The sequence below is a fragment of the Vibrio sp. 1167 genome, from assembly GCF_033340375.1.
GTDB lineage: Bacteria > Pseudomonadota > Gammaproteobacteria > Enterobacterales > Vibrionaceae > Vibrio > Vibrio alginolyticus.
The window spans coordinates 1-230,010 of the sequence record NZ_JAWOWK010000007.1 but is presented as its reverse complement, the minus strand read 5'-3'; the positions used below and the strand labels follow the sequence as shown (position 1 = coordinate 230,010).

The 230,010-nt window shown below is 44.1% G+C and carries 204 protein-coding genes, 3 tRNA genes and 1 pseudogene; 96 read left to right on the top strand and 112 right to left on the bottom strand.

Annotated elements, in window-relative coordinates:
* Positions 1–408: 408 nt before the first annotated feature.
* Entirely contained in the window at positions 409–1,281 is an 873-nt protein-coding gene (locus R7Z78_RS16795; RefSeq protein WP_005384268.1) for a Tim44 domain-containing protein, read from the bottom strand.
* 392 nt (positions 1,282–1,673) lie between these two features.
* On the opposite strand from R7Z78_RS16795, the gene R7Z78_RS16790 reads away from it, so the two are divergent.
* From R7Z78_RS16790 to R7Z78_RS16780, 3 genes are all read left to right on the top strand, one after another.
* The gene (locus R7Z78_RS16790) at positions 1,674–2,264 is read left to right on the top strand and encodes a TetR/AcrR family transcriptional regulator (protein ID WP_005382308.1); all 591 of its coding nucleotides are present in this window, start codon (positions 1,674–1,676) and stop codon (positions 2,262–2,264) included.
* A 13-nt stretch (positions 2,265–2,277) separates the two neighbouring features.
* Positions 2,278–4,152: an MFS transporter gene (locus R7Z78_RS16785; RefSeq protein ID WP_005382310.1), complete on the top strand. Its 1,875-nt coding sequence runs from the start codon at positions 2,278–2,280 to the stop codon at positions 4,150–4,152.
* 114 nt (positions 4,153–4,266) lie between these two features.
* A complete protein-coding gene (locus R7Z78_RS16780) occupies positions 4,267–5,196 on the top strand; it encodes a YeiH family protein (protein WP_104975977.1) in 930 nt (309 codons plus the stop codon).
* Here the strand turns inward: R7Z78_RS16780 and R7Z78_RS16775 are convergent.
* The 7 genes from R7Z78_RS16775 to R7Z78_RS16745 form a co-directional block, all read right to left on the bottom strand.
* Positions 5,193–5,381: a hypothetical protein gene (locus R7Z78_RS16775; protein WP_005382314.1), complete on the bottom strand. Its 189-nt coding sequence runs from the start codon at positions 5,379–5,381 to the stop codon at positions 5,193–5,195. The genes R7Z78_RS16780 and R7Z78_RS16775 overlap by 4 nt on opposite strands.
* Positions 5,382–5,481: 100 nt before the next feature.
* On the bottom strand, positions 5,482–6,909 hold the full coding sequence (gene menE / locus R7Z78_RS16770) for an o-succinylbenzoate--CoA ligase (RefSeq protein WP_169644156.1): 1,428 nt from the start codon (positions 6,907–6,909) through the stop codon (positions 5,482–5,484).
* Entirely contained in the window at positions 6,894–7,883 is a 990-nt protein-coding gene (gene menC, locus R7Z78_RS16765; protein ID WP_064367948.1) for an o-succinylbenzoate synthase, read from the bottom strand. Before menC ends, menE begins: the two co-directional genes overlap by 16 nt.
* A gap of 125 nt (positions 7,884–8,008) precedes the next feature.
* The gene (gene menB / locus R7Z78_RS16760) at positions 8,009–8,875 is read right to left on the bottom strand and encodes a 1,4-dihydroxy-2-naphthoyl-CoA synthase (RefSeq protein WP_104975975.1); all 867 of its coding nucleotides are present in this window, start codon (positions 8,873–8,875) and stop codon (positions 8,009–8,011) included.
* A complete protein-coding gene (menH, locus tag R7Z78_RS16755; RefSeq protein ID WP_042524030.1) occupies positions 8,868–9,695 on the bottom strand; it encodes a 2-succinyl-6-hydroxy-2,4-cyclohexadiene-1-carboxylate synthase in 828 nt (275 codons plus the stop codon). The genes menB and menH overlap by 8 nt, the downstream gene beginning before the upstream one ends.
* On the bottom strand, positions 9,682–11,400 hold the full coding sequence (menD, locus tag R7Z78_RS16750) for a 2-succinyl-5-enolpyruvyl-6-hydroxy-3-cyclohexene-1-carboxylic-acid synthase (protein WP_053303261.1): 1,719 nt from the start codon (positions 11,398–11,400) through the stop codon (positions 9,682–9,684). The genes menH and menD overlap by 14 nt, the downstream gene beginning before the upstream one ends.
* The gene (locus tag R7Z78_RS16745; RefSeq protein WP_017819991.1) at positions 11,397–12,704 is read right to left on the bottom strand and encodes an isochorismate synthase MenF; all 1,308 of its coding nucleotides are present in this window, start codon (positions 12,702–12,704) and stop codon (positions 11,397–11,399) included. The genes menD and R7Z78_RS16745 overlap by 4 nt, the downstream gene beginning before the upstream one ends.
* Before the next feature lie 217 nt (positions 12,705–12,921).
* On the opposite strand from R7Z78_RS16745, the gene R7Z78_RS16740 reads away from it, so the two are divergent.
* The 3 genes from R7Z78_RS16740 (at position 12,922) to R7Z78_RS16730 (ending at position 16,149) form a co-directional block, all read left to right on the top strand.
* Complete coding sequence (locus tag R7Z78_RS16740; protein ID WP_053303263.1) at positions 12,922–14,136, top strand: pyridoxal phosphate-dependent aminotransferase; 1,215 nt, start codon at positions 12,922–12,924, stop codon at positions 14,134–14,136.
* Between the two features lie 90 nt (positions 14,137–14,226).
* Positions 14,227–14,811 carry a 5'-deoxynucleotidase gene (yfbR, locus tag R7Z78_RS16735; RefSeq protein ID WP_017634778.1) on the top strand — a complete coding sequence of 195 codons (585 nt, stop codon included), beginning with the start codon at positions 14,227–14,229 and terminating at the stop codon, positions 14,809–14,811.
* A 15-nt stretch (positions 14,812–14,826) separates the two neighbouring features.
* On the top strand, positions 14,827–16,149 hold the full coding sequence (locus R7Z78_RS16730; protein WP_053350467.1) for an anti-phage deoxyguanosine triphosphatase: 1,323 nt from the start codon (positions 14,827–14,829) through the stop codon (positions 16,147–16,149).
* 6 nt (positions 16,150–16,155) lie between these two features.
* Here R7Z78_RS16730 and R7Z78_RS16725 read toward each other — a convergent pair whose 3' ends face one another.
* Positions 16,156–16,770: a tRNA-uridine aminocarboxypropyltransferase gene (locus tag R7Z78_RS16725; RefSeq protein ID WP_104975974.1), complete on the bottom strand. Its 615-nt coding sequence runs from the start codon at positions 16,768–16,770 to the stop codon at positions 16,156–16,158.
* Between the two features lie 3 nt (positions 16,771–16,773).
* Here R7Z78_RS16725 and rrtA point away from each other — a divergent pair, with 3 nt between their 5' ends.
* On the top strand, positions 16,774–17,325 hold the full coding sequence (gene rrtA / locus R7Z78_RS16720) for a rhombosortase (protein WP_005382331.1): 552 nt from the start codon (positions 16,774–16,776) through the stop codon (positions 17,323–17,325).
* A gap of 98 nt (positions 17,326–17,423) precedes the next feature.
* On the opposite strand, the gene R7Z78_RS16715 is transcribed toward rrtA, so the two are convergent.
* The 7 genes from R7Z78_RS16715 to tig form a co-directional block, all read right to left on the bottom strand.
* A complete protein-coding gene (locus tag R7Z78_RS16715) occupies positions 17,424–17,708 on the bottom strand; it encodes a ComEA family DNA-binding protein (RefSeq protein WP_031777211.1) in 285 nt (94 codons plus the stop codon).
* 254 nt (positions 17,709–17,962) lie between these two features.
* Positions 17,963–19,822, bottom strand: coding sequence for a peptidylprolyl isomerase (ppiD, locus tag R7Z78_RS16710; RefSeq protein WP_104975973.1), 1,860 nt, complete (start codon positions 19,820–19,822; stop codon positions 17,963–17,965).
* Positions 19,823–20,023: 201 nt separating this feature from the next.
* Positions 20,024–20,296 (bottom strand): HU family DNA-binding protein, encoded by a 273-nt coding sequence (locus R7Z78_RS16705; RefSeq protein ID WP_005382341.1) that lies wholly within the window; start codon positions 20,294–20,296, stop codon positions 20,024–20,026.
* Between the two features lie 191 nt (positions 20,297–20,487).
* Positions 20,488–22,839 carry an endopeptidase La gene (gene lon, locus R7Z78_RS16700; RefSeq protein ID WP_005382343.1) on the bottom strand — a complete coding sequence of 784 codons (2,352 nt, stop codon included), beginning with the start codon at positions 22,837–22,839 and terminating at the stop codon, positions 20,488–20,490.
* 130 nt (positions 22,840–22,969) lie between these two features.
* Positions 22,970–24,250, bottom strand: coding sequence for an ATP-dependent protease ATP-binding subunit ClpX (gene clpX, locus R7Z78_RS16695; RefSeq protein WP_005382345.1), 1,281 nt, complete (start codon positions 24,248–24,250; stop codon positions 22,970–22,972).
* Positions 24,251–24,320: 70 nt separating this feature from the next.
* Positions 24,321–24,947 (bottom strand): ATP-dependent Clp endopeptidase proteolytic subunit ClpP, encoded by a 627-nt coding sequence (gene clpP, locus R7Z78_RS16690; RefSeq protein WP_005382347.1) that lies wholly within the window; start codon positions 24,945–24,947, stop codon positions 24,321–24,323.
* A gap of 105 nt (positions 24,948–25,052) precedes the next feature.
* Positions 25,053–26,360 (bottom strand): trigger factor, encoded by a 1,308-nt coding sequence (tig, locus tag R7Z78_RS16685; RefSeq protein WP_005382251.1) that lies wholly within the window; start codon positions 26,358–26,360, stop codon positions 25,053–25,055.
* A 526-nt stretch (positions 26,361–26,886) separates the two neighbouring features.
* On the opposite strand from tig, the gene R7Z78_RS16680 reads away from it, so the two are divergent.
* The 3 genes from R7Z78_RS16680 (at position 26,887) to R7Z78_RS16670 (ending at position 30,295) form a co-directional block, all read left to right on the top strand.
* Positions 26,887–28,692, top strand: coding sequence for a sensor histidine kinase (locus tag R7Z78_RS16680; RefSeq protein ID WP_104975972.1), 1,806 nt, complete (start codon positions 26,887–26,889; stop codon positions 28,690–28,692).
* 4 nt (positions 28,693–28,696) lie between these two features.
* Positions 28,697–30,034, top strand: a complete 1,338-nt coding sequence (locus tag R7Z78_RS16675; RefSeq protein WP_104975971.1) for a sigma-54-dependent transcriptional regulator — start codon at positions 28,697–28,699, stop codon at positions 30,032–30,034.
* Between the two features lie 78 nt (positions 30,035–30,112).
* A complete protein-coding gene (locus R7Z78_RS16670; protein ID WP_021034161.1) occupies positions 30,113–30,295 on the top strand; it encodes a hypothetical protein in 183 nt (60 codons plus the stop codon).
* Positions 30,296–30,328: 33 nt separating this feature from the next.
* Here R7Z78_RS16670 and R7Z78_RS16665 read toward each other — a convergent pair whose 3' ends face one another.
* From R7Z78_RS16665 to R7Z78_RS16605, 13 genes and pseudogenes are all read right to left on the bottom strand, one after another.
* Positions 30,329–31,690, bottom strand: a complete 1,362-nt coding sequence (locus R7Z78_RS16665; protein ID WP_104975970.1) for a TRAP transporter large permease — start codon at positions 31,688–31,690, stop codon at positions 30,329–30,331.
* Positions 31,691–31,693: 3 nt separating this feature from the next.
* Positions 31,694–32,368, bottom strand: coding sequence for a TRAP transporter small permease (locus R7Z78_RS16660; protein ID WP_005384308.1), 675 nt, complete (start codon positions 32,366–32,368; stop codon positions 31,694–31,696).
* Between the two features lie 70 nt (positions 32,369–32,438).
* On the bottom strand, positions 32,439–33,437 hold the full coding sequence (locus tag R7Z78_RS16655; protein ID WP_017634784.1) for a TRAP transporter substrate-binding protein: 999 nt from the start codon (positions 33,435–33,437) through the stop codon (positions 32,439–32,441).
* A gap of 212 nt (positions 33,438–33,649) precedes the next feature.
* Positions 33,650–35,119, bottom strand: a complete 1,470-nt coding sequence (locus R7Z78_RS16650) for a protein adenylyltransferase SelO (RefSeq protein ID WP_104975969.1) — start codon at positions 35,117–35,119, stop codon at positions 33,650–33,652.
* Between the two features lie 176 nt (positions 35,120–35,295).
* Positions 35,296–36,108: a sugar transporter gene (locus R7Z78_RS16645; protein WP_104975968.1), complete on the bottom strand. Its 813-nt coding sequence runs from the start codon at positions 36,106–36,108 to the stop codon at positions 35,296–35,298.
* 172 nt (positions 36,109–36,280) lie between these two features.
* A complete protein-coding gene (locus R7Z78_RS16640) occupies positions 36,281–39,265 on the bottom strand; it encodes a M6 family metalloprotease domain-containing protein (protein WP_169644154.1) in 2,985 nt (994 codons plus the stop codon).
* Positions 39,266–39,625: 360 nt separating this feature from the next.
* Positions 39,626–40,993, bottom strand: a complete 1,368-nt coding sequence (locus tag R7Z78_RS16635) for a TrkH family potassium uptake protein (protein ID WP_025766961.1) — start codon at positions 40,991–40,993, stop codon at positions 39,626–39,628.
* Complete coding sequence (locus R7Z78_RS16630; protein ID WP_005388291.1) at positions 40,990–41,652, bottom strand: potassium channel family protein; 663 nt, start codon at positions 41,650–41,652, stop codon at positions 40,990–40,992. The genes R7Z78_RS16635 and R7Z78_RS16630 overlap by 4 nt, the downstream gene beginning before the upstream one ends.
* A gap of 250 nt (positions 41,653–41,902) precedes the next feature.
* Entirely contained in the window at positions 41,903–43,111 is a 1,209-nt protein-coding gene (locus R7Z78_RS16625; RefSeq protein WP_053303272.1) for a DEAD/DEAH box helicase, read from the bottom strand.
* Between the two features lie 99 nt (positions 43,112–43,210).
* Positions 43,211–43,951: pseudogene (locus tag R7Z78_RS16620) on the bottom strand (transglycosylase SLT domain-containing protein).
* 210 nt (positions 43,952–44,161) lie between these two features.
* Positions 44,162–45,406 (bottom strand): NAD(P)/FAD-dependent oxidoreductase, encoded by a 1,245-nt coding sequence (locus R7Z78_RS16615; protein ID WP_017634790.1) that lies wholly within the window; start codon positions 45,404–45,406, stop codon positions 44,162–44,164.
* Between the two features lie 7 nt (positions 45,407–45,413).
* On the bottom strand, positions 45,414–46,481 hold the full coding sequence (locus tag R7Z78_RS16610) for a class I SAM-dependent methyltransferase (RefSeq protein ID WP_017634791.1): 1,068 nt from the start codon (positions 46,479–46,481) through the stop codon (positions 45,414–45,416).
* 27 nt (positions 46,482–46,508) lie between these two features.
* Positions 46,509–46,907, bottom strand: coding sequence for a hypothetical protein (locus tag R7Z78_RS16605; protein WP_005382272.1), 399 nt, complete (start codon positions 46,905–46,907; stop codon positions 46,509–46,511).
* A gap of 76 nt (positions 46,908–46,983) precedes the next feature.
* On the opposite strand from R7Z78_RS16605, the gene R7Z78_RS16600 reads away from it, so the two are divergent.
* The 21 genes from R7Z78_RS16600 to R7Z78_RS16500 all read left to right on the top strand — a co-directional run bounded on the left by R7Z78_RS16600 (position 46,984) and on the right by R7Z78_RS16500 (position 68,308).
* Positions 46,984–47,712, top strand: a complete 729-nt coding sequence (locus tag R7Z78_RS16600; protein ID WP_017634792.1) for a beta-ketoacyl synthase chain length factor — start codon at positions 46,984–46,986, stop codon at positions 47,710–47,712.
* A complete protein-coding gene (locus R7Z78_RS16595; RefSeq protein ID WP_005388305.1) occupies positions 47,709–48,476 on the top strand; it encodes a lysophospholipid acyltransferase family protein in 768 nt (255 codons plus the stop codon). Before R7Z78_RS16600 ends, R7Z78_RS16595 begins: the two co-directional genes overlap by 4 nt.
* 13 nt (positions 48,477–48,489) lie before the next feature.
* Positions 48,490–48,750, top strand: a complete 261-nt coding sequence (locus R7Z78_RS16590) for a phosphopantetheine-binding protein (RefSeq protein WP_005382278.1) — start codon at positions 48,490–48,492, stop codon at positions 48,748–48,750.
* Between the two features lie 15 nt (positions 48,751–48,765).
* A complete protein-coding gene (locus tag R7Z78_RS16585; RefSeq protein ID WP_005382279.1) occupies positions 48,766–49,023 on the top strand; it encodes an acyl carrier protein in 258 nt (85 codons plus the stop codon).
* A complete protein-coding gene (locus R7Z78_RS16580) occupies positions 49,023–49,583 on the top strand; it encodes a hypothetical protein (protein ID WP_017634793.1) in 561 nt (186 codons plus the stop codon). The genes R7Z78_RS16585 and R7Z78_RS16580 overlap by 1 nt, the downstream gene beginning before the upstream one ends.
* Positions 49,584–49,587: 4 nt before the next feature.
* Positions 49,588–50,988 (top strand): AMP-binding protein, encoded by a 1,401-nt coding sequence (locus R7Z78_RS16575; protein ID WP_104975966.1) that lies wholly within the window; start codon positions 49,588–49,590, stop codon positions 50,986–50,988.
* Positions 50,989–50,998: 10 nt separating this feature from the next.
* Positions 50,999–51,367: a 3-hydroxyacyl-ACP dehydratase gene (locus R7Z78_RS16570; RefSeq protein ID WP_005460551.1), complete on the top strand. Its 369-nt coding sequence runs from the start codon at positions 50,999–51,001 to the stop codon at positions 51,365–51,367.
* The gene (locus tag R7Z78_RS16565; protein ID WP_169644152.1) at positions 51,360–53,066 is read left to right on the top strand and encodes a glycosyltransferase family 2 protein; all 1,707 of its coding nucleotides are present in this window, start codon (positions 51,360–51,362) and stop codon (positions 53,064–53,066) included. Before R7Z78_RS16570 ends, R7Z78_RS16565 begins: the two co-directional genes overlap by 8 nt.
* On the top strand, positions 53,050–54,603 hold the full coding sequence (hutH, locus tag R7Z78_RS16560) for an HAL/PAL/TAL family ammonia-lyase (protein ID WP_017448720.1): 1,554 nt from the start codon (positions 53,050–53,052) through the stop codon (positions 54,601–54,603). Before R7Z78_RS16565 ends, hutH begins: the two co-directional genes overlap by 17 nt.
* The gene (locus R7Z78_RS16555) at positions 54,603–55,049 is read left to right on the top strand and encodes an acyl-CoA thioesterase (protein ID WP_025631406.1); all 447 of its coding nucleotides are present in this window, start codon (positions 54,603–54,605) and stop codon (positions 55,047–55,049) included. Before hutH ends, R7Z78_RS16555 begins: the two co-directional genes overlap by 1 nt.
* Positions 55,049–55,669 (top strand): LolA family protein, encoded by a 621-nt coding sequence (locus R7Z78_RS16550; RefSeq protein ID WP_005382286.1) that lies wholly within the window; start codon positions 55,049–55,051, stop codon positions 55,667–55,669. Before R7Z78_RS16555 ends, R7Z78_RS16550 begins: the two co-directional genes overlap by 1 nt.
* Positions 55,641–57,983 carry an MMPL family transporter gene (locus R7Z78_RS16545; RefSeq protein WP_104975964.1) on the top strand — a complete coding sequence of 781 codons (2,343 nt, stop codon included), beginning with the start codon at positions 55,641–55,643 and terminating at the stop codon, positions 57,981–57,983. Before R7Z78_RS16550 ends, R7Z78_RS16545 begins: the two co-directional genes overlap by 29 nt.
* Entirely contained in the window at positions 57,980–58,591 is a 612-nt protein-coding gene (locus R7Z78_RS16540) for a DUF3261 domain-containing protein (protein WP_104975963.1), read from the top strand. The genes R7Z78_RS16545 and R7Z78_RS16540 overlap by 4 nt, the downstream gene beginning before the upstream one ends.
* Positions 58,592–58,611: 20 nt before the next feature.
* A complete protein-coding gene (locus R7Z78_RS16535) occupies positions 58,612–59,799 on the top strand; it encodes a beta-ketoacyl-[acyl-carrier-protein] synthase family protein (protein ID WP_047102880.1) in 1,188 nt (395 codons plus the stop codon).
* The gene (locus R7Z78_RS16530; protein WP_104975962.1) at positions 59,792–60,256 is read left to right on the top strand and encodes a hotdog family protein; all 465 of its coding nucleotides are present in this window, start codon (positions 59,792–59,794) and stop codon (positions 60,254–60,256) included. The genes R7Z78_RS16535 and R7Z78_RS16530 overlap by 8 nt, the downstream gene beginning before the upstream one ends.
* Complete coding sequence (fabG, locus tag R7Z78_RS16525; RefSeq protein ID WP_005382294.1) at positions 60,253–60,978, top strand: 3-oxoacyl-ACP reductase FabG; 726 nt, start codon at positions 60,253–60,255, stop codon at positions 60,976–60,978. The genes R7Z78_RS16530 and fabG overlap by 4 nt, the downstream gene beginning before the upstream one ends.
* Entirely contained in the window at positions 60,975–62,198 is a 1,224-nt protein-coding gene (locus R7Z78_RS16520; protein ID WP_005382295.1) for a beta-ketoacyl-ACP synthase, read from the top strand. The genes fabG and R7Z78_RS16520 overlap by 4 nt, the downstream gene beginning before the upstream one ends.
* A 408-nt stretch (positions 62,199–62,606) precedes the next feature.
* Positions 62,607–64,097, top strand: coding sequence for a tyrosine-type recombinase/integrase (locus tag R7Z78_RS16515; protein ID WP_169644150.1), 1,491 nt, complete (start codon positions 62,607–62,609; stop codon positions 64,095–64,097).
* 9 nt (positions 64,098–64,106) lie between these two features.
* On the top strand, positions 64,107–67,148 hold the full coding sequence (locus R7Z78_RS16510) for a VPA1269 family protein (RefSeq protein ID WP_169644148.1): 3,042 nt from the start codon (positions 64,107–64,109) through the stop codon (positions 67,146–67,148).
* A gap of 3 nt (positions 67,149–67,151) precedes the next feature.
* Positions 67,152–67,901, top strand: coding sequence for a hypothetical protein (locus tag R7Z78_RS16505; RefSeq protein WP_169644146.1), 750 nt, complete (start codon positions 67,152–67,154; stop codon positions 67,899–67,901).
* 242 nt (positions 67,902–68,143) lie between these two features.
* Complete coding sequence (locus R7Z78_RS16500; RefSeq protein WP_169631050.1) at positions 68,144–68,308, top strand: hypothetical protein; 165 nt, start codon at positions 68,144–68,146, stop codon at positions 68,306–68,308.
* On the opposite strand, the gene R7Z78_RS16495 is transcribed toward R7Z78_RS16500, so the two are convergent.
* Positions 68,305–69,963, bottom strand: coding sequence for a hypothetical protein (locus R7Z78_RS16495; protein ID WP_169644144.1), 1,659 nt, complete (start codon positions 69,961–69,963; stop codon positions 68,305–68,307). The genes R7Z78_RS16500 and R7Z78_RS16495 overlap by 4 nt on opposite strands.
* A 286-nt stretch (positions 69,964–70,249) precedes the next feature.
* Between R7Z78_RS16495 and R7Z78_RS16490 the strand changes: the two genes are divergently transcribed.
* Entirely contained in the window at positions 70,250–70,744 is a 495-nt protein-coding gene (locus tag R7Z78_RS16490) for a hypothetical protein (RefSeq protein WP_169644142.1), read from the top strand.
* Positions 70,737–71,384 carry a hypothetical protein gene (locus R7Z78_RS16485; protein WP_169644140.1) on the top strand — a complete coding sequence of 216 codons (648 nt, stop codon included), beginning with the start codon at positions 70,737–70,739 and terminating at the stop codon, positions 71,382–71,384. The genes R7Z78_RS16490 and R7Z78_RS16485 overlap by 8 nt, the downstream gene beginning before the upstream one ends.
* Before the next feature lie 209 nt (positions 71,385–71,593).
* On the opposite strand, the gene R7Z78_RS16480 is transcribed toward R7Z78_RS16485, so the two are convergent.
* Complete coding sequence (locus R7Z78_RS16480; RefSeq protein ID WP_169644138.1) at positions 71,594–72,496, bottom strand: LysR substrate-binding domain-containing protein; 903 nt, start codon at positions 72,494–72,496, stop codon at positions 71,594–71,596.
* A gap of 387 nt (positions 72,497–72,883) precedes the next feature.
* Between R7Z78_RS16480 and R7Z78_RS16475 the strand changes: the two genes are divergently transcribed.
* On the top strand, positions 72,884–73,342 hold the full coding sequence (locus tag R7Z78_RS16475) for a GNAT family N-acetyltransferase (RefSeq protein ID WP_169644137.1): 459 nt from the start codon (positions 72,884–72,886) through the stop codon (positions 73,340–73,342).
* Between the two features lie 123 nt (positions 73,343–73,465).
* Positions 73,466–73,975 carry a GNAT family N-acetyltransferase gene (locus R7Z78_RS16470; RefSeq protein WP_169644136.1) on the top strand — a complete coding sequence of 170 codons (510 nt, stop codon included), beginning with the start codon at positions 73,466–73,468 and terminating at the stop codon, positions 73,973–73,975.
* Between the two features lie 123 nt (positions 73,976–74,098).
* On the opposite strand, the gene R7Z78_RS16465 is transcribed toward R7Z78_RS16470, so the two are convergent.
* Positions 74,099–75,427 (bottom strand): hypothetical protein, encoded by a 1,329-nt coding sequence (locus R7Z78_RS16465; protein ID WP_169644135.1) that lies wholly within the window; start codon positions 75,425–75,427, stop codon positions 74,099–74,101.
* A gap of 604 nt (positions 75,428–76,031) precedes the next feature.
* Between R7Z78_RS16465 and R7Z78_RS16460 the strand changes: the two genes are divergently transcribed.
* Positions 76,032–77,297: an SMODS domain-containing nucleotidyltransferase gene (locus tag R7Z78_RS16460; RefSeq protein ID WP_169644134.1), complete on the top strand. Its 1,266-nt coding sequence runs from the start codon at positions 76,032–76,034 to the stop codon at positions 77,295–77,297.
* Positions 77,298–77,309: 12 nt separating this feature from the next.
* The gene (locus R7Z78_RS16455; protein ID WP_169644133.1) at positions 77,310–78,020 is read left to right on the top strand and encodes an SLATT domain-containing protein; all 711 of its coding nucleotides are present in this window, start codon (positions 77,310–77,312) and stop codon (positions 78,018–78,020) included.
* 424 nt (positions 78,021–78,444) lie between these two features.
* Here R7Z78_RS16455 and R7Z78_RS16450 read toward each other — a convergent pair whose 3' ends face one another.
* Together R7Z78_RS16450 and R7Z78_RS16445 are read right to left on the bottom strand one after the other, a co-directional pair.
* Positions 78,445–80,181: a UvrD-helicase domain-containing protein gene (locus tag R7Z78_RS16450; RefSeq protein ID WP_169644132.1), complete on the bottom strand. Its 1,737-nt coding sequence runs from the start codon at positions 80,179–80,181 to the stop codon at positions 78,445–78,447.
* A 1-nt stretch (position 80,182) separates the two neighbouring features.
* Positions 80,183–82,261: an ATP-dependent nuclease gene (locus R7Z78_RS16445; protein WP_169644131.1), complete on the bottom strand. Its 2,079-nt coding sequence runs from the start codon at positions 82,259–82,261 to the stop codon at positions 80,183–80,185.
* A 320-nt stretch (positions 82,262–82,581) separates the two neighbouring features.
* On the opposite strand from R7Z78_RS16445, the gene R7Z78_RS16440 reads away from it, so the two are divergent.
* The 3 genes from R7Z78_RS16440 to R7Z78_RS16430 are packed head-to-tail and all read left to right on the top strand — an operon-like array spanning position 82,582 to position 86,623.
* The gene (locus R7Z78_RS16440) at positions 82,582–83,127 is read left to right on the top strand and encodes a DUF3223 domain-containing protein (protein WP_069530187.1); all 546 of its coding nucleotides are present in this window, start codon (positions 82,582–82,584) and stop codon (positions 83,125–83,127) included.
* Positions 83,128–83,163: 36 nt separating this feature from the next.
* Positions 83,164–84,084: a DUF1837 domain-containing protein gene (locus R7Z78_RS16435; RefSeq protein ID WP_069507928.1), complete on the top strand. Its 921-nt coding sequence runs from the start codon at positions 83,164–83,166 to the stop codon at positions 84,082–84,084.
* Positions 84,085–84,097: 13 nt separating this feature from the next.
* Positions 84,098–86,623, top strand: a complete 2,526-nt coding sequence (locus R7Z78_RS16430; RefSeq protein WP_169644130.1) for a DEAD/DEAH box helicase — start codon at positions 84,098–84,100, stop codon at positions 86,621–86,623.
* A 235-nt stretch (positions 86,624–86,858) separates the two neighbouring features.
* Here the strand turns inward: R7Z78_RS16430 and R7Z78_RS16425 are convergent, their stop codons facing one another.
* The gene (locus R7Z78_RS16425; protein WP_169644158.1) at positions 86,859–88,019 is read right to left on the bottom strand and encodes a hypothetical protein; all 1,161 of its coding nucleotides are present in this window, start codon (positions 88,017–88,019) and stop codon (positions 86,859–86,861) included.
* 181 nt (positions 88,020–88,200) lie between these two features.
* On the opposite strand from R7Z78_RS16425, the gene R7Z78_RS16420 reads away from it, so the two are divergent.
* Together R7Z78_RS16420 and folD are read left to right on the top strand one after the other, a co-directional pair.
* Positions 88,201–89,424 carry a ParB/RepB/Spo0J family partition protein gene (locus tag R7Z78_RS16420; protein ID WP_169644129.1) on the top strand — a complete coding sequence of 408 codons (1,224 nt, stop codon included), beginning with the start codon at positions 88,201–88,203 and terminating at the stop codon, positions 89,422–89,424.
* Between the two features lie 1,528 nt (positions 89,425–90,952).
* Complete coding sequence (folD, locus tag R7Z78_RS16415) at positions 90,953–91,813, top strand: bifunctional methylenetetrahydrofolate dehydrogenase/methenyltetrahydrofolate cyclohydrolase FolD (RefSeq protein WP_005382297.1); 861 nt, start codon at positions 90,953–90,955, stop codon at positions 91,811–91,813.
* 67 nt (positions 91,814–91,880) lie between these two features.
* Here folD and R7Z78_RS16410 read toward each other — a convergent pair whose 3' ends face one another.
* The 4 genes from R7Z78_RS16410 to R7Z78_RS16395 form a co-directional block, all read right to left on the bottom strand.
* Positions 91,881–93,080: a NupC/NupG family nucleoside CNT transporter gene (locus R7Z78_RS16410; RefSeq protein WP_005382298.1), complete on the bottom strand. Its 1,200-nt coding sequence runs from the start codon at positions 93,078–93,080 to the stop codon at positions 91,881–91,883.
* Positions 93,081–93,337: 257 nt separating this feature from the next.
* Positions 93,338–94,282, bottom strand: coding sequence for a LysR family transcriptional regulator (locus R7Z78_RS16405; protein ID WP_017634801.1), 945 nt, complete (start codon positions 94,280–94,282; stop codon positions 93,338–93,340).
* A gap of 88 nt (positions 94,283–94,370) precedes the next feature.
* Positions 94,371–95,342 (bottom strand): lytic transglycosylase domain-containing protein, encoded by a 972-nt coding sequence (locus R7Z78_RS16400; RefSeq protein ID WP_005388330.1) that lies wholly within the window; start codon positions 95,340–95,342, stop codon positions 94,371–94,373.
* 48 nt (positions 95,343–95,390) lie between these two features.
* A complete protein-coding gene (locus R7Z78_RS16395) occupies positions 95,391–95,672 on the bottom strand; it encodes a YcgL domain-containing protein (protein ID WP_005382303.1) in 282 nt (93 codons plus the stop codon).
* 197 nt (positions 95,673–95,869) lie between these two features.
* Here R7Z78_RS16395 and minC point away from each other — a divergent pair, with 197 nt between their 5' ends.
* The 3 genes from minC to minE are packed head-to-tail and all read left to right on the top strand — an operon-like array spanning position 95,870 to position 97,628.
* The gene (gene minC / locus R7Z78_RS16390; RefSeq protein ID WP_005382304.1) at positions 95,870–96,532 is read left to right on the top strand and encodes a septum site-determining protein MinC; all 663 of its coding nucleotides are present in this window, start codon (positions 95,870–95,872) and stop codon (positions 96,530–96,532) included.
* A 17-nt stretch (positions 96,533–96,549) separates the two neighbouring features.
* The gene (minD, locus tag R7Z78_RS16385) at positions 96,550–97,362 is read left to right on the top strand and encodes a septum site-determining protein MinD (protein WP_005388331.1); all 813 of its coding nucleotides are present in this window, start codon (positions 96,550–96,552) and stop codon (positions 97,360–97,362) included.
* Between the two features lie 2 nt (positions 97,363–97,364).
* Complete coding sequence (minE, locus tag R7Z78_RS16380; protein WP_005388332.1) at positions 97,365–97,628, top strand: cell division topological specificity factor MinE; 264 nt, start codon at positions 97,365–97,367, stop codon at positions 97,626–97,628.
* A gap of 77 nt (positions 97,629–97,705) precedes the next feature.
* On the opposite strand, the gene rnd is transcribed toward minE, so the two are convergent.
* The 7 genes from rnd to R7Z78_RS16345 all read right to left on the bottom strand — a co-directional run bounded on the left by rnd (position 97,706) and on the right by R7Z78_RS16345 (position 105,198).
* Positions 97,706–98,824, bottom strand: a complete 1,119-nt coding sequence (rnd, locus tag R7Z78_RS16375; protein ID WP_031777213.1) for a ribonuclease D — start codon at positions 98,822–98,824, stop codon at positions 97,706–97,708.
* 78 nt (positions 98,825–98,902) lie between these two features.
* Positions 98,903–100,594, bottom strand: a complete 1,692-nt coding sequence (fadD, locus tag R7Z78_RS16370; RefSeq protein WP_065274268.1) for a long-chain-fatty-acid--CoA ligase FadD — start codon at positions 100,592–100,594, stop codon at positions 98,903–98,905.
* 106 nt (positions 100,595–100,700) lie between these two features.
* Positions 100,701–101,555 (bottom strand): alpha/beta fold hydrolase, encoded by an 855-nt coding sequence (locus tag R7Z78_RS16365; RefSeq protein WP_104975961.1) that lies wholly within the window; start codon positions 101,553–101,555, stop codon positions 100,701–100,703.
* Positions 101,556–101,561: 6 nt separating this feature from the next.
* Complete coding sequence (locus tag R7Z78_RS16360) at positions 101,562–102,119, bottom strand: Slp family lipoprotein (RefSeq protein ID WP_104975960.1); 558 nt, start codon at positions 102,117–102,119, stop codon at positions 101,562–101,564.
* A 41-nt stretch (positions 102,120–102,160) separates the two neighbouring features.
* Complete coding sequence (locus tag R7Z78_RS16355) at positions 102,161–102,466, bottom strand: hypothetical protein (protein WP_047102883.1); 306 nt, start codon at positions 102,464–102,466, stop codon at positions 102,161–102,163.
* A gap of 60 nt (positions 102,467–102,526) precedes the next feature.
* Positions 102,527–103,228 (bottom strand): tRNA (adenosine(37)-N6)-threonylcarbamoyltransferase complex dimerization subunit type 1 TsaB, encoded by a 702-nt coding sequence (gene tsaB / locus R7Z78_RS16350; protein WP_104975959.1) that lies wholly within the window; start codon positions 103,226–103,228, stop codon positions 102,527–102,529.
* 29 nt (positions 103,229–103,257) lie between these two features.
* On the bottom strand, positions 103,258–105,198 hold the full coding sequence (locus R7Z78_RS16345) for an ATP-dependent DNA helicase (protein ID WP_005382210.1): 1,941 nt from the start codon (positions 105,196–105,198) through the stop codon (positions 103,258–103,260).
* 218 nt (positions 105,199–105,416) lie between these two features.
* Here R7Z78_RS16345 and purU point away from each other — a divergent pair, with 218 nt between their 5' ends.
* The gene (purU, locus tag R7Z78_RS16340) at positions 105,417–106,250 is read left to right on the top strand and encodes a formyltetrahydrofolate deformylase (protein ID WP_005382206.1); all 834 of its coding nucleotides are present in this window, start codon (positions 105,417–105,419) and stop codon (positions 106,248–106,250) included.
* Positions 106,251–106,564: 314 nt separating this feature from the next.
* Here the strand turns inward: purU and R7Z78_RS16335 are convergent, their stop codons facing one another.
* Positions 106,565–107,161 (bottom strand): VOC family protein, encoded by a 597-nt coding sequence (locus tag R7Z78_RS16335; RefSeq protein ID WP_064353712.1) that lies wholly within the window; start codon positions 107,159–107,161, stop codon positions 106,565–106,567.
* A 220-nt stretch (positions 107,162–107,381) separates the two neighbouring features.
* On the opposite strand from R7Z78_RS16335, the gene argS reads away from it, so the two are divergent.
* The 3 genes from argS (at position 107,382) to R7Z78_RS16320 (ending at position 110,340) form a co-directional block, all read left to right on the top strand.
* Positions 107,382–109,115, top strand: coding sequence for an arginine--tRNA ligase (gene argS, locus R7Z78_RS16330; RefSeq protein ID WP_005388349.1), 1,734 nt, complete (start codon positions 107,382–107,384; stop codon positions 109,113–109,115).
* A gap of 124 nt (positions 109,116–109,239) precedes the next feature.
* Positions 109,240–109,668, top strand: coding sequence for an HIT family protein (locus tag R7Z78_RS16325; RefSeq protein ID WP_039841466.1), 429 nt, complete (start codon positions 109,240–109,242; stop codon positions 109,666–109,668).
* 150 nt (positions 109,669–109,818) lie between these two features.
* Positions 109,819–110,340: a YqhA family protein gene (locus tag R7Z78_RS16320; RefSeq protein ID WP_042523163.1), complete on the top strand. Its 522-nt coding sequence runs from the start codon at positions 109,819–109,821 to the stop codon at positions 110,338–110,340.
* A 108-nt stretch (positions 110,341–110,448) separates the two neighbouring features.
* Here the strand turns inward: R7Z78_RS16320 and R7Z78_RS16315 are convergent, their stop codons facing one another.
* From R7Z78_RS16315 to znuA, 5 genes are all read right to left on the bottom strand, one after another.
* Positions 110,449–110,679: a FeoC-like transcriptional regulator gene (locus tag R7Z78_RS16315; RefSeq protein WP_005388353.1), complete on the bottom strand. Its 231-nt coding sequence runs from the start codon at positions 110,677–110,679 to the stop codon at positions 110,449–110,451.
* Positions 110,676–112,952: a Fe(2+) transporter permease subunit FeoB gene (gene feoB / locus R7Z78_RS16310; RefSeq protein WP_104975958.1), complete on the bottom strand. Its 2,277-nt coding sequence runs from the start codon at positions 112,950–112,952 to the stop codon at positions 110,676–110,678. The genes R7Z78_RS16315 and feoB overlap by 4 nt, the downstream gene beginning before the upstream one ends.
* A complete protein-coding gene (locus R7Z78_RS16305) occupies positions 112,952–113,179 on the bottom strand; it encodes a FeoA family protein (RefSeq protein WP_005382190.1) in 228 nt (75 codons plus the stop codon). Before R7Z78_RS16305 ends, feoB begins: the two co-directional genes overlap by 1 nt.
* Positions 113,180–114,012: 833 nt before the next feature.
* Positions 114,013–117,390: an AraC family transcriptional regulator gene (locus R7Z78_RS16300; RefSeq protein WP_169644127.1), complete on the bottom strand. Its 3,378-nt coding sequence runs from the start codon at positions 117,388–117,390 to the stop codon at positions 114,013–114,015.
* A gap of 202 nt (positions 117,391–117,592) precedes the next feature.
* Positions 117,593–118,480, bottom strand: coding sequence for a zinc ABC transporter substrate-binding protein ZnuA (znuA, locus tag R7Z78_RS16295; protein ID WP_054576701.1), 888 nt, complete (start codon positions 118,478–118,480; stop codon positions 117,593–117,595).
* A gap of 78 nt (positions 118,481–118,558) precedes the next feature.
* On the opposite strand from znuA, the gene znuC reads away from it, so the two are divergent.
* Positions 118,559–119,347, top strand: coding sequence for a zinc ABC transporter ATP-binding protein ZnuC (gene znuC / locus R7Z78_RS16290; protein ID WP_005382185.1), 789 nt, complete (start codon positions 118,559–118,561; stop codon positions 119,345–119,347).
* Positions 119,340–120,125, top strand: coding sequence for a zinc ABC transporter permease subunit ZnuB (znuB, locus tag R7Z78_RS16285; protein ID WP_005382183.1), 786 nt, complete (start codon positions 119,340–119,342; stop codon positions 120,123–120,125). The genes znuC and znuB overlap by 8 nt, the downstream gene beginning before the upstream one ends.
* A 119-nt stretch (positions 120,126–120,244) precedes the next feature.
* Here the strand turns inward: znuB and sucD are convergent, their stop codons facing one another.
* From sucD to sdhC, 8 genes are all read right to left on the bottom strand, one after another.
* Entirely contained in the window at positions 120,245–121,117 is an 873-nt protein-coding gene (sucD, locus tag R7Z78_RS16280; protein WP_005382181.1) for a succinate--CoA ligase subunit alpha, read from the bottom strand.
* On the bottom strand, positions 121,117–122,283 hold the full coding sequence (gene sucC, locus R7Z78_RS16275; RefSeq protein WP_005382179.1) for an ADP-forming succinate--CoA ligase subunit beta: 1,167 nt from the start codon (positions 122,281–122,283) through the stop codon (positions 121,117–121,119). The genes sucD and sucC overlap by 1 nt, the downstream gene beginning before the upstream one ends.
* Positions 122,284–122,496: 213 nt before the next feature.
* Positions 122,497–123,705, bottom strand: coding sequence for a 2-oxoglutarate dehydrogenase complex dihydrolipoyllysine-residue succinyltransferase (gene odhB / locus R7Z78_RS16270; RefSeq protein ID WP_005382177.1), 1,209 nt, complete (start codon positions 123,703–123,705; stop codon positions 122,497–122,499).
* Positions 123,706–123,733: 28 nt separating this feature from the next.
* Positions 123,734–126,559, bottom strand: coding sequence for a 2-oxoglutarate dehydrogenase E1 component (gene sucA, locus R7Z78_RS16265; RefSeq protein ID WP_104975956.1), 2,826 nt, complete (start codon positions 126,557–126,559; stop codon positions 123,734–123,736).
* 171 nt (positions 126,560–126,730) lie between these two features.
* On the bottom strand, positions 126,731–127,441 hold the full coding sequence (locus tag R7Z78_RS16260) for a succinate dehydrogenase iron-sulfur subunit (RefSeq protein ID WP_005382174.1): 711 nt from the start codon (positions 127,439–127,441) through the stop codon (positions 126,731–126,733).
* A gap of 15 nt (positions 127,442–127,456) precedes the next feature.
* The gene (sdhA, locus tag R7Z78_RS16255) at positions 127,457–129,223 is read right to left on the bottom strand and encodes a succinate dehydrogenase flavoprotein subunit (protein WP_005382172.1); all 1,767 of its coding nucleotides are present in this window, start codon (positions 129,221–129,223) and stop codon (positions 127,457–127,459) included.
* On the bottom strand, positions 129,224–129,568 hold the full coding sequence (gene sdhD, locus R7Z78_RS16250; RefSeq protein ID WP_005382169.1) for a succinate dehydrogenase, hydrophobic membrane anchor protein: 345 nt from the start codon (positions 129,566–129,568) through the stop codon (positions 129,224–129,226).
* Positions 129,562–129,954 (bottom strand): succinate dehydrogenase cytochrome b556 subunit, encoded by a 393-nt coding sequence (gene sdhC, locus R7Z78_RS16245; RefSeq protein ID WP_017634811.1) that lies wholly within the window; start codon positions 129,952–129,954, stop codon positions 129,562–129,564. The genes sdhD and sdhC overlap by 7 nt, the downstream gene beginning before the upstream one ends.
* A gap of 396 nt (positions 129,955–130,350) precedes the next feature.
* On the opposite strand from sdhC, the gene R7Z78_RS16240 reads away from it, so the two are divergent.
* Positions 130,351–131,640: a citrate synthase gene (locus R7Z78_RS16240; RefSeq protein WP_005382163.1), complete on the top strand. Its 1,290-nt coding sequence runs from the start codon at positions 130,351–130,353 to the stop codon at positions 131,638–131,640.
* A gap of 88 nt (positions 131,641–131,728) precedes the next feature.
* Here the strand turns inward: R7Z78_RS16240 and R7Z78_RS16235 are convergent, their stop codons facing one another.
* Positions 131,729–132,487: a Nif3-like dinuclear metal center hexameric protein gene (locus tag R7Z78_RS16235; RefSeq protein WP_005393019.1), complete on the bottom strand. Its 759-nt coding sequence runs from the start codon at positions 132,485–132,487 to the stop codon at positions 131,729–131,731.
* A 232-nt stretch (positions 132,488–132,719) separates the two neighbouring features.
* Here R7Z78_RS16235 and R7Z78_RS16230 point away from each other — a divergent pair, with 232 nt between their 5' ends.
* Positions 132,720–133,493, top strand: coding sequence for a DUF1853 family protein (locus R7Z78_RS16230; protein WP_104975955.1), 774 nt, complete (start codon positions 132,720–132,722; stop codon positions 133,491–133,493).
* Positions 133,494–133,554: 61 nt separating this feature from the next.
* Here R7Z78_RS16230 and pgm read toward each other — a convergent pair whose 3' ends face one another.
* The gene (pgm, locus tag R7Z78_RS16225) at positions 133,555–135,201 is read right to left on the bottom strand and encodes a phosphoglucomutase (alpha-D-glucose-1,6-bisphosphate-dependent) (protein WP_104975954.1); all 1,647 of its coding nucleotides are present in this window, start codon (positions 135,199–135,201) and stop codon (positions 133,555–133,557) included.
* 92 nt (positions 135,202–135,293) lie between these two features.
* Positions 135,294–135,836 carry a replication initiation negative regulator SeqA gene (seqA, locus tag R7Z78_RS16220; RefSeq protein WP_005382149.1) on the bottom strand — a complete coding sequence of 181 codons (543 nt, stop codon included), beginning with the start codon at positions 135,834–135,836 and terminating at the stop codon, positions 135,294–135,296.
* 92 nt (positions 135,837–135,928) lie between these two features.
* Between seqA and R7Z78_RS16215 the strand changes: the two genes are divergently transcribed.
* From R7Z78_RS16215 to fldA, 3 genes are all read left to right on the top strand, one after another.
* Positions 135,929–136,696, top strand: coding sequence for an alpha/beta fold hydrolase (locus R7Z78_RS16215; protein WP_104975953.1), 768 nt, complete (start codon positions 135,929–135,931; stop codon positions 136,694–136,696).
* Positions 136,697–136,808: 112 nt separating this feature from the next.
* Positions 136,809–137,030, top strand: coding sequence for a DUF2788 domain-containing protein (locus R7Z78_RS16210; RefSeq protein WP_005393038.1), 222 nt, complete (start codon positions 136,809–136,811; stop codon positions 137,028–137,030).
* A gap of 48 nt (positions 137,031–137,078) precedes the next feature.
* Positions 137,079–137,612 (top strand): flavodoxin FldA, encoded by a 534-nt coding sequence (gene fldA / locus R7Z78_RS16205; RefSeq protein WP_005382146.1) that lies wholly within the window; start codon positions 137,079–137,081, stop codon positions 137,610–137,612.
* A gap of 52 nt (positions 137,613–137,664) precedes the next feature.
* Here the strand turns inward: fldA and R7Z78_RS16200 are convergent, their stop codons facing one another.
* On the bottom strand, positions 137,665–138,168 hold the full coding sequence (locus R7Z78_RS16200; RefSeq protein WP_005382144.1) for a DUF4442 domain-containing protein: 504 nt from the start codon (positions 138,166–138,168) through the stop codon (positions 137,665–137,667).
* A 200-nt stretch (positions 138,169–138,368) separates the two neighbouring features.
* Here R7Z78_RS16200 and fcrX point away from each other — a divergent pair, with 200 nt between their 5' ends.
* Complete coding sequence (fcrX, locus tag R7Z78_RS16195; protein ID WP_005382141.1) at positions 138,369–138,818, top strand: ferric iron uptake transcriptional regulator FcrX; 450 nt, start codon at positions 138,369–138,371, stop codon at positions 138,816–138,818.
* A 222-nt stretch (positions 138,819–139,040) separates the two neighbouring features.
* Here fcrX and glnS read toward each other — a convergent pair whose 3' ends face one another.
* A complete protein-coding gene (gene glnS, locus R7Z78_RS16190) occupies positions 139,041–140,711 on the bottom strand; it encodes a glutamine--tRNA ligase (RefSeq protein WP_005382124.1) in 1,671 nt (556 codons plus the stop codon).
* 276 nt (positions 140,712–140,987) lie between these two features.
* Entirely contained in the window at positions 140,988–142,481 is a 1,494-nt protein-coding gene (gene nagE, locus R7Z78_RS16185) for an N-acetylglucosamine-specific PTS transporter subunit IIBC (protein WP_104975952.1), read from the bottom strand.
* 489 nt (positions 142,482–142,970) lie between these two features.
* Between nagE and nagA the strand changes: the two genes are divergently transcribed.
* The 4 genes from nagA (at position 142,971) to asnB (ending at position 148,890) form a co-directional block, all read left to right on the top strand.
* Positions 142,971–144,107 carry an N-acetylglucosamine-6-phosphate deacetylase gene (gene nagA / locus R7Z78_RS16180; protein ID WP_005384983.1) on the top strand — a complete coding sequence of 379 codons (1,137 nt, stop codon included), beginning with the start codon at positions 142,971–142,973 and terminating at the stop codon, positions 144,105–144,107.
* A gap of 2 nt (positions 144,108–144,109) precedes the next feature.
* Positions 144,110–145,324, top strand: a complete 1,215-nt coding sequence (gene nagC / locus R7Z78_RS16175; protein ID WP_005382105.1) for a DNA-binding transcriptional regulator NagC — start codon at positions 144,110–144,112, stop codon at positions 145,322–145,324.
* An 81-nt stretch (positions 145,325–145,405) separates the two neighbouring features.
* On the top strand, positions 145,406–146,995 hold the full coding sequence (locus tag R7Z78_RS16170; RefSeq protein ID WP_005384981.1) for a cation:proton antiporter family protein: 1,590 nt from the start codon (positions 145,406–145,408) through the stop codon (positions 146,993–146,995).
* 230 nt (positions 146,996–147,225) lie between these two features.
* The gene (gene asnB, locus R7Z78_RS16165; RefSeq protein ID WP_005384979.1) at positions 147,226–148,890 is read left to right on the top strand and encodes an asparagine synthase B; all 1,665 of its coding nucleotides are present in this window, start codon (positions 147,226–147,228) and stop codon (positions 148,888–148,890) included.
* 115 nt (positions 148,891–149,005) lie between these two features.
* Here the strand turns inward: asnB and rfaH are convergent, their stop codons facing one another.
* Positions 149,006–149,506 (bottom strand): transcription/translation regulatory transformer protein RfaH, encoded by a 501-nt coding sequence (gene rfaH / locus R7Z78_RS16160; protein WP_005382098.1) that lies wholly within the window; start codon positions 149,504–149,506, stop codon positions 149,006–149,008.
* A gap of 333 nt (positions 149,507–149,839) precedes the next feature.
* On the opposite strand from rfaH, the gene R7Z78_RS16155 reads away from it, so the two are divergent.
* Positions 149,840–151,228, top strand: coding sequence for a peptide MFS transporter (locus R7Z78_RS16155; protein ID WP_005382097.1), 1,389 nt, complete (start codon positions 149,840–149,842; stop codon positions 151,226–151,228).
* A gap of 49 nt (positions 151,229–151,277) precedes the next feature.
* On the opposite strand, the gene hemH is transcribed toward R7Z78_RS16155, so the two are convergent.
* The 3 genes from hemH to htpG form a co-directional block, all read right to left on the bottom strand.
* Positions 151,278–152,240 (bottom strand): ferrochelatase, encoded by a 963-nt coding sequence (gene hemH / locus R7Z78_RS16150; protein ID WP_104975951.1) that lies wholly within the window; start codon positions 152,238–152,240, stop codon positions 151,278–151,280.
* Positions 152,241–152,407: 167 nt separating this feature from the next.
* A complete protein-coding gene (gene adk / locus R7Z78_RS16145; protein WP_005382094.1) occupies positions 152,408–153,052 on the bottom strand; it encodes an adenylate kinase in 645 nt (214 codons plus the stop codon).
* A gap of 320 nt (positions 153,053–153,372) precedes the next feature.
* Entirely contained in the window at positions 153,373–155,277 is a 1,905-nt protein-coding gene (gene htpG, locus R7Z78_RS16140; protein WP_017819957.1) for a molecular chaperone HtpG, read from the bottom strand.
* A gap of 271 nt (positions 155,278–155,548) precedes the next feature.
* On the opposite strand from htpG, the gene R7Z78_RS16135 reads away from it, so the two are divergent.
* From R7Z78_RS16135 to R7Z78_RS16120, 4 genes are read left to right on the top strand one after another with little or no spacing between them, the layout of a single operon-like run.
* Entirely contained in the window at positions 155,549–156,427 is an 879-nt protein-coding gene (locus R7Z78_RS16135; protein ID WP_104975950.1) for a transcriptional regulator, read from the top strand.
* A gap of 11 nt (positions 156,428–156,438) precedes the next feature.
* Positions 156,439–156,954 carry a transmembrane regulator ToxS gene (gene toxS / locus R7Z78_RS16130; protein WP_005382091.1) on the top strand — a complete coding sequence of 172 codons (516 nt, stop codon included), beginning with the start codon at positions 156,439–156,441 and terminating at the stop codon, positions 156,952–156,954.
* 45 nt (positions 156,955–156,999) lie between these two features.
* Positions 157,000–157,755 (top strand): sulfite exporter TauE/SafE family protein, encoded by a 756-nt coding sequence (locus R7Z78_RS16125; protein WP_054728937.1) that lies wholly within the window; start codon positions 157,000–157,002, stop codon positions 157,753–157,755.
* A 21-nt stretch (positions 157,756–157,776) separates the two neighbouring features.
* Positions 157,777–158,055, top strand: a complete 279-nt coding sequence (locus R7Z78_RS16120) for a SelT/SelW/SelH family protein (RefSeq protein ID WP_005382088.1) — start codon at positions 157,777–157,779, stop codon at positions 158,053–158,055.
* A 38-nt stretch (positions 158,056–158,093) separates the two neighbouring features.
* On the opposite strand, the gene yfcE is transcribed toward R7Z78_RS16120, so the two are convergent.
* The 6 genes from yfcE to R7Z78_RS16090 form a co-directional block, all read right to left on the bottom strand.
* Positions 158,094–158,639 (bottom strand): phosphodiesterase, encoded by a 546-nt coding sequence (gene yfcE, locus R7Z78_RS16115; RefSeq protein WP_054728933.1) that lies wholly within the window; start codon positions 158,637–158,639, stop codon positions 158,094–158,096.
* A 75-nt stretch (positions 158,640–158,714) separates the two neighbouring features.
* Positions 158,715–158,924, bottom strand: coding sequence for a hypothetical protein (locus R7Z78_RS16110; protein ID WP_005382086.1), 210 nt, complete (start codon positions 158,922–158,924; stop codon positions 158,715–158,717).
* 149 nt (positions 158,925–159,073) lie between these two features.
* Positions 159,074–159,481, bottom strand: a complete 408-nt coding sequence (locus R7Z78_RS16105; protein WP_005382085.1) for a CBS domain-containing protein — start codon at positions 159,479–159,481, stop codon at positions 159,074–159,076.
* The gene (locus R7Z78_RS16100; protein ID WP_005382084.1) at positions 159,478–159,828 is read right to left on the bottom strand and encodes a P-II family nitrogen regulator; all 351 of its coding nucleotides are present in this window, start codon (positions 159,826–159,828) and stop codon (positions 159,478–159,480) included. Before R7Z78_RS16100 ends, R7Z78_RS16105 begins: the two co-directional genes overlap by 4 nt.
* Positions 159,818–160,609, bottom strand: a complete 792-nt coding sequence (locus R7Z78_RS16095; RefSeq protein ID WP_169644125.1) for a DUF1538 domain-containing protein — start codon at positions 160,607–160,609, stop codon at positions 159,818–159,820. The genes R7Z78_RS16100 and R7Z78_RS16095 overlap by 11 nt, the downstream gene beginning before the upstream one ends.
* Positions 160,606–161,340 (bottom strand): DUF1538 domain-containing protein, encoded by a 735-nt coding sequence (locus R7Z78_RS16090; RefSeq protein ID WP_005382077.1) that lies wholly within the window; start codon positions 161,338–161,340, stop codon positions 160,606–160,608. The genes R7Z78_RS16095 and R7Z78_RS16090 overlap by 4 nt, the downstream gene beginning before the upstream one ends.
* A 255-nt stretch (positions 161,341–161,595) precedes the next feature.
* Here R7Z78_RS16090 and R7Z78_RS16085 point away from each other — a divergent pair, with 255 nt between their 5' ends.
* From R7Z78_RS16085 to R7Z78_RS16060, 6 genes are all read left to right on the top strand, one after another.
* Entirely contained in the window at positions 161,596–162,510 is a 915-nt protein-coding gene (locus R7Z78_RS16085; protein ID WP_005382076.1) for a TIGR01777 family oxidoreductase, read from the top strand.
* A 44-nt stretch (positions 162,511–162,554) separates the two neighbouring features.
* Entirely contained in the window at positions 162,555–163,382 is an 828-nt protein-coding gene (locus R7Z78_RS16080; RefSeq protein WP_104975949.1) for an SDR family oxidoreductase, read from the top strand.
* A 472-nt stretch (positions 163,383–163,854) separates the two neighbouring features.
* Positions 163,855–164,709 (top strand): co-chaperone YbbN, encoded by an 855-nt coding sequence (locus R7Z78_RS16075; RefSeq protein ID WP_054578026.1) that lies wholly within the window; start codon positions 163,855–163,857, stop codon positions 164,707–164,709.
* 159 nt (positions 164,710–164,868) lie between these two features.
* Positions 164,869–165,786, top strand: coding sequence for an SPFH domain-containing protein (locus R7Z78_RS16070; protein ID WP_005382060.1), 918 nt, complete (start codon positions 164,869–164,871; stop codon positions 165,784–165,786).
* A gap of 3 nt (positions 165,787–165,789) precedes the next feature.
* Positions 165,790–166,251, top strand: coding sequence for an NfeD family protein (locus R7Z78_RS16065; protein ID WP_017634826.1), 462 nt, complete (start codon positions 165,790–165,792; stop codon positions 166,249–166,251).
* Between the two features lie 324 nt (positions 166,252–166,575).
* Entirely contained in the window at positions 166,576–166,755 is a 180-nt protein-coding gene (locus R7Z78_RS16060; RefSeq protein WP_086046573.1) for a hypothetical protein, read from the top strand.
* Between the two features lie 336 nt (positions 166,756–167,091).
* Here the strand turns inward: R7Z78_RS16060 and R7Z78_RS16055 are convergent, their stop codons facing one another.
* From R7Z78_RS16055 to zipA, 3 genes are all read right to left on the bottom strand, one after another.
* Positions 167,092–168,501, bottom strand: coding sequence for a porin (locus R7Z78_RS16055; protein ID WP_104975948.1), 1,410 nt, complete (start codon positions 168,499–168,501; stop codon positions 167,092–167,094).
* Between the two features lie 510 nt (positions 168,502–169,011).
* Positions 169,012–171,024 (bottom strand): NAD-dependent DNA ligase LigA, encoded by a 2,013-nt coding sequence (gene ligA / locus R7Z78_RS16050; protein WP_017819968.1) that lies wholly within the window; start codon positions 171,022–171,024, stop codon positions 169,012–169,014.
* 90 nt (positions 171,025–171,114) lie between these two features.
* Positions 171,115–172,071 carry a cell division protein ZipA gene (gene zipA, locus R7Z78_RS16045; RefSeq protein WP_017819969.1) on the bottom strand — a complete coding sequence of 319 codons (957 nt, stop codon included), beginning with the start codon at positions 172,069–172,071 and terminating at the stop codon, positions 171,115–171,117.
* A 251-nt stretch (positions 172,072–172,322) separates the two neighbouring features.
* On the opposite strand from zipA, the gene cysZ reads away from it, so the two are divergent.
* The 5 genes from cysZ to crr all read left to right on the top strand — a co-directional run bounded on the left by cysZ (position 172,323) and on the right by crr (position 177,253).
* A complete protein-coding gene (gene cysZ / locus R7Z78_RS16040) occupies positions 172,323–173,066 on the top strand; it encodes a sulfate transporter CysZ (RefSeq protein WP_104976047.1) in 744 nt (247 codons plus the stop codon).
* Between the two features lie 164 nt (positions 173,067–173,230).
* The gene (gene cysK / locus R7Z78_RS16035; RefSeq protein ID WP_005382045.1) at positions 173,231–174,199 is read left to right on the top strand and encodes a cysteine synthase A; all 969 of its coding nucleotides are present in this window, start codon (positions 173,231–173,233) and stop codon (positions 174,197–174,199) included.
* Between the two features lie 300 nt (positions 174,200–174,499).
* Positions 174,500–174,757, top strand: coding sequence for an HPr family phosphocarrier protein (locus R7Z78_RS16030; RefSeq protein WP_005382043.1), 258 nt, complete (start codon positions 174,500–174,502; stop codon positions 174,755–174,757).
* A 140-nt stretch (positions 174,758–174,897) separates the two neighbouring features.
* Positions 174,898–176,622, top strand: a complete 1,725-nt coding sequence (ptsI, locus tag R7Z78_RS16025) for a phosphoenolpyruvate-protein phosphotransferase PtsI (protein ID WP_005389298.1) — start codon at positions 174,898–174,900, stop codon at positions 176,620–176,622.
* A 121-nt stretch (positions 176,623–176,743) separates the two neighbouring features.
* On the top strand, positions 176,744–177,253 hold the full coding sequence (gene crr / locus R7Z78_RS16020; protein WP_005382041.1) for a PTS glucose transporter subunit IIA: 510 nt from the start codon (positions 176,744–176,746) through the stop codon (positions 177,251–177,253).
* A 96-nt stretch (positions 177,254–177,349) separates the two neighbouring features.
* Here crr and R7Z78_RS16015 read toward each other — a convergent pair whose 3' ends face one another.
* From R7Z78_RS16015 to R7Z78_RS15940, 16 genes are all read right to left on the bottom strand, one after another.
* Positions 177,350–178,474, bottom strand: a complete 1,125-nt coding sequence (locus R7Z78_RS16015; RefSeq protein WP_104975946.1) for a flagellin — start codon at positions 178,472–178,474, stop codon at positions 177,350–177,352.
* 116 nt (positions 178,475–178,590) lie between these two features.
* The gene (locus tag R7Z78_RS16010; protein WP_005382039.1) at positions 178,591–179,724 is read right to left on the bottom strand and encodes a flagellin; all 1,134 of its coding nucleotides are present in this window, start codon (positions 179,722–179,724) and stop codon (positions 178,591–178,593) included.
* Between the two features lie 506 nt (positions 179,725–180,230).
* On the bottom strand, positions 180,231–181,385 hold the full coding sequence (locus tag R7Z78_RS16005; protein ID WP_005382038.1) for a flagellin: 1,155 nt from the start codon (positions 181,383–181,385) through the stop codon (positions 180,231–180,233).
* A 427-nt stretch (positions 181,386–181,812) separates the two neighbouring features.
* Positions 181,813–183,006: a flagellar hook-associated protein FlgL gene (flgL, locus tag R7Z78_RS16000; RefSeq protein ID WP_047102907.1), complete on the bottom strand. Its 1,194-nt coding sequence runs from the start codon at positions 183,004–183,006 to the stop codon at positions 181,813–181,815.
* 13 nt (positions 183,007–183,019) lie between these two features.
* On the bottom strand, positions 183,020–184,960 hold the full coding sequence (gene flgK, locus R7Z78_RS15995) for a flagellar hook-associated protein FlgK (protein WP_025768947.1): 1,941 nt from the start codon (positions 184,958–184,960) through the stop codon (positions 183,020–183,022).
* 160 nt (positions 184,961–185,120) lie between these two features.
* Positions 185,121–186,047 (bottom strand): flagellar assembly peptidoglycan hydrolase FlgJ, encoded by a 927-nt coding sequence (flgJ, locus tag R7Z78_RS15990; RefSeq protein ID WP_031779079.1) that lies wholly within the window; start codon positions 186,045–186,047, stop codon positions 185,121–185,123.
* 16 nt (positions 186,048–186,063) lie between these two features.
* Positions 186,064–187,155, bottom strand: a complete 1,092-nt coding sequence (locus R7Z78_RS15985) for a flagellar basal body P-ring protein FlgI (RefSeq protein WP_006743028.1) — start codon at positions 187,153–187,155, stop codon at positions 186,064–186,066.
* A gap of 43 nt (positions 187,156–187,198) precedes the next feature.
* Positions 187,199–187,978, bottom strand: coding sequence for a flagellar basal body L-ring protein FlgH (gene flgH / locus R7Z78_RS15980; protein WP_006743029.1), 780 nt, complete (start codon positions 187,976–187,978; stop codon positions 187,199–187,201).
* 30 nt (positions 187,979–188,008) lie between these two features.
* Positions 188,009–188,797 (bottom strand): flagellar basal-body rod protein FlgG, encoded by a 789-nt coding sequence (gene flgG / locus R7Z78_RS15975; protein ID WP_005382032.1) that lies wholly within the window; start codon positions 188,795–188,797, stop codon positions 188,009–188,011.
* A gap of 18 nt (positions 188,798–188,815) precedes the next feature.
* Complete coding sequence (gene flgF / locus R7Z78_RS15970; protein ID WP_005382031.1) at positions 188,816–189,565, bottom strand: flagellar basal-body rod protein FlgF; 750 nt, start codon at positions 189,563–189,565, stop codon at positions 188,816–188,818.
* A 330-nt stretch (positions 189,566–189,895) separates the two neighbouring features.
* Positions 189,896–191,209 carry a flagellar hook protein FlgE gene (flgE, locus tag R7Z78_RS15965; RefSeq protein WP_005382030.1) on the bottom strand — a complete coding sequence of 438 codons (1,314 nt, stop codon included), beginning with the start codon at positions 191,207–191,209 and terminating at the stop codon, positions 189,896–189,898.
* Between the two features lie 30 nt (positions 191,210–191,239).
* Positions 191,240–191,950 carry a flagellar hook assembly protein FlgD gene (gene flgD, locus R7Z78_RS15960; protein WP_005382029.1) on the bottom strand — a complete coding sequence of 237 codons (711 nt, stop codon included), beginning with the start codon at positions 191,948–191,950 and terminating at the stop codon, positions 191,240–191,242.
* 17 nt (positions 191,951–191,967) lie between these two features.
* On the bottom strand, positions 191,968–192,381 hold the full coding sequence (gene flgC, locus R7Z78_RS15955; protein WP_005393132.1) for a flagellar basal body rod protein FlgC: 414 nt from the start codon (positions 192,379–192,381) through the stop codon (positions 191,968–191,970).
* Positions 192,382–192,386: 5 nt separating this feature from the next.
* Entirely contained in the window at positions 192,387–192,782 is a 396-nt protein-coding gene (flgB, locus tag R7Z78_RS15950; protein WP_005382026.1) for a flagellar basal body rod protein FlgB, read from the bottom strand.
* A 303-nt stretch (positions 192,783–193,085) separates the two neighbouring features.
* On the bottom strand, positions 193,086–193,913 hold the full coding sequence (locus R7Z78_RS15945) for a CheR family methyltransferase (protein ID WP_005382024.1): 828 nt from the start codon (positions 193,911–193,913) through the stop codon (positions 193,086–193,088).
* An 11-nt stretch (positions 193,914–193,924) separates the two neighbouring features.
* Positions 193,925–194,851 (bottom strand): chemotaxis protein CheV, encoded by a 927-nt coding sequence (locus tag R7Z78_RS15940; protein WP_005382022.1) that lies wholly within the window; start codon positions 194,849–194,851, stop codon positions 193,925–193,927.
* A gap of 76 nt (positions 194,852–194,927) precedes the next feature.
* Between R7Z78_RS15940 and flgA the strand changes: the two genes are divergently transcribed.
* The 3 genes from flgA to R7Z78_RS15925 all read left to right on the top strand — a co-directional run bounded on the left by flgA (position 194,928) and on the right by R7Z78_RS15925 (position 196,558).
* Positions 194,928–195,674: a flagellar basal body P-ring formation chaperone FlgA gene (gene flgA / locus R7Z78_RS15935; protein ID WP_005382020.1), complete on the top strand. Its 747-nt coding sequence runs from the start codon at positions 194,928–194,930 to the stop codon at positions 195,672–195,674.
* A 116-nt stretch (positions 195,675–195,790) separates the two neighbouring features.
* The gene (gene flgM, locus R7Z78_RS15930; RefSeq protein WP_005382018.1) at positions 195,791–196,105 is read left to right on the top strand and encodes a flagellar biosynthesis anti-sigma factor FlgM; all 315 of its coding nucleotides are present in this window, start codon (positions 195,791–195,793) and stop codon (positions 196,103–196,105) included.
* 27 nt (positions 196,106–196,132) lie between these two features.
* Positions 196,133–196,558 (top strand): flagella synthesis protein FlgN, encoded by a 426-nt coding sequence (locus R7Z78_RS15925; protein WP_005382015.1) that lies wholly within the window; start codon positions 196,133–196,135, stop codon positions 196,556–196,558.
* 103 nt (positions 196,559–196,661) lie between these two features.
* On the opposite strand, the gene flgP is transcribed toward R7Z78_RS15925, so the two are convergent.
* Together flgP and R7Z78_RS15915 are read right to left on the bottom strand one after the other, a co-directional pair.
* Positions 196,662–197,093, bottom strand: a complete 432-nt coding sequence (gene flgP / locus R7Z78_RS15920; RefSeq protein ID WP_005382014.1) for a flagellar assembly lipoprotein FlgP — start codon at positions 197,091–197,093, stop codon at positions 196,662–196,664.
* Positions 197,094–197,102: 9 nt separating this feature from the next.
* Positions 197,103–197,741 carry a FlgO family outer membrane protein gene (locus tag R7Z78_RS15915; protein ID WP_005382013.1) on the bottom strand — a complete coding sequence of 213 codons (639 nt, stop codon included), beginning with the start codon at positions 197,739–197,741 and terminating at the stop codon, positions 197,103–197,105.
* A gap of 169 nt (positions 197,742–197,910) precedes the next feature.
* Between R7Z78_RS15915 and R7Z78_RS15910 the strand changes: the two genes are divergently transcribed.
* The 3 genes from R7Z78_RS15910 (at position 197,911) to R7Z78_RS15900 (ending at position 200,083) form a co-directional block, all read left to right on the top strand.
* Complete coding sequence (locus tag R7Z78_RS15910) at positions 197,911–199,044, top strand: flagellar assembly protein FlgT (RefSeq protein ID WP_005382012.1); 1,134 nt, start codon at positions 197,911–197,913, stop codon at positions 199,042–199,044.
* Between the two features lie 176 nt (positions 199,045–199,220).
* Positions 199,221–199,297, top strand: a tRNA-Arg gene (locus R7Z78_RS15905).
* Positions 199,298–199,576: 279 nt separating this feature from the next.
* Positions 199,577–200,083 (top strand): hypothetical protein, encoded by a 507-nt coding sequence (locus tag R7Z78_RS15900; protein ID WP_005382011.1) that lies wholly within the window; start codon positions 199,577–199,579, stop codon positions 200,081–200,083.
* 114 nt (positions 200,084–200,197) lie between these two features.
* Here the strand turns inward: R7Z78_RS15900 and R7Z78_RS15895 are convergent, their stop codons facing one another.
* The 4 genes from R7Z78_RS15895 to chiP form a co-directional block, all read right to left on the bottom strand.
* Positions 200,198–201,160: an OmpA family protein gene (locus tag R7Z78_RS15895; protein ID WP_005382010.1), complete on the bottom strand. Its 963-nt coding sequence runs from the start codon at positions 201,158–201,160 to the stop codon at positions 200,198–200,200.
* Between the two features lie 640 nt (positions 201,161–201,800).
* A complete protein-coding gene (gene gltX / locus R7Z78_RS15890) occupies positions 201,801–203,228 on the bottom strand; it encodes a glutamate--tRNA ligase (RefSeq protein WP_005384075.1) in 1,428 nt (475 codons plus the stop codon).
* Positions 203,229–203,405: 177 nt separating this feature from the next.
* On the bottom strand, positions 203,406–204,002 hold the full coding sequence (locus tag R7Z78_RS15885) for a DUF2057 domain-containing protein (protein ID WP_169644123.1): 597 nt from the start codon (positions 204,000–204,002) through the stop codon (positions 203,406–203,408).
* A 123-nt stretch (positions 204,003–204,125) separates the two neighbouring features.
* Entirely contained in the window at positions 204,126–205,247 is a 1,122-nt protein-coding gene (gene chiP, locus R7Z78_RS15880; RefSeq protein ID WP_005382007.1) for a chitoporin, read from the bottom strand.
* Positions 205,248–205,724: 477 nt separating this feature from the next.
* On the opposite strand from chiP, the gene R7Z78_RS15875 reads away from it, so the two are divergent.
* Positions 205,725–208,421 carry a heavy metal translocating P-type ATPase gene (locus R7Z78_RS15875; protein ID WP_104975944.1) on the top strand — a complete coding sequence of 899 codons (2,697 nt, stop codon included), beginning with the start codon at positions 205,725–205,727 and terminating at the stop codon, positions 208,419–208,421.
* A gap of 21 nt (positions 208,422–208,442) precedes the next feature.
* Positions 208,443–208,892, top strand: a complete 450-nt coding sequence (locus R7Z78_RS15870; protein WP_104975943.1) for a DUF411 domain-containing protein — start codon at positions 208,443–208,445, stop codon at positions 208,890–208,892.
* Positions 208,893–208,957: 65 nt separating this feature from the next.
* Here R7Z78_RS15870 and R7Z78_RS15865 read toward each other — a convergent pair whose 3' ends face one another.
* Entirely contained in the window at positions 208,958–209,650 is a 693-nt protein-coding gene (locus tag R7Z78_RS15865; RefSeq protein WP_005382004.1) for an oligogalacturonate-specific porin KdgM family protein, read from the bottom strand.
* Between the two features lie 439 nt (positions 209,651–210,089).
* The gene (locus tag R7Z78_RS15860; protein ID WP_104975942.1) at positions 210,090–212,741 is read right to left on the bottom strand and encodes a beta-N-acetylhexosaminidase; all 2,652 of its coding nucleotides are present in this window, start codon (positions 212,739–212,741) and stop codon (positions 210,090–210,092) included.
* Between the two features lie 494 nt (positions 212,742–213,235).
* Between R7Z78_RS15860 and R7Z78_RS15855 the strand changes: the two genes are divergently transcribed.
* On the top strand, positions 213,236–214,108 hold the full coding sequence (locus tag R7Z78_RS15855) for a TraB/GumN family protein (protein ID WP_054576682.1): 873 nt from the start codon (positions 213,236–213,238) through the stop codon (positions 214,106–214,108).
* A 151-nt stretch (positions 214,109–214,259) separates the two neighbouring features.
* Positions 214,260–214,643 carry a hypothetical protein gene (locus R7Z78_RS15850; RefSeq protein WP_005384085.1) on the top strand — a complete coding sequence of 128 codons (384 nt, stop codon included), beginning with the start codon at positions 214,260–214,262 and terminating at the stop codon, positions 214,641–214,643.
* A gap of 186 nt (positions 214,644–214,829) precedes the next feature.
* Here the strand turns inward: R7Z78_RS15850 and R7Z78_RS15845 are convergent.
* A tRNA-Pro gene (locus tag R7Z78_RS15845) sits at positions 214,830–214,906 on the bottom strand.
* 259 nt (positions 214,907–215,165) lie between these two features.
* Here R7Z78_RS15845 and R7Z78_RS15840 point away from each other — a divergent pair.
* The 3 genes from R7Z78_RS15840 to rluF all read left to right on the top strand — a co-directional run bounded on the left by R7Z78_RS15840 (position 215,166) and on the right by rluF (position 217,272).
* Positions 215,166–215,306 (top strand): DUF3149 domain-containing protein, encoded by a 141-nt coding sequence (locus R7Z78_RS15840; RefSeq protein WP_005382236.1) that lies wholly within the window; start codon positions 215,166–215,168, stop codon positions 215,304–215,306.
* Between the two features lie 132 nt (positions 215,307–215,438).
* Positions 215,439–216,020: a DNA endonuclease SmrA gene (gene smrA, locus R7Z78_RS15835; protein ID WP_005382233.1), complete on the top strand. Its 582-nt coding sequence runs from the start codon at positions 215,439–215,441 to the stop codon at positions 216,018–216,020.
* A gap of 94 nt (positions 216,021–216,114) precedes the next feature.
* Positions 216,115–217,272: a 23S rRNA pseudouridine(2604) synthase RluF gene (gene rluF / locus R7Z78_RS15830; protein ID WP_064377052.1), complete on the top strand. Its 1,158-nt coding sequence runs from the start codon at positions 216,115–216,117 to the stop codon at positions 217,270–217,272.
* Between the two features lie 64 nt (positions 217,273–217,336).
* Here rluF and ybaK read toward each other — a convergent pair whose 3' ends face one another.
* From ybaK to hemA, 8 genes are all read right to left on the bottom strand, one after another.
* Positions 217,337–217,810 (bottom strand): Cys-tRNA(Pro) deacylase, encoded by a 474-nt coding sequence (gene ybaK, locus R7Z78_RS15825; RefSeq protein ID WP_005382231.1) that lies wholly within the window; start codon positions 217,808–217,810, stop codon positions 217,337–217,339.
* A gap of 102 nt (positions 217,811–217,912) precedes the next feature.
* Positions 217,913–219,595 (bottom strand): bifunctional UDP-sugar hydrolase/5'-nucleotidase UshA, encoded by a 1,683-nt coding sequence (ushA, locus tag R7Z78_RS15820; protein ID WP_104975941.1) that lies wholly within the window; start codon positions 219,593–219,595, stop codon positions 217,913–217,915.
* 220 nt (positions 219,596–219,815) lie between these two features.
* Positions 219,816–220,667 carry a 3-deoxy-8-phosphooctulonate synthase gene (kdsA, locus tag R7Z78_RS15815; RefSeq protein ID WP_005384095.1) on the bottom strand — a complete coding sequence of 284 codons (852 nt, stop codon included), beginning with the start codon at positions 220,665–220,667 and terminating at the stop codon, positions 219,816–219,818.
* Positions 220,668–220,720: 53 nt separating this feature from the next.
* Entirely contained in the window at positions 220,721–221,530 is an 810-nt protein-coding gene (locus R7Z78_RS15810) for a SirB1 family protein (protein ID WP_005384098.1), read from the bottom strand.
* A gap of 5 nt (positions 221,531–221,535) precedes the next feature.
* Positions 221,536–221,919 (bottom strand): SirB2 family protein, encoded by a 384-nt coding sequence (locus R7Z78_RS15805; protein WP_005382225.1) that lies wholly within the window; start codon positions 221,917–221,919, stop codon positions 221,536–221,538.
* Between the two features lie 40 nt (positions 221,920–221,959).
* Positions 221,960–222,814, bottom strand: a complete 855-nt coding sequence (gene prmC / locus R7Z78_RS15800) for a peptide chain release factor N(5)-glutamine methyltransferase (protein ID WP_104975940.1) — start codon at positions 222,812–222,814, stop codon at positions 221,960–221,962.
* A 3-nt stretch (positions 222,815–222,817) separates the two neighbouring features.
* Positions 222,818–223,906 carry a peptide chain release factor 1 gene (gene prfA / locus R7Z78_RS15795; RefSeq protein WP_005382222.1) on the bottom strand — a complete coding sequence of 363 codons (1,089 nt, stop codon included), beginning with the start codon at positions 223,904–223,906 and terminating at the stop codon, positions 222,818–222,820.
* A gap of 29 nt (positions 223,907–223,935) precedes the next feature.
* On the bottom strand, positions 223,936–225,192 hold the full coding sequence (hemA, locus tag R7Z78_RS15790) for a glutamyl-tRNA reductase (RefSeq protein WP_005384104.1): 1,257 nt from the start codon (positions 225,190–225,192) through the stop codon (positions 223,936–223,938).
* Positions 225,193–225,326: 134 nt separating this feature from the next.
* Here hemA and lolB point away from each other — a divergent pair, with 134 nt between their 5' ends.
* The 6 genes from lolB (at position 225,327) to R7Z78_RS15760 (ending at position 230,008) form a co-directional block, all read left to right on the top strand.
* Positions 225,327–225,965, top strand: coding sequence for a lipoprotein insertase outer membrane protein LolB (gene lolB / locus R7Z78_RS15785; protein ID WP_085570134.1), 639 nt, complete (start codon positions 225,327–225,329; stop codon positions 225,963–225,965).
* Entirely contained in the window at positions 225,962–226,834 is an 873-nt protein-coding gene (gene ispE / locus R7Z78_RS15780) for a 4-(cytidine 5'-diphospho)-2-C-methyl-D-erythritol kinase (protein ID WP_017634844.1), read from the top strand. Before lolB ends, ispE begins: the two co-directional genes overlap by 4 nt.
* 27 nt (positions 226,835–226,861) lie before the next feature.
* Entirely contained in the window at positions 226,862–227,806 is a 945-nt protein-coding gene (locus R7Z78_RS15775) for a ribose-phosphate pyrophosphokinase (RefSeq protein WP_005393176.1), read from the top strand.
* Between the two features lie 151 nt (positions 227,807–227,957).
* Positions 227,958–228,548: an aminoacyl-tRNA hydrolase gene (pth, locus tag R7Z78_RS15770; protein ID WP_005384112.1), complete on the top strand. Its 591-nt coding sequence runs from the start codon at positions 227,958–227,960 to the stop codon at positions 228,546–228,548.
* 10 nt (positions 228,549–228,558) lie between these two features.
* Positions 228,559–229,650 carry a redox-regulated ATPase YchF gene (ychF, locus tag R7Z78_RS15765; RefSeq protein ID WP_005393178.1) on the top strand — a complete coding sequence of 364 codons (1,092 nt, stop codon included), beginning with the start codon at positions 228,559–228,561 and terminating at the stop codon, positions 229,648–229,650.
* 284 nt (positions 229,651–229,934) lie between these two features.
* Positions 229,935–230,008, top strand: a tRNA-Met gene (locus tag R7Z78_RS15760).
* Positions 230,009–230,010: the final 2 nt, after the last annotated feature.

The following is a 230,010-nucleotide window of genomic DNA, read 5'->3' as shown; positions in this document are numbered from 1 at the left end:
CTACAATCAAAAATTGCAACGCAGTTATCGAGTATTTTAACAAGCTAGAATGACCAGTTATTTACTACGATTGGTATAACCTATACTCAATCTCACTAAAGCAACCAACCCCATGTGAAACTCCACAAACAAAAGGCTGAGGAGCAGATCTTTACCCTACAAACAATGTACTAGCTATTTTGATTTTGTTAGTTCGTATGGCCTTAATATGAATGTTCAATATAAATAGGAAAACACTTTAGGACTTACTAGAAAAAGTGGGCTCGCAAAATTAGAGCAAAAGTTATCAAGCGGACTCAATTAGTGATGTTTGTATAAAAACACGTACAAGAAATATAAATGATAGATACAAAAAAACCCGCAGGGGATGCGGGATTTTTACTAGTGACTAAATTGGTTTAAAGGTGACTAGCCTTGAATGCCAACGATTAACCATGGCGCATTAGGCGCAGTCAAGTCACGCTCTAGGTGCCAGATATCTTCGATTTCTTCTTCAACACCTTCTACTGTGTCACGGTAACGACCGCTAAACTGCAGACTAAGCTGTGCTTTATTTGCATCGTAATCAGCACGGACGATCTCCGCATCAACGTACATTACGTCAGTATGCTGCTCACCGTCGAGCTTCGCGCGCTCTGCTTTTAGGTCTTCAAACAAGCTTGGAGAAACATATTCTTCAATAGTTTCTAACTGGTTGTGATTCCACGCACCTTGCAGGATTCGATAGTGTTCACGAGAACCATTAATGAACGCTGCTTGGTCAAAACCCGGTGGGTAGTTATGTGGTACGTCTGTTTGAGCGCCAAAACCACCAAAGCCACCATTATTTGTGTTTGGTTGTTGCTCAAAGTTTTGCATGTTTGGTTGCTCAAACTTAGATGCGTTGCCACCAAATGCAGGCTGTTGACGATGCTGGTTCATACTGCCCTGCTTCGCACCTAGCATACCACGCATTAGTTTAAAGATGACAAAGGCAATCAAACCAATAATTAGGATATCCATAAACTGGATACCTTCAAAAGCACCGCCAAAGAATGCAGCAAGTAGACCACCAGCAAGAAGTCCGCCTAGCAGACCACCCATAAGGCCTTTCTTACTTGAAGACTTTGTCGTCTGATCTTTGCCGACCGTATTGGTGTTTTGTTGCTGTTGTTTCGGTGCTGGTGCAGTTTTGTAGCTCTTACCGAAAGACTTACTGCCACCAAACTTCTTCGCTTCCGCGATAGGCGTTACAGCAACAGTAAACATCAATAAAGCAACAATAGAAAATAAACGTTTCATCGTTATCCTTAAAGTTAGCTATCTAAGATAGTGCCCCATTTTCAAGACGAAACAATCGTTGTTTCAAACAGTAGCACGCCAAAGATGATTTTTAAGTCATCATACTCTGTATACCGATTGATGAAAATAGCTTATAGAAGCTGACATGTATCAGAATATTGCCAAAAATGCAGACTGCTCACACTGCTTACAATTCAGCTGAAGGCGCTTGATCAATGTAAAAAAAGTATGGAATAAGTTCACTAATACTCCAGATTGTTTTACTTGAATTAGAATCAGTGACACAGCTCAGAATCCTACACCTTGAGGGCACTTGGACACATTGCCTTGTTGACGGTTAATAGGTAGCTGACTATCATATTGAACGATGTTCAATAAAGTAGTTTGAGAGTATGGCGCGCAGAAACGATCACACCCGAGAAGAGTTAGTGAATTTGACGTTAACAACGGTCAAAAACTTTTTAGATGAGAATTCTTACCACGAACTCAGTCTTCGTAAAATCGCTAACATGATTGGTTACGTGCCAAGCACATTGGTAAATGTTTTTGGTAATTATAATTTGTTGTTGCTTCATGTTGTCGCTCAAACTTTAGATGAGTTATCTCAAGAAGCACGCAAAGCGACTAATGACAGCAAAGACTCCCATCAAGCGCTTTTTGAACTCGCTTATTGCTACCACGATTTTGCTCAAAAACACCCATACCGTTGGCAGTTAGTGTTCGAACACAACATGAATGGAGCAGAACTTCCGGAATGGCATGCCAAACGTATCGATGGTATGACGGGAATGCTAGAGTCACTATTGGCTCAAATCGCACCACATCGTACTGAATCCGAAGTGATTCAAGCGAGTCGAGTCCTTTGGTCTGGCGTACATGGCATTACTTTACTCAGTGTTGATGATAAGTTTTTCTCTAGTGAGCCGATTGATGGCAAAGAATTGATCAGTAATCTTCTTTCTAACTACCTCACGAACTGGTAACAAAGGATTATCCATGTCATCCGACAGACAGCCGTCCTTACTTACGCAGAGAAAGTTCCTGCCCTATTTCATTACTCAGTTTTTTGGCGCTTTCAACGACAATATTTTTAAAAACGTTTTGCTGTTGTTTGTCGCATTCGCTGGCTCCAGTGCACTACCTATTTCGAGCAATTTGTTCATCAACCTTGCGGCAGGCTTGTTCATTCTACCGTTCTTTCTGTTCTCTGCTTCCGCTGGCGTATTAGCCGACAAATATGAAAAGTCATGGTTTATTCGTAAGGTCAAACTATTTGAAATAGCCATCATGCTCTTGGGTGCCATCGGATTCATAACCGAAAGTTATGGTGTGCTTTTATTGCTACTGTTTTTAATGGGCACACAGTCAGCATTTTTTGGCCCAGTTAAATATGCCCTTTTGCCTCAAAAGTTAAATGCTAAAGAGTTAGTGCCCGGCAACGCTCTTGTTGAAGCTGGTACCTTTATCGCCATCCTTATTGGCACCTTAGGCGCTGGGATTATAGCCTCTGCAGACAACGCAAAATACCTCGCCGCATTTTGTGTCGTGATCTTCGCATTGTTAGGCTACTTGTCGAGCCGCTCAATCCCCTTTGCTGCAGCCAGCGCACCCAATCTCTCTTTTCGTTGGCAACCATACAAGCAAACCAAACACACGCTCTCTATCGCCAAATCCGATCGAGTTGTTTTTCAATGCATAATGGCAATAAGCTGGTTTTGGTTTTTAGGCGCCGCATATCTAACACAATTCCCGAATTTCACTAAGATTTACCTAAATGGCACCGAGAGTGCGGTGTCTTTCTTGCTCGCTCTATTTTCCATTGGTATCGCGCTAGGGTCGCTACTTTGCAATTGGATCTCAAACCATCGTATAGAAGTCGGTGTTGTGCCAATTGGTGCCTTTGGCATTACGGTATTTGGGTACCTAATGGCCACTTCCATTCCCAATGATCTACCTACTTTCCATAACTTTGTAGACTTCTTTAGATATGAGCCTTTTTGGCCATTATTTTTCTACCTATTGATGATTGGTGCTTCGGGCGGTTTGTTTATCGTGCCTCTTTACGCATTAATGCAGCATCGAGCAAAGGAAACCGAACGTGCTCAAGTCATCGCAGGGCTCAACATCTTTAACTCTCTGTTTATGGTCGGCAGCGCTGTCTTAGGTATTGTGTGCCTAAGTGTAATCAAGATGACAATTCCTCAACTGTTTGCATTGTTAGCCATTTTAAATTTCTTAGTCGCCGCTTACATCTTTTTGCAAATTCCTATTTTTGTAGTTCGCTTTGTCATGTGGATGCTTACGCACACCATCTATCGAGTTAAGCATAAGAATCTACACAACCTACCCGAGCATGGTGGGGCATTGATTGTATGTAATCATGTAAGCTACATGGATGCATTGCTACTTAGTGCAGTATGCCCAAGGTTGATTCGTTTTGTGATGGAGGAAGATTACGCCAACCTACCTCCATTAAGGCGCTTTTTACGTCGAACTGGGGTAATTCCAATTTCAGCGAGTAACAGAAGCTCTATCAGACGTGCATTTAACGATGTGGAAGCCGCGCTAAGCGAAGGTCATATCGTCTGTATTTTCCCTGAAGGAAGATTAACTTCAGATGGTGAAATGAATGAATTCATGCGCGGTATTGATATCATTCTACGTCGTAGCCCAGTACCCGTCATACCTGTTGCACTTAAAGGCTTATGGGGAAGCTATTTCAGCCGCGCAAAAGGTCGCGCATGCTGTGGCTTACCGACTCGATTTTGGTCAAAGCTAGAAATAGAGGCAGGACAACCGGTGCCACCAAATGAAGCAACGGCAAAAACAATGTTCGATAAAGTGCATCAACTCAGAGGCGACTGGCGATAAATACACTTGAACACATGTTTAGGATAACTGAACATGTGTTCAAATCATTAAGACAAACTGACCACACCCAGTGCGATATACTCTCCCTTTCATTCACAACAGCGAATAAAAACCTTGAATAGAAACTACCTCCTGTTTGGATTGGCGTTACTTTTTTGTTTAACCCCCCTTGCCTCCTCTCCCATTGCTCTAGTTATCGGTGTTCTACTCGCAAGTTTTGGTTTTGTGCCTTCCGAGCTGCCCATCGCTTCTTTTACTAAAAAGCTGCTGTCTTATTCGATTATTGGCTTAGGCTTTGGCATCAACTTCGAGCAAGCGCTTGCAGTCACATCGGATGGTATCGGCCTGATCATCGCCACTATTACAGGCACACTGCTCATGGGCACTCTCATTGCCAGGGTAATTAAATTGGAGCGAGTAACCGCTTACTTAATCTCATCAGGTACTGCAATTTGTGGTGGTAGCGCAATTGCTGCTGTGGCACCGGCGATTAAAGCGAAAGACGAGCAGATTGGATTAGCACTGGCAACGGTATTTGTCCTGAACTCCATTGCACTCTTTGTGTTTCCTGTGATTGGACATGCTTTAGGGCTAGATCAACACACGTTTGGCACATGGGCTGCGATTGCCATTCATGACACATCTTCTGTTGTCGGGGCTGCCTCGGCCTATGGGGAAGAAGCGCTAACTACGGCAACAACATTGAAACTCGCGCGCGCTTTATGGATCATTCCTGTTGCTTTGATCAGTGCCGTCATCTTTTCAAGAGGCCAAAAAGAGAATGGAAAGAAAAAACTAGCTATCCCTTATTTCATTTTTTGGTACTGTGCAGCTATCGCGTTTAGCGACTTCTTTCCTCAATTTGAAATGGTCTATCACGGCATTTTCATTGGAGCAAAGCAAGCATTGGTTGTATGTCTGTTCTTGATAGGTTGCAGCATTTCAATTTCAAAACTAAAGTCTGCTGGAGCTAAGCCACTGTTGTTTGGTGTGACTCTGTGGGTGCTAATTTCGACCACTTCTCTAAGTTGGTTACTGTTTTAGATATTGGTGGTCTGCTTATCGCGTTGAGGGGACGGCATTTCCCGTTTGCTATTTTTGTATATAACGACCAACGCAATAGCGATCAAAAATGCCGTTAGCTCTGCAAGAGAGCGGGCTAGCCCTTCACTACTTATCGCGATACCAATTTGTAGTGCTACTGCCGCAATTAAAACTAGCTTTGCCATCCTGAACCTTATGCATTTTATCTCCACGAAGAAGCATAATTATGATTCAGAGTTATAAGGATACGAAATTCTCTTTATGACTAATACATAGCAAAATTGACTAATGCTGAAGTGATGACAGCAGCCACTCTTTCACGGCCTTACGTGAAATTTTGATCCCACCTTCTAGTAGAGTTAGTGGCATTACATGGTATTCCACTGGCCATTTAAACTTCTCTAACTTTGATTGCAAGTGCTGGTCGTACTCCGACTTGCTGCGCAATCCATTGGTCTGAATCACAGCTACTGGTCTATGACCAAACTCCGCGTCTTCGACTGGAACCACTATACTCTGCACTACACCATCAATTTGGTTCAAAGCGGCTTCAATCTCTTCACAATGGATATTCTCACCACCAGAGATAAACTGATTGTCGGCACGGCCGATTATCTTTAATTCATCACCTTGCCACTCGCCAAGATCTTTGCTGTCAAACCAGCCTTTCTTATCCAGAAATGGGGTAACATGTCCTTGATGGAAATACCCTGCCGCTAATGTCTTACCGCCAACAAAAATGCGTTGGTCAACTAATTTTATCTTACGGTGCTTCAATACATGTCCAGCATTACTGGTGCTGTCAATTCTCTTTGCGGTAACGGTAGAGGCCGCCTCCGTCATCCCATAACCTAACCACGTCTCAATGCCTTGCCCTGATGCTCGTAGTGCCAACTCATGATCAACGTGACTGCCGCCCAGTAGCACATGTGTCAATGACAAATGTGCATCATCATCCAATAACCGTTTGAGCTGAGTCGCAACCAAAGAAGCGTGTGATACGCCCTGAACATCATCAACAAGTTTCCCTGAACCGACTTTTAGTGTTGCTCCGACATATAGCCAACGATAGACAATCGCTAATCCAGAGACGTGATACAGCGGAAGCGATAACAGCCAAGCATCTTGCTGAGTGAAAATGAACTCCTGCAACAAGCCCTCTGCAGACGCAAGATGCTGTCGATGTGTATGAACCACAGCTTTAGGCTCCCCTGTAGAGCCAGAAGTAAATACTACTGAAGCGAGCCGGTCATGATGATAGCTATCTTCAGTCAACGAATCACTCTCTTGCTGTGATACTACAGGCGATGAAAGCAATGTTGCCTTGAGTTTTTGTATATCATGTTCAGAAAAGGTCGAAGCGCACTCCTGAGAAAACCAGATAAACCGAGTTTGATCAGGCCTGTAAAGTGTAGCAAGCTTACCCTGCAACTTATCTAGTGGTTGTTCCATGGTCAGCGCAGCGAGCGCACCTAACTGTTTGGAGGCAAGATAAAACAACAGTGTTTCTACTTGGTTCTTGCCAACCAAAGTCAGCACATCCCCCCGAGTTACACCCAAGTCATTCAAATAGTGAGTGTATTGGTCAATACGCTTCGAGAGTTGTTGCCAGTTTAATACTTCTGTTGATGTCTTGAGTGCAATAGAAAAAGGGCTCGTTTGAGCCCAATATTTCCATGGTGCCTTCGCAATATTGTCTACGCAGAATGCCACACAATCTCCTGGTCTTTTAGAGGAAGAACGGGAAGTTCACACTTAGGCCAGCCCTGCTCTAGCTGAGCTTTGAGTAAGCCAATCGTATCCAAACCTGGAACTTCATCAGGCAGCTGCCATTGGGCAAAGCGCGCTAATTGAGTTAAACCGAGACTGGATTCAATGCTCGAGCTAATCACTGCTTTCATCCCCAGTGACTTCGCTTTCTCTATCAGTGTAATACAAAAATCCACTGAACCAATGAGTGTGGGTTTGATGATGATCGTTTTCACACCAGTTAGATCTTCAAGACGGAAATCTTCACGACGAACCGCATCTTGCAATGTTTCATCCCAAGCGATAGCAATACCAGTATTAATCGCAAAAGAGAGACTATCGCCAGGAGAGCGGCACGGCTCTTCTAGAAACGTGATTCGTTGACGCAGAGACGGAGCAATGTACTTAGCGAACTGCTGCGCTTTTTCTGGTGTCCAAGCGCGATTGGCATCGAGTCGAAGCGTTAATTGAGGGATTGATTCAAGAAAAAGGTTCACAAGCATGCCATCGCGAATTGGCTCATAAAGTCCAACTTTCACCTTAGCGACTTTCTCACCTTCCATTTCGTTCAGCTTTGGAATGAGCTCATCTGGGTCGCCAGTGCATAGTGGCGCTGTTTGGTATTTACCTTGTTGTGGTAAGCCACCAGCTAATTCAAGCTGTGCCATCGATAAACCAAACGCAACCGACGGGTACATCTTGGCATAATCCACATCCAACTCTGCTACCCAACGCTCCGCCTGTTCTTGTAGCTGAACACCCGCATCTTCGGTGCTCTCTAAGCTAAAACCAGGAAGAGGAGCGACTTCTCCAAGCCCTGTTTTACCATCTTCGGAAAGCGCAACAACATAACCAACACGTTCGGTTAGCTTGTTGTCACGTAGGATGACACCACTATCCATGGGCAAGCTATAACGATAAATTTTCGCTTCACGCATAATTCAAGTCCTATGTAATGCCGTATATTTGAGCGTTCTGACGAGCAATCCCACCAGCCTCCCAGAGGGCGAGGCGCTCAGGAAAAAAGGAACAGAGGAGCTAACACGCTCCTCATTTAGACGGATTATGGGTTGCGAGGGAATTTATCGAAGTCTGGGCGACGCTTCTCGTTAAAGGCATTACGACCTTCTTGGCCTTCATCAGTCATGTAGAACATCATCGTTGCGTTACCCGCTAGCTCTTGCAGACCCGCTTGACCATCACAATCTGCGTTTAATGCAGCTTTCAGGCAGCGCAATGCCATTGGGCTGTGCTGTAGTACTTCACGACACCAACGAACGGTTTCTTTCTCTAGATCCGCTAGTGGTACAACTGTGTTTACTAGGCCCATGTCTACCGCTTCTTGAGCATTGTAGAAACGACATAGGAACCAAATTTCGCGAGCTTTCTTTTGGCCTACGATACGAGCCATATAAGATGCGCCCCAACCGCCGTCAAATGAACCCACTTTAGGGCCTGTTTGACCAAATTGAGCGTTGTCAGCTGCAATTGTTAGATCACACATCATATGCAGTACATGACCACCGCCAACAGCCCAACCAGATACCGATGCGATCACTGGTTTTGGACAAGTACGAATATCGCGTTGGAAGTCCAATACGTTGAGGTGATGTGTGCCTTGGTCGTCTTTATAGCCGCCGTAGTCGCCACGGATCTTCTGGTCGCCGCCAGAACAGAATGCGTCTTCACCTAGACCTGTCAGAATGATCACGCCAACACCAGAGTCGTAACGCGCATCTGCCAACGCATCAATCATCTCTTTTACCGTTTGAGGACGAAACGCGTTACGCACTTGAGGACGCGCAATGGTGATTTTCGCGATACCATCTTCAGACTTATGGTAATGAATGTCCTCGTATTTCTCGCCGCAATCTTTCCATTGAACCGGAGCGTAAAGTTCTTCTTCAGAAATGCCTACTGTTTTAGCCATGGTGATTCCCATTGTTCTCGTTACTCTCACCAAAGTGAGACTGAATTATTTGCTTGGTATGTATCGCAAACTGTTTGGGCTGCTCTTGATGGACGTTATGACCAGCGCCTTCAACTTGTCGATACGCCAACCCGCTACGTTGTGCCAGTTGGCTAAATTTTTGGTCTTTCTCACCACACAAGTAATACACTGGTATGTTCTGCTTTTGCAGTGAGGGCAACAAATATGCCTGTTTGGCTAACGATGTCGCCATCAACATATTCGCCACCGCTGAGCCAAGATTATCACTTCGCTTCGCAATGAATGTTTGTCTTTGCTCATGGTTTAGTGAAGAAAACACCGCTTGTTGGTACCAATCGTTCAAAACACGTTCAAGTGGTTCAGTTTTGAAACGCATTGCCCAGCGAGCATCATTCTCTAATCTCACCTGTTTCTCTGACTCAGTTTGAAGCCCGAAGTTTCCCCCTTCAATAATCGCGCCTGCAATATTGAGCTCTGGAAAGCATTGATGGGCAATACCATGCATCGCAATGCGGCCGCCCATAGAGTATCCAATCAAAATAAGTGGTTGTTGTGAGGGAAATAATAAAGATAGTGTGGAACCAAGAAGTTTGCAGCAATCATTTAAATCGCAGCAAAAAATAGATTGGCTGCGTCCGTGACCAGGAAGGTCAACCGTAACACGCTCATATTCGGGTAATGCATTTAAACACGCGAGCCAATCGGCACCGCTACCGAGTAAGCCATGCAAAAACACCAAAGTGGGCAACGTTCTACTTTGGTGTTTTTCTAATACAGGGAAACGTTCAAAGTAAAGCATTCAGACTCTTATTAAATGCCTTGAGTGTCTCAGCTGCTTGGTTAGATGGGGTTTGAACCTCGACCAGCAACGTTCCTTGGCCGTGACATAAATGCTCTTTTACAGATGATTGGAATTGCTCCAGTGTAGAAACATGCAAATACGCCAAACCAAACTGCTTTGCCGCGTGTTCAAACTGATAACCATGAGGCATTTGATAATATGTCGTCCTGCGCTCTGGTGGTACTGGCAACATATCAAAAATCGCACCGCCGTCATTATTGGTAACAACAAGTACCGCCGGCAGTTTATTGTGAGAAAATAGCGCCAGAGAATTGAGATCATAAAGTGCTGCTGTGTCACCGATATACATCAGTAACGGATTACCTCTTGCCCGTTGCACGCCTGATGCTGCAGCAAACAAACCGTCAATCCCTGACGCACCTCGATTAGTGAAAACCTCTACACCATCCAATTTTCCGTACATATCGACAAGCCGAACAAACAAGCTATTACCCAAGAAAACATCTACGTTCTTTGTGCGCTCGTTGATGTCTGCTGCCAACGCAATTTCGTCAATGGCAGACGCTGAATCAGATAGGAAGGCTTCTTCGATACGTTGATGAACTCGCTTAACGTCATTCGCTAACCTATCAGCCCACCCAGCAAATATTGACTTCTCAAAACTAATGCGAGAAACCCACGTTTTAGGAGGCTCAACCCAGTGCATTTGCGCCAGATGATTTTGGTTATTCCGGTCCATACAAGGTGAGACATACCAATACTGAACGTCTTTACTTTGTTGATTTTTCGATACTTGTTTATCAATCCATTGGTTCAAACGTTTGGAGATGATTCGGCTACCAAATTGGATAATAAGTTCACAAGATTCAAGCTCGTTTGCAAACTCGGGAAGTTGAAGCCATACATCGTAATACGCCCAATCCGAACTGAGGCCACTTTGCGGGTCTGCAAGTACTGGCCATCCCATCTTTTGTGCAAATGCCTGCGCCGAACGCGCTTGTTCAAGCGGTAAGCTGCCAATCACAACCAAGCCTTTTTTGTCCGAAAAAGGCGGGATGTTCGCCTGTGACAAATGGCTAAAACGCTGAGTATAAGTGCCGCTTCCTTTTCGCCATCCGGCGACCGAATCTAAGTAGGTTTGATAATCCGCTTTTGCGCCGTTGGAATACAAAGGCTCTGGAAATGCACAATTAATATGAACAGCACTACCCTGCAATTGCTGAGTAAACATCACTTCGTCAACAGAGGTCAGCAACCAGTTAAGCGACGTTGCTAAATTTGGGCTTGGTAAATTCAAACTGGCCGAAACATGATGTGAAAAAATACCCAATTGATTTATCGCTTGGTTTGCACCACAGCCGACAAGTTCTACTGGACGATCTGCTGTCAGCAGCACCAGTTTTTCACCAGTAAGTTTGGCTTCGGCAACCGACGGTAATAGGTTCGCCACTGCCGTACCAGAGGTAACGATAATTGCCACTGGCTCCTGAGTAGCTTTCGCTAAACCAAGAGCCATAAAGCCCAGTCCACGCTCATCAAAATGAGTATGAATGGAAAAGTCGGACTGTTCTGCCGCTTCTAAAGTTAAAGGAGTAGAACGAGATCCGGGAGCGATACAAACATGCTTAACGCCAAATCGCTGAAGCTCAATCAATATGGTTTCTGACCAAACTCGATTGAGCACCGCTTGGTCATGACTCATGATGCGACTCCCAATGGCGGATGATCAGAAATCAGCGTAAGTAACGTCGACATTTTCTTATCAAGTTCTGCCCACTCATGTTCTGCCACAGAACCAGGCACAATCCCTGCGCCCGCAAACAGTTGTACTTGATCACCGAGCACAAGCGCGCTTCTGATTGCGACACAAAACTCTGCTCGTTCATGGCTTATGTAACCCATTGACCCCGCGTACCAGCCGCGTGCAAAGGGCTCATTATCAAGAATAAACTGCATGGACTCTTGTCGGGGTAAGCCGGCAACCGCCGCTGTTGGCTGAAGCGCCGATAACAACTGAACACCATTTATCCCCGCTCTTAGACTAGCGTGAATATTTCGCTTAAGGTGCTGCACTTTTCGTAGTCTGACCAAACTCGGTTCAGCTTCCACTTCAACCATTTCAGAATGCGGTGATAGACGGTCAATGATGTCGTCCACCACATACTGGTTTTCGTTGAGGTTCTTTTGGTCTTGGGATAACCAATTCGCCAACTCCATATCTTGAGTGGCATTGTCTCCCCGACCAATCGTGCCTGCCAACGCTTCAGTGTGGAGTTCATGCCCAACACGCGAATACAAACGTTCTGGCGTAGACCCCATAAAACTGTGCTTACTGTCTAAGCTCAGCATGAAATGGAAGCTATGATGGTTATTTAAGTAACTTGCTTTAAGTAGCTGTGCAGCACTTAATGTGTTATCAAGCTGCACGGTAGAACGACGCGCTAAAACCACTTTCTTAAAATCATCATTCTCTATACCAGTCAGAACTTTATGAACTAACTCATTCCATTGAGGCTGACTTGGCGTATGAACAATAGAGCGGATGTGAGACGAAATTGGAGCTAAGGCCGCGACCTCACAAACCAGTTTATTCAACCCAGCTAGAGTTTGCGCTTTGTCTTCTGAAATATTAACTGCGAGAGACCACTGTTGGTCAAAACGAATTAACTCAATTTGAGGCAAAAAGAAAAAAGAAGGCATACAGCGGCGATTCTTCTCATGCTGCCCATCAAAAGAGCGCCCGCCCCAGACTCTTTGCCCTTCACCTAGAATGGTATAAGCAGGACCTGGCTCAACAAAAGCGTGCAATTGCCCTAGTGCAACGACCTCTTCACGTGTATCGCGGGACTGCCAATAAAACTTAGGGAAAAGTGGTTGTGCATCAAGCCAATCAACAAATGAGAAATTAGGTTTCTCGCTAAGGGGCTCGACCAGACGTGTTTGATTGCCTTCCGATTGCTGAACTCGCTCGATAATTCTCTTTACGGCTTGATGGAACTGTGACAAATCAACCTCGTTGTATGTGAGGATAAATGGTAACTGACGGCTACTCTAAGTTTAGACCCAAAGCAAATCAAGGTCGTATGCGATCTTTTGCAAAATCCTGTGATAGCAAGCGAGCAAAACCTAACCAGCAGACAGATTATTTACAGATATATATTCTAATAAAAAACAAATTATTGTATTTTAATAAAGAAATTAACGAATTTTTAGGAATTAAACAATGCAAAATATCGGGATGTCGTCAAAACTCGACAATGTCTGCTACGACATTAGGGGTCCTGTACTCAAACATGCTAAGCGCATGGAGGAAGAAGGGCATAAAATCCTAAAGCTAAACATTGGTAACCCTGCCCCATTTGGTTTTGACGCCCCTGATGAGATTTTAGTCGACGTGATTCGTAATCTGCCGACTTCTCAAGGCTATTGTGATTCCAAAGGTATTTACTCTGCTCGTAAAGCTGTGGTCCAACACTATCAGCGTAAAGGTATACGCTCGCTAGATGTCGAAGATGTGTATGTAGGTAACGGCGTGTCTGAGTTGATCGTAATGGCCATGCAAGCGCTATTAAACAATGGCGACGAAATGCTGATCCCAGCACCAGACTATCCGTTATGGACAGCTTCAGTTGCACTATCTGGTGGTAAGCCGGTTCATTATCTATGTGATGAAGAAGCTGACTGGTACCCAGACCTTGAAGACATCAAAAAGAAAATCACACCAAAGACACGTGGCATTGTTCTGATCAACCCGAACAACCCGACAGGTGCGGTATACAGCCGTGACTTCCTACTTGAAGTGATTGAGATAGCACGCAAGCACAAACTGATCATTTTCGCAGATGAGATCTACGACAAAGTGTTGTACGACGGTGCAACACATACCTCAGTCGCCACACTCACTGAAGACGTGCTAGTCATGACATTCAATGGCCTTTCAAAAGCCTACCGTGTTTGTGGTTTCCGTGGTGGCTGGATGTTCCTAACGGGGCCTAAACATCTGGCTCAAGGGTACGTGAATGGCTTGGAGCTGCTTTCATCAATGCGTTTATGTGCAAACGTACCAATGCAACATGCCATTCAAACCGCGTTAGGTGGATACCAGAGTATCAATGAACTGATTTTACCTGGCGGACGCTTATTAGAGCAGCGCAACCGAGCGTATGAATTGATCAATCAGATTCCTGGTGTTTCTTGTGTCAAACCTAAGGGTGCGATGTACCTCTTCCCGAAAATCGACACTAAAATGTACAACATCAAGAACGATCAGCAGATGGTTTTAGATTTCTTAAAACAAGAGAAGGTCTTACTGGTGCAAGGTTCTGGTTTTAACTGGCCAAAACCAGACCACTTCCGCATCGTGACACTACCGCACGTTGAAGATCTAGAAATCGCCATTGGACGTTTTGAAAGATTCCTATCAACCTACAGCCAGTAATGAATCACTGGTAGTAATTAGTGCTGATCTCTCATATGCTTAGAGGAACTCCTAGTGAGTTCCTTTTTTACACCAGAAACGGAGAAAGCCATGAAAGAAAGCCATTTTTTCGCCCACCTGGCTCGAATGAAGCTGATCCAACGCTGGCCTTTAATGCGGTCCGTCTCACCAGAAAACGTTTCAGAGCATAGCTTACAAGTTGCTTTTGTCGCTCATGCCCTTGCCCTAATTAAAAACAAAAAGTTCGGCGGCAACCTTAATCCAGAACGCATCGCGATTCTGGCCATGTACCATGACTCCAGTGAAGTATTAACGGGTGATCTTCCAACTCCAGTGAAGTATTACAACCCTGAAATTGCCAAAGAATATAAGAAGATAGAATCGGCAGCGGAACAAAAATTACTCTCAATGTTACCGGAAGAGTTCCACGATGATTTTGCCCCCTATCTTCTTTCTCACTCTGCACACGAAGAGGACGCAAAAATCGTTAAGCAAGCCGATTCCATCTGTGCCTATTTAAAATGTCTTGAAGAACTAAGCGCCGGCAACCATGAGTTCGCTCTGGCAAAAAAACGCTTAGACGTCACTTTGCAAGAACGCAGAACGCCTGAAATGGATTACTTTCTCAATACCTTTGCCCCAAGTTTCGAATTATCGTTAGATGAAATCAGTTAGCTTACGGAGATAATCGTGTCGTTTGAATTACACCCGCAATGGCAAGAGCGCCATGATGATGAGCATAAAATCCGTCGAGACGACCATCGGAGCCCGTACCAACGAGACCGAGCGCGCATTCTTCACTCGGCTGCATTTCGACGCCTACAAGCAAAAACCCAAGTACACGGCAATAGCTTGGAAGACTTTCACCGCAGTCGGTTAACACACTCCTTAGAAGCGTCGCAACTCGGGACCGGTATCGTCGCCCAGTTAAAGAAAAAACAGCCAGAGTTCCGTGATCTATTACCATCAGACAGCTTAATTGATTCATTATGTTTGGCTCACGACATCGGGCATCCTCCATACGGTCATGGGGGAGAAGTCGCTCTAAACTACGTAATGCGCGAACATGGCGGCTTCGAGGGGAACGCCCAAACCTTTCGTATCGTCACTAAGTTAGAGCCTTATACCGAGCATTTCGGAATGAATTTATCGCGCCGCACACTGCTTGGTTTGATTAAATACCCTGCCCTCATTAGTCAAACACGCTCCGTCAAGTTGCCTCAACCAGCCGAGCATCAACGTAAACTAAAAGCAAAAGATTGGAGCCCAGCTAAAGGCATTTATGATTGTGATAAAGACTTATTTGATTGGGTAATTGCACCGCTTTCTGACAACGACAAGGCATTGCTTAGTCTGATGCGTTCAACGCCAGAATCGGAGTTTGAGCACAGTAAAACGCGTTTTAAATCAATCGACTGCTCAATCATGGAGCTAGCAGATGATATCGCCTACGGTGTTCATGATTTAGAAGATGCAATCGTACTTGGTATGGTGACACGTCAGCAATGGCAAGAAGGCGCAGCAAGTCAATTAGCGGACTGTGGCGACCCGTGGTTCGAAGCTCATATCGATTCCATCGGACAGATGCTATTTAGCGGTAAGCACCATGAGCGGAAAGATGCCATCGGTGGTATGGTTAACGCGCTACTGACCAGCATTTCAATCAAAGCGGTGGATGAGCCGTTTAATAACCCTTTACTTTCTTGGAATGCGTGTTTAGAACCACAGATGGCACGTGCACTTGACGTACTCAAGCACTTTGTCAGCACCTTCGTTATCCAAGTCCCGCAGGTCCAGATCGTTGAGTATAAGGGTCAGCAAATTATTATGGATATTTTTGAAGCGTTAACAGCAGACCCAGAGCGATTACTACCCGTTCATACAAAAGATCTGTGGTGTCAGGCGAAGAGCGAGAGCAATAAGATGAGGGTCATCGCCGATTATATTTCTGCAATGACCGATGGTCACGCGCAAAAGCTACACCGCCAACTTTTCTCTTCCATCGTTCTTTAGTAACACTCAACCTTTCAAGTAATTCTTTTCAAAAACGCCCGGAGGCATCTGGGCGATTTGGAATTCGATCATATTTTCAAAGGCACGCATCAGCGGTGTAAAGTCTCGCTCGGGTTCAAGCAAGCGAAGCGAATGATAACCAGCCTCGACTGTCGATAAGCTATTCTCAGAGGGCGCCTTACGAATGGTGTAGTGCCCTTGTAGTTGCTTAGGCAACTGCACGGTTGGGAGTGGATGTAAGTTGCTTGAGAGTTGCCACATTTTGTACGCTTTTTTCCACGTACCATCGAGCAAAATCAAACGTATTTTCTTAGATACACTATGACTCGCTTGAGTGATTTCAGAAATGCATCGTGACTCTTCTGATGGGTAAAGAACAAAATGTTGATATGACTCATCCGCTAATAAGTGATTTAAGGCATCATCACAAGAAAAGTCCTCTCCTATCAAACAAATACAGTTATCTAAACTCAAATTGAGAATCCGTGCCGTACCAAGCGGACGATGTTCTTCACTCGTGTGCTGAAGAATGATAAGTTCTACCTCGCTTGCCAGCGGTACAATCCATTGGCAAATACACGCTTTTTGCGATTTTCCACAACGAGAACAATAACGAGACATAGAGTGAACCTTTATACCTTGCTGAGTATTATCAGCGTGATCTGTTTGATACTTCAATTTGAACCAATGGCCAGCCTAACCGAGTGGCACAGCTACAATATACGCCATGGTGAATGGTGGCGAATCGTAACAGGAAATCTCACACATACCAACTTTGCGCACTTAGGAATGAACCTCGCCGGATTGTGGATCATTACTTTTATTTTTCGTCCAAGCACTCGTAACTTCCTTATCGTTTTTTCAATCTTATGTGCATGTGTTGGTGCGTTGAATTTGTTTACCAACATGTCGGTATACGTGGGTTTATCCGGCGTATTACACGGATTGTTTGGATTTTGGGCGCTCAGAGAAGTCTTTGAAAGCAGAAGAAGCAGTGTGTTGTTAGTCGGAGGGCTAATTGCCAAAGTAGCATGGGAGCAGGTCTATGGCCCATCAAGCAGTACTGCTGAACTTATCGGTGCAAACGTTGCTATTGATGCTCATATGTTTGGCGCACTCGGTGGGTTAGTGATGGCTTTACTGGAAAAAGGCCTTCGCCGTCGTTTATTCGGATAAAAAATCCCGAACCACGAAAGAGGGGCTGGTTCGGGAAAGCAGTAATAGGGAAGCAGATATTGTTCTGAATTCAGACTCAATATCTGCAATACATCAAGCTACAGTAAAATGCGGTCTTCGTTTTTCTTAACTGTCGCTTCACCAATGCCTTTTACGCTCTTCAAATCTGCTGCCGTTTTAAAAGGGCCATGTTCCTCGCGGTAGTCCACTATACTCTGCGCTTTCTTCTCACCTATACCTTTCAACATGGTCGCAATTTCTTCAGCAGTGGCCGTGTTGATATTTACAGTAATTTCAATTCCTTCATATTTGTCAGTGGCTGAATCCGCAGCCATGCTAAAAGGTGCAAAAACAAATAAGCACAATGTCAAAATCCATTTCATATTGAACATACAATCTCCAAAATAGTAGGCTAAAAACAGTCATCGAGAGCGAGTCACTATCAAGTTTGCAATGAAAGCAATATGGTTATGCATTTAACAAACTGAGATGACCCGGAATTCACAACGGCCGCTATCACTTAAACGCGCACTAATTTAAGTAATGCCTATTGATGATTGAAGTTCATAAAGACAAAAATAAAACGGACCGCTTATGCGGTCCGTTTTATTCAACATACAAATTACACTAATTGTGCTTAGTTGCTCACAACAAAGTACTCAATGTCAGTATTTGCACGCAGTACGGCTAGTACAGATGATAAGTCTTGCTGAGAAGATGCACGCTGCATTTGCATCGCAACTTGATCTTCTAACTCACTATCTAGCTCTGCGTTTACAGCATCAAGCTCGATGATAATGATGTTACCTTCAAGATCTTTAGACTGACCGTATACTGGTTTACCATCGACTGGTTTTGCCATCGCGAATACCGTTGTTGCCAACGGAGAACGACGATCTACTGTCTCTTGTTCACCAAAGGCAAGATTGTTTTCAGCAAGCATGTTCGTCTTACCTTCTTTCAATGCCGCAACGACTTGTGTTCCAAGCTCCATCGCTTCTTGCTCACCTTTAACACGAGATAGCTCTGCAACAACCTGATCTTTCACTTCTTCTAGTGGAAGAACTGTCTCGTCACGCGCATCTTCAACACGAACAACGATAATATGCTCAGGCGCAACTTCGATAGCTTCAGAGTTTAGGCCATCTTCTTTAACTTCAGGACTTAGGATAGCTTGCATTACAGCAGGGCTACGAAGCACTTCAGGTGCATCAACCTGAGAAATAAAGTCCGTTGTCTTCACTTCTTGGTTAACCGCTTGAGAAGCATCATACAATGAGTCTGGGTATTCAAACGCTACGCGCTCAAGCTCATTTTGCAACTCGTAGAATTGATCGATCGCTTGCTGGTCGACCATCTCTTGTTTGATTTCAGAAGCGACTTCTTCAAATGGCTTCGCCACAGAATCTTTTAGCTCTTCAAGCTTGATAATGTGATAGCCAAAGTCCGACTTTACTAGACCCGACGTATCGCCAGGATTCTTCAGTGCGAATGCCGCTTCTTCAAAAGCAGGGTCCATCACATCACGCTCAATCCAACCTAGGTCACCACCGTTTTCAGCGCTGCCAAAATCGTCAGATTTCTCTTGAGCAAGCGTCGCAAAATCTGCACCCGCGTTTAGCTCATCTAGGATAGCTTGCGCTTTTGCTTCATCGTCCCCTTCTACAAGAATGTGAGCGACACGTCGTTGCTCTTCTGAAGAGTATTTGTTTAAGTGCTCGTCGTAGTACTTTTTCACCTCAGCATCAGAAACATTAACTTGTTCCTTTAGCGCTTCAGCTGACAGTTCGATGTAAGAGACTTTAACCTGCTCTGGGCGTGTAAAGTTGTCTGGGTTTGCTTTGTAGTACTCTTGAATTTCTTCGTCGGTCAATTCAATATTTTTCGCAAACTCCGCTAAGTCGATCTGAATCGTGCGAATATCACGAGTTTGAGTGAACAGCTTGCCTTCTGCTTGTACTTCACCCGGCAGAATAAATTCACTGTTTTGTAGCGCATTCAGCAGTTGCTCACGAACCAATTCACGACGCATGTACTCAGCAAAAGAGTCTGGCGAAAAGCCTGCACGACGTAAAGAAGCTTGATAGATCTCTTGATCAAACTGACCATTAGATTGGAACTGAGGCATGTCTAGAATCATGCTACGCACTTGAGTGTCGCTGATTCGCAGACCCAAAGCTTCAGCTTGTTGGTCAAGCAACACGTCATTGATCATTCGATCTAAAACGGATTTGCGGAAAGATTCAACATATGCAGGGTCAGCCAGCATTTGAGAGAAGTAGTCACCCAACTGAGCTTGCATACGGTTACGCTCATTTTGGTATGCCATCTCGAACTCACCACGAGGAATCTCAGTGTTACCGACTTTCGCTGCAGAGTTGTTGCTACCACCAACGATGTAGCTACCTACACCTGCAAATACGAAAGACAGGATGATAAGTCCAAGGATAATTTTGACCGCGATGCTATTCACGCCTTCGCGTAGTCGATCCATCATAATTTAACTGCTCTCCACAATTGAAGCCTACTGCTTCTATCTAATAGAAATAATGGCGCAATAATATCAGAAAAAGAAATGCGCATCAGTATGATGCGCATAATTTAAGAAAGTTCGGCTCGAAGTTTGTAAATTTTTGTTCGAAACTTATTGTTTGAGCAAAAGTTAAGCAAATGGCCGGTTACAGAAATAACGCCGTGATTAGTTACAAGCGTCTTTCAGTGCTTTACCAGCTTTGAAAGCTGGTACTTTTGCTTCTGCGATTTGGATTTCTTCACCAGTTTTTGGGTTACGACCAGTACGTGCAGCACGAGTACGAACGCTGAATGTACCAAAGCCAACTAGAGCGACTTGATCACCAGATTGAAGAGTTCCGCTTACTGCTTCGATGAATGCATCTAGAGCACGACCCGCTGACGCTTTAGAAATATCTGCATTTTCTGCGATTTGTTCTACTAACTGAGTTTTATTCACTGTAATTTCCCCTTTGTGTCATCTGTGATTATTTTTGTGATGACTTTCGTTCCATTGTTAAGAAAATATGCTCCACCCCTTATTCATCAAGGGCTGGCAGCTATCGAAACTAACTTAGCGCCCAAAAAAAACGCTGACAAGCCTTTTTGGGCTTATCAGCGTAAACTTTTACTTATTTTTGCTACACATCACTATTTTTGAGACTCAAACTCAACGCCCGTCGGGTCTCGCTCTAGTGCGACTTTCAGTACTTCATCAATCCACTGTACAGGGATAACTTCCAGATCCGCGATAACATTATCAGGAATCTCTTCCAAATCACGCTCGTTATCTTTTGGAATTAGCACTGTCTTAATGCCACCACGGTGTGCCGCAAGTAACTTCTCTTTTAGGCCGCCGATAGGTAGAACCTCACCACGCAGTGTGATTTCACCCGTCATCGCTACTTCTGCTTTCACAGGGTTGCCTGTTAGAGAAGAAACCAATGCTGTACACATTGCTGTACCCGCACTTGGGCCATCTTTTGGTGTCGCGCCTTCCGGGACGTGTACGTGAATATCTTTCTTCTCGTAGAAGTCAGTATTGATACCTAGCTTTTCTGCACGAGAGCGAACCACTGTCATTGCTGCTTGGATAGACTCTTGCATCACATCACCAAGAGAACCCGTTTGTGTCAGCTTACCTTTACCTGGCATTGATTGAGTTTCAATCGTTAATAGATCGCCACCCACTTCGGTCCAAGCTAGGCCAGTTACTTGACCAATTCGGTTACTTTCATCCGCTTTACCGTAATCGAAACGTTGAACACCTAAGTACTCTTTTAGGTTGTCCATCGTTACCGTTACTGACTTGATGTCCTTATCCAGCAAGATGTTCTTCACCGCTTTACGGCAGATCTTAGAAATCTCACGCTCTAAGTTACGGACACCCGCTTCACGCGTGTAGTAACGAATGATGCCAATAATCGCAGAATCTTCAATGACGATCTCATCCGCTTTCAAGCCATTACGCTTCACTTGTTTATCAACAAGGTGACGTTTTGCAATGTTCAGCTTCTCGTCTTCGGTGTAACCAGATAAACGAATAACTTCCATACGGTCTAACAATGGACCCGGGATGTTCATCGAGTTCGATGTCGCAACAAACATAACGTCAGAGAGATCGTAATCCACTTCTAGGTAGTGATCGTTGAACGAGTTATTCTGTTCAGGATCAAGTACTTCTAGTAGAGCCGATGCCGGATCACCACGCATATCGGAAGACATTTTGTCGATTTCGTCCAATAAGAACAGCGGGTTCTTCACACCAACCTTCGACATCTTCTGGATCAATTTGCCTGGTAATGAGCCGATGTAAGTACGACGGTGACCACGAATTTCCGCTTCATCACGCACACCACCCAACGCCATACGAACATACTTACGGCCTGTAGCTGAAGCAATTGAACGACCAAGAGACGTTTTACCTACACCAGGAGGACCAACAAGACAAAGGATAGGACCTTTTAGCTTGTTGATACGGTTTTGAACCGCCAGGTATTCAAGGATACGTTCTTTGACGCGTTCTAGACCGTAGTGATCTTCATTAAGAACCTCTTCTGCTTTCGCTAAGTTTTTCTTAACTTTTGAGCGCTTAGCCCAAGGAACGCTGACCATCCAATCGATGTAGCTACGAACCACTGTTGCTTCAGCAGACATTGGAGACATCATCTTAAGCTTTTGCAGCTCTTGCTCTGTCTTTTCACGTGCCTCTTGAGGCATTTTTGATTCGTCAATCTTCTTCTGTAGCGTTTCGAACTCGTCTGGTGCGTCTTCCATCTCACCAAGTTCTTTCTGAATCGCTTTCATTTGCTCATTCAGATAATACTCACGCTGAGATTTTTCCATTTGCTTTTTAACGCGACCACGAATTCGTTTTTCAACTTGCAGCAAGTCGATCTCTGATTCCATCTGGCCCATCAGGAATTCCAGACGCTCAGTGACGTCAACAATTTCAAGCACTTGCTGCTTATCCACCAACTTTAACGGCATATGAGCCGCAATGGTATCCGCTAAGCGTGCGGCTTCGTCGATACCATTAAGTGACGTTAGCACTTCTGGTGGAATCTTCTTGTTTAGCTTAATGAACCCTTCAAACTGATTAATCGCGCTGCGAACAATCACTTCTTGCTCACGCTCATCCAATTCTGGCGTAACAACAAATTCAGCTTCTGCTAGGAAGAAGTCACTCTCTTTAAAGTGATTGATTTTTGCTCGCTGCTGGCCTTCGACCAATACTTTTACTGTGCCATCCGGAAGCTTCAAGAGCTGGAGAATGGTGGCTACCGTACCTACGTCAAATAGGTCGTCAACCGTAGGCTCGTCAGTATCCGCTTGCTTTTGTGCCACAAGAAGAACTTGTTTGTTGGTTTCCATCGCCGTTTCTAGACAGCTAATCGATTTCTCACGACCAACAAACAATGGAATAACCATGTGTGGGTAGACCACTACGTCACGTAGAGGTAGTACCGGGATCTCGATACGCTCGGAACGTTCCAAGTTCATATAATTCTCTCTTCCGCTTTCACGTTTAACGTATTACTTAAGGCAGTATATGGGGGCTAATTGTTTGGATTCAATAAGAGAAATAAAAAAAGGAGGTAATTACTTACCTCCTTTTTCATTATGGCTGAATTTACTCTGCTCCAGCTGCCTGATTGTCTGCGTTACTGTAAATAAGCAGTGGCTCTGACTCGCCATTAATGACGGACTCATCAATCACGACTTTACTAACGTCTGTTGCAGATGGTAATTCGTACATGGTTTCAAGTAGCACGCCTTCAAGAATCGAGCGTAAGCCACGAGCACCTGTTTTACGCTCCATTGCTTTTTTCGCGATAGCGCGCAGCGCATCTTCACGGAATTCAAGTTCAGCGTTTTCCAGCTCAAACAATGCTGCATATTGCTTGGTCAGTGCGTTCTTCGGTTCACATAGGATCTGAATCAACGCTTCTTCATCAAGCTCAGTCAGTGTTGTTGTTACAGGTAGACGACCAATGAATTCTGGAATGAGGCCGTACTTCACTAAATCTTCAGGTTCAACTTGAGTAAATAGCTCACCTACCGTCTTCGATTCATTCTTCGAACGAACTTCAGCACCAAAACCAATACCTGTACCTGTTGCAACACGCTGCTCAATCACTTTGTCTAAGCCAGCAAAAGCACCACCACAGATGAACAGGATCTTAGATGTATCCACTTGTAGGAATTCTTGCTGAGGATGCTTACGACCACCTTGAGGTGGAACCGATGCAACCGTACCTTCGATAAGTTTTAGTAGCGCCTGCTGAACACCTTCACCAGATACGTCACGCGTAATAGATGGGTTTTCAGCTTTGCGTGAAATCTTATCAATTTCATCAATGTAAACGATGCCGCGTTCCGCTTTAGCTACATCGTAATCACATTTTTGCAGAAGCTTTTGGATGATGTTTTCAACGTCTTCACCTACGTAACCGGCTTCGGTTAGTGTCGTCGCGTCTGCCATTGTAAATGGCACATCCAAGAATCGAGCTAATGTCTCCGCAAGTAGTGTTTTACCGCTACCTGTAGGACCAATTAGAAGGATGTTACTCTTACCAAGCTCCACACCTTCGCTCGTTGTATCACCATTGCGTAAACGCTTGTAGTGGTTATATACCGCAACTGCGAGCACTTTTTTCGCGTAATCTTGCCCGATCACATAGTCATCAAGGTGTTCACGGATCTGTTTTGGCGTTGGTAACGCTTCAGATTCTTTCTTAGGGAGAACATCCTTGATTTCTTCGCGAATAATATCGTTACATAAGTCGACACACTCGTCGCAAATGTACACTGACGGACCTGCGATTAGCTTGCGAACTTCGTGCTGACTTTTGCCGCAGAAAGAACAGTACAGCAATTTACCGCTGCCACTTTCTTTGCTTTTATCTGTCATTCGCTAACCTCTTAGCCTTTACTCTTCATGAATGAGTGTATATCAATTTTTGCCAAAATGCGCTGGCTAATTACTCGCCACGGTGGCTTAACACTGCATCCACGATACCGTATTCCACAGCCTGCTCTGATGACATGAAGTTATCACGATCAGTATCGCGCTCAATGACTTCAAGAGGTTGGCCTGTATGTTCTGCTAACAACTTGTTTAGCTTCTGTTTAATCGTCAGGATTTCCTGAGCATGGATTTGGATATCAGAAGCTTGACCCTGGAAACCACCCAATGGTTGGTGGATCATTACACGAGAGTTAGGCAGTACGTAACGCTTACCTGGCGCACCACCTGCAAGCAGGAAGGCACCCATTGAACATGCTTGACCCATACATACTGTGCTCACATTTGGCTTAATGAACTGCATGGTATCGTAAATAGACATACCTGCTGTTACGCTGCCGCCTGGAGAGTTGATGTATAAGAAAATATCTTTATCTGGATTTTCAGATTCTAGGAAAAGTAGCTGAGCCACGACAAGGTTTGCCATGTGGTCTTCCACTTGACCCGTTAAAAAAATCACGCGCTCTTTAAGCAGACGTGAGTAGATGTCGTAAGAGCGTTCGCCTCGGGAAGTTTGTTCAACCACCATTGGTACTAGCGCGTCCATAATTGGCGACATTGCATTTTTTTCTTGGTAGCTCATATTCTTATGTCCCTAAAATAAATGGCCCGGATGATGACTATCATACGGACCATTGTTAGCAGAATAGTTAACGTTAAGTCAACCTTCTACGCAAGATATTGCTTATTAAGCAGCAGGTTGTTGTTGGTTAAGTAGCTCGTTGAAGCCTACTTCTTTCTCAGAAACCTGTGCTTTAGCGATGATCGCGTCGATTGCTTGCTCTTCTAGAGCTACGTTGCGCATGTTGTTCATCATTTCTTCGTTTTGCTCGTAGTAAGCAATAACTTCTGATGGATCTTCGTATGCAGTAGCCATTTCTTCGATTAGAGCTTTAACTTTCTCGTCGTCCGCTTTTAGCTCTTCAGATTTGATTACTTCACCTAGTAGAAGACCAACAACTACGCGACGTTTAGCTTGTTCTTCGAACAGTTCACGTGGAAGCTGAGCAGCAGCTTCTGGGTTACCACCGAAGCGTTGTGCAGCTTGTTGACGTAGAACTTGGATTTCTTGCTCGATAAGCGCTGATGGTACGTTGATGTCGTTTTGCTCAACTAGACCGTCAATCGCTTGCTCTTTGATGCGGTTCTTAACAGCTTGCTTAAGTTCGCGTTCCATGTTCTTACGAACTTCAGCTTTAAGTGCTTCAACACCACCTTCAACAACACCGAACTTAGCAACGAACTCGTCGTTTAGTTCTGGTAGTTCACGAGCTTCAACTTTGTTCACTTTGATTGCGAACTTAGCTGCTTTACCTTTTAGGTTTTCAGCGTGGTAATCTTCTGGGAAAGTCACGTCGATGTCGAATTCCATACCAGCAGTTTTACCTGCGATACCGTCTTCGAAACCAGGGATCATGCGACCAGCACCCATTTCTAGAGGGAAGTTCTCAGCTTTACCACCTTCGAACTCTTCACCGTCGATAGAACCAACGAAGTCGATGCTTACGCGTTTGCCATCTTCTGCTGCTTCTTCAACTTCAACCCAAGTTGCTTGTTGCTTACGTAGAGTATCGATCATCTCTTCTACGTCTGCATCTTTAACTTCTGTTAGTGGTTTTTCAACAGTGATGCTCTCTAGGCCTTTAAGCTCAACTTCTGGGTAAACTTCAAAAGTTGCAGTGAAAACTAGGTCTGAACCTTCTTTGTTCTCTACAGGAGCGAAAGTTGGAGCGCCAGCTGGGTTGATTTTCTCTTTAACGATAGCTTCGATGAAGTGGCGTTGCATTACTTCACCAAGAACGTCTTGACGTACTGCTTTGCCGTACATCTTAGCAACCATTTTTAGAGGCACTTTACCCTTACGGAAACCATCGAAACGACGGTTTTTAGCGATGTTGCGTAGTTCAGCTGTTACAGCGTCTTCGATGTTTGCAGCTGGAACAGTAATGTTTAGACGGCGCTCTAGGCCCTCTAGCGTTTCAACAGTAACTTGCATTATATATAAACCTCTAAAGTGGCTCGGTTTTCCGAGCGTATGAGCGAAACTCAGAGGAGCTTACGCTTCATCCTTGTGTAGTGTTCTGTCCGAACACCTAATTTAAAATCGAGTATCGATACTGGTTGTCAGTACCGGACTAATCAGTGATATCTTCGATAAAATAACCAAAGGTATCTCCTATTAGCCTCAGGACAGAATTTTTAGACGCGACATTCTAGCGATCTGTCGCAACCCTGTCGAGCCAATAGCCACTATGTGGACATTGTCTGCGCTAAATTCTCGAATGCTGACCCATTTTTTCTTCAAAAATGCGATTCAGACACCGTCTAAGCATTGCCAGCATATCTAGAATGGGGACAATAGCGACTTTTTCAAGAGAATCGACCGGTTTTTTTATCGAAAAGCCTAAAAAGAGATCTTGCTCTTGTTTTACTCCACAGAGTTGAAAACTAAATCCCTAATCCTTCCTACAAACTATTAACATTTTCTTACGTGACCAAAGGAAGTTGTAAGGAGTGTAAGGATGTCGCAAAAAAAACGGATTCTGCTGACATTTTTTGCTTTCTATTTCCTGTCCGCAATTATCGGTGGCCATTGGGTTTGGCAGACCAGTTATCAATCTCTACTTGATAAACACCAATCACAGTTGGAGCAGTTTTCTGGCCATATAAAAAATAAACTCGATAAGTACGCCCATATTCCAAATCTTCTCGCTAAAGATGATCCTCTTTATCAAGCGCTTCTGCACCCCAACAACAGTGCGCAACTGGAAATCACTAATCGGTATTTAGAATCCGTTAATGGCGTGATTGAAGCAGCGGATACGTACTTAATCGATCAATGGGGTACAACGATCGCGGCCAGCAACTGGCGTAAAGAGCGCTCCTTTATCGGGCGAAATTTTGCATTTCGCCCTTATTTCAAACAAGCCATTGTAGGCAAAAGAAGCCAATACTACGCACTGGGCTCAACATCTGGTAAACGTGGCTACTACTATTCTTATCCCATCATATACGCTGGCGGTGTACTTGGTGTCGTCGTGGTGAAGATGGACCTAAGTAAGATAGAGGACAACTGGCAGCAACCAAACAGTGTTTTTGTCGCCAGCGACCCATACGGAATTGTTTTCATGAGTAGCCGAAGTGAATGGCTACTCAAAAGCTTACAACCACTGACAAAAAAAGAGAAAAAGCAAGTTTGGGCAAGCCAACAATATCTTGATGCGCCAATTGAAACGCTTGGATTAGTGGGTAGTTTGGACGAGGTGCATTCTGAGCTTAAACAGGGTTACCCATACAATAAAGGAACCTTGGTAGTCTCTTCGCTGCCCCTACCCGAACTCAAACTGACTATTCGTGTGCTGTCTCCTAAACAGTCGATCGTTTGGTTCACCATGGGTTACATCTTTGTACTCACTCTAGCATTCATGGTTTTGTTTTTAATTGGTCAGCTTATCTATCACCGTCAACAGCGTCACTTGCAACTTGAACGAATTCAACAAGAAGCAAATCAAAAGTTGGAATATCAAGTCATGGCACGGACTGCCGAGTTGCAAGCGGAGATCGCACAGCGTATCGATACCGAACAAACTTTACGCGTTACTCAAGACGAATTGGTGCAAGCAGCGAAACTCGCGGTGTTAGGACAAATGTCGGCCAGTATCAGCCATGAACTGAATAATCCACTTGCGGCAATTCGTAGCTTTGCGGAGAACGGCAAGCTGTTTCTAAAAAAAGAAAAATATGAGCGAGTGGAAGATAATCTCACTCGCATTTCTGCTCTCACTGACCGTATGGCAAATATCAGTCAGCAACTTCGCTCTTTCGCCAAAAAAACCAGTGGTGACGAGTTGGCTCAATCTCGACTGTTCCCTGTTATTGCCTCTGTAAAAGAACTGATGAAGCCCGCATTTAAATCAGGGCGCGTCACGTTAGAAACAAATTTGCCAGAGCATGATGTTGAAGTGCAGATCAATATTATTCAACTGGAGCAAGTGTTGGTCAATTTACTGACTAATGCGATAGAAGCACTCAAAGAGCAACAAGACAAACAGGTAGAATTATCTGTAGAACACGATGAGCACACTGATTTGGTTTGGATTCATGTTGATGATAATGGCCCAGGGCTTGGCTCTTTCTCACTTTCTGATTTATGTGAACCGTTTCTAACCACTAAACTGAACGGTTTAGGTTTGGGCCTCTCTATCTCGCAACAAATCTTAGCCAGTATGAATGGAAAATTATGTGCCCATAATCGAGAACAAGGCGGCGCTCGATTCTCATTGTGTTTACCTATCACTTCTTACAACACTGAACCATCAAAAGGATAAGATCATGTGTCAGGTGTTTTTTATTGATGATGAGGCCGATCTCAGAATCGCTATAGAACAGACCTTTGAACTGGCGGATATCGACGCCAAGTTTTTTGTGGATGCAGAATCGGCTTTAATAGCGATGCAGCAAGGAGAAGAAGCTGGCGTCGTGGTCACTGATATCTGTTTGCCGGGCATTTCTGGTATGGATATGCTGACAACTTTGACTCAACGCGATGCAAACTTACCCGTCATCATGATCACTGGACACGGTGATATTTCCATGGCTGTGCAAGCCCTTCATCAAGGCGCTTACGACTTTATTGAGAAACCTTTTGCGCCAGAACATTTGGTTGAAACGGTTAAGCGGGCGATTGAGAAGCGCAAACTAACCAATGAAAATGAAAAACTGCGCCTGTCACTTAAAGCCAGTAAAACCCTTGGTCCACGAGTTATTGGTGAAACCTCTAGCATCCAAATATTACGAGAGACCATCACCCAAATCGCCGATACCGACGCCGATATTTTGTTGTTTGGTGAAACCGGTACAGGGAAAGAGTTAATCGCTCGTTCTTTACATGAGCAAAGCTCTCGCCGGAACCAAAACTTTGTCGCCGTAAATTGTGGAGCGGTTCCAGAGAACTTAATTGAGAGTGAACTCTACGGCCATGAAAAAGGCGCATTCACTGGCGCCGAAAGCCGTCGTATCGGTAAATTTGAGTTTGCACAAGGCGGCACACTTTTCTTGGATGAGATCGAGTCGATGCCTATCCAAGCCCAAATTCGTTTATTGAGGGTATTACAAGAGCGCGTGATTGAGCGTGTCGGTTCAAATGAATTATTGCCTTTAGATATTCGAGCGATTGCCGCAACAAAGGTCGATTTAAAACACGCAGCTGAAGAAGGTACTTTCCGTCAGGACCTCTACTATCGGCTCAATGTCGTGACCCTGGATCTCCCGCCACTACGCGAACGAAAAGAAGACATTCCCGCCCTCTTTCACCACTTTCTGTTGGTAGCAGCTTCACGTTATGGCAAAAGCTCACCTAGCTTGTCACCCCAAGATCTAGCGCAACTGATGAGCCATGACTGGCCTGGCAATGTTCGAGAACTCAGAAATGCTGCAGAGCGTTTTGTGCTATTGGGTAAGTTAATTCAGTTGGGAGAATCGAACCCAGTTGCTAAGTCTTCCTCAAGCCTTGCAGAGCAAGTGGCGGAGTTTGAGAGAGCAGCCATTGAAGGCGCTTTATTAGAAAACAACGGTAGTATTAAACAGACAATGTGCCAATTGAATGTGCCAAGAAAAACTCTTTACGACAAGATGCAGCGCTACCAAATAAATAAAGACCTTTACAAATAAAACACGTTCAAATAGCTGGCATTATATTCAACTTGAATCATAATTTTTAACAACGGGTTTATCATGGTTGTTATAGATATGAACGAAAAAGTGAGAATACCGATTGTTACAGATACCGTGCTCGTAGACGGTTGCTATCAAGAAGAGAGAAGATTCGGTGAAGAGCGTCGTAAAAATAAAAAGAGGTGGCGACACTATGAACGTCGAATTAATTCAGACCCGCGCAAAACTTGTTACAAGTCAATAGACGAAGAGGTGTGAATTCTCACACCTCTTTCTACTTTCTGGCTTCCATTACTTGGTAATGATCTCCGGCCCCATCAAGGTAGTAGGCAACCAAGTCGAAACCCATGGTACATATGTGACGATAATTAGGAACAAGAACATCACTCCAACCCAGGGTAATGCTGCCTTCACTACGTTCATCATCGACATTTTGGCAACACCAGCGGTCACAAATAAGTTAAGACCCACGGGCGGCGTTATCATTCCTATCTCCATATTCACCACCATCATTATGCCCAAATGAATTGGGTCTATACCTAATGCAATCGCAATTGGGAACACGAGCGGCGCAACAATGATCAACAAGCCTGATGGCTCCATGAACTGACCACCAATCAGCAACAAGACGTTCACCACAATCAAAAAAGTGATTGGTCCGAGACCAGCCGAGAGCATCGACTCGGTGATCATTTGCGGGATGCGTTCTTCCGTTAAAACATGCTTCAAAATTAAGGCATTAGCAATGATGAACAGCAGCATGATGGTGAGTTTGCCCGCTTCATACAGGGTGTGTTTCGTGTCTTTATGAACAAAGGTTTGGAAGATTTTAACGAGCGCAGGTTTAGTGTTTTTCTTGTCTGCAAATGGCCCCATGTCTTTGTATACAAAGTTAGCAATAAAGAATGAGTACACAGCAGCAACCGCAGCGGCTTCTGTCGGCGTAAAGATACCGCCATAGATACCACCAAGAATGATGACGACCAACAACAAGCCCCAGCTTGCATCCTTGGCGGCATCAAAAGTTTCTTTCCAACCGACAAAAGGTTGCTTTGGAAGGTTCTTGATTCTCGCGGCAATGTAAATCGCGATCATCAACATGACACCCGCCAGCAAACCGGGAATCACACCACCAAGGAACATACGTCCAACTGACACATCCGTTGCGGCTGCATACACCACCATCACAATCGAAGGTGGGATCAAAATCCCTAGCGTACCTGCGTTACAAATTACCCCAGAGGCAAACTCTTTTGAGTAACCGTTTTTGATCATACCTGCGATAACAATACTACCTATGGCAACAACCGTTGCAGGTGAGGAACCTGACAACGCGGCAAACATCATACACGCTACAACCGAAGCCATCGCCAAACCGCCGCGGAACCAGCCTACAATGGCAATGGCGAAACGAATGATCCGCTTTGCTACGCCACCCGTCGACATAAAGCTTGAAGCCAATATAAAGAATGGAATAGCCAATAGCGTGTAGTGGCCCGCGAATGCATTAAACAGCGTTTGAGCAACTGACGCTAAAGAGGCATCCGAATGCATTAAAAGGAAAAGAACACTGGAAAGGCCCAGCGAAATAGCAATTGGCACGCCAACCAGCATAAAGCCAATTACCATCAAAAATAGAAATAAGATCTCCATGGCTTATTGCTCCTTGTTTTTAGCGTCTTGCGAGGCCTTTGGAGCCATTACGTCTTCAGCGTCACTCATCTCAGCTTTAAGAGATTCGAGCTCTTCCTCCGCTTCATGTCCTGCAATCAAGCGATCGAGCTTACCAGTAGCGATTTGCCACGTGACTTGAACAAATCTAAACGTTAGTAGCGCCATTCCAAGTGGCAAAGCGAAGTAAGGAATAAAACGTGGCAGCTTTTCATAACGCTCTCCCTCATTTAACCAGTCGGCCATGAACTGGAGTATTTCAGGCATCGGAATATCGTCCGTTTCATACCACGCTCGGTCGGTAGCGAACGGATACCAGTAGTTCCAAGCGCCAATTAACAGCAAAATAGAGAAGGCTAAGCAACACATTGCTGCAAAAAGCGCCAGGGCTTTTCGTTTACCTTCCGGAACGATGTTAATAATGACATCGACACCAATATGAAAGTGTTTTTTCACACCATAAGATGCGCCAACCAACACCATCCATGCGAACATGAAAACGGTGAGCTCAAGCGCCCAAAGAATATTGTCGTTAAAGACATAACGAAAGATGACATTGGCAAAGGTCAGCAAGGTCATGGCACCCAAGAAGAAAGCAATCAAAGTCTCTTCAATGGCATCGGTGATTCGTCCAGCCTTGGCAAAAAAAGTCTGTTCCATAATTACATCACGTCGTCTGTAGGGGGAAAGAGCCCCCTCAGTTTGAGAGGGCTAAATGTGCTAGCTGTTATTATTTTTGGTTAGACGCCAAAGCGGCTTCGATTAGGTCAGAACCAATGTCTTTTTCGAACTTCTTCCATACTGGTTGAAGTGCAGTGACCCACTCTTGGCGCTGTTCTGGCGTTAGAGTACGAACCACACCACCGGCTTCGATGATATTGTTCTTATTCGCAAGGTTTACTTTGGTTGACTCAGCATTACGCTGCGCAGTTACCTCTTGAATAATGGTATTTAACTGCTCGCGCTGATCATCTGGTAGGTTTTTCCAGAAGTCGTTTGACGTCACAACTAAGTAATCCAGAATTCCGTGGTTCGTTTCCGTAATGCCATCTTGAACTTCGAAGAATTTTTTGCCGTAAATGTTTGACCAAGTATTTTCTTGACCATCAATAACCTTAGTTTGCAAGCCGCCGTAAACTTCTTTGAACGACATTTTTTGTGGGTTAGCACCTAGCTGCTCAAACTGAGCAACGAGTACATCAGAGGCTTGAACACGGAACTTAAGTCCTTCAGCATCAGTTGGAGAAATGAGCGGCTTGTTGGCTGACATTTGCTTCATGCCGTTATGCCAAAACGCAATGCCTTGTAGGCCACGACGTTTCATTGAATTTTTCAGCTTTTCACCCGCTTCCGAGTTTTGGAAACGGTCAACCGCGTCGACATCATCGAACAAGAAAGGAAGATCGAAAAGGCGGTACTTCTTGGTGAATTTCTCAAACTTAGAAAGAGAAGGAGCAGCGAGTTGAACATCACCATTCAGTAGCGCTTCCAACACTTTGTCATCATCATAAAGTGTTGAGTTAGGAAACACCTGCATACAGACTTTACCGTTCATCTCTTCGTTGACGCGCTTTTCAAGTAACGAAGCCGCGATGCCTTTAGGGTGTTTGTCCGCATTCGTTACATGGCTAAACTTGATGACCGTTTCACCTGGGTCACAATTTGCGGCAGCATTAAAACTGGTAACAGCAAGTGCAGAGACAGATAGTAGAGTTAGAGGCTTAAACATTATTATTCTCCTTGTTGAATCACATCCCATCCCGTCCATGAGTAACTAGGTGTTAGGCGATGGGTACGGATGTTCAACAAAGAGCAATTAATGGACCATGTTAAAATTTATATGTATTTCAATAAATTAAAAAAGACCATTAACATGAATCCGAAGTGTAACGAGTGAATTCCACCCAAGAAAAAGATATAAATGGGTGGGAAGTGACCCATTTATGAAGAACAGCTTATCTCCATTTTCTTCCCCCATTCCGGCGGCAATTTCGCATAATCATCAAACTCGGGTTGCTCATCAAATGGGCGTTTTAACAGTCCGGCCAATCGGTGTAATTCGCTAAAGTCCCCTTCTTCCGCTTTATCAATCGCCAACTGAGCCAAGTAGTTACGCAAGATGTATTTGGGATTGGCTTGACGCATCTGTTTGCAACGCTGTTCGGTTGAAATCTGGCCCCCTAGTTTATCAACCTCTAGCTCACACCGAGCTAAGTACAGATCAAGCCAAGCTCGCGCAGCTTCTCGGTCGAGAAATAAATCGATTACGGCTTGGGAAGGCGCATTATCAAGGTTTGAAAGTGTTCTGAAGAAGCGAGTGTAGTCCGTTTTGTTCTGGTGAAGAAGCTCAAACATAGCTTCAAACAAACGCCCGTCTTCCGCTATCTTAGTTTTTAAGCCCAACTTCTCACGCATGAGGCGGCTGAACTGCTGGCTTAAATGAACTTCAAATTGACTCAACGACGATTCTAAATCTTCTCGTTCAACGAGTGGCGATAGCGCATGCGCCAATGCTGACAAGTTCCAAAGCGCAATTCTAGGCTGTTGATCAAATGCGTAACGACCCTGGTAGTCTGAATGATTACAAATGTATCCCGGCTCATAATCATCAAGAAAGCCAAACGGACCATAATCAAAAGTTTGCCCAAGAATTGACATGTTATCGGTATTCATCACACCATGCGCAAAACCAAAAGCTTGCCAATATGCGATCATCTCGGCTGTTTTAGTCACGATGGCGTCAAACATCGCGGCATATGGTTTCTCCGCCGATGCACAATCAGCAAAGTGCCACTCAATCACCTTATCCGCCAACAGCTTCTGCTCTGCTAACTGGTTGGTGTAAAAGAAATGCTCAAAGTGACCAAATCGAACATGGGTTTCAGCCATTCGAAGTAACAAAGCGCCCGATTCCGTTTTTTCTCGATAAACAGGTGTATCACTGACCATCATACCGAGAGCACGTGTCGTCGGAACCCCAAGGCCCGCCATGGCTTCACTGCACAGGTACTCACGGATAGTTGAGCGTAATACCGCTCGCCCATCTCCCATTCGCGAGTAAGGCGTTAGCCCTGCACCTTTGAGGTGAAGATCAAACCAAGTACCATTCTGATGCTCAATTTCTGCCAACAGTAATCCACGTCCATCGCCCAAATCTGGGTTGTAAACGCCAAACTGATGGCCTGCATATTTCATCGCAAGAGGACGAAATTGTTCGAATTCACTTAGCCCGGAAAAAACCGCCAATAACTCATCGTTTTGCTCTTCTGGTAAACCAAACTGCTGTGCAAACTCACCATTCCAAGCGACCCAGCGAGTGTTGTCCAAGGGTTGTGGCTCGACCAACGTATAGAACGCTGACGGTAATTGACTAAAGCGATGGGTGAAATTGACCCGTTGCCAAATGGACATGTAGGGTTCCTTAATAAAAAGAAGTACTGTTGTGAGTATACGTGTGAATGTCCCTGTCATTCAGCCATGAAATGGGCATGGGTATTTTGCGTGAATAACGCGAAGGCGGCAGGAAGGTATCAACCTGCCGCAGACCGTCTCCTAAACGGAGGTAGCATGTAAAAACGATCAAAGGGTTAAGCGGAAAATTCTTCACCCGTTTTTGGTGGCTGTGATGGCGTATCAAAACGAGCGCGTTCGATATCCACTACCGTTTTATAGCTCAACGATAACAATGCCAGCTGGTACGCGCCAAAAATACCATAGGCCACACCGACGAGGCTCAACATAAAGAGATTCGTAAAGTGGCTAAAGATCAGCTGACTGAGCAAGCCCGCACCCAATGGAATTAGTCCCATCAAAATGAATACTTGTTTGTTGTATGCTCTGCTCTGGTTCCACGAACGACGCAAACTGCGCGGCTGATGATCCATTGCTGTCGCTGGCAACACAAATGACCATCGCGCCATTACCCAATAGCCAGGAATGCTTGCAATCGTTGTGATAATAGCCATAGCAACAAAGTCGGCTTCACCACTTTCTGCAATGTAGATAAACGACAACACAAAGATCGGGATACCAATAACGAGCATCATCATCAGTCCAAACAGTATCCACCAGCCTATGAAACGGAATTCTCGAGCTGACAAACGAAATACATCCAACGCAGAGTGCATGTAATCGCCGGCTAAATAAATTCGATGCACACGCACAGCCGCCATAGCGGCAACAAGTGGGTACAAAATAATTGTGACGAAATAAAATCCTGCGACATTGCCTTCTTGAACGTTCGCTTGATCTTGCCCCGTCATTTCAGGATACATAAAAGCAAAAATTGAGTGCACGATAATCAACGGAATACAAGCAATAACAATTGCGAGTAGATTCCTTCTGACCATCACTGCCGCTTCTCGGCATATTTCCGAAACAGAAAAGCCCTCGGTAGACATATAACATCCTTAGTTCATAAAAATCGGCCCCTAGGGTAACCGCAGAGTAGAAAAATCGCTTTAAAAATAATGAGAAACACATCTCATAAGACAATGAGAACGAAACCAAAATAGATCAGATAAAAAATAAGCCACTCAATGTGAGTGGCTTATACCGCAATTCAATACCGTTTTAGACGCGACGTCGCCAGCCTAATGTTGCAAGTAACATCAAAGCCCAATAAGAAACACTGCCGCTACCTTCAGAGTTCTTGAATGTCGTTGTCTTCAAAGAAGCAACAACCGTCACGATAACTTCCCCCGTAGCAGTGGCACCATGACCGTCTGAAACCGTATATTGCAGCTTGATGCCGTCAGTAGGGCTATCCGGTGCTTGAAAACGGATTTTGCCATTCTCTACACTCGCACTTCCCACACCCGTTACGTTCTGTACGCTTTCTACAACCAGTTTATCGCCGTTCACATCCGAATCATTGCTCGCTGCATCAATCAGAATACTTTCACCAACGGCAACGGTCGCCGTATCTGCAAGCGTAAGTGGCGCTGCGTTTTTCATGGTTAAATCGACGGTAGCACTGGACGTTTCATTACTAGGATCAGTCACGGTTAAACGGAATGTCAGAACCTCACCCGCTTTTGCACCTTGAGGCACCGTAAAGCTTGTGCTAACACTGGTTGCATTGCCAAGAGAAACTGAAGTGCCAGCCAACTGCTCCCATTTATAACTCAACACATCACCATCAGCATCCGTACTATTTAACGCAGACAACGTGACTCGCTGCCCAACCGTCATGTCTTTATTATCAACATCAATCACGGCCACTGGCGCTTCGTTGCTGCCAAGCACTTCCACCTGCACATTCACGATTGAAGATGAGTACGCACCATCAACCGACAACAAACGATATTGGAAAGTGTCCAGACCAACGAAGTTAGCTTCAGGTTGGTACTGGTTGCCAGAGATGGTGCCGTGCTCAGGCTTCTGCACAATGTCCACATTGAACTGATACCCTACCGCCATGAAATCATTGTCCATCAGGTTCAGTTTGATTGGCGTATTTTTATTGGTTTGTAACAAATCAGATTTCGCTTCAACCAAGTTGCTCGCATCCACATTTAATAATGCTGCAAACGGAATATAAGAGAACCCGGCTTTTTCTAGACCAAACGTGCCAATCTCACTGTAATCACCAGTCCACATTACAGGTAGGGAGGCTTTTTCAGTTTTTAGCAAGCGGCCGAAGTCAAAGTTTGCATCAAATTGACCGCCTTCCAATTCAACGACCAATAAGTGCTGACCCGCACTCAATTGGCTTGATTGGGGGAATAAAATTCGAGATGACTTTTGGAAGTTACCTTGCTGTAAAAGCTCAGCGTTGTTTTGATTCAATATTAATCGATAGCCAATGTTTCCAGAAAATGGGAATCGCCAAACTCGATAAGTCATGTCACTTTGAGCGCTATCTCTTTGCGCATAAAGTTGAAGGCCATCAAGCTCTGTATCACTATTCAAGTCCAGTGACACCGCCAGAGTGTTACTCCCACTCGCGTACACATAACCTTGATGAAGAGAGTTCAGCCATGCTGATTTATTTGGTTCGTTTGTATGCTCAAGAGAAAAGCTACCGCCGTTGGTGTTGCTGGCAATGTTGGAAATACGAACCCCAGTATCAAACCCTGTGATCGCTCTCAGACCCGGGGTCGATGTATCTGAAATGACATCGCCACCATTAGGGTACAAATCGTCAGCGTCACTCCTACCATCATTTTCTAACTCATTCAGACCATCAGCCTGCATGATTTGAACCTGCATCGCGCCAACATCATTAAAGCGGTTCTGGACATTGACCGACGTCGCCAGGATACCTTCAGCCGCCAATGCTCGGTCGTAACCGCTAAAGGTGCGATTTTCCAAGTAAACACGTGGACCAAACTCTTTCAAGTACGGGTCGAGATACACCAGCTTGACATCGTCGTTGTTCACAGAAATAGGCGCTGGACTTTCATGAGTTACCGTTGGTACAACAAAACCAGCAGCGTGTTTGCTCCATGCACTCATGTTAACCGGAGTGTCACCAGCGTATGAATCTCCCGGTTTCTGCGCCCATGAACCGCCACCCATCACGCCCCAAGAGCCAATCGAGGCATCACTGTTCCTTGCGTACAAATCCGGTAAGCCAAGCATTAAGTGGCCAAGCTCGTGTACGATCACGCCCAACGTCGCTTGATGATCAACTTGATAGTCAGCGAACACACAATAGTCTGTGATCTTTTTACCATCTAGTGTGACATCATCGTGAGAGAATTTGTGCGGCCAAATCGCAGGACGGTTGAGAACCCCTGTTGAACGATCTCCCCCCGCAAAAATAAACATGACAGAGAGTTCTGACGGTTCTACGGTACCATTTTGATTGCTGTCGTAGGCCGAAAGATTAAAGTATGGATCCAGTTTTTGATAAGCCTCGGTGAAAACCGCATTCAACTTGGCGGTGCATGTCTTATCAGTAGAACTAGAGTGACAGTTAGGGTGGCTTTGTGCCACAGTCACATCTATCACACCGTCATTGGCGGTGCCGTAACTCTCAAGTGCAGGAACAACTTTGAATTTACCTTGAGAGTTTTTATCAAAGTAATCCACAACGCTTTGACCATTGGTATTAAATACGCGTTGCTCAAAATCATGCACCATTGCTTGGTCATCAAACGAAACTTGCACAACCAATAGGGGCTGCTGCTTCACCGTTGAACTGCTCATCGCCTGGTAACCTTGCGCCGAACGCAGTAGGTTTTTTCGTGCCATCGGCTCAATGGTTTTTAGAGAAGATAATTGCGGTTTAACTTGTAAATCCGGGCGAAACCTCGCCGACTCAGGTGGCTCACTCGACTGCGTTTTCACCACACCTGTCGAGGTCAATATTGGCGTGTCTGACTCGCGCTGAATCTGCGCGAAAAACCAAACGCCGTCTTCCTGAAGTAAGGCATTGCCCTGCTTATCTTCAAACCAGTGGAAATCTGCCGTTCCACGTAGAATTGCCTCACTGGAGCTACCATCGCTCAACGCAATAGTATGCCAAATCGGTGATGGCGGAGTAGTTGCCATGCTCTTCCCTGCAAGAAGCGCAGTTAGCATAGCCATGGCGAGTGTGTTGAATTTCAAAGTACGACTCCATCTTTTCGATTCGTTCATTCATACCAAGCACAACAAACACAAAGTAACCCTATGTGCATAGAGTAAGACTGAGTGACTATTGACGAAGGCTGGTATCAATTCGCTCAGATAACACGACGTAGTTTGGTGTCACACTACAAAAGCGTCGGATTCCAAAACGCTGTTATGAGCGTAGCTTCTGAGAATATAAATTGAGTGAATGAATAGTATCGAAACGAAAGGAAGAAGAAATGAACTTCTACGAATTTGTAGGTAAAACTGGGCAACATTCCACATATTCTATAAATGTACGAGCACTGCTATTAATCAATGCTCGTAATGGTCGCGCGGCCATTGTTTAACGCTATATTAACCTGTAAGAACGGCGTCTTCTGGGTATTTGACCAAGGTAGGTTCAGGACGTGCCAACATGTAGGCAAGCGTGAGCGGCCCAATACGACCAATGATCATCACCACGATCATAATGTATTTACCAGGTTCAGAAAGTTCCGCAGTCAAACCGGCGGTGAGCCCCACTGTGGCAAATGCGGAAATGGTTTCAAACATAACTTTATCAAAGCTGGCCTTCTCGGTAAGCATCAATAAAAACATTGCGCTTGTCAGGATGGCTCCGCTCACAACGATAATTGCCAATGACTTAGTCACAGTTTGCCAATTTATGGTTCGCTTAAACATAACCACATGTTTCTTTTGGCGTAAAAAGGTCCACGTAGCCATAAACGCAACAGCAAATGTGGAAACTTTAATACCGCCCCCCGTTGAGGTGGAACCCGCTCCAATTAACATTAGAACAATCATGACCAGTAAGGCCGGCTGGGTAAACAACGCCAAGTCAACACTATTAAACCCTGCCGTTCGCGCACTCGCAGATTGAAAGAATGCCGCCAACCATTGCCCTGTTGCAGGTAAAGACGCCATTGTGTTTGGGTTGCTTCGCTCAAGTAACCAAAACATCATCGTTCCGACTAAGAGCAATATCGGTGTCGCAATCAGCATGATTTTGGTGTGAAGATGCAAAAAGTGGAAACCTTTGCGCCAGTTTAGCCAGATGTCACCCACAACAGTAAAACCAAGCCCGCCAAAAATGAATAGCCCCGCCAGTGTAAAGATAACCAACGGATCATTCACAAAGCTCATCATACTGTCAGAAAACAGCGCGAACCCAGCGTTGTTAAATGCAGAAATTGCATGAAACAAGGCGTAAAACATACCAGTCTGCCAGCCCATTTCAGGGACCCAGCGGATAGAGAGAAAAATAAACCCGACCGTTTCTGCAACAAGCGCGAAAACAACAATCCGCTTTACTAGTCGGTTTAGATTGACTTGCCGATCTTGCCCTAATGCTTCTTTCGCCAGCGCTTGTTGACGCAAACTCAAACGCACGCCGAACATATAGAGTAAGACCGCCGACAACGTCATCTGCCCCAAACCACCGATTTGCATTAAAAACATCAGCAAGATTTTACCCGCAAGCGTAAAGTGTTGCCCAGTATCGACAACACCAAGCCCTGTCACACTAATAGCGGACGTTGCAGTAAACAAAGCATCCGTTATCGACAGGCCCGTAACAGAAAAAACTGGCAAGGTTAGCAATACCGCAGAAGGCAGTAAAACACCGAGAAAACTGAGCAATATAATTCGCGGTTCGTTGCCTTTCGCTTTCTCTTGTTTACCATCTGGTGCGTAAAAAACACCTTTCTGATGAAAATACGTCATAGCGATTTTAATTTATTTGCGAGCGCATCTTGAGGGCCGACCACAATAATTAGGTCACCAATTTCTAGTGTGGTATTAAGGTCAGGTGCCTTGGTAATTTCTGGGCCCCGTTTAAACCCTAGCACTTGCACGCCATCGACTTTGCACAGAGCCAAATCACTTAGTGTCTTACCCATCCAACGAGAGCCAATCACAAACTCCGTCATAGCTAAGCCACTGCCTAATGGGTGGAACTCAAGAACCCGTTTATCGAGCATTTTACGCGCGACACGTATCCCCATGTCACGCTCAGGCATGATAATGTGGTCTGCGCCAATTTTTTGCAGAACACGAGCTTGGAAGCGATCGTTGGCTTTAACCCATACTGACTTTACTCCCGCCTCTTTAGCAATCAATGTCGCAAGAATACTGGCATTGACATCCGCTCCGATGGCAATCATCACCATGTCGTAATCATCAAGTTTGAGCTCAGCAACCGTCTCTTCGTGAGTACAGTTAGCCACAACCGCCTGACTAACAAAACTGGCGGCTTCTTTAACTCTGTCTTCGTTGATGTCAACGGCTAAAACTTGAGCGCCTGAATCTTGTAACTCTTTACACACTGCCAAACCAAATCGGCCAAGACCAATAACGGCGAATTGCTTATCACCTGTTTTCATTTGTGCCCCATCTTATGCATTCATTAGCAAGCAAAAAAGTTTGCGCCCATTCCTTACCTTGTGCAAACCTGCGGACAGATAATTGACAAAAGCTTAACGCACCTTGATTCACTTTACGTGTTAAGCGTATGACACTGATTAACTTTTTTCCTCATTACCGAATAGAAACCGTCGCGATGGCTACATAATTGGATGCCTTAAAACGCAAAAAGCCGCAAGAATGCGGCTTTTAGATCATGGGATAAACTGGCTATTTTGATTCGCGCTTATCGTGCGGTTTACGTTTATTCTTAGGCACGTAATTTAAAATTGAAACTGGTACTGGCTTTCTTGGCGCAAAACCTTCAATTTCCACTCGCTCTAGCAAGTGCCCTAAACGACTTTCAATCATGCAGAGGTTCTTAAAGTCGTCTTTTGAAACCAGTGATATCGCCTCACCTTTCGCGCCAGCACGACCTGTACGACCAATACGATGTACATACTCATCCGCTGGGTAAGGTAAATCGTAGTTGATGACAACTGGCAGATTATCAATATCAATACCGCGCGCAGCAACGCCGGTTGCGACTAAGTACTGGATTTCACCCGCTTTAAACTTTTCTATTAATTCCTGGCGAACACGCTGATTACGGCCACTGTGGAATGCTTCTGCCACAATGCCACGTTTCTCAAGTTGGCTTACCAGTTTGGCTGCGCCGTGTTTAGTTTCAATAAATACCAGTACTTGCGACCAGTCATTTTCTTTAAGCAAGTGACTTAACAGCGACGACTTCATATCTTTATCGACGGTCGTGATCCACTGTTTAATATTTGATTTTGAGGCACTGTGCTTTGCAATCGTGATCTCTTCAGGATCAATAATCGCATTTTTCGCCAAGTCACGAACAGGGTTAGATAACGTCGCTGAGAACAGCAAACTTTGCACATGTTCTGGCATACAGTCGACGATTTTGTCGATCGCATCGATGAATCCCATATCCAACATTTTGTCGGCTTCATCAAGCACTAGCATTTCCACTTCATCAAAGTGAATCGCGCGTTGACCGTACAGATCAATCAAGCGCCCAGGCGTGCTTACCACAATATCGACACCCTCGATCAAGGCTTGTTTTTGTGGTGCATAATCCACACCACCAAACATCGCCATTGAGCGTAATGGTAAGTTTTTACCATAAGCTTCAATACTTTGATGAACCTGAAGCGCAAGTTCGCGTGTTGGCGTTAGGATAATCGCCCGAGCGCGTTTTTTACGTTGCGTTTCGCCTCGACTAAGCTTTTCTAAGATTGGCAGAACAAAACTGGCCGTTTTACCTGTGCCCGTTTGCGCTGCTGCAATTAAATTGCGGCCACGCAATACGATTGGAATGGCTTTTTGTTGGATAGAAGTGGGTTTTTCATAACCTAGCGCTTTTACTGCATCAGCAATCGATGCGCTTAAACCAAGCTTAGAAAATGGCATAGAAAGGTCTCAACAGAGGAAATGGGCGCGTAGTGTATCAGAATCCCCGTGAAGTAACAGAAGGATTCATGCGCGAAAAACTAGGAACATGACACAATCTTAGCCCATGAAATTGGGCTGCAAACCTTTTTCTAATTTTTTCCTCACTTTGTAGGAAACATCATTAAGCGTGATTTTCCCCGTGTTGTGGCGATCGATACCTGCATTCTGTCGATAGGCAATTGAGCCTTGTCTGAACAAAACGAAAGACGGCGGTTTGCCAATCGCAGCAGGGTAGAGAATGGCCATGTAAGCATCTTCTAAGCTATTAATTTTATTTCGATAGGGCCAATAGTACGCTTTCACATAGTCAAGTTGTTCAAGCGCGCTCATTCTCGCAAGAGTCTTTGTGTTCACTCCAAATGATTCTGCGGTAGAGGGCATAAATTGAATTAACCCTGTAGCCCCGCTTCCGGAACCATTTTTGATGCTTGGACTGAAAGTTTCAGCAGTTTCAAATGCCATTCACGCCATAAGATGATTAGGATTGATCTTTAGCTCTTTACTAATACGGATGACTTTAGATTTGAACTCTGGAGAAACTTTACCTCCCCACGCGACCGCGTTCTCGGGATCTGCAATCGAAGAGACCGTTGATGCGTCATGTTCTTCGACAATTTTAGAAAGTAGAGGAAGCGTTTGGCGTAGTCGATGGCTCGAACTCACCAAGCGAATTGATTTGGTAAGAAACTTGTCTTTTTTTTGATGTAGTTTTTGGAACTTTACTAACTTATACAGTTGCTTATAAACCGTTTTCACAACGAAGCCGGATGTAGGGAACACTCCCAGAATGTAATCCATTTCCCACAAATTTAATATAAATATCAGCAACAGGAATTCTAGATGTGATCAATGTCACCATAAAAATTCTCAAATTCGATACACACCGATGTAAGTGGTCAATGTGTCTCCAACACGCTAGAAGTAAAAGTAAAGAGGCATTAAAAAGGTCTTACCAATTTTTTGGTAAGACCTGGGCTTACTGATTCTCGGATAAGCGAATGTATATTCTTACAGTTCAGCTTCCCGAACCAGTTCTGCAAGCGTCGACAAACGCTGCTCACTTTGTTTTACGTAAGGATTATTCGTATCCCAAGCATATCCAGCCAAAATCGCACTAATCATCTGTTTAATACGTGGGTTCGGGTTTTGATAGAAAATCACATCTTGCAACGTGCCGTTGTACCAGCCTTCCACATAAGTGCGGAATGTGTTCACTCCCACCATTAAGCGTTGCGAGTACTCTTCTTGCCAATCAACCTTTTCACCATTCAGGTGACGAACCACGCAGTCCGCTGCAAACTCTGCCGATTTCATGGCGATAGTGACACCCGATGAAAATACAGGATCAAGAAACTCACCAGCATTACCAAGCAACGCGTAGTGCTCTGTCGCTAAACGTTTGACGTTAGCAGAATAGCCACCCAACTCGCCTGCTGGATTCGGGTAATTCGCGTTTCGCAATAAAGCAGCCAAACCCGGCTCTTCATTGGCTAACTGCTGCAACGCTGCAATCTTATCTTCTGGGTATTGTTCGAAAAATTCTGGCTCACCCACCACACCAAACGAACAGGTACCATTAGAGAATGGGATTAGCCAGTACCATACGTCGTGATTTTCAGGATGAACTGAAATTAAAATTTTGTTGCGATCGTATTCCGGCTCTTGGGGAGAGATATGATCTTCGATATGGGTAAAGATCGCTTTTCTAGGCGGAAGACAAGAAGGTTCTTCTAGCTCCAACAAGCGTGGCAAAACACGCCCAAAGCCACTTGCATCCAGCACAAAATCTGCTTCGATTTGATAAGCCTTCTTATTTGAGTCGAGCACTTCTAATCGAGACTTTTTCCCTTCAAACACTAGGTTGAGCAGCTCATGCTGATAACGAATCTCTACGCCTTGCTCTTCAGCGCTATCTGCCAATACTTTATCAAAGTTGGCACGTTGAACCTGAAACGTCGTGCCCGGTCCTGGTGTGTATTTGTTTGTAAAGTCGAACTGGGTGTATACGCCATTACGACGAAATGCAGCACCATCTTTATACTGGAAACCAAACTGCTTTACTGCATGAGTCATTCCTGCTTGTTCAACAACTTCCATACATGCAGGGAGTAGGCTTTCTCCTATGGAAAAACGTGGAAAAGTCGCTTTTTCTAAGACAACAACATCTATGCCACGCGATTTTAATAAGGCAGAAACGGTTGAACCTGATGGCCCCGCTCCTACGACAACAACTTGCTTGAGCTCTGTTTTCATTCTGAATTTAGTTTGCTTGTAGTTTTAATAAGGTATGACCAAGGCCAATATTGTCGGTTCTTTCAACGACAGATAAACCTGCCGCTTCGACAATTTCTAAGAAATCATCACTGCGATAAAAGCGACTATTACCGTTAGCTAAACAGGTAAAATAAAGAGAAGTGGCATTAAGGCTATAGGAAGCTCCCGCGTATTTTTGAGCATCCCAAAACAGCTCCAATACGTAAATAGTATCTCCCTTCGTTAACTGGGCTTTAACTTTTTTAAGGATATTGAGGATCTCAATTGGGGAAAAGCAATCCAAGAACTGGCTCATCCACCATACGTCAGCATGCTCAGGCAATGTTTGTGCTTTATCAAGCATGTTTGCAGGGTATGGACGTACACGCTCGACGAACTGGTTTTCTGAAACATTCTTCATCGCTACTTCTAATTGCTGCGGTAAATCAACAATCGTCACTTGAACGTCAGGGTCATGTTTACAACACTGAATCGCCCATTTTCCCGTATTTCCGCCAATATCCACAAGATGCTTTGGCTTCCTTGCAAATACCTCTTTAAGCAGAAGTGGGAACGAGCGATCCGAATAGAAATGATCGAACTTAAACCAGCTCTGTTTGGCTTGTTCTGGTAACGTCGATAGACCTTGATAAATGGTCTCCCAATTGCCCAACTCTTTCAAACCTGACGGTTTACCTTCTTGAATTGCTTCCGTCAAATGCATCATCGCGGCGTAACAAACATCTGCCGTAAAATCCATGTTTGCATTCGTCATACCATCATGAAGAAGGTAAAAACCAAGGTTTGCAAGCGAATAGTTAGGTCGTTCCCATAAAACAATATGCGCACTAATCGCCATATCCAACAGTACTTTAACACCATATTCTGATACTCCCGTTTTCTCGGCAATATCTGTGGCACTCATGCCTTGTGCGCCAGCGCTGTCTAAAGCGGCTAAAATACCTAAATCTCGAAGCGTTTTGGCGGTCTGGAACACGATTGGTGCAAAAGATAACTTCTGAGCTTCTGTCTTCGCTTCAAAAGCATTAAAAGGGTCATTATTTTGATTTAACACGGAAAAACCTAACTGCAATTAATAGTTTTATTGTTGAGATTGATTGCCCAACAATGCAATAGCTCGCTGAATATCAACATTCAAGTTGTTTACCCAACGATTGTAATTGCGGTGGATTTTGCCATCACTTGCTTTGAGATTTACTGAGTTGAGATAAATAATTGAGTAATATTTATTATTGTATGGGATTTTTACTTCTGCAGAGTGTTTACGAACGTGGATTTTTGCAATAAGAACACCAGGGCTTACTTCTTCGATCGTCCAGCCTCGGTTAGTTGCTGATTGCACTATGGCCATTTTTACTTGTTTATTTTGAAGATCATAAGCAACTGGAGTATCCTCCACATTCATTACAGGTTGTACTCGTCCACAACCAACAAGAAGCAAAGTTAATAATAACGAGACATACAGCTTAAAACGCGACATGATAATTTCCTTTTTATTGTGAATTTGGGTCAACCCCAATTTGTATCGAGCTGTAAAATAAACAATTTAACCCAATATGCCAAACTCGAAGATCAACATTTCGTTCAATATTGATGCGTGGACAGCGAATTCATTCGGTTTATCCGAATCCAATGAATGGAAACAATGGGCAACAGAGATAAAATGGCCAGAAGATGGCAAAATCAATGTTGCAAATATTCCTGCGATGATGCGCAGAAGAATGAGCCCACTCAGTAAACTGGCGGTACAAACTGCAATCGAAATGCTTAATCAACATCAAGTTGATTACCTTGTATTTTCAAGCCGTCATGGTGAACTGCATCGCAGCGTCGCACTAGTTGAAGATATAATTAATGGAGAAGAGGCGTCTCCGATGGCTTTTTCTCAATCGGTGCACAATACCGCCGCAGGGCTTGCCACTATCGCAACTAAACAACCCATTCCCCTAACTTCTATCGCTGCGGCAGAAAACACATTCCAAAGCGCAATATTAGAAGCATGGCTGTTTTTGTCCGACAATCCTGACAAAAAAGTACTGCTTGTTGATTTTGATGAGCCTATGCCTGACTCTTATTTAGAATATGAAAGCCAACAATACCAAGGGTTTGGACTTGGCTTAATACTTTCTCATGGAGACAAGTTCGCGATACAAAGCTCCATAAACGCAGAACGTTCCGGTCATCCTCTTCCTCAAGGTTTAGTATTTTTGCAACAATACTTGTTAGATAAAAGCCAGTGGACTATTTTCGCTCCGCAACAAGCTTGGGAATGGCACAAAAAATGACTCGCTTAAATCAGTATTGGCGTGTGCTAGCAACAGGCTTTTGTTTTTCAGTATTTGGGTTAGGTGGTTTAGTACTGAGTTTCATTGTTATTCCGACCATTCGTATTTTTGTTTCAGACCAAACGGAACGCGAATATAAAGTTCAGGGTGCGATTCGATATTCATTCAACACATTTTGTAAATTGATGAAGTTGAGTGGCGCAATCGATTATCAAATTATTGGTGCCGATATTCTTCAACAAGATCGTAATTGTTTAATTGTTGCCAACCACCCTAGTTTAATCGATTACGTTCTCATTGCTTCACAATTAAATCGCTGCGACTGTTTAGTAAAATCGGCAATATGGTCGAATCCTTTTATGAAGCACATCGTAAAAGCAGCCGGATATATTCCCAATGAAGCACCGGATGATTTATTAGCACTTTGTGATGAACGATTTAACAAAGGCAACGTGTTGCTTATATTTCCTGAAGGAACAAGAACAACACCAGGTGTAGAGCCGAAATTACAACGCGGTGCAGCACAAATTGCGGTAAGAACAGAACGAGATTTAAGAGTTGTCCATATTACGGTAACACCAAGTTTCCTCACAAAAGAGAAAAAATGGTATCAAGTACCGGCAACAAAGCCCTTTTTCAGGGTTGAAGTTAAGGATAAAGTTGAGATTACCCCCTTTATAAAGCAAACTACGTCGCCGACAATAGCGGCGCGACGCTTACAACAGCACCTAGCTGAAAACATTTTTCCAGAAAACTTTTATTAATAAGCAGGTCCCAGTGGAACAGTTACACAACGACATTAAGCAACTTATTATTGATGCTTTAAACCTTGAAGATTTAACCGTAGATGATATTGAAACGGATGCACCACTTTTTGGTGATGGACTTGGCTTAGATTCTATCGACGCGCTTGAGCTTGGACTCGCAATAAAAAAACAATACAACATCGTTATTGATGCCGACGACTCAAATACGCGCGAACACTTTGCGTCTGTAGCAAATCTAGCGAAATACGTTTCTTCTCAAACTAATGAATAAGTTGTAGGTATATTCATGACTGATGTAAATAAAGATCAAGTATTTGAACAAGTTAAAGATGCGCTTGTTGAGCTGTTCGAAATTGACGCAGCCGACATTCAATCAGATGCGCACTTATACCAAGATCTCGATCTTGATAGCATTGACGCCGTTGATTTGGTCGTACACCTACAGAATGTCACTGGCAAAAAAATCAAGCCAGCAGAGTTTAGTGCAGTAAGAACCGTTGACGATGTGGTTAACGCTGTCACTGAATTATTGAAGGAAAGTTAATGCGCAAATTGCTGACTGGTCTGTCTGCAATTGTACTGTTTGCCTACCCCTTCGCCGTCTATTTCGGTATAGATAAATTTGGCTTGAACTTAGTTGGGGGCTTGTTAATTGCTGCGTTACTTTTGCGTGTTTTCGTCGCAAATAAGACCCCACTAAAAGAGTTTAAGTTCTTGGCGCTCGTTACGGGCGCTGTTGGCATTGTCCTAATTACGCTTGGCATGGTGTTTAAACAACATGGGTGGCTTCAGTTTTACCCTGTCGTTGTCAATGTATGTATGCTGTGTGTATTTGGACTGAGCTTAAAACAGCCGCAATCGATCATAGAGAGGCTTGCTCGCTTGCAAGAACCCGACCTTCCGGCTAGTGGCGTGGCTTACACTCGCAAAGTGACGATGGTTTGGTGCGCCTTTTTTACGCTCAACGCTGCCGTTGCACTCTATACCTGTTTCCTACCAGTAAAAATATGGACGCTTTATAACGGCCTCATCAGCTACTTACTTGCTGGTGGCTTGTTCGCTGGAGAATGGATCGTGCGTCAATTTGTTCGAAAGGAACACTAATCGTATGAATACAACGTATTCGAGCTTTACCTCCCTAGCGACCTTGTTCATCGCGGAGAGGTCTGAGCAATCCCCAGTCTCTTACGATCGCGATACGGTTATCACGTGGGGTGATTTCCAACAGCACGTCGCAACACTTACTCAACAGCTAGAAACCCAACCAACGCAAAACATTGCGTTGTGTTTTGGCAACAGCTACCTATTTGCCGTTGGCTTTTTTGCTTGTTGTTATGCAGGAAAATCCATTGTATTACCTGGTAATTACCAACCAGAAGCACTCAAAGAGCTCAGTGAGCACTACGATTTGTTGCTGCATGATGCCGATGTCTCGGCTCCAGAACTCGTGAGCTCGCTTTTGATCGAAGCTCAATCATTGCTAGAAACCACCGTGATTAGCGAGCCAGAGGCCAAACAACCTTATTTTTGGCGTGAATTAAACCTGGCAGAAATACCAGTAACGCTATTTACTTCGGGTTCAAGCGGCACACCAAAAGCCATTGCAAAAACGCTGAAACAGCTCGATATCGAAGTTGCTATTCTAGATAACCTGTGGGGCGACACGGTTGCCAGCACACGCGTTGAAAGCACCGTTTCTCATCAACACATTTACGGCTTGCTGTTCCGCGTATTGTGGCCTTTGTGCTCCGCACGTCCATTTTCAGCACACAACCTTGAGTTCCCAGAGCAAATTGTCCATCACGCTGATGCTGACACCACGCTAGTAAGCAGCCCTGCGTTACTAAAACGACTCAGTGAAGAGCACAATCCGGTTGCGATTCGGTGCGTATTTTCATCTGGTGGCCCCCTGCCAAACCAAGCCGCGCAACACAGCCAGCTGTTGTTTGGGTCACTTCCTATTGAAGTTTTTGGCAGCACAGAAACCGGCGGCATCGCTTACCGTCAGCAGCACATAGCCAGCACTCCTTGGACGTTATTCCCTGGTGTTGAAGCCGAGCTTAACCATGAAAATTGTTTAAAGCTCCGCTCGCCACACATTGATGAAAACACTTGGTACCAAACTGCGGATGAATGCTATTTCCATGATAGTATTTCTTTTGAATTGCGTGGACGCACTGACCGAATCGTCAAAGTCGAAGAAAAGCGTATTTCCCTTGTCGAAGTGGAAAAACGTTTAGAGCAATTGCCGTGGGTTCAAGAAAGCGTGGTGATCCCAATGGAAGAATCTGGTCGCCTCACGTTAGTCTCAATCATCGTACTTAACGATAAAGGCGGTGATGTGCTTGATGAACTTGGTAAAGGCAAGTTTTGGCTTGAACTTCGCAAGGCACTGCGCAATTGGTTAGAACCGATCGCTATCCCGAGAAAATTCCGAGTGGTCGACGAAATTCCATTGAACAGCCAAGGCAAACGCCAAGTTGCTGAAATTGAAAAACTATTCCAATAAAGCTAGTAACATGGAAAAAAGAAAACCAACTATTCAGAATATTGAAGTGAGTGACCATACCGCGGAGCTGTCGCTGCGAGTGGATGCTGACATCTTAGATTTCCAAGGTCATTTCAGTCACTTTCCTCTTTTACCCGGCGTCACTCAAATTGACTGGGCGTTGTTCTACGCCGTTCAATATTTGAATACTCCCAAGGTATTTAAAGGAATGGAAGTCATCAAATTTCAAGAGCCGATTCTGCCAAACGCCGACGTTTGCCTCTCACTCTCTTGGGACAATGAGCGTGAGAAATTGACCTTTAAGTACACATCGAAAAACGGTGAAACCTTGGTGACTCACTCGTCAGGAAAAATGAAACTGGGTGAGTCACGTGAGTGATTATCGTCCCTGCTTTTTAATTCCTTGCTACAACCACGGCAGCACAATTGCAGACGTGGTTGCGTCGTTATCCTCTTTCGCTTTGCCAGTGCTGGCCGTTGACGACGGCAGCAATGAAGACACCAAACAAGCGCTTTCTGCTTTGAGCAAGCAAGGGCTGATAAAACTGATTAGTTTGAGAGAAAACCAAGGCAAAGGTGGCGCTGTGATGGCAGGCCTACATCAAGCTCACCAACTTGGTTTTACGCACGCCATTCAAATCGACGCAGATGGTCAGCACGACCTAGAAGCATTGCCGAAATTGCTCAGCGCCAGCGAAACAAAACCAGATAACCTGATTTCGGGCCAACCGATATACGACGAGAGCGTACCTAAATCCCGTTTGTATGGTCGCTACGCTACACACGTTTGGGTGTGGATAGAAACCTTGTCACGGTCTATCAAAGACAGCATGTGCGGTTTTCGCGCCTACCCAGTGGCGAAAACGGTCGCCGTGTTGAACAAGTACAACATCGGCAAACGCATGGATTTTGATATCGAAATTCTAGTGCGAATGTACTGGGAAGGCGTCGACATTGATTTTGTTCCAACGCGCGTGATCTACCCTGAAGGTGGCATTTCCCACTTCGACGCATTGTGGGATAACGTCAAGATAAGCTGGATGCACACTCGCCTATTTTTTGGCATGTTGCCGCGCATTCCTTCGCTACTCGCCAGAAAGCGCCAAAACACAGATGACAGTAATGCCCACTGGTCGAAACGAAAAGAACAAGGCACGATTTTAGGCATCAAAACCTTACTCGCGGTTTACCGCTTGTTCGGCAGAAAAGCGTTCGACCTGATTTTAAAGCTAGTCATGCGCTACTACCACTTCACGGGTAAATCTGCCCGTGAAGCGTCTGAGGTTTACCTGAACAACTTACAGCACTACGCAGCGCAGCAGAACATCGCACTGCCAAAGCAGTTGGACAGCTATCATCATCTGCTTTCCTTTGGGCGTACCATGCTCGACAAACTGGCAGCATGGCAAGGTGACTTTAACGTCGACAACCTAACCATTCACGGCCAGCATCATTTCGAAGAGATGGCGCAGAAAAAACAAGGCGTGCTCATTTTAGGCTCGCATCTTGGCAATATCGAACTCTGCCGCGCGCTTGGTCGTCGACACTCTCATGTCAAAATCAATGCCTTGGTATTTACCCAACACGCTGAACAATTTAATGCGGTAATGAAGGCGGTAAACCCAAATTCGGAACTGAATCTGATTCAAGTCAGCTCAATGGGACCAGACACCGCGATTTTGCTTCAACAAAAAATCGAGCAAGGCGAATGGGTGGTGATCGTTGGCGATCGCACTTCCACCAGCAAAGAAAATCGTGTCGTTTGGGCAGATTTTCTTGGTAAACCTGCACCATTCCCGCAAGGCCCATTCATGCTGGCCTCGGTATTAAAAGCGCCGGTTTACCTACTCTTCGGCCTACGCGACGATGAAGCAAACACTCCGCATTTTAATGTGTACTTTGAACACTTTAGTGACCAAATCACGCTACCGCGCAAGGAGCGTCAGCAGGCACTAGAACACGTTGTTCAACAGTACGCACACAGATTAGAACACCACACACTGCAAGCGCCGTTACAGTGGTACAACTTTTTTAACTTCTGGACTTTAAGTAATCAGCCACATGACAAACAACAATAATCACAACATCACTTTTGGTGCACAATCTTTAACCATCGAAGATGTCGTTGCCATTGCTCAAGGTGCAAAGGCAAACATGAACACCTCGCCAGAATTTACCGCGAAAATTGATCGTGGCGTGGCGTTTCTGGAACGATTACTGAAAGAAGAAGGCGTTATTTACGGCGTGACCACGGGTTACGGCGATTCATGTACTGTGGCGATTCCACCCGCGCTTGTAGATGAACTTCCGTTGCACCTTACACGCTTCCATGGTTGTGGCTTAGGTCAAATCCTTTCTCATGAGCAAGCTCGTGCGGTGCTGGCAACACGTTTATGTTCATTGTCGCAAGGCGTATCTGGCGTGTCTCACGATCTGTTAAACCAAATCGTTACGCTTATCAACCACGACATTGCGCCGCGTATTCCACAAGAGGGCTCGGTGGGCGCAAGTGGCGATTTAACGCCTCTGTCTTACCTAGCGGCGACCTTAATTGGCGAACGTGAAGTGCTTTACAAAGGTGATGTGCGACCAACACAAGAAGTGTTTGCAGAGCTGGGCATTGAGCCAATTCGCCTAAAACCAAAAGAAGGTTTGGCGTTAATGAACGGTACATCCGTGATGACGGCCCTCGCCTGTCTTGCCTACAAACGTGCAGAATACCTAGCGCAGCTTTGCACCAAGATTACCGCGATGGTCTCTGTGGGTATGCAAGGTAATGACTTCCACTTTGATGAAGCGTTGTTTGCGGTAAAACCTCATCCTGGTCAACAGCAAGTTGCGGCTTGGCTGCGTGATGATCTCAATGCTGAACGTCCGCCACGCAATAGCGACCGACTGCAAGATCGTTACTCGCTGCGTTGTGCGCCACACGTAATTGGCATGGTGCAAGACTCACTGCCTTGGCTACGTCAATTGATTGAGAATGAACTAAATAGTGCCAACGACAATCCAATTATCGATGGCGACAATGAGCGCGTTCTGCACGGCGGTCACTTCTACGGTGGTCATATCGCAATGGCGATGGATACGTTGAAAGTGAACATTGCCAACTTAGCTGATTTGCTGGATCGTCAGATGGCGCAATTGATGGATTACAAGTTCAATAACGGCCTGCCGTTTAACTTAACTGGTGCAGAAGGCGAGCGTAAACCGATCAACCACGGCTTTAAAGCGGTTCAGATTGGTATCTCAGCTTGGACGGCAGAAGCGTTGAAAAACACCATGCCAGCGAGCGTTTTTTCTCGCTCAACCGAATGTCACAACCAAGACAAAGTGAGCATGGGCACCATCGCGGCTCGTGATTGCCTACGCGTACTTGAGTTAACAGAGCAAGTTGCTGCGGCTTCACTCCTAGCAAGCGTTCAAGCGGTTGAGATTCGTCGTCGTCATAACGAATTGGACGAACACCACATGAGTCAGAGTTTGCGAGTAATTCGTGACGCAGTACTGAGCGAGTTTGAATTTGTGATTGAAGATCGCCCATTGGAACAAGATTTGCGCCATTTCATTGAACGCATTCAGCAACGTCATTGGCCACTCTACGCGGAGGTATAATGCAAGAGCAGGTTCTCTACCCATTAGAAGCGGAGGTGACTATGGTCACCTCATTCCAAGATGCTGACCCGATGGGCGTGATTTATCACGGCAACTTCTTTCGATATTTTGAAGAAGCGCGTCGTGTGCTGATGGAAAAGATCCAATACAGCTATCGCGATATGCAAGACTCTGGGTACATGTGGCCGATCATCGACACGCGCGTTAAATACGTGAAGGCGATTCCGTTTAATCACACCATTCGCATTACCGCGCAACTCACTGAGTGGGAAAACCGCTTACGTGTGGATTACGTGATTTACGACGCCGAAACGAATCAACGTATGTGCAAAGCGCATACAACGCAAGTCGCCGTATCCATTGAAAAGCAAGAGATGTGCTTTGTTTCTCCAGCAATCTTTTTAGATAAAGTAGAGCAATGGCACAACCATGGGAGTCTGAACTAATGCAAAAGTGGTTACTCTCTTTTTTGTTGATATTTTCTGTTCCAGCACTGGCCACACCGACAGCAAACGTAACAGATTTGGCATCGCTTCAGCAGCAGTTGTCTCAGCATGAAATCGTGCGCGGAGATTTTACGCAGCAGCGTCATCTGGAAATGTTCAGTCAACCTCTAACCTCTAAAGGTCAGTTCACACTGAGCAAAACACATGGCTTGTTGTGGCAACAAACAGAACCTTTCGCAGTCAATTTGGTATTGACGGAAAACAAACTTCGTCAGACTTTTGCCAACCAAGATCCGAAAACGATCTCTGCTGAAGAAAACCCAATGGCGTTCTACTTTAGTCATGTGTTTTTATCCGTGTTCCACGGGGATACTTCTGCACTGCAAGAACAATTCACACTCGATTTTTCAGTTGAGAACAATCAGTGGCAGCTCGTTTTAGTGCCCAAACAGTCACCATTAAATGCGGTGTTTAAAGCCATCACCCTTTCCGGTAAAACGCATATTGATCGCCTAACCCTGCAAGAGCTGCGCGGCGATAAGACCGAAATCACGTTTACAAACCAGACCTCTCTACCTCAGGAACTCACGGATGCCGAAGACGCTCAATTCCGTTTCTAAACTCAGTCTTGGCACTCACACCTTTGCTCTGGTTTGGCTCAATCTCGTTGTTTTAGCGGGCGCGTTGCTACTCAAACAATGGGTTTGGAGTGCAGAATCTCCGATTGAGACCAACATTTTAAAACTGTTGCCGAAGAACCAACAAAACCCGGTGGCTGAGCAAGCCTTTGAGTCGGTCTCGGCAAGTATGAGCGACAAAGTCATTTTCGTGATCACAGCGCCGGACAAAAATGCCCTTTTTGCAGCAGCCGCTGAATTTGATAAGGGTTTGCGTCAGAGTAATCATTTTCGCGATGTGGTGGGAAAAATCTCACCTCAAGAGCAGCAAGCTTGGGCGAGTTACTACTTTAAGCACCGCTTCCAATTGCTGACGCCTGAACAACGAGAGCGTTTAAGCCAAAATCCAGAACAGCAAGTGCAGCATGTGATTCAGTCGCTGTACAACCCGTTTTCTGGAGTGACCGGGCAAGAGTTACAAAATGATCCTTTCTTGCTATTTCGTGATTATTTGAGCCAAGTTACCCAGCAATCGTCCTCTTTCCGATTGGATAACGGCTATCTGTCCGTCGAAAAAGACGGTGCTCAATACTTGCTTATTACTGCCGAGCTAAAAGACTCGCCTTATAGCCTAACTGGGCAACTTGCAGTCCCTGATATTCAAGCGCTAGAACAAGGCGTCGCGCAGAAATATGGCGCTGAAGTCGCACATACTGGCGTTCTATTTTACGCTGACTTTGGTACGCAAAGTGCAAAATCGGAGATCAGCACCATCGGTGTATTCTCTCTACTCGGTATCATTGCATTGTTCTTGCTGGTCTTTCGGAGTGTGATGCCGCTGTCCCTAGCACTGCTTTCCATCACCATTGGTCTGCTCGTTGCGTTGTCCGTTACGACGTGGATTTTTGGAAAAGTCCATCTGTTCAGCTTAGTGTTTGGCGCAAGTTTAATCGGTGTGTCTATCGACTACGCATTCCACTACCTAACGGAACGTCTTGCGGCGGGAAATGAATGGGATAGCGAGCAAGGGTTAAAGCATATTTTCATAGCGATCACACTGGGCTTAATCACCAGTTTGATCGGCTATTTGGGCATGTTAGTGGCACCGTTTCCTGGTTTGCAGCAGCTTGCGCTGTTTTCATCCATTGGTCTGATTGCCGCTTACATCACCGTGGTGGCTTGGTATCCGATACTGGCTCGTAACCCATCGCGCACCATTTCGACTTTACCGGGACAATCACTGTTGGCGAAATGGTTAACGCTTTGGAATCAACCTCGAATTAAAGTCGGATTGCCGATGTTATGTGTGGTTGCGAGTGGCTTTTTCTTGCTGCAATTGAACTACGATGACGACATTCGTCTACTGCAAACTATGCCGAACGATCTCAAGCAGCAAGAAACCTTGATTACGACGCTCAGTGGCATGCAATCTTCACAGCAAATGTTGGTCGTTACCGCCGACGATGACGAAAACCTAATGAAAAAGCTGGAGTCTTTGACGCCAACATTAGAAGCGTGGAAAGCGGACAGCACCATCGAAAGCTACCAGAGCCTGAGCCGCTACTTGAGCTCAGTGGAACGTCAGCAACAAGACTATCAATTGATTCGCGATCTTTACGCGACACAATCCAGCCCACTAGCTTCCGGACTGAGCTTAAGTAAAAAGCCTAAAATGGACGCCGACTTTATCCCTGTCACGGTTGATCAGTACTTGCAAAACCCAGTATCAGCGCCTGTGCGTTTTCTCCATTTGGGTAAGATCAAAGGAAAATCTGCAACGGTAGTGGTGTTAAACCAATTGCAAGACTCCGCCGTTGTTAAGGCATTTGCCAAATCGCAGTCTGATGTTGTTTATCTAAACAAAGCTGAGGAAATATCCGCCCTATTTGGTGAATACCGAATCAAAATCATGGAACTATTGGCAGCCGCCAGTGCTGTGATCTTTCTGGTATTAATCAAGCGGTACGGTCTGCAACACAGTTGGCGAGTTTTACTGCCATCATTGATTGCTTGCGCCTGCGGTCTGGCAACGGCAGTCGCGATGGGAACAACATTAAACCTATTCAACTTGCTTGGCTTGGTGCTCATTCTTGGTATCGGGATCGATTACACTCTGTTCTTTGCCGAGAAAGCCCGCAGCGTGAGCACACTATTGGCGATCACCCTTTCGGCAATAACCACTGTGCTGTCATTTGGGTTGCTATCACTCAGCCAAACTCACGCGATTCACAGTTTCGGCATTACGGTGTTAAGTGGTATTTTTGTTGCTTGGCTGCTCTCTCCGATTGCGATTAAAACAGAGGAAACGACGTCATGATTTTTAACCATGCTTTTCGCTGCGCGACGTTAATCGTACTGAGTCTGTTTTTAAGTGCATGCAGCTTGGTCCCTCACCAATCGACGCCTCTGGTCGACATTGCCGAGCACACCCAAGTTAGCTTGCCCACTCCCGCAAGCTTGGGCTATCAGTTGTCTGCCAGTCAGTTAATTACGGCTTCTTGGGCAATAGATGGTAAAACCAAATCTGAGCAACTTCCGGTACAACTGCAAGTGATCAACAACGAAGTGGTGCTGGCAGGCTTCTCATCCTGGGGGACGAGAGTACTCTCACTGTCTTACGATGGAGAACAAATTCAAACCGAAGTGCTCAACGGTTTACAAGGTTCGCTACCGCAGCCAGAACAGGTATTATTTAACCTGATGATCACGCTCTGGCCGAGTTCCGCTTGGGAAGGATCGTTAAATGAGGTAAGGTGGCGAATTATTGATAAAAATAATTCTCGCGCCATCTTTGATAGCGGCGGTGAAAAGATCATTGAGATTCAATACAGCTCTTCTAACAAGTTAGAGGGTAAGATTGATTTTCATCACCTCAAACATCAGTTTTCAATTTCTATTCAAACACTGCAACATCAGATTAACTAAGAACAATTTAGAATAACAATATGCCTATTCGCTCTTCTCAACCTTTGTATATTCAGGCCTGTGGCTTTCACTCTGCCATGGGGCAAGATGACGCGCTCATCCACCAGTGTTTATCGGGAGCGAAGCCATCCAACATGGTGGTTGACCGAGATATTTTAAATTCAGGCCGCCAAACAGTAATCGGTCGAATCGCACAGACGTTACCGCAATTACCACCCGCACTCAGCCAGTTTGATACGAGAAACAACCGCCTCGCACTTTCGGCTTTGCAGCAAATCGAAGGCGACGTGCGTGACGCCATTGCTAAATATGGCCGTGACCGTATCGCAGTCGTGATCGGCACCAGCACATCTGGCATTTCAGATGGCGAAATCGCATTTGGTGAAAAGCTGGCAAAGGGTAATTTTCCTGCCGACTACCATTACACCAAACAAGAGCTTGGCAACTGCAGCGATTTTATTGCCGCCTACTTTGATTTGAGCGGCCCACATTACTCAGTTTCAACCGCCTGTTCTTCTAGTGGTCGTGTCTTTTTAACCGCGCAACGCCTGATTCGCTCTGGCATTGTTGATGCGGTTATTGTGGGTGGTGTAGATACCATTTGTCGGCTAACACTAAACGGCTTTAACGGTCTAGAAGCTCTATCCGATAGCCTTTGTAAGCCGTTTGATCAACATCGCAACGGCATCAATATCGGCGAAGCCGCAGCATTAATGTTGCTAAGCAAAACACCTGCGCCCGTTGCTCTTCTCGGAGCTGGCGACAGCTCAGACGCACACCATATTTCCGCACCACATCCAGAAGGGTTAGGCGCAGAAGAAGCGATGAAAAAAGCGTTGGCCAATGCAGGACTTACAGCGCAAGACATTGGTTACATCAACGCGCATGGCACAGCAACGCCGTTAAACGATGCGATGGAAAGCAAAGCCATTCATCGCTGCTTTGGAGACTCCGTTCCCGTAAGCTCGACAAAGCCACTTACCGGACACACATTAGGCGCAGCAAGTGCAACGGAAGCCGCGATCACTTGGCATATTCTCAAGTACAACCTTGATTTGCCAATACAACACTGCGAAACCAAAGCAGACGATATCCATATATCGTTAGTTGAGACGCCAACCAAACTGGGTAACAAAGCGATTCTCAGCAACTCTTTTGCTTTTGGTGGCAATAATATTAGTCTTATTTTTGGTTACGCTCATGACTAAACTTCCTCCCATCGAACAACTTTTGCCACACGACAAACCAATGATCTTGGTCGATCGTGCTTTGGATGTTCAACAAGATACGATTCACTGCCAGGTTGATATCGCAGAACACAACCCGTTCTTCGACTCGGCCTCTCAAACTGTGCCAGCTTACGTTGGCATTGAGTTTATGGCGCAATCTGTCGCGGCGTGGTCTGGTTACCACGCATTAATGAAAGAACAAGCGCCACCGATTGGCTTTTTGCTTGGTAGCCGTCGATACACGTCTGAATGCGATACGTTTTCTCTCGGACAGGTGCTTGATGTGTATGCTGAAAAAGTTATGGAAGATAACGGTATGGCGGTTTTTTCAGCCCGTATTGAGCTACAAGGAACTGTTGTAGCGACTTGCCAATTGAACGTTTACGTTCCATCAGAAGAAAAATTACAAGAAATGAAAATCAGGAGTCAACAATGACCCGACAAGTCCTCGTTACAGGTGCCAGCAAAGGCATCGGTAAAGCCATTGCCGTTCAATTAGCCAAAGATGGTTTCCAAGTCATTGTCCATTACATGGGCGATCAACAAGGCGCGCAAGACACCCTAAACACCATCGAACAGCATGGTGGTAGCGGTCGTCTTATCCAATTCGACATCAGTGACCGTGCAGATTGTCGTGAGAAGCTAGAAGCCGATATCGCCGAACACGGCGCTTACTATGGCGTCGTGAACAACGCTGGTATCACAAAAGATACCGCTTTCCCTGCGATGACCGAAGAAGAATGGGATGGTGTGATTCATACCAACTTAGATAGCTTCTACAACGTTCTTCACCCTTGTGTTATGCCAATGGTGCAAAAGCGCAAAGGCGGCCGAATTGTTACGCTTGCATCAGTCTCTGGCCTAATGGGGAATCGTGGTCAAACTAACTACAGCGCAGCGAAAGCGGGCGTAATTGGTGCAACAAAATCACTCGCGCTTGAACTGGCAAAACGCAAAATCACCGTCAACTGCGTTGCTCCAGGGCTTATCGACACAGGCATGGTAGACGAACACGTGAAAGAACATGCGATGCCGCAAATTCCTTTGCGCCGCATGGGAGAGCCAGAAGAAGTTGCTGGTTTAGTCAGTTACCTTATGTCTGACATCGCAGGCTATGTAACTCGCCAAGTCATTTCGGTAAACGGAGGCCTAATATGAGCCGTCGAGTTGTTGTAACCGGAATGTCAGGCGTGACTGCGTTTGGTAACGATTGGCAATCTGTCGAACCAAAACTGCGTGACTGCCAGAACGCGACGCAATACATGCCTTCTTACGAACAGTATGATGGTTTGAACACCAAGCTCGCGGCACCAATTTTAGATTTTGAACTGCCAAAGCACTACAAGCGCAAGCAAGTACGCGGCATGGGGCGTGTTTCCAAATTGGCGACCGTCGCAACAGAAAACGCACTAAGCCAAGCAGGTTTGATTGGTAACGACGTACTCACCAATGGTCAAACGGGTATCGCATACGGCTCATCAACAGGCAGTACTGACGCAATCGGCGCATTTGGTGTCATGCTGAATGAGAAAACCACTAAAGCGATCACCGCAACGACTTACGTGCAAATGATGCCGCATACCACGGCAGTGAACGTTGGTCTATTTTTCGGTTTGAAAGGCCGAGTGATCCCAACCAGCAGTGCATGTACCTCTGGCAGCCAAGCAATCGGCTACGCCTACGAAGCGATCAAACATGGCTACCAAACGGTAATGGTTGCTGGTGGCGCTGAAGAATTGTGCCCAACGGAATCCGCTGTCTTCGATACCCTTTTTGCCACCAGTCTGAAGAATGAAGACCCGAAAAGCACACCAAGACCTTATGACTCCGATCGCGATGGTTTGGTGATTGGTGAAGGTGCGGGAACGCTAGTTCTGGAAGAGTACGAACACGCCGTCGCTCGTGGCGCGAAAATCTATGCAGAAATCATCGGTTTTGCCAGCAACTGTGATGCCGCACACGTCACTCAACCACAGATGGAAACCATGCAAATCTGTATGGAAATGGCTTTGCAAAATGCGGGCATTCCTGCTGAGAAGATCGACTATGTATCTGCTCACGGCACTGCCACCGACCGCGGCGATATTGCGGAAAGCAACGCAACAGCGAATGCTCTGGGCAAAGTGCCAATCAGTTCACTCAAGAGCTACTTTGGCCACACACTAGGCGCCTGTGGCGCGATTGAAGCGTGGCTAGGTTTAGAAATGATGCACACAGGCTGGTTCAACCCAACGCTCAACCTAAAAAACCTCGACGAGCAATGTGGTGATTTAGACTACATCGCCGGACAAGGCCGAGAGCTGGACGTGAAATATTTGATGAGTAACAACTTCGCCTTTGGCGGCATCAACACCTCCATCATCTTTAAAAAGATGTAATGCCCTTAATAAATGCAAAAGCGCTAGTTAACCAGCGCTTTTTTGTTGGTGGCTATCCAGATTGCTAGAAATTGCAATGGCTAGAATGCCATTCAAAAGTTGTAGATAGAGTGGCAATTACAGCCAAAAACCTAAAAACGACAAAGCCCCGACAACTCAAAGAGTTATCGAGGCTTTTGAATAAATGGCACGCCCTATTGGATTCGAACCAATGACCACATCCTTAGAAGGGACGTGCTCTTTTAACCCCTTACCTTTAACTTACTACTTGTTACTACAAAAAGCCTCTATTTTATCTATTTCTGCTTCTCTTATGGATTTCTGGATAAGATTCGCCACGACAATAAAGTTGCGTAACCCCCTAGTTAAAGTTACCATATTGAGAGTAATAAGGAGATTTTATTGATAATGAAAGAATTAGCACCTCGAGGTAGATTCCACTTTGTTGTAAAGCAAAAGGTAGCATCTGTACAAACTACAGTATTTCCAATCCTGTACCTCGAAGGAAATGATGGATTCACAATCATGTGGTCGCTAGTTCGTTATTTCCTTGCATACCCCTCCAAAAGTGATACTTGGATGCGAGATACTGCACGCGCAATTGGTTTGTTTTATGACTATTGTACTGCTTACCAAAACTCAAATTCAGATCGTAGGACTCAACTACGTAACTTCATGTCCAGCCTAGAAAATGGAACTATAGGTGTCGAATGCCAAACTGATCCTACAGCCCTCTATTGGGCACCAACTGGCATAACAAAAGCGAAGAGGTTAAGGAGTAGGCTCATTGCCTTCATCAATTGGGTAGAGGAAGAGGAGTTACTTAGTAAAGGCATCTCAACATTCAAAGCCCCGATGAAAAATCATGAAAAGCAAACTCTATCCTTGATGAAAACAGCTAGAAAAATCATCAAACTCAGCCCAATGGAGCATACTAAAGATCCTATTGTCGTAGCTCGACATTTGAGTAGTGCGCAGACAACCTTTGGGCACGAGTTTGAGGATGACCCTAAAGACTACATAAATGACAACAGTGAAACGAAGAGCTTCCCTATTGAGCTTATATCACCTCTTTTACAATACGGCTTCGTTAAAAACCCATTGGCTACAGACCCATTTGAGCGTGAAGATATCACTGCCAAAATGATTACTCTTTTACTTTCGTTTGGCGGCCTTAGAAAAAGCGAACCGTTACATCTTTGGTTTAACGACATCATGCCAACAGCCGAGTTTAAGTGTCAGGCGAGGCTGTACCATCCAAGATTGGCAAAAACAAACCTAATAGGTGAAAGAGACAAAACCAGAGATATGTATCTTAGAGAAAGGACATTAAGACCTAGGCATGACAAAGCTAATTCTAAGTCATTAAAGGCAGGATGGAAAAAGCTAGCAGTTGATAAGTCATCCTATCACGCTGATATATTCTGGTTACACCCTTCAGCAGAAGCGATGTTTACCTCCCTATATAATCTGTATCTCTCATACAGAAGTGAACTAATGGAGACTTACATAAAAGAGCAAGGTCATGACCACCCATTTCTATTTGTATCTACTGGTGTAGATCACCGAACAGGGGAAAGCTATATAGGCGCTCCGTACTCTATTAGTCAATTTGACAAGAGCTACGAAAAAGCCCTACAGCGGCTCGAGCGTCATCTCGGACTAAAAATTCCCCGAGGACGAGAATCAGCTATCAATCCACATTCTCTCCGACACTTTTTCACCCAAGCTCTTGAAGATATGGGAGTATCTCCAAAGATGATACAAAAATGTTTACGCCATCGTACTATTGGGTCACAAGATATCTATAAAGGTATCTCGTCGCAAAGAATACGAGAAACGTTAGAAAATTACGCAATCACTACCCCTACAACCAATTGCTTACAAATTTTAAAATAAAGACAAATAATGACAAAAGCTGAAAACATTCAAAAACTTAAAGGGATTTCATATAGTAACCTTGTTACTGATCTAGATCTTGCCAATATTAGTGGTGTCTTTACTACTAGACGACTATTTGACTCCTCAAAGTCTATATCACTATACATGAAAGGAATTCGCATTTTAGAGGGGCTTCATGAGTCAGGTGATGCTTCATTCAATAGCTTATTCTTCTTCCAAAAAATAGGCAACGGCAACCGCTTTAATACAAAGCAGCTCATTGGAGGACAAAACTCCAACCTCTACAAAGAGTTAACAATACTATCTGACACGCTCGGTCTGAATAAGAGTATAAAAACCGAGGAAGGCTTAAAGGCCGCAGAAACTTATTTTCAAGAAGCCGTAGAGATTTTTCGATATGTCACGAAGGTTGACAGTCTCGAGGAAGTCAACATTGATAAGTTTCAGAACTTCATTCTACCTCTAAGAACACAAGAAGATAGATGGCATGAAGACCTAACACCACAGAATCACAAGGCTCTGAGATCTATTGCTCTGTGCTTGAATCAGCATTTCAACACCGCAGACTTTGGGAAATGTGTTTCGGTACAAAGAAGCGATACTCAGTTTAAAACTAAGGATCTCTTTGAACGCCCTGACAAACACATGGAACGCTGGGTGAACTCATGGAATGAATTTCTGGATGCCAAAAAAGCCTTTAGCACTAGATCATTTAAAAGTGCCGTAGCCAAGTTTCGAGACTTCCTTGAAGCCACCTACTCATCTGATAGCTCGCCATTTCCAGAAGATCCAAAGTTATACTTCTCGAAATATCGCAACGACGAGTATTATAAATGGTTAAACGAACAAGTAGATAACAACCAGATAACCAATAAAGTACTGATCAATGCACTCAATGCTATCAACTCATACAGCAACTGGTTTATCGCCACATATATGTCAGATGTTGAAGAAGATGGTGAGTTAGTAACTATCGGTCATCCTATTGTTTCCAATTATAGATTTGAACAAATCTTGTTAAAGCATAGTGATGATGATAATGGTGACATCAAACTTAGTGAGTCGGCCAAGCCTTCTCCACCACTATGGATGGTGTTAAAGCTCAAGGAAATCCTTACCGAAAACGACTACGCATGGCCTAAGTCTCTTACCAACCAGTACAACAATAACATTGTTGATGAGACTGGTAATCCCGTTTGGATACCAGTGATCACTTACTTGTTTTTAATCATGCTTGAGATTCCTCTTCGCAAAATTCAGGTACTTCGTCTTGACTCCGGAGAAGGTGATATCTGGAAGTATGACGCAAAGTCTGATCTATGGGTCAAGAACGACCATCAAGCAGCAAGTTACTGGAAAAACACGGGAGCCAAGATTCAGAACAGAGGTGTGTTTAGGCGAAAAATGATAAATGCCACGCTAGCCCCTCAATTTGCTTTTTACATCAACTCAAATAAAACAGCCGATAAAAGTGTAGGTTTTGGTGAAAAATCTGGATATGAGATTCCATGGAAAAATCAGGCTGCAATCAAGTATCTTGATGAATTAAGAGACTGGCAAGAAAAGTACAATCCTGTAACGGTGCCTGTCAAGTACAAAGACATTCCTGCAACAATCTTTGACGGAACTCCTTCGGAAAAAGTAATAGCCAGTATTCCTGACCGATTCTATTTATTTCGTTCAGCTAAAGAGGTGAAAGACGGCACTCGCCAAATGCCACCATCCAACAGTGTGCTAAACAATTTCTGGCTAAAGTTAATGGAAGAGTTAGAGAGGCAACTGCATGATGAAGGCATAGACTGCCAGATTATTATAAACCGGAATAAAAAAACGGGTGCACCTCAACAGGCTCTTTACACCCCTCACGGCTTACGAGTTGCAGGTTTAACCTCTCTTGCACAACAAGGCGTACCTATTGACATACTGAGTAAAATTGTTGCTGGGCACAAAAGCATTCTCATGACAATTTACTATCTAAAGTATCATCCAAGCCACATTTCTGAAGTTCTCAATGAAGCAAGCCGAGATTTAGAACTCAAGTACCAAAGTAGCTTTCAAAACTGGCTAAAGGAAGCTGCGTGGGATCAGGTTGCCAAATACACCGCTTATAACTCCGAAGACGCTGTTGACGGAATAAAGTCAGCCGCTAGTAGTTTTACAGCTTCTTTGTGGAATAGTACTAACTTAGGCCTATGCCCATACAATGGAACCCGTTGTAACGACGGAGGAGCTTGTGTGCGCAAAAATGGGAAAGGGAATAATACTTACCTTCCAGTAAAAGATAAGAACTGCGTCATGTGTAGACACTTCATTACAGGGCTTCCTTGGTTAACTGAGCTTTGGGTACATGGTAATGCGCTTCTACTTAAATCAGAGAAAATGTCTAAGGAGCTGGAGACGAGCCAGCAAGAGATTCATAAGCTAAAAAGTAATCGCTTAAATTTGAAAAAGAATGGTGAGGATATACCTACTCAACTAACGACAAAGATCAAAAAATCGGAGACTATACATGAAAGAAACTCAATTGAACTTGATAACATATTCAATGAGTTACACTCCACACATCTTCTAATTGAGAAGATAAAAGCATTACCAAAACCTCCTGTTCCTGTTTCCGAACAAGATGATGCGAAAGGTAGTAATTTACCTGCTTTGTTTATGCATAACGACTCTGAATTTGAACTGGATTACATTGAAATGCCTAGTAACTTCCAGAACTTAGACTTCGTAATTCAAGCAAGCCGTTTTTATAAACACGAAAGAAATGAAGATTTCGAGCGTGAGCGTGAACAGTTCATCGACTCAATCCTTCTAAGGAATGGTTATGAGCCATTGATGCTTATGGATCTAACACCAGAGGAAAAGAGACAATCTGCCGACGCCTTCGCAAAATTCTTGGTTACAAAAGTTGATGCAGAAACACTCCAACTTCTTAAAGATGGCCGTACGACTTTAGCCGGAATCGGTATCGAGAAAGAATTAATGGAGGCCACACCTGTTAACATTCCGAAGAATTTACTTACTCAACAGCCAACATTCATGAGCTAAACGATGAAAGAGTCAGATATTGTGTCAGAAACTGATGCTCAAAACACCTACAATGAGCTTTTCGAAGCTGCTACCAAAGAATCAGTCAAAACAACATTAAAGAATATCAATGAGATATGCGAAAAAATGGTGGCGGCAAACGCGACTCCATCTGTTACCGCTATTGTAAAAGCACTAGCAAGTAAAGGGGTTATAATATCTGAAAGGTCGATCTATAACAGAAGAGAAGGTAAAAATCCTTATCCAATATTGATCGATGCTTGGATTTCAGTTGTTCAAAAGAAAAAGCTCGGCATTGACGCCATCGTCAAATCGAGTCTGAAGGCTAAGCCTGATACCGGAATAGCAATTGAAAAACCAAATGCATTTGTTACCGAACAAGACTTATTGAAGATTAGTGACCCCGTTTTACGATACAAAATATCAGTACTTTATGGACATGTGACTGCTTTAAATAAACAGAATATTGCATTGAGAGAGCTTCGTGAATTACCTGCAATTCACCCAGATTACCATACTCAACCATCAACCAAAAACCTTGAGGAGAAGAGGAATATTCCTACGCAGACATCACACCTTGATAGCTTAGACGTAGAAATATTGCGAAACTTCTTAGACGGTCAACATGGGCAATTATACTTTGACGATGAAGGAGCTTTATATGCGGCAAAAGGACTTAGAAGTCATACTGCTATATCAGATCCGGGTCTAAAAGAAGTTCTAGAAAAATTGATACCGCCAGAGGTTAACTGAATAAAAAAGTGAAGTTGATGACACTAGATTTATCGTAGCTTAAGATTATCAAGAGCCAATTTACAATTGGCTCTTGATAAATGTCGAAAATTTAGTTGAATTAGTCTGAATGAAATCTGTCAGTTTCTTAGCCTCGATGTGACTAGATCTGACAGATTACCCTAAATCGGTTCTGCCCCATCTTTAGTTAACGTAAATACTCATTCAAAAGCTATTCATGTAAATTCTCGATACATTTGCTAATGACTGATAGTCCATACATGACGCTCGGTATCTCTCAAAAGGCTGCATACTCGAAGTTACTTACCAGTAAAGACGATCTGAATGGCCATGCGTTACTTGAACGATTGCGCTATGGCGCTTTCGTCCCCAAAGGGCCTTACAAACCTTGTGGTCAGTTTTACTAAGTATCGGCCTGATAAGAAACCCATAAAGGCAATGGGATTGATGTCGTTATCGGGTAAGGGGTATCACAAGCAATACCCTTCTCGCGCTGATCGTAGACCTTGCCATAAATCGCTGTGCCCTTAGACTTTTTTCTATTATCTCCTTGCTCTCTTAGGTGATCAGGTAGTTTTTTTATTCTTTCAATTGCTAATGATAAAGATTCTACATCCTGCCAGTTATTCATCAACTTGCTTTGAAATTCAAAAACACTAGAATCTTTGCGTTCAGCAAGACGGCCATTAACCTTAGAAAATATGTCAGTTAATTTTGTGTTTTCTTCTAAACTAAAAGTGAGATCATCTGACTGAAGAGTCATGTAGGTATAGTATTGAGAGGTATAATTATTGAAAAGGCAGTGGTGAATAATATTAGTGGTAATTAACGCAATGTCCTCTGCTTTAATCTTTTTCGGTATTTTTTTGAAGGAGCCACAGCCGAGTTCAACAGAGAAAAAACCCTGTCTATGTTTTATATCTAGTGCGACGATAGTTGCTACCAGTCTTGGTACCTGTTCCAGTTTTTTAAATAAGTCAGTCTTGCAGGATAGATACCAATTACTGAGTTCATCAAAAGCTCTACTGTAGTCATTACTCGGAATAAATGTATCAATAGGGTTACGATTTCTCGAATAAAGTGTATCTAGAAGAGATGACTTAACTCCTTTAAGAACCTCATCGATCAACCCCAACTGTACTAAATCTCTCAGCGTACTTTCGTCAAAGGTTAGTGTTAGGCTATCGTTAGCTTTTGTAGATTTGCACATTTTACTGAATACACCTCTGTCAAAACCATAGCTACGTTTTTCAGGTATAGGGCTTTTTACTTGCTCAAATGAGTTTTTGATCGCATCACCTAACACTGCCATAAGAAACGCCTTAAAGCCCAATGAGAAGTCAACCTTATCGATGAATTCAGGATTTGTATCAATATATTCTTTCAACGAAGTAATACTGTTGATACGGTCGACTACATCTACCATATTGTCTTCGTTGGTAGCTGAAATGTACTGAGATCTGACCCGATACTTCTTCCTTACATATTTTTTTAAGTAATTTAGCAGGAAGACCTTGAATACTTCGTCATCATTGATATCTGGGATAGTTAACAAAGGTTGAAATAGTGAAATTGGATCACTTAAGGCTATGTACTGAGCATGATGTGAGTATACAGATTTGGTATAAAAAAACATCGGAAAGGCAAAAGCAATTAAGTTTCTCTCCATCTGGTGTAGAAGGTTGTCGCATTCTTCTGACCACTTACCCTTACTATCCCTATGCTCTAGAAGGACTTGGGTGATCTCGACGCTACCTTTTCGGTTATCAAGCAGTTCCAGAACAAGGCTTAACAAGCCATAGTCGTTAGGTGACTCACTATCTTGTTGGGTTGATTTATTGCAAACAGCGTAGGCTTGATGAATTAACTTCATTCTTGCCATGACCCCAGCAGCATCACTATCCGGTGTTGTGTCGTAACATTGTTGACGACTATAAAAGCTCAATAAGAGAACTTGCTCCCAAGCCATTTTTTGAATATTGATATAGCTTTTGATGATATATTTGTGATCTATGCCTAACTTTTGTTTTAAAAATGGCGCGTTCTCCGCTACTTCTCCCACACATAACCTCCTTCTTTTGAGCCTAAGAGTTACTGAAATCCCAACATTCATGAGATATTAATCCCGATCATGTCCATTATTATACGGTAGAAATCCAAAAAAATTTAATTACCCTTCCAAAAGGGTACGCTAAATTCGCAAATAACTCATTTGCATACCTATCTTTGTGTATATAAGCCAACAAGATCAGTTAAATTTACGGGTTTGACTCCCTTTATGTGTGGGTTTAAGGTGAATTTCGAAAGCGGACAACATCACCGCCAAACAGATTTTCATAGGGGCTGAAATGAAAAAGTTTTTTTCAATCAAAACAGTTAGTGATTTAGAGTCACTAGGGTCAGTAGATGAGATCAAGGGAGAGCTAGAGGCCGCAATGCCTTCGTTCATTAAATGTGAGGCTAAAACTTACGATGAGCTAATGAGTGTGGTGGTATGGCTTCAAGAACACTACATCCAAGAAGAGCAGACCTTTACCAGTAAGCGGAAAGAGTATATTTACTACCTAACAGGGCATTCGAACGGAAAAGAACGCAAGAAGAAACTAGAGGCGAATGAAGACTTATTCATGAGACCGGAGGGGTTGCCAGCAGCTAAAGCATGGAGAAATAAAATCCTTCATATCATTCGTGCAGACTTGAATGATAGCGAGACTGCAAGATTGGCTAAATTGAAGCTAGACGATATGTTTCGAGAAATGACTAAGATGGAGATCGAGGATGACGAGAGTCTAGATACAAATAATCTATCAGAAGAGGTGCTTCAGGAGGACAACAATGAGTGATAAATCTGAAATTGTTGTTCGAAGACTTGATACAAAAAAGTTGGTGTTCCCAGAGCCTTCTGACACAGTTGACTCTAAAACAGCGAAAAGAACGCGCTCTTCTATAGCAAAGCATTCAGTTATGACTGAAGATGGAAAAACGGCAGTCAATGTAAAAGCAATAGGTCATATACTTCACACTGATACCGTCGGGGCAAGAGGTTTTGTTTCAGACCTTGATGATGAAGATAAATTCTCTTCTGGTGGTGAGCATTACGTTCGAACTCCAGCAGTCCGTAAAGAGGTTGATGAACGGATAGAAAAACCTTATGACGCCAAGAAGAGAGAAAATCTGAGGGATAGCTCTAAGTGCTTAGAAATTGTGCGTGATAACCAAGAGTCAGAACGAGTTCGCAATGTGGGAGAAGTAAACAACCGTGAAGGCCAAAGGCATCTAAAGGATCGGAAGATCAAGCGTGATGGAATCACTAATTGTGAACACTCTGGTGAGCCGCTGTCGGGTGACGCCCATGCACATCATCGAGTTCGCCGAGCTGATGATCCAGACAAAGCCTTGGATTTAGATAACATCGAAATTGTGAATCCTGAGCATCACGAAGAGCATCATCGGAAAGAGATGGAATCGGCTCATATGGATTAGTCAGCATGCAATCTGTCAGTTCCAATACCAGAATGTGACTTGATCTGACAGATTACTCTAATACGAAAATGTCCAAGGACGTATTGACGTCGATCTCGACAAACACGTCCTTGCCCCATTCCTTGTTGCGGTGCTCTTTGCTCTCGTTTTATTTGACAGTAGTTTGACCAAATTTAAGTAATGTTACGAAGTGGCTACTGACTCGGTGGCTAATCTCTCGATTGGAAGCTTAATTCTTTTAGTAACCAAGATTTAAACGCATTAATTCTTAGAACTCGTGAAGAAGAAGGGTCACTAATTATAGAATAGCGAATTCCGGGATTTAGCCCTATATTGAATGGCTTGACTAATAGACCTCGTTCCACAAAGTCTGCCGAAATACTTTCAGTTGCTAGACATGCTCCATGTCCAGCAACTACAGCGTTGATTGCCATATCGAAGGTACTCACTTCCATCCATTGAATACCTTCTCTTTTCGCACTTACGTTTGCATGAACAAACCATTGCTCCCAACTGAAAGATGCAGAGTGGAAATCAATCAACCAACAGTTAAGGAGTTGCTCTGGACTATCGAACTTCATAGATTCTGCTAGTTGTGGAGAACAATAAGGATAAATGTTTTCTTCAAATAGTGTCTCTTGATCTAAATCTAGATGCTCTACATTTTCATCTCCTTGCCAGATCAATACATCAGTTTCAGTGTGTCGAATATCGATTTCCTTAACTGTTTGTACGCGAATAGGAACGTGTGGGAATTCCATCGTGAACTTCCACAATCTAGGCATTAACCAACGCGTGGAGAATGAACGAGGAGCACTGACGTTTAGTACTCCTTCGAGTGGTTCATTTTGAATTCGATTTAGTCCAGTGATGATGTTTTTAAAACCGTCATTGACATGACTTTGGAGTATTTGTCCCTTATCTGTTAGATGCATTTCACGTCCGCGACGGATGAATAATTTACACCCCAAACGGTCTTCAAGCTGCCGTAATTTTTGGCTTATGGCTGCTTGTGTGACATACAATTCTTCGGCAGCTTTACTGTAGCTTTTAAGCCGAGAAGCAGATTCGAAAAAACGAAGTGCCGAAAGATAACGCAGTCGATTGTCCATTAGCTGTAGTTATAGTTCCTGTAATTAATCGTTGTTCGTAACGGAAGTTGTTTCCCTTGATAATAACTGCATCTAATCAGTAATCAAGAATAAAACGATGCTGTTAACTATTCTTTATAAGAAAACCAATATCTTTAAGATTATGAAATTAAAGACATTTAACTTATTTCTTGGTAAGAGAGGCAATAAGGTTATTGCTATGAATAGTCATCTTAGAAAAGATGTTGGCCTATGTCCTGAAGATGAGGAGAATCGGCATTATTCAAGGTTTTTATAATATTAGCTAATTGGCAATTTAGTGAATATTCAGATGGCATCGTTAAGTCTAATCGTTGACTACGGGCTTGTTGCTAACCAATACAATGTATAAGTGGAGATATGCTAAATATGGAAGTTATCATTGATGACCTATCCAGTGGTAAAGTCATCAAACTGCTCGAAGAGCACCTATCTGATATGTATGCTAATTCACCCCCTGAAAGTGTTCATGCGCTTGATGTGGATAGCCTTAAGTCTCCGGAAATTACATTTTTTAGTTGTTGGGTTGGCGATGAGCTACAAGGTTGTTTAGCTATTAAGCAACTTACATCAGAACACATAGAACTAAAATCTATGAGAACTTCTAATGTGGCTAGGAAGTCTGGTGTTGCTAGTCATTTACTTACGCATGTTATTCGTATTGCGAGAGAAAATGGGTACAGGAAAGTGAGTTTGGAGACGGGGTCGCAGGAGTTTTTCAAACCAGCTAGAAATCTATACGAAAAGTTTGGGTTTCGTTATTGTGGGCCTTTTGCCGATTATAAAGAAGATCCTTATAGTCGCTTTATGACAAAAGAGCTTGGTTAACCCATAAATATCCCATATTTCACACAATTGCCATTACGCAACTTGCGTTTCGCATGTTGCGTAATTAACTATAAACAACACCAAAGTCATTTAAAGCTAACGCTCGAAGAAAAAGGTCATTTCGTGGAAATTCGAACAGGTAAATTAGAAGATGTTGCTGATATCACTGACATCTTTAATTTTTATATTGAACACACCAATGCACGCTTTGAGGCATTTCCATTTACTCTGGAAAATCGTCAGGAGTGGTTTTCTCAGTTCTCTAGCACTACCAAATATCAACTATATGTGGCTATAGAAAATGGGGGGTTACTAGGTTTTGCATGTTCCCAACAGTACAGAACAATTTCAGCTTTTAACGACACTGTAGAAGTGACCGTTTATCTAGCCCAAGAAGCTAAGGGGAAAGGTTTAGGTTCTAAACTATATACTCAATTGTTCTCATCCATTCGTGCTTATGGTGTCCATCGAGTATTGTCGGGTGTGGCATTACCAAACGACGCTTCAGTTGCATTACATAAACGGTTTGGTTTCAGAGAAGTCGGTATTTTCAATGAGTATGCGAAGAAACACGGACAGTACATCAGCTCGATGTGGTTAGAAAAGGTGTTTAACGCAAAGTCCGCTTTATAATAAGCGACTATGGCACGATTTGCCTTACTCAGGGTTATCCGTAAATAACTAAATTAGTAGGTTCACTGACACGGAAATGTCCAACTCTGAGTTATGCGGGGTGATAATGTTCTAGTACTTGCTCTATGCGAGAGGTTCGTATCCAGCAATTTCCGGTAGACAAAACATTTCTCTAGACCTCGCTCTGTCGAGCCATTCGAATGCTTCAGTGACACCATACGCCTCGACTAGAAACTCAGCTAGTTCATCATAAAGCAACGCAAAAAGACTCATCACGAGGTTGTCAAAGTAGTTTGTCTTGTCTGCGATATGCATGAAGTTCTCCCAAACATCAGCATTCCTGCTATTGAATGCTGCCTGTGCGTCTATTAGCTCTCTAGCATAAATTGTTACGTAGGTTTCAGAAAACTTCTTATCGTAACCAAAGTAGAAGAGAGCATTTAACCCAGCTAGTTTTTCCGGCGTGAAGTGTCCATCCACACGCTCCCAGAAGTTTTGCTTAAGCTCATTGTCTCGATATATGGATTCTAATATTGAGTTGATATCCGGATTTGTATCGCTTAAGTCAAGCTCAGTGCGCCTATTAAGTATTTGGGGATGCAGTTCCATCCAGAAATCTAGGAACCAAAGTAAGTCATTCTCGTCCAATCCTTTTAGGGGCAATGGCGCATCTATTCTATAAGCAAGTTCATAATTAGATTGAATGATATTTATAGCACAAGATAGGTCTCGACTGCCGAGTGAATACTTGTCTCTTAGGGTTAGTTTGGTTTCTCTAAATGATTCGTTCATCCATACTGCTCTGGGGGGCAAGTCGTTAGCCAATGAGAATAACTGGCACCTCGATAGTTTCTTGGTGAAGGTGTTTAGCGAATACTCTTCGGTTAGGTATTCCGTTAGCCTTAAGAGGCTATCCAAGCCTTGTTCAAGTGCATTAAACTTTGCCTTGAGTACAACAAAGTTGATTATTTGCACCTCAGTTAGATGCCGTTGGCTATCGATATCGAAAGCGTACCTAAAGGTTTGTCCGGTGGCATCAATCTCGGCAACGTCAAGAATAGTCGGTTCTATTTGGTCATTCACGTTCTTGTAGCGCATATCGATGTTTTCGGATGTACCTTTGAAGAACGCCCATATATTGCCTAGGTCGTGAGAGCCAGAATAGTTAAACTCGACTTCTACACTTATCATTTTCCCAATGGTTTCCAATGCTTCTATTGCTCCTTTTAGACGTAACTCTATTGAATGACGCATATTGAAACAAACAGGGTAAACCATCTCATCTACGCTCAAGTCGATATCCCTCGTTTTTAGGACTTGGTCTATGATGAGGTTGGCTGCCTTTGAGAAGCCCATGGCATACTCCACATAACTCGGTGAGCCGTTATCACCAACACAAGCGTTAGCCCAAGTTGGCTCACCACCACAGAATGTAGCGTTATTTTTCCTCATGCTTTGAATTCCCGTTAAACGTGATTGATGCGAGCTGTACTGCTACTAATGATGCCTAAAACAAATTCCATCAGCAAAGAAAAATCATAGAGTTAAGTAAATAAGAAACTTATGGGTGCAGGTCTTTCTTCTTATCAGTGTTTGGCATACCTGATTTAATTTATCTTTTGCTAATTTAGCAAGGTCACTGGTTTCGTTCTGTCCAAGGACGTGTTGACGTCCATCTCGACAAACACGTCCTTGCCCCATTATTGGTTAGAAAAGGCATCTCTTCTTACCTAATTTACTCGCCATTTGACCAAATTTTGTTTATGCATGGATGTGTCTACAGAGTCGAGGAGCAAACCCGCTCCCCTTCCATTAGACAAAGGAGAGATAGCTTCTAGGTCTTAAGCGTTGAGTTGGTCGGCTCGTAGAACATCAAACTCTCGCAATGCTGTATCGACCTTCCCATTTCAATAGGCATTAAACGCTACTTTTGATAATCCTAGATATACGTTTAGAGAATTGAAGTATCGTTAGAGAAACAAGTGTGGTTAAGTGGTTGTTTTACTGAGTTTTGGCCCCAGATAGTGTAAAGGGGTATCTATAAAGGGGATAAGGTATGACAGTGTATCGGGATTTCAGCTTGTTTTTGGACAATCTGAAGATCAAGAACAAGGAGACTATTTCGAGTCGCTATGGAAGCATTACAAAGAACCTAAATGAGAAATTTAGGTGCTTGGCTAACGACAAGAGCAACTACAGCCTTCAAGCAGGCTCGTATGGTCGTTACTCTGGCATAAAAGGCATTTCCGATCTGGATATGCTCTACATTATCCCGTCCGATTCGTGGACTATATACCGCAAAGACCCGTCTAAAGCGCTCGATCATGCAAAGACTGCGATACAAAAGACCTACAAAAACAGCTCTATACGGAAAGACCGTAACGTAGTGGTTATTGAAATGCAGGACTTCACTTTCGAAGTGGTTCCAGTGTTCGAGTGGCAAGGTGTTTTCAAATACCCCGACACCTACAATGGAGGGCAGTGGCGCAAGTGTAACACTCGTGCTGAGCTTCGAGCTTTTAGGGAGTTGAATAACGAACGCAATGATAATCTCCGTAAGCTTGCGAAAATGACCCGTGCTTGGAAAGCCAGAAACAATGTTAAGATGAGTGGCTTCCTTATTGATACGCTCTGCTATCGTTTCTTCACAAATAATGGCAACTACGACAACGCCAGTTTTGGTAGTTTTGACAGGATGGTGAAGGACTTCTTCAAGTTCCTTTCAAATGAGCCAAAAAAGAACTTCTACTATGCCTTTGGAAGTAATTCTAAAGTTTATGTATATCAACCATTCCAAAAAGCCGCTAAGGAGGCTCTAGAGGCCGCAGAGACAGCTATAGATGCAAGAGCGAAGGGACAAGATGCGAAGTGCAATCAGTGCTATAAGTCTATCTTTGGTACCAAGTTCCCTAACCGAGAGATGACACAGATTAAGGCTGCTCAAGAGCAGTTTATTGAAAACTTGTTCCCAATAGATTTGACCAACAAGATTGAAATAGATTGTGAAGTGAAGGATGACTTGATAACAAGAATGTTATCCACCATTAGGCTTGGTGGAGGCCGAATCCAACATGAACGTAAGCTGAAATTCTTCGTCAAGGGATCGGATATTACCGAAGACTACGAAGTGAAATGGAAAGTTCGCAACCATGGGCATGAAGCTGATAGGAAGAAGATGCATCGTGGTCAGATTATGGATGATGATGGCAGCAAAATCAGGGTAGAAACAGCAACTTTCTACGGAGATCATACGGTTGAGTGTTACGCTATCCGCAATAACACTGTGGTTGCACGACATGAAATCACTGTCCCAATAGAATAGGAACGATAGTTTATGACGGTTCAGACGGCTAAGAAGCAAGTGACGAGGGAGTATTACAACGTACTCTATAGTGCCAAGCTTCATCTCGCGTCATTCGATATCTGCGAAAAGCTGCCGACTGCGATTAGCTTTATTTCACTGTCTTTTGGTGTTTTGGGGTTGGCTTTTGCTGAATTGAACAGTAATGCTCTGGCCTCCCTGTTGCTAATCATAGGTATCATCGGCATTGCTCTCAAACCAAGGGAGCTTCAGAAAGATCACTATAAAGCTATTGGTACAAGCCTAACGGATATCAGCAAGAAGTTAGAGGATATTTATTGCCAGATTGATGAACAGGACGTGACTTCTGTAGCTAAAGCTCGAACCGACCTCAGACAAATACAACAAGAACATAGCTCTATCGTTGCGCTGCCTCCAGTGCTTCTGTCGTCATGGTATGCACATTACAAGGTCTTTTCCGAACACAACAGCGATTGGATGTGCGCTGAGTTGAATCTTGGCTGGAAGGATAAAGTACCTTTGAGCTTGCGAATGACCGTAATTGGTGTACTGATTGCTGCAATCCTATGGATAAACCCTTTTTGTATCTCGACCAAAAGTTGGGCATGGGTTTCTGAACCGTGTGTAGGCTGCTGGCAAGAACAACCTACTGTTGAACAGCTACCAGTTCCGAACATTGAAGCATCGTCAGCTTCAAAGCCGGATGGTAAGACTATCGAGTAAAAATATAAGGACACAGAAATGTGTCGACAGTACGATCTAGTCGTGACTAAAGAGCGGATGTGTGAGTTCGAGTATGAGTTACTACATCTTAGATGAATATGGTATTCGTGCGAAAGTTTCTACCCCATATTGACCACTACAATTGTATAAATTTGTAGTGGTCAAGTAATATCACCATATGAATCCCTTACTCTGTACTCATTCACCAATATATTGTTAAATCAGGTCAGCTCTATAACCATGATCAATCTTAGTTGACCACTAATTGTTGGTGTGTTGCCTAGTGTCATGCTGCTTCTGGCCCATCATTTGCTGATTTCAGCTCCTTTATCAAGAACTGAGTTTTGTAGGTAGAGCGCAGACTGTACTGATTACGTCATGCTACATGATCAACGCTATCATCTCGTGTATCAATCAGTACAGCTTAGTAGAGTGACTGAACCGTTTCATCCCCAAACCATTGGTTTAATAAAGCCAACGATTCATCTGATAGGTGTTGTGTAATAAGCACCGTCAAATTACGTTTAGGCCTAGAGCACGCCACATAAAATAGGTTTCGGTTTCTCTCCAATGCGTCTATTTTGTTTTCTGGACATGTCGTACTCAACCACGTAAACAGTTGATCCCAGTTATATAAATTCCACCCTCTACCCAAAACAACTAGAACATTGTCAAACTCGGCACCTTTCACTCCGTGCTTGGTGGAAAATGGTGTGCTGTTCTTAATGAATTTTCCAAAATTAAGCAGCTCCTTAAAAGGGACTTCTCTGAGTCTTTGTAACTCAGTTAAAGATCTATTATCCGATATTTCGTCACTTTCAGAAGCATCCAACCTATCTTCTAAAGAAGATACTTTGTCGGGTAAAATAGAAGGAGACATCGACCTTAGAAGATCCATCACATCACCAATAGTTCCATCTCTTTGCAGTCCAGACAATGCATCGAAGTTAGTTTTCCATGTAATCTTATCGGTTGCTTTCTTGATCTTGGGGGCATTTACTCCAAGAGCTAAATACATCTTCCCAAACATTCCTTCTTCAAAGCTTTCTATGGCGGGCAATAACGTGTTTACCATATAGCTTATGTGGGCGTTTTCTAGGTTGAAGAGCGAATCGTTATTGTAAAAAGCATTAACTAACGTTTCATAACCTTGCTCAGATGCCATAACTTTGTGTGTAAGCATGAGAATTCTTGAGGTTTCTGATGAAAAGTCCCAACCAGCTTCAGTTAACTTAGTTTTGGTTAAGACTAGGGCATCATGGCTATCATTCGGAAACAAATCACCTTTCCAATGACCACCAGTTTGTCTATCACCTTGCCAGTTATTTGTATGGAATACAGACACACTGCCCAAGTCGGCATCCTTTCTAGCGATCTGAGGTAACTCAGGCCTCATATTATTGAGAGCGTCAACTATCTTAGAAGCGGAACGGAAATTTGCGCCTTTAGCAATTTCGGTTAGGTTAGGATGGATTAATGAACCCGCCCCCGTTTTATATATCTTTTGCCAACTATCACCAAAAAAGCCTATTAACGGTGTCGAGTGAGTATCTTCAGGAGCCACAAAATATTCTATAAGAGCCTCTGCGAACTCTTTATGCGTGTCTTGATATTCATCTATGAAAATAATTGGAAATCTAGCAGCTAAGTTTCGACGAAACTTCTCCTTATCTAACAACAAAACCATTAAAGGAAGAATGTCATCATGGCTAAGATGAGCTTCAGAATCAGTTAATCTGCGTCTACCTGTTGAGTAGACAACCTTTCTTTTGTCACCATCTTCGACCTCACTTATCAATTCTTCCCATTTACTATGTATTGTTGAAAGAGATTCCCATAGAAATGGTTGATGGTCTTGTATAAGTGACCAGCAAAAACCATGAATAGTGGAAGCAAAAACTACAGGATTACCATCAGTTCGAGAATTAATTTCTGCTGTTGCCACGTTCGTGTAGGTAATACAAGCTACTCTTTGGGAGCGCTTGGCTAATTGCGTCCCTATTTCATCAATAATATGTTGAAGCCCTTTAACAAGAGAAAACGTCTTACCAGCTCCTGCTCCTGCCTCTAACTTAAAGTGCCTTTTATTTTTAATGCAGCTATACATTTGACGGAGTGATTCTTCAGCAGCAACTTCTGCACTTTCAATTATGTTTGGCATTTCAATCAACCTCCATCTCAGTAATGCTAGTTTCAGAGCTGCTTAACTCAGCATCGGTGTCTTGGAGTCCAAACTCAGTCAAGGGCGGCGGCGGAGTACAGAATTCTCTAGCTAACCACTCCAAGCCTTCTTTTATATACAAAGGAATGTCCCAGTCAGTGACTTCAACACTATACTTTATTGCAAAGTCAGTCTTGTCTTGATCTTGTGCAATCTCCCAAGCTTTCAGCTCTCGATTTTCTTCGCCAACACTAGGCATTCCATTAAACAAAGTGCTATTTGATAAAATAAATGCATCTTCGAAACTACGAGCACTCGCATCGCCAATCACATTAGGAATTTGATAAGCTATTCGCAGCTTATTGTGAACCTTGTACTCCTCGTCCAATGTAATTAATTGTAAAGGAGCAACATTGCTATCAAACCAAGCTTTAATACAACTATTACTGGTTCCATCACTTTCAGAAACACGGCATTTCTTTCTTCTCGTCGAGTCTTCAGGTTGGTTTGTCGCGTCAATGTCGGTGATAACTAAAGTCGGCAACTCTAAAAATTCTAATAGTGGAAAGAATATTTGTGCGTATGCTCCACCAACCTCCATCGTAGTAACATAGCTGCGACCCAAGGCATGTAACCCATTGCTGCTTTCATCAACTTTTCGGATCATTTCTGGAAGCATCAAACGTTCAGTCGTACCTTCAATTAGTATTGCTTGGTCTGCAAAAAACAAATCGCTCTTTGTTTGTGTCAGGTATTTATGGAGAAATTCTTTGTTTTTCCTCTTCTCAGGTTCACCCAAGTCTGCCCCTTGATACAATTCTCTCAAATTCTTAACTTCAGTATGGCGTGAGCAAGCATTTTGGCTTTGCCCTTTTGTTAAGAAGTATCTGATCGAAGAAAAGCCCCCCTCATTAGCTAAATGTGACGAGTGCGTAGTTACGAGATACTGACTTTCACACAAACTATCGTCATCAAACGCCTTACGGATTTCGATTAACTGACGAATAAACACACTTTGCATCTGTGGGTGTAAATGCGCTTCAGGCTCTTCGATAACGATAAGGTGTACACATGGCTGAGGTTCCATTACGCGCAATGCTTGATAGAACTCATAGAGTTTAAGAAGCATAAATAGTAGGTTTCTGCTTCCAAGACCGTTGAAACTCTCGGGAAGATTAATCCCGTTATAACCTTTGTATGAAACTGTCGTGTGATTGCTCAGTAGCTTGTTTACATCAAGCCTTGTTTCAGTTTGCAAGTGCGGATCCACTAAGCCCGGATAATTAAATTTATCAAATATCGGTGCGAGAGCGCTAAGGTTTCCATTAAATTGTTGGTTGATATCATCTTCAACATTTTTAGTCGCTTGACTCAGAACATCTGCCAAATTTTTACGTTCTGAGCCTATCTCATGTTTGTTAGCTGATTGGAACAATTCTTCAAGGACTTTTCCTAATATAGGTTTTTCCCCACTATCTAAGACTCGCTGTGCGTCAATAAAATCAAGTTTTATTATTGATTCTAAGCTATTAAAAGGTATGTTTTTTGTGTTGCTTTCATCAGAAGGGTCTTGAGCCTCGATGATCAAATCATACAAGGTCGGTATTTTCTCTTTTACTGAGGCGATAATACTTGGGTGCTCAGCATCAGCCATTAAGGGGGACTCTGCAAATAGCTCGTTTATTTTCCCTGCCTTCAAACTAAACAGAACGTTAACTTGAGCCTCATTACAGGTGGGATCTAAATCGATCACGAAGTCTCCAAGCGCTCCCAAATCTTCATTTCCCTCGTAGGAAATCGTTAAGGTAGCAGATATCTCTGGAAGAACAGCTCTAATGTTCCTCAACTCACTCCCTTCTACAAACAACCTATGAGCTTCAATAAAGCCATCTAAACAACTTAGGGAAAAGTCTTCAAACCTGAAGTTACCTTTAGAGCCTAGTAGCACTCTCAAGAACTCAGTAAGTGACGTTTTACCACTGTTGTTCCTGCCTACCACAATCGTAGAATCTGGCTCTAGAGATAGCGTAACGTCTTTCAACAAGCGAAAGTTTCTAACGGAAATAGCCTTTAGTTTCATAGGTTCCACCTTCATACTAGATTAGGCTACTTTATCATTAGGCAACTGGTTTTAATTAGATCTGGTTTATATAAATGATGCGTTTGCAACGCTAAGGGAAAAACTACTCACTGTAACACCACTCTACGAGCGGATGAGGGCATCACTATTCGCATAACATCTGCCAACAATACTGAACACTTGCCAAGAAACATTGTTGTCTAAGTCTAAAATATGCCATTTGTAGCTTAATAGTTTGATAGATAAAGGTATATATTGTTGTTAATTGACCATATATGCAATAATTCAAACTGCTATCAATTGCACTTTAGGGAATGATTATGGCTAAACCAGTAGATCTTGCTAATGGAACGAGCTTCAAAACTCAAGCGGAAGCAAAGGAGTATTTTAAATCCATTCTAAACTCTTCGAGCCTTGACAAGACTTTCACCCCCCATGATGAAGAGTTTTCAAATATACTTGCTCTATATAAGCGACACCCAGAATTTCATTGGAAAAGCAAAGAAGAGTCCCAAATAAAAGCGTTCGCCATTAAAAACTCAGGCCAATTCCATACTAGATGCTTCCATGCAGTTCATCACGATGGTTCTATAGCAGACTGGAGCTACAAAACCGCTATAAGTTCACAATTAAAGACTCAATTTCAGTGTTTTATGGATGGAGCAAGAGCTTTACTAGAAAGCAGCTCATACAACTTTCGTGATGCGGATTTTAAAACTAAATGCACAAGTTTTATTGAATCCCGAGGTTTTACTACAGATACATTCCCTTCAAACTGGGTATCGACACCAGACAAGCTTCAATACCGTTCTAGCTTAACCGACGAAGTCTCAAAGGATTTTGTAAATTGGTATGAAAAAAATTAAATGCAAAGCTTCCCAAAAGTTACTTGAGGATAGCAAATGACCATCAATATAAATCGTTATTTATCTGTCGATAAAAATGCATATGATGCATGTATTGGTTGTTTGGAGCACGAGTACGAGATAGAAGGCTACAATACCAACATAAGACTTCACTATCTAAAATTCGATGGGAACAGACGGCCGATGGTTAAAGCATTAGCCAATCTACTGTACGAGTTCATCATCGACTACTGCATTTCATCTGCCAACAGACCAGAACAACTAACTCCCAGAGAATCAGCCAGACTGACTAAGGAAGCGAGAAAGCTTTTTCGTCATCCTGAAATAGATGAAGACAATCCAGATAGAACAGGAGAAGCTGGAGAGTTACTTTTGTTCTTCTTAATAGAAGCGATCTTAGGGGCGCCTCAAATGGTCTCTAAAATGGAATTGAAAACTAATCACAAAGACGAAGTCAAAGGCTCTGATGGCATTCATGCGAAGTACAACCCAAAAGACGATCTCGTGGACTTCTTTTTTGGAGAAGCTAAGCTTTACGTCGATTCAAATTCTGCTATTCAAGCAGCATTGGATAGCATAGACGATTTTCATAGCGTAGACATGCTTGAACATGAGTTCACGATGGTGACCAAACATTTCAAGTATTCTAATGATGAGACTAAGAAGGCTTTGTCATCGCTAATAATTTGCGGGGAACCAGGGCCAAAAGCTCGACTAAATCACGCCTGCCTTATCGGATACAACTACAAAAACTTTAGTACTATCGATGGCGGAAACCCCAAAGAATTAACAGAAAACTTTGTATCAAAGTTTCAAGAAGAAGGATTACGCTTGACTACTTCCTTACAGAAAAAAATAGTCAATATGAATTGTAATCATCTTTCTTTCGAGTTTTTTTTCCTTCCGTTTCCCTCAGTAGATGATTTCAGAAATGCCTTTAACAAAGCGCTAGACTAAGGATTGGATCAGTATGAGTGAAATACTCGATGTTCAAATGCTAGTAGGGAAACTAGAAAAGGCTAGCATCCAAAACCAGCTCCCCCCCAACTTCATGTCAGGAGATGCAGCTTGTTTCGAAGAACAGGAAATCAGAGCACTCGTAAGCCATGCTTCGATTCTCTCTCTTGGGACAGGTGATGACATCAATAAATCATATGAAATTATAACTCGGCTTCTTGAGCAAACTAACGGAGATAACAAACTCGTTAAAGCGGCTGCTGAAGTTATCTTATCGAGGATCGGTAACTTCCCTAGTAGGGAGCTATTAAGAAGAAGGTATGCAATCGAGACTGGTATCGCTGCCCCACTAAGGTTGGAAATCATCGCTCGAGAATCAGAAAATACAATCATTGATGAGACTGAAAATGAAATACAACTTACTGACTTCCAGCTTAAGTTGTTCAGATCATTAGAACACGAACAAAACCTGAGCATTTCTGCACCTACATCCGCTGGGAAATCTTTTGTATTGAATCTATCGTTATCCAAACAGATTAAAGAGAAAGAATGCAGTAGTGTTGTTTATGTAGTTCCGACACGTGCACTCATTTCAGAAGTGTCGATGAGAGTCCGAGGAGCTATCAAAAGAATAGGTCAAGATAAAGCTATAATACGAACAACACCATTCCCTGTAGATAGAAAAAAGATTCGAACTAACGTTGTATATATTTTCACACAAGAACGACTACTGAGCTTTCTAAGTGCAACGGATGTCGCACCAGAGATCGACACTTTAATCATAGACGAAGCACATGAGATACAAAATGGTAAACGAGGAATAATTCTTCAAACGGCAATTGATGTAGCCTTAAGAAAGTTTAGCAACGTTAAACTTCTTTTTGCTAGCCCTCTCATAAAAAATCCCGAGTACTTTTTATCTCTATTTAAACGAACATCTGATGGCAAGTTCTTTACCGAAGTCGTTTCACCAGTATCTCAAAATATACTGTTGGTGAACCAAGTAGCAAGAAAACCTACCCAAATGCATGCCTCATTGCTTAGCAACAATGGAACAACAGAAATTGGTCAGTTTACTCTCCCTTTTCAACTGAGAGGGAGTAAAAATCAGCAAATAGCCAATCTAGCGTTATCATTATCTGATGATGATTCTGTTATTGCTTTTTCAAACACTCCATCAAGTGCCGAGGCTCGTGCACTACATGCATCTCAAGTTGCTAAAAACATTGATGTAAGTGAAGACATCGAAATGTTTATAAGCTTCATAGAACAAGAGATTCATCCTAACTACGCGCTGATAAGTTGTTTAAGAAGAGGTATTGCTTTTCATTATGGAAATATGCCTTCATTACTGCGCACTGGTGTAGAGGAACTCTTCCGAAATGGTGATATTAAAATCATCTTTTGTACGAGCACTTTATTACAAGGTGTAAACCTTCCTGCTAAGCATATTATTATTGAGAACCCAAAATCTGGCGATAATTGTATGACCCGTGCGGATTTCCTCAACTTGGCTGGAAGAGCGGGAAGACTACTCAACGAATTTCATGGGAATGTGTGGTGTATCAGGCCTGAAGAGTGGGATAACCAATGTTATATGGGAGATACGTTACAAACAATCTCGTCCTCCATCACCAACATCTTGGCCGATGGTGGCACAGAGTTGCAGAAGGCACTTAATCCAGATCAGACTGAGGACTCTTGGGATGATAAAAGGCAAGATGAGGCTGATGTTGCAATTGGCAAGATCTACAACGATTACCTAGAAACAAAAGATTTTTCATTCATGGAGCAATATCGCACTGATGTAAATAGTAAAGAACTAGATCAGACGATTGAAGTCGTTAAATCGTTAGAAGTTAGTCTTCCTGACGAAATTATTAAAAGAAACCAATCGTTGAGACCAGATCAGTTAGATAGTTTGTATAATTACCTGTTAGAGCAAGACAATATCGAAGACTTCTACCCCATATATCCATATCATTCAGGCTCAAAAGCTCGAGTCGAAAAAATAGTAGATATTCTTGACGTTAGCTTCGAGTGGAAACTACATGAAAAGTTCAAACCTTGGCTAAGTTATCTGGCTTATCAGTGGGTATGGGGTGCTCCAATCAAAAAGATACTCCACGATAGAATTTCCTATAAAGAGGATATCAGCGAAAATGGCAACATAAATCCCACTAGGGAGGTTCGATCTTGTCTAAAAACTCTCGAGACAGATATACGCTTTAAAATGGTAAAATATTTTTCCGCCTATTTGGAAATCCTAAAATATATAGCTATTGAAAAAGAGCTAGCATCATCAAATACAATAGAACCTTATCACGTCTACCTTGAGTTCGGTTCATGTAAAAAGAGTGTTTTAAGCCTCATGTCAATCGGGCTTTCTCGTTTTACAGCTATCCATCTAGATAGGTGTTTTAACTTCCGTGAAAATGATGAACCCGAGGGGTATTTAGCAGAGCTACGCCGTATAAATATACATACGCTAAAAATGCCTAGGCTATGCATAAATGAAGTTGTGACGTTCATTAACTAGTGCAACAACATAACGTCCTTGAACCTAGGACTTAGACTATAACTTCCACTCTTTTCAAACAGTTGGTTGTTCTTAGTTACTACATAGCTCACCTAAGCTCTTTGAACAACTCACCTTTCGAAAAATGCGATAGCATCGACCTATCAAGCAGGTATGTCGATGCTAAAGACACATATGAATATACATATTGTTATTTAAGCGGACTATCTTGTTAGCCTATTAAGTAATAGTGCCATTAACTAATGATTACTTTTAAGAAATACTCTTGCAGGCCCTGTCTAAATAAACGTGTAGAGGTTGCTGCATTTTTATAAATGCGACCTTGAGCATCCAGCTCCATAACCGGACACTTTTTCCAATGCTTAGCATTCTTGCTGTAGTCAAGGTTTCCCAGTACTAGCCCTGCACTTTCAAGTTCATCGAGCGACATACCATCCTTCACAAGCTGATGAATAACTAGACCTAATGCTTGCCAAACCTGAGGAGACAATTGATACCCGGAACGATTACTAACGAACGATTCTTTCAAAGATTTCAGCCATCCTCTCATGAATGCTGAAATGTTACTCATATAACCACCTGCAAGTACCGATGTTAGAGTCTCTCCCGATTCCAATGTGATATCTTTAGGCATCTTACTGTATTCTTGCGTACCAGCTCCAGCTACCGCACCAACGAGTAACTTAAACAGAACATATTGGGTGGTAATAGTACTCTCAGACACCTTTACGTGTTTAGCATCAAAGTTGACACCACCATAAGACTCGATATCAGTGTCTTTGATTAACTGAAGAATAAATGGGCGCAATGGGAAGTCACCTTCACCAGACAAGTTATTACCTTCACTAACATGAGGCAAATTTAGAGCTGTGTCGAAGAGCGCACTTTTTTTAAATAAATGAACGATATCTGCGACATTCAAGCCGACCTCATCATCAAAAATAACCCGAACTTCAACACCTTCCATTGCTAATCGCTGCCGAGCGAGGCTTTTTTGATTGATTTCTTTCACACTTAACCTTGAGCTAAACAAGAAAGTCTTAATTCCCAGCATTCTGCAAATAGCTACGAAAGTCAGCACATTACCAACAATATAGGTACTGCTCGAATTGAAAGCCAAAGATGACAGGTTGCGAGAAGCCTCATCCAAGACAGGCTTCCCCTCAATAGCAAACGTTATAGAAAGTGGTGCAAAAACTTTGCCTTTGACCACACGCTCCTCAAGCTCGGCTTGAATAGCATTTACTTTATCTAGGTTTGTCGCATTGGTTGCTACATCAATTATCCACTTCAATTCCGATCTAACATTCTCGGCGGAAAAATAGGCATCAATCGCAACCATCGGCATAGTTGTAATGAGGGTTTTACAAGTTTTTCCCTTAGTCGAAAGCAACATGCCAGTTATTTTTTGTTCTAAGGCTTTCAATTCTTTATATCCAACATCGTGTTTATCGCAGTTTAATTTACAAATAAAATTTGATCCGACACGCCTGTCGGATCAATAATATTCAATAGGTACTACCTAATTCGCACTCTTGCGCACTATGTTGCCACATACCGAGCAAAGGATGAAAAACATGACAGAGCAGCCACATATCGGGGATACCGATGAAATTTCAAATGCAGATCTAGAGAACTCGATTGTAAATAGCCTAGTAAGCCACTTTGACGAAAGTGAACAAACAAGCTATCTAGCTAGTTCAACTAGTATGCTAAAAAACTCGACCGAGGCACTTTCCCCCACTCAGCTAGAAGAGATTTTCAAAGAGAACGCTAAATACTACGCTGGGGTAAAGGCAGTACAAACGACGCTTAAACACATCACCATTTTCATTAGCCCTCAGTTGGCAAGAGATATGTTGAAGTTTTCGAGTCGAGGAACGGTAAACAAAAAAAATAAAAATAGGCGACTAAGTAAGCCCAAAGTAAAAAAATATGCAGAAGCGATGAAAAGGCGCGAGTGGTGTCTAACTGGTGAGCCAATAATCATCTCTTATGAAGGTGAAATTCTGAATGGCCACCATAGACTAGAGGCAGCGTGTGAAGCACGTGTTGGATTTATAGCGCCTATTACTTATGGAGTAACTGACGATCTAAGCTTTGCCCACATCGATGTGGGAAATATACGCTCAAGATCACAAGTATTGGAGATGGCAGGAGTTCAGGTTAGTGCTTCAGTCCTTTCTCGCGTCGCCATGCTCGCCAAAGCGTTTGACATGACTAGAAATCCATTCGCTTTTCGTGGGACGCAAGGAACATCGTTTCAACCCGCTGAAATACTTGCATATGTGGAAGAGCATAATGAACTAGCACTTTCGGTTCATTTCATCTCAGAGGTGTTTAAAAAACATCGACTTGAAAGCCAAGCATCTGAAACGATCTATGCGTTCGCGCACTACCTAATCAAAAAACAGCTATCTGTTTGCGAGTATAAAGAGTTACCTCTTTGTCCCGAAACTTATCTAACTCGTGTAATCTCCTCATTAGGACTTAGCTCTGAGGAGGATATTGAATATCAGGTTAGGAATTACCTTCAGTCAATTGTTCATGAATCAACATCTTATTCGCTTCTTTGCAAACTATCCGCAATCTTTAAAGGATGGAATTGTCATATTGGTCTCACCATTGCTGGCAACAAAATTGCTGTACGTAGAGTTGCGCGTTATAAAAAAGACCAAAACGGAAATAAAATTCCGCTCCCCGCTGCTGGAAATATTAACGAGCCATTTACAGTCCCATGCCTCCCAAAAGGGCCTACCCCAAAAAGAATTCAGAAACAAAGCAATGTACAAATAAAATAATAGTGGTTGTTAGGCAGGCATAGTGTAAGCCTGCCTTGTTAACCCTAGAAAGTAATGATGACGTTCGATAAGTAAGGGGGAATCTATGAGAGAGCTAGTCCAAGAACTGAGCTTGCTTGATAACAACGCTTTATATTTGTTTACAGTCGACAATGTAAGTCTACAAAGGAATTTCGCCGAATTTGACCTAACTATCCAAGCTTCATCCCAACAGGTTTTGAGCCGATGGAGCATTACATGTAAACGTTGCCTTAAAGCCCATATAGATCGAACACACCTAGCCAGAGAGGTAACAATCAAATACGACATATTCATCGTTGGCAGTAGCTACTTTTCAGGGACACACTTTGAAGCTAACAGACTAAGTATTTAATTTTATTAACTATAAGAAAGTGGGATGCAACATGACCTCAGAAGAGATACTGCACATGATACAAGACGAGATGGGTGAGAAGGTAATCGCATCGATCATACTAAGTGATGCGGGAAACCTTATAGTAAAGTATGGAGACAAGGTTGTGGTCTATAAAACAGCCATATCGGCAAGACCTGCGTCTAAGCTTTTAAAAATAGTGGCTGATTGTATTAACGAACCATCTATTTAAGATAATGTGTTCAAATCTTAATTGAATTACAAATGAAGAGATTAATTTAATGCTAATTCTGTGAATATGATAAAAACAAATACTCATTTTACTTTTGGTGATAAAACTTTGTACTTTCTTACCACTAAACCATATACAAAAACGGCGTAGCAACTGAGTTGCTACGCCGTTATAAGTATGGCGTCCCCAGTAGGATTCGAACCTACGACCACATGCTTAGCTTACCACTACAGTTTTCACTGCCACTCAAAAATAGAGTGTTTGTAGTCTGGACTATATCTTCATCTTAGTAACCTATGCCTAGGAAATCCGAAGATTTTATACCTTAGATGGAGGGCGCTAATGGTGTATTACGCAATGAGATCGCATTGCTCCACCTAGTCTCTGCACCTTCTCTACACGCTTGTAGAGCTAGGCTCAAGATTGCCACCGCCATTACGCGTTGAGGTTTCCTTGAATTCACCCTCTGCACTGTAATAGTTTCCCATTACAGGCTCCTCTATTAAAGGCACGTGCTCTATCCAACTGAGCTATGGGGACATTGTTTTTCAATGTTATCACTTTCTACAGTAAAGTGGTAACTAGAAATTCTTGGTGGTAACTGCCCGAGCCTAAGTAGTAACCTTACTACTACCTAACACCTTAATTTATGGTAACTCACTCAGCAAGTGGTAACCTTTAGGGGGTTAGAAGTGCTCTATCCAGCTGAGCTAAGGGCGCGCTACAGGGACAGGATTATACGAGTTCAAACGGGTAAATCAACGGGTTTTCATAACATTCTGATCTGAATGCCTAAAAAAAGTCCATTAAAACGCTTAATGTTCAAAAACACCACAAAGCAAACGTTTGCGTATGGATGTTGATAAGAAATTCTGCGACAATGCGCCGCAGATAATCTGCCTTCTTAATTTATAAGGAAAGTCATGACTGCTCAAAATATAGACGGAACTCTCATTTCCCAAACTGTTCGATCCGAAGTGGCTGCACGTGTTAAAGCACGTGTTGAAGCTGGGCTACGTGCTCCTGGTTTAGCAGTGGTTCTAGTTGGTGAAGATCCTGCCTCTCAGGTTTATGTCGGTAGCAAACGCCGCGCATGTGAAGAAGTTGGGTTTGTTTCTAAGTCTTTTGACCTTCCTGCGTCTAGCTCAGAAGAAGAGTTACTAGCGCTGATTGATGAATTAAACAATGATGATGAAATTGACGGCATTCTAGTGCAATTACCCCTTCCTGCGGGCATAGACACAACACATGTTTTAGAGCGCATTCACCCAGAGAAGGACGTGGATGGCTTCCACCCTTATAACGTTGGCCGTCTTGCGCAACGTATTCCAAAGCTTCGCTCTTGCACGCCAAAGGGCATCATTACCCTACTCGACCGTTACAACATTGAGCTACGTGGTAAGCATGCGGTTGTGGTTGGCGCATCAAACATTGTTGGTCGTCCAATGACACTTGAGCTGCTGCTTGCGGGCTGCACAACAACAACATGTCACCGTTTTACCAAAGACCTAGAGAGTCATGTGCGTCAAGCTGACGTTGTCGTGGTTGCGGTTGGTAAACCTAACTTCATCCCTGGTGAGTGGATTAAAAAAGGCGCAGTGGTGGTCGATGTCGGTATTAACCGTCTTGATTCAGGCAAACTAGTTGGCGACGTGGAATACGACAAAGCACGTGAAAGTGCGAGCTTTATTACTCCTGTTCCTGGTGGCGTTGGCCCAATGACCGTCGCAAGTTTAATTGAGAACACGATGCTCGCTTGCGAACAGTTCCACACAGACAAATAACGTAAATTTCAGATACGAAAAAGGCTCCGCAAGGAGCCTTTTTGCTAATTGTTGATATCTATTTCAATTACAGACTTAAAATCACGCCCGCAATAGAAGCGCTCATTAAGTTCGCCATGACACCAGCGATAATCGCACGGAAACCATGCTTAGAAACAAATGCACGCTTTTCTGGTACCAAAGAGCCCAACCCACCAATCAGCATCGCCATGCTTGAGATATTTGCAAAGCCACACAAAGCAAACGTCACGATTGCTTGTGAGTGTTCACTAAGTTGAGACTTCACTTCTGCAAGCTGGATGAAAGCGACGAACTCATTCACCACAATCTTGTTACCAATCAGCGAGCCTGCTGTGGTTGCTTCTTGCCATGGTATACCCAACAACCAAGCGACTGGCGCAAACACAAAACCTAGGATGAGCTCAAAACTTAATGGTGTCCCAATCAGATCACCTATCCAGCCTAACATGCCGTTTAGCATTGCAATGACACTAATAAACGCCAGTAACGTACCACCGACCGATACAGCAATGCGTACACCCGCCATGGCACCATCGGCTAATGCTTCTACTACGTTGGTTGCACGTGGAATTTCAACTTGGCTAATGTCGATATCTGCTGCTTTATCCGTATCTTCTGGCATTAAAATTTTTGCCATCAACAAGCCGGCAGGTGCCGACATAAATGCAGCAGCAATAAGATAGTTGAGGTCGACACCCAGTGATGCGTAACCAACCAACGTTCCGCCAGCAACTGACGCTAAACCACCTGTCATAACTGCAAAGAACTGCGAGTCAGTCATGTGTTTTAGGTAAGGCTTTACCATTAATGGTGCTTCAATGGTGCCAACAAAGATATTCGCCGTAGCAGACAAAGACTCAGCACGACCGATACCCAGCAGCTTTTGAATACCACCACCGATAAAGTTAATGATTTTTGGCATCACACCAATGTGATAAAGACCTGAGATAAGAGAGGAGAAGAAAACGATGATACCCAGAACATTGATCGCAAAGGTGAAGCCCCCTGTCGCCAAATTACCGAATAAAAACGCAATGCCCTCTTGACCATAGTTGATCAAATTCGACACAACACTGCTCACTGAATTCAGCGCATCTCGTCCTGCTGGTACATATAAAACCAACAACGCAAACAGTACCTGCAAAGCAAACGCAAACGACACCGTTCTCAGCTTTATATTTTTTCTATTTGTAGAAAGTAGCCATGCTAGGAATAGTATGGCTACGATACCAATAATTGAGTTCATAAAATGAATCCGACAGAAGGGGGATATAGAAGGCACCGGATTGTATAGCGGACTCAAAATGCTGCAAGTTGAGGATGTTAACAGTGTGAAAAGTTTAAGCGACCAATAACTGACCAACAAAATAACCAATTGAATTTATTGAAGATAAACGTTTGCTTATTTTAATTGTTTCCATATGGAAAATATGTTTCTGATTCAGGAAAAATTTTTGTGAAGTGAATCACCTTATGTGTCGTTCTACAACGTCATTGATCCTGTTATTTAGGAATAGAGATGTAAGGCGCCAAACGTTGGTCCCAATGACAAGGGTTGCCGATCTTCTGTTTGATAAAGTTAATCACTGCGGATATTTTTTTTGGCATATGCTGGCGGCTTGGGTATACCGCATAAAACGGCATCGACTGGCTGGCTTTCCAATCAGGTAACAGCTGTATTAACTTACCCGTTCTGAACTCATCACCCAGCAAGTAAGTGGCAAGGTAGGCAATACCCCAACCTGCAATAGCCGCATCCCGAACGGCTTCTGCCAGATCTACTGAATAGTTACCCGAGACTTTTACGTTCAATTCTTGCTGATCTTTGGTAAACGCCCATCCCGTATAGTCACGCTCCCAGCTTCTGTATATGAGGCAGTTGTGAGCAGATAGGTCATCCGGTTCTGTTGGCGTGTCATGTTTCAATAAGTAATCTGGCGATGCCGCAACAACAAACTGGCAATCCGTCAAACGCTGCGCAATGTAACCTTCAGGCAAATGCTCGTTGTTGGTTACCCATAAATCGAGCCCTTCGGCTAACATATCGACCTTATAGTCAAACAGATGTACTTCCACTTGAAGTTGAGGATAGAGTTCGCGTAACTCTTGAATCGCTGGAATAATGTGTAAGGTACCAAATGATTGCGACAACCCAAGACGTACCAAACCTGCCACTTCATCCCGCTGGGTTTCCATCTCTAATGTGGCGCTGCTCACCGCTTGTACCACTTGCTCACAGTGATGAAAAAAGGTTTTCCCTGCCTCAGTCGGCGTAAAGCTTCGCGTAGTGCGTTGAACAAGCTTGATACCAAGAGACGCTTCTAACTGACTCAACTGTTTACTCACATGAGACACCGACACGCCTAAGCTCTTTGCAGCAGCTGTGAAGCTTTTGTGTTTAAGAAGAGCGGAGAAAATCACCATTTGTGCGGCACGTTCAGATAACACGCTTTACCTCGATTTGGTTATAGAAAAAACAAAGGGCTCCGAAGAGCCCTTGTATTGAAGACTGAATGCCAAATTGTTTGATGGCAGATCAGTATTTAATGCGGTCAGCCAAGTGACTCACAGCAAGTGCGAAGTAGTAAGAGCGGTTCCACTTCATCAATACGTTGTAGTTATTGTAAACCAGATACGTACGACCATTCTCGTCGTCCGGCATGATCAACCATGCTTTGATGTCTTCATCCAGTTTTGGCAACGGGCTACCGTCATATTTTGTGATACCTAATTGGCTCCACTCTTGAAGGTATTTGCCTTTTTCAGCCGTGCGCCCTTCTAGGCTGCGATCAATATTTTTAGGAACCTTAACTTGGCGACCCCAAGTATATTTATCATCCCAACCAGACTTGCTCAAATAGTTAGCGGTTGATGCAAACACGTCCGCTTCAGATTGCCATATGTCTTTTTTACCATCACCGTTGCCGTCAGCAGCAAAACGAAGGAAAGAGCTTGGCATAAACTGGCATTGACCCATCGCACCAGCCCATGAGCCTTTAAAGTTCTCTAGCTCAATATGGCCTTGATCGAGGATCTGAAGTGCCGACATAGTCTCTTTACGGAAAAACTCTTCACGACGGCCTTCAAATGCCATTGTGGATAGTGCATCAATCACTTTAAAGTTGCCGGTAAACTTACCAAAGTTACTTTCAACTCCCCAAAGTGCCACAATAAAGCGCGGGTGGACACCGTACTCATCGCCTATACGCTTTAGCTCGGTGTAATGCTCTTTGTAGAGTTGTCTGGCTTGCTTCACCTTCCATTCAGGCACCGCGCGAGGAATGTACTCATCCAATGTCAGTTTCTTTTCTGGTTGGTTTCGGTCCGCTTTTACTGCTCGGGGCTTGTACTCAACATTAGCAAAAGCAGCACTAATGACCTGCTCTGAGATACCTTTATCACGAGCTTCAGCACGCAGCTTATTCAAGTATTCATCAAAACCCTCGCTACTTGCAAAAGCCGAGGTACACATACCAACGCTAAGCATGGTAGCCAGTATCTTTTTCATATTGCCCTCCTTGAGCAAGGCAGAAATCCCAGATGAAAAACGATGACGTTATTCGCCTTTCTGCTGGGCTTTTTGTTCTTTGTACTTTTCTAATAGGTTCTCCGGCGGCGGTGGAACCTGAAGAAAGAAGCCATCATTTTGTAATGAAGCCTTCACTTTTTCGATATCAACTTGTGCCAATTTACGGCCATCAAGTTTAATCGTCATGACAGCGATAGGCTTACCGAACATCTGCATTAAGGTGTCAGGAACCTGTGAAAAATCATCCTTTTTCGGAATATAGAGATAAGTACCTTCTTTTTTCGAGCTTTTATAAATAGAACAAAGCATGACACGCCTTTTATGCTGATTTAGCCGCGTTGAGTGCGGATTAGGTTGTAAACGTCAAATTCTCGCAAACTTAATAGCAAATTTGAGATTAATTCACCTATTTGCCCACGAGAGAACTTGCTGCGTCAAAGGATGAAATATAACATGACATACCTAGTTTAAGGCAACGCTCTTTCAATAAAGGCAAGAAGTCCACGATGACCCATTCACCAGACCTTAAAGGTAGCAGTTTTACATTGTCAGTTTTACACCTTTCTGACAATGAGATCGCAAAGACTGTCGAATTTTTGCAAGAAAAAGTTTCTCAAGCACCTTCTTTTTTTGCATCCGCGCCTTTGGTAATCAATATAGCAAAAGTACAAGGCGACATTGATTTCCCTAAGCTTAAACAAGGCATCTCAGATGCTGGTTTTATTCCGGTCGGTGTAACGGGCTGTAAAGACAAGCGTGTACAAAACCTTGCTTCCGAAGCTGGCTTCGCCATTATGTCGGCGAGCAAATCACCAAGCCAAGCACCTGCCAAAATGGCACCAACGAAAGTAGTTCGTACGCCTGTCCGCTCAGGACAACAGATCTACGCAAAAGATGGTGATTTGGTGGTGCTAGCGCACGTCAGTGCAGGTGCTGAAGTCATTGCTGACGGCTCTATTCATATCCATGGCACACTTCGAGGTCGTGCGATTGCAGGAGCAAGTGGTCAGCAGGAAGCGCGTATTATTTGCCACGATTTACAAGCAGAACTGGTATCCATTGCGGGTGACTACTGGTTAAGCGATCAAATTGAAAGCGAGTACTGGCAAAAGAAAGTAATGATCAGTAAAGCCGATGAATCATTACATTTAGAAGTTCTCGCGATTTAATCTAAAAAGGAAAAAAAATGGCACGCATTATTGTAGTAACGTCTGGTAAAGGTGGCGTTGGTAAAACCACTTCAAGCGCAGCCATCGCCTCTGGTCTAGCTCTTAAGGGAAAAAAGACCGCGGTGATCGATTTTGACATCGGTTTGCGTAACCTCGATCTAATCATGGGCTGTGAGCGCCGCGTCGTGTATGACTTTGTGAACGTCATTAACGGTGAAGCGACATTAAACCAAGCGCTGATCAAAGATAAGCGCACGGACAACCTATTTATTCTTCCTGCTTCTCAAACTCGTGATAAAGACGCACTGACAAAAGATGGTGTTCAGCGCGTATTCGGCGAACTTGATGAAATGGGCTTTGATTTCATTATTTGTGATTCACCAGCAGGTATCGAGCAAGGCGCGTTAATGGCCTTGTACTATGCCGATGAAGCCATTGTCACAACGAACCCAGAAGTCTCTTCTGTACGTGACTCTGACCGCATTCTCGGTATTTTAGATTCTAAGTCACTGCGTGCAGAACAAGGGCTAGAGCCAGTAAAACAGCATCTGTTACTGACTCGCTACAACCCATCTCGCGTCACTCAAGGCGAAATGCTAAGCGTTGAAGACGTTGAGGAGATCTTACATATTCCACTACTGGGCGTGATTCCAGAAAGCCAAGCCGTGCTTAACGCGTCAAACAAAGGTGTGCCAGTCACTTTTGACGATAACACCGATGCGGGTATGGCTTATTCTGACACCGTTGATCGCTTATTAGGCAATCAGGTTGAATTTCGTTTCCTTACTGAGGAGAAGAAAGGACTCTTTAAACGACTCTTTGGAGGCTAGACATGTCATTATTAGAATTTTTCCGTCCACAGAAGAAAACTTCTGCGAATCTAGCTAAAGAGCGTTTGCAAATCATTGTCGCAGAGCGCCGCAGCCAAAATGATCCTGCGCCGTCTTACTTGCCTCAATTAAAAGAAGACATCTTGAAGGTGATCAGCAAGTACGTGGCAATTGATCCAAATATGGTTGACTTAACATTTGAGCACAAAGACGACGATATCTCAGTTCTTGAGCTAAATGTGAAGCTACCAGACGAAGAAAAGTAATCAGTTTCTCTCGCAAGACGAATGCTCTAATTAGAACGAAAAAGGTTGGCATCGAGGCCAACCTTTTTCATCTTTCATTACTTTAATGCTTTGTTCATCTTGTCGCCGAGTAAATCCAAACGCCACCCTTGCATCAAATCAGGCAATACTTCTGGGTCACGATCTTTTTTCCAAACCCAACTGATCAACTGGTTGATCTGCTTTTTAGAGGCAAGGAACTCCGTGGCTAAACCTGACTTCTGCGAAGCCGATTTCACCAAGTCTTTCATATTTTTGAAGACCTGCTTGTAACCCGGATAGTCCATTAAACGCTCAATTTTCGCAGGATACTCTTCAGAAGGTGTTTGCTTCGCTTGTTTAACAATCGCGGCAATCTTCGCGCCATGGCGGTTAATCGCTCGGATATCAATATCTTCTGCTTCCATCTTCTTAAAGTTCGTTAAACCAAGACGAGCGACCGTTAATAGATCACCTTCTTTGAAGATAAAGTTCAGCGCTAAATCTCGTTTGATTGCTTCACGATAACGCCACGTCGCCAATGGCTTTAAAATCGCCAGCTCAGAAGGTTTTAATTGCCAAGCGCCCTTAATATCAAGATAGGCATTCTCTTCATTGGTTACGCGAATACGTTTCGAAACGAGTAAATCACTTTCTTGCTGTACAGCTTCCCACCAACCTGCTTGCGTCACCTTATCGAACAGCTTTTCGTATAACGGTAACAAGTAATGAACATCTGCGGCAGCATAATCTAATTGCTTTTGTGTCAGTGGACGAGCCATCCAGTCGGTACGTGATTCACTTTTGTCGAGCTCTACGCCTAAATATTCTTCCACCAGCGATGCGAAGCCTGTCGATAGGCCGTGACCGAGAAAAGCGGCCATCAGCTGCGTATCTACCATAGGGAATGGTGTACAACCAAAAGCGTTTTGGAAAACTTCTAAATCTTCACCACATGCGTGCAGCACTTTTAGCACAGAAGTATCTTTTAATAGCGCTACAAACGGCGTCATATCCGTTAATTCAGTCGGATCAATCAGCGAGAGGCGATTACCATCGAAAAGCTGAATCAGACCTAACTGCGGGTAGAAAGTGCGAATACGAACGAATTCGGTATCCAGCATCACTACGTCTGCCTCTCGGGCATGAGTGCAAACCTCTTCTAGGTCTTTGTTTTTAGTAATAATTTGATAGTTCACATACTTCTCGCTATAAAAATGCCAGCAAAACGCTGGCATTCTATCATTTTTTAAATCTCTCGACTCGACGAAATCGGCTTATGCGCTTTTCTTCGCAAGTTCAGCGTCATTCTCTTCGCGTAAAACACGACGCAAGATCTTACCGACATTGGTTTTAGGTAAGTCTTCGCGGAACTCAACCAACTTCGGAACTTTGTAGCCAGTTAAGTGTTCTCGACAATGCGCGATCACTTCGTCTTTGGTCAAGCTCGGATCGCGTTTCACGACATAAATCTTCACTAATTCACCAGACACTTCATGCGGCTGACCAATAGCAGCAACTTCAAGTACTTTGCCGTGAAGTGCTACAACGTCTTCGATTTCGTTCGGGTAAACATTAAAGCCTGATACTAAGATCATGTCTTTCTTACGGTCAACGATATGCAGGAAGCCTTCGTCATCGAACTTAACGATGTCGCCGGTTGATAGCCAGCCGTCTTCGTTAATCGTATCTTTCGTTGCTTCAGGTCGTTGCCAGTAACCTTGCATAACCTGAGGACCACGAACTTGAAGTTCGCCAGTTTCAGTATTCGAAAGAGCGTTACCTTCTTCGTCCACGATACGAACTTCTGTTGATGGTACCGGCAGACCAATAGAGCCATTGTATTCAACAAGATCATGCGGATATGCCGCCACCAACGGAGAACACTCTGTTAGACCGTAACCTTCGAGCAAATAGCAACCCGTGGTCTTTTGCCATCTTTCTGCCACTGAGCGCTGCACTGCCATGCCGCCGCCAACGGCTAAACGTAGATTACTGAAATCCAACTCGTGGAAATCTTCATTATTGACCAATGCATTAAATAAGGTATTCACGCCCGTAATCGCAGTAAACGGATGCTTTTGTAGCTCTTTCACGAACCCTGGAATATCTCTAGGGTTCGTAATAAGTAAGTTACGACCACCCATTTCAACAAACAGCAGACAATTTACGGTAAGAGCAAATACGTGATACAGCGGTAATGCTGTCACGACTAATTCACGCCCCGGAGATAAAACCGGTCCGTACGCGCCTTTTGCCTGTAGAACGTTCGCAATCATGTTGCGGTGAGTCAGAATCGCGCCTTTCGCGACACCTGTCGTCCCCCCCGTATATTGCAGGAATGCAATGTCATCCCCAGACATAAACGGTTTAACGTATTGTAGACGACGACCTTTACGTAGAGCCTGACGCATTGAGATTGCACCAGGTAAATCGTACTTAGGCACCATGCCCTTAACGTACTTCACGACAAAATCGACAATCGTACCTTTCGCTCGTGGCAGCATTTGACCAAGACTGGTTAACACTACGTGTTTGACTGGTGTTTTATCGACGATTTGTTCTAGCGTATTCGCAAAGTTAGACACAATCACAATCGTCGTCGCACCTGAGTCATTCAATTGGTGTTCAAGTTCACGAGGAGTGTAAAGTGGGTTAACGTTTACGGCGATACAACCTGCACGCAAAATACCAAATAATGCTACTGGGTATTGCAGTAAGTTTGGCATCATCAGAGCAACGCGGTCACCCTTTTGCAGTTTTAACTCGTTTTGCAGATACGCTGCGAATGCGCGACTACGCTCTTCCAATTTACGGAAGGTCATAACCGAGCCCATGTTCATGAATGCTGGTTGGTCTGCATATTTTTGTACAGACTGTTCAAACATTTCTACCAAAGACTCATATTGCTCTGGATTAATGGTTTCAGGTACGTCACTTGGATAACGTGAAAGCCATGGTTTATCCACGATGTTACTCCTCGTTTATAACTGGCTAAAAAATAGCGTCCTTTTTATTTTGAAAGCTATTACAGCACAGCGAACGTGCTTGAGCACGCAACTCTCAAACACTTGTTTAAATTTTGTTAACTACACCAAGAATTCGCGTTGCGACCTCGAGTATTTGCTCTAAATGACAGTGATGACCACCCTTGACAGACACCACTTGCGGTGGGTTCTCTCCCCAATCAGCTTGGTTAGATGGTAAATTCTGAAATCCTTGATCGCCTAATACAATCAAATGAGGACAACGTATTTGGCTGGTAATCGAGTTAGCATGCGCTTGCGCCATTCGGTAAAGCGACGCACATTTTAACTTGGCGTCATGCCGCCAATACCATTTATCTCCTCGCTGCTCTGTTCCACGCTCGACTATCGGTAGAAGCTGCTCAGCGGTTAATTGGTTGGCTTGCATGCGTAATTTTAACGCCAGATCGAAGGAGGCAATGGCTCGCTCTGGCTTGTTTTGCTGTCTTATTCGACTTAAAACGCCATCGCGAAGACGAGGCAAACTGTTAGTAGGCTCTTCATTAAGAGGTCCTGCCCCCTCAATTTGCACAAGAGCTTCGACCTGCTCTGGAAACGCAGCACTATAGCAACTTGCGATTAAAGCACCAAGTGAATGCCCTACTAATATCAGTCTGTTTGGTGATAATTCATCCAAAAACTGATACAAATCGGCAATATAGTCGTGAAAGGGGTAATAATTATCGTGAGATTTATGACTCGATAAACCGTGACCAAAATGATCGATGGCGAGGAGGTGTAAGTGAGGATTAAGTTGATTCAACTGCTCCATGAGCGCTTTAAAGCTGCCCGCATTATCTAACCACCCATGAAGAAAAACGACTGACAAGTCAGCCGTTTTCTCGTTCCCTATCTCAAGGGCTGCCATTTTGCCGGCAGGAAGCTCGAATTGACGCTCATGCATCGCAGATTATTTGACCTGTTTTATCACTTTACCGTCTTGTGGGAAATCATTACGCCACATGCGGCAGTTAATCGAGTAACATGGGTAAAAGTAGGTTGGCGAGTCATACATGCGTACACGTTCTTCAATTTTCCATAAACGGTACCCTTCCCCCTTAATTACCGGGAAGATGTAACCGTGCTCACCGATCTTTCCTTCTTCTTCCCCTGCTCCTTTGCCTACAACCGTCACCAAACGGCCTTCACTAAAGGCGACAGGCTCTAAATAGCCATCAAAATAGGCGAAAAAACGCCCCGTAGGCTCTTCATCAATATCAGGTTTACCAGACTTACTGATAGGAAGGTTTACAATCTCTAGACGCGTTTTATCTTTAAAGTTATCCACTTTAGCGATGATTCCACCAAGGCGAACATCTTCACTCACTTGCCCCTGAGACTCAGCAAAAGCTTTATAGTCTGTAACGACCAATTCTGTGCTTGCATTTAGCTCCTCTGGCAACGAGCTACACGCAGACAAACCAACCGTAGCAAATAATGCGAGAAAAAACCGTCCAAAAACCTTCATAAACCACCTTTCAATATTAGTAACCCCAAGCTGGGGAGATCTCACACGTAAATATCGACACCAAGTAATTGAGCCAGTTCCTCTTTTTTAGCTCGATTCATGACATCCATGTACTGCTCCATTGCTTTACGTGCGCCCCCTTCAGGAAGGTCATATTGCACTTGAGCTCGGTGAATTTGGGACTCATCCACGTGTTTTATGGAGTGCGCCACGGCGTTAGCAACCTTTGAAGGCTGACCTACAGGCTGCTTTGTTTGTGATTTATTTACCTGCTTCTTTTGACTGGCTTTATTAGTGCGATTTGCACCAGGAATCAAAGAAGGAGGCAAGCCATTAATCGACGCCATAGCACTCCATAAAAATACAGGGCAAACGCCCTGCTTTTTGTCAGGTTAATGAAAAACGGACTATTCGCGACCAGGAAGTTTTTTCCATGTCACATTATCACGTAAATAAACAGGGCTCGAATCTTCGACCGGCACGGTATTACCCTTTTTAAATTCTTGTTCAGCAAGAATCACGATGTCTTGTGAATCAGGGTACAGAACGTCACCATGCGTCAAATTAAACGGTAGGCCTGCTAATACTTCTTGGTAAGCATCCCAACCAGTACCTGCTGTCGTCCACGTTTTGTCGTCTGCTTGTGCTTCTTCAACGAGACGTGCTGGTGGAATTACGCACTCTGCATCCATCTCTGCCCACTCACCGTTTGCTTGGCGAGTGTAACGTGCCCAGTAAACTTCACCCATACGTGCATCAATGGCCACAGCGACATCGGTCACACCATGTAAGCGATAGCTACCTTGAGCCATTGCAGCCAGCGTTGAAACGCCGATCATAGGTAAGTCAGCACCGAACGCCAAACCTTGTGCGATACCAATACCGATACGAACGCCAGTAAAGCTACCTGGACCACGTCCAAACGCTAACGCATCCAGCTCTTGTAGAGTCAGGCCAGCTTCTTTGAGTACTTCATCAACCATTGGCAGTACTTTTTTGGTGTGATCGCGTGGTGCAACCGCGCTACGTGAAATCACTTGATCATTAGCCAACAACGCAACTGAACAGTTTTCAGTCGCTGTATCGATAGCAAGAATTTTTGCGCTCATTTAACTCTCTACAACTTTCATTTATTGGGTTATGCCTCAGCACTTGCGTCTGTGACAGATTGTTCTGCTTTCAGGAATGCTTTGATTCCATCTAAGTCTCGCGTCCTTGGGATAGGTGGTAGACTTCCGAGGAAAATACCACCATAGTCTCGCGTGACAAGGCGATTATCACAAATGATCAACGCACCGTGATCCTTCTGATCTCGAATTAATCGCCCGACTCCCTGCTTTAACGTAATCACTGCATCCGGGATTTGTACTTCAGCAAATGGTTCACCGCCACGTAATCGACAATCCTCGATACGGGCTTTGAGTAACGGATCGTCAGGGGCGGTAAACGGTAATTTGTCGATAATAACACAGCTCAGCGCATCACCTCTAACATCAATCCCTTCCCAGAAAGCGCCCGTCGCCACGAGTAAAGCGTTACCCAGTTCCATAAACTCCGCCAAGGTTTTCTGCTTACTCATCTCCCCTTGCATTAACACAGGCAGCTCAAGTACTTCTCGGAACTTCTCACCTAGTTCACGCATCATGCTGTGCGAGGTACATAAAAAGAAGCAGCGACCATCATTTTCTTCAATCACCGGAGCAAGCATTCGGACTAACTTATCCGCTAAGCCGTTACTGTTTGGCTCTGGCAAATACCTTGGCACACAAAGGCGCGCTTGTTTTTGATAATCAAAGGGGGACGGCAGAGAAAATTGCTTTGTAGGCTTGAGGCCAAGGCGCTCAGTAAAGTGCTTGAAGTCGCCCGATACTGCTAGGGTTGCTGACGTGAAAATCCACGCGCCTTGTTTAATCTCTATTTGCTCATGGAACTTGTCCGCGACAGAAAGAGGCGTAATGTGCAGAGCGAAATGACGAGGCGAGGTATCGTACCAGTATGAGTAACCGGTAATATCGACATCACATACCCGGTCTATACGGCCTTTGATCAAATTTGCTCGTTCAAAGGCAGTATCCAGTAATTGACTGCGCCCTAAGGCTATTTTGAGTACATCAATCGCCAATTCGAGGCTGTCAGTTAAGCGCAATAATTCTCGCTTAATAGAACCTGATTGCAACGCCTCACGCCAGTTGCCACGAAAGCCTGGCTCACCCAATACAATCCGCATGTCCATTGCGCTTTGCATGAGTTTGTCGCCCACTTTTTGCAATTGACGCATATCTTTGGCTTCGGTGCGATAGGCTATTTCAATGTCTTTGGCAAGATCGTGAATTTGGCGGCTTGAAACTGACTGGCCGAAATATTCGCTCGCAATATCTGGCAACTGATGAGCTTCATCAAAAATAAACACATCGGCTTCTGGAATCAGTTCACCGAATCCTGTTTCTTTGATCGCTAAATCAGCAAGAAACAAGTGATGGTTCACTACAACAATGTCGGAATCCATGGCTCGCTTACGCGCTTTCAATACAAAGCAATCAGTGTAGCTCGGACATTCTTTACCTAAACAGTTATCATTGGTTGAGGTGATGGTCGGAATGATCATGCTGTCTTCTGGTAGATCATCACAATCCCCAAGGTCACCTGTTTTGGTTTCTGATGACCAAGCACGCACTTTAACCAGTTGAGTTAATAACGTCGGGTCAGATTCATTAGTGTGGCTTTCGACCATTTGGCGGCTCAAACGATCCAAACACAGATAATTAGAACGCCCTTTTAATAACGCCACTTGGCCATAAAAACCAAGCGCATTGACCATGAGCGGTAAGTCACGATGGTACAACTGCTCTTGCAAGTTTTTCGAGCCTGTACTGATGATCACTTTTTTACCGCTCAACAGCGCAGGGACTAGGTATGCGAAGGTCTTACCGGTTCCGGTTCCTGCCTCCACCACCAACTGGGTTTGATCTTTGATCGCACTGCTGACGGCTTCCGCCATATCGATTTGTGGCTGACGAGCTTGAAAGCCAGGAATGGCCTTACCTAACGCGCCATCAGAGGAAAAAGTTTTTGCGATCATGCTTGGTATTGAGTTTGAAAAATTATCGAGAGTATATCAGAGGAATAGGAGTGACATCAGCCCACAATCTGACCAGCTTGCGGCGACACGCGGATATTTTGTTGAAACCAACGTAAGAATAGATTATTTATGGTGAAACATGGCAGTACAGTTACACCCGCCAGGGAATAATAACAAATTCGTACGCTAAAATATTAATGCATGGAAGTACCTGATTTATGGAAAAGAAAACACTGTTGACCCACTGTTCTGACGCCCCGGGTCTCATCTCGAAAATTACTAATATCTGTTACAAGCACCAACTCAACATCGTTCACAATAACGAATTTGTTGATAATACCAGTGGCCACTTTTTCATGAGAACGGAGTTGGAGGGGTACTTCAACGATCAAACGTTTCTTGCCGACTTGGACCAAGCTCTCCCGCAAGGTGCTAAGCGTAAATTGGTTGGCTCTCGCCGTAAGCGCATCGTCATTCTCGTCACAAAAGAAGCGCATTGTTTAGGCGATATTCTGATGAAAACCTACGATGGAAGCCTAGATGTTGAGATCGCCGCTGTGGTGGGGAATTACGACAAACTGCAAACTCTCACTGAACGCTTCGACATTCCTTACCACCATGTGACCCATGAAAACCTTAGCCGTGAAGAACACGAGCAGAAGATGCTAGAAGTGATCGATCAATACGATGCTGACTTTTTGGTGCTAGCTAAATACATGCGCGTATTAACGCCGACGTTTGTTGAGAAATATCACCACAAAATCATTAATATTCATCACAGCTTCTTACCTGCTTTTATTGGCGCGAAGCCATATCAACAAGCTTACGATCGCGGTGTGAAAATCATCGGTGCAACAGCACACTTCGTGACTAATGATTTAGATGAAGGGCCGATCATCAAGCAAGACGTAATTCCTGTCGACCATACATTCAATGCCCAAGATATGGCGCAAGCGGGACGCGATGTAGAGAAGAACGTATTGAGTAAGGCTTTGAATAAAGTGATCAATGACCACGTCTTTGTTTACGGCAATAAGACGGTTATTCTTTAAATTCGCAGCTGATTGCTAGCTGCTAAAAACGCGTAATTTGAGAAGGCATTGTCTTTTCGTTACGCGTTTTTTATCTGTCGGTGGATGTTTTATTGAAGTGCTTGTAAGAGATTCCCGACTACGCTCCTTCGTCGCTTTCGGGAATGACGTAAATGAGGCATGAGCATGAAAGCTAATTAGTACGCATCACTTAACCAAACGCAAACAACTCAAGCGCGTCATTCCGACGAGCTTAAGCGAGATCAGGAATCTCATATCCGCACACTGTGAGTTTAAGTGACCCCTCTGACTAACAGCGCACGACGTAAAGCAAGTTACGCCTGCTCAGACTCCACAATACGCTTAAGTGAATGCGGGTGCAGCTTGATACAAATGCCTTGATACTTAAACGCCACCGTTGGGTTGTTCAAGCGTTCGCCTTCCCCTTTCGGGCTCGACAGTTTGATCTTCACACCCAGCTCTTCCAACTCATTAAAACGCGCCCCAAACGCTGGGTAAGTGTGTTTCAAATCAGCAAGAAACTCGTCTGCAGTTTCGGCATGAGACGGAATAACAAACTCCACATGTTCCCAGCTTTCAGTTGAGTAGATTTTGCCTTCCGCAGGGTATGGCAGTTCCAGACACTCAATCTTCCAACCACGGCTTTCCAACGCTTTGTCGAATTCGATAACGATGATTGGACGACCGTTGATTTTCGCTTGTGAAATCACCTTACCGTATTGATTCCATGCCTCATGCGCAGCTTTTGCCGTTTCAGGGTCATTAATACGCAATGCAATATGGTCAGCTTGAGCAAAGCTCAGATCCAGTTTTAACAGGGTTGCAAACTCTTCAATCTTGTCCATGAAGACATCTAAGTCTTGGAGCATTAGTTCAGGCGTAAGGCGTTTTTCAACAAGTTGAATAGTCATTGTGGCTCTCTTTTGGGGCGATTTATCTCTTTACTCTGAGCGCAATAGTAAACGCAAACAAAGTGACATTTCCATTCAATCGAAAAAGTAAAAATTTCCCCAAATCCTCTCTGTATGAAAAGCAATAAAGTTGTTATCATTAGCCCCATTTTTGTGAACTCCAAAAGAACTCGGCGCCTATTTTGCCGAGTTCTTCGTCCTTGAATTGAAGGAAACGCGTGTGAATATCCAAGCACTTATTAATGACAAAGTATCTCAGGCTCTAGAAGCCGCTGGCGCACCTGCAGGAAGCCCTGCGGCAGTACGCCAATCAGCAAAGCCACAATTTGGTGACTACCAAGCAAACGGCGTAATGGGCGTTGCTAAAAAACTGGGTACTAACCCACGAGAATTTGCACAGAAAGTACTGGATGTTCTAGACCTAGATGGTATTGCAAGCAAGACAGAAATCGCTGGTCCTGGTTTCATCAACATTTTCCTAAGCGAAGAGTTCCTAGCAAAACAAGCGGAAGCAGCACTGGCTGACTCACGTCTTGGCGTTGCAGCAGACGAAGCTCAAACTATCGTTGCTGACTACTCTGCACCAAACGTAGCTAAAGAAATGCACGTTGGTCACCTACGTTCAACCATCATCGGTGATGCGGTAGTACGTACTCTTGAGTTCCTAGGTCACAAAGTGATCCGTGCGAACCACATCGGCGACTGGGGTACTCAGTTCGGTATGCTTATCGCAAACCTTGAGCGTGTACAACAAGAGTCTGGCGAAGTTTCTATGGAACTTGCGGACCTTGAAGGCTTCTACCGCGAATCGAAAAAGCTGTACGACGAAGATGAAGACTTCGCAGTAAAGGCGCGAAACTACGTTGTGAAACTGCAAAGCGGTGACGAGTACTGTGCAGAAATGTGGAAAAAACTCGTTGATGTAACCATGATCCAAAACCAGCGCAACTACGACCGTCTAAACGTGTCACTGACTCGTGACGACGTGATGGGCGAGAGCATGTACAACGACATGCTTCCTAAGATCGTTGCAGACCTAAAAGAACAAGGTCTTGCCGTTGAAGATGATGGCGCGCAAGTTGTATTCCTAGATGAATACAAGAACAAAGATGGCGAACCAATGGGCGTTATCGTTCAAAAACGCGATGGCGGTTTCCTATACACAACAACAGACATCGCATGTGCAAAATATCGTTATGAAGAGCTAAGCGCAGACCGTGTGCTTTACTTCATCGACTCACGTCAACACCAGCACCTAATGCAAGCTTGGACAATTGTTCGTAAGGCAGGCTACGTACCTGAGTCAGTATCTCTTGAGCACCACGCGTTCGGCATGATGCTTGGTAAAGATGGTAAGCCATTCAAGACTCGTGCGGGTGGTACCGTTCGCCTTGCCGACCTTCTAGATGAAGCAGAAGTTCGTGCAGCACAACTGATCGAATCTAAAAACCCTGAGCTAGATGCGGAAGAAAAAGAGAAGATCTCTAAAACAGTTGCAATGGCAGCGGTTAAATACTCTGACTTATCTAAACACCGTACGACTGACTACGTGTTCGATTGGGACAACATGTTAGCGTTTGAAGGTAACACAGCACCATACATGCAATATGCATACACTCGCGTAGCTTCTATTTTCGCTAAAGCTGGTGTTGCTATGGACGCTCTCCAAGGTGACATCAAAATCACTGATGAGAAAGAGAAAGCACTTATTGCTAAGCTTATGCAGTTCGAAGAAGCGGTTCAATCTGTCGCTCGCGAAGGTCAACCACACATCATGTGTAGCTACCTATTCGAACTAGCAGGTCAGTTCTCTAGCTTCTACGAAGCGTGCCCTATCCTAGTTGCTGAAGACGAAGCAGTGAAACAAAGCCGTCTGAAACTAGCAGCGCTAACAGCGAAGACCATCAAGCAAGGTCTGTCTCTACTAGGTATTGATACTCTAGAGCGTATGTAATCCGCTTTTACGTAGGTAGCTTAAGTAGTACAAGCTAAATGATGACAAAGGTTGACGTGAAAGCGTCAACCTTTTGTTTTATCTGGCGTATACTGATGTCATTCAATTCAAATCGGATAATATAATGAGTTTTGAACTGCACCCTCAATTGGCAAAAGACACTACCGTTATCGGTCACTTCCCACTGTGTGTGGCGCTTCTGCATAAAGACAATGCTGTGCCATGGGTTATCTTGGTACCAAAACGTGCAAACCTAAAAGAGCTTCACCACTTGCCAATGAAAGAACAGCAACAGTTTTTGCTAGAGTCTCAAGCGGTAAGCCAAGCACTGGAAGCAACATTCCGTCCAGACAAGTTAAACCTCGGTGCACTAGGTAACATGGTGCCGCAACTGCACATTCACCATATCGCTCGCTTCAAAGATGACATAGCATGGCCGGGACCGGTTTGGGGTAATACCAAAGGTGAATTCCGTACAGAAGAAGAGCAAAACGAATTACTTGGTCGCATTAAAAACGTGTTGTCACTGAGCTCTATTTTCCAAAAAGCATAAGCACTGCTAGCGAAAATAATTCGCCTTTGAATACGGCTGAAATAGACAGAGAAAGATTAATACGTATTTGTAACAATCTTTCTCATTTTTCTGGGATTATCACTAAAATAAAACTTGTTTAGACTACCAGCTCAGTTAGAGAGGGTCAGCATGAAACAAGTCTTCAACACATTCCGATACGTCAGCTGGATCGCCATCATCTGTTCTATGGCTGCTTCATTCTTGCTTTTTCTTATGGGTGCAGCAAAAACCTATTCGGCATTTGCGGTCTTCATTCTCAATCAAACACCTCCAGAAGCACTCGCACATTTAGATAAAGCAGACATCGCGATCGCTTATTTGATCAAGTCACTGGATACGTTTCTTGTCGCACTAGTTTTGTTCATCTTTGCTCACGGCATCTACACACTATTTATTTCCAACAAAGCTAAAGCGAAAACACAAGAGCAGTCGGTTTTGCATTGGATCAGAACCCCAAACATCGGCCATCTAAAAAACATTTTGGCTGAAGTCATCATCGTGATCTTGTTTGTGAAATTCTTAGAGCTCGTGCTGATTAACTTCGACAGCTTAGATTGGACGATCTTAACATTACCTATTTCGATTTTAGTTTTAAGTCTTGGTTTGAAGTTCCTAGGGTTAGGCGCGACTAAACACTCTGAAGAGCATTAATTTCGCTGTATTCACAAACAATAACCAGCAAAATAAAAGCCGCATCATTTCTGATGCGGCTTTGTCGTTTTTACGTGATAATTTTTAGGTGACTAATTTTGATACTCGCTACATGGTGACTGTCAGAGACAAACCATCTTGTTTAGTCACTGAGTAGCGAACTCGAGTCACGTCATGAGCTTTATTAGTGTCAACTAAGCGGCTAATTTTGCCCTTCTTAATCCACACGTTTAACATCGCGTCGGCGCCATCTTCACTCATCCCAAACTGTTTAACCAGATCTGACTGGGAGACGGTTCCTTTGTCTGCAATGTATTGATAAAGCTCTTTTAAAATCATGCTATTTGCGCCTCTAATGCACCGTTTTGTTTCTTACCAACTTGTTTGAACACACGGTATGTGCCAAAGAAGATAGCTACGATCACAGCCATCCAAATACCACTTGTTACTGGGCTATCTGCGAAATGCGTCAATTGGTTGTAGAACGTCGCACATAGGTAAGCCAAGCCCATTGTCCAAACCGCGATAAAGCGTGCGAACTTATGACCAAACTCACGTACGTAAGCACCCATCGCCGCCACACAAGGAGTGTACAGTAGGATAAAGATTAGGTAAGCAAATGCGGCATTGCCAGAAGCAAACTGCGATTTAATGTTACCGAAGATAGAAGCATCGACTTCTTGTTCTTCGGCAACGGCATTTGAGTCAGTTAAGTCACCCACTTCAATACCTAGTGGATCTGAGTAGCTCAAACCGGCTAAGTTTTCAGGGATACTCATTACTGCCTCTTCTAGGCTGCCCATTAGATCAAATTCTGCGTCTTCACCGTCACTTGGCGTCGTGTATAGACTGTTAAGCGTACCAACTACCGCCTCTTTTGCGAAGATACCAGTAATGATACCTACCGTCGCTGGCCAGTTATCTTCTTGAACACCGATTGGCGCGAATACTGGAGTTACAACTTGCGCAGCTTTAGAAAGCACCGAGTTTTCGCTGTCTTCATTACCAAAACTGCCATCAGTACCCAATGAGTTGAAGAAACTCAGAATAGCAACAACGATAACGATGGTTTTACCTGCACCAAGTACAAAGCGCTTTAGCTTTTGCCAAGTTTTGATCACCACGTTTTGTAGCGTCGGAAGCTCGTAATCTGGCATTTCCATCACTAGGCTATCGCTGCTACCTGGGTAAAGCGTGTGCTTAAGGAAAAGACCTGTGAAGATCGCTGCCACAATACCAAGTAGGTAAAGTGCGAATACAATGTTCTGGCCAGAACCTGGGAAGAATGCCGCAGCGAATAGCGCGTATACAGGCAGACGAGCACCACATGACATAAATGGCGCCATAGATGCAGCCAGTTTACGCTCACGTTCTTGGTCTAGAGTACGAGTTGCCATGATTGACGGAACGTTACAGCCAAAACCAAGAACCAACGGTACAAATGCTTTGCCCGGTAGGCCGATCTTCTGCATCACTTTATCTAGTACGAATGCTGCACGAGCCATGTAACCTGAGCTCTCAAGTACCGCTAGGAACAGGTACAAACACGCGATAACCGGAATGAAGGTTGCAACCGTCTGGATACCACCACCGATACCATCAGCAAGAACCGTCACTAACCACACAGGCAAATGACCGTCTAACAAGTGATGCCCACCATCAACCAACAATGCGCCCACACCAATGTCAAAAAAGTCGATAAATGCACTACCGATGTTAATCGAGAACATAAACATCAGGTACATAACAACAAAGAAGAAAGGAATTCCAATCCACTTGTTCAAAATAAACTGGTCGAGTCTTTCAGTCACACTACGACTTAACTTGCCTTCGCTTCGGCGAACTTTTTTACACTGTTCATGCAGATGCGTGTACTTAGTATCCGCGACATGCAAATCGATATCCAAATCTAACGTCGTAATGACTTCCAAGACTTTGCTTCTATCAATATCAGAAAGACTATTGAGCACCATTGTGTCTTTTTCAAGCGCACGAATCGCTAGTGCACGATGAGCGACGTTTTGGTCGTTAAAAAGTGCGGAAACCGTTTGAATTGCCGACTCCATCTTCTCACCGTAATGCAAAGACAATTCTTTAAGTGGCACTCCTTGAACGATGGATTTATGGAGCTTTTCTCTAAACTCTGCCACTTGAGTTTTATTGGTTGCAGATAAACTGACAACCGGACAACCTAACGTTTTCTCAAGCTCTGCAACGTTAATCATCTGACGTTCACGCTTTAGCGCATCCATCTTGTTGAGGACAACAATCATAGGGCGACCAAGTTCGCGAAGTTGCAGCGTCATATATAAGCTGCGCTCTAAACTCGTAGCATCCACCACGTTAATAATGAGATCAGCAGGATGAGTTAGAACCGCACGCGATGCGATGGATTCATCAATACTATTACTATCATTACCACTGTCTAATGAGTAAATACCCGGAAGGTCAGTGAGCAAAAACTCATCCCCAGCATGCTTGAATTGTCCTGTTTTCTTTTCAACCGTGACGCCTGCCCAGTTACCAACTTGCTGTTTTGCGCCAGTTAAACCATTAAATAGCGTCGTTTTACCACTATTAGGGTTACCTACGGTTAGCACTTGATATTGCATTACACTCGCTCCACTTCAATTTTCTGAGCAATTGTTTCTCGCAATGCGACAGACACACCACGGACTTCGACTTGTAAAGGATCGCCCATTGGCGCACGTCGAATCACTTTGACTTCTGTATTGGGAAGCAGCCCCATTACCATGAGTTTCTTTCTGATATCTGATGAAAGACCATCTAACAACCGAATCGTCACCGTATCGCCAGGATTAATCTCTGATAACTTCATAGTGGCCCTTAAGAGTATTGCTAATGAGAAATATTATTATTTAATAAGTTTAGGTTGCCAATATTACTCCCCTATACCCCTTCAATCCTTGTGTGAAATCAAAGATTCCGTAAATGTTTTCACGCTTTCAAACGTTAACTTCGTAAATTTCCTCTCGTTATTTACGTCAAAATTAACAATTAAAAATGACACCTAACGAAACAAAAATGTCACAAACCAAGATAGAAAACAAAAAATGCAAATTAAAACAATTAGTTAAGTAAAAAACCAAACGTTGTCGCTTTTCTCATATAAACATGGCGTTATTTTTATAAGAAAAATAAGTAACCTCTCGTATAGTTACTCCATCGAGAGGGCAACCTCTCTAATAAATTCCAGAGGTGGCATGGCAACATGTCACTCCGGCAGCAAGCGAAGGTGTCCTTGACACCCGTGGTATAGTCCCCCCGGCTATACCACGATATTTTTTTTCACCTCTTTCAAAACTTCTTTACCTTATTCATCTTTTCAACACAGTTTTCGTTTTCACGAATGTCGCACACCATCATTCACCCAAATGAACAACGCTCTTTTGATTCAGCAATACAACTGTCATTTATTTGTTGCAACTATCAATAAATCATTCTCTTGAAGCCATTTATGCTTATTGCTATGAACATCGCGACTAACAGATAGAACGTGATCGTGCTTACGTGTTGAGAATGGATTTGTAGGCTAGATGTGATGAAGAAACAATGAAACTCACTGCGTTAGCAACTACAGCAATAATAGAGCACTGTATGCAGCTCCCCAGCATCTTAACTATTAACTAGGGAGCGTATAATGAAGGTTTTCTAGTTAATTTCTTGGCTTTCTTGAGTCAAAGCAAACTTGGATGGGGGCAAACCAAAATGCAGCTTAAACTTTTGGCTAAAGTAAGATGGATCATTAAAGCCAGAGTTAAAGGCGACTTCACTGATTTTCTCACCCGCCAATAACTGTTCACACGCCGTTTCTAAACGAACCTCTGTGACATAGTCTTTTAACGTTCTTGACGAGGCAGATTTAAAACGTCTCTGCAAAGAGCGTTCAGACATATACAGCATTTTAGCGGCTGACGCAGTGCCAAATTCAGGATCATGGTAATGCTCTGCCACTAATTGATAGACTTTTTGCAACCACTCTTTCTCTGGTGTGACTTGATCTTCTGCAATAGTTACAGGATTGAGTTCTTGCTGCGGTTCATCCAGATAACTACTTTCCTTCGCAGATGGCCATGTAATCTCGACTTTGTTTTGAGCATCAGAAGAGAAGACAGCCAAATAACCACCACTCGTTGTCACTAATTGGGCAAGGTGGTCAATACTCAACTCAGAGTGATTTAAGTTAGATGGAAACCCAGTCGCGACTTTATTAGGTAATTGCGTCCCGTAATCAAGAAAGCTCAATGACACAATATCATGCCCCTCTTCTAGCATAATTCTAACCGTTTGACCTCGGAAAGAGCGCTTGATGATATTGGCAAAAATGCTATTGAAAATAACATCAAGATTAAAGCTTTCCAGAGCAACCCGGCTCTGCTTGCTCTCATCTTCTAGCTCTACCAAAATACCCGCTTTTGCAAAGTCATCTTGCCATACATCAACCACTGACTGAGTTATCTGACTCAAGTTGTAGTTCTGGCTCCCACCACTTACATCACTTGGAACACTTTTGAGTTCATTTAACTGCCAATTCGTTTTAGCCAAATGATCCTCTGTCGCAGTATCCAGAGGCATAGGTAGTTTCGCCACAATAAAGTCGACGCTTGATTTTATGGATAGAGCTACATGGTCTACGAGTAGGTTTCTAACTTGAATCTGTTTACGTAATTGCTGGTTGCTCGTAAGCAACACTCTACTTTGATGTCTTAACTGATTCGTTTTGAGGGTCACTTGAGCTGCTAGATCACGGTTAGCCTGTACAACGTAGCGCGAGCGCCAGAATACGAGTACTGCAACGACCGCAATACTAGCTACGACAAAGCCTAAAATAGCAAATCGCGATAGATACCAAGGATGAAGGACGATAAAGTGAGATTCTAAACCAACGACTCCAGCGGCAACTTGAGACTCATTACTGACCTGCAAGTGATATTCACCGGAACTAAGGTGCTCGAGTGTCAGTTGGCCCCCCTCTAACGTTTGCCATGGGTCATCGTTGTTCAATCGATAGTACAAGTTTTGACTGTCTGGTTTTGGCATCACACCGAATAAAAAACTCAGCGAAGATCCATATGGCAGTGTGAGCCCATTCAGATCGGCACTACCAACTTGCAGAACTTCATTTTCAAGCACAACTTGGCTAACAATAAACTTAGACTCTGGGGGATTAGATACAAGCAGCTTGGATGCTTCTGCTTTTACGAGTCCGTACTTCGACCCCAGAACAAGCTCTCGCTCACCAATTTCTGTCTGCTGTATAACGCTACAAATACCAGGGAGGAACTCATTGTTCATTAAGCCTGATGACGATGAGTAATGTTTCACTAACTCACCCGAAAGGTGGTAATAGCTTAAACCGACAGAGGAAGCTAACCATACACCTTGCCTGTCTCTGATCAAGCAAGCAGGTCTGGCGTTGGGCTCACTCATTTCAACAACACGTTTTTCATCGCTTCGTGTATCAGTTTTAAACACACCATAAGATGAAGCAAACCACTGGCTGCCATCAACCGCCGTGGTCATGTCTAATGATTCACCAAACTTTTCTGAAAAACGGATAAACTGGATGTTGTCATTACTGTATTGGTATACGCCATGATCGGTGCCTATTAATAGGGCATCTTCAGTATCATATAGGCGCGTAACCTTAGCAGGCAAATACTGACTTACTAGCCACTCACTTCCAAAGTTTCGTACGCTTCGTGCAGCAGTATCAACATTGTAAAGATGGTATCCGCTTGATACCCAAAGACGGTCATCACCATCAACGGTCACATGCTCTACGGCATGTCCGGCCATAACCTGTAAATAAGGATATGTAATCTTGTTGAGACCATTTAGCTCAAATATTTCCAGCCCTTTTGAGGTCGCAAGCCAAAGCATACCGTTTTGAAACGCAAATTCATTGATCTGCGACTCCAACTCTAAGACTTGGTTAATCCCACTCTTTCCTGAACGATAAATCTTTCGGTCATCAGCAAACCAAAGCGCACCATCAGGACCTTCAATAGTTTGCCGAATTCGTCCTGATAGGGTGTGTGAGTCATAACTACTAAAGGTCACTCGTTCAAATTTTTTACTAAATAGCGAGTAATAACGAATACCTTGGTTAGTCGCAATCCACATCCCTCCCATATTGTCGCTCAACAACGAATAAATCTTCGTGTTATCTAACTCTAACTCAAGAAAACTTGCAGGCGCGACTTCGGTGACCTCACCTGAAAAAAATGAGTACAAATAAAGACCATGCTCGGTCCCCACCCAATACTCTTGATTTGTCTCTGCGAATGTCAAAACATGTGAGCCGCCAATTCTAATCACTTCTTTATCAGGCTGGTAAATGTTGAAAATTAAAGCGCCACGCAATGTACCTATCAAAATTTCTCTTCGCGTGTGTGAATAATAGACTTTCTCAATGTAGTTTTGACCTGAGGCAGCGACATGGTCAAACTTATCACCTTCAGAAAGATAGAAGCCGGAAGTCGTTGCTAGTGCCCACTTGGTTTCAACTAGCACCGCATCATTAATGTAAACGTAGCTATTATTACTATGTTGATAGAGCTGCAATAGAGAGAAAGAGTTTAACTCGCTAGTGTCGATATTGTAGGTATAGAAATGCGCGCCATCACTCACCCAAATATAGTTCTTTGAAGACCCTATTTTTCTTATTTGTGAGCCTGGATTTAAACTAAAGACTAAACGTCGTTCCTGATTTGGATAGGTTCGATAGACCTCATTTTCAATAAAGGTCCAAAAAGCACCTTTATGATAAGCCAACTGCTTAGCCGACGTTTGTAGGAAGCTACCTGATTTAGGCAATATAGTTTGACCATCGTAAAACAGGACTCGTCCGTGTACGTCATGAATCCACAAACCGCCCTTTTCACCCAAGAACAACTTTTTAGCCGCGATAAAAGTACCCTTTGCCTGAGTTGGCAAAGGGTAAAAGATTGCATTTGCATTATGAAGCGCAAATGCTTGGTAGGATAAGACAAAGCCCAACAGAGCAAGGGCTAATTGGCGTAGCAAGACGAAAACCTTTTGTATCAATTTGTGCTCTGAAAGTGACCGTTCATCGTTTGTAAAACATGGATTGATACGGTTATTTTGAGCTGATAATTATTGGTAATGATATCTCAATTACTTTCTGAGAAAAGGCTCGCCTTACCAAAGGTTGTAATTCTTACTACTGGATCACGTTAAAAAGACTACTCCTACATTACGACAGCACTTAATCTGACTTTTTGTTCAAGCATTGCTCAAAACTATTCGCCATATTGTTGAGAAAAGTAAAGTAACTGCCAGGTTTTGCTTCAATTGTACTCCCTAACGGGTCAAGCTCGCCTTTAGCGACATCACTGCCTCTCATTACGCTCTGAACGACAGCCGGGGTAAACTGAGGTTCAGAAAATACACAAGCCACATCTTCACCACTTAGCTTTTGACGAATTTGAATTAAGGTCTTCGCTCCTGGCTTGCGTTCTGGGCTCACAGTAAAATACCCCATTTGATTTAGTTCATAACGATCTTCGAAATAACCGTAAGCATCATGGAATACAAAGTAACCTTTGTTTTTTACTGGTGCCAGCTTCTGCTTTATCTGTTGGTCAGTGTCTTTTAGCTCGAGTTCAAACTTTTTGAGGTTCGCTTGATATTGAGCTGCATTTTCCGGATCAAGTGATACAAGTTGATTCACAACAGCCTTGGCCACTTGTTGTGCTTGGCTTACACCTAGCCAAAAGTGCGGATCATGTGAGCCATGATCGTGCCCATCATGGTCATGGTTGTGCTCACTATCAAATTCACGCAATTCTAGATTTGGAATTTGACTAATAGTCAAAGTATTCGATCTATCCGAAACAACTTTCTCTAGAAACGGTTCAAGATCATGTCCGTACCAGATAACCAAATCAGCCGAAGCGACCTTTTTAACATCCGATGGACGCAAAGCATAGTCATGGGGTGATGTGTTAGACTGCAATAGCACGTCTGGTGAAGTTACTCCTTGAGTAAGCTCTGTTACTAACAACTGAATAGGTTTGATACTCGTCAGTACCGTTACCGCCTGTGCTGGCAGTGTTAACATTGCTGAGGCAGCAAGAATTAATGCTCTTTTCATAGTTTTACTTGGGATATGGCGTGGAAAGTGAGATAATGTTACATTATAACATTATTGATTTGCAAATGAGTTTCATTCATGTCTTCCTTAGTCCATCTTGAGCAGTTATGCGTCGAGTTCGATGGCCGCAGAGTTCTCGATAACATTAGTATGGAATTAGAAAAGGGCAAAATAACTACCCTAATTGGTCCCAATGGAGCAGGAAAATCAACGTTAGTCAAAGTTATCTTAGGTCTTCAAAAGCCGACTAGCGGCAAGTTGAACCGACAAAGAAAACTGAAAATTGGTTACGTTCCTCAAAAGTTGAAGCTCAATGACTCCCTTCCGTTGAATGTAACCCGCTTCCTAAATTTAGCAGGAAAATACAGTAAGCAGGAGTGCATTGATGCATTAAGGCTTGTTGGCGCTGAACATTTACTTAATAGTAATATGCATCGCTTATCCGGTGGTGAAAACCAACGAGTGTTACTGGCGCGCGCTCTGCTTCAGCGTCCTCAGCTATTAGTATTAGACGAACCAGCTCAGGGGGTGGATATCCAAGGTCAAATCGATCTCTATGACTTAATTGAGAGCATTCGTCACCGCTTTGATTGTGGCGTATTTATGGTATCGCATGACTTACATTTAGTGATGGCGAAAACGGACGATGTTATTTGTCTGCATCACCATGTTTGCTGCTCAGGTTCACCTGCCACTATTACTCAGCACCCTTCTTACATCGCGCTATTTGGCAATGCAGCGAGAGAATCTCTCGCGTTTTATCATCACGACCATGAGCACCATCATCACGATTTATCCGGAACGCCAGTAAGCGGTGATGCGACATCATGCTCCCACCATAAACACGGACATCACCATCATGATTGAGTTTCTCCTACCTTCTATTCTTGCTGGTATTGGTATTGCGATCATTGCCGGTCCACTTGGGTCATTTGTCGTTTGGCGTAAAATGGCTTACTTCGGAGATACCCTAGCTCATGCATCGTTAATGGGCCTAGCGCTGGGCTTCTTGCTCAACGTAAATCTCTACCTTGCGCTACTCGTCTGCTGTTTAGCTCTGGCCGTTTTGCTTGTCACTCTGCAAAAGCAACAACTTGTGGCTACAGACACGTTGTTAGGTATCTTGGCACACAGTGCACTCTCTATCGGTTTAGTATCGGTTAGCTTTTTGGAAAACGTGCGCGTCGATTTAATGAGCTACCTATTTGGGGACTTACTTGCCGTCTCTCCACAAGATCTGATGTTTATTTACGCAGGTGTTGTTGCGGTGAGTGCGTGTTTGTACGTCTTCTGGCGCCCACTGCTTTCTAGCACTGTTAGTGAAGAACTTGCCGCTGTTGAGGGCGTGAATACAGACTTAGTTCGATTGGTGTTAATGCTAATGGTGGGTGTAGTAATCGCAGTAGGTATGAAGTTCGTTGGCGCGTTGATCATGACTTCGCTCCTAATTATCCCAGCAGCAACAGCACGTAAAGTCTCTTCATCACCAGAGCAAATGGCATTGTTCGCATCCATTATTGGCTCTGTGGCAGTACTGATGGGGCTTAGCCTATCATGGCACTTCGATACACCGGCCGGCCCTTCCGTAGTGATCAGCGCAACATCCTTATTTATGCTGAGCCAGCTGATTAAAAGCAAAGCATAATCGCATTGAGTATTAAACGCGAAAGACCTTGCTAACAACAAACATAAATCCACGGAAACGGAAAAAGAAAAGCCTGCGAAATCGCAGGCTTTTTAATACTTATTAAGTAGTGTGGTCGATTACCAACCCGTCACTTCACGTAGACCTTGGCCAATCTCTGCTAGAGATTTCACAGTTTTAACGCCAGCCGCTTCTAGTGCAGCAAATTTGTCTTCAGCAGTACCTTTACCACCAGAGATAATCGCACCAGCATGGCCCATACGCTTACCAGGAGGTGCAGTTACACCAGCAATGTAAGAAACCACTGGCTTCGTTACATTTTCTTTAATGTATGCTGCAGCTTCTTCTTCTGCAGTACCACCGATCTCACCGATCATAACGATCGCTTCTGTCTCAGGGTCTTCTTGGAACAGTTTTAGGATATCAATGAAGTTTGAACCCGGGATTGGGTCACCACCGATACCAACACAAGTAGACTGGCCGAAACCTTCGTCAGTGGTTTGTTTAACTGCTTCGTAAGTTAGAGTACCGCTACGAGATACAATACCTACTTTGCCTTTCTTGTGGATGTGACCAGGCATGATACCGATCTTACACTCATCAGGAGTGATAACGCCCGGACAGTTAGGACCAATCATGCGAACGCCAGTTTCTTCTAGCTTCACTTTTACGTCGATCATATCTGTAGTAGGGATACCTTCAGTAATCGTTACGATTAGCTCGATACCCGCGTCAATCGCTTCTAGGATTGCATCTTTACAGAAAGGTGCTGGTACGTAGATGACTGTCGCTGTTGCGCCAGTCGCTTCTACTGCTTCACGAACTGTGTTGAATACAGGAAGACCTAGGTGAGTTTGGCCACCTTTACCTGGAGACACACCGCCAACCATTTGCGTACCGTATGCGATAGCTTGCTCTGAGTGGAAAGTACCTTGACCACCAGTGAACCCCTGACAGATTACTTTAGTGTCTTTGTTAATTAATACAGACATTATTTAGCCTCCGCAGCAGCAACAACTTTCTGAGCAGCATCAGTTAGCGACTCAGCAGCAATGATATCAACATCAGAATTAGCAAGAACTTCGCGACCTAGGTCAGCGTTAGTACCTTCAAGACGAACAACAACAGGTACGCTTACGCCTACCTCTTTAACCGCACCGATAATACCTTCTGCGATCATGTCACAACGTACAATACCACCGAAGATGTTAACAAGTACCGCTTTCACATTGTCATCAGATAGGATGATCTTGAATGCTTCAGCAACACGCTCTTTCGTCGCGCCGCCACCTACATCTAAGAAGTTAGCTGGTTTGCCGCCGTGTAGGTTTACGATATCCATCGTACCCATTGCTAGGCCTGCACCGTTAACCATACAGCCAACGTTACCGTCTAGTGCTACGTAGTTCAGCTCCCACTGAGCTGCGTGTGCTTCACGCTCATCTTCTTGTGAAGGATCGTGCATTTCACGAAGCTTAGGCTGACGGTACAGTGCGTTTGAGTCGATGTTGATCTTACCGTCAAGACATAGCAAATTGCCTTCGCCAGTAATCACAAGTGGGTTGATCTCTAGCAGAGCAAGGTCGTACTGAGAGAACATAGTGCCAAGACCCATAAAGATCTTAACGAATTGTTTGATTTGGTCGCCTTCAAGACCAAGTTTGAACGCTAGCTCGCGACCTTGGTAAGCTTGTGGACCTACTAGTGGGTCAATTGCTGCTTTGTGAATAAGTTCCGGCGTTTCTTCCGCAACTTTTTCAATTTCCACGCCACCTTCGGTAGAAGCCATGAAAACGATCTTACGGCTAGCACGGTCAACTACCGCACCTAGGTATAGTTCGTTCGCAATATTTGAAGCTTCTTCAACAAGGATTTTTGTTACTGGCTGACCGTTAGCGTCGGTTTGATAAGTCACTAGGTTTTTACCTAACCACTTCTGTGCAAACTCTTTAACGCCTTCTTTTGTATCGTGTAGCTCTACGCCACCCGCTTTACCACGGCCACCAGCGTGAACCTGACATTTAACTACTTTCTTGGCTGTACTGATACGGCCTGCGGCTTCAAAAGCTTCTTGTGGTGTATCACACGCGTAGCCTTCTGGCACAGGCAAACCGAATTCTGCAAACAGCTGTTTGGCTTGGTATTCATGCAAATTCATTTCGATATTCCGTTTGTTTTTCCCTTAAGGGATTTATTATTTCCATAACGCTGCAGTCTTGGCTGCTTGTACGTCTGTAGGGTCTTCTCAAATCAATCCTTCATCATGAGTTCTCATACTGAAGGATTCAAATGAAGGCCAAACGTTGAGCTAGTCTAGCCATTGAAATTTTTAACGTCTAGCTACCTACGATAACTAGACGTTTTAGCGATATTAAACGTCTAATAGGAGACGTGCTGGGTCCTCTAGTAACTCTTTAATCGTTACTAGGAAACCAACTGATTCACGACCGTCAATTAGGCGGTGATCGTAAGATAACGCTAGGTACATCATCGGCAAGATTTCAACTTTGCCATCCACTGCCATCGGACGCTCTTGGATCTTATGCATACCAAGAATCGCTGATTGAGGTGGGTTGATGATTGGTGTAGACATCAGTGAACCGAACACACCACCGTTTGTGATAGTGAAGTTACCGCCCATTAGCTCGTCTACCGTTAGCTTGCCATCACGACCTTTAATAGCCAGCTCTTTGATGCCTTTTTCAACATCAGCGAAACCAAGCTTGTCACAGTCTTTTAGGACCGGTGTAACTAGACCACGTGGCGTTGATACCGCCATGCTAATGTCGAAGTAGTTGTGGTAAACAATGTCATCGCCATCAATCGAAGCATTTACTTCTGGGTAACGCTTAAGCGCTTCTGTTACTGCTTTCACGTAGAAAGACATGAAGCCCAAACGAATACCGTGACGCTCTTCGAACTGATCTTTGTACTGCTTACGAAGGTCCATGATTGGTTTCATGTTCACTTCGTTAAACGTCGTTAGCATTGCCGTGTTGTTCTTCGCTTCTAGCAGACGGTTAGCAACTGTCTTACGAAGGCGAGTCATTGGAACACGCTTCTGGCTGCGAGCCGCTGCCGGCACGTCAACCACTGCTGGCGAGTCTTCTTTTGACGCGGATTTAGCGTTCGCAAGATGCGCTTCAATATCTTCGCGCGTAATACGACCACCAACACCAGTGCCTTTCACTTGGCTTGCTTCTAAGCCATGTTCAGCCAATAAACGGCGCACTGCTGGGCTTAATGCGTCATTACTTTCTTCGCTAAGCGCAGCTTTGTGACGCTTATCAGGAGATGCTTCAGTACCTTCTGTTTTGTCTGCAGTTGGTTCACCTGCAACTGCGCCTGGCTTCAATTTAGCAATGATTTGTTTAGAAAGTACTGTCGCACCTTCTGCTTCAACAATAGCTTCTAAAACGCCAGCTTCCGGAGCTGGAACTTCTAGCACAACTTTGTCTGTTTCGATGTCAACCAAAACCTCGTCACGCTCTACTGCGTCGCCTGGTTGTTTGTGCCATGTCGCTACGGTTGCATCAGCAACTGATTCAGGTAAATCTGGAACCAGAATTTCAATTGTCATATCTGTTTCTTCCTTTAACTTCTAGTTCTTAATTCGAAGTTTTTGAGTTCACGTTCAGAGCGTCTTCAACCAACGCTTTTTGTTGTTTCAAGTGCACCGACATGTAGCCAACTGCTGGCGAAGCAGAAGCTGGGCGACCTGCGTATTTAAGATTTGCACCTGCAGGAATAGCGGCACGGAAGTTATGTTGGCTACAGTACCAAGCACCTTGGTTCTGAGGTTCTTCCTGACACCACACGAAGTCTTCAACGTTAGTGTATTGAGCAATTGCTGCTTGTACTTCTTCCATTGGGAATGGGTAAAGCTGTTCAATACGCACGATAGCAACATCGTCTTGCTCGTTGTTACGGCGCTGCTCTAGTAGGTCAAAGTAAACCTTACCAGCACAGAACACGACACGTTTCACTTTGCTTGGTTCTAAATCATCTACTTCTGGAATTGCAGATTGGAATGTACCATCCGCCAAGTCTTCAATCGTTGAAGTACATAGAGGGTGGCGCAGCAAAGATTTCGGTGACATAACAATGAGAGGTCGACGCATTGGGCGTACAACCTGACGACGAATCATGTGGTACACCTGAGCCGGTGTTGAAGGAACCACAACCTGCATATTTTGCTCAGCACAAAGCTGAAGGTAACGCTCTAAACGTGCAGATGAGTGCTCAGGACCTTGACCTTCATAACCATGAGGTAGAAGCATAGTAAGACCGCACAAACGCGCCCACTTTTGCTCGCCTGACGAGATAAACTGGTCGATAACAACTTGTGCACCGTTGGCAAAATCACCAAACTGTGCTTCCCAGATAGTTAAACCACCTGGTTCGGCTGTTGCGTAACCGTATTCAAACGCCAACACAGCTTCTTCTGACAATACTGAGTCAAAGACTTGGAATGGCCCTTGGTTGTCATGAATATTCGCTAATGGAATGTAAGTGCTTGCATCGGTTTGGTTATGAAGAACCGAGTGACGGTGGAAGAAAGTACCACGACCCGAGTCCTGACCAGAAAGACGAATACGCTTGCCATCGTCAACCAATGTAGCATACGCCAATGTTTCAGCCATACCCCAGTCAATAGCTTTTTCACCGGTCATCATTGATAGACGATCATTGTATAGCTTATTAACACGGCTTTGCAGTTTATGGCTTTCTGGGTACTGACACAGACGATTGCCTAGCTCAATAAGGCGTGTCTTGTCGTATTTTGAATCCCACTCCATATCCCATTCGTGCCCTAAGTAAGGGGACCAGTCTACAGAGTGCAACGCCATTGGACGCCATTCTTTAACAACCACTTCACCGCGATCCAATGCATCGCGATACTCATTGACTAACTGAGTCGCTGTCTCGATATCTGACTCATTTTTGTCGATCAGAACATCTGCATACAATTTGCGTGGTGTAGGATGCTTTTTGATTTTCTGGTACATCAAAGGCTGAGTCGCATTTGGCTCATCCGCCTCATTGTGACCGTGGCGACGGTAACATACAAGATCGATCACGACATCACGCTTGAACTCGTTACGGTAATCCAATGCAATGCGAGTAACAAAAGCAACTGCTTCTGGGTCATCTGCATTTACATGGAAAATTGGCGCCTGCACCATCTTCGCGATATCGGTACAGTACATTGTAGAACGCGTGTCACGAGGATTAGACGTCGTAAAGCCTACTTGGTTGTTGATGACGATACGTACCGTACCACCAACTTGGAACCCACGAGCAAGAGACATGTTGAAAGTTTCGGCAACCACACCCTGACCAGCGATTGCAGAATCACCGTGGATGGTGATAGGAAGCACTTTGCTACCTTGATTATCACCCAAGCGATCTTGACGTGCTCGAACTGAGCCCATGACTACTGGGTTTACGATTTCTAGGTGCGACGGGTTAAATGCAAGTGCTAAGTGAACATCACCGCCTGGAGTCGCAAAATCAGCAGAGAAACCTTGGTGATATTTCACATCACCCGTACCCCAAGTTTCGTCGTGTTTACCAGCGAACTCATCAAACAGGTCTTGAGGTTTCTTACCAAGTACGTTCACCAGCATGTTCAAACGACCGCGGTGAGCCATACCGATAACCACTTCACGCATTCCACTTGTACCCGCATGACGGATCAACTCTTTCGTCATCGGAATCAGCGCATCACCACCTTCTAACGAGAAACGTTTTGCACCTGGGAATTTCGCCCCGAGGTAACGCTCCAAACCTTCAGCGGCTGTTAGCTCTTCTAGGAATGTTCGCTTCTCATCTTTGTTGAATGATGGCTGGCCTACGACAGACTCAAGGCGTTGCTGAATCCAACGCTTTTGCTCTGTGTCAGTCATGTGCATGTATTCAGCACCGATGGAACCGCAATAAGTTTTGTTGAGGGCTTCATAGATATCTTTCAACTTCATGGTTTCTTGCCCAACAGCAAAAGAACCTACGTTGAAAGTTTCTTCGAAGTCATCTTCGGTAAGATTATGAAAAGCAGGGTCTAACTCCGCCACTGTTGGGCGTTGCCATAGACCTAGTGGGTCTAATTCTGCAGCTTCATGCCCGCGGAAACGGTATGCGTTGATTAGCTGTAGAACTTTTACTTGTTTTGCATCGACATCTGGGTCACTAACTTGGACATTGTAATGCTTTGTTTCTCTAGCGAGTCGTCGGAAGTAGTCACGGACACGTGAATGTGGTTGTTCTGCCACTTCTTCTGATGGCTTAGGCAAGCCTTCAAAAACACGTTTCCACTCCTCACTTACCAGATCGGGATCACTTAGATACAGTTCGTAGAGGTCCTCTACATACGTTGCATTGGCGCCAGCCAAGTGTGAAGACTCGAGCCATGCCTTCATCACGCCGTTGTGCATATTTTCCCTTAACCAGTAGTTTTCACGTTTGCTTCGGTCTTTGCCGAGCTATAAGAGCCGACTAAAAATACGGTCGGCAATTTTTGTATTCTTTACTCGAATATTACTGAAGCAGTGAAGCGGTCATATCGGGTGATCCGCAACACTGCGACATTCCTAAGAGCGAGTAAATTAAACCGAACGATTAACCAACATCGACTTAATGTGACCGATGGCTTTCGTCGGATTTAATCCCTTAGGACAAACACTTACACAATTCATGATGCCATGGCAACGAAAAACGCTAAATGCATCATCAAGATCAGACAAACGTTCATCTGTTGCCGTATCGCGGCTATCAATTAGCCAACGGTACGCTGCGAGAAGACCAGCTGGGCCGATGAATTTATCAGGGTTCCACCAGAATGATGGGCAAGACGTTGTACAACATGCACACATGATACATTCGTACAATCCATCTAAATGCGCACGGTCATCAGGCGATTGTAGGTTCTCACGTGATGGTGGTAATGCACCATCATCAATCAAGAATGGTTTAACTTTCGCATAGTTATCATAGAACTGCGTCATGTCAACGATAAGATCGCGCACGACAGGTAACCCTGGTAGTGGACGAATAACTATCTTATCGCCTTGTAGAGCAGATAACGGTGTGATACACGCTAGGCCGTTTTTACCATTCATATTCAAACCATCAGAACCACATACCCCTTCACGGCATGAGCGACGGAACGCGATGCTTGGATCTTGCTCTTTTAGCAGAATCAATGCATCAAGCACCATCATGTCTGAGCCTTCGTCTACCTCAAGGGTATACTCTTTCATGTAAGGCTTGGTATCCACATCCGGATTGTAACGGTATAAAGAGAAGTTTAATTTCATAGTCGTATCCTCCCTTTAGTATGTACGTACTTTCGGCGGGAAAGCTTCACGATGCGTTGGCGTCATGTTTACATCACGCTTAGTCATCGCTTCTGTTTCCGGATTGTAGATAGAGTGGCATAGCCAGTTCTCATCATCACGCTCAGGGAAATCGAAACGAGCATGTGCGCCACGACTCTCTGTACGGTAGTTTGCTGCAACGGCAGTTGAAAACGCGGTTTCCATCAGGTTATCAAGTTCTAGACACTCAATACGCTGCGTGTTGAACTCTGAAGACTTGTCCGCTAGATGCGCATCTTTCAAACGTTCGCGAATCACTTTCAACTCTTCTAGACCGGTTGCCATCGCATCGCCTTCACGGAATACCGAGAAGCTGTTTTGCATGCATGCTTGTAGGTCTTTACGAATCTGAACTGGATCTTCACCACCAGTGCTGTTTTCCCAACGCATAGTACGCGCTAGAGACGCTTCAATATCAGATTCTGTTGCAGGACGAGCTTCTGCTTGCGCTGCTAGCGTTTCGCCAAGGTGCAAGCCAGTAGCACGACCAAATACGACCAAGTCTAGTAATGAGTTGCCGCCCAGACGGTTAGCACCGTGTACCGATACAGAAGCAATCTCACCACATGCGTAAAGGCCTTGTACTTCCATCTCGCTACCGTCGGCCTTCTGCTTAATTGCTTGGCCAGAGACTTGAGTAGGTACACCACCCATCATGTAGTGACAAGTTGGAATTACTGGAATTGGCTCTTTCACTGGGTCAACGTGTGCAAATGTACGAGACAGTTCACAGATACCTGGTAGACGTGATTCAAGTACTTCTTTACCAAGGTGATCAAGTTTCAACTTGATATGTGGACCCCAAGGGCCATCACAACCGCGGCCTTCACGGATTTCAATCATCATTGAACGAGCAACCACGTCACGACCAGCAAGGTCTTTCGCGTTTGGTGCGTAGCGCTCCATGAAACGTTCACCATCTTTATTTAGAAGGTAACCACCTTCACCACGACAACCTTCCGTCACTAGAACACCCGCGCCAGCAATACCTGTTGGGTGGAACTGCCACATTTCCATGTCTTGCATTGGAACGCCTGCGCGAAGTGCCATACCAACGCCATCACCCGTGTTGATGTGCGCGTTAGTGGTCGATGCGTAAATACGACCTGCACCACCTGTAGCTAGAATGGTTGCTTTCGATTTGAAGTAACAGATTTCACCCGTTTCCATACAAATCGCAGTACAACCCATGATTGCGCCGTCTTGGTTTTTCACAAGATCCAAAGCGTACCACTCCGAGAAGATGGTTGTTTTGTGTTTTACGTTTTGCTGGTAAAGCGTGTGAAGAAGTGCGTGACCAGTACGGTCTGCAGCAGCGGCTGTACGAGCAGCCTGCTCACCACCAAACTCTTTAGATTGACCACCGAATGGACGTTGGTAGATGGTACCGTTATCGAAACGAGAGAATGGAAGACCCATCTTTTCAAGCTCGATAACTGACTCAGGACCATTTTTACACATGTATTCAATCGCGTTCTGGTCACCGATGTAGTCAGAACCTTTAACGGTATCGTACATGTGCCATTGCCAATCGTCTTTGTGCGAGTTACCCAGAGCAACGGTAATGCCGCCCTGTGCAGACACAGTATGAGAACGTGTTGGAAATACTTTTGACAACAAAGCACATGATAGGCCTTGTTCTGAAATTTGTAGTGCAGCGCGCATACCTGCACCACCAGCGCCGATTACTACGGCATCAAACTCACGAACTGGAATAGACACTTACGCACCCCACAGAATAAATAGACCAGAGAAGACATAGCCGAATAGCACGGCAATAACACCAAGTTGTAGTGCGCCACGTAGTTTCGCGCACTTAATGTAATCAGTTAATACCTGCCACAAACCAACCCATGCGTGAATCAGGATCGAGACAAGTGCCAACATGGTGAATACTTTAGTGAAGGTACCACCAAAGAATTGGGTCCAAGATGCGTAAGAGATATCTGAAAATGCACAGAAGCTAATCAGATAAATCGTGTATAGCGTCATAATGATTGCAGTTGCACGAATTAGTAGGAAATCGTGTACACCATTACGACCAAATGAAGATACGTGTTTTACCATACCAAGATCCCCGCCAATAATGATAATACTGCTGTTGCACCAAACGCGACTTTAGCGCTCATCGTGCCTGAATCTAGTTCTTCAAAGTGACCTAGATCCATCAATAAGTGACGGATACCACCTGCGATGTGGTAGGCAAGTGCAGTAAGAATTCCCCACAGGATGAATTTTACGAAGAAACTATCGACGATGTCAGCGGCTTCCATAAAACCCATTGGGGATGACAGAGAAATGGATAGTAACCACAGTAATATACCCACCGCAACAAACGTAATTACCCCAGACACACGGTGTAGGATGGATGCGATTGCTGTGATAGGAAAGTGGATGGTCTGTAAATCTAAATTAACAGGTCTTGACTTTCTTTCTTTCACGGGCTTGCTCACTCAGCTCCATTGAGCATTTATTGTTATAACCAATTTCAGCTTCCAAACGTACAAAAGTTAACATCTATTTAACAAATATCGCGAGTAACCACTCAGATAATTGTAAACAAGTTGTTAACAAACGGAATCCAGCAACAAACCTCACTCTTTGTTTCTAGCCCCGAATTTATAAGGATTTAACTAAAATTTTCTTTGCCAATATACGGCGAGCAACATTCTAATACAATTGGTGTAACAAATTATGCTACATAGAACAGATTTTTAACGATTTTCATGAGAAAAATCATAACAAGTGCACACAAAGATGGAGAAAAATTGACTTTAAGCTTTAACAACAGTACAAAAATGGCACATAAACATCCTGGACGGATTAAATAATAAACAAAGGAGATTGTTATGGCGGATAAGAAAGCGACCCTTCATGTTGAAGGTCAAGCGCCAATCGAACTGCCAATTATGGACGGTACGCTAGGTACACCTGTAATTGACGTTCGTAAGCTGGGAGCCAATGGTTACTTTACTTTTGACCCAGGTTTTCTTGCCACTGCATCTTGTGAATCATCAATCACGTACATCGATGGCGGCAAAGGTATTCTTTTGCACCGCGGTTTCCCGATTGATCAATTAGCCAATAACGCAGATTACTTAGAAGTATGTTACATCCTTCTTTATGGTGAAGCCCCTACCCGAGAACAATACGAGCAATTCAAAACGACCGTTACTCGTCACACAATGGTACACGAGCAAATCGCAAGCTTTTTCCATGGCTTCCGACGCGATGCACACCCAATGGCGGTAATGTGTGGTGTAGTTGGAGCACTTGCAGCCTTCTATCACGACTCTCTTGACATTAACAACGACGAACACCGCGAAATTGCAGCGTACCGTCTGCTGTCAAAAATGCCAACACTGGCGGCGATGTGTTACAAATACTCTATCGGTCAGCCATTTATTTACCCTCGTAACGACCTTAGCTACGCTGAGAACTTCTTGCATATGATGTTCGCAAATCCTTGCGAAGAATATGAAGTAAATCCTGTGGTTGCCCGTGCGATGGATAAGATTTTCACTCTACACGCGGATCATGAACAGAATGCGTCGACATCAACTGTACGCCTAGCTGGCTCTTCTGGTGCGAACCCATTTGCATGTATTGCCGCTGGTATTGCATCCCTTTGGGGACCTGCTCACGGTGGTGCAAACGAAGCCTGCTTGAGAATGCTAGAAGAGATTGGCAGCGTCGATAACATCCCTGAATATGTAGACCGCGCGAAAGACAAAGATGACCCATTCCGCTTAATGGGCTTTGGTCACCGCGTTTACAAGAACTACGACCCACGTGCGACAGTAATGCGCGAAACGTGTCATGAAGTTCTCAAAGAGCTAAACATTCAAGACCCTCTGCTAGACGTTGCAATGGAACTTGAGCGCATTGCGCTTTCTGATGAGTACTTCGTTTCTAAGAAGCTGTACCCGAACGTAGACTTCTACTCAGGTATCATTCTTAAAGCGATTGGTATTCCAGTTTCTATGTTTACGGTTATCTTCGCGATTTCTCGTACCATCGGCTGGATTGCTCACTGGAACGAAATGCACAGCGATCCACTGAACCGCATCGGTCGTCCTCGTCAGCTATACACTGGTGAGACACAGCGTGAGTTTTCTCCACTTCACGAACGTGAATGATCTTTTTAGTTAGAAGATAAACAAAAGGGTTGAGATTTTGTCTCAACCCTTTTTTCTTTTCAGCGTTTCACGTTATGAATAGCGAACACTAAACCGGATTATCAATATCGATAAACTCCACATGTAGGCCATATTCATCCGCTAGCCATTTTCCTAAAGCCTGAACACCATAACGCTCAGTAGCATGATGACCTGCAGCAAAGTAATGAATGTCCATTTCACGAGCGGTATAAGTGGTACGCTCTGAAATTTCTCCAGAGATAAATGCATCCAGCCCGTGTTGTACAGCAAGTTCAATGAAATCTTGCCCTCCACCAGTGCACCAACCGACTGTCTCAATCATCTTATCGGTATTCTCTGGAGCAATATGCAGTGGTTCTCTATCAAGAACTTGATTGATCTTGCTCGCAAACTCAGCACCAGACATCGGTTTTTTCAAGCGTCCAAACATGGCTACTGATTGAGGGTGTCCTTCAAGTCCACCTTCTACTTCGATTTCAAGTAAGCGAGCTAATTCGGCGTTGTTGCCTAGCTCTGGGTGAATATCCAGAGGAAGGTGATAACCATATAAGTTGATATCGTTTTTGATCAGACTACGAATTCGTTTACCTTTCATACCACGAATTGGCTCAGGTTCACCTTTCCAAAAATAACCGTGATGAACGAGTAATGCGTCTGCATTAAGCTCAATCGCTTTATCGATTAAGGCTTGAGAGGCGGTTACGCCAGTGATAATACGCTTTACGGCTGGCGTCCCTTCTACCTGTAACCCGTTTGGTGCGTAATCTTTAATTAACTGCGGTGACAGTTTGTCATTAAGAATCTGTTCTAGCTTTAAGTTATTCATTATTACTTCCAATTTCTAGCGCATGTAAACCTAAATAACCTCTCGATGAAATCAGACCGAGAGTGTGCAACCTAGTTGATACAACAACGTTTTGACATCTGGCACCTTGATATCATTTAGGTATTTAAAGTGTATCTCGAACCCTAATATCGATGCTAGCCACCCTACCCTCAAAAGCAAATTTAGTTACAATAACAAAGCTTGTCGCCTCACCATACATTTAGGGATACGGATGAACCAACTGCAACGCTTTTACCAATGGATCGCCACTTCACCTCCTCTTTTCAAGTTACGCCCTCCGTTTGCAACCTTAGAGGATCTTACGGTAACGCCTTTAAAGAACACTGAGCAATACAATGGTAATCCAAGATTGGGCTTTTTATATCAGCACTTATGCACTGCAGTTCTCTCTAGTTCAGAACGATATCAGGTTATCGCGGAAGAGGTTCAGTTAAACGACATCGAAGGTAAGACCATTGGTGCTATAGATTTGGTGTTGCGGAATACAGAATCAAATCAGATAGAACATTGGGAAGTGGCGATTAAGTTTTATCTTCTTTACAACGGCATTTGGTATGGCCCGAATGCTCACGACCAGTTACATGCGAAATTGGATAGAATGCTCACGCATCAACTGAAAATGAGCGATCGCCCGGAATTTCAAAAAATAATTCCTTTAAACGACTCTCCAGAAGAGCGCCTAATGATGCAAGGACGACTCTATATTAATCCGTTTACTCCAGAGCCAACTCCTAAGGAGTGCTTGGGTTATGAATTAAATCCAAGTCAGATTAGTGGTTACTGGTGCTATCAAAGTCAATGGGATTTAATTAGTAAACCCCTTTATCATTTACATAAACCATGCTGGGCGACCGGTACAGACGATTTCTCTCAACCTATTGAAAATCCTTTAGATCGATTCATACACGCACAAACGGAAGACGGTCAATTCTGGTTTGTGGTACCAGATTCATGGCCCGGAGATAAAGCGGTTCGGGGCACTTAAACATGAAAGGGTTGATGTTTTCACATCAACCCTTTGCTAGATACATTGACCATTGGATGTTTTACAAACCAGCGGCTGCAAACACTTGATTAACGATCTCTTGTGCTTCTACTTCGATTTGTTTTAGGTGCTCTTCACCTTTGAAGCTTTCACAGTAAATCTTGTAGATGTCCTCTGTGCCTGATGGACGAGCAGCGAACCAACCGTTAGCTGTCGTTACTTTAAGGCCACCAATCGCAGCACCATTGCCTGGTGCATGCGTTAGACGAGCAGTGATCTCATCACCTGCTAGAGTTTCAGCCGCAACCATTTCTGGTGACAACTTCTTCAATACGTCTTTTTGTGGGCCATTTGCTACAGCTTGAATACGGTTGTACTTCGACTCACCGTGCTTCGCCGCTAGCTCTTCATAGTAATCTTGTGGGTTCTTACCCGTTACCGCAGTGATCTCTGCTGCTAGAAGGCATAGCAAGATGCCATCTTTGTCTGTTGACCAAGGCGTGCCATCTTTACGAAGGAAAGACGCACCAGCACTTTCTTCGCCGCCGAAACCAAACTTACCAGTGTACAGACCGTCTACAAACCATTTGAAACCAACAGGCACTTCACATAGCTCACGACCTAGATCCGCAACAACACGGTCAATCAGCGCACTTGAAACTAGTGTTTTACCAACAGCGACATCTTTACCCCACGCGTCACGATGACGGTACAAGTAGTCAATACAAACGGCTAAGAAGTGGTTCGGGTTCATCAAACCTTTTGGCGTAACGATACCGTGACGGTCGTAGTCAGGATCGTTACCAAATGCTAAATCGTATTCGTCTTTCAGTGCCAATAGACCCGCCATTGCGTAAGGAGAAGAACAGTCCATACGCACAACGCCGTCTTTATCTAGCGACATGAATTGGAAAGAAGGATCGATCGATTCACTTACTAGCGTTAGGTCTAGGTTGTATGCCTGACCAATTTGACGCCAGTAATCGATACCGCTGCCACCCAATGGATCTACACCAATCTTCAGGTTCGCTTTTTGGATTGCTTCCATATCAATAACGTTCACCAGGTCATCGATGTATGGCTTCACCAAGTCCATCTCTACAAACAGATCCGATGCTTTTGCTTCTGCTAGTGGTAGGCGTTTAACACCTTGTAAACCTCCAGCAATCAATTCGTTCGCACGATCTTCGATAGCTTGAGTCAACTCAGCTTCTGCAGGACCACCATGTGTCGGATTGTATTTGATACCGCCGTCTTGTGGTGGGTTATGTGATGGGGTAATAACGATACCGTCTGCTTTTTCATCGTGTTTGATGTTGTAAGTCAGAATCGCGTGTGAAATACCCGGTGTTGGCGTGTAACCGTTGTCTTGTTGGACAATCACTTTCACACCGTTTGCAATCAGTACTTCAATCACACTTGAGAAAGCAGGCTCAGATAGCGCATGCGTGTCTTTACCCACAAACAACGGGCCAGTTGTGCCTTGCTCAGCACGAACTTCTGCTACCGCTTGAGCGATCGCTAAAATGTGGTTTTCGTTAAAAGTGTGCTTGTCTGCAGTACCGCGGTGGCCAGAAGTACCAAATTGAACTTTGTGTTCTGCGTTTGCCGCGTCTGGTTGAAGTAAGAAGTAGTTAGCAACGAGTGCTGGGATATTGTGAAGATCTTCCTGCTGCGCTTTTTGCCCAGCACGAGGGTGCATAGCCATGTTTGACATCCTTTCTTTCAATACAAATAAAATTAAAAAAGCCTCATAATATCCGCTCACTGCGACGCATTATGAGGCTTCTATCAGGTTTCTTAGATTGAACCTGTTACTTTTTCTATTAAGTCAGGTTGGAACCCCATGTGTGCCATCACTTGTTCAACCATCTGTCTTTTACGACTTGTATTGTTATTCGTGATAACCCAAAACGGTGTGCCAGGAATGGCTTTTGGCTTGGTCGTATTACCGTTTGCTAGCAAGGTTTCTTCATTATCTGCAAAGTACACGCGTTTGCGTCCTTTTACATTCGTAGCCTGGGCGAAACCTTCTGGATTCAATTTATGTAAGGTCGATAATACCAACATAAAGCGATCAATCGCTTTTTTTAGACCGGCAAACTCATCAGAAATAAGCAGCGAACGCATTTCTTTCACTACATCAACAGATTCCGTTTTACCCGCATCTTTACTTACTACAATCCCTTGTGGCTTCTCTACTACAGGCGCGGCTTTAGCTTCCTGCAACTGACCATCAAGGTTTAAAAGGCGTCGCAAAATATCCGAGGCGCTTTCACCGATATGCTTAGTTTGACTAGCTATATAACGGTATAGATCCTCATCAACCTCAATTGTTTTCATTCGCTTTTCACATTCTCAATGTTTAAACTCTGGGGGATTATAACGAGATCCACGCGGATACTCCACGTTAAACCCATCACGAATAAGATAAAATGTCAGCATTACTCAACTATAAGCAGGAAGGCCAAGGCCAAACAGTTGTTTTGATTCACGGATTGTTTGGTAGTTTAAGTAATCTGGGTCTACTCGCCCGCGATCTTATTAAAGATCACACGGTGATCAGTATTGATCTGAGAAATCACGGCCTCTCTTTCCACTCCGAAGTCCATAACTATACCGATATGGCAAAAGATGTGGCTCAGCTCCTTCAGCACTTAAACGTTGAGCCATCTATTGTTATTGGTCACTCCATGGGCGGAAAAGTCGCGATGGCTCTTGTGGACATTGCGCCAAATGTAGTCAAGCAGTTAGTCGTTCTCGACATGGCGCCTGTTGCCTACACTACGAACCGTCACGATAATGTTTTTAACGGCTTACATGCTGTTGTTAATGAAAAACCAGCAAATCGACAGCAAGCCATGGATATCCTAGCTCAACATATTGAACTCGATGGTGTAAGACAATTTCTCTCTAAATCACTGTACAAAAATGGCGATAAGATGGATTGGCGGTTTAACGTACCGAGCCTTTTTGAGAATTATGACCAAATTATTGGCTGGCAAGAAATCACACCAACAGATATCCCAACTTTATTTATCAAAGGCGGCGACTCTGACTACTTAATGCCAGAACATCAGCCGGCAGTGAAGCGACAATTTAACCATGCTAAAGCACACATTATCGCTGGCACTGGTCACTGGTTACACGCCGAGAAACCGACAGAAGTAATGAGAGTCATTCGAAAATACATTTCGAGTTAACAAATTCGAAAAGCAACACTAGATTATTGAAATAACCCTTCTTGTAGTGCATTAACTTTACCGTTTAACAGTGGTATAGTGCGCCCAAGATTTTTCGGCATGAAGGGCTAAAATGCTTTACGACTATATGGATATGCTCGAGTCTATTGGACTCGATCTTCTTTTTGCTGCTATCTTTTTTTTCATCGGGATGGCGATAAAAGATGTACTAAAGCAAGGCAATGTACCTGTTTTTGGTCGTCGTATTGTGTGGTTAGTCCTTTTCCTAGGCTGTGCTGGCTTTATTGCAAAAGGTGTAATTCAGCTAACTTGGGAAGGCTCAGGGTTAGGTTAAACCCTTAGTAGCATCGCCAATAACAAACAATGTAAAGGTATAGACTCTATGGCAAGTGTAGGTATCTTCTTCGGTAGCGACACAGGTAATACTGAAGCCGTTGCAAAGATGATTCAAAAGCAACTAGGTAAACATCTAGTTCACGTTCAAGACATCGCGAAAAGCAGCAAAGAAGACATTGATAACTTCGATCTTCTTCTTCTAGGTATCCCAACTTGGTACTACGGCGAAGCACAATGTGATTGGGATGACTTCTTCCCTGAGCTTGAGCAAATCGACTTCTCTACTAAGCTAGTGGCTATCTTTGGCTGTGGCGACCAAGAAGACTACGCAGAATACTTCTGTGACGCGATGGGCACAGTCCGTGATATCGTTGAATCTAAAGGCGGCACAATTCTTGGCCATACCTCGACAGAAGGCTACGAATTTGAAGCGTCTAAAGCACTTGTTGAAGGTGACGAAAGCCAATTCGTAGGTCTATGTATTGATGAAGACCGCCAACCAGAATTGACTGACGAGCGTGTTGAAAGCTGGGTTAAACAGATCTATGAAGAGATGTGTTTAGCTGAGCTAGAAGGCTAATCAAATTGAATGATACAAAGACCTCCACTTGGAGGTCTTTTTGTATGTATTGTCACACAGCATCGGTAAGTACTTCCTCTTCGCGATACTGAGGTTTCTTTCTTACATAAAGCTTGCGTTGAACCTCTGAAACCACATTCCCCTGTTTATCTTTTACATGAGTAATAAACTCAGGAAAACACTTTTCTCCATTCCGTGTCATTTGATAAATGTTTTCCAGCATCCCTTCAGTGACCTCAAATTCTGCAAACAAATCACTTTGCCCCGGCTTAATAAAGTTAATGCTTGCCTCTTTATCCCACACATAATATTCCTCTCGTAGAATCCCCATCAGCATCAACGAGTAAATAGGATCAGTTAAAGAGAAAATACTGCCGCCATATTGGGTGCGATTGGCATTTTTATTCCACCAGCGAAGCTTTAAACGTACCTTTACAGTACGGAAGTCTTGAGAAATATGTAAGATTTTAATACCCGCCCCCCAAAAAGGAGGCCAAATATTGAGTGCGAACTTTACAATTCCTGGTTTGTATATCTTCGCTAGTCGCCTATTCATCGCTATCCCTGCCCTCTCCAAGCTTAATGTTACACAATTGTAACTGGTCAGAGCTGTAATATAATGGACCTGTTTCTAATTTACAAAAAGATTCTATTAACCCTTTGAAGTTCGTGGTTTAATGTTCCGAACGCTTATCCTATAATGGTAGGAAGATTGAATTCTGTTAAATCGCTGCAGATGATCCAACGGGAAAGTATATGTCAGATAATAATCAGGCGCTGAAGGATGCGGGTTTAAAAGTAACCCTTCCGAGGCTAAAAATTCTAGAAGTACTTCAGCAGCCAGACTGCCAGCACATCAGTGCTGAAGATTTGTACAAAAAGTTGATTGATCTAGGTGAAGAAATTGGCCTAGCAACTGTTTACCGAGTTCTAAACCAGTTCGACGATGCTGGTATTGTAACTCGTCACCACTTTGAAGGTGGAAAGTCAGTCTTCGAATTATCGACTCAACATCACCACGACCACCTAGTGTGCCTAGACTGTGGTGAGGTAATTGAATTTTCTGACGATCTTATTGAAGAACGTCAAAAAGAGATTGCAGCTAAGTACAATGTCACACTAACAAACCACAGCTTATACTTGTACGGCAAGTGTAGCGATGGTGGTTGTAAAGACAATCCAGATGCACACAAACCGAAAAAATAAGGGTTTGTTAATTTAAAAAGTAAACGTCAGCACATGCTGGCGTTTTTTGTTTCTAGAAGTCAGTACCTTAGACGTCAGTACTTTGGTTACAGAACAAAAGCTACTAAACACCCATCTTTTTTCTCCACAGTTTTGCACATCTATATAGCACTCTGTGGGATTAGGTATAAAAAATGCCAGCGTTTGCTGGCATTTTTTCATCGTTCTCAGCATTAATTGAGATTATTGATTCTCAATTTTTGCCCAGGTATCACGTAGACCAACCGTGCGGTTGAATACTAGATTATCTGCTGAAGAGTCTTTCGAGTCTGCACAGAAGTAACCCATACGTTCAAACTGGTAACCTTTTTCTGCTTCTGCAGAAGCTAGGCTAGGCTCGACGAAGCCATTGATCACAACTAATGATTCAGGGTTGATAGTAGAAGCAAAATCTTCCGCTGCGCCTGGGTTTGGCACCGTAAATAAACGATCGTACAGACGAATTTCCGCTGGAAGAGCTTTATCAGCTGACACCCAATGAATAACGCCTTTCACTTTACGACCATCTGCTGGGTTTTTACCTAGCGTATCTGCATCGTAAGAACAGAAGATCGTTGTGATGTTGCCTTCGGCATCTTTTTCAACGCGCTCAGCTTTGATCACGTAAGCACCACGTAAACGAACTTCTTTACCTAGCACTAAACGCTTGTACTTTTTGTTCGCTTCTTCACGGAAGTCTTCACGCTCAATCCACAGTTCACGCGTGAATGGCACTTCACGCACGCCCATTTCAGGTTTATTTGGGTGGTTGGCAACTGTCAAGTTTTCTACTGCGCCTGCTTCAAAGTTTTCGATAACAACTTTAACAGGATCCAGTACAGCCATTGCACGCGGAGCGTTCTCGTTTAGGTCATCACGAATACAAGATTCTAATGAACTAAACTCGATCATATTTTCTTGCTTCGTTACACCAATACGCTTACAAAACTCACGAATAGATGCAGGTGTGAAGCCACGACGACGCAGACCTGAGACAGTCGGCATACGTGGATCATCCCAACCATTAACCAGTTTTTCAGTAACTAGCTGGTTAAGCTTACGCTTAGACATCACTGTGTATTCAAGGTTTAAACGACTGAACTCGTATTGATGTGGACGGCTTTCGATCGTGATGTTGTCTAGAACCCAATCGTACAGACGACGGTTATCCATGAATTCAAGCGTACAAATAGAGTGCGTAATGCCTTCTAATGCATCAGAAATACAGTGCGTAAAGTCGTACATTGGGTAAATGCACCACTTATCACCAGTTTGGTGGTGCGTAGCAAAACGCACTCGGTATAAAACTGGATCGCGCATGACCATGAATGAAGAACCCATGTCGATTTTAGCACGAAGACACGCTTTACCTTCTTCAAATTCACCAGCGCGCATTTTTTCAAACAACGCCAAGTTCTCTTCAACAGAACGGTCACGGTATGGACTTGGTTTACCTGGCGCCTTTAGTGTGCCGCGGTATTCACGAATTTGCTCTGGACTTAGCTCATCTACGTACGCTAAGCCTTTGTTAATCAATTCAATTGCATATTCGTAAAGCTTATCGAAGTAGTTTGATGAGTAACATACTTCACCACTCCACTCAAAGCCCAACCAGTTTACATCTTTCTTGATAGACTCAACGTATTCGATGTCTTCTTTTTCAGGGTTTGTATCGTCGAAACGCAGATTACATTGACCCTGGTAGTCCTGAGCAATACCGAAGTTCAAACAGATAGACTTAGCATGACCGATATGCAGGTAGCCATTTGGCTCCGGCGGGAATCGAGTATGCACGCTAGTGTGTTTACCATCCGCTAGATCTTTATCAATGATCTGGCGAATAAAGTTTGATGGACGAGCATCAGCTTCACTCATCTATAGCACCTCAAAAATATTAGTATTGTCAGAGAAAACGGAACTCTGTATCCAAGTATGGTTTCACAGAGTACATTGTTCCTAATGATCCACAATTCTAAGCAATTAGACAACAAGAACTCGCTCTAAAACGACAATATTTATCGAGTTAGCGTGAAAGCAAAGCAGATTCAAAGGGCCTAAACGAAAAAAGGCCTCCTGCGGAGGCCTTTTGCGATGTTGTAGTATCAATTGTTTGCAATACCAATAACAAACAATCACACCACTATTAAACAGTTAAGCTGGTAGCTGAACACCACTTAAGTCTTCATCTTTAGATACATTCTTCATCTCACCAGCAACAATCTCTGCTAGAGGACCAAGGATAACTTGTAGGTTGTTTGTACCTAGCTTCACAACTCCCATAGCTCCAAGATCTTTCAGAGTTTTCTCATTGATAACGCTCATATCTTTCACAGAAAGGCGCAAACGAGTAATACAGGCATCGATAGAACTTAGGTTGTCATGACCGCCAAGTGCTTTCAAGTACTGACGAGCGAGCTCAGAAGAGTTGCTTGAGCCAGCCACGTTAGATGAAGATTCTTCATCATCTTCACGTCCCGGTGTTTTAAGGCCAAACTTAACAATCACGGTACGGAACACGAAGTAGTAAACCGCAAAGAAACCAAGGCCTTGTACAATGAGCATGTACCAGTTTACCGCTAGCGGGTTACGAGTTGACAATACTAAGTCGACTAGACCAGCAGAGAAACCGAAACCTGCAATCCACTGCATTGATGCCGCGATATAAACTGATAGACCAGTCAGCGCTGCGTGAAGAACGTACAGTCCTGGAGCAAGGAACATGAATGCAAATTCAAGTGGTTCTGTTACACCTGTAAAGAATGAAGCAAACGCAGCCGCAATCATGATAGATGCCACTTTCTCTTTATTCTTTGATTTCGCAGTATGGTACATCGCTAGAGCAGCGCCTGGTAAACCAAACATCATGATTGGGAAGAAGCCCGCTTGGTACATCCCCGTAACACCTACCGTTGCCGTGCCTTCAGCTAATGATTTCGCACCGCCAAGGAAGTTTGGAATGTCATTAATACCAGCAACATCAAACCAGAACACTGAGTTTAGTGCATGGTGCAGACCAACAGGAATTAGAAGACGGTTGAAGAATGCGTAAACACCTGCACCTGCTTCACCCATACCTTGAATGCTTTCGCCAAAACTGACCAGACCGCCGTAAACTGATGGCCAAACGTACATCAGGATGAACGCAATAACGATACCAGCAAAAGACGTTAGGATAGGTACAAGACGCTTACCAGAGAAAAACGCCAGTGCTTTGTGCAGCTCTACGTGAGAAAAACGGTTGTACAACTCAGCAGAAACAATACCAACCAAGATACCGACGAACTGGTTATTGATTTTACCAAATGCAGCAGGTACTTCACTTGGGTCAATGCCTTGAATTTGTGATACTGCACCAGGGGCCAAAAGCGTTGTGACAACTAAGAAGCCCACGAAGCCTGAAAGTGCAGCGGCGCCATCTTTGTCTTTAGACATTCCGTAAGCAACACCAACAGCGAACAATACTGACATGTTGTCAATGATCGCTGCACCAGCTTTAATAAGAAATGCAGCAAGTGCACTGTTTGCGCCCCAGCCATTTGGGTCGATCCAGTAGCCAATACCCATGAGTATTGCTGCTGCAGGAAGTGTGGCAACCGGCACCATAAGCGCCTTACCCACCTTCTGGAAGTATCCGAGAATGTTCACCTTAAGTTCCCCCTATAGGATTAGATGTTATGTTGAATGACTTATTTCAGCCGTCCAATTTAGTCATCCTAAGTTTATGATATTAATTTTGCTCCGCAAATTAAAAGCTCACCGTTTGTGATCATAATCACCACAATTTGCCCTTTCGGAAGGTTTTTGCTAGCGAGATCATAAAACTTATTTTATTATACGAAAAAATGGCGTTTTAAAGATAATATTCTCGCACTTTATGCAAGGCAGAATCAGTGTTATTTTGGTATCTAGGCGGGTAAATCACTGTAACTTTGCTCTGAAAAAGAATCATAAAAAACCATACAATTATTACTTTTCAGTTAGTTACTATGACAATAACATCGATAAAACGCGACTTGCTGTATGTGACTCGTTATCTAATTCAGTGATACAAACTAAGTACCCATATGACTGAAGCAGTCTCTACTTAGATAACGATATAGAAATTGAATTCTCATCTATAAGGACTAGCTGACTATGTACGCGCTAAGTAACTGTAAAATTTATACCGGTAGTGATGTTCTTACCGATCATGCGGTCATCATCGAAAACGATCTTATTCAATCTATTGTGCCGGTTTCTGAGCTACCTCAAAGCATCGAAGTAAAAGACCTTGCAGGCGCTAATCTAAGTCCAGGCTTTATCGATCTGCAGTTGAACGGTTGTGGCGGTGTAATGCTAAACGATGCAATTACCCCTGAAACCATGCAAATCATGCACCAGGCAAACCTCAAATCTGGCTGTACTAGCTTCCTGCCAACACTCATTACGTCATCTGATGAAGATATGCGAACTGCAATTGCCGCAGCTCGTGAGTACCACAACAAGTATCAAAATCAATCGCTTGGTTTACACCTCGAAGGTCCTTACCTTAACGTCGCGAAAAAAGGCATCCATAACGTCGATTTTATTCGCCCATCAGACGAAAGCATGATCGACCTTATCTGCGCAAACGCCGATATCGTAGCGAAAGTAACGCTAGCACCTGAGCATAACGACCCAGAGCATATTGCGCGATTAAAGGCTGCTGGCATCGTGGTTTCAATTGGCCACACAAATGCAACCTACGCCGAAGCACGTAAAAGCTTTGAAGCAGGCATTACTTTTGCCACACACCTCTTTAATGCAATGACACCAATGGTTGGTCGTGAACCAGGAGTTGTTGGTGCAATTTACGATACTCCTGACGTATACGCTGGCATTATTGCTGATGGTTTTCACGTCGACTACGCAAACATCCGAATTGCTCATAAAATCAAAGGTGAAAAGCTTGTTTTGGTGACGGATGCCACAGCTCCAGCAGGTGCTAACATTGATCACTTTATTTTTGTCGGTAAGAAAGTATATTACCGAGATGGTAAGTGTGTTGATGAAAATGGCACGCTAGGCGGCTCAGCTTTGACAATGATTGAAGCAGTTCAGAATTCAGTTGAGCACGCGGGGATCGCTTTAGACGAAGCTCTACGAATGGCCACGTTATACCCAGCAACAGCAATTGGTGTTGAGGATCGCCTTGGCCGAGTTCGAAAAGGGATGGTTGCAAACCTGACTATTTTCGATCGTGACTTTAAAGTAAAAGCGACGGTTGTTAACGGACAATACGAGCAAAATTAAGCATGAATGGCGGACAGATTGGTAATGTAGATTTAGTAAAACAGCTTAACAGCGCTGCGGTATATAGGCTGATTGATCAGCAAGGTCCTATCTCCCGTATTCAAGTCGCGGACGTGAGTCAGCTCGCGCCTGCTAGTGTTACCAAAATAACCCGCCAACTTTTAGAGCGCGGCCTTATTAAGGAGGTCGCCCAACAAGCTTCAACTGGTGGTCGTCGTGCGATCTCTTTGACTACTGAAGTCAAACCTTTTCATTCGATTGCCGTTCGCTTAGGTCGAGATTACGTACAGTTCAGTTTATACGATTTAGGTGGTACCGCGCTGGCAGAAGATCAGCATGAATTGCACTACACTAACCAAGCAGACTTAATCGCAGGGCTTATCGATTTATTAAAAGATTTCGTAAGCCGTTGCGAAGACAAAATTGATCAACTCATCGCTATCGGCATCACTTTACCGGGCCTTGTTAACCCAACAACTGGCGTGGTCGAATACATGCCTAATACCGATATCGATAATCTTGCTCTCGGTGAAATTGTTGGAGAGAAGTTTAATACAGCATGCTTTGTTGGCAACGACGTACGTGGCATGGCGTTGGCTGAGCACTACTTTGGAGCAAGCCAAGACTGCCAGGATTCTATTTTGGTTAGCGTCCACCGCGGTACTGGCGCAGGTATTATCGTTAACGGCCAGGTTTTTCTTGGTTTTAACCGCAACGTCGGTGAAATTGGTCATATCCAAATTGACCCGCTTGGTGAGCAATGCCAATGTGGAAACTTTGGCTGTTTAGAAACCGTAGCTGCAAACCCAGCGATTATTCAACGAGTGAAGCAACTGATTACTCAAGGATACGAATCAAGCTTAACCGACCTTGAAAACATCACAATTGAAGCGGTATGTCAGCACGCAATGAATGGTGATGAACTTGCGAAACAGAGTTTAGTGCGAGTGGGCAACCAGCTAGGTAAAGCGATTGCGATTACGGTTAACTTATTTAATCCACAGAAAATTGTAATTGCTGGCGATATTACTGCAGCACAAGATATTGTTTTCCCTGCAATTCAACGCAACGTAGAGAATCAATCTCTTAAAACTTTCCATAACGACCTCCCTATCGTGGCTTCTCACATTGATAAGCAGCCAACGATGGGCGCATTTGCGATGATTAAACGCGCTATGCTAAACGGAGTTTTGTTACAAAAGTTACTGGAAGACTAAGTTTATACAACCAATTGAGTTACAATCTCGGGCTGTGTTTTCACAGCCCGTTTTTGTATATCAGGAATACAGCTCAACAGTATGGAAATTATTCTAATTACAGCCGCTTTTTTAGCTGGTTTTATTGCGCTTAAATGCAGCCTCCCTCCCCTCGTTGGTTTTCTACTAGCTGGATTTGGCTTGCATGCATTTGGTTACCAAAGCAATGACGTTATTGTCACTCTCGCAGATCTTGGTGTTACTCTTCTTCTGTTTACTATTGGACTCAAACTCGATGTAAAAACCCTGCTGTCCAAAGAAATATGGGGAGGGGCAACCGCCCACAACATACTCTCTACCGCTTTTTTTGCCCTAGCGTTATCCGGCTTAAAACTACTGGGCTTGACTTCGCTAGCCAGTATGGACGGCAGCCAAATCCTGCTTTTAGCTTTTGCACTATCGTTCTCTAGTACCGTTTTTGCCGTAAAAGCATTGCAAGAAAAAGGCGAAATGAACGCGACCTACGGCACACTCGCGATCGGTATCTTGGTTATGCAAGATATTTTTGCCGTAGTATTCCTGACTGCTTCAACCGGAAAAGTCCCAGAATGGTATGCCATCGGTTTGTTCGCACTGCCTTTCCTTCGTCCCCTATTCTATAAGCTGCTCGATAAAGTTGGCCACGGCGAAATGCTGGTGCTATTCGGTATTTTCTTCGCGCTTGTTGTCGGTGCTGGGCTATTCGAGTTGGTCGGGATGAAACCAGACTTGGGCGCGCTAATTTTAGGCATGCTACTCGCAGGTCACCCAAAAGCCTCAGAACTATCCAAGTCATTATTCAATATGAAGGAGCTCTTTTTAGTCTGCTTCTTTTTGAACATTGGTTTATCCGCCTCATTGAGCGTGAATGGCGTCGTTCTCGCCCTGCTATTTATCTTACTGCTACCAATCAAAGGACTCTTGTACTTCGTCACTATTAATCATTTTAAGTTTCGAGTACGTACCTCTTTGCTCGCCTCTTTATCACTATTTAACTACAGTGAGTTTGGTCTTATTGTTGCTGGGTTGGCCTATAAAATGGGCTGGATGCCAAGTGATATGCTTGCTGCGATTGCGGTTGCGGTGTCGGTATCCTTTGTAATTTCCGCGCCACTTAACCGCCTTAGCCATAAAATTTATCAACATTCAGGTAAGTGGCTGCAAGAGACAGCGGTAGAAAAGCTCAATCAACGCGACCAACTCATCAACCCAGGTCATGCCCAAGTATTGATCTTAGGTATGGGGCGTATTGGAACGGGCGCTTATGATGAGCTACGTTCACGCTATGGCAAAATTTCATTGGGTATAGAAATTCGTGAAGACGCTGCACATCATCATCGTTCAGAAGGAAGAAATGTGATTTCTGGTGATGCCACCGACCCGGATTTCTGGGAGCGAATTTTAGATACAGGTCATGTAAAACTGGTTCTGCTTGCAATGCCACATCATCAAGGTAACCAAACAGCACTTGAGCAGCTTAAACGCAGAAAATATAAGGGGCAAATTGCCGCTATCGCCGAATACCCAGATCAATTGGAAGGCTTACTTGAAAATGGCGTTGACGCAGCATTCAATATTTATAGTGAAGCTGGTAGCGGTTTTGCTCGACACGTCTGTAAACAACTTCAACCTAAATTCACACCAATTAAATAAGCAACAGCACTGATATTTTTCGGAAGGCTTTCTATTGATAGAAAGCCTTTTTTGTATAGTTTTTGTACCAAACCTTGATCTCATTCACCAAAACAACGGTTGAGTTAAATATTTTCCATACAACAAGGCCTTTTATCATTTTTTTAATCACAAAACGTTGCTTTTTTTATTAGTAATGGCAAATTTAAACCATACCGATTAGAAATTGTTTAGTTTAGTAAGGATGTAGTATGTGTTCAGTATTTGGCATTTTAGACATTAAAAGCGATGCAGCCGCATTGCGCCCTATCGCATTAGAGATGTCGAAAAAACTTCGTCACCGTGGCCCAGACTGGTCTGGGATTTACTCTTCAGAGCGTGCTATTTTAGCGCACGAGCGCTTGGCGATTGTTGGTCTAAATAGTGGTGCACAGCCGCTATACAGCCCTGATAAGAAGCTCATCCTTGCCGTCAATGGTGAAATCTACAACCATAAAGAAATTCGTGCTCGTTACGAAGGAAAGTACGAATTTCAAACCGATTCAGACTGTGAAGTCATTCTTGCACTTTACCAAGATATGGGTGCAGATCTCCTTGAAGAACTAAACGGTATTTTCGCTTTTGTGCTCTACGACGAAGAAAAAGATGAGTATTTAGTCGGACGTGACCATATTGGTATTATCCCTCTTTATCAAGGTCACGATGAGCATGGTAACTACTATGTGGCATCAGAGATGAAGGCTCTTGTTCCAGTATGTAAAACAGTAAGTGAATTCCCTCCTGGTAGCTATTACAGCTCTAAAGATACTGAGCCAACACGTTACTATGTTCGTGACTGGAACGAGTACGCAGCAGTACAAGGTAACAGCACTAGCAAAGAAGAATTGACTGAAGCGCTAGAAGCGGCTGTTAAACGCCAACTAATGACTGACGTGCCTTACGGTGTACTTCTTTCGGGCGGTCTAGATTCTTCTATTACATCTGCGGTAGCAAAACGCTTTGCAGCGATGCGTATTGAAGATGATGAAAAGTCTGAAGCTTGGTGGCCTCAACTGCACTCTTTTGCTGTTGGCCTAGAAGGCGCGCCTGACCTGAAAGCCGCTCGCGAAGTTGCCGACCAAATTGGTACCGTTCACCACGAAATGACGTACACGATTCAAGAAGGTTTGGACGCAATTCGTGACGTGATTTACCACATTGAAACGTATGACGTGACGACTATCCGCGCATCAACACCTATGTTCTTAATGGGTCGTAAGATCAAAGCGATGGGTATCAAGATGGTATTGTCTGGTGAGGGCGCTGACGAAATCTTTGGTGGCTACCTTTACTTCCACAAAGCGCCAAACGCGAAAGAGTTCCACGAGGAGACTGTGCGTAAACTGCTTGCTCTGAACATGTTCGACTGTGCTCGTGCTAACAAGTCGCTGGCAGCATGGGGAGTTGAAGGACGCGTACCTTTCCTAGATAAAGAGTTCATTGATGTAGCAATGCGCTTGAACCCAGCAGACAAGATGTGTGGCAACGGTAAAATGGAGAAACACATCCTTCGTGAGTGCTTCGAGCACTACCTGCCAGAATCGATCGCATGGCGTCAAAAAGAGCAGTTCTCTGATGGCGTTGGCTACAGCTGGATCGATACGCTGAAAGAAGTAGCAGAACAGAAAGTGACAGACCAGCAGATGGAAACAGCTCAATATCGATTCCCATACAACACGCCAACGACAAAAGAAGGCTACGTGTACCGTGAAATCTTTGAAGAGTTATTCCCACTTCCATCAGCAGCAGAGTGTGTACCAGGAGGCCCTTCAGTAGCGTGTTCTTCAGCGAAGGCGATTGAATGGGATGAATCGTTCCAAAACTGTGTTGACCCATCAGGTCGTGCAGTACAGACCGTTCACAACGACTCATACTAATTCTCTACGATAAAGATAAGGGTTGGTTCGTCCAACCCTTTTAAAACAGACAAAAAATTAGATACGATCAAAAAGAGGTGCTTTTGCACCTCTTTTTATGTTTGATGGAATTAGGCTATTTTAAATCTAAATCACTATTGTCTATGCTGACAGGCACACGCTTGGTGATCATCTGAACTAGCATAATTGAGCGTTTCTCACCATCTTGTTCTTGGAAGATGGCATCTATGCCCGCAAATTGACCGCTTTTAACTCTAATTTGATCGCCTGGTTTTGGCATACATTCAGAAACGGTATTGTCATTACAACACTTTTCTAGCTGCATCAATTCGAAGACCAAGTCACCTTGAACTTCTTTCGGTTGAGCACCAAAACGCACAAAGTCAACAACACCTCGAGTAGAGCGGACTGAGGTGAAGTTTGGCCCTTGCTCATAATCAAAGTAAGCGAATACGTAACAAGGAAACAGCGGTTCCTCGACTTTTTGTCTTTTACCGCGCAAAATCTTCTCAACTTCTACAGTTGGATAAAAGCACTCTACACCTTGATTTTCAAGGTGTTGTTTCGCCCTAACCTGCTCCCCACGTTTACAATAAAGTAGATACCAACGTTTCATCTTTTTACTAGCCAATTCTATTTTGTTTTTATCCTAGCATTAAGCCAAAGTTGAGTCATTGATATTCAGTTTATCTATAAAAGTATGATTATACATCGCTCGCATTAACGACATTTTTCAGCAACTTACGATAAAGAAGTCCATAGGCAAAAATGGAAATTAAGTTTGTAACACAACCAATACACCATCATATAATCTGCAAATCCAATCAAAAACAGCCACTTAACAAACAAAAATAGTTGAATGGCAAAATTTTATTATTTGTCACTCGTTGAATTGCATTGTATACGTAGAAGTCGTTAAAAAATGTAATAACTATTATTAGAAGAGCTTATGTCAAACCAACATCAATATTTTGGTCATCCACGTGGCCTGTTCTTATTGTTCGGTACAGAACTGTGGGAACGCTTTTCTTACTACGCAATGCGTGCCATTCTCGTGCTTTACCTTACTGATACAACAATGAATGGCGGCCTTGGCTGGTCAACCAAAGACGCATTAGACCTATACGGCATATACACAGGGCTTGTGTATATCACGCCTCTTATCGGTGGTTACCTAGCAGATAACTATTTAGGTCAACGTCGCTCAATTTTGCTTGGTGGCGCGTTAATGGCCATCGGCCAGTTTACTCTTGCACTTCCTGCTGATGCTTTAGGTATTGGTTCGCTACACAGTTTCTATTTAGGTCTTGGCCTACTTATCACTGGTAACGGTCTCTTTAAGCCAAATATCTCAACCATGGTTGGCGACCTTTATCAAGAAGGTGACAACCGTCGTGACGGCGCATTCACTATCTTTTATATGGGTATCAACTTAGGTGCATTACTTGCCGGCGTCGTTTCTGGCTCTGTGACAACCTCTTACGGTTGGAAAGCTGGCTTTGTTGCCGCTGGTGTGGGTATGCTGGTTAGCCTAGTGATGCAAATGGTACTGGCTCAATCATGGCTTGGTGATATTGGTCGCGAACCAGCGGCGAAACGAGATCTAAACAACAAAAACGCCACCACGAAGCAGCCACTCACCAAAGAAGAAGTGAATCGACTAAAAGTAATTCTGGTCATGAGCTTATTCACTATTGTCTTCTGGGCAGGCTTTGAACAAGCTGGTGGTCTGATGAACATCTACACTCAACAATATACTGATCGCATGATTGGTGGTTTCGAAGTTCCTGCTGCGTGGTTCCAATCACTAAACCCATTTTTCATTATTACTCTAGCGCCAGTTCTGGCTGTCCTTTGGGTAAAATTGGGTAAACGTGAACCTACTTCGCCAGTGAAATTTGCGATGGCACTATTTTTCTTGGCGATTGGTTTCCTTTGTATGGTTGGCGCAGTGCTAGAACAAGGTGGAGATACAACAGTAAAAACATCGATGTTATGGTTGGTCGGCGCTTTCTTCTTCCACACATTAGGCGAGCTGTGTTTATCACCAATTGGTCTTTCATTGGTGACTAAATTAGCACCGCTTCGCTTAGCTTCACTTATGATGGGTGCATGGTTTGGCTGTAATGCGATTGCTAACTATGTTGCGGGCTATGTGGGTTCTCACGTAGGCGAGTTAGGCGCTATGGCTATCTTTAGTGGTATTGCGGTCAGCGCAACCGTAAGTGGCGTAATTTTGCTCCTATTCTCTAATACACTCGTTCGCTGGATGCATGGCGCTGAAAATACGCACAGCACGGCAGAGCAAGTAGAAGAGCAGCAAGTACAAGTCGCTTGATCGCTCAACTAAACGTAGAAAGGGTCGCTATTGCGACCCTTTTTTGTATCTAAAGTTTAGATTGAACTAACTCAACCATCATCTCGATATGAAGTTCACTATCGTTCAAACAAGGGATGTAGGTAAAGTTTTCACCACCTGCTTCAAGGAAAATCTCTTTACACTCTTCCGAGATCTCTTCCAACGTCTCTAAACAATCTGACGAAAATGCAGGGGCCACAACATTAATATTTTTCACACCCTTTGCAGGAAGTGCCTCTAGGGTCTTATCGGTATAAGGTTGAAGCCACTCTTCTCTCCCAAATCGGGACTGATACGTCATGCCAATTTGTTGTTCGCTTAAACCTAACGCCTCCCCAAGCAAGCGAGTCGTCTCTTCACAATGCTGTGGGTAAACATCACCATTGTCAGCATAGCGTTTTGGAATACCATGATAAGAACACAGCAGGTAATCTCCCTGACCATTCTTTTGCCAATGTTCACGAACTGAATGCGCTAACGCTTCAATATATTTCGGGTGATTGTAATAATCACGAATAAAGCTAAAGCCTGGCATCACCGGCAGGTTTTTAAATGCTTTAGTGATTCCGTCAGAAACCGCTGCCGTTGTTGTGCCCGAGTATTGCGGATACAAAGGTAAAACAATGACTTCATCAACGCCTTGCGCCAATAGAGCTTCAAAGCCTGATTGCAAACTTGGGTTACCATACGTCATACCAAGCTCTACAGGTATATCAAGCTTTTGTGCTAACTTTTCCGTTTGGCGTTTAGAGTACACCATCAACGGCGAGCCCTCTTCCATCCATACTGATTGATAGAGTTTGGCAACTTTAGGAGCTCGGATAGGAAGGATAACGCCGTGCAATAGTGGACACCAAAGCCATCGAGTCATGTCTACCACTCGGTGATCATGAAGAAACTGACTTAAAAAGCGCTTTACGGCAGGAGCGGTTGGTGCGTCAGGAGTTCCCAGGTTAACTAGGAGTACACCCTGTTTATTATTCTCTTTCATAACATCCTATTCATGGTAAACGGCTTGGTTCATATATTTAAGTAACCTCGAAGTAACGAATAGCCGAGCTGAAGTTAATTAGATATACGTTTACGAGTAAACTAAAAAAAGCGACCACTTGGGCCGCTTTCAATATATCAAAATATTAAATTTTTGACTTCAGCAAATTAAGATAGTGCTTTCTCAATATCCGCACTAACTTCAGCTACTTGCTTAGTACCATCAAACTTAAGGTACTTAGTCTTGCCTGCTTCAGCTTCTTTGCCGTAGTAGTTGATTAGCGGCGCAGTTTGCTCGTGGTAAACACCTAGACGAGCACGTACTGTTTCTTCTTTGTCGTCATCACGAACAACAAGATCTTCACCAGTTACATCATCTTTACCTTCCACTTTAGGCGGGTTGTAAACCACGTGGTAAGTACGACCAGAAGGAAGGTGAGCACGACGACCAGCCATACGCTCAACAATTACATCGTCTGCAACGTCAAATTCGATAACGTAGTCTACGTCTACGCCCATTTCTTTTAGGCCGTCAGCTTGAGGGATAGTACGTGGGAAACCATCTAGTAGGAAACCGTTTGCACAGTCTTCTTGAGCGATGCGCTCTTTGATAAGACCAAGGATGATTTCATCAGAAACTAGCTGACCAGCGTCAATAACAGCTTTAGCTTGTTTACCAAGCTCTGTACCTGCTTTGATAGCAGCACGAAGCATATCACCAGTAGAGATTTGTGGAATACCGTATTTTTCCATGATGAAGTTTGCTTGTGTGCCTTTACCTGCACCTGGAGCACCTAGAAGAATGATGCGCATGATTTATCCTCTTTAATATTTAAGATTTATACCGAAGCTCACAATAGCTGACCTCTTAGACATCAAACCTGAGAAGCACCTGCAACGATAAGTTTCGGTATAACGTATATAGGCGAGCAAAAATACACGCCTTATTACTCACATTCAAGTCGCAGATTCTATCACAGGTTCTCTGAGCAAAGAGTGTATTAAGACTAAAGAATGTTAACAGTACCCTCTTTCACGCCCTATTGATTATTAACTCAGCACTTGAGATGCAAAATTTTGCGACAACAAACAAAAAGCTCGCGAAATGCGAGCTTTTTGATTTGCAGAGGTTATTACACCTTAGTCAAAAGTTGATTAACGGCTCCTAAGAACTCTGTTGGATCCTCAATAGAGCCTCGCTCCGCTAGCATTGCCTGACCAAGCAGAACTTCAACCCAGCGACCAAACGCTTCTTCATCGGCTTCGTCAGCCATACGCTTAACCAATTCGTGCTCAGGGTTTAGCTCAAAGATGTATTTCACTTCCGGCACAGCTTGACCAGCTGCCGCAAGAAGCTTCGCCATTTGAGTGCCCATTTCGTAATCGTCCGTTACCACAACAGCAGGCGTAGATGCGAGTTTGAAGGTCGTACGAACTTCTTTCACACGATCGCCTAGGTAAGACTTCGTGCGCTCTACAACCGACTTGAACTCTTCTTCGGTTTCTTTTTGCTTCTCTTTTTCTGCTTCATCTTCAAACTGACTTAGATCAAGCCCAGCTTTAGTGATTGACTGGAACTGTTTACCATCAAACTCAGTTAAGTAGTTCATCAGCCACTCATCAATGCGGTCGTACATCAAGATAACTTCAATGCCTTTCGCTTTGAACTGTTCTAAGTGAGGGCTGTTTTTCGCAGCTGCATAGCTGTCTGCCGTCAAGTAGTAGATCTTATCTTGACCTTCTTTCATGCGCTCAACGTAAGACGCCAAGCCCACAGTTTGCTCAGAAGAGTCCACTTCAGTTGAAGCAAAGCGCAATAAACCTGCAACTTTCTCTTTGTTTGCAAAGTCCTCCGCAGGGCCCTCTTTCATCACAAGACCAAACTCTTTCCAGAATGATTGGTATTTCTCTTCGTCATTCTTGGCCATACGCTCGAGCATCGTTAGCACGCGCTTAGTACAAGCATTACGTAGAGATTGAGTCACTTTATTGTCTTGTAAGATCTCACGCGATACGTTTAGCGGTAAATCGTTTGAGTCTATTAAACCACGTACGAAGCGCAAGTATGACGGCATAAATTGCTCTGCATCGTCCATAATGAATACGCGCTGTACGTATAGTTTCAAGCCTGATTTGTGGTCGCGGTTCATCATATCCCAAGGTGCTTTCGATGGGATGTATAGTAAGCTCGTGTAGTCGTTTTTACCTTCTACACGGTTATGACTCCAGACCAATGGATCGGCAAAATCATGTGATACGTGCTTGTAGAACTCTTGATACTCTTCTTCTGAAATATCAGATTTGTTACGCGTCCACAGTGCTTGGGCTTTATTGATTTGCTCCCACTTCTTCTCATCCGTTTCCTTGCCTTCGTCATCACGAACGACAGTTTGGATTGAAACAGGAATGCCGATGTGATCAGAGTACTTACTGATAACGTCACGTAGACGCCACTCATTCAAAAACTCTTTACCCTCTTCACGCATATGAAGAATGATGTCGGTACCACGTGACTCTTTGGTAATGTTTTCGATGGTATACTCACCTTCACCCGCTGAGTGCCATTGTACCGCTTCATCAGCAGCTAGACCGGCAGCGCGAGTGCGCACGGTAACCGCGTCAGCAACGATAAATGCCGAGTAGAAACCAACACCAAACTGACCAATAAGCTGAGAGTCTTTGCTCTGCTCTTCAGATAGCTTTGAGAAAAACTCGGCTGTTCCAGATTTTGCGATTGTTCCTAAGTGCTCAATCACATCATCACGGCTCATACCGATACCGTTATCAGAAATGGTTAAGGTATTTGCGCTTTCATCAAACGACAGTTTCACGCAAAGGTCTGCATTACCTTCGTATAGATCTGGGTTAGATAACGCCTGAAAGCGCAGTTTGTCTGATGCATCTGATGCGTTAGAGATCAGCTCGCGCAAAAAGATCTCTTTATTTGAATAAAGAGAATGGATCATTAAATGCAGTAGTTGTTTTACTTCTGATTGAAAACCACGAGTTTCTTTATTTTGAGATACGGTTTCGCTCATGTGTGCTCCATAACATCTAAACTAATTGGCTTTTTCATAGGGACAAGTTTGTGACTTTCCCCTTGAAATCACCTTACCGAGATGTCATTTAACATGTGGCTGACAAATGTAAATTCAAGGTCAATATTGCTAAAAACGGTGTTTTTTTAGAAAATTTTAATTATCCTACCCGTCTAAAAGCATCTAAAATGTCGTGCGCACTCCAAGCGCCCCGGTAATTTTGTGACATAAATCACCATAATTACAACATCATCCATCTAAGAAGAACTAAATGACTAACATTGGCACCAAATTTCTACTTGCTCAAAGGTTCACCTTTGATCCAAATAGTAATTCGCTCGCTGACCAACAAAACGGCAACGACGTTGTACGATTAGGAAGCAACGAAAGCCGTATACTTCTGATGTTGGCAGAGAGACCAAACGAAGTTTTAACCCGTAACGAGCTTCACGAGTTTGTTTGGCGTGAGCAAGGTTTTGAGGTGGATGACTCAAGCCTGACTCAAGCGATTTCTACTCTGCGTAAGATGTTGAAGGATTCAACAAAATCTCCAGAGTTTGTTAAAACGGTACCTAAACGTGGCTACCAACTCATTTGTTCAGTGGAACGCTTGAGCCCATTTTCTACTGACTCTAACACTGACGCTGAAGAAACCTCTTCTGAACAAGAAGCGCCAGCAGTGGAGTTAGAAGCGAGCGATATGCCACCGACAGAGGTAGTGACCGATACTACTGCTGATATTGAGCCTCAAGTAGAGCCGACTAAAACTCAGCCGAAGCCAGCATCTAACACGATTAACTGGCTACCGCGTGTCATTATCTTTTTGTCTCTGCTGCTTCCTGTTTGCGTATTGTTATTCACGAACCCTGCGGAATCCCAATTCCGTCAAATTGGTGAGTATCAAAATGTACCAGTGATGACACCTGTAAATCACCCTCAAATCAACAACTGGTTGCCTTCAATAGAGCAATGCATTGAGCGCTACGTGAAGCACCATGCAGAAGACTCGTTGCCAGTGGAAGTGATTGCCACTGGTGGACAAAATAACCAGCTGATTCTGAACTACATTCATGACAGTAACCACTCTTACGAGAACGTAACACTGCGTATTTTCGCAGGTCAAAACGATCCAACAGACATCTGCAAATAAAGGAGGCCAATATGAAGATTAAATTAGCATCTGCGGTTTTGGCCGTATCCGTTCTTTTCAGTAGTTGGTTGTATTGGGGAAGTGACCTAAAAGTGGAGCAGCTCCTCACAGCAAACGAATGGCAGTCGACCATGGTGACAGTCATTACAGACAGCTTGCCTGACGATACTGTCGGCCCACTACGCCGAGTTAATGTTGAATCAAACGTGAAATATCTCCCTAATGGTGACTATATTCGCGTAGCAAATATAAAACTATTTGCTCAAGGTTCAACCGCAGAATCAACGATAAATATCTCGGAAAAAGGCCGCTGGGAAGTAAGTGACAACTATTTGTTGGTCTCGCCTTCGGAGTTTAAAGATATTTCATCTTCTCAATCAAAAGACTTTTCCGAAGCACAGCTACGTTTGATTACTCAAATTTTTAAGCTAGATGCGGAGCAAAGTCGTCGTATTGACGTCGTGAACGAAAAAACACTCTTGCTCACTAGCTTGAACCACGGTTCTTCGGTACTGTTTAAAAACTAATTTTGATTGGATGATAAGGGGGCAGACGCCCCCTTTGTTTTGCTTATGGATTGGCTAGATACCACTACTCTCTTTTTCGGTTCACTAATCGCCAACACGCTGGCTTCACTTTCCGGTGGCGGAGCAGGCTTGCTTCAATTCCCTTTACTCATCTTTCTCGGCTTACCGTTCTCCGTTGCGCTAGGCACACATAAGGTGGCTTCGGTCGCTTTAGGCTTAGGCGCAGCAAGCACGCATTTAATATCAGGCACTATTAAATGGAAAATCGCGCTCTACCTTATCTTGTCCGGTAGTATTGGCGTGATTTTAGGGGCTAACTTAATTGTACAGATCCCTGATGGTATCGCGGAAAAGATGCTCGGTACGATGATCCTAGCGCTAGGTATCTACTCGCGATTTAAGACATCGCTAGGCCAAGCTGAAGTAATACGTAACCGTCATCCTATCGGTTGGGTTATTGGTGGAATTGGCTTACTGTTTATCGGCATCATTAACGGATCTCTTACCGCAGGTTCTGGTTTGCTCGTGACACTATTTTTGGTGCGCTGGTTTGGTTACGACTACAAACAAGCCGTTGCTTACACCATGATTTGTGTCGGCCTGTTTTGGAATGGCATTGGAGGCATTGCCGTCGTACAGGCAGGGGCGCCTATTCACTGGGCTTGGTTACCTGTTTTATTGTTAAGCTCTTTTCTAGGCGGCAGTTTAGGCGCATGGGCCGCGACTCGATACAGTAACAGAGTGATTAAAGTTGCATTCGAAATTCTCACGTTTGCCGTGGGCATCAAGTTGCTGGTTTAAAAAGATTAAAAGGAAAGTTTCATGGATAAAGCAATCATTGATATTTATTACTGCCGCCAGTGCAACTGGATGTTGCGTTCAACTTGGCTATCGCAAGAATTACTGCATACTTTTAGCGAAGAAATAGAAACAATCAGCTTACACCCGGACACAGGTGGTCGCTTCGAAATTTTCTGTAATGGCCAGCAAATTTGGGAACGGAAAAAAGACAGCGGCTTTCCTGAAGCCAAGGTGCTAAAACAGCGCGTAAGAGACATTATCGACCCAGAACGCGATTTAGGACATTCAGACACAAAATAGGGAGCAATTCGCTCCCTATTTTTTACTTAGTAAAACCGTTAAATCATGGTTTGTGCTAATACTTCGCCTTCTGGCGTTTTTACCGTTAGCTTATTGCCTTCTAGAGTACCAAAGCTTCTCGGTAAGCCATTACGTGGGAATGTCATCGAGCCTGGGTTGAATATAATGGCTCCATCTTGCATCTCTGCGACGGGAACATGTGTATGACCGTGGGCGATGATATCACCTTCACGCAGTGGCGGCCGTTTTTCAGAGTTGTACAAGTGACCATGAGTCAAAAAGATTCTCTTGCCAGATTCAAGTAGCACCCATGAGTAATCCATCATCATTGGAAACTTCAATAGCATTTGGTCTACTTCACTATCACAGTTGCCACGTACAGAAATAATTTGATCACTGTATTGGTTCAATAAGTCTACTACCTGTGGAGGGTTGTAGCCTTCCGGAATAGGGTTTCGCGGCCCATGGTTTAGCGTATCTCCTAGCAAAATCAGGTGGTGCGCACCAGAAGCCAAAAATAGATCAATGGTTTCTTTAGTTGCTGGCAAAGAGCCATGCAGGTCTGAGGCAAAAAATAGTTTCACGACATCGTCTCCTCAAAAAGTATGAGGTCATTCTACGGCATTTTTTTAGCAGCTCAACCTACGACGGTTTGAATACTACTGATAGCGCAATGATTCAATGACCATAGGCAAAACATAGAACCATGCTGCATACGCTGTTCCAACCAACACCAGTATCCAAAACACCATCGACATAAATTTTGATTTGGCTAGATGGTGCAGCGGATCGGGCTCTCCGCATCCTGGACATGCATGAGCGCGTTTTGAGATTTGTTTCTCACACACGGGGCAAGAGACTAAAGGCATGATACAGATTCCTCGACATTAGGCTTAGGGCGCAAAGAATAATGGTGAATTAACACATATGCAACCTAACATATATTAAATATTTTAGTTCTTTGTAACAGTCGCTGACTTGAGAAAAAATTCGTTGATTTTTCATTTATATCAACCTATTACACTTCTTCTCGCACCATACCATTGATGACAATATTGTTATAACTCACCATCCCAATGACCTCGCCACTTTCAATGACCGGCGCTCTGCTTATGCCAAATCGCTCAAACAAACGGGCACAATATTTTACGTTCATATCTGGTTCGACACACAAAGCGGGCTTGGTCATGATTTCATAAATATTTGTGCGCTGAGGAGAACGATTATTCGCCAGCACCTTTTTGGCGATATCATTCATCAACACGATGCCATATTCATCATTATCATCTCGCTTTTTCACCACCAGCGCTTTGACTTGGTATTTTTTCGCTAGCGTTATGCCTTCGTATACGGTCATCAGTCCATCAACCATTACATACGTTGCCGCCATAACATCTCGAACTCTAATTATCGTTTGATCACTCATAATTCATCCTCGACTACTTTGGTCAATGTCTCGACTTGATGCGCGACACCGACTGCATCTTCAATATCGATCTGAATAGCAATCCCCTGTCCCGACTCTCTGTCAAATTCACCAACCTCATTAATGGTTTCTAATATGTGTCGAGAGAGATGTTCCTCGACCACAAACAGCAGCACATCTTTTTGCACTTCTAGCGTTAAACCAAAAAACGTTCGCTTTTGATTTAAACCTTGCCCGCGAGCATTGTTAATCACTGTTGCACCGGTCGCACCAGCATCGCGTGCAGCGTCCAACACCTTGTCTGTTTTGCTGTCTTCAACAAACGCAAGTATCAATTTAAAGCGCATTTTCTTCTTCCTCCGAGACGTTTTTATTCAGCCACTGGGTTATTTGCGCATAGCCCATCACAGAGATCATAGGAAATAGACTGGCAAACGCGATCAAGCCAAAGCCATCAATCATTGGGTTTCTTCCAGGGACGGTCGAAGCAAGCCCTACCCCTAATGCAGTTACAAGTGGGACAGTGACGGTAGAAGTTGTTACGCCTCCAGAATCGTAGGCGAGTGGAACAATAAGCTTAGGAGCGTAAAACGTTTGAATCACAACGACGATGTAACCCGCGATGATGTAATAATGAATGGGATCGCCCACGACAATCCGGTAACTCCCTAATGCAATACCAATTGCCACCCCAAACGCAACGGCTACGCGCAAGCCGTTAATACTGATACTGCCTCCAGAGACTTGGTTTGCTTTTATCGCTACAGCGATTAAAGAAGGCTCTGCAATCGTGGTACTAAAGCCTATAAAAAAGGCGAAGGTGTAAACCCAATAATAGTCGACCCACATTAAGGCTTTCCCTACCGATACTTTGAACTCTTGTAAAAACTCCGGCGCCGTTAATTGCACAGCCATCGTCTCCCCAAGTGGAAACAACGCCATTTCTAATCCAAGTAAAAAAAGAGCTAACCCGAAAATCACATAAACGAACCCAAGCAAAACTTTCTTAAGGTTGCTAACAGGACGCCTTAACACGGCTAACTGAAAACCAAAAATAATGCTGGCGATGGGAACGACGTCTCTAACGGTCGATAATAAAGTGTCTAGGAAATGATCAATTGAAATCATGTTACGACCATTCCGTAAACCATCACAAACATCATCGGTAACAGCGAGGCAAAAGCAATTAAACCAAAGCCATCCACCATAGGGTTGCGCCCTTTAATAGAAGACGCTAAACCGACGCCCAGAGCAGTGACCAAAGGTACTGTTATGGTGGACGTGGTTACACCTCCGGAATCGTAAGCGACGCCAATAATGGCTTCAGGTGCAAACCACGTCAGTATTACAACGCCTACATAGCCACCAATGATCATGTAATGAATCGGCCACCCTTTTAAGATACGCAAAACGCCGATAACGATGGCTATCCCCACAGAGAGAGCTACTGTTACTCGAAGTCCTTCTCCGTAATCCTGCATGGACTGCTCTGAGTTAGCGATCATTCCGCCCTCAGCCGCAACTTCTGAGGCTTCTTCCGCTACCGCGGTTAATGCAGGTTCAGCTATCGTGGTGCCAAACCCCAAACAAAACGCAAAGACTAATAACCAAAACACGCTGCCTTTTTTTGCAAAGGCTTGAGCCATACTCTCTCCGATAGGAAAAAGACCAAGTTCTAGGCCAAAGATAAAAAAGGTTAATCCTAAAACGACAAGCAACAAGCCAAAAAGAATGGAGACCAGGTTGGGCAGCGGCTCTTGCAAAACGACTAATTGGAAAAAAGTGATAACAATGATGATGGGTAATAAGTCACGAGCACTATTGAGGAGCGCTCGAAAAAGCGCAACAAATGCTTCCATGCCTATCCTCCTTGATTGTGCAAACTGATTACGCTCGTTCCAATGAGCGATAACTTCTAGTCTGGCATAGATTTCACTCTTCTACCGTGAATACACTAGCGCCATCTATAACATTTAGTTACATATTTACTAATATGTGAAGTTAATAGCCTCTCTGTCAGCTTGTCACTATCCTAGAAATAATGGTGTTGAGATGATCAAGCTAAGCACAAAACGACTATAATGTTCTAATACGTGTACATTCAAAGAGATAACATGAAGATATTACTCACAGGTGGCACTGGGTTTATTGGCTCGGAGTTGCTCAAGCTGCTATCAACTCACCAAGTTATGCTACTTACACGCTCTCCAGAGCGAGCAAAACAACGCCTACAGCATGCTGATCTGGGTAATATCGAATACCTTGACTCGCTCGAATCGTTCGCCGATCTCAATCACGTTGATGCCGTCATTAATCTTGCAGGTGAGCCTATTGCGGATAAAAGGTGGACCAGCGAGCAAAAAGAAAAAATCTGCAAAAGTCGTTGGAAAATTACCGAGCAAATTGTTGAGCTGATCCACGCAAGTACCGAACCTCCCTCTGTTTTTATTAGTGGCTCGGCAGTTGGCTACTATGGTGATCAACAAGATCATCCGTTTGATGAGTGCTTACATGTTAATAGCGACGACTTTCCTCACGAGGTTTGTGCAAAGTGGGAGCAAATAGCTAAGCGCGCAGAGTCGGAACAAACACGGGTTTGTCTACTGAGAACTGGCGTGGTACTCGGCCTTAATGGTGGTGCGTTGGCAAAAATGCTATTACCTTACAAGCTTGGCGTAGGCGGCCCACTTGGGAACGGTAATCAGTACATGCCTTGGATTCACATCCTAGATATGGTCCGCGCCATCATGTACTTGCTTGAAACACCACATGCCCACGGTGCATTCAATATGTGCGCCCCCCATCCTGTGACTAATCGTATATTCAGCGGCACACTAGCTAAAACGCTAAAACGTCCGCATATCTTGTTCACGCCTAAATGGGCGATGGAACTCCTAATGGGAGAATCTTCCTGCTTATTGTTTGATAGCATGAGAGCCAAACCCAAAAAACTCACCGAACTGGGCTTTAAATTTAGCTACTCCAGAATAGAGCCAGCACTCAAGCACTTGCTTCATGACCGGAGCTGATGAATGATGGCTCTAATCAAGGTTTCTGAGTCTTAAATTAAATTATGAAAAAGTCGATTCTTATTACGGGTTGTTCAACCGGCATCGGTTACGTGTGCGCTCACGCCCTACAAAACAAGGGATTTAATGTCATTGCATCTTGTAGGAAAGAACAAGATGTCCAGCGCCTAATTAATGAAGGGCTAACCTGCATCAATCTAGACCTAAATAGCCCAGAAAGCATTTCTTCGGGCGTGAAGCAAGCGCTAGAGTTAGCAGAAGGTAAGCTTTACGCAGTGTTCAATAATGGTGCCTATGGTCAGCCCGGAGCACTGGAAGACTTACCCACCGAGGCTCTTCAAGATCAATTTCAGACCAACTTTTTTGGTTGGCACCAGTTGGTCAGAGAAGTGCTTCCTCATATGCGCCAGCAAGGCGAAGGACGCATCATACAAAACAGCTCTGTTCTTGGTTTTGCCGCAATGAAATATCGTGGCGCCTATAATGCATCAAAATTTGCCTTAGAAGGCTGGACAGATACGCTCAGGCTAGAGCTTGCGGATACGAATATCAAAGTAGCATTGATAGAACCAGGACCGATCGAAACTCAATTTAGAAACAATGCATTACGAGCCTTTGAGAAGTGGGTTGATATTGAATCTAGCCCCCATCGTCATGCTTATGAAGGACAAAGAGAGCGACTCAACAACGACAAGTCTAATAATCGATTTGTTTTGCCTGCAGAGTCTTGCATCGCACCAGTTCTTCATGCATTAACTAGCGTTTCACCGAACATTCGTTATCGAATTACTACACCGACTAAATTATTCGCAGTCTTGAAAAGACTATTACCAACCCGTGTACTTGATAAAATTTTGCGACAGGCTGCATAAAAAAGTTTTGTCGAAATGTAATTTCACCGTAACAATGTGATGTCATTATGAACATGTAGGTTAAAAAAACCTCAACTAAACGAATCAATTTCTACGCAATTCAGCGGGGATTCTTTCGCCCAAAGTGATTGAGTTGCTTAGATTTGGTATCGCCACCCATTACGTTTTGTAGCAATGTTTATACTACTGCGAGGCAACAATGACATTAAATCAGCTTAACTGGCTTAGTGTGGGTGTAGTGTTGACCATGTTCATCCTATTTTGATACCGCACTAACAAATAGCATTAGAATTGCGCTGCTTCGGCAGCGTTTTCTTTTTATCTAACACCTGAGCAGCAATAACCTCACTCTATTACCTCACGTTTTCTCAAAATAGAATGATTCATTATTGATGGTGAATGTCGCTTGAATTTCACCTAAATCAACTCCATATCTAATATCAACGACAAGACACAAGGCAAGGATACTCTGATGCAATCCCCATTTATCGTTGAGATAACAGAACAGAACTTTCGCGAAACGCTTGAAGGATCAATGAACACGCCCGTTTTGATCCACTTTTGGGCCAACGCTCAGCCAGAAAGCGCACAGATACTCCCTGAGTTGCAATCTCTTGCTCAACAGTACAACGGTGCATTTACGCTTGCTCTACTAAATTGTGAAGATCAGCCCGCTTTAGCGTCTCAATTTGGCGTGCAAGTATTGCCAACTATCGCGCTGTTTATAAATGGTCAAGCCGTCGATGGTCTGGGAGGCCCCCAGCCAATTGATGCCATTGCTACCATGCTACAAAAGCATTTGCCAAGCCCAGATGAACAACTATTAAAACAAGTCAGTGAACTTCTTCAGCAAGGTGAGCATGCTCAGGCTTTGAGCATCATCCACACTTTGCCGCCAGAGCTGCAAGAGCGTGGTGATGTGAAACTCGCGATGGCTGATTGTTTGCTAGAAACCAAACAATTTGATATTGCCCAAGAACTACTGAACGCTATCCCTCTCGAGTATCAAGATAACTACTACAAGAGCCTAATAGCCAAGCTCGAGCTGCATTTGCAGGCTGCAGATAGCCCTGAGTTACAGCGACTAGAACAAGCATACGCAGCAGACATGGCAAACTTCGAACTCGCTTGTGAATTGGCGGTACAATACAACCAAGTTGGTCGGGATGAAGAAGCGTTGGAACTGCTGTGGAATATTCTTAAAAAAGACTTGGGCGCCCAAGACGGTGAAGTGAAGAAGACTTTTATGGATATTCTCAGTGCGCTAGGTCAAGGTAACGCATTAGCAAGCAAATATCGTCGCCAGCTTTACTCAATTTTGTACTAAGCGCCGCATTCTTCTAGGAATAAGACAACAAAGGCCGGGATTTCCGGCCTTTGTCATATAAAAAACCAATAACCTCTCAAAGGTCTCAGAACTTCAATTGTCTATTGTCTATAAATAGGTAAAAATGGATCGAACATTATGCACTTAAGGGAATAACTCATGCCAATTGATTCACTGATCACCATCGGTATTTTCGTCGTTCTTGCTGTCGTTATCTTATCTTCAGCCATTAAAACGGTTCCGCAAGGAAACAACTGGACAGTTGAACGCTTCGGACGCTACACCCACACATTAAAGCCGGGTTTAAACTTGATCATTCCATTCGTTGATAAAGTTGGTCAAAAAGTAAATATGATGGAGCGCGTTCTCGATATTCCTGCGCAAGAGGTCATTTCAAAAGATAACGCTAACGTGGTTATTGACGCTGTCGGATTTGTTCAAGTGATCGATGCTGCCAAAGCGGCTTATGAAGTCAACGATTTAGAACACGCTATTAGAAACTTGACCCTTACCAACATTCGTACCGTTTTAGGTTCAATGGAACTGGACGAAATGCTGAGCCAACGCGACATGATCAACTCTAAGCTGTTGGCGATTGTTGACCAAGCAACAAACCCTTGGGGCGTAAAAGTCACACGAATTGAGATTAAAGATGTCCAGCCACCAGCCGATCTGACCGCTGCAATGAATGCGCAAATGAAAGCCGAGCGTAATAAGCGTGCGGAAATTCTTGAAGCAGAAGGGGTTCGCCAAGCTGAGATATTAAAGGCCGAAGGTCATAAACAATCAGAGATATTAAAAGCTGAAGGCGAAAAGCAGTCTGCTATTCTCCATGCAGAAGCACGTGAGCGTGCCGCGCAAGCAGAAGCAAAAGCGACTTACATGGTTTCCGAAGCCATTGCAAAAGGTGACATGCAAGCCGTCAATTACTTCATTGCACAGGGTTATACCGAAGCGATCAAAAGCATTGGTCAAGCCGAAAATGGTAAAATCATTATGCTTCCATTAGAAGCAACCGGACTAATGGGCTCGGTTGCAGGGATAGCAGAAATGTTTAAACAGCAAGATAAAGAATAATTTATGGACTTTTTTAGTTTGTTGGAAGGTATCTCTTTCTGGCATTGGCTAGCGTTTGGCTTTGCTCTTTTAGCAGTTGAGCTACTTGGTACCGCAGGGTATTTTCTCTGGCTCGGGATGTCTGCACTTATCGTTGGAGCACTCATGACCGTTTTGCCAATGAGCTGGCAATTGCAATGGCTTTGCTTTGCAAGCTTCAGCTTAATCACCACCTGGCTTTGGTGGCGACGACAATGGTCTAAAGACAAGCAAGAAGACCAAGAAAGAGATCTGAACCAAAAGTACAAGCAGTTAATTGGGCGTACTCTTATCCTTGAAGAAGACTTTTCCGTCGGGCTCAATCGCATCAAGGTAGCCGATACCACATGGTCCGCACAATCGGATCAAGCACTTCCAGCCGGTACCCGCGTAAGAATCACCGATGTTGAAGGTATTATTTTAATCATTGAGCCTGATTCAAATTAATTTATGCCAAAGTAATGGGGCAAATCATGCTCCATTACTTTAATCTAAACAACTGCTTTCATTTCATTACCTTAATTAAAATCGAGAAAAAAATAAGTATTAGTAATATTATTAATACCCTACCTACCATTTCCTATTATTTAATTATTCAACACACGACAATCAATAAGATAGAAATATATCTAGGTAAATTATCGATCTAAATTTATTTTAAAAAATAAAACTTTATTGAATTATTTTTTGATCTTTTTATCCTCGGATACATACTTAACGCATAAGCATTTAAGTTGAGTGCTTTTTATTTGGTAAGTAAGAGGATGTACTATGAATAAGCTTCTCTTTTTAATGATGTGCGGTATTTTTTCTTTTTCTTCCTTTGCCTACAACAACGGAAACGGCGGTACAACTAATTTGGGACCTATAGTCGAATGTAAGATGCCAAGTGGCGACGTTACGAATATTCCAAGTGAAATGTGTCGATTTAGAGGTGGGGAATGGGAATAGTAAAGAAGTAAGAGCTTAGTTTGATATAAGAGCCCTTTTCAACCTTACCTTTCTGCGTAGTCACGGTTTATACAAGTACGTAGATATTTAAAGTTTATATTGAGGTGATGATTATGAGATTTTTATCTGGTCTATTAGTAATATCTTTTGCCATAATTCCGTTAACCACTCATGCTAATGGTGCATCCGGTGGTCGTACGATAGGCCCAGAGATAAAGTGTGAGTTGCCAAACGGTAATGTACATATGTTGCCACCGTTATATTGCAAAATATACGACGGCCGAGAAGTGAAATAGAAAAGGAGCCTAGCGGCTCCTTTTATTATTTCACTAAGTATTAGTGGAAGCTGTAAGGGATAAGAACTTGTAGACGTAAGTCTGTTTCATCCGCATCGCCAGCACCTGCGTACTCATCACGTTCTAGGATTGTACCGTGTAAACGAATGGTAGAACCTTTAAGCGCGCCACTTTGTAGTGAGTAAGATACTGTTGCGTTAACTGCGTATTCGCTTTCGTAATCCCAGTCACCTGATGCTCCGCTTGCTGCAGAGTCAGCGCCAGTACCGTAACCAAAGCCTAGGTAGTAGTTCCAGCCGTTACCTTGGTTGTAAGATAGACGGTTGTACCATGCTAGCTCACCCGCTTTGTTCCAGTCAGATAGCGCGTCCCACCACTGAGACCAAGTACCATTGTTCATACCATATGTATGAATAGTACGAGGAACGAAGTCCGCACGGTTATCTGTGTCTGTGTAGCGCAACTCAGACATCCAAGCTAGCTTACCGAAAGATTGATTCAAAGATAGACCAGTGTGGAAACCTAGACCATCGTATTTCACATCATCGTCAACACCGTAGAAATCAAATGCTAGAGTTGTACGGTCACTAACAGTGTACTTCAAGTAAGCCTTGTAAGAAGTGTTGTCAGTTTCGTTGTGGTAGCTAGTTACTTGACCTGCCCCCCAGTCAACACCATTTGCATATTTAACGCCAGTAGCTTGACCCAAACCAAGTTGCATAAACAAGCTGTCAGTTAGGTTACCGTTTAGGCCTAGAGAGTGTAGGTAGCTCCATGACGTGTCAGACCAAAGCGCTGGTGCGTAATCATCTTCGTGAAGCAGCCAAGGTGCTGTAAATTGGTCTGCGCCAAAGTAGCTTAGGTTGAAATCACCAAGTTTAGCGTTCAGTTCGAAACCACGGTAAGTACCAGGTACAAAGCTCCAAACGTTACCGATTGTACCGTTACCACCAGACTGTAACATACCGAAACGAGCATTAAAGTTTTCGTTTGCTTTGAATTTCAGCGCTGCTTTGTAAACTTTAAGCTGCTGACCATCACCTGCACCCCAGTCTAGGTTGTTACAAGTTGAGATTTCGTTACATAGGTAGCCTTCGTTTGAATTGTAAAGACTATCGTTGTAAAGATCGCCAGAGTAGTAAGCCGCAACATCTGCGCCCACCCAACCATCGTGGTAGCCAGAAGTGAAGTCTAAAATTGCGTTGTAAGAAGAGTAGTTTAGACGACTCCAACGGTCACCATTTTCACCGCCGGGCTTACCTGTTGTACGAGTTCGTGAACGAGTATCAACTATGAATAATGCATTTAGACTTGAGTCTTGCATAAATTCGTTCACTTTCTCTACGTACTCGCCACCTGCTGCACTTTCAGTAGACGCTGTAGCTGGAGCGACAGCAACAACACCAAACATTGCTGCGGTTAACGCTGAAACCTTAAAAAATTTGTCCATGGAAAAACTCCTAAAAATGGATATAGCTGTATTTTTCTATCTCACCTTTAGTTGGCCGCCGAAGGAGAGAAGTAAATTCCTGATCAAACCTCATTATTTCTAATTTGGCTTTTTTTAGTTCCTGCATACACACCGTGTATCCACGTGATTAAGACTAACTTCGCAGCTAAAAACATCCAAATGGAACTTATTTTTTTTCTAAAAAAATATGAGCCACTCCAAAGTTCCATATAACTTATTGATCCAGATCTTATTTTTAACAACATCAACACAACACAACAAATTATTATTTAAAATCAAACATTTAAATTGAACTTAAAAGTATCAACTTGAAGTCACTCGCAGACTAAAAAAGCCAAAAAAACCAATAACCCAAGGTTCGATCTTGATCACTGAAAAGAACAAAGGCATCAATTACTCAATAAAAAAACACTTAATTATGAACAAGAAAAAGCCCCGCATGCTTAGCATACGGGGCTTTTAGTTATTTTTTAGCTTTTTTGAGAAGACTTAATTCATCAGTTCGAGTAAGTCTTGTTCTGTTTTAATTTCGATACCCAGTTCTTGTGCCTTTGCGAGCTTCGAACCTGCATTTTCACCAGCAAACAAAATATCGGTTTTCTTAGAAACACTACCCGTCACTTTAGCCCCCAGTGCTTGGAGGGCTTCTTTGGCTTCTGTACGCCCCAGTTGAGAAAGTGTTCCCGTTAATACTACTGTTTTACCTTCTAATGGTAATTCCCCCACCTGCTCAGTAGTATTAATCTCTGGCCAATGAATTCCTTGTTCAAGCAAATCTTTAACCACCGCTTGGTTCTGTTCTTCACTAAAGAAAGTCGTGATATGTTGAGCAACCACAGCACCGATGTCTTGCACTTCAATCAACTGCTCTTCGGTAGCATTTTGGATCGCTCCCAACGTTTTAAAGTGCATTGCTAAGTTTGCTGCGGTTGCCTCGCCAACTTCACGGATCCCCAGTGAATACAAAAACCGAGGTAAAGTTGTTTCTTTGGATTTTTCTAACGCATTCACAATATTCTGCGCAGACTTTGGCCCCATGCGATCTAGTACGGTTAAAATCCCCGCTGATAACTTAAACAAGTCAGCAGGAGTTTTCACCATCTCACGATCAACAAGCTGCTCGATCACTTTATCGCCTAAACCGTCAACGTCTAACGCTTTACGAGAAACAAAGTGTTTTAGCGCTTGTTTGCGTTGGGCTTGGCAAACTAAGCCCCCCATACAACGTGTTACCGCTTCTCCTTCGATCCGCTCAACATGCGAACCACAAACAGGACACTGAGTTGGGAAAACAATATCTCGAGCTGTTTCTGGTCGACGCTCTTTGATGACAGATACGACTTGCGGAATAACATCGCCAGCACGGCGGATCACAACGTGATCACCAATCTTGACCTGTAGACGTTCTATCTCATCTGCGTTATGAAGCGTCGCATTACTTACCGTTACCCCGCCAACAAATACAGGCTCTAGCTTAGCAACAGGTGTAATCGCACCAGTGCGACCGACTTGGAACTCCACTTCATTCAGTGTCGTCATTTCTTCCTGTGCTGGAAATTTGTAGGCAATCGCCCAACGTGGAGCGCGAGCAACAAACCCCAGACGCTCTTGCACGGCAATATCGTCAATTTTAATAACGACACCATCGATCTCATAAGGGAGGGCATCACGACGCTGCAATATATCTTGGTAGTAAGCTTTTACATCCGCCAAGCTTTCAACTCGCTTAGTTTCCGGACACATTGGCAGTCCCCAAGATTTGATTTGCAAAAAGCGTTCGTAATGACTTGCTGCCAATTCTGCGCCTTGCACCACGCCTACACTGTATGCATAGAAGCTAAGCGGACGAGAAGCCGTAATACGTGAATCCAATTGTCGTAAGCTACCTGCCGCAGCGTTACGTGGATTCACAAAGATTTTCTCGCCTTTCTTCCTTGCTAATTCATTGAGCTTTTCAAACCCAGCTTTCGGCATAAAGACTTCACCACGAACTTCAAGACGATTTGGCCAGTCATTACCCCTGAGTTTTAAAGGAATAGCTTTAATCGTACGCACATTCTCTGTGATGTTTTCACCCGTAGTACCATCGCCTCGAGTGGCCGCCTGAACTAACACGCCATTCTCATATAACAAACTTACGGCGAGTCCATCCAATTTAGGCTCACAACAGTATTCTTTCACACTCTGGCTGCCCACGCGCTCTTGTGCGCGCTTGTGGAAACTATCGAGTTCACTATCATCAAACGCGTTATCAAGCGAAAGCATCGGTACTTCATGTGTCACTTGGCTAAACGCAGAGAGAGGTTGCCCACCGACACGTTGGCTTGGCGAGTCTACGGTTATTAAGTCAGGGTTCTCAGCTTCAATATCCAGTAACTCTCGCATTAAACGGTCGTACTCGGCATCAGGGATCTCTGGGTTATCTTCCACGTAGTAACGCACAGCGTGGTAATGCAACGACTCTTTTAGTTCTTCTAGTCGCTGAAGTACTGATTCAGACATAGTAAAGCCCCGTGTATTTTCAATCGGTGAGGTTGGGAAATCCAAGAAAAAGGGCTCCATCCGGAGCCCTATTATTATTTGCTGTTAAGATTATGCGTTAGCGGCATTAAACTCAACTATTTGACGTCGATAAGATGCTAAACGATCTGGCGTCATTAAGTTGCGCTGGTCATCAAGTACGTTACCACCTAAGTCATCAGCAATTTGCTGCGCAGTTCGGAGCATTAAGTTGAAGTTCTGTTCAGCCTCGCCATAACAAGGCAATGTCATGAAGAATGAAATACCCTTCGTTGTAAACTCAGCAGGATCAGCATGTTCAAACGTACCAGGGTGCATCATATTAGCGACGCTAAACAGCACTTTGCCGTTACCGGACAAGTCGACATGACGATGGAAAATATCCATCTCGCCATAAATTAGACCGTTTTGTTGCATACTTTCAAATAAAGCAGTACCAACAAATGGCTCTTCACCAGCACAGTGCACATTCAATACAATCACTTGCATTTCAGGTTCTGGCTTTGGCTCTTCCTTAGGCTCTGCAACGACAGGCTCACTAACCGTTTCGACTTGCTGTTCTTTCTCCGTAATATCAAACGCGGCGGGAATAACTTCTTCTTCCACAGCAGGCTGGAATGGCTCTTCAGCTACTGTTGCTTGAACAACAGGCTCAACGTCCTCTTCTTTATCTTTTTCTGCAACAAATGAAGGGATGTCATCCGGCTCCTGCTGCGTCTGTTTGACTTCAGATGGACCACCGAATAACGGGTCAGATTCAAACTTGTTGTCGAAAGAGCTCGCCATCCCAAAATCTGGTTCTTTGCGATCTTTGCGAATGATCTCAAAGTCATCTTCAGGAGCGGGAGCGAAGTCTCGTTCTTTCTCAACAAGATCATTTTTGTCTTCTTGGTCAACATCCAGCTTACCAAGTGGCTTGTTACCAAACTTTGCTTTGCCTTCTTTTTTACTGCTCCATAAACCATGAAACAGTAATGCCGCGATGGCTAATGCGCCAACAACAATGAGTACGAATCGCAATTCCTGCATTATTTACTCTCAATATACTTGTTTTTACTACTCGCAGTTCCTTGAGCAGCAACCCAAGTGCAATAAATCTGAATGATACGTTTACTTTACCAAAACTATATGTAGATTTAGAACAACTTAATGCAAGAAGTTCCGTTTTTTGTTGTGATTCTTGCCACGATTCCACTTAACAAGACGTCATTTGTCAGGGCATTGAAAGAAAAGTCCTCACAGGTACAATGAGTTTTCATTTACACGAAGCCAAAATAGACATGAAGCAAAACAATCAGCAGAGAACCGGGTTCGGTTATTTTCTATACGGGATACAATTGGCACTTGCCCCTAAAATCAGGCGCTTTGTCATCTTACCTCTACTTGCAAATATCTTGCTTGTAGGTGGTGCCATCTTCTATCTATTTTCAAACCTTAATATATGGATAGAAGGCTGGATTGGGCAGCTGCCTGAGTTTTTATCCTGGTTAACTTACATTCTTTGGCCTTTACTCGCTCTGACGATACTCGCTACCTTCTCCTATTTTTTCAGCACGCTCGCGAACTTTATCGCCGCGCCATTCAATGGCCTCTTGGCTGAAAAAGTGGAAGAGTACTTAACGGGACAAAAGGTAAATGATGATGGTTTCACTGCCGTCCTGAAAGATGTTCCTCGCGTTTTAGCTCGTGAGTGGAGAAAGCTCCTTTACATTTTACCTAAAGCAATAGGCCTATTCCTGTTATTGCTCATCCCAGCCCTTGGACAAACAGTAGGCCCATTTTTATGGTTTATCTTTACCGCCTGGATGCTCGCGATTCAATATTGTGACTACCCGTTTGATAACCATAAAATCCCATTTAACGACATGCGTTACAAATTGAAACAAAAGCAAGGTAAGGCCTATGGCTTTGGGGTATTGGTGTCTGTATTTACGACGCTCCCAATTTTGAACCTCATTGTCATGCCTGTAGCAATATGTGGTGCAACCGCTATGTGGGTCGCGGAGTTTAAGCACCAACGATAGTCGATTAGAGATTAAGGAAAGGGATCAGCGCCAGCTTTTCCCTTTTCTTTTATCAAGTTCTGGGCCAACCTAATAAGATATAACTTTTTAATCCTTTTCCCTTTTTTTCATACCGCATATTCTTCTATCCATATTCACACAACGTGTAATGAAGGAACATCACTATGAGCAAAATCTACGAAGATAACTCTCTTACTATTGGTAATACACCTCTCGTTCGTCTAAACAAAGTAAGTAAAGGCAAAGTTCTCGCGAAAATTGAAGCGCGTAACCCTAGCTTCAGTGTTAAGTGCCGTATCGGTGCAAACATGATCTGGGAAGCAGAGAAAGCGGGCCTTCTTAAGCCAGGTGTAGAGCTTGTAGAACCTACCAGTGGTAACACAGGTGTTGCTCTAGCATTCGTAGCGGCTGCTCGCGGTTACAAGCTAACATTGACCATGCCTGAATCAATGAGCCTAGAACGCCGTAAGCTACTAAAAGCACTAGGCGCGAACCTTGAGCTGACTGAAGCGGCGAAAGGCATGAAAGGGGCGATTGCTAAAGCAGAAGAAATCGTAGCAAGCAACCCTGAGAAGTACCTACTTCTTCAACAATTTGACAACCCAGCGAACCCAGAAATCCACGAAAAGACTACGGGCCCTGAGATTTGGGAAGCGACAGACGGTGAAATCGACGTATTCGTTGCTGGTGTTGGTACGGGCGGTACTATCACAGGTACAAGCCGTTACATCAAAGGTGAAAAAGGCAAAGCCATCACTTCTGTTGCAGTTGAGCCAGCAGAGTCTCCGGTTATTGCACAAGCACTTGCTGGCGAAGAAATCCAACCTGCCCCACACAAAATTCAAGGTATCGGTGCTGGTTTCATCCCTGGTAACCTCGATTTAGACATTATTGACCGTGTTGAGCAAGTTACCTCAGAAGAAGCGATTGAGATGGCTCGTCGCCTAATGGAAGAGGAAGGTATCCTAGCTGGTATCTCATCTGGCGCAGCGGTTGTTGCAGCGAACCGACTTGCAGAACTACCTGAATTTGAAGGAAAAACAATTGTAACTGTCTTGCCAAGTTCCGGTGAGCGTTACCTAAGTACAGCACTCTTTGCAGGTATCTTTACCGAAAAAGAGAACCAACAATAATATGTGTTCAAATCAATTTTTAGTTTAAAAAAGCCCCGTTTAGGGGCTTTTTTGTTGATCCCTGCCCTACCTTTGGTAATATCAGGGTGTTTTATTTCTAGCTTCAAAATAAAGAAGCAGAACACAAAAAGGTTTCAAAGTGATTACGCACGCAAACAGTTGCGTAGTTACCAAACTTTTGACTAGTATCAGAACTGACGCGCTTTGAACTCTTCCCGTGCTAGCGCACAAGATGTAAAGCAGTTAAGCTAAAATCTGGTCACAAACTAACAAAAAAATACATTTATTGGGGTATATCACATGTACGAGAAGCAAGTAGAAATCACAGCAGAAAACGGCCTTCACACTCGTCCAGCTGCACAGTTTGTTAAAGAAGCAAAAGCATTCGACGCAGACATCACTGTGACTTCTAACGGTAAAAGCGCTAGCGCTAAGAGCCTGTTCAAACTACAAACACTAGGCCTAGTAAAAGGTACTCAAGTTACTATTTCTGCTGAAGGCCCACAAGCTCAGCAAGCAGTTGACCACCTAGTTGCTCTAATGGACCAACTACACTAATCCGGTCTCCTACTCCAGAAGCCATTTTGTGAAAGCAAAATGGCTTCGTTGGAAATAGGCTCAAAACTAAGCTAAAACTATTCGTTAGCGCACCCATTATTCTCCCGTTTTATAAAGTTGACCAAACTTAAGGTAAGGCTATGATTTCAGGCATCCTAGCATCTCCTGGTATTGCAATCGGTAAAGCACTACTACTTCAAGAAGATGAAATTGTCCTAAACACAAACACTATTTCTGACGATCAAGTAGAAGCTGAAGTTCAGCGTTTCTTTGACGCTCGTAACAAATCTGCAGCTCAGCTAGAAACTATCAAGCAAAAAGCGCTTGAAACGTTTGGCGAAGAAAAAGAAGCGATCTTTGAAGGTCACATCATGCTTCTTGAAGACGAAGAGCTAGAAGAGGAAATCCTAGCACTTATCAAAAACGACAAGATGACTGCTGATCACGCTATCCACTCAGTGATCGAAGAGCAAGCATGTGCTCTTGAGTCTCTAGATGACGAATACTTAAAAGAGCGTGCAACTGACATCCGCGATATCGGTTCTCGTTTTGTTAAGAACGCACTAGGCATCAACATTGTTTCGCTTAGCGATATCAACGAAGAAGTAATTCTTGTTGCTTACGACCTAACGCCATCTGAAACTGCACAAATCAACCTAGACTACGTGCTTGGTTTTGCTTGTGATATCGGCGGTCGTACATCTCACACTTCAATCATGGCTCGCTCACTTGAGCTTCCAGCTATCGTTGGTACTAACGACATCACGAAGAAAGTTAAGAATGGCGACATGCTGATTCTTGACGCAATGAACAACAAGATTGTTGTTAACCCATCAGAAGCTGAGCTAGAAGAAGCGAAAGCGGTTAAAGCAGCATTCCTAGCTGAAAAAGAAGAGCTAGCGAAACTGAAAGACCTACACGCAGAAACGACTGACGGTCACCGTGTAGAAGTTTGCGGTAACATCGGTACAGTGAAAGACTGTGACGGTATCCTTCGTAACGGCGGTGAAGGTGTTGGTCTGTACCGTACTGAATTCCTATTTATGGACCGTACTGCGCTACCAACTGAAGAAGAACAGTACCAAGCGTACAAAGAAGTTGCGGAAGCAATGAACGGTCAAGCTGTGATCATCCGTACTATGGATATCGGCGGCGATAAAGATCTCCCATACATGGATCTTCCAAAAGAGATGAACCCATTCCTAGGTTGGCGTGCTGTACGTATCAGTCTAGATCGTCGTGAAATCCTTCGTGATCAGCTACGTGGCATTCTACGTGCTTCTGCACACGGCAAACTGCGTATCATGTTCCCAATGATCATCTCTGTCGAAGAAATCCGTGAGCTTAAGAAAGCGATCGAAGAGTACAAAGAAGAGCTACGCGCTGAAGGCCACGCGTTCGACGAAAACATCGAAATCGGTGTTATGGTTGAAACTCCTGCTGCTGCTGCGATCGCACACCACTTAGCGAAGGAAGTGTCTTTCTTCTCTATCGGTACAAACGACCTAACTCAGTACACGCTAGCGGTTGACCGTGGTAACGAGATGATTTCTCACCTATACAACCCACTATCACCAGCTGTACTTACTGTGATCAAGCAAGTTATCGACGCTTCTCACGCAGAAGGTAAATGGACTGGTATGTGTGGTGAACTTGCAGGTGACGAGCGTGCAACACTTCTACTTCTAGGTATGGGTCTGGACGAGTTCTCAATGAGCGGCATTTCAATCCCTAAAGTGAAGAAAGTAGTTCGTAACTCTAACTTCGCAGAAGTGAAAGCAATGGCTGAAGAAGCCCTTTCTCTACCGACAGCAGAAGAAATCGAAGCCGTGGTAGAAAAGTTTATTGCTGAGAAAGCTCAGTAATCGGTAGTACCAAGTAATTCAATACTTAATGGCCATTAGACGGCGAAAAAAGTCGTCTAATGAGCTATATTGGTATACTATAATTCGACAGAATAAAACCAAACCTTAGGAGCATGACACAATGGGTCTGTTTGACAAACTTAAGAAGCTTGTATCTGATGACAGCGCTGACGCTGGTGCTATCGAAATCATCGCGCCACTTTCTGGTGAGATTGTAAACATCGAAGACGTGCCAGATGTTGTTTTCGCTGAGAAAATCGTTGGTGACGGTATTGCTATCAAGCCAGCAGGCAACAAAATGGTAGCTCCTGTAAACGGTACTATCGGTAAGATCTTCGAAACTAATCACGCGTTCTCTATCGAGTCTGACGACGGTGTTGAGCTTTTCGTTCACTTCGGTATCGACACAGTTGAACTAAAAGGCGAAGGCTTCACGCGTATCGCTGAAGAAGGTCAAACTGTTAAAGCTGGCGACACTGTAATTGAATTCGATCTAGCTCTTCTAGAAGAGAAAGCGAAGTCAACGCTAACTCCAGTTGTTATCTCTAACATGGACGAAATCAAAGAGCTAAACAAGCTTTCTGGTTCTGTAACTGTTGGTGAAACTCCAGTTCTACGTGTAACTAAGTAATTTTTACTTAATCGAACACGAAAAAACGCTGCCATTGGCAGCGTTTTTTATTACCTGAAATTTTGTTTCTGATCGACTTACATCAATGAAATCCGCTCAGCTAAGTAATCCAAGTGCCGAACTCTGCCTTTGCTTCGCTTGAGCGAGTAATGCAGTTGTCGCATCTTGGAGCACTTGAGAACGCACCATTTCCGTAGATTCTCTTGCGAAGTCTGTATCTCTTATTCGACTCTTGGATTCTGTAACACTCCGATTCACAGTATTTAAGTTATCCATCGAGCCGTTTACACGGTTCTGAAAGCTGCCAATTTCACTCCGGTGCGAATCAACATACTTAATTGCTGCATCAATCACCCCAATTGAAAGCTGCGCCTTACCTGCCGTCGACATATCGATGTCATCCATTGTGACTAATTGACCAGCGCTCACATCAAGCTCATCCGCTAAACTCCCTTCGAGAACCACACCCTCTGGCGCCTTCATCGTAGAAGCGAAGAATTGCAGTTCGTTGTTTTCCGTTACTGAAGCATTCACTATCGATTGTTGAGCATTGATGTAAGTGGCGACCTGTTCTATGCGGTCACCCAATTTGAGTCCAATGGATTCCGTTTGGGTTTGCCCTTTACTGTCTTGGTATTCGACTTTTAGGGTTTGGTTATCTTTAGTGACTCGCCAATCTTTATCGACCGCATCACCAACATAATGCTGCCCTCTCATCTCTGGGATATGGCTACGCATGTTACGTAACGTCAAAGAGATTGAATTAGCGTTCGCGCCAATATGGAAACTTTGTGAACCGTAAGATCCATCAAACAGGTTTTTATCCGCAAATGTTGTCGTGATCGCGACACGATCAAGCTCATCTTGCAGCGCTACGACCTCATATTGAATACTTTGCCGATCACTTGAGTCATAACTGCCGTTTGCTGCTTGAAGCCCCAGAGAGCGTAAGCGTTGCAATATGTCACTGCTTTCGTGCAATGCTCCCTCCGCTGTTTGAGCAACAGAAAAAGCGTCGTGCGCATTTCTTAAGGCGACATCAAGCCCTCTCGTTTGTACATGGAGAGTATTCGATATCTGTAAACCTGCCGCATCATCGCTCGCCGAGTTGATTCGAAACCCCGAAGTTAGGTTGCGTTGTGACTCAACATTTTGCGCAGCTGCTTGACTCAGGTGTCTCTGCGCCACCATCGCAGAAACATTGGAATTTAAAGAGATCATCTAATCGATATGAATGCCTTATCGAACATACTGTCAGGACACATCTGAATCGTTATAGCCAATAAGCAAAAAGCCAGGGATGAGCCTGGCTTTGGTTTCTTGCTTTGTTAAATTGATTAACCTAGCAGACTTAGCGCTGAGTTAGGCGCTTGTTTCGCTTGCGCAAGGATTGAGCTTGACGCTTGCGATAGAATTTGTGATTTGGTCATTGCCGTCGTTTCTTTCGCGAAATCTGTATCTTTGATACGGCTCTTCGACGCATTCACATTCTCGTTAATGTTGTCCAAGTTGCTGATTGCGTGGTTGAAACGGTTCTGGAATGCACCTAGCTCTGCGCGGTGGCTGTCTACGTATTTCAGTGCCGCATCGATGATAGCAACAGATTCTTGTGCGCCACCAACTGAGGTTACGTCGATAGTATCTACCGTTACTTTTTTGCCTTCGCCCAAACCTAGTTCACCAGATAGACCGCCTGAAAACTCGACCTCGCCCTCAACTTTGTTGTTGCCAGCGAAGATTTGCAGTTTACCATCTTGGTCTACTGATGCTTTCACTAGGTCAGTTTGGCCGTTAATGTAAGTCGCAAGCTCTTCGATATCGTCACCCGCTTTTGCGCTGATGTTGATTTCTTGCTCTTGGCCGTAGCTGTCCGTTAGGTTGATTTTTAGGTCATTCTTGCCTTGGGCAACGTTCCAATCTTTACCTTTACCGCTTTCTGCTTGGTAGCTTACACCGCCCATCATTTTGTTGTCTGAGCGCATGTCTTTTAGCTCAAGCATTACCGCTTCGCCGTTATCCGCACCGATTTGGAACGATTTCGCGCCGTGGGTACCGTTTAGCAGCTTGTTACCACCGAAAGAGGTTGTTTCTGCGATGCGGTTTAGTTCGTCGTTGAGTGCGGTCACTTCTTCTTGAATCGCAACGCGCTCTGCTTTCGAGTTTGAACCGTTTGCTGATTGCAGAGACAAGTCACGCATACGTTGAAGAATGTTAGTGGTCTCATTCATTGCACCTTCAGCAGTTTGTGCAATCGAGATACCGTCGTTCGCGTTGCGAACCGCTACATCCAAACCACGGCTTTGTACGTTCAAACGGTTCGAGATTTGTAGACCCGCAGCGTCATCTTTTGCGCTGTTGATTTTAAAACCTGAAGACAAACGCTCCATAGAAGTTTGTTGAGCTGAGTTTGCGTTGTTTAGGTAACGCTGAGCGGTCATCGCTGATACGTTAGTGTTTACATTCACTGCCATGGTGATTTCTCCAATTGATTTTCCGGTGTAGCGGTTTCCGACGTCTCGGAAAACCAAGTAGTTCTCTCAAAGTTACCTCTATTAACGACACCAAATTCAGAAGCTTTAGAAAAAAGTTTAAAAAAATAACATTGCGAGATTTAGCTAATAAAATTGAAGAAAAGTAAGAAAAAGTGCTCAAGTTTCCACAAATCGAGCCGAGAGGGCTAAATTGTATAGAAAACCAGCAAAAGGAAACAATTAAAGGTAAGTTCGCAGACGATAGACGTGAAAATTAGAAAAGAAAAAGCCCCTTTTCCTTTGAGAGAACTGGGGCTAGGTTGGTCGCCAGAGCCTATGTGGAGATCAAGAGAAATGAACACATTTCCGGCATACCGAGTGCAACTTTACATTGAAAATGATTGGCAGGTGAGAGATGAGAGAGCCGCTCATTCTATTGTAAAGCTGCTTGCCAAAAGCCTGCATTCCCATCCACGTCTGAATGTATTGAGTACAGGCTAAGTAAACTACTGCAATAGTGACATTGCAGAGTTTGGCAACTGTTTCGCTTGAGCAAGAATCGATGTACCTGCCTGTTGCAAAATTTGTGCTTTGGTCATTTGCGTGGTTTCTTTCGCAAAATCTGTATCTTTAATTCGGCTGTTCGATGCGTCAACGTTTTCTTGGATATTCGCCAAGTTGTTGATGCTGTGACTCAAACGGTTTTGCTTCGCACCTAAGTCTGCACGTTGCGAGTCTACGTATTTCAGTGCCGAATCCAGCACAGAAATCGCGTTTTGAGAACCTTGTACCGTGGTCATATCAATATCTTGTACTGACGTTCTGATAGGTTCATCACTCAGGCCAAGCTCAGATGCTAGTCCACCAGAAATGGAAATCTCGCCCTGAACGTTTGGATGCGCGACAAAAACTTGCAACTTGCCATCTTCACTTACAGACGCATTAATCATATCAGACTGACCATTAATGTAAGTGGCAAGCTCTTCGATGTCGTCGCCCGCTTTGGCATTAATGTTGATTTCTAGATCATCAACATTGCCGTCTTCGTCTTCACCCATACCTGGTAGCGTGATCTTCAAGTCAGATTTAGCTGGGTCAACGCTCCAGTTTTTATCTTTACCATTTTCAGATAAGAAGGTCACACCGCCCATGCGAGTATCGTCCGCACGAATGCTGGTGAGTCCCATGATCATGGCTTCACCTGAGCTCGCACCAATCTGGAATGCTGCTTCACCGAATGAGCCGTTCAATAGACGACGACCACCAAATGAAGTGGTTTCTGCAATACGGTTTAGCTCGTCAATCAATGCCATTGACTCTTCGTTGATCGCCTGACGCTCAGCCGGAGAGTTAGTACCGTTCGATGATTGAATCGCAAGGTCACGCATTCGTTGCATGACAGAGGTTGCCTCATTCATCGCACCTTCAGCGGTTTGTGCAATCGAGATACCATCGTTCGCGTTACGCATTGCGACATCTAGGCCACGAGACTGTGCAGTTAAGCGGTTAGAGATCTGTAGACCTGCCGCATCATCTTTTGCACTGTTAATCTTATGTCCTGAAGATAAGCGCTCCATCGACGTGTTTAATTCATCAGTCGCTTTGTTTAGGTAACGCTGCGCGGTCATCGCGGAGACGTTAGTACTAACTGTTACAGCCATTTTGCTCTCCTGTTGAGTTCGCAAGCTTTTGCGAAGCGGCCAGCTTTACTCTCATTTGGATAAGCACTGACCGTAAAAGTTACTTGCTAAATCTGCCTTAAACGCAGGGTTTAGAATCTCTAAATCTGTTCTGATATTTTCAATACAATTTGTGTGCCAACTTGCGTAAATTATTTAACTACTTTTAAAAGAATCAAATAAACAATAAGTTAGCTTTATCATTAAGCTATTTCCGGTTTGTCAGACTCATCTTAGCCCAAGGGTATTGAACGCTGCCCTGTTGCCGCCCGACTTGCCTCCCGCATCATTGCCGCTTTGGGTAAAATCGTGCCGCATGACATCTCAGACTCTCAGGTTACGTCGACTTATCGCGCTTAAGGCTTTGCACATAAGGCATCAAAATCAGACAATGCGTATGAGTGTCATACTAGATGTAGTTAAACAACGTTAGATCTTTGGTCTTACCGAATGCTTGTTGCGATGCCTGTAACGCTCGCGAGTTTTCACTGAACTCGATCACGGCTTTAGAGTAATCCAAGTCCTCAAAGTTGCTCTTCGCTTTTGCCAGAGACAAATTAAAGTCTTCATGATTTTGCTCTTGGATATCCAGCGTACTCAATCGAGCACCGGCATCTGTACGCGCTTTATTCAAATGGATAAAAGCAGCGTGGAATTCTTCTGTCATTTGGTGCAATTTAGCAGTCGCCGACGTATCCGAAACCGATTTGTCTGACCATGCCATTGCATCCTTGAAGGTATCGAAAATGCTGAACTCTGCCCGCTTTTCGATCTCAATGCTGTCACCAGGCGTAATTTGGCCTTTTACGTGCACTTTCAGGCCTTTGTATTCAATCCCTTTCTCTGGAGAAAACTCATCGGCATCCACTACTTTGCCGTTACGCTCTAATTGGTAACCAAATTTGCCGTTATTCATATCGACAAATGTCACGCGATACGCCGCATCATCCTTCGTATCAACGTTAGTGGCTCTGTTTAATAGCAACTCAGAACCGTTTTGTAGATCGTAATTCGGCTGATAATCGCCAAATGGGTTTGGTATCTCCATAAACAGCTTGCTGCCAGGATCGTTCATTGGCATCTCAAGCATGCTAGAAACTTTCATTTTGCGCTGATAATCGTCCCCAGCGTATTGCACGCTACCATCTTTATCGCGATAAAATGGTTGGCTTTTTGGCTTAGTGCCAGCAAACACGTAGTTACCAGATTCATCTTGCGAGTTCACCAAGTTAAGGAAGTTGTTCGCAATCTCTTCTAGCTCACGCTTCTTTGCTTGTCGGTCTTCAGCAGAAAAGGCACCGTTAATCATCTCCATCGTTAAGCGCTTCGACTCGTCGGCAAAATTCTCCGCATTGGCGATATTAACTTCGTGGTTTTCTAGACGATTACGCACCAACACTATCGAGCTAAGATATTGTTGTAGCTGTTCTTGTTGCTGACTAATGTTTTGGATGTAATGCGCAGCGAGGGGGTCGTCACTAGGTTTCAGTAACTTTTTCCCTGAAGCAAGCTGCTCTTGGTTGTGGTGAACCTTATTCTCTTGACGACGCAGATCATTTTGTACGGACTGATAGTTATGGAAACTAGAAATTCGGGTTAGCACTTATCTCTTCTCCTTACCTCAGTTGTAAAATGGTATTGAAGGTATCGTTCGCCGCTTGCATCACACGTGATGAAGCCATGTACGCTTGTTGAAACTTCATCATGTTGGCCGCTTCTTCATCGAGGTTAACACCAGAAATAGAAGCAACGCGCTCTTGCGCCGCTTCATGCTCTAAACGAGCGACGGAGGCTAAACGGTTTGCTGTAGAAGACTTCAGTCCAACTTCAGTATTGAGGTTATGATAAACATCGATCAAGGTACTGGATTTTCCATCCATCATCTTGTCTGTTTGGATCTTCTGCATTTTTCTCAAGTTGCCGTTACCACCTTCAGAAGGCACCAAGTTTGCGGTGAATTTATCATTCATCAGTGCGCCTTCGCTCAACTCAAACACGGTTGCATCGCCGTTTTTATACAGCGGATGGCTTTTCGGCACTGATATTTCAATCTTCGGGTTATCTTTATCTAACGGGTATGAGTATTTGTCCGATAGTAAATTACCCTTGTTATCCGTGATCTTTAACCACGGCTTATCATGCTTCTCGTCGGCTGGTTGTACGGTAACCTCAAACTCTTTAACATCCCCCGCCTCACGAATTTTAAACTTGGCGTTACCTTGGGCAAAAGTGGTTGAGGCTTCATAACTTTGTGCGGCAATAGCTTTTGCGTCATTGGTTTCCATCTTTATGATGGCTGCACCACTTCTCGTTGGGCGTAGCAATACGCGCTCACCGGCGGCAAGGCCTTCACCAATTTGCACTTTCATACCATCCAGAACAAACGACGAATCCGAACGGTCGATGTTCAACGACATTTGCTCACCTTTCGGTGTTGTCACGCTGTATTGGTCGCCATCATAACGCAGCGAATATTCACCACCTTTGATCGCGGAAATATCCTCGATGTAAACCGCAACATCAGCTTGAGAGTCAGGCGCAGCAAAAACTCGAGATTTTGCCACCAGCTCAGAGTTCACATCGGTAAATACGTCTTTACCTATCTTACCGTTGAGATCCAGACCTTGAGATTGCAGCTGATTAATTTTGTAGGAGAAACCCGTCGCTAAACGGCCCATTTCATCTTGCAGTTGTGGGATGTGTTTGTCGCGCATTTCAAGTAAAGCGCCGATTTTGCCATCCATATCATCAGACTTGATCGCTTTAATGCCATTCCCTTCCACCATTGCTAATCGTCTTTGATGAACATCCGGATAGCCATCGATCATTTTGAGCTGGCTTGCTTCCGTACCAGAAACAAGTGTGTGTCCATTGCCGATATGAACATTAAACCCTTCCGCATTTTTGCGTGGGGTTACAGTAACTTTGGTGTACTCTGACAGCTCAGTAACCAGCTTTTCATGCTGATCCATTAGGTCATTATGTGGGGCGGGGGTGCGCATCATCAGTCGATGAATATCGCGAATTTCCAACGCAAGTTGGTTAACGCGCTCAATGCCCATATCCAATTTTTTATTGGTGACATCAGATTGCAGTCGAACGGTTTCGTGGAAATCATTTAATGTATCAGAGAAGATTTTCGCCTTTTCCAATACCACTTTTCGTGCCCCTAAATCGTTCGGGGTATCTGCCATGGTTTTTACCGCATCGAACCACTCATTCAGGTTCTCGGGAATTTTCTTCGATGCTACGGAGCTCAACATGCTAGAGAGCATATCAAGATTGTCTTGGGTATCCGTTTTGTTGGCATTGTTGGTCGACGACAGGTTCAGTTCATTCACGGCAAACTGATCCCACGAGCGGCGAACATTTTCCACATGCACACCCATGCCGTAGGTAGAACCACCAAACATGCGCGGATCATTCGTGCCTTGGATAACAGACTGACGGCTATAACCCTCTGTATTAACATTAGAAATGTTATGACCAGTGGTGTTTAATTGTCTCTGAGCAGTAAGCACACTTTGAGTACCTACATTCAGAAGATCTGACGCCATACATGCCCCCGAAAACGAAATATAAATCGGCAAAACCGATCACCTAGACACATTAAAAGCAAAAGATGTGCCAAGTGATAGAAAGGCGTAGATGTTCAGATAAAGTGAAGGCTTGCACTATGGCAAGCCTTCGAGAACGTCATAAATTGTCGCAGAAACATTACATACTTTCGATTTTATCCTTCACCTGCAGGACTTTATCTGCGTAATTCGGATCGGTCGCGTAACCCGCACTGTGGATACCGCGAATAAACGACTCTGAATTCCCGCGTTGCTGTAATGCTGTCTCGTAACGTGGGTTGTCATTCAAAAATCGTACAAAGTCATTAAAGCTGTCTTCGTAACTTGAGTAGGAGCGAAACGCTGCCGTCTCTTTCACTGGCGTGTTATCGTGGAACTCTAAAGTTTGAGTCGTCACTTTGTCACCCTGCCAGCTTCGATCTGCTTTGATATTAAATAAGTTGTTGCTGCTGCCACGCGCGTTCTTCACGACCTTTTGTCCCCACCCCGTTTCCAAAGCGGCTTGCGCAAGTAGCAGAGATGGCTCGACACCTAAGGCTTTCGCAGCTTTCTCCGCGTATGGCTTCATCGAGTTAACAAAGGATTCTGGTGAATCGAATCGAGTGGGTTCATTGCTTGGTCGAGATAATTGACCAGATTCAATCAAGCGCTGTTCAATCTCGCGCGCTTTTTTCGGGTCAACACGACGATATTCCGCAGCATTGTTTGCCGCATCACGCATAGCCGTTTCTTTTTTGTCGTTCCCTTGCCCAGCCGTTAATTGCTTAACAATCATATCGGCCAGTCCCATTGAACCAGACGAACTCAATTCACTCGCCATCTGTTCATCCAACATTTGTCGGTAGAACTTCTCGTTTTGGCTGTTCATCATGTTGGACTCAAAGCCCTCATTGGCTTCACGCATGGATTTCAACATCATGGAGGTGAAGATCGATTCGAACTGACGAGCAGCCGCATGCAATGCTTCTTGCTCGCCATCTTTTCCCTCTTTCACTGCTTTTTGACGCAGAGTATCCAGAGAACTGATGTCATGGATAAAACCAATGTCGTTAGGATTGTTCATTATACCTACCTCCTAACCATTAAATGATGATCAACTGGCCTTCAATGGCACCAGCTTGCTTCAATGCTTGTAAAATTGCCATCAAGTCCGAAGGCGCAGCCCCGACTTGGTTCACGGCACGGACCAAATCATCCAACGTTAAGCCTGGTTCGAACTTAAACATTTTGCCTTGCTCTTCGCTGACTTCGATATCCGAGTCTGGTACGACAACGGTTTGCCCACCAGAAAAGCCGTTAGGTTGGCTAACATTCAGGTTTTCTTTGATCGCAACCGTCATGCCGCCATGCGTTACTGCTGCAGGTTTAAGACGCACATGCTTACCAACTACGATGGTGCCCGTTCGTGAGTTAACGATGATTTTGGCTGCACCATCTGCTGGGTCGAACTCTAGGTTTTCGATTGCCGATAAGAACGCAACACGCTGGCTGACGTCACGAGGAGCACGCACGCGCACTGATGTCGCGTCAACAGCGCTCGCCATTTGTGGGCCAAGGAAGTTGTTTACAGCATCCGCCATACGTTGAGCCGTTGTGAAGTCTGACTCAAGCAAGTTGAACGTGATGTAATCACCACGACCAAATGGGTTTGGAATTTCTCGCTCTACTGTCGCACCACTAGAGATAAGACCAACGGTTGGATTGTTACCTACGATTTTAGAACCGTCAGCGCCTTCAGCACTGAAGCCGCTCACTACTAAGTTACCTTGAGCAACCGCGTAAACTTGACCGTCGAGACCTTTGAGGAACGTTTGCAGTAGCGTACCACCACGCAAACTTTTAGCACTTCCGATGGAAGAGACAGTCACGTCTACTTGCTGACCTGGTTTAGAGAATGGCGGCAACTCTGCCGTTACCATAACTGCGGCAACGTTTTTTATTTTCGGCTTTGTGCCCGGCGGCATCTGAATGCCGAAGTTTTGCAGCATGGCGGCGAAACTTTGCTCCGTAAACGGGTTCGCTTCGCCTGTGCCAGGTAAGCCTGAAACCAAACCATAACCCACGAGTTGGTTGCTTCGTACACCTGCCACTTGCGCGACGTCTTTGATACGTGCAGCTTGGGCAGCGGTAGAAAACAGAGCAACGCTCATCAGTATTAAAAGGAGTTTTTTCATGCTTACTTATCTCTTGCAGTCAAATTGCCGTCAGCACGGCGTGTTATAGCGCTACATTAAAGAATCGTGCCAAGAAGCCCGGCTCTTGCATATCTTGTTGTACACCGGTGCCAGAATACTGAATTCTTGCGTTAGAAACGCGGTTTGATGCAATAGTATTGTCGAAACTAATGTCATCAGGACGAATAGTGCCGCTTAAACGTATGTACTCATCACCCGTATTAAGCGTCATCCATTTTTCTCCACGGATAACGAGGTTGCCATTTGCCAAAACTTCAATCACCTCAACAGTAATGTAACCACTGATGCTGTTACTCTGCTTAGCAGAAGAGTCACCCGCAAATGAGTTTGAGTTATTTAAGTCATAAGAGAAATTGTATTTGCCACCAATTTGCAGCTCTTCGCCACCCACTTGAAGCGGGTCCATTTGCGCTTCATTGGTTTTCGATAAATCGGCATTGGCGCTTTTCGTGGCGCTGGTAGTCTCATCCAGTGTCACGGTAATAATGTCGCCAATACCACGTGGCTTGGAATCGTCGTATAGATCGGTAATGTGCTCGGCGCTAAACAGTGAACCTGTTGCAGCAGCATAATGCTCAGGTTTCTTTTTCGGATGAATAGGAGCCCATGCAGGATCACCCGCAACCGGATCGCTTCTGCCACGCAGTGTATCCACGATACCGCTGCTCTCTTCTTTCGATTTATCGCCTTCTACTGCGTCGACCACAGTGGTTGCTTGTGTCACTTCATCCGTTTCAATCGGTTCCAACATGGCACAGCCCGACATCGTAGCAATCAAAGCGAGTAGGCAAATACGTTTCATCGTGAGCTCCTCAAATCTTGCTCTTAATCGTTACAATTGCTGGTTAACGAAGCTCATCATTTTATCGACTGACGAGATCACTTTTGAGTTCATTTCGTAAACGCGCTGGGCTTCGATCATGTTGACCAACTCTTCCGTTACATTCACGTTGGACGCTTCCAGCATGGATTGACGAATTTCCCCCAAACCGTCCAAACCAGGAACACCCTCTTGTGGATCGCCACTGGCACCCGTTGGTAAGTAAAGGTTCTGACCAATTGGCTCTAGGCCACCCGGGTTAACAAAATCTGTAATGGTTAGCTGACCAACGACTTGGTTGTCTTGCTGACCTCGGACGCGAACCGACACTTCACCATCCGTACCAACAGTAATAGAGATCGCATCTTCTGGAATCACAATTTCAGGCTCTACAGGGTAGCCAGAACCCGACGTGACTAACGTGCCTTCACCATTTAGCGTGAACTGACCGTTACGGGTATAACCGATGTTGCCGTCCGGCAATGTCACTTGGAAAAAACCGTCGCCTTCCACCATCATGTCCAGTGCGTTGGTCGTTGTCTGTGCATTGCCGTGCGTGTGCACTTTTTGCGTCGCAACCACTTTAGAACCCGCACCTAGCATCAAGCCACTTGGCAGTTCCGTGTTCTGAGATGACTGGCCGCCAGGCTGGTTGATGTTCTGATAGAACAGATCTTCGAATACTGCACGGCTCTTTTTGTAGCCGACAGTAGAGGCGTTCGCCAAGTTGTTCGAAATCGTGGCAATGTTGGTTTGTTGGGCGTCTAGACCTGTTTTACTTACCCATAGTGCTGGATGCATAGTGAACCTCTAACTCTGTTAACTCATACGAAGCAGTGAATCTGAAGATTTATCCATTTCTTCAGCTGTGCTCATCATCTTGACTTGCATTTCAAACTGACGTTGTAAGTCAATCAATGCGGTCATTTCACCTACGGCATTCACGTTACTGCCTTCTATCGCTCCCGTCTGGAGGCTAACAGTCGCGTCTGCTTCGTAAGGTTGGTTTGGAGTTTTATGGCGAAATAAGCCATTGGTGTCTTTAAACAAGCTTTGATCATTAGGCTTAACAAGCTTAATGCGATCAACCGCTTGGAATTCTTCTGCCGGGGCACCTTGAGGAAGTACAGAGATGGTGCCATCCCGACCGATTTCAATTTTGGAGAGAGGAATAGGCAAAGTAATCGGCGCGTCGTTTTCACCCAGCACCAAATGACCACTTGCGTTGGTAAGCATGCCATTTTGATCGACTTTTAGGTTGCCGTTACGGGTCAACCCTTCTTTCCCTGTGTGATCGAGTACCGATATCCAACCGCTGCCTTCAATCGTCACATCCAGATCACGCCCTGTTGTAATCACGCTACCTTGAGCAAAGTTATGCCCTGGACGCTCTGTCATGCTGAACACACGTGAAGGATGGCCTTCACCATAAGCCTGCATTGAGCGAGCCTGTGCTAAATCAGCCCGAAATCCGGTCGTGCTTACGTTAGCCAAGTTATTAGCGCGCAATTGTAGTGCCTGCATATTTTGCTTGGCGCCACTCATTGCGAGAAACAGTGCGCGATCCATAAATTACTCCAAAAAATCTCTCTGTACACGGAGTAAAAGCAATAGTTATGCCAAAACAAAAATAGGCTTATCAATCAATACTTTGAATTAACAATCAACAATTAAAAGAGGTCAATAGGGGCAGAAAACTGTAACGAGAGGCAAGGTTTTGATCCATACGGCGGCAACAGCGGCAAATCGTAGATCAAAGCATGCTTAGCCTGAGTGAGGTGTATTCAGGCTAAGCATCAGATGAATGTCATGATGAAAGTGAACAAAGCGGTAATTACTAAGAAGCAATCACACGCCATTGCTTACTCAAGCAGAGTATCGAATGACCCAGCTAGTGCTCTAGCGGATCTGTAAGATATTCTGTTGTAGTTGGTTGTGTACTTCGAGCGAACGTGAGTTTGCTTGGAAGTTACGCTGAGCAGAGATCAGGTCCACCAACTCCTGCGTCATATCAATGTTTGACTGTTCCAGCATACCGTTATTGATGGTGCCGAAAGAGCCTTTATTTGATTCACCCCAGATCTTGTCACCAGAGAACTGCGTTGAATCCCATTGAGTGCCGCCTTTCTTATCCAGACCTTGCTCGTTTGGAACACGTACGAGAGCAACACGACCCAATGTAACGTTTTCACCGTTTGAGTAAGTTCCCAATACGCTGCCGTTTTCATCGAAGTCAACTTTGGTTAGGAAGCCCGTCGTTGCACCGTCTTCGTCAAACTTAGTCAGTTCGAACGGAGCCGCAAACTGTGTTGCTGAGCCTAAGCCGAAGTTAAGCGTCTGCGCAGGATCGGCACCATTCATATCGACTGGTGTCGTGTTCGTCGCCGGATCGCCCAGAGCCACAGAAGTGATTGGCTGACCATTGTTCAAGCTCGCCAACGTACCATCGTTGTTGAACTTCATGGTATGCCCCACATGACCTGTTGGCGTTTGCGCATCACCAGCCGCAACATTTAAAGGCTTTTCACCTTCTTTATCTGTCACGGTGTAGTAAGTGTTCCATGTATTTGGCTGAGTCTGATCTTTCAAGTAATACGTCGTTAGCTTGTAAGACTGACCCATCGAGTCATAAATTGTCGAAGAGGTTGAACGGTTGTATGTATCTGGGTCTGAAAAATCAAACTGCGTTGGATCTTTCAAATCGCCGTTCGCTGGCAAGTTCACACCCACTTCAATGTTTGCTGTTTGTTTTGGCTTACCAAATTCAGCAGGAATATTGATGGGTTGTGGCTCGTATGAAGAAACCTCACCAGAGCTTGGGTCCACTTGGTAACCTAATAAGAACTCGTCGTTCGCGGTCACCATGTAGTTTTCTTTATTTAAGTGAAATGCACCATTACGTGTCAGTTCATTCTGTTGTGGAGTTAGACGCTCTTTCGCTACAGCGAAAAAACCTGTCCCCGAAACACGCAAATCCATTGGGTTGTTGGTGTAAATGCTAGAGCCTTCATGGAACTGCTGTGCCACTTGGCTTGCTTGTGCACCACCACCCGGTGTGGTTTTTGCGTTAGTAAATAAAGAGTTAGAGTAGACATCAGCAAACTCAGCACGGGACTCTTTAAAGCCGTAAGTGTTGGCGTTCGCAATGTTGTTACTGGTGGTGTTCAAATCCAGTTGGGCGGCGGACAAACCGCTTAAAGATACATATGACATTCCAAAATCTCCTAATCTAGCGAGCTATGACTACGCTTTGCCGACTTCCAATACTTCTGCAAGTCGAACTGGCGATTCAAAACCAGCCAGATTGAGTAATACGTTTCCGTCACCTTTGCCAAGCAATACGCTGTTTACGTTGGCATACGTCGATACTGGGAACTCTTGCGACTCCCCCTCAACTAAGCCAGACGCTTTCACTTTGTATTTGCCAGCTGGCAGTGGATTTCCGCTTTCATCTTTACCGTCCCAAAGCACACGCGTGTCGCCGGCTGGTTTCGCCCCTACCTCAAAGGTACGAACCAGTTGGCCAGCTTCATCCTCTACACGAACAAACAGATTATCGATAGATTGTGAAAGCTTAACCATTGCCGCCATTGGTGCGTCGTCCTGCTTCACACCTGCTGCTCCTGGGACCAATACGTCACGCCCTACCAAAGAGGAAGCTTGTAACGCTTGATTTGATGTCATTGACGAATTCAAACTCTCAAACTGAGTGTTCATCTTGCCAATGCCATCAACGGTCGCAAATGAAGCCATTTGCGCAATCATCTGGTCATTACTTACCGGCTTAAAAGGGTCTTGCTGAGACAGTTGCTTCGTGAGCAATGATAAGAAGTCTTCCTGTTTTAGGTCCTGCTTACCCGTGCTCTCTTCCGCTTTCTTGTTACTCTCTTGTAGACTTTTAAGCTGGTCGATATAGGACAAGCCGCTTTGACCAACGTTGTTAATTCCGGCCATACGCTACCCCCTTATCCTTATTGACCCATCTGCAGCGTACGCAGCAGCATTTGTTTACTAGAATCAGCGACCTGTACATTAGTTTGGTATGCACGAGAAGCTGAGATCATGTTTGCCATTTCTTCCATTACATTGACGTTAGGCTTGTAAATGTAGCCTTCTTCGTTTGCAAGGGGATGGTCTGGGTTGTACTCCGCACTCAGCGGTTTATCACTTTCTACAATACCCATCACTTTCACTGGCACCGTATCACCGCCACGCATGGCGTTACTTAACTCTGCACCAAACACGGCATGACGCGCTTTGTAAGTGTCTTTCGCAGAGCTGCTGACACTGTCGGCGTTCGCCAAGTTGCTTGAGGTAGTATTCAGACGAACGGATTCAGCGCTCATTGCAGAACCTGTCACATTGAAAACGTTAAATAAGCTCATCTAAATTATTCCCCTTTGATTGCTTTGGTTAAGTTCTTGAATTTGCTGCCTAGAAAGTCGAGTGATGCTTGGTGTCTGATTTGGTTTTGCATAAACAAGTTACGCTCTAAATCCAAGTCTACCGTGTTGCCATCTCCCGTATCTGGTTGCGTAGGAAGACGATATAACTTGTCCCCAACCAACGTTGTAGTGGCAGGAATATGCCGACCATCTGTGCGACTAAGACCAATGCTTGCCCCAGATGTTGCCGCTTGCAATTCCTTCGCAAAGTCTAAACCTCTTGCTTTGTAACCAGGCGTGTTTGCTTGTGCGATGTTGGTGGAAATCACCTCTGCATTGCGCTCACGTACGCCCACCGTGTGCTGGTGGATGCCTAGTGCATTGTCAAAAGATATAGCCATGTTTGCCTCTACAATTAAGAACTGACCGTGATTGATAACCAAAAAGCAATTAGCATGCCAAAACCTAAAGCATTACACCAACCTAGTGGTTACCGTGAATTGAAATAGCAATAAGTGAGCCAAAGTAACTGGAATGTCATGTCGTATCACTTTGCTCACTTAATAAAGATACACCGTGTTGAGGGCACAAGGCAAAAACGCGCTTCAACTAATTGAGTGATACATGAAGCGCTCGGCGCAGAAAGGTAACAAACAAAAAAGCCTGACACGAAGTCAGGCTTTTCTATCAATGAAGAGATACCGCTATTTAAGCTTGTAAATGATGCCCGGATTACAGCGCACCATTTCAAATTTATCAGTCAGACCAGTTAGCGACTCTGATGCCCCTAACAGCAAGTAACCACCAGGGTTTAAACTGCTCGCCATTTGGTTAAGCACTTTAGATTTCATTTCTGGAGAAAAGTAAATCAATACGTTACGACAGAAAATGATGTCGAACTTACCCATCAGTGCGTAACTGTCCATCAAGTTTTGTGGACGAAAGTTCACCAAACGCTTGACGTTATCTTTGACTTTCATGCGACCACCGTCCGCATTTTCAAAGAAGGTGCGACGACGTTCTGGTGAAAGCCCGCGACCCAAAGCCAAGTTGTCGTACACCCCTGCACGACACATCTCGAGCATACTTGCCGAAATATCTGTGGCTGTAATGGACACGTTTGGTAACAAGCCCGGCTTGCGCTGTTGCGTTTCCAGGATCGTCATTGCAATAGAATACGGTTCTTGGCCCGATGAACTGGCAGCAGACCAGATCTTAATTGGGCGCTTGCTTGCCGCTACTTCTGGCAATAATTTGTCAGCTAAAACCGTGAACGGATAAGTATCTCGAAACCACAAGGTTTCGTTAGTCGTCATCGCATCCACAGCGGCGACTCGTAATTCTCGATTACGCCCTGTAACAACATCACGTAGCAAATCTGATAACGATGCGAGCTTAAACTTCGTCACTAAAGGACTCAGTCGGCTACGCACGAGGTATTGCTTGCTATCACCTAACACGATGCCACATTGCGATTCTAGAAAACGGCTAAAGTCACGATACTCTTGATCACTGATTGTAATAGCAGTCATTAATGTCTCTTTTATTGTGTTAATGCAGATTTAACCGCGTTACCCAACTCATCTGGGTTAAATTTCGCAATGAAGGTGTTGGCACCTACACGCTCAACCATAGCTTGGTTGAATACACCACTTAATGAAGAATGGAGGATAACATAAAGGTCTTTCAAATCGGCATGTCTGCGAATTTCAGCCGTTAAGGTATAGCCGTCCATTTCTGGCATTTCAATATCGGAAATAACCAACGAAATTTGATCGTAGATATTGCCTTCTTGAGCCATTTCAATCAACTTATTGTACGCTTCTTTGCCGTCTTTGACAGATACGACCTCAAAACCGATGGATGTAATCGCACGCTCTACCTGTTTACGCGCGACCGTCGAGTCATCAGCAATCAGTATGCGGCGTACAATAGGCTTTTCTTGTTCTGCTTGTGCGATTTCTTCGCCAATAGCGGAATCCATCGTTTCATCAACTGGCGCAATTTCTGCCAGGATTTTTTCAACGTCAAGGATTTCAACCAGCTCATTGTCAATGTTTGTCACGGCAGTCAAGTAGTGCGCTTTACCTGCGCCGTCTGGCGGTGGCAAAATCGCTTCCCAATGCATATTGATAATACGCTCAACCGATGATACCAAAAATGCTTGGATCGTACGGTTAAATTCTGCAATAACAACAAAACATTTATCTAAATCAGTGGTTGGGCGGCCACCAATTGCCAGGCTCAAATCAATAACGGACACGGTATGGCCGCGGATATGAGCGATACCTTTAACCAGAGGGTGTAGATTTGGCATTGAAGTCAGCTTAGGGCACTGTAGTACTTCTTTCACTTTGAATACGTTAATGCCGTAGCGCTGTCGGCCCATCAGTCGAAAGGTCAATAATTCCAATCGGTTCTGACCGACGAGTTGCGTACGCTGATTCACCGAGTCAAGAATCCCCGTCATATGCTCATCTCCATCTCAAACTTTTTGTTTTTAAATGATACTCTACCACTGGCAAGCACGATACCAGGGAGACAGTATGGCGTATTTCACTTTCACTTCGACACCATTGACTATGACAATATGTAGAGCGCTAATTACAAAGTACGCTAAGTCTATCGGCATTTTGCTCAGTATGTTTAGCTTTTTTGTTCATTCAGCTTCAGATAATCAGATCGAGCAAATAAAAACAGCAGCAGAACAACATATTCTTGCTACGGTTGATCAGCCTGATGGTGGCGAGCTATCTGTTAATGCGGCAGAGATCGACTCGAGAATAAAAGCAACGGATTGCCCTGTTCCGTTAGATACATCTGCCTCTTCCACCAGCAGCACGAGAAGTAACATCAATGTGTTAGTGGAATGCCAACCGGATGACTGGAAAGTCTATGTCCCTGTGAGGATCTCGGTATCAGTACCAATGATCGTCGCGACACGAACACTAGGGAGAGGAGAAATCGTCAGCGCATCGGATGTTACCACTTCCATGATCGAGCTACAGCGCTTTCGTAAAGATGGATTTTCTAGCTACGATCAAGTGGTTGGGGCAAAGCTAAAGCGTAATGTTCGTTTAGGCGATGTCGTAGAGAGAAATGATGTTTGTGTGGTATGCCGAAATGAAAAGGTCATTATCAAAGCGGTGAATTCTGGAATGACGATCACAACGCAAGGCACAGCATTGCAGGATGGTTCAGCTGGCGATCAAGTAAGAGTGAAAAATGATAAGTCACAACGTATAATAGAAGGCATAGTGACTGACATTGCGGAAATCACTGTTAATTTTTAATACCCACTGGTAGCGTGTTTAAACTGATCAATAAAAATGCAAAAAATGACTAAAGTTATTTTTGCGCTGGTCGATAGTCTGGATACCAGTATTACGATACAAGGCAAAGGTTAAACATGGCAGGTATAGATAATATACGTTCAGGGCAAATGATGACGACAACAAGTCGCGCACCTGCACGTAACGATTCCAATGCTACCAGCACGACAGAATCAAAAAAGGCGCCAGCGCAACAAGACGCAGTATCACTCAGCCAGCAAAGTAAAGCCGTCAGTAAACTCCAGAAGGATATGGCAGCTTCTCCGGCATATGACAGCGCCAAAGTTGCAGCAATCAAAGAAGCTATCACAAACGGTTCATACAAAGTCGATCCTGAAAAATTGGCTGACAACATGATTAAGTTTGAAAACGAATTGCAAGGCAAAAGCTAACTGACTTAGGCCGAAGGTAAGTATTTTATGGCAGCATTAGTCGATCTCGTTAATTTCCAGCTAGAAAATGCTAAGGCACTTTCCGCTGTTTTACGCCAAGAAACACAAGCAATCACGGCGCGTGTCTCTACCGAGATTGAGAACATTGCCAAACAGAAGATGACGCTCATTGATCAGCTCAGAACGACTGATCAGCGAATCGCCTCTCACCCGCACGTCAATCAACTTACTGAAGATGAGCACCTAAGTCAGGTTGTTGCTCAAATCCAATCAATCGTCCTAGACTGTCAACAAGTTAACCAAGTAAATGGCGAATCGCTTAGTCGCGCACAGCTGAGCTTCAATAAACTCAACAACATGCTTCAGCGAACTCATGGCAAAGTTGGCATGACCTACAATGCGGGCGGAAAAACCCACACCATCTCGACGCTTGGCACCAATATAAAAGCTTAAACGTCACTCCTACCCTCAATTCCCGCGCTCACGTAGATATAAAAAAAGCGACTCATTGTTACCAATCAGCCGCTCAAAAAGATTATCTGTCTAGTGAAATGGTTTAAAACAAGGTTTGCTGACGCTTCTCAGGTACCTGCTGAACTTCTCCATAATCACGTAGCTTATCCATCTTACGGATATCCAGACGCAGCTCAGTCACATAACTGTCTTCAACAAGATAACTACGCACAACTTCTGCACCACGAATTACACCATCGACGGCACCAGTGGTGCTTTCAATACCCAAACGCTGGTCTTGCAGCTCTGCACGTCCGCTAACACGCATGCCATAAACTTGCTCTGCTAGCTCACGATAAGCATCAATTTTTGATGCGCGCATTGCTCGTACACGCTTTTCTTCTACTGTGCGGCCTGTTTGCTCACTGACGCTGGCGTAGCCCACCGCCACTAAGATTTCATCTTGACGCATCTGTTGTAATGGCTGACACCCAACCAATATCAGTGTGGCAACAATAAATAATAACTTCTTCATGCTTCTATCCTATGGACGGAGAATCACAGTGTACGGCTGACGAATGGTAGGGTCAGAACGAATCAACACACCATCTTGTGTGCGGATGCTATTTAACGTATCTAAGTCACGCCCAATACGGTCAGCCGGAAGGAAACCTTGCGCTGTCGCTACAACTACACGGCTTTGCATGCCAACCACGCGTGCATTGACAAGCACTCCGCCCTCTTGGCGCAACATTGTTCCGGTCAGTACATACTGAATTTGCTGCTCTTGAGCTAAATCTTGCCAATCACGACTTAAAGCAAAATCGCCCTGCTGCGTCACTTGAATAGAGCCCGTAGTTTTGAAATCAACCACTTTAAACCCTCGGCGCTGAAACTGATGGATAAAACCTTCAGAGACCGAGTTACCTAACCAGTTTGTTGCATCCATATTTTGTAGATCAACAAACGAGGTAATCGCAATCGGTGTCCGCGCTGATACTGCCACATTAGAAACCATCAGGTCTTCTGTCATGCTCTCAATGAAAAAGTCCATCGTATGACGCGGACTATCCATCAGCATGAACTGGCTTCCCGAGTAAGGTTCTTTACCATTGTAAATCGGTGAGTACGCGCACGATGTCAGAAGCGTCATCATCGATGCAGCGACAAGCCACTTTTTCATGGTTTGATTCTCCAGATAATCTTAGGTGATACCGTTCTTTATTAATTCCTTTCCAAGAAAGTGAATATTGGAACAGTCTTTGCTTTTCTTTGTTTGCCTAACGAAGAAAAACCCACCAAACTTCACTGAATTTGTTAAAGCAATATTTATACCCGAACGGTTGTAACCAATGAAAAAAATATTAAACAGTCTGTTTTCAATCACTTTAGTGATGCTTGTGCCTTTTAAGGTAATGGCATCTTGGTATGAAGTCACAGGCGTTGCCACCATCGTTTCTTCAGAAGAGACGGCAAGGCTCCATGCGTTGGAAGACGCGCTGTTCAAAGCCGTCAATTTTTCGGGCGCAGATATTGGCAGTATTAGCAACTTGATGCCGCTATTAGAAGAAAGTCGCAACGAATACCAGTTTACCAATCATGAAGTCCGTTACATTTTGGTGGAGTCTGAACGCAAACGTCGCGGTAAAGTCGAGGTAAAAATCCGCGTTGATATTTATCCATCGGCAACGGGTTGCCACACCGATCAATACAAAAAGACAATGCTGGTCGGCAATATTGAGGTCGCATCACCACAACAAGCAGTGATGGGACAAATTTATCAAGTTGGTGACGATTTTAGCCACGTAGTGAACCGTCAACTTGATCAAACCTCACGCAGCTTTGTGTCTGTTGGTACAACGGACTACTCAATAAGCAGCAACTATCCTGCTCGCACTCAAATGATCGCGCAAGACAATGGCGCACAATACATCATTGGAGGGGTCATTACCGATCTCACTGCAACGGTCGAATCTCAACTATTGCAAGATGACATCATCAATCGTCAGTTTGCGTTAGAAATGAAAGTATTTGATGGTAAAACTGGCCATGAAATCTTCAACAAAGCCTACCGTGAGGTCGCGCGTTGGCCATTTGCTAAGACGAGTCAAGTGGACACTCGTAGTGCACGTTTTTGGGCATCGACCTATGGCGAGATGATGCTTCGCGTTAGTCGCAATATTATGTTGGATCTGGAGTCGGAGCTATCTTGCAAAATTACACTGCCAGAGGTTGTGGCAGTCTTCGGTAATACCGTAACGATGGATCTCGGCCGTATGCACGGCGTAAAAGAGGGAGACAAATTACAGCTTTGGCACACCGCGTCGTTTATCGACCAAAATGGATTGCCAAGAAACAAAGTCTCGCAAAGCGAAATTACATTAACGGTATCACGCATATACGAACACGAAGCGGAACTGACGATTGATCAGCCAAATTTAGCGTCTAGCGTTCAAATTGGCGACGTAATGAACAAGATCCTATAAAAGCAAACATTAAGTCTTGAGATATGCTCACTTTTGAATATCATAGGCAGCGCATCTTATTTGATTATACCAATGACCGTAGCGAATCGTTCAACGTGATGCTGATACAGATCTAGGTAGATTGCTAGATTTGAACTCAGTAAAACAGTGCAATGAACTGCAACTATTGGTATTACGCCCCCATGGCACAGCTGGATAGCGCAGTCCCCTCCTAAGGGACAGGTCGTAGGTTCGAATCCTACTGGGGGCGCCATATCATGGCCTTAGCTCCCACTTGAGCTAAGGCTTTTTTGTATCTTCAATTTCAAGCCTCGCACTGCTCCCCCTAGTACATCGTGTTAGATAATCTTCCCAGTAATCAATATGATCGGATCAGGTGTTTCGGTTACGGGATAAAGTCTTCTACTGATCTGACTTCTTCCACTTGAAATCATTTCAACAAGCCCTATTTACAGTTTTGTATTTTATTACTTTAATTATCTATGAGTTTTGCTTACCCTTTTAGCTATTAATAAAATTATTAGTTAGCACTATGTCTAAGAGCAATTTAATAACTAACACTGGACACCGCTTTATTTCTAAAGGCAAGACAGCCTTTAAGATACATATCCATACCCCCGAGGATACGGTACTACACCGCTCGGTAGGATTTGTTCGTATTGGAGAAAAGAAAGGCTTACAAAAAGCCATTAAGCTGAGAAACGAGTTAGGCCGGCAAATGTGGGGCAAATTCTGGCGACGTCTTTTGAAAGACCCTTACCTAATGACCAGGCTTCCACATAGCGTTGAGCCTAAAATCGTTCACAAGCCTAACCCTACTCTTGAAAACCCTGACAACCGAGATACGTGTTACATCGCCAAGTGGCGAGAGTTCAATGATGACGGTGAGTATAAATATAAAACGGTGGTTCGCTCCATTAGTAAGTACGGCAAACTTGCCGCCTACATGCAAACCAAAAAAGCGTTGTTAGAAGCACATAAAGATAACTTGGAGATCCTGACATTTATGGGGCGTTTAAACAGCATTGATCTTAAGTAATACCTAGCCACTTTGAACATTTCAGTCAGTTTTTAAAGAGAAATAAAAAGCCCCAAAGAGCGAACTCTTTGGGGCTTTCAGCTTCAGTCTTCTATACTACGGTCGAATAGGAGCTTATTGCTGAACTTGGTATTCAAATTCTGGAACAACGACTTCTACGCGACGGTTTTGTTGACGACCTTCACGAGTGTCGTTTGAAGCGATTGGGTTGTTTTCACCTTCGCCACGAGCTTGGATACGTGATGAATCAATACCTTTTTCAACGAGTGCGTTAGCAACAGACTCAGCACGCTTTTCAGAAACTTTTAGGTTGTAAGCTGCTGGACCAGACGTATCTGTGTAACCTACAACTTCAACGTTCGCTTGTGGGTGCTCGTTTAGGAAAGCAACTAGGTTATCAAGTTTTGCAGCGCTCTCTGGTTTTAGAGTTGTGCTGTTTAGATCGAAGCTACCTGTACCAATTGTTTGAGTTTCGAATGTTTTCGTAACTACAACTGGCTCTTCTACCACTTCCTCTACAACCACTTCTTCAACAACAACTGGCTCTTCTACGATTACTGGCTCATCGTTGCCGCCGAATTTGAAAGAAACACCTAGTGTTGCAGTGTTACCTGTCGCACGAGTTACATCGTTGCTGATGTCAGTCAGTGTTTGGTATTCCGCACGAGCTGTTACGTTTTGGCTTAGGTTGAATTCAAGACCAGCCGCGCCTAGGTAAGAGTAATCATCTTTGCCATCAAACATTACGTAAGCGCCACCCACTTTACCGTAAAGTGCGATGTCTTCAGTGATTGGTAGGCTAAATTTAGGAGCAAGAGTGATCGCTTCTACGTGGCCACCGAAAGAAGTTTGGTTAAAATCACCGATGTTGTCGAAACCCGCTTCTACTGCGAAGTATTTATTCATTTCGTAACCAACAAAAGCGCCAAGAGTAGAATCGTCTTTGTCACAAGCCTGGCCCGCTACACACGCGTCTTCCATCCATGACTTACCCATCTTACCACCAACGTATACTTCTGCTTGTGCTGCTGAAGCCATAAGTAGAGACGCTGAAATTACCGCTGCTAATTTTTTCATTATTGATTCCTCTAAAGAAGTTCTTTTGTTAGATGCCGAAATGCGCCGTCTGACTGACGTTGTATTTCAATTCTTTTTATTCATTCCTTGAGTGAGATACTTAGTCAGCTTCTTTTTATGCACATGCATTTTTTTTATGGAAGCAACTTACGTACATTTCCTGTTCAGTGATACATATCGCCATCTCGGTATCGCTGACGGGATGAACTATAACGCTAAGAAATCGCGAGAAAAATCCCAATTCTGTCAATTTATTGTCATCAAAAATCTCGACAACATGTGATCTTAAGCAAAAAAATCCCCACGCAACCACGACGCAAACGTTTGCTTTAATTTTTGGAACAACATAGCTAAAGCAAAGATTTTTCTTAAAAATGAGACAAATAAAATGGAACTTTAAGGAACATGGATAAAAATCAATCAGATATTTGATATATAATCGCTCGTTTTTTATTCATGCCAACGATATTTGGATTAAAAAATCTTATCCATATTGAGGTAAATTACAGGTGAAACCATCTCTTCATTCACCAATATGAGAGAAAGTTTCTCGTTATCTAAATTGAAGATACAAAAAAGCCGCGGTTGCTCACCGCGGCTTTGTGACTATTTATTCAAAAGAACGTTCAGTTCAAAGCAATTATGCGTTTGCTTCACGCTCAGCAATGAACTCAAGCGCCATCTTAATGCGAGCAATACAGCGCTCTTTTCCAACCAGCTCCATTACTGCATCGACAGAAGGAGACTGACCGCCGCCTGTTACAGCAACACGTAATGGCATACCGATTTTGCCCATGCCGATTTCCAACTCTTCACATACTGCTGCGATAACGCCATCTTTGATGTTCGCTGTCGTCCATTCAGTTAGTGCTTCCACTTTCGCTAATGCAAGTTCTAGAGGCTCTTTAGCCACGCCACGCAGGTGTTTCTTCGCTGCGCCCGCTTCAAACTCAGAGAAATCTTCATAGAAGTAACGGATTTGCTCAGCTAGCTCAACTAGTGTGTTGCAACGCTCACCCACCAGCTTGATCACGTCAGTAATAGCAGGACCATTCGTTACGTCTAGTTTTTGTTGGTCTAGATGCCATTGTAGATGCTCAGCAACGTACGCAGGATCTGAGTTCTTGATGTAGTGGTTGTTCAACCATTGCAGTTTGTCAGTGTTAAAAGCAGACGCTGACTTAGATACTGCGTTTAGGCTAAATAGATTGATCATCTCTTCTTGAGAGAAGATTTCTTGGTCCCCATGAGACCAACCAAGGCGCACTAGGTAGTTGTTTAGTGCCGCAGGCAGGTAGCCCATATCGCGGTATTGCATGACTGATACAGCGCCGTGACGTTTAGACAGTTTCGCGCCGTCATCACCCAGGATCATTGCACAGTGTGCAAATGTTGGTACTGGCGCACCTAGTGCTTCGTAGATGTTGATTTGACGAGGCGTGTTGTTGATGTGGTCTTCGCCACGAACAACGTGAGTGATACCCATGTCCCAGTCATCCACTACTACACAGAAGTTGTAAGTAGGTGAACCGTCAGTACGACGAATGATTAGGTCATCCATTTGATCGTTGCGGATTTCAATGCGACCACGGATTTGATCATCAAATACTACGCTGCCTTCTTTCGGGTTACGGAAACGGATAACACATGGATCGCCATCTTTTGCCGCTTCGTTTGCTGCTTTGATTTTTGGATGGTTAGCATCGTAGCGAGGCATTTCTTTATTTGCTTCTTGCTCTGCACGGATTTCATCTAGCAGCTCTTTAGACGCGTAACATTTGTAAGCTTTGTCTTCAGCAAGAAGCTTATCAACCATTTCGTTGTAACGGTCAAAACGTTGAGTTTGGTAGTAAGGACCTTCATCCCACTCCAAGCCTAGCCATTCCATGCCTTCAAGAATTGCATCAACCGCTTCCTGAGAGTTACGCTCAAGGTCTGTATCTTCGATACGTAGAACGAATTCACCACCTTGGTTTTTAGCGTATAGCCAAGAGTAAAGTGCAGTACGCGCACCACCAACGTGTAGATAGCCAGTTGGGCTAGGAGCAAAACGAGTTTTAACCGTCATTTGAGTTCCTTAGGGGTAATGAGCAACGAGAGATCTCTCGTTGTAATGTCAAGGATAAAAGTGGCGACATTTTACCACCGTAAGTCAATTCTACAATCGGTTTGACAACAGAAATAAAAACAGGGCAGAACCAAAAAGGCACAGCCCTGCTATTTACTGTTAAAGCACGAGACGAAATTACTTCAGGTTACGCATTGCCCATTGCATAAATTCTTGCTGCTCTTCACGGCTCAATTCATTAAACGATGCTTTGATTGTTTTGGTTTCCGCTGGAGAAGACACAATGCTTGCCTTAGTCGATTCTTTATTCATTGCGTTATTATAGTCGGCAACTTCTCGTTCGTAATCACGAAAACCTTGCAAACCACCTTTACGAAGTTGAACCATAGAGAATGCCACTTCTTTTCCTTTTTTGTCTTTCAATACCACTTTAGGATCGAGTTCGAAGGCTCTCGCCTCTTCAATAGTACGGAATGTTTGATAAGTCAGAGAAAGCTCGGTGTCTTTTTCTGCATCAAACTCTAATACCAGCGGCTGCGAATCGAATTTACGGCGCTTTCCATCTTCAAATACGATTTGTCCAACCGTTACCGCTAATTGGTTTTCCCCATCCTTTAACTCGATGCTGTTGTTCTTGGATATCCACTCAGGGTAGACGAACTCGCCGTTGAGAACGCGAGGAACTAATTCAGATTGCAGAGTGAGTTGAGCAGCAAAAGCTGGCGCCGAAAGCATTGCGCAAAGTCCGAGAAGTGTCGTTGTTTTTTTCATCATGGTTTCTCACTTTATACCAATTTAGATAAGCCTCTAAAATTTACAGGCCAGTCATTTCAAAGGCTTATTTGAATAAGTATCAAGATAAAAAGGGCGTTTCCGCCCTTTTAGCTGCTTCTTTAGTTAGAAGTAGTATTCAACACCTACAGAGAACTCGTCGTAGTCAGCAGACTTCCAACGTGCTTCTGTTGGTTTATCTAATTGAGACGCACCGTCGCCAAAGTCTAGAGTACGAGCACGTACGTACAGCACTGCCGATGGGTCTACGAAATACATAACTTGTGCTGATAACACATCGTCCGCTGTATCGTTAATTTTCTTACCATCACGCTCGAGATCAAAGTTAGCGGCGTAAGCCAGTTTGTATTGCCAATCACCCGTCGTGTACATGATAGCGGCAGACATTGCATCTTGCTTTTCACTCACACCATTGCTTGCGTCCGCTTCCATGTATTTGTATTGCGCAAAGAAAGAGATCCCGTTATCAAACCAGCCTTGTGCCCCTACCAAGTACGTGTTGTTTTCCCACGTTTGGCTTTCCATCTTGATATTACGGTTACCTTCATATGCCGCATCTAACTGGATAGGACCAATTTTGTAGTGTGCTGCAATACCACCCCAGTAGTCATCCCCTTCACCTAGACCTGCTTTATCACCTGCACCAGCTGCGATATCTAGGGAGAATTTGTCAGCAAACATTGGAGAGTCCCAGCGGATAGTGTTTGATTGACGGTCTTGGTACTTGGCGCCACCAATAGCACCACCCCAGTCGTATACATCGCCGAGACCAGGGTTAGATGCTGGCCAGTCAACCAATTCGTACATAGGTGTCAAAACGCGACCCAGACGAATTTGACCCCAAGATGCACTTTCAAAACCGACGAATGTGTCACGTTCACCAAGACCTGCGCCCTCGCCACCAAAGCTAGGGTCTACATAACCGCCTTCGATTTGCCAAATAAAAGTAGGGTCGAAGTTAGCAAATTGTTTTTTACCACGGAAACCGATACGAGATTCGTTGTTTAGCTGCATGCCACCCAAATCATCGTCCGTTGCTTTGCTGCCAGAATCGTAATCGCGGTACGCGGCCTGCATCGCGATGATTCCGTAAACTTCATAAGAAAATGAATCTTTGGTTAGAAACTCTTTTGCTGCGTCACTGTTTGCACCATCAGCAAATGCAGCACCACTGAACATCATGCCGGTAATTGCCGTGGCAAGTAGGCTTTTCTTTAGGTAAGACATTATAAACCCCTATATTTTTAGTTTTTCCATTTTCAAATTCACTAACTAGGACATGGCAGGAACTTGAAACAGTGTTTGGACGGGGCAAATATGACAAACTTTTTTCGCACTAAAAAACTTTCCCTACAGCAATCTGAGCGACTTCAAAATGAGAAGATCAAAAATAAAATAAATCAACAAAAAACAATTAGTTAACATTAAACATAAAAAATAAAAAACGTTAAAAGTACGTTTTGACACTGAACTGACATTGAGAGCATCTAAAAAACGTGAGCGACTTCATTCATCTTTTAGGTGTTTTAACGGAACTTTATATTCAAAGAGAAAAAACCTTGAGATCACTCGCAAGTAAAATGACCGTGCACTTGTGGGATTCAAGAGATTTTGACGAAATTGTTGTGAGTAGCAAATGGGTATTGACCTTACCCTTGCAGGAAGGTTTAAGCTCATAGCATCACTACTATTGAGGTGCAGATTATGTATCAGTTAGTTATACCTTTATCAGGGCTCAACTGCATGGGCTGTGCGAGAAAAGTTGAGAATGCTTTACATGCGAATCACGATGTAGAGATCCTCAATTTGTCCCCGACGCAAGTAGAGGTCAAAACCGAGTCTTCTCTTAAAGAGCTCGTCTCGTCGATTGAATCTCTTGGTTACCAAGCAGGAAATCACTACGAGCTAAACCTTTCAGGCTTAAGCTGTGGCGGTTGCGTCAAAAAACTTTCATCTTTATTAGAATCTAATCAAGACGTTATTTCTTTTGAGGCTTCAACAACGCACTTAGAGATTCGTACCCTCCTCTCCGAGCGACAAGTGATCGACTTAATAGCAACACTTGGCTATACCGCCAACCTTGATTCTGTTGAGGTAGAGAACGAAAGCTCACCAGAGACCGAACAGGTAGAAAAGCAAAGCAATATTAAAGATACGCAGGTGCCACCAGCGAGTATTCAATTGCAAATGCTGATTCAAGGCATGACGTGTGCGAGTTGCGTCTCTTCAGTAGAGAAAGCACTTACTAACGTAGAAGGCGTTGAGAAAGCACAGGTCAACCTTGCAGAACAAAGCGCACTAGTATTCGCAAGCCAAGACTCTGATGACCTCCTTAACGCAATTGTTGAATCGGTAAAACAAGCCGGTTACCAAGCAGAGATCCTACAAGACGCCGCAACCCAGCAAGAAAAGCAAGCGCAGCAACAACGTCAGCAACAAAAACGCTTTAAACTGGATGCTATTGCTGGCCTTGTCGTCGGTGCCCCCTTAATGATTTGGGGCGTTGCTGGCGGCAATATGATGATTCGCAGCACCAACGACCAATTAGCTTGGGGCGCGATCGGTATCGTATGTTTACTCCTTCTTGCCACAGCAGGGAAACACTTCTTCAGTAACGCTTGGTTAGCGGCTACTCACAAGCGAGCCACCATGGACACGTTAGTCGCGCTCGGTACTGGCGCAGCGTGGTTCTATTCGATGCTTGTGGTGATTTTCCCAGACTGGTTCCCTCTTGCTTCACGCCACGTGTACTTTGAAGCGAGTGCAATGATCATCGGCTTAATTTCTCTTGGTCACTATATAGAAGCAAAAGCCAAAGCAAACACAACACGCTCATTGCAAGCTCTGATTAACCTGCAACCTCAGCAAGCTACGGTAATCACGGAACAAGGCGATCAACAAATAACGGTTGAGCAAATCACGCTAGGCATGAAGCTGCGTATCAAACCAGGCGAGAAAGTGCCTGTTGATGGTGTTGTGATTCAAGGTGAATCATACATTGATGAGTCGATGCTCACTGGTGAACCAGTACCAGTGTTAAAAGCACAAGAGGCTCAAGTGTCTGCCGGGACATTAAATACCGATGGTGGATTAGTCATTGAGGCAACGGGCATTGGCGCAAATACCATGCTGGCTCGTATCATCCGCATGGTGCGCACAGCGCAAAGCAGTAAGCCAGCCATCGCGAAACTGGCAGACCAGATTTCATCGGTGTTTGTCCCTGTCGTTGTTGGCATAGCAATACTGGCCGCGCTCGTTTGGTTTGCCGTTGGCCCAGAGCCAAAAGCGAGTTATATGCTGGTGGTCACCACAACCGTCCTGATCATCGCCTGCCCTTGCGCTCTAGGCTTAGCAACCCCACTTTCTGTCACGGTGGGAGTGGGTAAAGCCGCAGAGCTCGGCATTCTGATCAAAGACGCCGACGCCCTGCAATTGGCAAGCAAAGTCGACACGGTTGTATTCGACAAAACTGGCACGCTTACCCAAGGTAAACCTAGCGTTCAGCAAGTGTTTACTCACGCCACCAGCCAAGAAGATCTATTGGCTTTAGCGTATGCGGCAGAGCGTCAGTCTGAGCACCCACTGGCAAAAGCGGTATGTGATTACGCCAAACGACACGACGCAAAGGATGTCTCATTAGACAAGTTTGAGAACGTTCGCGGGCGCGGCATTTTGGCGACGTATCAAGATAAACCGCTGCTCATTGGTTCGCTTCAATTTATGCAAGCAGAGAACGTCGAGACTAGCGCACTAAAATCTGCCATCGATGAATGCGCAAAAAATGCGTGGACTCCGGTAGCTGTGGCATTGAACGGCGAACTGATCGGTCTGCTCGCCATTGCCGACCCGATCAAATCAGATGCGAAACAAGCGCTCTCTGCATTAAAATCGCAAGGCATCAAAACGGTAATGCTGACAGGCGATAACCAACACGTTGCCAATGCTATCGGCCAAGAACTTGGTATTGATGAAGTGATTGCCCAAGTAATGCCAGATGAGAAAGCTCAGCACATTGAGCAACTTCAATCTCAAGGACATGTCGTGGCAATGGTGGGGGATGGCATTAACGACGCCCCTGCTCTCGCGTTATCCAACCTAGGTATTGCCATGGGTAGCGGCAGTGATGTCGCCATTGAAAGTTCGCAAATGACCATCCTGAACACGTCACCAATGGCGGTAGTACATGCGATTGAACTCTCTCGCGCTACACTTAAAAACATGAAGCAAAACCTATTTGGTGCCTTTGTTTACAACTCGTTGGGTATTCCAGTTGCCGCTGGCGTGCTTTACCCAGCGTTTGGATTTTTGCTCAGTCCTGTTGTCGCAGGAGCGGCAATGGCACTGTCTTCAATTACTGTCGTTAGTAATGCAAATCGACTACGACTGTTTTCAGTAAAGTAACCACTTCTTTTTGAGGGTATTATGAAGTTGAAACTATTGACCTTTGCAATGCTTGCGACCGTGTCCGCCAACGTATTGGCAGCCGGTGTTATAAACCACAAATCGCCATACTGTGGCTGTTGTGGAGAATGGACAAAACACATGGAAGAGAACGGCTTTACGGTCGAAGAAAAATTGCACGATGACATGAACGCCATCAAACGCGATCTAGGCATCAAGAATGAACAGCTTTACTCTTGCCACACGGCAGAGATCAACGGCTATCTGTTTGAAGGTCACATTCCAGCCGAAGACATTAAAGCGTTTTTGAAAAATCCACCACGTAACGCAAAAGGCCTATCAGTACCGGGCATGCCAATGGGCTCCCCTGGTATGGAATATGGCGACAAAAAAGACAGCTACACCGTTTACGCCTTTAACGAAAAAGGACAAGTGTTCGAATATAGCCACCACGAAGGCAACGGCAAATAAAAACAAAGCCCAGCGAGACAAACCGCTGGGCTTTTTCTTAATGGACAGTTAAGACAAATATAAAATTAGAAGCCGTAAGAAGCACCAAATACAAAAGCGTTATTCACTAGGCTGTCACCACTCGCGTTTTCTGCACCGTGTGCTTGACTACGGAACTCAAAGTAAGGTTGAACACCTTTACGAGTCCACGTTGCACGAAGCTCGTGGTCCATGGTTTCCGCTTCAATCATGTAGACGTTGTTGTAGCTTAGCGTCACATCCTCATTCATCACGTAACCGATGCGGTTGTCCATGCGGTAATCTGTATCCGCATCTGCGTCTGTCGCATCAATGTGCGCACGAGTACGGTTACTTAAGGAGATGCCGTTATCGAAGTTGTAACCGATCTTAACCAATGGACGGTACTGTACATTCTCGCCAGCAGAGAACAGGTGTTGGTAACCCGCGGCAACCCATAAATGATCGGTAATATTAAATGACTGCTCACCACCCACAGTGATTGCTGGTGTTGTGTTACCTGCGCCACCGTTTTCTGTTTCCAGTTTACCCAACTGAATACCATCAAATTCGGTATAAACCGTAAAGCCGCCGAATTGGTTATCAAAAGTATGACCAGCTTCCAGTGTAGACGTAACGTCCGAACCATGAATTCGACCATCATCGTGGAATTGAACATTACCTGTTACGTAAGAAGAACCAGCAAAAGCGCTAGAAGCGAAAGCGAGAGAAAGAGCACTCAGTGCAAAAATGTTTTTCATAATTACTGCCTTTATTTATTCACGTTATGCGATAGTTTTAGAGGGCATCTCTTCCCTTTTATCGCAAACTTTGGAATGTGCCTCCTTGGCGTTCGCAATATTGTTTCAATTAATTCGCGATGGAAAATAAAACATTTTAAAAAGTGATCTTGTTCAAACCGAAGCTCAAAAACCCTGATAAAAACATGGGAAATACAGGCACTTACCGTATTTTTATAAAATTATTAAAAAAATAGAAGTGTGATCGTAAACAGATAATTTATTGATATTTATCAGATTAAGTCGATCCGGTTCACAATAACCTTGACCATTACAACCCAAAACTTATTTATCAATGAAAAATAATTAGACATCGATCACGCTTAATTTCCTAAAAAAATAAAGAAAGCCCCAACATGATGTTGAGGCTTTGCCAAAAAATTAACTTACAAGAATCGAGTTATTTCACGCTGGTCACTCGACTTGCTTTCTCACCGGTTGCTGACACAGAACGGATAAACACTTCACCTTTCACATTTGGACGAGCATTATCTGCGTAAGTTAGCCAGTTCTTGCCGTCTAGAGAGTATTGAAGCTTCACACCCGGGAACTGAACGTTCATTGCCAGTTTACCCTCTTCAACTTTCGCACCTGGTACAGGCAGGCGGTAGTCGATACCCGCTTTTTCTAGCTTAGCCAGTTCGCGTTGGCCAAGTACGTTCGCAAAGCGGTTGTAGTCTTGGTTTAGCGCAGCTTTGTTTACTAGGTTAGAGTTTTGCGAGTATTCAACACCCACTTTGTAGTCGTTTTCCCAATCAGCACGGTGCCATGCACGTTCAGCGGCTGCCAGTACGCGAGGGAATACCATGTACTCGTATTGCTCGTCGTTACGTACTGTCTCAGACCACAGCTGTGCTGATAGACCATAGAAAGGTTTCGCTTTGATTTCACCTTTACCAGTGAAGCCGTTACCATCGCGGTCTACAGAGGTTTCTGCGTTCTGAGGCATGTTCTCTGGTGCAAAACCAAACATCTTACGCGTATCGGTTGCACGCGTCGCCCAGTAATAACCACGCTCTTTAGGGTCCACTTCGTATGGCATGTCCATGTACACGTAGTCTGGGTTAGAAACGATAACGTCGTAACCTTTCTTAGACCATTCGTACACTGATGATGTGCCACCCCAGTAAAGAACGTCCCAGAAGTTAACACGTGTGTTTTCTGTTGCGAACGCTTTCTCACCTTCACTGTACTTAAGGCCATCTTGCCAAGCTTGGAAGTTTGGAATGCCTTTCTCTGCCACCATCTTCGACACTTCTTCTGCAAAGTGGCTTGGTAGATGAGCAAAATCGCTTACCGTACCGTCTGCAATTAGCGTCTGACATTGTGGTGACTGTGCGAATGGCTTGTCTTGCTTAGACAAATCAATGTTACCCTTCCAGCTTACTTTGTCTTCTGCGTTGATGTCTTGCAGACCAGCGCCTAGCTTGATGTTCTTCGCTTCGTCACCACCAAAGTGCCATGTTGTTAGCGGCGTGCCCGCTTCTTGGTGCATTGCTGCTACTTCTGAAATCACTTTATCAACAAAGCGAGTTGAAGATTCCATACATGGGTTGATGAAGCTTTGCTTGTTGTAGAACTGAACCGTCGTTACGTTCGATGTATCTTGAGGATCCATCAGGCGGTACTCGTTCGCTTCGGCTTCTTTGCCTTCTTCCATCAGACGGTCGTAACGTGCTTCCATTGATATCACTGCTGCACGTGCGTGCGCTGGCATATCGATTTCAGGAATCACTTCGATGTTACGCGCTTTCGCGTACTTCAAGATGTCCACGTAGTCTGCTTTGCTGAAGAAGCCAGAGCCAAAGTTGTCTGTCGTTGCGCCTGAGCCAAGCTGAGGCAGTAAACAGCTTTTCTCTTCCAAATCGAAACAACGGTTAGCACCCACTTCAGTCAGCTCAGGCAGACCCGGGATTTCTAAACGCCAGCCTTCATCATCCGTTAGGTGAAGGTGTAGTTTGTTCATCTTGTACGCGGCCATTTGGTCAAGCGTTGCAAGAATTGCGTCTTTAGAGTGGAAGTTACGAGCCACGTCCACCATCACACCACGGTAATCAAAACGCGGCGCATCTTTAATAGACAGTTGTGGTAGAGAATCAGCATTTTGGCTATCTACCAGGCCAAAGATAGATTGTACTGCGTAGAAAGCACCTGCTTGGTCAAACGCTTTAATCGCAATACCGTCGCCTTTGATGCTCATTTCGTAAGCACCAGATTTTGCCAATTCACCGGTGAAGTCTGCAGGAACAACAGTGATGCTTACAGGAAGATCACCACGAACATCCACACCTACCACTTCTGCACGACCTTGAATTGCTGCGTATTGAGCCGCATCGAATGCGTCTTTAGGCAGCGCAATACCCGCCGCGATATCTACCGTACCTTTACCTGCTTCAACAGACATTGGCGTTGGTAGTAACGTGGTTGATACGTCTTGTTTTGCTAGATCTTCGTTCTTCTCGAAACGAGACACAGCGCTCGCAAATACGTTGTTGTCATCTGGCGTACGTTTTAGGTTGTTACCCTCAAGGCCAGTCACGAAAGATGCAACGTCTTCTGTGTTAAGAGAAGCGATCATCTTAGGCTCTGCATTTGGTGCAGCAACGAAAGCGCCTGGCATGAAGTCAGTTTCAAATAGCTGCCAGTATTCAGCAACAAGAGGAAGCACAACCTCTTCACCCGCAGCAAAACCATCAAACTTATCTGTTGGTTCTAGTTTGTGTAGATCACCCGTTACGCGAGAGATTTTAAACTGTTCGTTTTCAACATCCAGAATCAGACGAATGCTATGGAAGTAAATAGCCCAATCTCTTGAGTCAACCGCTTCACCTTGGTTAACCAGCGTCATGTTTACCTTGTTACAAGACGCCCACTCAGCCCCTAAGTCCTGACAAGCAAGACCTTCGTTTGCACCGTGGTTAGTCAACACTTGGTATTGAATATCAAGATTATTAGCCAACGAATTTACAACTTGTTGTTCAGAGCTTTGCAGCGCAGAGCAACCTGCTAATGTAGTGATAACAGAAACAGCAATCAGACTAGGTTTAAACATCTTACTTCCCCAAAAAAGTCAGTGGTTCAAAACGACAATGATAAAAATCTCGGCCCCTCAAATGCGAGGTACCTAACCGTTACATTCAACATACAACCTGTTATTTCTAAGCGTAAAATAAATAGAAATAGGAAGTGATCCAGCTCAAAAAATGACACTCAGCAAAAACAATAAAAACCTAATTTTCATGGAGTTACAATACACGTCAAAATCGAACAACTTGTTTTGACGAGTTTGCTGCGATCTAGGTCACTTATATTCATGAATTACGACTGATTTTGTAAGATTTGGATCACGCCTAATTATTTTGTGAACCATTAGTAAGCGAATTACCTATTTACCTTTCGTGAAGTGACTCTCATTTATTCGTCGTCAAAACTCGTCAATATTTTTAGAAATGACGATTTTGTCGAATACCCCACTGGAGAAATTGCACTTAACCTCACGCTATTTTGCGTATAAAGTTTAAAGGTATCTTATCTGAGGACCATTCTATGTTTCGTCTCTTGACGCTCATATCATCTCTACTTGTTACTTTGACTCCTTTTTCATCTTATGCAGAGCCACAGCATTGGTTAGCAAAAAAAGGGGAAACCGAACTTATGATTATTGGCTCGGTACATGTGGGGGATAAAACGATGTACCCACTCCCTAGAACGGTCATCCAGCATTTAAGCCAAAGCACAGGGTTGATTATTGAAGCAGACGTCAGGAATTCTGAAGGCTTGGTTTACCCACAAACAACCATTCTTTCTAAAGATGTTTTAGACAGAGCTCAACGTCGCCACTTAATTGAAATTGCCCAAGATTTAGGTTTGCCAGAAACTCAACTCCTAAATTCCCCACCTTGGATGGCCGCATTCACCATCCAACTCGCTTTAGTCAACAAACTGGGGTATGTCTCTGATAAAGGGGTCGACATGCACTTAATAGGACTCGCTGATAAAAAGCAAATCCCGGTCATTCCACTAGAGTCCGTGCAATTCCAAATCGATTTAATCGCAGGTCAATCAGAAGGCGGTAAAGAGATACTTCTCTCATCAATTGAAGAATATGATGGCGGAGAAGAGTTGGTTCAATGCTTGATAGAGAGTTGGAAGAGTGGTGATGGTAGCATGTTGGTCGAAGCCTCTTTGACCGATCATACAACAGAAGAGTTTAACCAAGCCTTTTTATACGAGCGTAATCGAGATTGGGCTAAAAAACTCGACACTGGCAGTGTTCTACCTCAGCAATCGGGTCGTTACACCGTTGTTGTTGGTGGCTTGCATTTAGTAGGTAAAGATAACCTGATTGAACTGCTTAAAAATCGGGGATTTAACATCAAACCACTGGGTAAGACGCGCCAAGCAAATTGTGATATCTAGTGATTGTTTGAAAAATGCCATTTAAATACAATTATTTAAATACAACCATTTAAAATTCATTCAAACTTTCTTATAAAACGCCGTTAAGCTAAGTGGATACAAAACAACTCATATGAAATTTAAATATTTATTCCTATACACGATTGGAATTATGCTCACTTCTTCGCTGTCTTATGCTAAACCGCCATGCAACGTAGAAGCTTTTCAAGCTATTGATATAACTCCGGAAGTAAAAGGCGGTGTTTTAGATAAAGAGAGTGGTCAATTTCTTATTACCGAAAAACCAATGATGCGTTGCGCGAACATCACGTTTTCAACAGCCCACACTCGAAATCGCGTTGCACATATGATGAACCAAGGCTTTGAAGCGGTTTACTATGATGGAAATACAAGCAAATCTCACTCAGTAACGTTTGATGAAGACGATTTAAAAGCGGGTTACGTCAAGATTGGGCCAAATCACCCAAAGACCGCTTATGTCTGTTTCACTACTTCTGAAACTCCTATCAATACTATCTCGTGTGACATCAAGTAATAAATTTACTCGCTCTTAAAAAATGAAAAGGCCCTACATTTCTGTAGAGCCTTCCTCTCAATACGTGTCGGTGAAGAGCCATATTCTAACTTCAAGCGAACCCCATTTGGTTCGATACTATTGAAGTCTAAAATTACTAGCACTAAAAACGACGAAAGCCTGCTCATTGAGCAGGCTTTCTGAAAGTGGTCGGTGAAGAGGGATTCGAACCCCCGACCCTCTGGTCCCAAACCAGATGCGCTACCAAGCTGCGCTATTCACCGAGATGTTTAACTGAGGAATTTTCCCCGTCAACGAATGCGTATATTACGGATTCTGAACTGTGGCGCAAGTGCTTTTTACAAAAAAACCTTAGGTCTTAATTCGTTTGATGAATAACTGAACACTAGCACGTAAAATGTGACTGATAACTCACAACAAAATACAGTTTATTAACCTTAGCAACATAATTGATCCAGATCAGTGTGCAACAAGACACCGCCATTTAGTTTATTCCTGTCGGGAACATCTTGGAGGAAACGTATGGACTTTTGGCTTGATCTCCTATTTGGTAATGCAGTGGGTCTATCGTCAATGATAGTAATTTTTGGGGCAATTGGTCTGATGTTATTTTACGGCGGTTTCTTCATATACAAGATCATGAACGACAAATCTCCTCACTAGATCTCGCTTAGCTCTAGAAACGCTTTGCACCGGAGTCGGTTACTTGCCTACTCCGGTTTTTTATTTGATCTCAATGCACCACTCATTGATATAATCCTATTATTCTTCCCTGTTCTTAATGAGATTACTGCTATGTCTCACGACGACGATTTTGATCTATTTCAACAGATGATGGGCGATGTAAAGCCAATCACTCAAGACACCACCGAACACAAAAAAGTACACCAAGTAACAGAAGCACAGCTCGCAAAACGCGAAGCAGCAATCTGGTTAACGGAAGATGACCCAGAATACCTATCACTTGATCACGCTGAAATGCTCAAGCCAGAGGACTTTGTTGAGTTCAAACGTGATGGTGTACAGGACGGGGTTTACCGCAAACTTCGCCTTGGTAAGTATCCAATCCAAGCTCGCTTGGATTTGCACCGTAAAACATTGAAAGAAGCACGTGATGAAGTCGTGACGTTTTTAAAGCAATGCCTATCAATGGACATTAGAACGGTCGTTATCGTCCATGGTCGAGGAGAACGCTCAAATCCACCTGCAATGATGAAAAGCTTTGTTAGCAGTTGGCTACGACAAATAAAGGAAGTCCAATGCGTCCATAGTGCGCAACGCTTTCACGGTGGAACTGGAGCCGTTTACGTCCTACTTAGAAAAAGTGCGGAAAAGAAATTAGAAACCCGCGAACGTCACCAAAAACGGTTAGGCTAAATTTCACCCTAATGCTAGAATGCCCGCCCTTATTCTTCCTTCCCCTTAAAGGAAGGGAGCTTCATTCGCCGTTGTGAAACGTTAGGAGACAAAAATGTCACAAGACAACGCTAAACGATTAAATAAATTCATCAGTGAAACGGGGTTTTGCTCACGCCGTGAAGCAGACAGACTGATTGAGCAAGGCCGTGTCACCATTAATGGCAACAAACCTGAAATGGGGACAAAAGTGCTACCTGGTGATGATGTTTGTGTGGATGGTAAGCCAGTGGCAGCAAAAGAGAAGCCGATTTATATCGCTCTCAATAAACCAACAGGCATCACCTGTACAACTGAGAGAGACGTCCCTGGAAACATCGTTGATTTCATCGGCCACCAAAAACGTATCTTTCCGATCGGCCGCTTAGACAAACCCTCTGATGGTCTGATCTTTTTGACCAACGATGGCGACATCGTGAACAAAATCCTTCGCGCCGGCAACAGCCACGAAAAAGAGTACGTCGTACGCGTGGACAAGCCAATTACAGGCGAGTTTCTCAAACAGATGTCGAGTGGCGTTAAGATTCTCGACACAGTCACCCTACCTTGTAAGGTAACGAAAGAAACTAAATTCTCTTTCCGTATTGTGCTCACTCAAGGACTTAACCGTCAGATCCGTCGCATGTGTGAAGCGCTGGGCTATGAAGTATTCAAGCTGCGTCGCGTACGCATCATGAATATCTCTCTTGATGGTATTCCGAATGGAAAATGGCGTTATCTAAGTGACGAAGAAGTGGCAGAGATCCTAGCAATGTGTGAAGGCTCGGTAGGTACAGAAGAAGCATCAAAAACAGACTCTAGAGGTCGCAACATTCGTAAAGCGACCGACGCGAAGCTGTTTGATAGCCGTGAAGAAAACCAAGATTCTACTGCTCGTCGTAACCAGAAGACACGAACTTTCCGTGGTAACAATGCTGATGAATTCCGTCATGCACCAAACTCGAAAAAAGGTCAACAAAAGCGTCGTCAGCGTGATGATGAAGGCGGACGTCCAGCTAAAGAACATTACAAAGCGAAACCACAAGGTGAACGCAGCAGACCGCAAGGCGAGCATGGTAAATCACACCGTAAACCAGATGCATCGAGCAATACGCATTCAGCAAACAAGCCTCAATCACCGAGTAAGCCCAAGCAGCATTACATGAACCCAAATGCCGCGAAACCAAGTAAACCAGCTAAACGCACTGGTGGTACATTGAGTCTGAAGAAGTAACGCTTCACTGACAGGCAAGATCAAAAAAGGACGCTCATGAGCGTCCTTTTTATTTGTCATGAGTTTACAAACAAAGAGGTGCAAACTGACCGCGAGTTAAGCTCAGCAAATCTCTCGGGGCTAACTCAATTTCTAAACCACGTTTACCAGCACTCACACAGATTGTGTCTTGCTCTGCTGCGCTTTCGTGCAAAAAAGTAGGTAATGCTTTCTTCTGCCCTAGTGGGCTAATTCCACCAACGACATAACCTGTGGTCTTTTGCGCGATTTCCGGATCAGCCATATCGGCCTTTTTGCCCTTCGCTGCTTTCGCTGCCAGTTTTAGGTTCAGCTTTTGATCAACAGGGATAATCGCAACCGCAAGATTCTTTGGCTCCCCGTTCAAGCAGAACAACAAGGTTTTAAATACTGTTTTCGGATCCTGTCCTAGCACTTCAGCAGCTTCTAAACCATAACTATCGGCTCTAGGATCGTGCTCATATTGATGGATGGTGTGTGGAATTTTTTTCTTTTTCGCAAGATTAATGGCCGGAGTCATCAAGATTCTCCTCATAAAAACAAAAAGCGCAGACTGAATTGGATCTGCGCTTTTAGTTAATGATATCAGCGAGTTTGAGTCAATCGCTTTTTCTCTGTTGGGTTACTGATCAATCGCCGTATCAACTAAATACGTGATTTCACCTGAAGGGGCATACTCATTAACATCAATAGGGCTGTGTGTTTCTAAATAATCCTTCAAAACTTCAGCATCGGTAAAACCTGTATTTACATACCCTGGATGATCGTCGATTTTAGGGTAACCATCACCACCAGCAGCATTGTAGCTTGGTACGGTAAAGCGGTAATTACCATCTAAGCGAAGTTGCTTATTACCAATAAACACATTGGTTACCTCACCATTATTGATACTCATCGCAATGCCGGCAAACTGTGCATAAGCACCAGAGTCAACAGGCTTAGTTGCAACGACATTTAGATAATCTAATACCTCTTTACCCGTCATATCAACGTAAGAAACCATATTGCCAAATGGCTGAACAGTGAGCACGTCTTTATAAGTAATATCACCCGCAGCAATCGAATCTCGAACACCACCAGAATTCATTACGGCGAAATCTGCTTTCGCACGTTCCATGTGAGCCGTTGCAATTAATCGACCTAAGTTTGTTTGCTGGTAACGAACCACATTGCGGTCACCCTCAAGCTTACCGTTAGATTCTGCAATCTTCACGTTTAGCTTGCCCTGACCTTTTTCTTGATAAGGACGAAGAAACTCAAGCATCATTTCGTCTTGTTTAATCTCTTCTTGGATAAAGACTCGTTGCGACTGACCATCAACTTTAACTTTCTTTTTCAAGTTTACAGGGATCAGATCGTAGCTCACCATCGAGAGTTCGCCATTACGAAACTCGTAATCGGCGCGTCCCACGTATTTCCCCCACTCATGTGCCTGAACAATAAAGGTGCCATTTTGTTTATCGGGCTGACATTCATCACCTGGTTTAAAGTTCTTTTTGATAACGTTTGGACCTTCCATGCATACAGGTTCTTGTGAGTGTCCTCCAACGATCATGTCGAGATCGCCGTCATTCAAATAACGAGCTAACGCCACATCGCCAGGAGCATTGATGCCTCTATTACCATTTTCATAGTGTCCCATATGCGTGACAGCAAAAATCAGATCTGGATACTCTGTTTCTTTCAGTTCTGCAATCAGCTTCTTGGCTTCTTCTTTTGGGTCACGGAAGTCAATTTGTTCAATGAATTCAGGGTTGCCAAGTTTCGCAGTGTCTTCGGTTGTAAGACCAATGACCGCAATTTTAATGCCCTGCTTTTTAAACATCGCGTATGGTTGGAATAAACGCTTGCCAGTATTTTTATCGTAAATATTGGCAGACAACATCGGAAAGTTTGCCCACTCTTGCTGCTTGAATAGCACGTCCAATGGATTATCAAACTCATGATTACCTAGAGCCATCGCATCGTAACCAATTTTGCTCATGCCTTTAAAATCCGGCTCGGCATCTTGTAAATCAGACTCAGGTACTCCTGTGTTGATGTCACCACCAGAAAGCAGTAACACGCTGCCCCCCTCATCCTGTATTTCTTCGCGCAAATCATCGATTAACGTTTTACGCGCCGCCATGCCATATTCACCGTATCGATTTTGCCAAAAGCGACCATGATGATCGTTAGTGTGCAACACGGTCAATTTATAGGTTGTATCGGCATTCCATTCTGGTGCAGGTTGCGTAGCACACCCAGCTAACGAGGCCAAGATAGCGGCACTCAAAACAGTTTTGATCATCAGACGCTGATTCATTTATTTACCTTTTTCTTATTGGGATTACTGACGCACATTTTAAGCATTCGATCTATTTGAAAACCACGTGCACCCTAACACATTGATTTAATAATTATGATGCATTGTTTAGCAATAACAAATTCATCAGTAACAAGTTTGAGAATTTACAGTTTTTCAGATAAAAAAATAGCCAACACTCGGTTGGCTATAGTATTTGTTACCACCAGTCATCTGGCGTTTACTTGATATCGATATCTGCAAAGCTCTTGATCAGATCATCAAGCGATTTCATTTGTGCTAAGAATGGCTCTAACTTGTCTAGAGGCAGTGCAGATGGGCCATCACAACGCGCTTGGTCTGGGTTTGGGTGCGCTTCGATAAATAGACCTGCGATGCCTGTCGCTAGACCCGCTTTTGCAAGCTCAACTGTCTGCTCACGACGGCCGCCAGATGCTGCGCCTGATGGGTCACGCATTTGTAGTGAGTGCGTTACGTCAAAGATGATTGGGCTACCTTTCGAAGCATTTTTCATCACACCAAAACCAAGCATGTCTACAACTAGGTTATCGTAACCGTGGCAAGAACCGCGCTCACATAGGATGATCTTGTCGTTACCGCACTCTGCGAACTTCTCAACGATGTTACCCACTTGACCAGGGCTCATAAATTGAGGTTTCTTCACGTTGATAACCGCACCTGTTTTGGCCATAGCTTCAACAAGGTCAGTTTGACGAGCTAGGAATGCAGGAAGCTGAATAACGTCTACCACGTCAGCGACAGGTTGAGCTTGTGCTTCAGTGTGAACGTCCGTGATGATCTTTACACCAAAAGTGTCTTTCAGCTCCTGAAAGATTTTCATACCTTCTTCCAGACCTGGACCACGGTATGAATGAACAGAACTGCGGTTTGCTTTGTCAAACGACGCCTTAAATACGTAAGGAATACCAAGTTTTTCCGTTACTTTTACGTAGTGCTCACAGATCTGCATCGCAAGATCACGAGACTCAAGAACGTTCATACCTGCAAATAGGGTGAATGGCTTGTCGTTAGCAACCTGAATGTCGCCGATATTAACGATTTTCTGTTCCATTTTGATTCTCTTTTTCTGTCCACGATACGCCACAGTTCGGCACATCGATAAAATTAGTGAAGTGTGACGTGCGTTTCACTCATCACATTAACTTGTGATTTTAGTAGCTCGGAAGCCGGATCGTCAGGGCATTGGTCAATAAAGTACTGAAAATCTGATACCGCTACTTGAGGGCACTCTAGCTGTTGGAAAATAAAACCACGGTCACGAATTTCGTATGGATCATCTGGCACAAACGTTAGAGCAAGATTCGTACAACGTAATGCCAGCGTATAATGCTCTTCGCGCAACATCGCACTTTTAATCAACGCCAACCAGCGACCAATAATTGTTGGGTTGTCAGCTTCCTCAAAATGTTCAGGCTTTAGCTGAGCTAGCGGTCCTTCCTGGCCAATAAGCCAAGCTTGAAGAATCCTTTCACCTACATACTCACCATTAAATGGGTTGATGTAGTCTGGCTTCTTATGCATCCAGTCGACTTTTAACAGGAACTGAGTAGGGAAAGTAACTCCCTTCAACGGGAACCCCAGCTTTTTGCCTAGGTATAACAAAATCGAACCTAAGCTCACAGGAATACCTTTTCTGCGCTCCAACACTTTATCGATGAAGCTGTTGTCCGAAATAAAGTATTCCTGCTCGTCGCCTTTGAACCCCCACTCGTGGAAAAACAGTCGTAGGAATGCATCAAATCGTTGCTCTTCATCGGTTTCATGAACAAGCGTGGCTTCTGCATCTTTGTAAAGACGCTCTAACTCTTGTTTCGCCCAATGTACTTTGGTTTCTGGGTTAATCGCTTTGTTGAGCTCAAGCGCACCTTCCACCAACGGTATATTGTCAAAATCTTCGTCAAAAAACTCTAACATGACGTCTATCCAAATAACGTAGGGCTCTTAGACACAGCAATGTTTGCAGCCATGACCAACCAACCCAATGCGCCGAAAAAGCCAAATATCTTCAGTAGGTTGTTTTTCGCAAGTTTCAATGAGAAGAATCCAAGCGCAATGTACGCCAGTACGCAGGTGATTTTGTTTGTTAACCACGGTGCGGCATCGGTAAACGGGATGAAACCAGTAATGAAAATAAGCGCGATACCTGACACTAGCAATGCAGTATCAACGATGTGGGGAAACACTTTCAAAAAGCGATTATTTCGCTTCGGTGAGTTCATCATCATTAACACGAATCGGATCGATAATAGTGTCGCGCTGAGCGCAATCGTCACTAAGTGTATGTGTTTTAGAGCTACGTACATTTTTCTTCTCTTTTTAGTTAGTGTTTGCTGACTTCCGTGATTAACAGGCAAAACAACCGAGCGTTACTCGATCGTTACCACCGTAATCTTTTTCCGTAACGACCTGTTGGTAACCAAAGCCACGCATTATCTCACGCACCGCCTCACCTTGATCATAACCATGTTCAAATGCCAGCCAACCGCCCACTTCAAGATACTGACGAGCAAGATCCGAGATATAACGAATATCAGCTAAGCCATTCTCTTTAGCAACTAATGCAGATTTTGGCTCAAAGCGCACATCACCTTGGGATAAATGTGGATCTTTTTCATCAATATATGGCGGGTTGGAGACAATTAAAGCAAACTTCGTACCTTCTGTAATAGGCTCAAACCAACTGCCTTGAGCAAAGGTCACATTTTTGATGTTTAGCTGCTCAGCATTGTACTCTGCAAGTGCTTTCGCTTCTTGTTTGAGATCTACGCCCATCACTTGACGTTTTGGCATTTCAGATGCGAGTGCGATAGCAATTGCCCCCGTCCCCGTTCCAAGATCTAAAATAGGCCCAGTTTGCTCGTAGGTCTTATCGAGTGCAACCTCGACCAAACGTTCTGTATCCGGTCTTGGGATCAAGGTAGAGGGAGAAACTTTGAACGGTAAAGACCAAAACTCTCGCTCACCAATAATATAAGCGACGGGTTCACCAGTTAAACGTCGTTCAAGTAGAGCGTCAAACTGAGATTTTTGCTCTGCTTCTAACGCTTTTTCTGGCCAGGTCAGCAGGTAAGTTCGTGGTTTGCCAAGGACATGGCAAAGGAGTACAGCTGCATCGAGAGAAGGCGACTCTTTGCCGCCTTCTGCCAGTTTCGCCGTCGCACTTTTCAGTGCTTGCTCAATCGATTGAACTTGGCTCATCGATTAGCCGTTCTCTGCGAGCGCCGCAAGTTGGTCTGCTTGGTGCTCTTGAATCACAGGATCAATCAAGCTTTGCAGGTCACCTTCCATCACTTCGTTCAAACGATAGATGGTTAGGTTGATACGGTGATCAGACACACGACCTTGTGGGTAGTTGTAGGTACGAATACGGTCACTACGGTCACCAGAACCTAGAAGGTTACGACGTGTATCAGACACTTCTGCGGCACGACGCTCTTCTTCCGCTTGAACGATACGAGCAGCAAGAACCGCCATTGCTTTCGCTTTGTTCTTGTGCTGTGAACGCTCATCCTGACACTCTACTACCGTACCCGTTGGTAAGTGGGTAATACGGATTGCAGAATCCGTGGTGTTAACGTGCTGACCACCCGCGCCAGATGCACGGAACGTATCGATTTTCAGGTCTGCTGCTTTGATTTCAGGCAGATCCGCTTCAGGGATTTCCGCCATTACTGCTACTGTACAAGCAGAAGTATGCACACGGCCTTGAGATTCAGTTGCAGGAACACGCTGTACACGGTGACCGCCTGACTCAAACTTCAGTACGCCGTACGCACCGTCGCCGCTCACTTTTGCGATCATCTCTTTGTAACCACCGTGCTCTGCCTCGTTTGAAGACATGACTTCGATGCGCCAGCCACGCTTTTCTGCGTACTTGCTGTACATACGGAATAGATCACCCGCGAAGATACCCGCTTCGTCGCCACCCGCACCTGCACGAATTTCTAGGAAACAGTTACGATCATCGTTCGGATCTTTTGGCAGAAGAAGAATCTGTAACTCATCAGTAAGACGCTCAATCGTCGCTTTCGCTTCTTTGATTTCTTCTTGCGCCATTTCACGCATTTCTTCGTCGTCTTCGTTTGCCATCTCTTCAGCGGCGACAAGATCTTCTTGTGCTTGTTGATAAGCTTGGAAGCACTTGGTTACTTCTTCTAGCTGAGAGTACTCTCTTGATAGAGCACGGAATTTGTCCTGATTTCCAATTACATCAGGATCACCAAGAAGATGTTGAACTTCTTCGTAACGTTCTACTAGCGTTTCTAGCTTAGTCAGAATAGAGGCTTTCATAGTGTCGTTTTCTTAATAAAAAGCGTGAGTTATAGATCATCCAAGCCAAGTGTTTGGCGGATAATCGTTAATTTTGCTGGTTCGCCTTGCTCTGCTGCACTTTGCAATGCGCGAGTTGGAGCGTGAATCAGTTTGTTGGTGAGTTTATTACTCAGCTCGCGCAGCACTTTCTCCGGATCTGCGCCTGCCGCTAAAGATTGCAAACTTTTGCTCAGTAACTCTTCACGAATTTCGTTGGCTGATTTGCGATAGTCGCGAATACTATCGACGGCTTGCAGTGAACGCAACCATGTCATAAACGCAGCGCTTTCTTCACTAACAATCGCTTCAGCTTGAATCGCTTCGACTTTACGCTGCTCAATGTTGCTGTCGATGATAGATTGCAAGTCATCAACAGAATACAGATATGCGTCGTTCAGTTCACCGACTTCCGACTCTACATCTCGCGGCACCGCAATATCGACTAACAAGATAGGTTGATGTCGGCGCTGCTTTAGAGCCGTTTCGACCATACCTTTGCCAATAATAGGCAATGGGCTCGCCGTTGAGCTAATCACAATATCCGCTTTCGCCAAATGTTCAGGAATTTCGTTCAAACTGATCACTTCTGCGCCAAATTGGTCCGCTAAGCCTTGCGCGCGCTCTTTAGTGCGGTTCGCGACAATCATTTTTGTGCAACCGTTGGACGCTAAATGCTTCGCGACCAATTCAATCGTCTCGCCCGCACCAACTAAAAGCACGGTTGAATCTGATAACGACTCAAAAATATGTTTTGCCAATGTACATGCCGCATAAGCCACGGACACGGCATTACCACCAATATCTGTCTCTGTTCTCACCCGTTTGGCGACTGAGAACGTCTTTTGAAACAATTTATCAATCGAGGCATCGACGGCTTGATGATCTCGCGAGTCAGAAAATGCTTGCTTTACCTGCCCCAAAATTTGAGGCTCACCCAACACCAGAGAGTCAAGACCGCACGATACGCGCATCAAATGCTTTATTGCAGCTTGTTCTTCATGAACATACAAACTCGGCATTAAATCTTCGCGGCTCACTTGATGAAATTGAGCAAGCCAATCGATCAGCTTGTTTCGCGCTCCTTGCTTAACATCGCAGTACAACTCAGTTCGGTTACAGGTTGAAACAATCACACTGCCGTTAACTGCTTCGTGCTCTCTAAGTTGCTCGAGTGCAGGGCCGAGTTTATCCGGACCAAACGCCACCTTCTCTCGCAAGTCGACAGACGCTGTATTGTGATTAATTCCAATAGCAAGCAAGGACATCTAACGTGGTATCTCTGGGATAGGTTATAAAATAGGTCCAGAATTTTACTGTAAGCACGCATTTATTGAAAGGGTAAGCCGGATTTGTTTTCCTAAGTGCGACTTTTCAATGCTATAGTTGTGAGCGATTCCCGATGAAACTGATTAATAAGCCATCAAACATGACGTTACGCTCCTTTATTCTTTTTTTCTTGTCGAGCTTACTGCTCGCTGGTTGTTCGTCCGTTCCTGAAAGTGTTACCAGCGTTGAATGGCAAGCTCATGAGCAGCGACTAGAAACCATCCAAGACTTTCAAGCAACGGGGAAACTTGGTTATATTGGCCCAGACCAAAGACAAAATTTAAACTTCTACTGGAAACATTCTTCAGCACTAAGCCAGTTGCGTTTAACAACGATTCTCGGACAAACGGCATTAAAGCTCACCATCACCCCACAAGGCGCCACAGTAGAAACTTACGACGATCAGGTCCTTTCTTCTCGCAGTGCTAACCAGCTGATTTACCGTCTTACAGGGTTAATGATGCCCGTCGAGCACATGCCTGACTGGCTATTAGGTCTACCTACCGATGCCGACAAATTCCAACTGTCTCCAACCAATACACTGCAAGCGTTAAACAAACAAATTGGTTTAAATGATTGGAGTATCGCTTATCAACGATATGGCGACGTTCAATGGCATGAACAGTCTCTCCCTCTGCCAAATAAGCTGAAACTCACCACAGCTGATGTCAAAATAAATCTAGTGATCACAAAATGGAACATCACCCAATGATTGAACTTTCAACACGCTGGCCATCACCAGCGAAATTGAATCTCTTTCTATATATCAACGGCCGTACAGAGAATGGCTACCACGAGTTACAAACCTTATTCCAATTCGTCGATCACGGCGATGAGCTCACCATTCAAGCGAACCATTCTGGTGATATTACGATTTCTCCAGAGATAGAAGGTGTGCCTCTTCAAGACAATTTAATTTGGAAAGCAGCAACCGCGCTTCAAGCTTACTCAAACTGCCCTTTTGGCGCGCATATTGAGCTACAGAAAGTGCTGCCTATGGGTGGAGGCATTGGTGGGGGCTCATCGAATGCAGCTACAGCATTAGTGGCACTGAATTACTTATGGCAACTGAATCTAACTGACGACGAACTGGCTGAAATAGGTTTAAAACTAGGCGCAGACGTGCCCGTATTTGTGCGCGGATTTGCAGCTTTTGCTGAAGGTGTTGGTGAAAAACTCTCTCCTGCTTATCCCGAAGAAAAGTGGTATTTAGTCGTCAGACCGAATGTATCTATCGCAACCGTCGACGTTTTTTGTCATCCAGATCTGACGCGAAACACCCCAAAACGAGATCTAGAAACACTTTTAAATACGCCAAGCGTAAACGATTGCGAAAAAATTGTACGAATGCTCTACCCAGAGGTTGATAAGCAACTTTCTTGGCTGCTACAATACGCGCCGTCAAGATTGACGGGGACAGGATCTTGCGTTTTTGCTGAATTTTCGAGCAAATCTGAAGCAGAAACTATCCTTGCACAACTCTCTGATAAAGTCTCGGCATTTATCGCTCAAGGGCGCAATATTTCGCCATTAAAAGAGACTTTGGCTGAATACCAATCAGCCTCACACCGACCTATTTAAACTGGACGCAAACCCGAGGTTTCCACCGTGCCTGATATGAAGCTATTTGCTGGTAACGCAACACCTGAACTAGCCCAACGTATTGCTGATCGTCTTTACATCTCTCTTGGTGATGCATCTGTTTCTCGCTTTTCTGATGGCGAAGTTGCAGTTCAAATCAATGAGAATGTTCGTGGTAGCGATGTTTTCATCATTCAATCCACTTGTGCACCGACTAACGACAACCTAATGGAATTGGTTGTTATGATTGATGCAATGCGCCGTGCTTCAGCAGGCCGTATCACTGCAGTTATCCCTTACTTCGGCTACGCTCGCCAAGACCGTCGTGTACGTTCTGCGCGTGTGCCAATTACTGCAAAAGTTGTTGCTGATTTCCTATCTAACGTTGGTGTTGACCGCGTTCTAACTATCGACCTACACGCAGAGCAAATTCAAGGCTTCTTCGATGTACCTGTAGACAACATCTTCGGCACGCCAGTGCTACTTGAAGATATGCAGGCTCGCGGTCTAGATAACCCTGTAGTGGTATCTCCTGACCTAGGTGGCGTTGTTCGTGCTCGTGCAACAGCAAAAGCACTAGGCGACATCGACATCGCAATCGTAGATAAGCGTCGTCCACGTGCAAACGTTTCTGAAGTAATGAACCTAATCGGTGATGTTGAAGGTCGTGACTGTGTGATCGTTGATGACATGATCGACACAGGTGGCACACTATGTAAAGCAGCTGAAGCACTAAAAGAGCGCGGTGCTAAGCGTGTATTCGCTTACGCTACTCACGCAGTATTCTCAGGCAACGCTGCGGATAACATCAAGAACTCAGTTCTTGACCAAGTTATCGTAACTGACTCTATCTCTCTGTCTAAAGAGATGGCTGCAACAGGTAAAGTGACAACACTAAGCCTATCTCGCATGCTGGCTGAAGCGATTCGTCGTATCAGCAACGAAGAGTCAATCTCTGCAATGTTCAACTAATACGAACATTTCAGTTACACTGATTTCAAAAGCACCCCTCTTTGGGGTGTTTTTTTATTTGTACTGATAACTAGAAAATCCCTTGGTCGCCCACCGCGAGTTTTCTGTGCTATCATACTGCGCTTTTTGAGATTCCAGAGAGATCCTAACCTTGAGTCAACAAATCAAACTTCTTGTTGGTCTTGCTAATCCAGGACCAGAATACGCCAGAACTCGTCACAATGCGGGCGCTTGGGTTGTAGAAGAATTAGCACGCGTTCACAACGTTACACTGAAGAACGAACCAAAGTTTTTTGGTCTAACAGGACGCATTATGGTCAATGGCCAGGATCTCCGTTTGCTTATCCCAACCACCTTCATGAATCTATCAGGTAAATCGATCGCAGCGCTTGCGAAATTTTATCAAATTAAACCTGAAGAGATCATGGTTGCTCATGACGAGCTAGACTTACCGCCAGGTGTCGCTAAGTTTAAAAAAGGTGGGGGTCACGGTGGACACAACGGTCTGCGTGACACCATTAGCAAACTGGGCAATAACAAAGATTTTTATCGTCTTCGTATTGGCATTGGTCATCCGGGACACAAAGATAAAGTGGCGGGTTTTGTATTAGGTAAAGCGCCAGCTAAAGAGCAAGAGCTTTTAGATGCAGCAGCTGATGAGGCTGTTCGTTGTCTAGATATCCTGATTAAGGATGGCCTATCTAAAGCACAAAATCGCCTCCACACGTTCAAAGCTGAATAAGGTTACTATCATGGGTTTTAAATGTGGCATCGTTGGTCTACCTAACGTAGGTAAATCAACTCTGTTCAACGCACTAACTAAAGCGGGTATCGAAGCAGCAAACTTCCCGTTCTGTACCATTGAACCAAACACTGGTGTGGTTCCTGTGCCAGATCTACGTCTAGACGCACTAGCTAAGATCGTTAACCCACAGAGAGTTCTTCCAACGACGATGGAGTTCGTGGACATCGCTGGTCTTGTTGCTGGTGCATCACGTGGTGAAGGTTTAGGTAACAAATTCCTAGCTAACATCCGTGAAACAGACGCGATTGGCCACGTTGTACGCTGTTTTGAAAACGAAAACATTGTTCACGTTTCAGGTAAAGTTTCACCTATCGAAGATATCGAAGTGATCAACCTTGAACTTGCAATGGCTGACCTTGATTCTTGTGAGCGAGCGATTCAACGTAACGCGAAGAAGGCAAAAGGCGGCGATAAAGACGCAAAATTTGAACTAACCGTACTAGAAAAACTGTTACCAGTACTAACTGAAGGCGGCATGGCACGCACAGTTGAGCTATCTAAAGAAGAGTTAGCAGCAATCGGCTACCTAAACTTCCTAACACTGAAGCCAACTATGTACATTGCAAACGTAAACGAAGATGGCTTCGAAAATAACCCATATCTAGATGCGGTTCGTGAGTTCGCAGAAAAAGAAAACAATGTCGTTGTACCTGTATGTGCAGCTATCGAATCTGAACTATCTGAACTAGAAGATGAAGATCGCGAAGAATTCCTAGCAGATATGGGGATCGAAGAGCCGGGCCTGAACCGTGTAATTCGCTCTGGTTACGAACTACTGACTCTACACACCTACTTCACAGCAGGTGTTAAAGAAGTACGTGCTTGGACAATCCCTGTTGGTGCAACTGCGCCTCAGGCGGCAGGTAAGATCCACACTGACTTCGAGAAAGGCTTTATTCGTGCAGAAGTAGTCGGTTACGACGATTTCATCCAATTCAATGGTGAAAATGGCGCAAAAGACGCAGGTAAATGGCGTCTAGAAGGTAAAGACTACATCGTAAAAGATGGCGATGTTGTACACTTCCGCTTCAATGTTTAATTAAATGAATGAATTCTAAACACTTCATTTACACTAAAAGCCAGCTGTTAAGCTGGCTTTTTTAATACCTTAAGTAAATGAACAAAAATAAATTACGCAACTGCAAGCTAATTTATTTCCAGTTTTAGATCATAAACACGCCTCTTTGTTTAAAAAGGAAGCGAACGAGGTTTTTTCCGAAATTTATTAAAAAAAACTGTTGACGGATCTCACTCAACTTCGCATAATGCGCGCCGTTCCCAACGACAAGGCAACAAAGCGTTGAGAACAAAAAATATGGTTTTGGCTACGTAGCTCAGCTGGTTAGAGCACATCACTCATAATGATGGGGTCACAGGTTCGAATCCCGTCGTAGCCACC

What these genes read in the sequence shown, in the direction of transcription:
- R7Z78_RS16795 (WP_005384268.1), bottom strand. Translation starts at nt 1,281, where the DNA reads ATGAAACGTTTATTTTCTATTGTTGCTTTATTGATGTTTACTGTTGCT.
- R7Z78_RS16790 (WP_005382308.1), top strand. Translation starts at nt 1,674, where the DNA reads ATGGCGCGCAGAAACGATCACACCCGAGAAGAGTTAGTGAATTTGACG.
- R7Z78_RS16785 (WP_005382310.1), top strand. Translation starts at nt 2,278, where the DNA reads ATGTCATCCGACAGACAGCCGTCCTTACTTACGCAGAGAAAGTTCCTG.
- R7Z78_RS16775 (WP_005382314.1), bottom strand. Translation starts at nt 5,381, where the DNA reads ATGGCAAAGCTAGTTTTAATTGCGGCAGTAGCACTACAAATTGGTATC.
- menC (WP_064367948.1), bottom strand. Translation starts at nt 7,883, where the DNA reads ATGCGTGAAGCGAAAATTTATCGTTATAGCTTGCCCATGGATAGTGGT.
- menB (WP_104975975.1), bottom strand. Translation starts at nt 8,875, where the DNA reads ATGGCTAAAACAGTAGGCATTTCTGAAGAAGAACTTTACGCTCCGGTT.
- menH (WP_042524030.1), bottom strand. Translation starts at nt 9,695, where the DNA reads ATGCTTTACTTTGAACGTTTCCCTGTATTAGAAAAACACCAAAGTAGA.
- menD (WP_053303261.1), bottom strand. Translation starts at nt 11,400, where the DNA reads ATGAGTCATGACCAAGCGGTGCTCAATCGAGTTTGGTCAGAAACCATA.
- R7Z78_RS16740 (WP_053303263.1), top strand. Translation starts at nt 12,922, where the DNA reads ATGCAAAATATCGGGATGTCGTCAAAACTCGACAATGTCTGCTACGAC.
- yfbR (WP_017634778.1), top strand. Translation starts at nt 14,227, where the DNA reads ATGAAAGAAAGCCATTTTTTCGCCCACCTGGCTCGAATGAAGCTGATC.
- R7Z78_RS16725 (WP_104975974.1), bottom strand. Translation starts at nt 16,770, where the DNA reads ATGTCTCGTTATTGTTCTCGTTGTGGAAAATCGCAAAAAGCGTGTATT.
- R7Z78_RS16715 (WP_031777211.1), bottom strand. Translation starts at nt 17,708, where the DNA reads ATGAAATGGATTTTGACATTGTGCTTATTTGTTTTTGCACCTTTTAGC.
- ppiD (WP_104975973.1), bottom strand. Translation starts at nt 19,822, where the DNA reads ATGATGGATCGACTACGCGAAGGCGTGAATAGCATCGCGGTCAAAATT.
- lon (WP_005382343.1), bottom strand. Translation starts at nt 22,839, where the DNA reads ATGAACTTGGAACGTTCCGAGCGTATCGAGATCCCGGTACTACCTCTA.
- clpX (WP_005382345.1), bottom strand. Translation starts at nt 24,250, where the DNA reads ATGACAGATAAAAGCAAAGAAAGTGGCAGCGGTAAATTGCTGTACTGT.
- clpP (WP_005382347.1), bottom strand. Translation starts at nt 24,947, where the DNA reads ATGAGCTACCAAGAAAAAAATGCAATGTCGCCAATTATGGACGCGCTA.
- tig (WP_005382251.1), bottom strand. Translation starts at nt 26,360, where the DNA reads ATGCAAGTTACTGTTGAAACGCTAGAGGGCCTAGAGCGCCGTCTAAAC.
- R7Z78_RS16680 (WP_104975972.1), top strand. Translation starts at nt 26,887, where the DNA reads ATGTCGCAAAAAAAACGGATTCTGCTGACATTTTTTGCTTTCTATTTC.
- R7Z78_RS16675 (WP_104975971.1), top strand. Translation starts at nt 28,697, where the DNA reads ATGTGTCAGGTGTTTTTTATTGATGATGAGGCCGATCTCAGAATCGCT.
- R7Z78_RS16670 (WP_021034161.1), top strand. Translation starts at nt 30,113, where the DNA reads ATGAACGAAAAAGTGAGAATACCGATTGTTACAGATACCGTGCTCGTA.
- R7Z78_RS16665 (WP_104975970.1), bottom strand. Translation starts at nt 31,690, where the DNA reads ATGGAGATCTTATTTCTATTTTTGATGGTAATTGGCTTTATGCTGGTT.
- R7Z78_RS16660 (WP_005384308.1), bottom strand. Translation starts at nt 32,368, where the DNA reads ATGGAACAGACTTTTTTTGCCAAGGCTGGACGAATCACCGATGCCATT.
- R7Z78_RS16655 (WP_017634784.1), bottom strand. Translation starts at nt 33,437, where the DNA reads ATGTTTAAGCCTCTAACTCTACTATCTGTCTCTGCACTTGCTGTTACC.
- R7Z78_RS16650 (WP_104975969.1), bottom strand. Translation starts at nt 35,119, where the DNA reads ATGTCCATTTGGCAACGGGTCAATTTCACCCATCGCTTTAGTCAATTA.
- R7Z78_RS16645 (WP_104975968.1), bottom strand. Translation starts at nt 36,108, where the DNA reads ATGTCTACCGAGGGCTTTTCTGTTTCGGAAATATGCCGAGAAGCGGCA.
- R7Z78_RS16635 (WP_025766961.1), bottom strand. Translation starts at nt 40,993, where the DNA reads ATGACGTATTTTCATCAGAAAGGTGTTTTTTACGCACCAGATGGTAAA.
- R7Z78_RS16630 (WP_005388291.1), bottom strand. Translation starts at nt 41,652, where the DNA reads ATGAAAACAGGTGATAAGCAATTCGCCGTTATTGGTCTTGGCCGATTT.
- R7Z78_RS16625 (WP_053303272.1), bottom strand. Translation starts at nt 43,111, where the DNA reads ATGCCATTTTCTAAGCTTGGTTTAAGCGCATCGATTGCTGATGCAGTA.
- R7Z78_RS16615 (WP_017634790.1), bottom strand. Translation starts at nt 45,406, where the DNA reads ATGAAAACAGAGCTCAAGCAAGTTGTTGTCGTAGGAGCGGGGCCATCA.
- R7Z78_RS16605 (WP_005382272.1), bottom strand. Translation starts at nt 46,907, where the DNA reads ATGTCGCGTTTTAAGCTGTATGTCTCGTTATTATTAACTTTGCTTCTT.
- R7Z78_RS16600 (WP_017634792.1), top strand. Translation starts at nt 46,984, where the DNA reads ATGCCAAACTCGAAGATCAACATTTCGTTCAATATTGATGCGTGGACA.
- R7Z78_RS16595 (WP_005388305.1), top strand. Translation starts at nt 47,709, where the DNA reads ATGACTCGCTTAAATCAGTATTGGCGTGTGCTAGCAACAGGCTTTTGT.
- R7Z78_RS16585 (WP_005382279.1), top strand. Translation starts at nt 48,766, where the DNA reads ATGACTGATGTAAATAAAGATCAAGTATTTGAACAAGTTAAAGATGCG.
- R7Z78_RS16580 (WP_017634793.1), top strand. Translation starts at nt 49,023, where the DNA reads ATGCGCAAATTGCTGACTGGTCTGTCTGCAATTGTACTGTTTGCCTAC.
- R7Z78_RS16575 (WP_104975966.1), top strand. Translation starts at nt 49,588, where the DNA reads ATGAATACAACGTATTCGAGCTTTACCTCCCTAGCGACCTTGTTCATC.
- R7Z78_RS16570 (WP_005460551.1), top strand. Translation starts at nt 50,999, where the DNA reads ATGGAAAAAAGAAAACCAACTATTCAGAATATTGAAGTGAGTGACCAT.
- hutH (WP_017448720.1), top strand. Translation starts at nt 53,050, where the DNA reads ATGACAAACAACAATAATCACAACATCACTTTTGGTGCACAATCTTTA.
- R7Z78_RS16555 (WP_025631406.1), top strand. Translation starts at nt 54,603, where the DNA reads ATGCAAGAGCAGGTTCTCTACCCATTAGAAGCGGAGGTGACTATGGTC.
- R7Z78_RS16550 (WP_005382286.1), top strand. Translation starts at nt 55,049, where the DNA reads ATGCAAAAGTGGTTACTCTCTTTTTTGTTGATATTTTCTGTTCCAGCA.
- R7Z78_RS16545 (WP_104975964.1), top strand. Translation starts at nt 55,641, where the DNA reads ATGCCGAAGACGCTCAATTCCGTTTCTAAACTCAGTCTTGGCACTCAC.
- R7Z78_RS16540 (WP_104975963.1), top strand. Translation starts at nt 57,980, where the DNA reads ATGATTTTTAACCATGCTTTTCGCTGCGCGACGTTAATCGTACTGAGT.
- R7Z78_RS16535 (WP_047102880.1), top strand. Translation starts at nt 58,612, where the DNA reads ATGCCTATTCGCTCTTCTCAACCTTTGTATATTCAGGCCTGTGGCTTT.
- R7Z78_RS16530 (WP_104975962.1), top strand. Translation starts at nt 59,792, where the DNA reads ATGACTAAACTTCCTCCCATCGAACAACTTTTGCCACACGACAAACCA.
- fabG (WP_005382294.1), top strand. Translation starts at nt 60,253, where the DNA reads ATGACCCGACAAGTCCTCGTTACAGGTGCCAGCAAAGGCATCGGTAAA.
- R7Z78_RS16520 (WP_005382295.1), top strand. Translation starts at nt 60,975, where the DNA reads ATGAGCCGTCGAGTTGTTGTAACCGGAATGTCAGGCGTGACTGCGTTT.
- R7Z78_RS16515 (WP_169644150.1), top strand. Translation starts at nt 62,607, where the DNA reads ATGAAAGAATTAGCACCTCGAGGTAGATTCCACTTTGTTGTAAAGCAA.
- R7Z78_RS16510 (WP_169644148.1), top strand. Translation starts at nt 64,107, where the DNA reads ATGACAAAAGCTGAAAACATTCAAAAACTTAAAGGGATTTCATATAGT.
- R7Z78_RS16505 (WP_169644146.1), top strand. Translation starts at nt 67,152, where the DNA reads ATGAAAGAGTCAGATATTGTGTCAGAAACTGATGCTCAAAACACCTAC.
- R7Z78_RS16500 (WP_169631050.1), top strand. Translation starts at nt 68,144, where the DNA reads ATGACTGATAGTCCATACATGACGCTCGGTATCTCTCAAAAGGCTGCA.
- R7Z78_RS16490 (WP_169644142.1), top strand. Translation starts at nt 70,250, where the DNA reads ATGAAAAAGTTTTTTTCAATCAAAACAGTTAGTGATTTAGAGTCACTA.
- R7Z78_RS16485 (WP_169644140.1), top strand. Translation starts at nt 70,737, where the DNA reads ATGAGTGATAAATCTGAAATTGTTGTTCGAAGACTTGATACAAAAAAG.
- R7Z78_RS16480 (WP_169644138.1), bottom strand. Translation starts at nt 72,496, where the DNA reads ATGGACAATCGACTGCGTTATCTTTCGGCACTTCGTTTTTTCGAATCT.
- R7Z78_RS16475 (WP_169644137.1), top strand. Translation starts at nt 72,884, where the DNA reads ATGGAAGTTATCATTGATGACCTATCCAGTGGTAAAGTCATCAAACTG.
- R7Z78_RS16465 (WP_169644135.1), bottom strand. Translation starts at nt 75,427, where the DNA reads ATGAGGAAAAATAACGCTACATTCTGTGGTGGTGAGCCAACTTGGGCT.
- R7Z78_RS16460 (WP_169644134.1), top strand. Translation starts at nt 76,032, where the DNA reads ATGACAGTGTATCGGGATTTCAGCTTGTTTTTGGACAATCTGAAGATC.
- R7Z78_RS16455 (WP_169644133.1), top strand. Translation starts at nt 77,310, where the DNA reads ATGACGGTTCAGACGGCTAAGAAGCAAGTGACGAGGGAGTATTACAAC.
- R7Z78_RS16450 (WP_169644132.1), bottom strand. Translation starts at nt 80,181, where the DNA reads ATGCCAAACATAATTGAAAGTGCAGAAGTTGCTGCTGAAGAATCACTC.
- R7Z78_RS16445 (WP_169644131.1), bottom strand. Translation starts at nt 82,261, where the DNA reads ATGAAACTAAAGGCTATTTCCGTTAGAAACTTTCGCTTGTTGAAAGAC.
- R7Z78_RS16440 (WP_069530187.1), top strand. Translation starts at nt 82,582, where the DNA reads ATGGCTAAACCAGTAGATCTTGCTAATGGAACGAGCTTCAAAACTCAA.
- R7Z78_RS16435 (WP_069507928.1), top strand. Translation starts at nt 83,164, where the DNA reads ATGACCATCAATATAAATCGTTATTTATCTGTCGATAAAAATGCATAT.
- R7Z78_RS16430 (WP_169644130.1), top strand. Translation starts at nt 84,098, where the DNA reads ATGAGTGAAATACTCGATGTTCAAATGCTAGTAGGGAAACTAGAAAAG.
- R7Z78_RS16425 (WP_169644158.1), bottom strand. Translation starts at nt 88,019, where the DNA reads ATGTTGCTTTCGACTAAGGGAAAAACTTGTAAAACCCTCATTACAACT.
- R7Z78_RS16420 (WP_169644129.1), top strand. Translation starts at nt 88,201, where the DNA reads ATGACAGAGCAGCCACATATCGGGGATACCGATGAAATTTCAAATGCA.
- folD (WP_005382297.1), top strand. Translation starts at nt 90,953, where the DNA reads ATGACTGCTCAAAATATAGACGGAACTCTCATTTCCCAAACTGTTCGA.
- R7Z78_RS16410 (WP_005382298.1), bottom strand. Translation starts at nt 93,080, where the DNA reads ATGAACTCAATTATTGGTATCGTAGCCATACTATTCCTAGCATGGCTA.
- R7Z78_RS16400 (WP_005388330.1), bottom strand. Translation starts at nt 95,342, where the DNA reads ATGAAAAAGATACTGGCTACCATGCTTAGCGTTGGTATGTGTACCTCG.
- R7Z78_RS16395 (WP_005382303.1), bottom strand. Translation starts at nt 95,672, where the DNA reads ATGCTTTGTTCTATTTATAAAAGCTCGAAAAAAGAAGGTACTTATCTC.
- minC (WP_005382304.1), top strand. Translation starts at nt 95,870, where the DNA reads ATGACCCATTCACCAGACCTTAAAGGTAGCAGTTTTACATTGTCAGTT.
- minD (WP_005388331.1), top strand. Translation starts at nt 96,550, where the DNA reads ATGGCACGCATTATTGTAGTAACGTCTGGTAAAGGTGGCGTTGGTAAA.
- minE (WP_005388332.1), top strand. Translation starts at nt 97,365, where the DNA reads ATGTCATTATTAGAATTTTTCCGTCCACAGAAGAAAACTTCTGCGAAT.
- R7Z78_RS16365 (WP_104975961.1), bottom strand. Translation starts at nt 101,555, where the DNA reads ATGCATGAGCGTCAATTCGAGCTTCCTGCCGGCAAAATGGCAGCCCTT.
- R7Z78_RS16360 (WP_104975960.1), bottom strand. Translation starts at nt 102,119, where the DNA reads ATGAAGGTTTTTGGACGGTTTTTTCTCGCATTATTTGCTACGGTTGGT.
- R7Z78_RS16355 (WP_047102883.1), bottom strand. Translation starts at nt 102,466, where the DNA reads ATGGCGTCGATTAATGGCTTGCCTCCTTCTTTGATTCCTGGTGCAAAT.
- tsaB (WP_104975959.1), bottom strand. Translation starts at nt 103,228, where the DNA reads ATGAGCGCAAAAATTCTTGCTATCGATACAGCGACTGAAAACTGTTCA.
- R7Z78_RS16345 (WP_005382210.1), bottom strand. Translation starts at nt 105,198, where the DNA reads ATGATCGCAAAAACTTTTTCCTCTGATGGCGCGTTAGGTAAGGCCATT.
- purU (WP_005382206.1), top strand. Translation starts at nt 105,417, where the DNA reads ATGGAAAAGAAAACACTGTTGACCCACTGTTCTGACGCCCCGGGTCTC.
- R7Z78_RS16335 (WP_064353712.1), bottom strand. Translation starts at nt 107,161, where the DNA reads ATGACTATTCAACTTGTTGAAAAACGCCTTACGCCTGAACTAATGCTC.
- R7Z78_RS16325 (WP_039841466.1), top strand. Translation starts at nt 109,240, where the DNA reads ATGAGTTTTGAACTGCACCCTCAATTGGCAAAAGACACTACCGTTATC.
- R7Z78_RS16320 (WP_042523163.1), top strand. Translation starts at nt 109,819, where the DNA reads ATGAAACAAGTCTTCAACACATTCCGATACGTCAGCTGGATCGCCATC.
- R7Z78_RS16315 (WP_005388353.1), bottom strand. Translation starts at nt 110,679, where the DNA reads ATGATTTTAAAAGAGCTTTATCAATACATTGCAGACAAAGGAACCGTC.
- feoB (WP_104975958.1), bottom strand. Translation starts at nt 112,952, where the DNA reads ATGCAATATCAAGTGCTAACCGTAGGTAACCCTAATAGTGGTAAAACG.
- R7Z78_RS16305 (WP_005382190.1), bottom strand. Translation starts at nt 113,179, where the DNA reads ATGAAGTTATCAGAGATTAATCCTGGCGATACGGTGACGATTCGGTTG.
- znuA (WP_054576701.1), bottom strand. Translation starts at nt 118,480, where the DNA reads ATGAAAAGAGCATTAATTCTTGCTGCCTCAGCAATGTTAACACTGCCA.
- znuC (WP_005382185.1), top strand. Translation starts at nt 118,559, where the DNA reads ATGTCTTCCTTAGTCCATCTTGAGCAGTTATGCGTCGAGTTCGATGGC.
- znuB (WP_005382183.1), top strand. Translation starts at nt 119,340, where the DNA reads ATGATTGAGTTTCTCCTACCTTCTATTCTTGCTGGTATTGGTATTGCG.
- sucD (WP_005382181.1), bottom strand. Translation starts at nt 121,117, where the DNA reads ATGTCTGTATTAATTAACAAAGACACTAAAGTAATCTGTCAGGGGTTC.
- sucC (WP_005382179.1), bottom strand. Translation starts at nt 122,283, where the DNA reads ATGAATTTGCATGAATACCAAGCCAAACAGCTGTTTGCAGAATTCGGT.
- odhB (WP_005382177.1), bottom strand. Translation starts at nt 123,705, where the DNA reads ATGACAATTGAAATTCTGGTTCCAGATTTACCTGAATCAGTTGCTGAT.
- sucA (WP_104975956.1), bottom strand. Translation starts at nt 126,559, where the DNA reads ATGCACAACGGCGTGATGAAGGCATGGCTCGAGTCTTCACACTTGGCT.
- R7Z78_RS16260 (WP_005382174.1), bottom strand. Translation starts at nt 127,441, where the DNA reads ATGAAATTAAACTTCTCTTTATACCGTTACAATCCGGATGTGGATACC.
- sdhD (WP_005382169.1), bottom strand. Translation starts at nt 129,568, where the DNA reads ATGGTAAAACACGTATCTTCATTTGGTCGTAATGGTGTACACGATTTC.
- R7Z78_RS16240 (WP_005382163.1), top strand. Translation starts at nt 130,351, where the DNA reads ATGGCGGATAAGAAAGCGACCCTTCATGTTGAAGGTCAAGCGCCAATC.
- R7Z78_RS16235 (WP_005393019.1), bottom strand. Translation starts at nt 132,487, where the DNA reads ATGAATAACTTAAAGCTAGAACAGATTCTTAATGACAAACTGTCACCG.
- R7Z78_RS16230 (WP_104975955.1), top strand. Translation starts at nt 132,720, where the DNA reads ATGAACCAACTGCAACGCTTTTACCAATGGATCGCCACTTCACCTCCT.
- pgm (WP_104975954.1), bottom strand. Translation starts at nt 135,201, where the DNA reads ATGGCTATGCACCCTCGTGCTGGGCAAAAAGCGCAGCAGGAAGATCTT.
- seqA (WP_005382149.1), bottom strand. Translation starts at nt 135,836, where the DNA reads ATGAAAACAATTGAGGTTGATGAGGATCTATACCGTTATATAGCTAGT.
- R7Z78_RS16215 (WP_104975953.1), top strand. Translation starts at nt 135,929, where the DNA reads ATGTCAGCATTACTCAACTATAAGCAGGAAGGCCAAGGCCAAACAGTT.
- R7Z78_RS16210 (WP_005393038.1), top strand. Translation starts at nt 136,809, where the DNA reads ATGCTTTACGACTATATGGATATGCTCGAGTCTATTGGACTCGATCTT.
- fldA (WP_005382146.1), top strand. Translation starts at nt 137,079, where the DNA reads ATGGCAAGTGTAGGTATCTTCTTCGGTAGCGACACAGGTAATACTGAA.
- R7Z78_RS16200 (WP_005382144.1), bottom strand. Translation starts at nt 138,168, where the DNA reads ATGAATAGGCGACTAGCGAAGATATACAAACCAGGAATTGTAAAGTTC.
- fcrX (WP_005382141.1), top strand. Translation starts at nt 138,369, where the DNA reads ATGTCAGATAATAATCAGGCGCTGAAGGATGCGGGTTTAAAAGTAACC.
- glnS (WP_005382124.1), bottom strand. Translation starts at nt 140,711, where the DNA reads ATGAGTGAAGCTGATGCTCGTCCATCAAACTTTATTCGCCAGATCATT.
- nagA (WP_005384983.1), top strand. Translation starts at nt 142,971, where the DNA reads ATGTACGCGCTAAGTAACTGTAAAATTTATACCGGTAGTGATGTTCTT.
- nagC (WP_005382105.1), top strand. Translation starts at nt 144,110, where the DNA reads ATGAATGGCGGACAGATTGGTAATGTAGATTTAGTAAAACAGCTTAAC.
- R7Z78_RS16170 (WP_005384981.1), top strand. Translation starts at nt 145,406, where the DNA reads ATGGAAATTATTCTAATTACAGCCGCTTTTTTAGCTGGTTTTATTGCG.
- asnB (WP_005384979.1), top strand. Translation starts at nt 147,226, where the DNA reads ATGTGTTCAGTATTTGGCATTTTAGACATTAAAAGCGATGCAGCCGCA.
- rfaH (WP_005382098.1), bottom strand. Translation starts at nt 149,506, where the DNA reads ATGAAACGTTGGTATCTACTTTATTGTAAACGTGGGGAGCAGGTTAGG.
- R7Z78_RS16155 (WP_005382097.1), top strand. Translation starts at nt 149,840, where the DNA reads ATGTCAAACCAACATCAATATTTTGGTCATCCACGTGGCCTGTTCTTA.
- hemH (WP_104975951.1), bottom strand. Translation starts at nt 152,240, where the DNA reads ATGAAAGAGAATAATAAACAGGGTGTACTCCTAGTTAACCTGGGAACT.
- adk (WP_005382094.1), bottom strand. Translation starts at nt 153,052, where the DNA reads ATGCGCATCATTCTTCTAGGTGCTCCAGGTGCAGGTAAAGGCACACAA.
- htpG (WP_017819957.1), bottom strand. Translation starts at nt 155,277, where the DNA reads ATGAGCGAAACCGTATCTCAAAATAAAGAAACTCGTGGTTTTCAATCA.
- R7Z78_RS16135 (WP_104975950.1), top strand. Translation starts at nt 155,549, where the DNA reads ATGACTAACATTGGCACCAAATTTCTACTTGCTCAAAGGTTCACCTTT.
- toxS (WP_005382091.1), top strand. Translation starts at nt 156,439, where the DNA reads ATGAAGATTAAATTAGCATCTGCGGTTTTGGCCGTATCCGTTCTTTTC.
- R7Z78_RS16125 (WP_054728937.1), top strand. Translation starts at nt 157,000, where the DNA reads ATGGATTGGCTAGATACCACTACTCTCTTTTTCGGTTCACTAATCGCC.
- R7Z78_RS16120 (WP_005382088.1), top strand. Translation starts at nt 157,777, where the DNA reads ATGGATAAAGCAATCATTGATATTTATTACTGCCGCCAGTGCAACTGG.
- R7Z78_RS16110 (WP_005382086.1), bottom strand. Translation starts at nt 158,924, where the DNA reads ATGCCTTTAGTCTCTTGCCCCGTGTGTGAGAAACAAATCTCAAAACGC.
- R7Z78_RS16105 (WP_005382085.1), bottom strand. Translation starts at nt 159,481, where the DNA reads ATGAGTGATCAAACGATAATTAGAGTTCGAGATGTTATGGCGGCAACG.
- R7Z78_RS16100 (WP_005382084.1), bottom strand. Translation starts at nt 159,828, where the DNA reads ATGCGCTTTAAATTGATACTTGCGTTTGTTGAAGACAGCAAAACAGAC.
- R7Z78_RS16095 (WP_169644125.1), bottom strand. Translation starts at nt 160,609, where the DNA reads ATGATTTCAATTGATCATTTCCTAGACACTTTATTATCGACCGTTAGA.
- R7Z78_RS16090 (WP_005382077.1), bottom strand. Translation starts at nt 161,340, where the DNA reads ATGGAAGCATTTGTTGCGCTTTTTCGAGCGCTCCTCAATAGTGCTCGT.
- R7Z78_RS16085 (WP_005382076.1), top strand. Translation starts at nt 161,596, where the DNA reads ATGAAGATATTACTCACAGGTGGCACTGGGTTTATTGGCTCGGAGTTG.
- R7Z78_RS16080 (WP_104975949.1), top strand. Translation starts at nt 162,555, where the DNA reads ATGAAAAAGTCGATTCTTATTACGGGTTGTTCAACCGGCATCGGTTAC.
- R7Z78_RS16075 (WP_054578026.1), top strand. Translation starts at nt 163,855, where the DNA reads ATGCAATCCCCATTTATCGTTGAGATAACAGAACAGAACTTTCGCGAA.
- R7Z78_RS16070 (WP_005382060.1), top strand. Translation starts at nt 164,869, where the DNA reads ATGCCAATTGATTCACTGATCACCATCGGTATTTTCGTCGTTCTTGCT.
- R7Z78_RS16065 (WP_017634826.1), top strand. Translation starts at nt 165,790, where the DNA reads ATGGACTTTTTTAGTTTGTTGGAAGGTATCTCTTTCTGGCATTGGCTA.
- R7Z78_RS16060 (WP_086046573.1), top strand. Translation starts at nt 166,576, where the DNA reads ATGAATAAGCTTCTCTTTTTAATGATGTGCGGTATTTTTTCTTTTTCT.
- R7Z78_RS16055 (WP_104975948.1), bottom strand. Translation starts at nt 168,501, where the DNA reads ATGGACAAATTTTTTAAGGTTTCAGCGTTAACCGCAGCAATGTTTGGT.
- ligA (WP_017819968.1), bottom strand. Translation starts at nt 171,024, where the DNA reads ATGTCTGAATCAGTACTTCAGCGACTAGAAGAACTAAAAGAGTCGTTG.
- zipA (WP_017819969.1), bottom strand. Translation starts at nt 172,071, where the DNA reads ATGCAGGAATTGCGATTCGTACTCATTGTTGTTGGCGCATTAGCCATC.
- cysZ (WP_104976047.1), top strand. Translation starts at nt 172,323, where the DNA reads ATGAAGCAAAACAATCAGCAGAGAACCGGGTTCGGTTATTTTCTATAC.
- cysK (WP_005382045.1), top strand. Translation starts at nt 173,231, where the DNA reads ATGAGCAAAATCTACGAAGATAACTCTCTTACTATTGGTAATACACCT.
- R7Z78_RS16030 (WP_005382043.1), top strand. Translation starts at nt 174,500, where the DNA reads ATGTACGAGAAGCAAGTAGAAATCACAGCAGAAAACGGCCTTCACACT.
- ptsI (WP_005389298.1), top strand. Translation starts at nt 174,898, where the DNA reads ATGATTTCAGGCATCCTAGCATCTCCTGGTATTGCAATCGGTAAAGCA.
- crr (WP_005382041.1), top strand. Translation starts at nt 176,744, where the DNA reads ATGGGTCTGTTTGACAAACTTAAGAAGCTTGTATCTGATGACAGCGCT.
- R7Z78_RS16015 (WP_104975946.1), bottom strand. Translation starts at nt 178,474, where the DNA reads ATGATCTCTTTAAATTCCAATGTTTCTGCGATGGTGGCGCAGAGACAC.
- R7Z78_RS16010 (WP_005382039.1), bottom strand. Translation starts at nt 179,724, where the DNA reads ATGGCAGTGAATGTAAACACTAACGTATCAGCGATGACCGCTCAGCGT.
- R7Z78_RS16005 (WP_005382038.1), bottom strand. Translation starts at nt 181,385, where the DNA reads ATGGCTGTAACAGTTAGTACTAACGTCTCCGCGATGACCGCGCAGCGT.
- flgK (WP_025768947.1), bottom strand. Translation starts at nt 184,960, where the DNA reads ATGGCGTCAGATCTTCTGAATGTAGGTACTCAAAGTGTGCTTACTGCT.
- R7Z78_RS15985 (WP_006743028.1), bottom strand. Translation starts at nt 187,155, where the DNA reads ATGAAAAAACTCCTTTTAATACTGATGAGCGTTGCTCTGTTTTCTACC.
- flgH (WP_006743029.1), bottom strand. Translation starts at nt 187,978, where the DNA reads ATGAAACGTATTTGCCTACTCGCTTTGATTGCTACGATGTCGGGCTGT.
- flgG (WP_005382032.1), bottom strand. Translation starts at nt 188,797, where the DNA reads ATGCATCCAGCACTATGGGTAAGTAAAACAGGTCTAGACGCCCAACAA.
- flgF (WP_005382031.1), bottom strand. Translation starts at nt 189,565, where the DNA reads ATGGATCGCGCACTGTTTCTCGCAATGAGTGGCGCCAAGCAAAATATG.
- flgE (WP_005382030.1), bottom strand. Translation starts at nt 191,209, where the DNA reads ATGTCATATGTATCTTTAAGCGGTTTGTCCGCCGCCCAACTGGATTTG.
- flgD (WP_005382029.1), bottom strand. Translation starts at nt 191,950, where the DNA reads ATGGCCGGAATTAACAACGTTGGTCAAAGCGGCTTGTCCTATATCGAC.
- flgC (WP_005393132.1), bottom strand. Translation starts at nt 192,381, where the DNA reads ATGAGCTTATTTAACGTTTTCAATGTGACAGGTTCTGCAATGAGCGCT.
- flgB (WP_005382026.1), bottom strand. Translation starts at nt 192,782, where the DNA reads ATGGCTATATCTTTTGACAATGCACTAGGCATCCACCAGCACACGGTG.
- R7Z78_RS15945 (WP_005382024.1), bottom strand. Translation starts at nt 193,913, where the DNA reads ATGACTGCTATTACAATCAGTGATCAAGAGTATCGTGACTTTAGCCGT.
- R7Z78_RS15940 (WP_005382022.1), bottom strand. Translation starts at nt 194,851, where the DNA reads ATGACGGGGATTCTTGACTCGGTGAATCAGCGTACGCAACTCGTCGGT.
- flgA (WP_005382020.1), top strand. Translation starts at nt 194,928, where the DNA reads ATGGCGTATTTCACTTTCACTTCGACACCATTGACTATGACAATATGT.
- flgM (WP_005382018.1), top strand. Translation starts at nt 195,791, where the DNA reads ATGGCAGGTATAGATAATATACGTTCAGGGCAAATGATGACGACAACA.
- R7Z78_RS15925 (WP_005382015.1), top strand. Translation starts at nt 196,133, where the DNA reads ATGGCAGCATTAGTCGATCTCGTTAATTTCCAGCTAGAAAATGCTAAG.
- flgP (WP_005382014.1), bottom strand. Translation starts at nt 197,093, where the DNA reads ATGAAGAAGTTATTATTTATTGTTGCCACACTGATATTGGTTGGGTGT.
- R7Z78_RS15915 (WP_005382013.1), bottom strand. Translation starts at nt 197,741, where the DNA reads ATGAAAAAGTGGCTTGTCGCTGCATCGATGATGACGCTTCTGACATCG.
- R7Z78_RS15910 (WP_005382012.1), top strand. Translation starts at nt 197,911, where the DNA reads ATGAAAAAAATATTAAACAGTCTGTTTTCAATCACTTTAGTGATGCTT.
- R7Z78_RS15900 (WP_005382011.1), top strand. Translation starts at nt 199,577, where the DNA reads ATGTCTAAGAGCAATTTAATAACTAACACTGGACACCGCTTTATTTCT.
- R7Z78_RS15895 (WP_005382010.1), bottom strand. Translation starts at nt 201,160, where the DNA reads ATGAAAAAATTAGCAGCGGTAATTTCAGCGTCTCTACTTATGGCTTCA.
- gltX (WP_005384075.1), bottom strand. Translation starts at nt 203,228, where the DNA reads ATGACGGTTAAAACTCGTTTTGCTCCTAGCCCAACTGGCTATCTACAC.
- R7Z78_RS15885 (WP_169644123.1), bottom strand. Translation starts at nt 204,002, where the DNA reads ATGATGAAAAAAACAACGACACTTCTCGGACTTTGCGCAATGCTTTCG.
- chiP (WP_005382007.1), bottom strand. Translation starts at nt 205,247, where the DNA reads ATGTCTTACCTAAAGAAAAGCCTACTTGCCACGGCAATTACCGGCATG.
- R7Z78_RS15875 (WP_104975944.1), top strand. Translation starts at nt 205,725, where the DNA reads ATGTATCAGTTAGTTATACCTTTATCAGGGCTCAACTGCATGGGCTGT.
- R7Z78_RS15870 (WP_104975943.1), top strand. Translation starts at nt 208,443, where the DNA reads ATGAAGTTGAAACTATTGACCTTTGCAATGCTTGCGACCGTGTCCGCC.
- R7Z78_RS15865 (WP_005382004.1), bottom strand. Translation starts at nt 209,650, where the DNA reads ATGAAAAACATTTTTGCACTGAGTGCTCTTTCTCTCGCTTTCGCTTCT.
- R7Z78_RS15860 (WP_104975942.1), bottom strand. Translation starts at nt 212,741, where the DNA reads ATGTTTAAACCTAGTCTGATTGCTGTTTCTGTTATCACTACATTAGCA.
- R7Z78_RS15855 (WP_054576682.1), top strand. Translation starts at nt 213,236, where the DNA reads ATGTTTCGTCTCTTGACGCTCATATCATCTCTACTTGTTACTTTGACT.
- R7Z78_RS15850 (WP_005384085.1), top strand. Translation starts at nt 214,260, where the DNA reads ATGCTCACTTCTTCGCTGTCTTATGCTAAACCGCCATGCAACGTAGAA.
- R7Z78_RS15840 (WP_005382236.1), top strand. Translation starts at nt 215,166, where the DNA reads ATGGACTTTTGGCTTGATCTCCTATTTGGTAATGCAGTGGGTCTATCG.
- smrA (WP_005382233.1), top strand. Translation starts at nt 215,439, where the DNA reads ATGTCTCACGACGACGATTTTGATCTATTTCAACAGATGATGGGCGAT.
- rluF (WP_064377052.1), top strand. Translation starts at nt 216,115, where the DNA reads ATGTCACAAGACAACGCTAAACGATTAAATAAATTCATCAGTGAAACG.
- ybaK (WP_005382231.1), bottom strand. Translation starts at nt 217,810, where the DNA reads ATGACTCCGGCCATTAATCTTGCGAAAAAGAAAAAAATTCCACACACC.
- ushA (WP_104975941.1), bottom strand. Translation starts at nt 219,595, where the DNA reads ATGAATCAGCGTCTGATGATCAAAACTGTTTTGAGTGCCGCTATCTTG.
- kdsA (WP_005384095.1), bottom strand. Translation starts at nt 220,667, where the DNA reads ATGGAACAGAAAATCGTTAATATCGGCGACATTCAGGTTGCTAACGAC.
- R7Z78_RS15810 (WP_005384098.1), bottom strand. Translation starts at nt 221,530, where the DNA reads ATGTTAGAGTTTTTTGACGAAGATTTTGACAATATACCGTTGGTGGAA.
- R7Z78_RS15805 (WP_005382225.1), bottom strand. Translation starts at nt 221,919, where the DNA reads ATGTACGTAGCTCTAAAACACATACACTTAGTGACGATTGCGCTCAGC.
- prmC (WP_104975940.1), bottom strand. Translation starts at nt 222,814, where the DNA reads ATGAGCCAAGTTCAATCGATTGAGCAAGCACTGAAAAGTGCGACGGCG.
- prfA (WP_005382222.1), bottom strand. Translation starts at nt 223,906, where the DNA reads ATGAAAGCCTCTATTCTGACTAAGCTAGAAACGCTAGTAGAACGTTAC.
- hemA (WP_005384104.1), bottom strand. Translation starts at nt 225,192, where the DNA reads ATGTCCTTGCTTGCTATTGGAATTAATCACAATACAGCGTCTGTCGAC.
- lolB (WP_085570134.1), top strand. Translation starts at nt 225,327, where the DNA reads ATGAAACTGATTAATAAGCCATCAAACATGACGTTACGCTCCTTTATT.
- ispE (WP_017634844.1), top strand. Translation starts at nt 225,962, where the DNA reads ATGATTGAACTTTCAACACGCTGGCCATCACCAGCGAAATTGAATCTC.
- ychF (WP_005393178.1), top strand. Translation starts at nt 228,559, where the DNA reads ATGGGTTTTAAATGTGGCATCGTTGGTCTACCTAACGTAGGTAAATCA.